Origin of the sequence: Sphingopyxis sp. LC81 (assembly GCF_000756375.1) — a bacterium.
Taxonomy (GTDB): domain Bacteria; phylum Pseudomonadota; class Alphaproteobacteria; order Sphingomonadales; family Sphingomonadaceae; genus Sphingopyxis.
Genome location: NZ_JNFD01000021.1, coordinates 1 through 227,955, shown reverse-complemented (window position 1 = coordinate 227,955; position 227,955 = coordinate 1). Strand labels below are relative to the sequence as shown.

Annotated in this window: 213 protein-coding genes, 5 tRNA genes and 2 pseudogenes (1 of these 220 only partly in view); 110 read left to right on the top strand and 110 right to left on the bottom strand. The window is 63.7% G+C overall.

Annotated features, from left to right (window positions below; all coding sequences use genetic code 11):
• From FG91_RS11495 to FG91_RS11475, 5 genes are all read right to left on the bottom strand, one after another.
• On the bottom strand, positions 1-1,576 hold the 5' portion of the coding sequence (locus FG91_RS11495) for a GumC family protein (protein WP_037515063.1). 626 nt of this gene lie to the left of the window's left edge; 1,576 of the gene's 2,202 nt are visible here — the first part of the coding sequence; it begins with the start codon at positions 1,574-1,576; its stop codon lies beyond the left edge, outside the window.
• A 32-nt stretch (positions 1,577-1,608) separates the two neighbouring features.
• A complete protein-coding gene (locus tag FG91_RS11490; RefSeq protein ID WP_037515061.1) occupies positions 1,609-2,364 on the bottom strand; it encodes a polysaccharide biosynthesis/export family protein in 756 nt (251 codons plus the stop codon).
• Positions 2,365-2,372: 8 nt separating this feature from the next.
• Positions 2,373-3,743 (bottom strand): O-antigen ligase family protein, encoded by a 1,371-nt coding sequence (locus tag FG91_RS11485; RefSeq protein WP_037515059.1) that lies wholly within the window; start codon positions 3,741-3,743, stop codon positions 2,373-2,375.
• A gap of 53 nt (positions 3,744-3,796) precedes the next feature.
• On the bottom strand, positions 3,797-5,824 hold the full coding sequence (locus FG91_RS11480; protein ID WP_235212016.1) for a polysaccharide biosynthesis protein: 2,028 nt from the start codon (positions 5,822-5,824) through the stop codon (positions 3,797-3,799).
• Between the two features lie 296 nt (positions 5,825-6,120).
• Positions 6,121-6,909, bottom strand: coding sequence for a metallophosphoesterase family protein (locus FG91_RS11475; RefSeq protein WP_037515057.1), 789 nt, complete (start codon positions 6,907-6,909; stop codon positions 6,121-6,123).
• Between the two features lie 256 nt (positions 6,910-7,165).
• Here FG91_RS11475 and wecB point away from each other — a divergent pair, with 256 nt between their 5' ends.
• The 5 genes from wecB to hslU are packed head-to-tail and all read left to right on the top strand — an operon-like array spanning position 7,166 to position 12,340.
• Positions 7,166-8,281 (top strand): non-hydrolyzing UDP-N-acetylglucosamine 2-epimerase, encoded by a 1,116-nt coding sequence (gene wecB / locus FG91_RS11470; RefSeq protein WP_037515055.1) that lies wholly within the window; start codon positions 7,166-7,168, stop codon positions 8,279-8,281.
• Complete coding sequence (gene wecC / locus FG91_RS11465) at positions 8,271-9,566, top strand: UDP-N-acetyl-D-mannosamine dehydrogenase (RefSeq protein WP_037515444.1); 1,296 nt, start codon at positions 8,271-8,273, stop codon at positions 9,564-9,566. The genes wecB and wecC overlap by 11 nt, the downstream gene beginning before the upstream one ends.
• Before the next feature lie 45 nt (positions 9,567-9,611).
• Complete coding sequence (locus FG91_RS11460; protein ID WP_052187523.1) at positions 9,612-10,418, top strand: class I mannose-6-phosphate isomerase; 807 nt, start codon at positions 9,612-9,614, stop codon at positions 10,416-10,418.
• A gap of 49 nt (positions 10,419-10,467) precedes the next feature.
• Positions 10,468-11,034: an ATP-dependent protease subunit HslV gene (gene hslV, locus FG91_RS11455; protein WP_037515052.1), complete on the top strand. Its 567-nt coding sequence runs from the start codon at positions 10,468-10,470 to the stop codon at positions 11,032-11,034.
• A gap of 4 nt (positions 11,035-11,038) precedes the next feature.
• The gene (gene hslU / locus FG91_RS11450; RefSeq protein WP_037515050.1) at positions 11,039-12,340 is read left to right on the top strand and encodes an ATP-dependent protease ATPase subunit HslU; all 1,302 of its coding nucleotides are present in this window, start codon (positions 11,039-11,041) and stop codon (positions 12,338-12,340) included.
• A 311-nt stretch (positions 12,341-12,651) separates the two neighbouring features.
• Here the strand turns inward: hslU and FG91_RS22035 are convergent, their stop codons facing one another.
• The 8 genes from FG91_RS22035 to FG91_RS21770 form a co-directional block, all read right to left on the bottom strand.
• Positions 12,652-12,804 (bottom strand): hypothetical protein, encoded by a 153-nt coding sequence (locus FG91_RS22035; RefSeq protein WP_161785657.1) that lies wholly within the window; start codon positions 12,802-12,804, stop codon positions 12,652-12,654.
• Between the two features lie 278 nt (positions 12,805-13,082).
• Entirely contained in the window at positions 13,083-13,613 is a 531-nt protein-coding gene (locus FG91_RS11445; RefSeq protein ID WP_052187522.1) for an MbcA/ParS/Xre antitoxin family protein, read from the bottom strand.
• 4 nt (positions 13,614-13,617) lie between these two features.
• Positions 13,618-13,923, bottom strand: a complete 306-nt coding sequence (locus FG91_RS11440; RefSeq protein WP_152568094.1) for a hypothetical protein — start codon at positions 13,921-13,923, stop codon at positions 13,618-13,620.
• 47 nt (positions 13,924-13,970) lie between these two features.
• On the bottom strand, positions 13,971-14,387 hold the full coding sequence (locus FG91_RS11435; RefSeq protein WP_152568093.1) for a hypothetical protein: 417 nt from the start codon (positions 14,385-14,387) through the stop codon (positions 13,971-13,973).
• A gap of 184 nt (positions 14,388-14,571) precedes the next feature.
• Complete coding sequence (locus FG91_RS21020) at positions 14,572-15,189, bottom strand: hypothetical protein (protein WP_052187521.1); 618 nt, start codon at positions 15,187-15,189, stop codon at positions 14,572-14,574.
• Positions 15,180-15,779, bottom strand: a complete 600-nt coding sequence (locus FG91_RS11425; RefSeq protein WP_037515047.1) for a hypothetical protein — start codon at positions 15,777-15,779, stop codon at positions 15,180-15,182. Before FG91_RS11425 ends, FG91_RS21020 begins: the two co-directional genes overlap by 10 nt.
• A 416-nt stretch (positions 15,780-16,195) precedes the next feature.
• Positions 16,196-17,125: a nucleotidyltransferase and HEPN domain-containing protein gene (locus FG91_RS11420; protein ID WP_037515439.1), complete on the bottom strand. Its 930-nt coding sequence runs from the start codon at positions 17,123-17,125 to the stop codon at positions 16,196-16,198.
• A gap of 52 nt (positions 17,126-17,177) precedes the next feature.
• Entirely contained in the window at positions 17,178-17,426 is a 249-nt protein-coding gene (locus FG91_RS21770; RefSeq protein WP_152568092.1) for a hypothetical protein, read from the bottom strand.
• Positions 17,427-18,716: 1,290 nt separating this feature from the next.
• Here FG91_RS21770 and FG91_RS21450 point away from each other — a divergent pair.
• The 6 genes and pseudogenes from FG91_RS21450 to FG91_RS22540 form a co-directional block, all read left to right on the top strand.
• The gene (locus tag FG91_RS21450; RefSeq protein ID WP_161785656.1) at positions 18,717-19,331 is read left to right on the top strand and encodes a GntR family transcriptional regulator; all 615 of its coding nucleotides are present in this window, start codon (positions 18,717-18,719) and stop codon (positions 19,329-19,331) included.
• Between the two features lie 39 nt (positions 19,332-19,370).
• Entirely contained in the window at positions 19,371-19,751 is a 381-nt protein-coding gene (locus tag FG91_RS21765; RefSeq protein ID WP_152568091.1) for a hypothetical protein, read from the top strand.
• Between the two features lie 91 nt (positions 19,752-19,842).
• Positions 19,843-20,244, top strand: coding sequence for a sigma-70 family RNA polymerase sigma factor (locus tag FG91_RS21445; protein WP_235212015.1), 402 nt, complete (start codon positions 19,843-19,845; stop codon positions 20,242-20,244).
• A complete protein-coding gene (locus FG91_RS11400) occupies positions 20,237-21,253 on the top strand; it encodes a FecR family protein (RefSeq protein WP_037515042.1) in 1,017 nt (338 codons plus the stop codon). Before FG91_RS21445 ends, FG91_RS11400 begins: the two co-directional genes overlap by 8 nt.
• A gap of 92 nt (positions 21,254-21,345) precedes the next feature.
• Positions 21,346-23,886: a TonB-dependent receptor gene (locus tag FG91_RS11395; protein WP_081940545.1), complete on the top strand. Its 2,541-nt coding sequence runs from the start codon at positions 21,346-21,348 to the stop codon at positions 23,884-23,886.
• 10 nt (positions 23,887-23,896) lie between these two features.
• A pseudogene (locus tag FG91_RS22540) lies at positions 23,897-25,957 on the top strand (alpha/beta hydrolase family protein); the annotation flags it as partial.
• 121 nt (positions 25,958-26,078) lie between these two features.
• Here FG91_RS22540 and FG91_RS21440 read toward each other — a convergent pair.
• The 4 genes from FG91_RS21440 to FG91_RS11375 all read right to left on the bottom strand — a co-directional run bounded on the left by FG91_RS21440 (position 26,079) and on the right by FG91_RS11375 (position 29,694).
• Complete coding sequence (locus tag FG91_RS21440; protein ID WP_037515040.1) at positions 26,079-27,806, bottom strand: asparagine synthase-related protein; 1,728 nt, start codon at positions 27,804-27,806, stop codon at positions 26,079-26,081.
• A complete protein-coding gene (locus tag FG91_RS11380) occupies positions 27,806-28,456 on the bottom strand; it encodes a lasso peptide biosynthesis B2 protein (protein ID WP_037515039.1) in 651 nt (216 codons plus the stop codon). The genes FG91_RS21440 and FG91_RS11380 overlap by 1 nt, the downstream gene beginning before the upstream one ends.
• A 57-nt stretch (positions 28,457-28,513) precedes the next feature.
• A complete protein-coding gene (locus tag FG91_RS22030; RefSeq protein ID WP_161785655.1) occupies positions 28,514-28,654 on the bottom strand; it encodes a hypothetical protein in 141 nt (46 codons plus the stop codon).
• Between the two features lie 311 nt (positions 28,655-28,965).
• Positions 28,966-29,694 (bottom strand): hypothetical protein, encoded by a 729-nt coding sequence (locus tag FG91_RS11375; RefSeq protein ID WP_037515038.1) that lies wholly within the window; start codon positions 29,692-29,694, stop codon positions 28,966-28,968.
• 760 nt (positions 29,695-30,454) lie between these two features.
• On the opposite strand from FG91_RS11375, the gene FG91_RS11370 reads away from it, so the two are divergent.
• The 8 genes from FG91_RS11370 to FG91_RS11335 all read left to right on the top strand — a co-directional run bounded on the left by FG91_RS11370 (position 30,455) and on the right by FG91_RS11335 (position 38,480).
• Positions 30,455-31,867 carry an ISL3 family transposase gene (locus FG91_RS11370; protein WP_161785654.1) on the top strand — a complete coding sequence of 471 codons (1,413 nt, stop codon included), beginning with the start codon at positions 30,455-30,457 and terminating at the stop codon, positions 31,865-31,867.
• A gap of 123 nt (positions 31,868-31,990) precedes the next feature.
• Positions 31,991-32,848: a helix-turn-helix domain-containing protein gene (locus FG91_RS11365; protein WP_037515036.1), complete on the top strand. Its 858-nt coding sequence runs from the start codon at positions 31,991-31,993 to the stop codon at positions 32,846-32,848.
• Between the two features lie 114 nt (positions 32,849-32,962).
• On the top strand, positions 32,963-33,910 hold the full coding sequence (locus tag FG91_RS11360; protein ID WP_052187518.1) for a tetratricopeptide repeat protein: 948 nt from the start codon (positions 32,963-32,965) through the stop codon (positions 33,908-33,910).
• Entirely contained in the window at positions 33,864-34,868 is a 1,005-nt protein-coding gene (tilS, locus tag FG91_RS11355; RefSeq protein WP_081940543.1) for a tRNA lysidine(34) synthetase TilS, read from the top strand. The genes FG91_RS11360 and tilS overlap by 47 nt, the downstream gene beginning before the upstream one ends.
• An 81-nt stretch (positions 34,869-34,949) precedes the next feature.
• The gene (gene ftsH / locus FG91_RS11350) at positions 34,950-36,896 is read left to right on the top strand and encodes an ATP-dependent zinc metalloprotease FtsH (protein WP_037515035.1); all 1,947 of its coding nucleotides are present in this window, start codon (positions 34,950-34,952) and stop codon (positions 36,894-36,896) included.
• Between the two features lie 61 nt (positions 36,897-36,957).
• Positions 36,958-37,344 carry a hypothetical protein gene (locus tag FG91_RS11345; RefSeq protein WP_037515034.1) on the top strand — a complete coding sequence of 129 codons (387 nt, stop codon included), beginning with the start codon at positions 36,958-36,960 and terminating at the stop codon, positions 37,342-37,344.
• Positions 37,345-37,380: 36 nt separating this feature from the next.
• Entirely contained in the window at positions 37,381-37,866 is a 486-nt protein-coding gene (locus FG91_RS11340) for a DUF11 domain-containing protein (protein ID WP_052187517.1), read from the top strand.
• A gap of 8 nt (positions 37,867-37,874) precedes the next feature.
• Entirely contained in the window at positions 37,875-38,480 is a 606-nt protein-coding gene (locus FG91_RS11335) for a DUF3800 domain-containing protein (protein ID WP_037515033.1), read from the top strand.
• A 55-nt stretch (positions 38,481-38,535) separates the two neighbouring features.
• On the opposite strand, the gene rpoZ is transcribed toward FG91_RS11335, so the two are convergent.
• Positions 38,536-38,880: a DNA-directed RNA polymerase subunit omega gene (gene rpoZ / locus FG91_RS11330; RefSeq protein WP_037515032.1), complete on the bottom strand. Its 345-nt coding sequence runs from the start codon at positions 38,878-38,880 to the stop codon at positions 38,536-38,538.
• A 139-nt stretch (positions 38,881-39,019) separates the two neighbouring features.
• Here rpoZ and FG91_RS11325 point away from each other — a divergent pair, with 139 nt between their 5' ends.
• Positions 39,020-40,210 (top strand): phospholipase D-like domain-containing protein, encoded by a 1,191-nt coding sequence (locus tag FG91_RS11325; RefSeq protein WP_037515031.1) that lies wholly within the window; start codon positions 39,020-39,022, stop codon positions 40,208-40,210.
• On the opposite strand, the gene FG91_RS11320 is transcribed toward FG91_RS11325, so the two are convergent.
• Positions 40,207-40,845, bottom strand: coding sequence for a class I SAM-dependent methyltransferase (locus FG91_RS11320; protein ID WP_037515030.1), 639 nt, complete (start codon positions 40,843-40,845; stop codon positions 40,207-40,209). The genes FG91_RS11325 and FG91_RS11320 overlap by 4 nt on opposite strands.
• Before the next feature lie 147 nt (positions 40,846-40,992).
• On the opposite strand from FG91_RS11320, the gene FG91_RS11315 reads away from it, so the two are divergent.
• Positions 40,993-42,309, top strand: coding sequence for an MFS transporter (locus FG91_RS11315; protein WP_037515029.1), 1,317 nt, complete (start codon positions 40,993-40,995; stop codon positions 42,307-42,309).
• Here FG91_RS11315 and FG91_RS11310 read toward each other — a convergent pair.
• Positions 42,306-44,627 (bottom strand): CDC48 family AAA ATPase, encoded by a 2,322-nt coding sequence (locus tag FG91_RS11310; RefSeq protein ID WP_037515028.1) that lies wholly within the window; start codon positions 44,625-44,627, stop codon positions 42,306-42,308. The two genes, FG91_RS11315 and FG91_RS11310, sit on opposite strands and share 4 nt — an antisense overlap.
• A 143-nt stretch (positions 44,628-44,770) precedes the next feature.
• Between FG91_RS11310 and FG91_RS11305 the strand changes: the two genes are divergently transcribed.
• Positions 44,771-45,649, top strand: coding sequence for a LysR substrate-binding domain-containing protein (locus FG91_RS11305; RefSeq protein WP_037515432.1), 879 nt, complete (start codon positions 44,771-44,773; stop codon positions 45,647-45,649).
• A gap of 7 nt (positions 45,650-45,656) precedes the next feature.
• Here FG91_RS11305 and FG91_RS11300 read toward each other — a convergent pair.
• A tRNA-Thr gene (locus FG91_RS11300) sits at positions 45,657-45,731 on the bottom strand.
• Positions 45,732-45,849: 118 nt separating this feature from the next.
• Between FG91_RS11300 and FG91_RS22505 the strand changes: the two genes are divergently transcribed.
• Entirely contained in the window at positions 45,850-45,978 is a 129-nt protein-coding gene (locus tag FG91_RS22505; RefSeq protein WP_268746379.1) for a hypothetical protein, read from the top strand.
• Here FG91_RS22505 and FG91_RS11295 read toward each other — a convergent pair.
• A complete protein-coding gene (locus FG91_RS11295) occupies positions 45,968-46,282 on the bottom strand; it encodes a DUF1905 domain-containing protein (RefSeq protein ID WP_037515027.1) in 315 nt (104 codons plus the stop codon). The genes FG91_RS22505 and FG91_RS11295 overlap by 11 nt on opposite strands.
• 4 nt (positions 46,283-46,286) lie before the next feature.
• Positions 46,287-47,309 carry a peptidylprolyl isomerase gene (locus FG91_RS11290; protein ID WP_037515025.1) on the bottom strand — a complete coding sequence of 341 codons (1,023 nt, stop codon included), beginning with the start codon at positions 47,307-47,309 and terminating at the stop codon, positions 46,287-46,289.
• A gap of 75 nt (positions 47,310-47,384) precedes the next feature.
• Between FG91_RS11290 and FG91_RS11285 the strand changes: the two genes are divergently transcribed.
• Positions 47,385-47,475, top strand: a tRNA-Ser gene (locus FG91_RS11285).
• A gap of 422 nt (positions 47,476-47,897) precedes the next feature.
• Here FG91_RS11285 and FG91_RS11280 read toward each other — a convergent pair.
• Together FG91_RS11280 and FG91_RS11275 are read right to left on the bottom strand one after the other, a co-directional pair.
• Complete coding sequence (locus tag FG91_RS11280) at positions 47,898-48,398, bottom strand: RES family NAD+ phosphorylase (RefSeq protein ID WP_037515023.1); 501 nt, start codon at positions 48,396-48,398, stop codon at positions 47,898-47,900.
• Between the two features lie 8 nt (positions 48,399-48,406).
• The gene (locus FG91_RS11275; protein WP_235212014.1) at positions 48,407-48,778 is read right to left on the bottom strand and encodes an MbcA/ParS/Xre antitoxin family protein; all 372 of its coding nucleotides are present in this window, start codon (positions 48,776-48,778) and stop codon (positions 48,407-48,409) included.
• A gap of 191 nt (positions 48,779-48,969) precedes the next feature.
• Here FG91_RS11275 and FG91_RS11265 point away from each other — a divergent pair, with 191 nt between their 5' ends.
• Positions 48,970-49,428 (top strand): cyclophilin-like fold protein, encoded by a 459-nt coding sequence (locus FG91_RS11265; protein ID WP_200878437.1) that lies wholly within the window; start codon positions 48,970-48,972, stop codon positions 49,426-49,428.
• 897 nt (positions 49,429-50,325) lie between these two features.
• Positions 50,326-50,649: pseudogene (locus FG91_RS22370) on the top strand (winged helix DNA-binding protein); the annotation flags it as partial.
• A 50-nt stretch (positions 50,650-50,699) separates the two neighbouring features.
• Here the strand turns inward: FG91_RS22370 and FG91_RS11255 are convergent.
• On the bottom strand, positions 50,700-50,924 hold the full coding sequence (locus FG91_RS11255; RefSeq protein ID WP_037515016.1) for a hypothetical protein: 225 nt from the start codon (positions 50,922-50,924) through the stop codon (positions 50,700-50,702).
• A 435-nt stretch (positions 50,925-51,359) separates the two neighbouring features.
• Here FG91_RS11255 and FG91_RS11250 point away from each other — a divergent pair, with 435 nt between their 5' ends.
• The 6 genes from FG91_RS11250 to FG91_RS11225 all read left to right on the top strand — a co-directional run bounded on the left by FG91_RS11250 (position 51,360) and on the right by FG91_RS11225 (position 55,282).
• Positions 51,360-52,022 carry a response regulator transcription factor gene (locus FG91_RS11250; RefSeq protein ID WP_081940540.1) on the top strand — a complete coding sequence of 221 codons (663 nt, stop codon included), beginning with the start codon at positions 51,360-51,362 and terminating at the stop codon, positions 52,020-52,022.
• A gap of 61 nt (positions 52,023-52,083) precedes the next feature.
• The gene (locus tag FG91_RS11245; RefSeq protein WP_152568087.1) at positions 52,084-52,455 is read left to right on the top strand and encodes a hypothetical protein; all 372 of its coding nucleotides are present in this window, start codon (positions 52,084-52,086) and stop codon (positions 52,453-52,455) included.
• A 35-nt stretch (positions 52,456-52,490) separates the two neighbouring features.
• The gene (locus tag FG91_RS22025) at positions 52,491-52,988 is read left to right on the top strand and encodes a hypothetical protein (protein WP_052187515.1); all 498 of its coding nucleotides are present in this window, start codon (positions 52,491-52,493) and stop codon (positions 52,986-52,988) included.
• A complete protein-coding gene (locus FG91_RS22020; RefSeq protein ID WP_052187514.1) occupies positions 52,928-53,512 on the top strand; it encodes a JAB domain-containing protein in 585 nt (194 codons plus the stop codon). The genes FG91_RS22025 and FG91_RS22020 overlap by 61 nt, the downstream gene beginning before the upstream one ends.
• Positions 53,509-53,925 carry a hypothetical protein gene (locus FG91_RS21005; protein ID WP_152568086.1) on the top strand — a complete coding sequence of 139 codons (417 nt, stop codon included), beginning with the start codon at positions 53,509-53,511 and terminating at the stop codon, positions 53,923-53,925. The genes FG91_RS22020 and FG91_RS21005 overlap by 4 nt, the downstream gene beginning before the upstream one ends.
• A gap of 115 nt (positions 53,926-54,040) precedes the next feature.
• Positions 54,041-55,282 carry an MBL fold metallo-hydrolase gene (locus FG91_RS11225; RefSeq protein ID WP_161785653.1) on the top strand — a complete coding sequence of 414 codons (1,242 nt, stop codon included), beginning with the start codon at positions 54,041-54,043 and terminating at the stop codon, positions 55,280-55,282.
• A gap of 20 nt (positions 55,283-55,302) precedes the next feature.
• Here the strand turns inward: FG91_RS11225 and FG91_RS11220 are convergent, their stop codons facing one another.
• The gene (locus FG91_RS11220; RefSeq protein WP_327195822.1) at positions 55,303-55,524 is read right to left on the bottom strand and encodes a DUF6961 family protein; all 222 of its coding nucleotides are present in this window, start codon (positions 55,522-55,524) and stop codon (positions 55,303-55,305) included.
• A complete protein-coding gene (locus tag FG91_RS22500; RefSeq protein WP_268746377.1) occupies positions 55,521-55,652 on the bottom strand; it encodes a hypothetical protein in 132 nt (43 codons plus the stop codon). Before FG91_RS22500 ends, FG91_RS11220 begins: the two co-directional genes overlap by 4 nt.
• A gap of 235 nt (positions 55,653-55,887) precedes the next feature.
• On the opposite strand from FG91_RS22500, the gene FG91_RS11215 reads away from it, so the two are divergent.
• Both FG91_RS11215 and FG91_RS11210 read left to right on the top strand, forming a co-directional pair.
• Positions 55,888-56,139, top strand: coding sequence for a hypothetical protein (locus FG91_RS11215; protein ID WP_152568085.1), 252 nt, complete (start codon positions 55,888-55,890; stop codon positions 56,137-56,139).
• Positions 56,140-56,205: 66 nt separating this feature from the next.
• Positions 56,206-57,366, top strand: coding sequence for an aminotransferase class I/II-fold pyridoxal phosphate-dependent enzyme (locus tag FG91_RS11210; protein ID WP_037515003.1), 1,161 nt, complete (start codon positions 56,206-56,208; stop codon positions 57,364-57,366).
• Between the two features lie 169 nt (positions 57,367-57,535).
• On the opposite strand, the gene FG91_RS11205 is transcribed toward FG91_RS11210, so the two are convergent.
• A complete protein-coding gene (locus tag FG91_RS11205; protein WP_052187512.1) occupies positions 57,536-59,431 on the bottom strand; it encodes a TonB-dependent siderophore receptor in 1,896 nt (631 codons plus the stop codon).
• A 91-nt stretch (positions 59,432-59,522) separates the two neighbouring features.
• On the opposite strand from FG91_RS11205, the gene FG91_RS21755 reads away from it, so the two are divergent.
• Positions 59,523-60,428, top strand: coding sequence for a LysR substrate-binding domain-containing protein (locus FG91_RS21755; protein WP_037515001.1), 906 nt, complete (start codon positions 59,523-59,525; stop codon positions 60,426-60,428).
• Between the two features lie 71 nt (positions 60,429-60,499).
• Here FG91_RS21755 and FG91_RS11195 read toward each other — a convergent pair whose 3' ends face one another.
• Together FG91_RS11195 and FG91_RS11190 are read right to left on the bottom strand one after the other, a co-directional pair.
• Entirely contained in the window at positions 60,500-61,246 is a 747-nt protein-coding gene (locus tag FG91_RS11195) for a DUF899 family protein (RefSeq protein WP_037514999.1), read from the bottom strand.
• A gap of 25 nt (positions 61,247-61,271) precedes the next feature.
• A complete protein-coding gene (locus FG91_RS11190; RefSeq protein WP_037514997.1) occupies positions 61,272-61,637 on the bottom strand; it encodes a VOC family protein in 366 nt (121 codons plus the stop codon).
• A gap of 580 nt (positions 61,638-62,217) precedes the next feature.
• Here FG91_RS11190 and FG91_RS11185 point away from each other — a divergent pair.
• The 8 genes from FG91_RS11185 (at position 62,218) to cobA (FG91_RS11150) (ending at position 72,890) form a co-directional block, all read left to right on the top strand.
• Positions 62,218-62,799: an ANTAR domain-containing response regulator gene (locus FG91_RS11185; RefSeq protein WP_037514994.1), complete on the top strand. Its 582-nt coding sequence runs from the start codon at positions 62,218-62,220 to the stop codon at positions 62,797-62,799.
• A complete protein-coding gene (locus tag FG91_RS11180) occupies positions 62,796-64,007 on the top strand; it encodes a CmpA/NrtA family ABC transporter substrate-binding protein (RefSeq protein ID WP_037514991.1) in 1,212 nt (403 codons plus the stop codon). Before FG91_RS11185 ends, FG91_RS11180 begins: the two co-directional genes overlap by 4 nt.
• Before the next feature lie 260 nt (positions 64,008-64,267).
• The gene (locus FG91_RS11175) at positions 64,268-65,503 is read left to right on the top strand and encodes a nitrate/nitrite transporter (RefSeq protein ID WP_052187511.1); all 1,236 of its coding nucleotides are present in this window, start codon (positions 64,268-64,270) and stop codon (positions 65,501-65,503) included.
• A gap of 3 nt (positions 65,504-65,506) precedes the next feature.
• Entirely contained in the window at positions 65,507-66,709 is a 1,203-nt protein-coding gene (locus FG91_RS11170) for an alginate export family protein (RefSeq protein ID WP_037514987.1), read from the top strand.
• Entirely contained in the window at positions 66,709-69,186 is a 2,478-nt protein-coding gene (nirB, locus tag FG91_RS11165) for a nitrite reductase large subunit NirB (RefSeq protein WP_037514985.1), read from the top strand. Before FG91_RS11170 ends, nirB begins: the two co-directional genes overlap by 1 nt.
• Entirely contained in the window at positions 69,183-69,524 is a 342-nt protein-coding gene (gene nirD, locus FG91_RS11160; protein WP_037514982.1) for a nitrite reductase small subunit NirD, read from the top strand. Before nirB ends, nirD begins: the two co-directional genes overlap by 4 nt.
• On the top strand, positions 69,524-72,121 hold the full coding sequence (locus FG91_RS11155; protein WP_037514980.1) for a nitrate reductase: 2,598 nt from the start codon (positions 69,524-69,526) through the stop codon (positions 72,119-72,121). The genes nirD and FG91_RS11155 overlap by 1 nt, the downstream gene beginning before the upstream one ends.
• A complete protein-coding gene (gene cobA / locus FG91_RS11150; protein WP_037514978.1) occupies positions 72,111-72,890 on the top strand; it encodes a uroporphyrinogen-III C-methyltransferase in 780 nt (259 codons plus the stop codon). Before FG91_RS11155 ends, cobA (FG91_RS11150) begins: the two co-directional genes overlap by 11 nt.
• Before the next feature lie 66 nt (positions 72,891-72,956).
• Here cobA (FG91_RS11150) and FG91_RS11145 read toward each other — a convergent pair whose 3' ends face one another.
• From FG91_RS11145 to FG91_RS11110, 8 genes are all read right to left on the bottom strand, one after another.
• Positions 72,957-74,408 (bottom strand): CYTH and CHAD domain-containing protein, encoded by a 1,452-nt coding sequence (locus FG91_RS11145; protein WP_037515419.1) that lies wholly within the window; start codon positions 74,406-74,408, stop codon positions 72,957-72,959.
• A gap of 231 nt (positions 74,409-74,639) precedes the next feature.
• Positions 74,640-74,716 (bottom strand) — tRNA-Arg (locus FG91_RS11140).
• A 44-nt stretch (positions 74,717-74,760) separates the two neighbouring features.
• The gene (locus FG91_RS11135) at positions 74,761-75,288 is read right to left on the bottom strand and encodes a DUF1254 domain-containing protein (protein ID WP_037514977.1); all 528 of its coding nucleotides are present in this window, start codon (positions 75,286-75,288) and stop codon (positions 74,761-74,763) included.
• A 1-nt stretch (position 75,289) separates the two neighbouring features.
• Positions 75,290-75,865: a DUF1214 domain-containing protein gene (locus FG91_RS11130; protein WP_052187510.1), complete on the bottom strand. Its 576-nt coding sequence runs from the start codon at positions 75,863-75,865 to the stop codon at positions 75,290-75,292.
• Between the two features lie 14 nt (positions 75,866-75,879).
• Entirely contained in the window at positions 75,880-78,543 is a 2,664-nt protein-coding gene (gene ppdK, locus FG91_RS11125) for a pyruvate, phosphate dikinase (protein WP_037514976.1), read from the bottom strand.
• A gap of 86 nt (positions 78,544-78,629) precedes the next feature.
• Positions 78,630-79,091 carry a hypothetical protein gene (locus FG91_RS11120; protein ID WP_037514975.1) on the bottom strand — a complete coding sequence of 154 codons (462 nt, stop codon included), beginning with the start codon at positions 79,089-79,091 and terminating at the stop codon, positions 78,630-78,632.
• A gap of 27 nt (positions 79,092-79,118) precedes the next feature.
• Entirely contained in the window at positions 79,119-81,179 is a 2,061-nt protein-coding gene (gene glyS, locus FG91_RS11115; RefSeq protein ID WP_037514973.1) for a glycine--tRNA ligase subunit beta, read from the bottom strand.
• Positions 81,176-82,057, bottom strand: a complete 882-nt coding sequence (locus FG91_RS11110) for a glycine--tRNA ligase subunit alpha (protein ID WP_052187550.1) — start codon at positions 82,055-82,057, stop codon at positions 81,176-81,178. The genes glyS and FG91_RS11110 overlap by 4 nt, the downstream gene beginning before the upstream one ends.
• 277 nt (positions 82,058-82,334) lie before the next feature.
• On the opposite strand from FG91_RS11110, the gene FG91_RS11105 reads away from it, so the two are divergent.
• From FG91_RS11105 to FG91_RS11065, 9 genes are all read left to right on the top strand, one after another.
• Positions 82,335-82,664: a UrcA family protein gene (locus FG91_RS11105; protein ID WP_037514972.1), complete on the top strand. Its 330-nt coding sequence runs from the start codon at positions 82,335-82,337 to the stop codon at positions 82,662-82,664.
• Positions 82,665-82,900: 236 nt separating this feature from the next.
• On the top strand, positions 82,901-83,113 hold the full coding sequence (locus FG91_RS11100; RefSeq protein ID WP_037514970.1) for a helix-turn-helix transcriptional regulator: 213 nt from the start codon (positions 82,901-82,903) through the stop codon (positions 83,111-83,113).
• Positions 83,106-83,540 carry a hypothetical protein gene (locus FG91_RS11095; RefSeq protein WP_152568083.1) on the top strand — a complete coding sequence of 145 codons (435 nt, stop codon included), beginning with the start codon at positions 83,106-83,108 and terminating at the stop codon, positions 83,538-83,540. The genes FG91_RS11100 and FG91_RS11095 overlap by 8 nt, the downstream gene beginning before the upstream one ends.
• Positions 83,541-83,605: 65 nt before the next feature.
• Positions 83,606-84,529: a TraB/GumN family protein gene (locus tag FG91_RS11090; protein ID WP_037514969.1), complete on the top strand. Its 924-nt coding sequence runs from the start codon at positions 83,606-83,608 to the stop codon at positions 84,527-84,529.
• Positions 84,530-84,642: 113 nt separating this feature from the next.
• Positions 84,643-85,425, top strand: coding sequence for a TraB/GumN family protein (locus tag FG91_RS11085; RefSeq protein WP_235212013.1), 783 nt, complete (start codon positions 84,643-84,645; stop codon positions 85,423-85,425).
• Positions 85,426-85,535: 110 nt separating this feature from the next.
• Positions 85,536-86,174, top strand: a complete 639-nt coding sequence (locus FG91_RS11080) for a 50S ribosomal protein L25/general stress protein Ctc (protein WP_037514966.1) — start codon at positions 85,536-85,538, stop codon at positions 86,172-86,174.
• Between the two features lie 69 nt (positions 86,175-86,243).
• Entirely contained in the window at positions 86,244-86,813 is a 570-nt protein-coding gene (pth, locus tag FG91_RS11075; RefSeq protein WP_037514965.1) for an aminoacyl-tRNA hydrolase, read from the top strand.
• Between the two features lie 17 nt (positions 86,814-86,830).
• The gene (locus FG91_RS11070; protein WP_052187548.1) at positions 86,831-87,220 is read left to right on the top strand and encodes a GNAT family acetyltransferase; all 390 of its coding nucleotides are present in this window, start codon (positions 86,831-86,833) and stop codon (positions 87,218-87,220) included.
• Between the two features lie 163 nt (positions 87,221-87,383).
• Positions 87,384-89,252 (top strand): PhoX family protein, encoded by a 1,869-nt coding sequence (locus tag FG91_RS11065; RefSeq protein ID WP_037514963.1) that lies wholly within the window; start codon positions 87,384-87,386, stop codon positions 89,250-89,252.
• A gap of 48 nt (positions 89,253-89,300) precedes the next feature.
• Here the strand turns inward: FG91_RS11065 and FG91_RS11060 are convergent, their stop codons facing one another.
• Positions 89,301-89,951, bottom strand: coding sequence for a CAP domain-containing protein (locus FG91_RS11060; protein WP_037514961.1), 651 nt, complete (start codon positions 89,949-89,951; stop codon positions 89,301-89,303).
• Between the two features lie 130 nt (positions 89,952-90,081).
• Between FG91_RS11060 and ychF the strand changes: the two genes are divergently transcribed.
• Positions 90,082-91,179 (top strand): redox-regulated ATPase YchF, encoded by a 1,098-nt coding sequence (gene ychF / locus FG91_RS11055; RefSeq protein ID WP_037514959.1) that lies wholly within the window; start codon positions 90,082-90,084, stop codon positions 91,177-91,179.
• 32 nt (positions 91,180-91,211) lie between these two features.
• Here the strand turns inward: ychF and FG91_RS11050 are convergent, their stop codons facing one another.
• Complete coding sequence (locus FG91_RS11050; RefSeq protein ID WP_037514956.1) at positions 91,212-91,613, bottom strand: MerR family transcriptional regulator; 402 nt, start codon at positions 91,611-91,613, stop codon at positions 91,212-91,214.
• Positions 91,614-91,654: 41 nt separating this feature from the next.
• On the opposite strand from FG91_RS11050, the gene FG91_RS11045 reads away from it, so the two are divergent.
• The 3 genes from FG91_RS11045 to FG91_RS11035 all read left to right on the top strand — a co-directional run bounded on the left by FG91_RS11045 (position 91,655) and on the right by FG91_RS11035 (position 95,278).
• The gene (locus tag FG91_RS11045) at positions 91,655-92,392 is read left to right on the top strand and encodes a glutaredoxin family protein (protein WP_037514954.1); all 738 of its coding nucleotides are present in this window, start codon (positions 91,655-91,657) and stop codon (positions 92,390-92,392) included.
• 78 nt (positions 92,393-92,470) lie between these two features.
• Positions 92,471-94,039, top strand: coding sequence for an alkaline phosphatase D family protein (locus FG91_RS11040; RefSeq protein ID WP_037514952.1), 1,569 nt, complete (start codon positions 92,471-92,473; stop codon positions 94,037-94,039).
• A gap of 42 nt (positions 94,040-94,081) precedes the next feature.
• Positions 94,082-95,278 (top strand): nucleotide pyrophosphatase/phosphodiesterase family protein, encoded by a 1,197-nt coding sequence (locus tag FG91_RS11035; protein ID WP_037514951.1) that lies wholly within the window; start codon positions 94,082-94,084, stop codon positions 95,276-95,278.
• On the opposite strand, the gene FG91_RS11030 is transcribed toward FG91_RS11035, so the two are convergent.
• From FG91_RS11030 to mutL, 3 genes are read right to left on the bottom strand one after another with little or no spacing between them, the layout of a single operon-like run.
• Positions 95,279-95,824 (bottom strand): hypothetical protein, encoded by a 546-nt coding sequence (locus tag FG91_RS11030; RefSeq protein ID WP_052187508.1) that lies wholly within the window; start codon positions 95,822-95,824, stop codon positions 95,279-95,281.
• A gap of 31 nt (positions 95,825-95,855) precedes the next feature.
• On the bottom strand, positions 95,856-96,896 hold the full coding sequence (locus FG91_RS11025; RefSeq protein ID WP_037514950.1) for an MBL fold metallo-hydrolase: 1,041 nt from the start codon (positions 96,894-96,896) through the stop codon (positions 95,856-95,858).
• 12 nt (positions 96,897-96,908) lie between these two features.
• Positions 96,909-98,732: a DNA mismatch repair endonuclease MutL gene (mutL, locus tag FG91_RS11020; RefSeq protein WP_037514949.1), complete on the bottom strand. Its 1,824-nt coding sequence runs from the start codon at positions 98,730-98,732 to the stop codon at positions 96,909-96,911.
• Positions 98,733-98,924: 192 nt separating this feature from the next.
• Here mutL and FG91_RS11015 point away from each other — a divergent pair, with 192 nt between their 5' ends.
• The 6 genes from FG91_RS11015 to FG91_RS10990 all read left to right on the top strand — a co-directional run bounded on the left by FG91_RS11015 (position 98,925) and on the right by FG91_RS10990 (position 104,638).
• Entirely contained in the window at positions 98,925-99,971 is a 1,047-nt protein-coding gene (locus FG91_RS11015; protein ID WP_037514947.1) for a rod shape-determining protein, read from the top strand.
• 17 nt (positions 99,972-99,988) lie between these two features.
• On the top strand, positions 99,989-100,894 hold the full coding sequence (mreC, locus tag FG91_RS11010) for a rod shape-determining protein MreC (RefSeq protein ID WP_037514945.1): 906 nt from the start codon (positions 99,989-99,991) through the stop codon (positions 100,892-100,894).
• Positions 100,891-101,412: a hypothetical protein gene (locus FG91_RS11005; RefSeq protein WP_037514943.1), complete on the top strand. Its 522-nt coding sequence runs from the start codon at positions 100,891-100,893 to the stop codon at positions 101,410-101,412. Before mreC ends, FG91_RS11005 begins: the two co-directional genes overlap by 4 nt.
• Before the next feature lie 18 nt (positions 101,413-101,430).
• Positions 101,431-103,338: a penicillin-binding protein 2 gene (gene mrdA / locus FG91_RS11000; RefSeq protein ID WP_037514942.1), complete on the top strand. Its 1,908-nt coding sequence runs from the start codon at positions 101,431-101,433 to the stop codon at positions 103,336-103,338.
• Positions 103,335-104,441, top strand: coding sequence for a rod shape-determining protein RodA (rodA, locus tag FG91_RS10995; RefSeq protein WP_037514941.1), 1,107 nt, complete (start codon positions 103,335-103,337; stop codon positions 104,439-104,441). Before mrdA ends, rodA begins: the two co-directional genes overlap by 4 nt.
• Before the next feature lie 121 nt (positions 104,442-104,562).
• A tRNA-Lys gene (locus FG91_RS10990) sits at positions 104,563-104,638 on the top strand.
• A 423-nt stretch (positions 104,639-105,061) separates the two neighbouring features.
• Here FG91_RS10990 and FG91_RS10985 read toward each other — a convergent pair.
• The 3 genes from FG91_RS10985 to FG91_RS10975 all read right to left on the bottom strand — a co-directional run bounded on the left by FG91_RS10985 (position 105,062) and on the right by FG91_RS10975 (position 107,510).
• Entirely contained in the window at positions 105,062-105,673 is a 612-nt protein-coding gene (locus FG91_RS10985; RefSeq protein WP_037515412.1) for a glutathione S-transferase, read from the bottom strand.
• Positions 105,674-105,862: 189 nt separating this feature from the next.
• Positions 105,863-106,504, bottom strand: coding sequence for a hydrolase (locus FG91_RS10980; protein WP_037514940.1), 642 nt, complete (start codon positions 106,502-106,504; stop codon positions 105,863-105,865).
• A 139-nt stretch (positions 106,505-106,643) separates the two neighbouring features.
• A complete protein-coding gene (locus FG91_RS10975) occupies positions 106,644-107,510 on the bottom strand; it encodes a pirin family protein (RefSeq protein WP_037514937.1) in 867 nt (288 codons plus the stop codon).
• A gap of 111 nt (positions 107,511-107,621) precedes the next feature.
• On the opposite strand from FG91_RS10975, the gene FG91_RS10970 reads away from it, so the two are divergent.
• A complete protein-coding gene (locus FG91_RS10970; RefSeq protein ID WP_037514932.1) occupies positions 107,622-108,545 on the top strand; it encodes a LysR substrate-binding domain-containing protein in 924 nt (307 codons plus the stop codon).
• Between the two features lie 64 nt (positions 108,546-108,609).
• On the opposite strand, the gene FG91_RS10965 is transcribed toward FG91_RS10970, so the two are convergent.
• The 9 genes from FG91_RS10965 to FG91_RS10925 all read right to left on the bottom strand — a co-directional run bounded on the left by FG91_RS10965 (position 108,610) and on the right by FG91_RS10925 (position 124,485).
• Positions 108,610-109,692 (bottom strand): amidohydrolase family protein, encoded by a 1,083-nt coding sequence (locus FG91_RS10965; RefSeq protein WP_081940534.1) that lies wholly within the window; start codon positions 109,690-109,692, stop codon positions 108,610-108,612.
• A gap of 92 nt (positions 109,693-109,784) precedes the next feature.
• Complete coding sequence (locus FG91_RS10960; RefSeq protein ID WP_037514927.1) at positions 109,785-112,277, bottom strand: TonB-dependent receptor domain-containing protein; 2,493 nt, start codon at positions 112,275-112,277, stop codon at positions 109,785-109,787.
• Positions 112,278-112,375: 98 nt separating this feature from the next.
• A complete protein-coding gene (locus tag FG91_RS10955; protein WP_037514925.1) occupies positions 112,376-113,413 on the bottom strand; it encodes a FecR family protein in 1,038 nt (345 codons plus the stop codon).
• Positions 113,410-113,943, bottom strand: a complete 534-nt coding sequence (locus tag FG91_RS10950; protein WP_161785652.1) for an RNA polymerase sigma factor — start codon at positions 113,941-113,943, stop codon at positions 113,410-113,412. Before FG91_RS10950 ends, FG91_RS10955 begins: the two co-directional genes overlap by 4 nt.
• A gap of 192 nt (positions 113,944-114,135) precedes the next feature.
• Positions 114,136-114,474 (bottom strand): hypothetical protein, encoded by a 339-nt coding sequence (locus FG91_RS10945; RefSeq protein ID WP_152568082.1) that lies wholly within the window; start codon positions 114,472-114,474, stop codon positions 114,136-114,138.
• A 212-nt stretch (positions 114,475-114,686) separates the two neighbouring features.
• Positions 114,687-115,904 carry a sensor histidine kinase gene (locus FG91_RS21000; protein WP_152568081.1) on the bottom strand — a complete coding sequence of 406 codons (1,218 nt, stop codon included), beginning with the start codon at positions 115,902-115,904 and terminating at the stop codon, positions 114,687-114,689.
• A 306-nt stretch (positions 115,905-116,210) separates the two neighbouring features.
• Complete coding sequence (locus FG91_RS10935) at positions 116,211-116,720, bottom strand: hypothetical protein (protein ID WP_037514920.1); 510 nt, start codon at positions 116,718-116,720, stop codon at positions 116,211-116,213.
• Between the two features lie 68 nt (positions 116,721-116,788).
• Positions 116,789-117,313: a hypothetical protein gene (locus tag FG91_RS10930; protein ID WP_152568080.1), complete on the bottom strand. Its 525-nt coding sequence runs from the start codon at positions 117,311-117,313 to the stop codon at positions 116,789-116,791.
• A 17-nt stretch (positions 117,314-117,330) separates the two neighbouring features.
• Positions 117,331-124,485 (bottom strand): autotransporter domain-containing protein, encoded by a 7,155-nt coding sequence (locus tag FG91_RS10925; protein WP_161785651.1) that lies wholly within the window; start codon positions 124,483-124,485, stop codon positions 117,331-117,333.
• 360 nt (positions 124,486-124,845) lie between these two features.
• On the opposite strand from FG91_RS10925, the gene FG91_RS10920 reads away from it, so the two are divergent.
• Both FG91_RS10920 and FG91_RS10915 read left to right on the top strand, forming a co-directional pair.
• Complete coding sequence (locus FG91_RS10920) at positions 124,846-125,265, top strand: hypothetical protein (RefSeq protein ID WP_037514915.1); 420 nt, start codon at positions 124,846-124,848, stop codon at positions 125,263-125,265.
• A gap of 180 nt (positions 125,266-125,445) precedes the next feature.
• Positions 125,446-126,195, top strand: a complete 750-nt coding sequence (locus FG91_RS10915) for a LytR/AlgR family response regulator transcription factor (RefSeq protein ID WP_161785650.1) — start codon at positions 125,446-125,448, stop codon at positions 126,193-126,195.
• A 45-nt stretch (positions 126,196-126,240) separates the two neighbouring features.
• On the opposite strand, the gene FG91_RS10910 is transcribed toward FG91_RS10915, so the two are convergent.
• The 4 genes from FG91_RS10910 to FG91_RS10895 all read right to left on the bottom strand — a co-directional run bounded on the left by FG91_RS10910 (position 126,241) and on the right by FG91_RS10895 (position 129,731).
• A complete protein-coding gene (locus tag FG91_RS10910) occupies positions 126,241-126,879 on the bottom strand; it encodes a DUF1579 family protein (protein ID WP_037514913.1) in 639 nt (212 codons plus the stop codon).
• Positions 126,880-127,036: 157 nt separating this feature from the next.
• Positions 127,037-127,762, bottom strand: coding sequence for a hypothetical protein (locus tag FG91_RS10905; RefSeq protein ID WP_200878435.1), 726 nt, complete (start codon positions 127,760-127,762; stop codon positions 127,037-127,039).
• A 33-nt stretch (positions 127,763-127,795) separates the two neighbouring features.
• A complete protein-coding gene (locus FG91_RS10900) occupies positions 127,796-128,827 on the bottom strand; it encodes an NADP-dependent oxidoreductase (protein ID WP_037514911.1) in 1,032 nt (343 codons plus the stop codon).
• A 139-nt stretch (positions 128,828-128,966) separates the two neighbouring features.
• Positions 128,967-129,731: an SDR family oxidoreductase gene (locus FG91_RS10895; protein ID WP_200878434.1), complete on the bottom strand. Its 765-nt coding sequence runs from the start codon at positions 129,729-129,731 to the stop codon at positions 128,967-128,969.
• Positions 129,732-129,882: 151 nt separating this feature from the next.
• Here FG91_RS10895 and FG91_RS10890 point away from each other — a divergent pair, with 151 nt between their 5' ends.
• The 13 genes from FG91_RS10890 to FG91_RS10830 are packed head-to-tail and all read left to right on the top strand — an operon-like array spanning position 129,883 to position 141,963.
• Positions 129,883-130,758 carry a CoA transferase subunit A gene (locus tag FG91_RS10890; RefSeq protein WP_037514910.1) on the top strand — a complete coding sequence of 292 codons (876 nt, stop codon included), beginning with the start codon at positions 129,883-129,885 and terminating at the stop codon, positions 130,756-130,758.
• Between the two features lie 10 nt (positions 130,759-130,768).
• Positions 130,769-131,569, top strand: coding sequence for a CoA-transferase subunit beta (locus tag FG91_RS10885; RefSeq protein ID WP_037514909.1), 801 nt, complete (start codon positions 130,769-130,771; stop codon positions 131,567-131,569).
• A 2-nt stretch (positions 131,570-131,571) separates the two neighbouring features.
• A complete protein-coding gene (locus FG91_RS10880) occupies positions 131,572-132,468 on the top strand; it encodes an enoyl-CoA hydratase (RefSeq protein ID WP_037514907.1) in 897 nt (298 codons plus the stop codon).
• 4 nt (positions 132,469-132,472) lie between these two features.
• On the top strand, positions 132,473-133,540 hold the full coding sequence (locus FG91_RS10875; RefSeq protein ID WP_037514904.1) for an NAD(P)H-dependent flavin oxidoreductase: 1,068 nt from the start codon (positions 132,473-132,475) through the stop codon (positions 133,538-133,540).
• Positions 133,541-133,544: 4 nt separating this feature from the next.
• A complete protein-coding gene (locus tag FG91_RS10870; protein ID WP_037515408.1) occupies positions 133,545-134,294 on the top strand; it encodes an enoyl-CoA hydratase family protein in 750 nt (249 codons plus the stop codon).
• Positions 134,294-135,457, top strand: a complete 1,164-nt coding sequence (locus tag FG91_RS10865; RefSeq protein ID WP_037514902.1) for an acyl-CoA dehydrogenase family protein — start codon at positions 134,294-134,296, stop codon at positions 135,455-135,457. Before FG91_RS10870 ends, FG91_RS10865 begins: the two co-directional genes overlap by 1 nt.
• Positions 135,457-136,389: an acyl-CoA dehydrogenase family protein gene (locus tag FG91_RS10860; protein WP_037514901.1), complete on the top strand. Its 933-nt coding sequence runs from the start codon at positions 135,457-135,459 to the stop codon at positions 136,387-136,389. The genes FG91_RS10865 and FG91_RS10860 overlap by 1 nt, the downstream gene beginning before the upstream one ends.
• A gap of 9 nt (positions 136,390-136,398) precedes the next feature.
• A complete protein-coding gene (locus FG91_RS10855) occupies positions 136,399-137,550 on the top strand; it encodes an acetyl-CoA C-acetyltransferase (RefSeq protein ID WP_037514900.1) in 1,152 nt (383 codons plus the stop codon).
• Positions 137,550-138,452: an SDR family oxidoreductase gene (locus FG91_RS10850; protein WP_037514899.1), complete on the top strand. Its 903-nt coding sequence runs from the start codon at positions 137,550-137,552 to the stop codon at positions 138,450-138,452. Before FG91_RS10855 ends, FG91_RS10850 begins: the two co-directional genes overlap by 1 nt.
• A gap of 1 nt (position 138,453) precedes the next feature.
• Positions 138,454-139,530 carry an acyl-CoA dehydrogenase family protein gene (locus tag FG91_RS10845; RefSeq protein WP_037514898.1) on the top strand — a complete coding sequence of 359 codons (1,077 nt, stop codon included), beginning with the start codon at positions 138,454-138,456 and terminating at the stop codon, positions 139,528-139,530.
• Positions 139,527-140,708: an acyl-CoA dehydrogenase family protein gene (locus tag FG91_RS10840; protein WP_037514896.1), complete on the top strand. Its 1,182-nt coding sequence runs from the start codon at positions 139,527-139,529 to the stop codon at positions 140,706-140,708. The genes FG91_RS10845 and FG91_RS10840 overlap by 4 nt, the downstream gene beginning before the upstream one ends.
• Before the next feature lie 11 nt (positions 140,709-140,719).
• Positions 140,720-141,502, top strand: a complete 783-nt coding sequence (locus tag FG91_RS10835) for an SDR family oxidoreductase (protein WP_037514894.1) — start codon at positions 140,720-140,722, stop codon at positions 141,500-141,502.
• Positions 141,499-141,963 (top strand): MaoC family dehydratase, encoded by a 465-nt coding sequence (locus FG91_RS10830; protein WP_037514893.1) that lies wholly within the window; start codon positions 141,499-141,501, stop codon positions 141,961-141,963. The genes FG91_RS10835 and FG91_RS10830 overlap by 4 nt, the downstream gene beginning before the upstream one ends.
• Positions 141,964-141,999: 36 nt before the next feature.
• Here the strand turns inward: FG91_RS10830 and FG91_RS20995 are convergent, their stop codons facing one another.
• On the bottom strand, positions 142,000-142,800 hold the full coding sequence (locus FG91_RS20995; protein WP_161785649.1) for a LytTR family DNA-binding domain-containing protein: 801 nt from the start codon (positions 142,798-142,800) through the stop codon (positions 142,000-142,002).
• A gap of 94 nt (positions 142,801-142,894) precedes the next feature.
• Here FG91_RS20995 and FG91_RS10820 point away from each other — a divergent pair, with 94 nt between their 5' ends.
• Positions 142,895-143,353: a hypothetical protein gene (locus tag FG91_RS10820; RefSeq protein WP_161785648.1), complete on the top strand. Its 459-nt coding sequence runs from the start codon at positions 142,895-142,897 to the stop codon at positions 143,351-143,353.
• A gap of 83 nt (positions 143,354-143,436) precedes the next feature.
• Here FG91_RS10820 and FG91_RS10815 read toward each other — a convergent pair whose 3' ends face one another.
• Positions 143,437-144,996 carry a FadD3 family acyl-CoA ligase gene (locus tag FG91_RS10815; protein WP_235212012.1) on the bottom strand — a complete coding sequence of 520 codons (1,560 nt, stop codon included), beginning with the start codon at positions 144,994-144,996 and terminating at the stop codon, positions 143,437-143,439.
• A gap of 226 nt (positions 144,997-145,222) precedes the next feature.
• Here FG91_RS10815 and FG91_RS10810 point away from each other — a divergent pair, with 226 nt between their 5' ends.
• A complete protein-coding gene (locus tag FG91_RS10810) occupies positions 145,223-146,365 on the top strand; it encodes a helix-turn-helix transcriptional regulator (RefSeq protein ID WP_037514890.1) in 1,143 nt (380 codons plus the stop codon).
• 18 nt (positions 146,366-146,383) lie between these two features.
• Here the strand turns inward: FG91_RS10810 and FG91_RS10805 are convergent, their stop codons facing one another.
• The 5 genes from FG91_RS10805 to FG91_RS10785 form a co-directional block, all read right to left on the bottom strand.
• Entirely contained in the window at positions 146,384-147,721 is a 1,338-nt protein-coding gene (locus FG91_RS10805) for an MFS transporter (RefSeq protein WP_037514889.1), read from the bottom strand.
• On the bottom strand, positions 147,715-148,584 hold the full coding sequence (locus FG91_RS10800; protein ID WP_037514887.1) for an SDR family NAD(P)-dependent oxidoreductase: 870 nt from the start codon (positions 148,582-148,584) through the stop codon (positions 147,715-147,717). Before FG91_RS10800 ends, FG91_RS10805 begins: the two co-directional genes overlap by 7 nt.
• Positions 148,584-149,384, bottom strand: a complete 801-nt coding sequence (locus FG91_RS10795) for an acetoacetate decarboxylase family protein (protein WP_037514883.1) — start codon at positions 149,382-149,384, stop codon at positions 148,584-148,586. Before FG91_RS10795 ends, FG91_RS10800 begins: the two co-directional genes overlap by 1 nt.
• 70 nt (positions 149,385-149,454) lie before the next feature.
• Complete coding sequence (locus FG91_RS10790) at positions 149,455-150,465, bottom strand: Rieske 2Fe-2S domain-containing protein (protein WP_161785647.1); 1,011 nt, start codon at positions 150,463-150,465, stop codon at positions 149,455-149,457.
• Between the two features lie 153 nt (positions 150,466-150,618).
• Complete coding sequence (locus FG91_RS10785; RefSeq protein WP_037514880.1) at positions 150,619-151,494, bottom strand: LysR family transcriptional regulator; 876 nt, start codon at positions 151,492-151,494, stop codon at positions 150,619-150,621.
• Positions 151,495-151,619: 125 nt separating this feature from the next.
• Between FG91_RS10785 and FG91_RS10780 the strand changes: the two genes are divergently transcribed.
• Positions 151,620-153,173, top strand: a complete 1,554-nt coding sequence (locus FG91_RS10780; RefSeq protein WP_037514879.1) for an MFS transporter — start codon at positions 151,620-151,622, stop codon at positions 153,171-153,173.
• Here the strand turns inward: FG91_RS10780 and FG91_RS10775 are convergent.
• The 4 genes from FG91_RS10775 to FG91_RS10760 all read right to left on the bottom strand — a co-directional run bounded on the left by FG91_RS10775 (position 153,170) and on the right by FG91_RS10760 (position 159,097).
• The gene (locus tag FG91_RS10775; protein ID WP_037514878.1) at positions 153,170-154,075 is read right to left on the bottom strand and encodes a LysR family transcriptional regulator; all 906 of its coding nucleotides are present in this window, start codon (positions 154,073-154,075) and stop codon (positions 153,170-153,172) included. The two genes, FG91_RS10780 and FG91_RS10775, sit on opposite strands and share 4 nt — an antisense overlap.
• Positions 154,076-154,225: 150 nt before the next feature.
• The gene (locus FG91_RS10770; protein WP_037514877.1) at positions 154,226-155,419 is read right to left on the bottom strand and encodes an amidohydrolase family protein; all 1,194 of its coding nucleotides are present in this window, start codon (positions 155,417-155,419) and stop codon (positions 154,226-154,228) included.
• A gap of 107 nt (positions 155,420-155,526) precedes the next feature.
• Positions 155,527-156,777 (bottom strand): MFS transporter, encoded by a 1,251-nt coding sequence (locus tag FG91_RS10765; protein ID WP_152568078.1) that lies wholly within the window; start codon positions 156,775-156,777, stop codon positions 155,527-155,529.
• A gap of 16 nt (positions 156,778-156,793) precedes the next feature.
• Positions 156,794-159,097 carry a TonB-dependent receptor gene (locus tag FG91_RS10760; protein WP_235212011.1) on the bottom strand — a complete coding sequence of 768 codons (2,304 nt, stop codon included), beginning with the start codon at positions 159,095-159,097 and terminating at the stop codon, positions 156,794-156,796.
• A gap of 236 nt (positions 159,098-159,333) precedes the next feature.
• Here FG91_RS10760 and FG91_RS10755 point away from each other — a divergent pair, with 236 nt between their 5' ends.
• The gene (locus FG91_RS10755) at positions 159,334-159,600 is read left to right on the top strand and encodes a hypothetical protein (RefSeq protein WP_037514876.1); all 267 of its coding nucleotides are present in this window, start codon (positions 159,334-159,336) and stop codon (positions 159,598-159,600) included.
• Between the two features lie 9 nt (positions 159,601-159,609).
• Here the strand turns inward: FG91_RS10755 and FG91_RS10750 are convergent, their stop codons facing one another.
• Genes FG91_RS10750 through FG91_RS10735 form a run of 4 tightly spaced genes read right to left on the bottom strand, consistent with a single transcriptional unit; the run spans position 159,610 to position 162,955 of the window.
• Entirely contained in the window at positions 159,610-160,113 is a 504-nt protein-coding gene (locus FG91_RS10750) for a Rap1a/Tai family immunity protein (RefSeq protein WP_152568077.1), read from the bottom strand.
• Between the two features lie 18 nt (positions 160,114-160,131).
• Positions 160,132-160,788 (bottom strand): hypothetical protein, encoded by a 657-nt coding sequence (locus tag FG91_RS10745; RefSeq protein ID WP_037514873.1) that lies wholly within the window; start codon positions 160,786-160,788, stop codon positions 160,132-160,134.
• Between the two features lie 24 nt (positions 160,789-160,812).
• A complete protein-coding gene (locus FG91_RS10740) occupies positions 160,813-161,970 on the bottom strand; it encodes a hypothetical protein (protein WP_037514871.1) in 1,158 nt (385 codons plus the stop codon).
• 19 nt (positions 161,971-161,989) lie between these two features.
• On the bottom strand, positions 161,990-162,955 hold the full coding sequence (locus tag FG91_RS10735; protein ID WP_037514870.1) for a retropepsin-like aspartic protease: 966 nt from the start codon (positions 162,953-162,955) through the stop codon (positions 161,990-161,992).
• Between the two features lie 205 nt (positions 162,956-163,160).
• Between FG91_RS10735 and FG91_RS20990 the strand changes: the two genes are divergently transcribed.
• From FG91_RS20990 to FG91_RS10705, 6 genes are all read left to right on the top strand, one after another.
• Positions 163,161-164,255 (top strand): sensor histidine kinase, encoded by a 1,095-nt coding sequence (locus tag FG91_RS20990; RefSeq protein WP_052187503.1) that lies wholly within the window; start codon positions 163,161-163,163, stop codon positions 164,253-164,255.
• The gene (locus FG91_RS10725) at positions 164,252-164,998 is read left to right on the top strand and encodes a LytR/AlgR family response regulator transcription factor (protein ID WP_037514868.1); all 747 of its coding nucleotides are present in this window, start codon (positions 164,252-164,254) and stop codon (positions 164,996-164,998) included. Before FG91_RS20990 ends, FG91_RS10725 begins: the two co-directional genes overlap by 4 nt.
• A gap of 218 nt (positions 164,999-165,216) precedes the next feature.
• Positions 165,217-165,426, top strand: a complete 210-nt coding sequence (locus FG91_RS21750; protein ID WP_037514865.1) for a hypothetical protein — start codon at positions 165,217-165,219, stop codon at positions 165,424-165,426.
• Positions 165,427-165,562: 136 nt separating this feature from the next.
• Complete coding sequence (locus tag FG91_RS10715; RefSeq protein WP_037514862.1) at positions 165,563-166,162, top strand: hypothetical protein; 600 nt, start codon at positions 165,563-165,565, stop codon at positions 166,160-166,162.
• Positions 166,163-166,380: 218 nt separating this feature from the next.
• Positions 166,381-169,368, top strand: coding sequence for a DUF2339 domain-containing protein (locus FG91_RS10710; protein ID WP_052187502.1), 2,988 nt, complete (start codon positions 166,381-166,383; stop codon positions 169,366-169,368).
• A gap of 30 nt (positions 169,369-169,398) precedes the next feature.
• Positions 169,399-170,568, top strand: a complete 1,170-nt coding sequence (locus FG91_RS10705) for a benzoate/H(+) symporter BenE family transporter (protein ID WP_037514861.1) — start codon at positions 169,399-169,401, stop codon at positions 170,566-170,568.
• 99 nt (positions 170,569-170,667) lie between these two features.
• Here FG91_RS10705 and FG91_RS10700 read toward each other — a convergent pair whose 3' ends face one another.
• The 7 genes from FG91_RS10700 to FG91_RS10670 all read right to left on the bottom strand — a co-directional run bounded on the left by FG91_RS10700 (position 170,668) and on the right by FG91_RS10670 (position 179,283).
• On the bottom strand, positions 170,668-172,818 hold the full coding sequence (locus tag FG91_RS10700) for a prolyl oligopeptidase family serine peptidase (RefSeq protein ID WP_037514859.1): 2,151 nt from the start codon (positions 172,816-172,818) through the stop codon (positions 170,668-170,670).
• A 17-nt stretch (positions 172,819-172,835) separates the two neighbouring features.
• Complete coding sequence (locus FG91_RS10695; protein ID WP_037514857.1) at positions 172,836-173,327, bottom strand: FKBP-type peptidyl-prolyl cis-trans isomerase; 492 nt, start codon at positions 173,325-173,327, stop codon at positions 172,836-172,838.
• Between the two features lie 60 nt (positions 173,328-173,387).
• Positions 173,388-175,910 carry a TonB-dependent receptor domain-containing protein gene (locus FG91_RS10690; protein WP_161785646.1) on the bottom strand — a complete coding sequence of 841 codons (2,523 nt, stop codon included), beginning with the start codon at positions 175,908-175,910 and terminating at the stop codon, positions 173,388-173,390.
• A gap of 80 nt (positions 175,911-175,990) precedes the next feature.
• The gene (locus FG91_RS10685; protein ID WP_152568076.1) at positions 175,991-176,968 is read right to left on the bottom strand and encodes a FecR family protein; all 978 of its coding nucleotides are present in this window, start codon (positions 176,966-176,968) and stop codon (positions 175,991-175,993) included.
• A complete protein-coding gene (locus FG91_RS10680) occupies positions 176,965-177,450 on the bottom strand; it encodes an RNA polymerase sigma factor (RefSeq protein ID WP_037514855.1) in 486 nt (161 codons plus the stop codon). Before FG91_RS10680 ends, FG91_RS10685 begins: the two co-directional genes overlap by 4 nt.
• Positions 177,451-177,699: 249 nt before the next feature.
• Positions 177,700-177,784: transfer RNA gene (locus FG91_RS10675), tRNA-Leu, on the bottom strand.
• A gap of 47 nt (positions 177,785-177,831) precedes the next feature.
• A complete protein-coding gene (locus FG91_RS10670; protein WP_037514854.1) occupies positions 177,832-179,283 on the bottom strand; it encodes a coniferyl aldehyde dehydrogenase in 1,452 nt (483 codons plus the stop codon).
• Positions 179,284-179,440: 157 nt separating this feature from the next.
• Here FG91_RS10670 and FG91_RS10665 point away from each other — a divergent pair, with 157 nt between their 5' ends.
• Together FG91_RS10665 and FG91_RS10660 are read left to right on the top strand one after the other, a co-directional pair.
• Positions 179,441-180,628 (top strand): acetyl-CoA C-acyltransferase, encoded by a 1,188-nt coding sequence (locus FG91_RS10665; RefSeq protein ID WP_037514851.1) that lies wholly within the window; start codon positions 179,441-179,443, stop codon positions 180,626-180,628.
• A 193-nt stretch (positions 180,629-180,821) separates the two neighbouring features.
• A complete protein-coding gene (locus FG91_RS10660) occupies positions 180,822-181,289 on the top strand; it encodes a DUF1090 family protein (protein ID WP_037514850.1) in 468 nt (155 codons plus the stop codon).
• A gap of 56 nt (positions 181,290-181,345) precedes the next feature.
• Here FG91_RS10660 and FG91_RS10655 read toward each other — a convergent pair whose 3' ends face one another.
• Positions 181,346-181,807, bottom strand: a complete 462-nt coding sequence (locus FG91_RS10655; RefSeq protein WP_037514848.1) for an SH3 domain-containing protein — start codon at positions 181,805-181,807, stop codon at positions 181,346-181,348.
• 125 nt (positions 181,808-181,932) lie between these two features.
• Between FG91_RS10655 and FG91_RS10650 the strand changes: the two genes are divergently transcribed.
• On the top strand, positions 181,933-182,931 hold the full coding sequence (locus FG91_RS10650) for a 2-hydroxyacid dehydrogenase (protein WP_037514845.1): 999 nt from the start codon (positions 181,933-181,935) through the stop codon (positions 182,929-182,931).
• A gap of 82 nt (positions 182,932-183,013) precedes the next feature.
• Here the strand turns inward: FG91_RS10650 and FG91_RS10645 are convergent, their stop codons facing one another.
• The 3 genes from FG91_RS10645 to FG91_RS10635 all read right to left on the bottom strand — a co-directional run bounded on the left by FG91_RS10645 (position 183,014) and on the right by FG91_RS10635 (position 186,549).
• Positions 183,014-184,417 carry an NAD(P)H-dependent flavin oxidoreductase gene (locus tag FG91_RS10645; RefSeq protein ID WP_037514844.1) on the bottom strand — a complete coding sequence of 468 codons (1,404 nt, stop codon included), beginning with the start codon at positions 184,415-184,417 and terminating at the stop codon, positions 183,014-183,016.
• Between the two features lie 99 nt (positions 184,418-184,516).
• Positions 184,517-185,659 (bottom strand): glycosyltransferase, encoded by a 1,143-nt coding sequence (locus FG91_RS10640; protein WP_037514842.1) that lies wholly within the window; start codon positions 185,657-185,659, stop codon positions 184,517-184,519.
• On the bottom strand, positions 185,656-186,549 hold the full coding sequence (locus tag FG91_RS10635) for an alpha/beta fold hydrolase (protein ID WP_037514841.1): 894 nt from the start codon (positions 186,547-186,549) through the stop codon (positions 185,656-185,658). Before FG91_RS10635 ends, FG91_RS10640 begins: the two co-directional genes overlap by 4 nt.
• A gap of 155 nt (positions 186,550-186,704) precedes the next feature.
• Here FG91_RS10635 and astD point away from each other — a divergent pair, with 155 nt between their 5' ends.
• From astD to FG91_RS10600, 7 genes are all read left to right on the top strand, one after another.
• The gene (gene astD / locus FG91_RS10630) at positions 186,705-188,150 is read left to right on the top strand and encodes a succinylglutamate-semialdehyde dehydrogenase (protein WP_037514840.1); all 1,446 of its coding nucleotides are present in this window, start codon (positions 186,705-186,707) and stop codon (positions 188,148-188,150) included.
• Positions 188,151-188,227: 77 nt separating this feature from the next.
• Positions 188,228-189,016 (top strand): uroporphyrinogen-III C-methyltransferase, encoded by a 789-nt coding sequence (gene cobA, locus FG91_RS10625; RefSeq protein ID WP_037514838.1) that lies wholly within the window; start codon positions 188,228-188,230, stop codon positions 189,014-189,016.
• On the top strand, positions 189,013-189,309 hold the full coding sequence (locus FG91_RS10620; protein ID WP_037514837.1) for a DUF2849 domain-containing protein: 297 nt from the start codon (positions 189,013-189,015) through the stop codon (positions 189,307-189,309). The genes cobA (FG91_RS10625) and FG91_RS10620 overlap by 4 nt, the downstream gene beginning before the upstream one ends.
• A gap of 1 nt (position 189,310) precedes the next feature.
• A complete protein-coding gene (locus FG91_RS10615; RefSeq protein WP_037514836.1) occupies positions 189,311-190,942 on the top strand; it encodes a nitrite/sulfite reductase in 1,632 nt (543 codons plus the stop codon).
• Entirely contained in the window at positions 190,935-191,348 is a 414-nt protein-coding gene (locus tag FG91_RS10610; RefSeq protein ID WP_037514835.1) for a DUF934 domain-containing protein, read from the top strand. Before FG91_RS10615 ends, FG91_RS10610 begins: the two co-directional genes overlap by 8 nt.
• On the top strand, positions 191,341-192,144 hold the full coding sequence (locus FG91_RS10605; RefSeq protein WP_037514834.1) for a phosphoadenylyl-sulfate reductase: 804 nt from the start codon (positions 191,341-191,343) through the stop codon (positions 192,142-192,144). Before FG91_RS10610 ends, FG91_RS10605 begins: the two co-directional genes overlap by 8 nt.
• A gap of 58 nt (positions 192,145-192,202) precedes the next feature.
• Positions 192,203-192,493 carry a GIY-YIG nuclease family protein gene (locus tag FG91_RS10600; RefSeq protein WP_037514833.1) on the top strand — a complete coding sequence of 97 codons (291 nt, stop codon included), beginning with the start codon at positions 192,203-192,205 and terminating at the stop codon, positions 192,491-192,493.
• Positions 192,494-192,609: 116 nt separating this feature from the next.
• Here FG91_RS10600 and FG91_RS10595 read toward each other — a convergent pair whose 3' ends face one another.
• Positions 192,610-194,121 carry a replicative DNA helicase gene (locus FG91_RS10595; RefSeq protein ID WP_037515395.1) on the bottom strand — a complete coding sequence of 504 codons (1,512 nt, stop codon included), beginning with the start codon at positions 194,119-194,121 and terminating at the stop codon, positions 192,610-192,612.
• A gap of 127 nt (positions 194,122-194,248) precedes the next feature.
• Between FG91_RS10595 and FG91_RS10590 the strand changes: the two genes are divergently transcribed.
• From FG91_RS10590 to FG91_RS10560, 7 genes are all read left to right on the top strand, one after another.
• Complete coding sequence (locus FG91_RS10590; protein WP_037514831.1) at positions 194,249-194,746, top strand: UPF0262 family protein; 498 nt, start codon at positions 194,249-194,251, stop codon at positions 194,744-194,746.
• A 2-nt stretch (positions 194,747-194,748) separates the two neighbouring features.
• Entirely contained in the window at positions 194,749-195,504 is a 756-nt protein-coding gene (locus FG91_RS10585) for a GH25 family lysozyme (RefSeq protein ID WP_052187500.1), read from the top strand.
• Positions 195,501-195,950: a cytidine deaminase gene (locus FG91_RS10580; RefSeq protein ID WP_037514829.1), complete on the top strand. Its 450-nt coding sequence runs from the start codon at positions 195,501-195,503 to the stop codon at positions 195,948-195,950. Before FG91_RS10585 ends, FG91_RS10580 begins: the two co-directional genes overlap by 4 nt.
• Before the next feature lie 39 nt (positions 195,951-195,989).
• Entirely contained in the window at positions 195,990-196,544 is a 555-nt protein-coding gene (gene dcd / locus FG91_RS10575) for a dCTP deaminase (protein ID WP_037514827.1), read from the top strand.
• Positions 196,545-196,827: 283 nt separating this feature from the next.
• Positions 196,828-197,340 (top strand): DoxX family protein, encoded by a 513-nt coding sequence (locus FG91_RS10570; RefSeq protein WP_058800991.1) that lies wholly within the window; start codon positions 196,828-196,830, stop codon positions 197,338-197,340.
• A 71-nt stretch (positions 197,341-197,411) separates the two neighbouring features.
• Positions 197,412-198,584: a saccharopine dehydrogenase family protein gene (locus FG91_RS10565; protein WP_037514826.1), complete on the top strand. Its 1,173-nt coding sequence runs from the start codon at positions 197,412-197,414 to the stop codon at positions 198,582-198,584.
• A gap of 7 nt (positions 198,585-198,591) precedes the next feature.
• Positions 198,592-199,392 carry an acyl-CoA thioesterase gene (locus tag FG91_RS10560; protein ID WP_052187498.1) on the top strand — a complete coding sequence of 267 codons (801 nt, stop codon included), beginning with the start codon at positions 198,592-198,594 and terminating at the stop codon, positions 199,390-199,392.
• Here the strand turns inward: FG91_RS10560 and FG91_RS10555 are convergent.
• The 5 genes from FG91_RS10555 to FG91_RS10535 all read right to left on the bottom strand — a co-directional run bounded on the left by FG91_RS10555 (position 199,383) and on the right by FG91_RS10535 (position 203,685).
• Entirely contained in the window at positions 199,383-200,738 is a 1,356-nt protein-coding gene (locus tag FG91_RS10555) for an ATP-binding protein (protein ID WP_037514825.1), read from the bottom strand. The two genes, FG91_RS10560 and FG91_RS10555, sit on opposite strands and share 10 nt — an antisense overlap.
• Positions 200,735-201,469: a response regulator gene (locus FG91_RS10550; RefSeq protein WP_037514824.1), complete on the bottom strand. Its 735-nt coding sequence runs from the start codon at positions 201,467-201,469 to the stop codon at positions 200,735-200,737. The genes FG91_RS10555 and FG91_RS10550 overlap by 4 nt, the downstream gene beginning before the upstream one ends.
• Positions 201,470-201,608: 139 nt before the next feature.
• Positions 201,609-202,202: an EF-hand domain-containing protein gene (locus FG91_RS10545; RefSeq protein WP_037514822.1), complete on the bottom strand. Its 594-nt coding sequence runs from the start codon at positions 202,200-202,202 to the stop codon at positions 201,609-201,611.
• Between the two features lie 134 nt (positions 202,203-202,336).
• Positions 202,337-203,281 carry an alpha/beta hydrolase gene (locus FG91_RS10540; protein ID WP_037514821.1) on the bottom strand — a complete coding sequence of 315 codons (945 nt, stop codon included), beginning with the start codon at positions 203,279-203,281 and terminating at the stop codon, positions 202,337-202,339.
• A 176-nt stretch (positions 203,282-203,457) separates the two neighbouring features.
• Positions 203,458-203,685, bottom strand: coding sequence for a hypothetical protein (locus FG91_RS10535; protein ID WP_037515389.1), 228 nt, complete (start codon positions 203,683-203,685; stop codon positions 203,458-203,460).
• Between the two features lie 213 nt (positions 203,686-203,898).
• On the opposite strand from FG91_RS10535, the gene FG91_RS10530 reads away from it, so the two are divergent.
• Positions 203,899-205,716 (top strand): DUF885 domain-containing protein, encoded by a 1,818-nt coding sequence (locus FG91_RS10530; RefSeq protein WP_037514819.1) that lies wholly within the window; start codon positions 203,899-203,901, stop codon positions 205,714-205,716.
• 144 nt (positions 205,717-205,860) lie between these two features.
• Here FG91_RS10530 and FG91_RS21420 read toward each other — a convergent pair whose 3' ends face one another.
• Complete coding sequence (locus tag FG91_RS21420; protein WP_037514818.1) at positions 205,861-206,034, bottom strand: DUF1328 domain-containing protein; 174 nt, start codon at positions 206,032-206,034, stop codon at positions 205,861-205,863.
• Between the two features lie 239 nt (positions 206,035-206,273).
• Here FG91_RS21420 and FG91_RS10520 point away from each other — a divergent pair, with 239 nt between their 5' ends.
• Positions 206,274-206,777 carry an FKBP-type peptidyl-prolyl cis-trans isomerase gene (locus tag FG91_RS10520; protein ID WP_037514817.1) on the top strand — a complete coding sequence of 168 codons (504 nt, stop codon included), beginning with the start codon at positions 206,274-206,276 and terminating at the stop codon, positions 206,775-206,777.
• On the opposite strand, the gene FG91_RS10515 is transcribed toward FG91_RS10520, so the two are convergent.
• The 7 genes from FG91_RS10515 to traA form a co-directional block, all read right to left on the bottom strand.
• A complete protein-coding gene (locus FG91_RS10515; RefSeq protein WP_235212010.1) occupies positions 206,690-207,439 on the bottom strand; it encodes a hypothetical protein in 750 nt (249 codons plus the stop codon). The genes FG91_RS10520 and FG91_RS10515 overlap by 88 nt on opposite strands.
• Before the next feature lie 86 nt (positions 207,440-207,525).
• Complete coding sequence (locus FG91_RS10510) at positions 207,526-207,825, bottom strand: hypothetical protein (protein WP_037514816.1); 300 nt, start codon at positions 207,823-207,825, stop codon at positions 207,526-207,528.
• A gap of 664 nt (positions 207,826-208,489) precedes the next feature.
• Complete coding sequence (locus tag FG91_RS10505) at positions 208,490-209,746, bottom strand: hypothetical protein (RefSeq protein WP_037514815.1); 1,257 nt, start codon at positions 209,744-209,746, stop codon at positions 208,490-208,492.
• Positions 209,730-210,092: a hypothetical protein gene (locus tag FG91_RS10500; RefSeq protein ID WP_152568075.1), complete on the bottom strand. Its 363-nt coding sequence runs from the start codon at positions 210,090-210,092 to the stop codon at positions 209,730-209,732. Before FG91_RS10500 ends, FG91_RS10505 begins: the two co-directional genes overlap by 17 nt.
• 200 nt (positions 210,093-210,292) lie before the next feature.
• On the bottom strand, positions 210,293-210,916 hold the full coding sequence (locus FG91_RS10495) for a hypothetical protein (RefSeq protein WP_037514812.1): 624 nt from the start codon (positions 210,914-210,916) through the stop codon (positions 210,293-210,295).
• Positions 210,917-211,142: 226 nt separating this feature from the next.
• Positions 211,143-211,604, bottom strand: coding sequence for a DUF6118 family protein (locus tag FG91_RS10490; RefSeq protein WP_037514809.1), 462 nt, complete (start codon positions 211,602-211,604; stop codon positions 211,143-211,145).
• A gap of 9 nt (positions 211,605-211,613) precedes the next feature.
• The gene (traA, locus tag FG91_RS10485) at positions 211,614-214,586 is read right to left on the bottom strand and encodes a Ti-type conjugative transfer relaxase TraA (RefSeq protein WP_037514806.1); all 2,973 of its coding nucleotides are present in this window, start codon (positions 214,584-214,586) and stop codon (positions 211,614-211,616) included.
• On the opposite strand from traA, the gene FG91_RS10480 reads away from it, so the two are divergent.
• Positions 214,585-215,082 carry a conjugal transfer protein TraD gene (locus FG91_RS10480; RefSeq protein WP_443027740.1) on the top strand — a complete coding sequence of 166 codons (498 nt, stop codon included), beginning with the start codon at positions 214,585-214,587 and terminating at the stop codon, positions 215,080-215,082. The genes traA and FG91_RS10480 overlap by 2 nt on opposite strands.
• 16 nt (positions 215,083-215,098) lie before the next feature.
• A complete protein-coding gene (locus FG91_RS10475; RefSeq protein WP_037515385.1) occupies positions 215,099-215,305 on the top strand; it encodes a conjugal transfer protein TraD in 207 nt (68 codons plus the stop codon).
• Between the two features lie 242 nt (positions 215,306-215,547).
• Here FG91_RS10475 and FG91_RS10470 read toward each other — a convergent pair whose 3' ends face one another.
• Genes FG91_RS10470 through FG91_RS10455 form a run of 4 tightly spaced genes read right to left on the bottom strand, consistent with a single transcriptional unit; the run spans position 215,548 to position 218,141 of the window.
• Entirely contained in the window at positions 215,548-215,994 is a 447-nt protein-coding gene (locus tag FG91_RS10470) for a MucR family transcriptional regulator (RefSeq protein WP_037514804.1), read from the bottom strand.
• A gap of 27 nt (positions 215,995-216,021) precedes the next feature.
• The gene (locus tag FG91_RS10465; protein WP_037514803.1) at positions 216,022-216,942 is read right to left on the bottom strand and encodes a HEPN domain-containing protein; all 921 of its coding nucleotides are present in this window, start codon (positions 216,940-216,942) and stop codon (positions 216,022-216,024) included.
• A 60-nt stretch (positions 216,943-217,002) separates the two neighbouring features.
• Positions 217,003-217,251, bottom strand: coding sequence for a sigma factor-like helix-turn-helix DNA-binding protein (locus FG91_RS10460; RefSeq protein ID WP_037514802.1), 249 nt, complete (start codon positions 217,249-217,251; stop codon positions 217,003-217,005).
• Complete coding sequence (locus FG91_RS10455) at positions 217,248-218,141, bottom strand: ArdC family protein (protein WP_037514801.1); 894 nt, start codon at positions 218,139-218,141, stop codon at positions 217,248-217,250. The genes FG91_RS10460 and FG91_RS10455 overlap by 4 nt, the downstream gene beginning before the upstream one ends.
• A 529-nt stretch (positions 218,142-218,670) precedes the next feature.
• Between FG91_RS10455 and FG91_RS10450 the strand changes: the two genes are divergently transcribed.
• Positions 218,671-218,892, top strand: coding sequence for a helix-turn-helix transcriptional regulator (locus FG91_RS10450; protein ID WP_037514799.1), 222 nt, complete (start codon positions 218,671-218,673; stop codon positions 218,890-218,892).
• Positions 218,893-218,948: 56 nt separating this feature from the next.
• Here FG91_RS10450 and FG91_RS10445 read toward each other — a convergent pair whose 3' ends face one another.
• From FG91_RS10445 to FG91_RS10420, 6 genes are all read right to left on the bottom strand, one after another.
• Positions 218,949-219,272, bottom strand: coding sequence for a DUF736 domain-containing protein (locus tag FG91_RS10445; protein WP_037514798.1), 324 nt, complete (start codon positions 219,270-219,272; stop codon positions 218,949-218,951).
• A 629-nt stretch (positions 219,273-219,901) separates the two neighbouring features.
• The gene (locus tag FG91_RS10440) at positions 219,902-223,003 is read right to left on the bottom strand and encodes a type I restriction endonuclease subunit R (protein ID WP_037514797.1); all 3,102 of its coding nucleotides are present in this window, start codon (positions 223,001-223,003) and stop codon (positions 219,902-219,904) included.
• A complete protein-coding gene (locus tag FG91_RS10435; protein ID WP_037514796.1) occupies positions 222,996-224,198 on the bottom strand; it encodes an anticodon nuclease in 1,203 nt (400 codons plus the stop codon). The genes FG91_RS10440 and FG91_RS10435 overlap by 8 nt, the downstream gene beginning before the upstream one ends.
• Positions 224,195-225,481 (bottom strand): restriction endonuclease subunit S, encoded by a 1,287-nt coding sequence (locus FG91_RS10430; protein WP_037514795.1) that lies wholly within the window; start codon positions 225,479-225,481, stop codon positions 224,195-224,197. Before FG91_RS10430 ends, FG91_RS10435 begins: the two co-directional genes overlap by 4 nt.
• On the bottom strand, positions 225,478-227,025 hold the full coding sequence (locus tag FG91_RS10425; protein ID WP_037514793.1) for a type I restriction-modification system subunit M: 1,548 nt from the start codon (positions 227,023-227,025) through the stop codon (positions 225,478-225,480). Before FG91_RS10425 ends, FG91_RS10430 begins: the two co-directional genes overlap by 4 nt.
• A gap of 239 nt (positions 227,026-227,264) precedes the next feature.
• Positions 227,265-227,955: restriction endonuclease (locus FG91_RS10420; protein WP_081940526.1), on the bottom strand; the 691-nt coding region annotated here is incomplete at its 5' end.

The following is a 227,955-nucleotide window of genomic DNA, read 5'->3' as shown; positions in this document are numbered from 1 at the left end:
TCAGGTTCGTGCGAACCGTCATATAGGCTTCGGATAGGATCGACTTCGGATCGTCCATATTCTCGAGCGCATCGTCATTGACCACCGGAATCGCACCCAACAGGGGTACGTCGAGCTTGGTCGCGACCTGATGCGGCTCGCGCAGGCTTTCGTCGAGATTTTCCAGAACGAAGATGGTGATCGCGGCAAGCCCCGCGCCCGCCAACAGCGCGAGAACAAGGTTTATCAACAGCTTGGGTGACGACGGTGCCTCGGGCAACGGTGCCGGATCGACGACCGAAATATTGTTGGTCCCAACGCCAGCGACGCCGATTTCCTTATAACGCTGCAGCAGCGAGTCATAAAGTTGGCGGTTGGTATCAACTTCGCGCTGAAAGATATTATACTGGATGCTCGAGCGGCTTTCGGAATCGAGCTGCCCGAGAAGCTCGTTGACCTTACCACGCAAGACCTGTTCGCGCTGCGAAGCGGCCTCATAATCCGCCATATAAGCGTCGCGAACACGCTTGTCTTCGGCCCCGATTGCGCGATCCAGCGCAGCAATTTGCTCGCGTGCAGCCTTCGCATCGGCATATTCGGGTTCAAAGTGAACAAGCATCTCCTGATATTTCGCGTTCGTTTCGGCGCGCTGTGCGCGCAGATTGCTCAGAGATTGGTTCTGCAGCGCCAGCTGCGTGCTTCCGGCAGAGCGTGCTGCGCGCAGCCGCGCTTCAGCCTGCGTCCGCTCGGCCGTCGCTTCAACGAGGAAGCGGTTCAGCTGATCGAGATTGCTGGATGCGAGCGTTTGTGTCGTTTGCGTTCTGCCGTCAGGGCTTTTGGATTCCGATAGTCGGACGATTCCCTGCCGCGCCGCATAATTCACAAGATCGCGTTCCGACGTCTCCAGGCGCTCACGCAAGCCTTGGAGCCGAGATTCCAGATAGACCCGGGCGTCGGCCGTGGATGCAAGGCGGCGATCCATGCTTTGTTGGGCGAATTCACTTACCCAGGTCTTGGCAATCTGCTGGGAGATGCCGGATGAAGCGCTGGTGTAGCTGACGTCGACCAGCGCCGACCCGCGAACCGGCGAAATTGAGATATGACCGAGAAGCAAATCCACTGCCTGCCGCTGGCGATCGCGCATATTATCAACCGAAACCGCGCCGGCGTTTCCGCCACCCGACAGAAAGCCTTCACCCACCGGCGTCGCGCCGTGGGCCTCGAAGAAACTCTTGTTCGACGCAAGCCGCAGTCGGCGCTCGACGCGCTCCGCAAGCGAGCGCGCGTTGAGCAATGAATATTGCGTCAGGTAGAATTCCTGATTTGGCGTTGCGTCTTCGCGCTGAAGACCCTCGACATTCGTGACATTGGCTTGTTCACGAGCAATCTCGATCCTCGACGTTGCCGTGAATTGCGGCGTCATAAGCAAGGTCAGGATTGTACCAATCACCACCGCAACCGACACGATAGCCAGAGCGACCCAAATGTGGCGCTTCAGCGCATTCCAATAATCGAGAAGGATCGGCGCAGCCCAAGGCGCCGCACTGGCACCAGCCTCGTCGCCAATCATCTGAGCGGAAGGTTCCATCTTGGACATCAAATTTACACTCATTTCAGCCGGAGTACGGATCAGCGGTTGTCAAGGACCGCGATCAGCGGTGAGACGAAGAGCGGCGCAATAGACACGAACTGCTGAAGCAAGCGACGCGACGGCGAATCACCCACGACAATGATGTCGTTGGGATAGAGTATGGGGTCCGTATAGGCGCCGCGCCGAATAGCTGCCAGATCGTACAATGCGATCATCTGGCTGCCCTTCACATTCCGATGGATCACGACCTCACGAAGCTTCGCGAAATCAGTGGCCCCCTTCGCCGCAGCGACGCCACGCATCAGGGTCATTCCACCAACAATCGGATAATTGCCCGGCTGCTCGACCTCGCCATCGATCGTGACGAAACGGCTGACCGATTCCTCGAGGTTCACAGCAACGCGGGGATTCCGCATATGGCCGGCACGCAGTTGCTGCGCGAGCCGAGCATTTGCTTCAGCGATGCTCAGGTTGTTAAGGTTGACAACGCCTGCCACCGGCAGGCTGATCGCGCCATCGCCATCGGCGGTAACGCGACGATCGCTCAGCTGTTCGATGTTGAGGACATCGACGATCAGCTTGTCATAGGGCCCAATGCGATAGCTGTAATGCTGGGCATCACCAACCTGCCCTTCCGGCCCCGGAAGTTCACTGGCATCGACACGCGTGACAGTGGAGCCGCCAAGGCCGCCTGATGTCATGCTCTTCGTGCAGGCTGTTGTGGTCAGCAACAACATTGCTGCCAAGCTCGCAACCGACGCTTTGGCGAAACTTCTGAAATCGACTTGCGACATAAATCTCTTCATCGTTGGGCTACCCGACAGGCATTTGAACACCAGCCGGCAGCGATCACCGCCAGCAGCATGAGCGACGGAACGCGCAGCGGATAGTCAGCCGCGCTGTAGAGCGCAAGCATGGCGAGTATCGAAATTCCGGCGCGACCAAGCACTTGCGACTGAAATTCAGGGCTGTTCGATTTTACGTTACGTGATTTCACCAGCACTCGCAGCACCATGAAGCCGAGTATGGCCGCCCACAGAATCATCGCCACGCCGGGAACGCCGGCAGTCAGGAGAATCTCGACGAAATCATTATGGGCATGATTGAAATATGTCGCGGAGATGGAATCATTCCTCTCGAATAGCTGAAATGCCTCGACAAATGTTCCAAGACCACTTCCAAACGGGAAAAACTGGTTCACCGCTTCCATGACCGTGGACAGGTTGCTGACCCGCAGTTCACTCGACGGATCGCCTTCCATCAGCCGACGGACTGCCGGTGTACGAACGGCAACGATTGCCGCAAAAACCATCAGCAGCAATGCAAGGCCAAAGCCGATAATTCGGGTTCGCGTCTCGGTTGCCCGCGCTGCGGACCGTACCTGCGCGACGGGTGCCCGATAAACCCACCATGCCGCAACAACGCCGAGCACCGCCAGCGCGACGCCGCCGCGTGATCCCGTCATGAGGATTAACACTAGCAGCAGCAGTCCGCCGATGATTGCCATGGAACGGTGGAACAACAATTGCTCGGGCTTGCCTTTGAAAAAGGAAAGATTGGCAGCGAGCAAAGGATACATCGATGCCAGAAACGCGGCTTGATGGTTTCGGTTGGCAAAAAAGCCCACGCTATAACCGTTATTAGTGATCCGATAGAAATAGAGCGGCCCCTGCGCGGGCCCAATGGCCTGCAGCGTGCCGATAATACCGCTTATAAAACCGATACCCAGCAGGATCAGCACGATGCGGCGCTGCCACTTCATATCGGTCGACAGGACCAGAAAAAGCATGGCAAGCGGTGCGCCGAGCGAGAACAACGCGTTCCACGTTCGCGCCTGCGCCACCGACAACGGCTGCCACGGCAGAGTCATTCCTGCATCCCGGTAGATTGCCGCGATGAACTCACGCCCCGGCAAAGAAGACCAGATTGCGGGAGGAAGCGGCACAAGATGGAGTGCTGGTAATAGTACGACGACGAGACCAAACAGCACGAGAGCCTGGCCATTCTGCCATGCTTCTCGCCAATAGATACAGATCGCCAACGCCAGAAAAATCATCGACAGCGGTCGCCAGATCACCAGCGACAACAGATCATCGCGCCCCCCGCCAGCCAGCAGGAAGCCAGTCAGTAGCAGCGCCGCCATTCCGAGATAGGCAAGACGATCGAGGGACATCGGGGAGGCCGTCGCGTGCGAGTGCGACAAGCGATTTCTTCTCATTATCTTTATCATCGCGTAATCGTCTTCTTCAGGGATTCGGCTTGATCCGGTAGAGCGGCGTCCCCAGTCGGCGAGGGTGTATAGTCGGGAACGACATTGCGCACTACCGCCATAGCACCTTCGATATCCCCATTATCCAACGCCTCTGTCATCTGGTCCAACCATGAAGACAGTTCCACCCAGTTGAGCTTCTTCTCTGTCGCTCGCATGATTCGGCTGTGATCGGTCGGCTCCGGCTTGTCTCCGATAAGCAGTTCCTCATACATTTTCTCGCCGGGGCGCAAACCAATTTCTTCGATGGCGATATCGCCGTCGGGATTTTCCTGATCGCGTACCGTGCAACCCGAAAGTTGAATCATCGATTGTGCCAGGTCAATGATGCGGACTGGCTTGCCCATATCTAGAATGAACACCTCCCCGCCATTTGCCATGGCCCCCGCCTGCATCACCAACTCGGCGGCTTCGGGGATCGTCATGAAATAACGGGTGACTTCCCGATGGGTCAAAGTGACTGGCCCACCAGCATTGATCTGGGCCTGAAAGCGCGGAACCACCGATCCGCTCGAGCTCAGCACGTTACCGAAACGAACGATCGAGAAGATTGTACCGCCCTTCGTTTCTGCTGCCCGCGCCTGCAGGATCATCTCGCAGACGCGCTTTGACGCGCCCATGATATTCGTCGGACGAACAGCTTTGTCGGTACTGACGAGGATGAAGCGAGAAGAGTTCACGCGTTCGGCCTCGATGCTGCAGTGATAGGTTCCCAGAATATTGTTCCGAAGCCCCGAAATCGGGTTGGCTTCTACCAACGGCACATGCTTGTAAGCAGCGGCATGAAAAACCGTATCGGGACGATGCCGCTCCATGGTCCGCCGCATAGCCAAGCCATCGGATACGTCGACAAGGTGAGGCACAATCAAAACCTTGCCGTCGGCGATGCCGCTTTCCTCAAGTTCTGTTAGAATGTTGTAAAGCGCGAACTCCGACTGCTCAACCAGCACGAGGCAATGCGGATGGCGCATCATGATCTGGCGACAAAGCTCGGATCCGATCGACCCGCCAGCCCCGGACACCAGTACCGATTTTCCAGTTATGGCGCCGCCGAGCAATTGCTCATCGGGCGGAACGGGATCGCGGCCAAGCAAATCCTCGACACGCACTTCTTTCAGGTCCTTGATCGAAACCTGTCCGTCTATGATATTGCCGACGCTGGGCAGCGAACGGACGGGGATCGCATATTTCTTTAACCTTTCGACGATCTCACGGCGACGCGCGCGGGTTGCGCTTGGCAGAGCCAACAATATCTCGTCGATTTCCAGTTCGGAGATGTAGCGACCGATGTCGACGGCGGCGTCGATGCGCACCCCGTCGATGCGGTCGCCAACGAGACTGTGGTCATCCTCAAGATAGCAAACCAGAGTCAAATGCCCCTCGTGCCGAAGTGCTCGGCCCAGTTGCTGTCCCGCCCGTCCCGCTCCGTAAATGGCGACACGATGGGGTCGTCCGCGATGAACAAGATGCAAGACATCTACGAGCGCATAGCGCACGATAACCCGGCTTGTGGCGAGGAGCAGGAGTAACAGCATGGGCTGAAGGACGCCGACCGTGCGGGGTACGCCTTCAACCCCAACAAAACTGAAGATCGTGATCGTCGGCAGCGAAAGCATCAGGCATGCCGTCGCGATGTCGACGATTGTCCGTCCGCCCGCCGATCGGATGATCGCGCGGTAGATTCCCCAAAACCAAGCGATGAGGAACCAGCAAGGAAGGACAATCGCGATGACGATCGCCACGGGGCGGCTAATAAGGTCCCATTCACCTACGCGAATCGAAAAAGCGAGCCACACAGACACTATGCATGTGACCGCATCCATCGAAAACGCAATCAGCCGACGCGCCGGTCGCGGAAGATCGGCAGCTCGACGGAGCACGGCGATTGCGAAGTCGATAAAAAGAGGCGTTTCTTGGGGTCGAGATACCATCACGTCAAACTGCTGAAACCGATCGATCATGGACAATAGTTCGCGGTCAGCCAATAGCCAGCATTTCCGCGCAAGTCCCCGCTTTCCAATCCATTGGCGACGGGAGCGTTGTGGTCGCGCTCTTAGAGCTGTGTCGAGATCGGGGCAACGACAAAACTTCGCACCTGGCTGAACGTTGCTCCGCGCTGTTTAATTTACACTCTAAACCGGGGTTTCGCCTGTAAACCTCGTCCGTGCTGTGCTGAACTGTCGCGATCGGCAGAGGCAATCAAACTCGAAGCCCACGGTCACGGGCGCCGCGAGGCGTGCTGCCTTCGTGACCTGATATAAGGCGTGTCACAGCATAGTTCTTAGGGGCAGCAGACAGCCTCGGCAAAACCTTCGGTTTTGAGATAGCGTCGCTCGCTGCCCTCGAGTACGATCGCCGTTAGAACACCTGATTTATAGGCCCCGGTATCGATGCCGATCCGGTTGACGCATTCATCCACCTCATCCTGAATCGTATGGCCGTGAACGATCATCATTCCATGATCCCGCTCGTCGCCCAAAAACTCATCCCGAATCCACCGTAGGTCCGCCAACTCCTGACGTTCCAGCGGTACGCCTGGACGGATACCGGCATGGACAAAGACATAATCACCGATTGCAATGACATCCTCACCACTGCCGAGAAATTCAACATGCGCCTGGGGAACCATCGACGGCAACTGCTCCGCCACCTCTTCAAAGCTCGCCGCGGTGAGGCTGGCTTCGCTATTCCAATAGCTCCGGACCGTCGCCTCGCCGCCGATGCGCATGAAATAACGGAGACGGCGGACGTCACCCGTTAGCGCCGCGAGGAAACATTCCTCATGGTTACCGATTAGCAGGCGCATGTCGTCGAACTCGCCCTGAAGGCGCATCGCGCGGTCGACGACATCGGCCGACTGGGGGCCGCGATCAACCAAGTCGCCGAGCAAAATCAGGCTGACCTTGGCGGGACCACGGGCTGCATTGTCGGCCCGGATCAAGTCGATCAAATTCGCGAAAAGGTCGTCACGCCCGTGGATGTCGCCGACCGCGTAGACGCGCTGCCCTTCCGGGACGACAAAGCGGCGCCGAATGGACGGAACCGGCTTGCTCTTACGCTTCCAGAACATGAAAGAAGGTCCAATTTCCAAAAATATCGACCGAGCGTCCAAATAGGCCAGCGCGCAATCGCGTCCCCCTAACCTCTCTCGACATAAGTGGCAATATGCGGGTTCATCACACGAACGTGGCGAGACGCTACTTGCTGGGCCTTTCGTCGAGGATTGCCACGATTTAATGGCGTTGCAAGCTTTGTCGCCTAATGTTCGCCGACGACAGGACCCCATTGAACGACCGGGAACGAACTTTCGGTCAGGAGAGACATATATGAAAGTGATGACCGTGTTCGGAACGCGTCCGGAGGCGATCAAGATGTTCCCGGTTGTTCATGCCCTGCGCGAACAGGCGGGACTTGACGCATATGTTTGCGTGACCGCCCAGCATCGCGAGATGCTCGATCAGGTTCTTCATATCGCGCGCATCTCGCCCGACCTCGACCTTGACGTCATGCAGACCAATCAAACGCTCGATGGCCTGCTGGCGCGGCTCGTCGTTCGGCTTGGCGAAACGTTCGACACCGAAAAGCCCGACCGCGTCCTCGTTCACGGCGACACGTTGACGACGATGGCTGCGACGCTTGCCGCTTATTTCCGCAAGATCCCGGTCGGCCATGTCGAGGCCGGGCTGCGGAGTGGCAACATCTATCACCCTTGGCCCGAAGAGGTGAATCGCAAGGTCGCCGGCGCGGTCGCCGACCTGCATTTCGCGCCAACCGAAACCGCGGCCGCGGCGCTTCGCGGCGAAAATGTGCCGGCCGACCGGATCCATATCACCGGCAACACCGTCATCGACGCGCTGCTCGCGACGAGGGCGCGGATCGACGAGGAACCGGCGCTTGCCGCCGGGCTCGACCCACTTCTCGCGCGCTTTGCCGGCAAAAGGATCATCGCCGTCACCTCGCATCGGCGCGAGAATTTCGGTGACGGGATGAAGGCCATCGCGGAGGCGATCGCGGCTATCGCAGCGCGCAGCAATGTCGCTGTGGTCTTTCCGGTCCATCCCAACCCGCGTGTTCGCAGCGCGATGGAGCCGATCCTCGGCGGCCTAGACAATGTCGCGCTGATTGATCCGCTCGATTATCCGCATTTCGTCCGCCTGCTCGCGACCTCCGAACTCGTGCTGACCGACAGCGGCGGTGTGCAGGAGGAAGCGCCGTCGCTCGGGAAACCCGTGCTCGTGATGCGCGAGACGACCGAGCGGCCCGAAGGGATCGAAGCCGGCACCGCGCGGCTTGTCGGAACCGACAAAGCGCGTATTGTTTCCGAAATTTTCAAGCTTTTGGACGACAAGGACGCCTATTCGGCCATGGCCCGTGCCCATAATCCCTTCGGTGACGGCACGGCGGCAAAACAGATTGCGGAGATTGTTGCGCGTGCCCATTGATAGCGAACAGAAGGTCACCGTCCTCGGGCTTGGTTATATCGGCCTGCCCACCGCCGCGCTGATCGCACGCTCGGGTTGCAAAGTCACCGGCGTCGACGTCAGCCAGCATGTCGTCGACACGGTCAACAGCGGCAAGGTGCATATCGAGGAAGTCGATCTCGACGGCCTCGTCCAGGGTGTCGTGTCGCGCGGAACGCTTGTCGCCTCGACCGACGTCGCCCCCGCCGACACCTTTGTCATCGCGGTGCCGACCCCGCATGACGAAGAGCACCGCCCTGACATTACGCATGTCCTCTCGGCCGCACGCGCGATCGCGCCGAAACTCGAGACGGGCAATCTGGTCATCCTCGAATCGACCTCGCCCGTGGGCACGACCGAAAAGGTCGCCGCGCTGCTCGCCGAGCTTCGCCCCGACCTCAAGGTTCCGGGCGCCTGCACCGGTGCGGCGGACATCTTCGTCGCCTACTGCCCCGAGCGTGTGCTTCCGGGGCGCATCCTCGTCGAGCTCGTCGATAACGACCGCTGCATCGGCGGCATCACGCCGCGCTGCGCGCGCCGCGCGATGACCTTTTACCGCCAGTTCGTCCGCGGCGCGTGTGTCACCACCTCGGCGCGCGCCGCCGAAATGGTGAAGCTGGTCGAAAACAGCTATCGCGACGTCAATATCGCCTTCGCCAACGAGCTGTCGATGATGGCCGAGCATATGGGCGTCGATGTGTGGGAGGTGATCCGCCTCGCCAACCGCCACCCACGCGTCAACATTCTCCAGCCGGGGCCCGGTGTCGGCGGCCATTGTATCGCGGTCGATCCCTGGTTCCTCGTCCATGGCGCACCCGATCACAGCCGCCTGATCCGTACGGCACGCGAGGTCAATCTCGCCAAGACCGCGCACGTCATCGGCGCCACCGAAATGCTCGTATCGCAACATCCCAAGGCGCGCGTCGCCTGCCTGGGCCTCGCGTTCAAGCCCAATATCGACGACTTCCGCGAAAGCCCGGCGGTCGAGGTCGCCGCCGCGCTTGCACGCCGGTTCGGCAAGCAGATCGAGATCGTCGAGCCCTATGCGCGCGGCCTGCCAATGGAGTTCACGGGCACCGGCGCCGAGCTGATCGATCTCGACAGCGCGCTCGCCGGGTGTGACGTGCTGATCGTCCTCGTCGACCACGACCTGTTCAAATCGATCCCGATCGAGGAACGCGGCGACAAGATCGTCTATGACACGCGCGGCCTGTGGCTCGACCAGCCGAACGGCGGCAACGGCAATCGCTTGCATCGGGCCGCCTGACGCAGCGCGCTTGACGCTCCGCCGGCGGCTACGCATTTTGGCGCTATGCTGACGCGCCTCGAAACCATCGTCGTCGAAAAGCCCTGGGGACGCACCGATATTCCGGCGGCGTTCGGCGATTTCGGCGGGCGCCGGATCGGCGAGATCTGGTTTTCGAATCCCGCCGGCGACGATGCGCCGGTCATGGTCAAATTCCTCTTTACCTCGGAACGGCTGTCGATCCAGGTCCATCCGGACGACGAAGCGGCGCAAGCCGTGGGTTTTCCCTGCGGCAAGGAAGAATGCTGGCTGATCCTCGACGCCGAACCGGGTGCCCAGCTGGGCGTCGGCCTGACGGCTGAAACGACGCGTGAAACGCTACACGATGCGGCGCTCGACGGATCGATCGTCGACATGATCGACTGGCGGCCGTCGAAACCGCTCGATTTCGTTTATAATCGTGCGGGCACGATCCATGCGATCGGCGGCGGGCTGACCATCGTCGAGGTGCAGCAGAATGTCGACTGCACCTATCGCCTTTATGATTATGGCCGCCCGCGCGAGCTGCATCTCGATGAGGGGCTGAAAGTCGCGCATCCCGGCCCGGTCCACGATCCGCGTGACACAATTGTCGATCCCGGCACGAACCGCATGCTCGTCAGCGGGCCATATTTCCGTCTCGCACAGCTCGCCGCACCGGTTGATGCGGCCGTGCTCGAACAGGCGACCGGCGAACTGACGTTCGTTCCACTCTCGGCCGGATGCCGCGTCGCGGGCGAAAGCGTCGCGCTCGGCGAAGCGGTGCTCCTCTCCGATCCGTCGACGATCGAGATCGACGACGGCGCCCGCGCGCTACTGACATGGTCCGCCTGACGCCGCCCTCCCCTTGCGGCCCCGCTCGCTATCTCCCATATCGCGGCGTATGACCAATCCCCATGCGCAAAGTGCCGCACCCTGGCACGGAACAACCATCCTTTCCGCCCGCAGCGCCGACAAGGTCGTCATCATCGGCGACGGTCAGGTCTCGATGGGCCAGACAGTGATGAAGCCTAACGCCCGCAAGGTCCGCCGCCTCCACGACGGCAGCGTCATCGGCGGCTTCGCCGGCGCGACCGCCGACGCCTTCACCCTCTTCGAACGGCTCGAAGCCAAGCTCGAACGCCACAACGGCCAGCTGCTCCGCGCCGCGGTCGAGCTCGCCAAGGACTGGCGCACTGACAAATATCTGCGCAACCTCGAGGCAATGATGATCGTCGCCGACAAGGAAGTGACACTTGTCATCACCGGCAACGGCGACGTGCTCGAACCCAAGGGCGGCATCGCGGCGATCGGATCGGGCGGCAATTTCGCGCTCTCGGCGGCGCGCGCGCTCGTCGACTATGAAAAGGATCCGGCGGTGCTGGTGAAGAAGGCGATGGAGGTCGCCGCCGATATCTGCGTCTACACCAACGACCAGTTCACCCAAGAAACCATCGAAATCCAGGCATAATCACATGAACAAGGATCTGACCCCGAAGGCGATTGTCGCCGCCCTCGATACGCATATCATCGGCCAGGACGCCGCGAAGCGCGCGGTCGCCGTCGCGCTGCGCAACCGCTGGCGCCGCCAGCAATTGTCGGCTGACCTGCGCGACGAGGTGAGCCCCAAGAATATCCTGATGATCGGCCCCACGGGCTGCGGCAAGACCGAGATTTCGCGCCGCCTCGCGAAGCTCGCCGACGCGCCGTTCATCAAGGTCGAGGCGACCAAATTCACCGAGGTCGGTTATGTCGGCCGCGACGTCGAACAGATCGCACGCGACCTGGTCGAGGAAGCGGTGCGGCTCGAGAAGGATCGCCGCCGCGAGGCGGTGCGCGCCGCCGCCGAAGAGGCCGCGATGGAACGGCTGCTCGACGCACTCACCGGCAAGGGCGCCAGCGAGACGACGCGCCAGAGCTTTCGCCAGCGCATCCGCGAAGGCCATCTCGACGATAGCGAGGTCGAGATCGAGGTTGCCGACGCCCCGGGCATGCCGTTCGAACTGCCCGGACAGCCGGGACAGATGAGCATGATCAACCTGTCGGACATGCTCGGCAAGGCCATGGGCGGCGCGCCCAAGAAGCGCCGCAAGCTGAAGGTGATCGAAGCCGCGACCCGCCTCATCGAAGAAGAGCAGGACAAGCGCCTCGATCAGGACGATGTCGCGCGGATCGCGCTCGCCGACGCCGAGGCGAATGGCATCGTCTTCCTCGACGAGATCGACAAGATCGCGGTCAGCGATGTGCGCGGCGGTTCGGTGAGCCGTGAGGGCGTCCAGCGCGACCTGCTGCCGCTGATCGAGGGAACGACCGTCGCGACCAAATATGGCCCGATGAAGACCGACCATATCCTCTTCATCGCCTCAGGCGCCTTTCATGTCGCCAAGCCGAGCGACCTGCTCCCCGAACTGCAGGGCCGCCTGCCGATCCGCGTCGAGCTCGGCGCGCTGACCGAGGAGGATTTCGTACGCATCCTCAGCGAGACCAAGGCCGGGCTGCCCGAACAATATGTGGCGCTGCTCGGCACCGAAGGCGTGACGCTGAACTTCACTCCCGAGGCAATCGCGCGCGTCGCGAAGCTCGCGGCCGAGGTCAACGAGAAGGTCGAGAATATCGGCGCGCGCCGCTTGCAGACGATCATGGAGCGGCTGGTCGAAGAAATCAGCTTCACCGCCGAAGACGTCGGCGGCACGACGCTCGAGATCGACGCCGCCTACGTTGAACGCCAGCTTTCGGAGATCGTGGGCGACACCGACCTCAGCAAATATGTGCTTTGATCGGGTGTCGCTAGGACGCTTGTGGCTGAGCGGCCCCGGCAGACGAGACCATCGCGCTCGTGCGGCAATATCCGGCTGACCAGCTGGTTGTCGATCGAACGGATGATCCGTGGTTCAAACGAAGATCGACTCCGCCAGAGGGGCCCCCACTCGTTTGAGCTTGCACCGCAGCGCTGGGTCGCTAGCGCAGCGGGGTCGAGCGGTAATTACAGCGATTCAATGAGCATCCGGTGAAAATCAGATCGCGTCCGAGGTCCTTCCCGGTGCGCCTAAACGTATCACTGGCATACGCTTATAACGGCCCTACTCGATCAGCGTTTCGGATCGGCAAGTTCACGTTGCTCCCCATCCTTCGTCGGCGGTGTTGCCGGTGGACGAACGATAAAGGGAACGCCCAGCTTCTCGGCGATCTTGCGAAGAGATTTATATGCTGTCTTTCGGCGGTTCGGCGGGATTTTTGCCATTTGAATCTTCACGTTTATTAGATGAGGAGGATTCTCGCTCCACTAGCCAATTGTTGATTTGAACATGATATCGGGCTGGACATGGAGCCCGTGCGTGACGCCATTTATTACGAACAGCTGGCCCGCGTCGCCCGTCTGAAAGCGAGCGCGACCGAAGATTCGTTTTCGGCTGTCCGGCTTCGCGAGGCTGCAATCAGGCATGAACGGATGGTGCGAAAACTTCGTCGCGATTCAGCATGATGCGGTCAGGGGACGAGGGGAGTATAGCGGATGCCCCCTCAATCCTCCGTGCCATCGAATATGATCTCGCTATCGTCATAGGGCGGCCTATCGCGCTCATCCCAAACCGGGGGCATGAAGAGTCCGCCACAGGCAGCATCCAAGAAGCGGCGTACGGTGAGAAGAGCGTCCTGCGTGCCGCTGGCAATGACTTCGATCGGAGACGCGCCACCGAAAACGCGGGCTTTATGAGGCCCCCTGAGCCATTCAACACCTTTATCGTCGTCGGCGAAGAGAATTCTAAGCCCTTTGTAAATGCCGAGGATCGCTGAAATCCGCATCAGGACATCGCCGCTCAGCGTGATGTCGCGGTGCTCGCGAGCTTTCTTGACCCAAGCCCGATAGGTCGATCGAGCCGGGTAGCCGAGGATCAGCCGGCGCTGTTCGTCGGTCAGTCCCCAAAGAGCGGCAATTGCAAGGAAGGTCCGCAGTCCAGGACCGCTCAGCCGGCGCCGGTTTGCCGGCACGAACCGTGCGACAGCAGCCTTCGCCGCGGAGCCAGAGCGCGGGGAGCCGGGGCGCTTTTTCATAGCCTCACACCTCCGGTATGGGTGACTCGGTTCCGGCATCAGACCCGCCGGAACTTTCCTTGGGTGGCGGTACGGCAATCAGCAGCGCGTCACGAATGAGCGCCAGTGCGCCCGCGCGGCGGTCATGATCGCGTAGCAGGACTTCTTTATCGATCGCCGGTACGCCTTCAGGTTCGTAACCCTCCTGCTGAACGCGAACCTCGTAGCTCGATATGCGGCCGCCTGCGATATTCCCGGCCGTGATCTCGCCGATCTTGTACTTCCGCTCCTCACGGCCCCAAGGCCAGATCTCGATATTTACCACCAGCATAGCTTCTTCCTTTTCATATTCGTCGGTGCGACCCCACCTTTCGCGGGTCAGAGCCACTCTGAGCTCAGGGCGTCGAAGTCGGCCGCCCGCTCCAGGCCGTGCTTGGTCAGTTTGAATGCGGGTTTGCTTGCGTCCTGATCGGGCACGAAATGGAGCGCGCGTTGGATCAGGCAGGGCCGATACTCCCAGAACCAGACGGGAACGAGGCCGTCGATCCCGATGTCGACCAGCACTCGCTTCTCGCCGGCGCTCGGGCGTGCGACGCGGACCAGCAGGGCGTCGCAGCGCGACAAGCACATGATGTCTTCAGCGACATGGTGATCGCCAGCGGTCGAGGGTTTGGTGGGGACGATGAGCAGATCGGCGTCGGCAGCGATCAGATAATGCGCGCATTGCACGGGCAGGATCGGCGGCTTCTCGTCGAGATCGAGTTCGGCGACCTGGATGATGGCGAGCGCCGCCATCAGCGTTTCCATTTCTTCGGCCCGCTCGGTCGCGGTGGGGTATTTTGACATGTACAATCCATTCGTTGGCAGCGCTGGCTGGGCAGCGGCTGCTTTCCTTCATTCGCTCCAGCCACAGCTGGACCTTCTTCTTTCGAGGCACTTTGCGACGTCAGTCGCCGCGCGCTGGCAAGGGGGCGCCTCGTCAGAAGCCGTCGGCGCCGCGTCCCTGCCGCGCCTGCCATTCGGCCCACTCTGCGGCGAAGATCGCCTTGCCGGGATCTGCCGCCAGCGGCCGGACAAAGTCGGTGAAGCCGTAGCTTTTGAGCTCTCTGGCAAGCGCCATCAGATGGATGTGCGGTGGGTTGGTCGAGCCGATCTGGACCGGGAGGTGGAAGGCGGCGATGACGGCGAGACTGCGCTCACGGCAAAGGCGCTCGCGCGCAAATGCACGTACGTCTTCCCAGATGGCATGGAGCCGGTCGGCATCGGGAAAGCGGATCGTCATCATGACGAGCAGATCCTTCAACCCTTCACAGGCTTGCTCCTCATACTTCTCGCACAGGCGTTTGGGATCGAGGCAATCGTCGTGCGCCATCGGTGGAAGCAGGACGTCCCAGCGGTAGCAGGTAGGTTCCCATGGCGCGGCGACATCGGCCTTGCGCCCCGGCGAGAGACGCCGGAGCACGGAAGCAGGAGCGGTCTGGATCGCTCCCTTTCCAATCCGGCGTCGGACGACGCCGAAAACGAGATTGGGATCGCTGCCGCCCTCTACGGGCACAAAATCGAGGCCGTCTGGCGCAGGTCGCTTTTTCATCTCCATGACCAGCCTCCATGCAAATGGGCATTGAGATGCGCGCTGGCGCGCTCGACGCCGGCCGTCCGATCCCAGTCGTCGGCGTAAGGCGCGTGCTCGGTCAGGAAGAGCCCGTGAGGCAGCAATCGGACCGAGGGGCCGGCGCCAGAGGGCACCAGCCAGCTGTCGCCTGCGAGGCCACGGAACAGCCGATAGTCTTGAAACCATCGGAGATCGCCGTCGTCGGGTGGGACGAGATCGATCGTCACATCGGTCGCGGCCTGACCCTGCGAATGCCGCAGCAGCACGACAGGATGCCGGGTTGCGATGGCCTCGGCTTCCATCTCGCTGCGGAACAGCGGCGCAGCGCAGGCCGTTGCCCGCACGATGACGGCGGGCGTCTCGATGAACAGGTTGTCGGCCAGAAGGCCCGCCATGTTTAGCACATCCTGGCTCGCGCGGCTGTGCATCAACGATGCCAGATAGCGCATCAACTTCATGTCGGCGCGCGTCGCGGTCGGTAGCGGGACGCTGCCTTTGATCACAAGGTCGAGCATGGTCAGGCGCGGCTCGATTACGAGATCGATTGCGCCGTTCGGTGGATAGAAGTTCGTCATTGGGCTTACTCGTTTTGAACGAGCCCTTGTGCCGGGGCTCGCGGCAGCCCTGGCGTCAGATGTTTTTCATCCTTCTCGCAGGGCCAGCCTGCGCCTTCTTTTCTGTTTGAGCTTCGGTGCGTGAACGCGCCGCATTATTGTCCTAGGTCGTGGCAATATCTAGGTCGCCGATCAGTCGCGGCGACACGCCACTTTTGCACGTGTCAGGCTTGGAATAGACGCGGCATGATATCCGTAACCCTATTCCTCGCGTCGATCATCCCATCGGGCCAGTCAGATGACTGCACGCCGGCCGCCATTCGGGACGGCGACGGTCTAAATTTCGCGCGCGGTCGTAGGCGGGGAATGCCCGCGTAGGGGCGAACCTTCGACTGAAAGGCCACTGGCCAACTCGCAGCAAGAGAGCACTCAACCTGCTACTTTGACGTAGGCACCCTTGCTTCCAGCTCCGAAATTCGGTCGAGGCAAACCGCGTGCACGGCCTGCCCCAATGCATCGACATTTTCGTTAAGTCGAAACAATTCTTCTTGGCTGATACGGTAGTGCTTCGAATAGCGGGCCTTCACGTAGGCCTCTTTCAGCTTTTCAAACAGCGCACGATCTTCACGCCGCTCTCGAGGCCAAGCGTCAACCAGCCGCATATCAATCCGTTCAGCCTGCGTGCGAAGGAAAGCGAGGTTGTGGACGTGCGGGGTGTAGAAGGTGCATACCAAAAGCACGCAATGGTAAAGACGTTCGGCTGCTTGATGAGTAAGAAACGCGGCGTCTTTTTGCCTCCCTTGCTGGCGACTAAAGGTTGCAGTTTCCAGTATGCCTGATGCGGCAGGCATCCATTCCCCGAAATACTCCTTCGCCATTGCCAGCGCCTGTTCGGGCGTCTTGGGCTTTGGAGTATGCAGTTCCTTGTCATCGTAGCTGTAGAGCGCGATGCCATCCTTCGCGACGTCCATGAAAAAATATCGCCCGTGCGCGAGACCGTCGTTCACCTCTTGCAGCGTATGCACGATAAAATTCACCGGCGTGTGCAGGCTCTTGTCGATCGCAAGTTCGCGGATGAGCCGGTCATCTAGTTTCAGCCAATAATCGACGCGTTCCGTCAGGCGTTTATCGTTGACTATGATGAGCAAATCGAAGTCGGACAGATATCCTTTGGCGGTATGCGGCTCATCGACCCAACCGCCCCTAGCGTAGCTGCCATAGAGGATGATCTTTTCGATCCGCCCTTTCTTCTTCCACTGCTTTTGGGCGAGCGCCAGTGCATCCTCGAATTCCTCGAAAATGATCTGGACAACGCGCTCTAATTCACGCTGCTTATTCGCAGGAAGATGGTCCAGGTCGGTACGCATGATGTGCTTCACCCTGTCCGGCTGGCCACTGATTGGCAAGCGCCAAACGCGCTTAGTGCCGCCAAAACCGCCACCAGCGCGGCGGCTCAGGCTCAAGGATATCGGCGACTATCTCAAGCCCGCGACCCAGCGCCGCTTCCACTTCAGGAATGCTGATTGAATGTAGATTCGCAAGTTCTATGAAGGTCGCCTCTTCAACGAAATGTCCCAGAAATATCTTACGGTCGCGCGGTGCCATCTGCCGCAGCCCCCGCGCCAACTTGCGAATTAGCCGGCGGTTTTTCAGTGCGAGGCAGATCATTTTTTACGTTCCGGCAGTCGCCCGTAGAGGCCCATTACGGGTCAATGTCGCTGCCCGCATTCATGAAGCGGACGACATCGAAGGCATCGGCGGACGGCGTCCGCTGGCTCCTTCCCTCTTTCACATTTGCAAATCTGCTGCAGCGATCTCTGATATCCTCCCCTTCCCTTTCACTGGTCTCCCACTGGTCGCGCATTCGTCAGATGCGCCCCAGCAGAGTTGGTTTGGCGCAATGGTCAAGAGTTTGGGTAACACGCCAAAACACCACTCCAGCCGTATCGGCGAAGAAGCAGCAATATCGACCGGACCTCCAACCCGTCTGCCCGGAATTTCATCTCATGTGCGAAGCCGCAGCAAATGGCGCAGGAATCGTGGATGAACTTGTCGGCGTTGAACATCACTTCGCCCGCCCGGTCAGTGCCATCGGGGCGACAGCTCTCGCCGCGAATAGCCGTGCCAGTGCCGTCGAACGCGAGCCGGCGCTCGTACAATATGGCGCCTCAGTGAGTGTAGCGCGACAGATTGGCGTGCGTAGCCGCGACCGACGCGCTTGAGGAAAACGGCGACTTCGGCCGATTCCTGAAACGCAAGCCTGGCTGGCGGGTCGAGATCGGATCGGTTTGGTTGCGCCTCGCGAAGAGCTAGTCATGAGCTGAGCTGCTATTGCGACGCTCACCCCCGCACCACCATTGGGGCAGCTGCAGCAGCAACTTCAAAAGCTGCTTTGCGGGCATCGCTCTCTTCCACACCGCGCTTCGATGCCCCGCAGAGCCGAGAAGCGCAGAAAAACTTCCACAAAGATCTTGGCTTTCCGTCCGTCACGATAAAATGAAGCCCCTCAAAAGATCTTGAACTATCTTCTAAATTAATATCATTTTCTTCAAATATCCTGAAGCCGTGAACAAGCTAGTTAAAAGTATCAAACTATCCTTAAACATCCACAAGCTACCATTTTCAATATTCTCATCGCGTAATGTTGACTTTTTCTCCGACTCGACATACACAAAATGTGCGGCACCTTGCCGATTCGGCCTAGATTAGACATAAGTCGACGGAGAGATGGAGTTTTTAAGAGCGTGATGGAGGATCTGTTCTAAATGACCGATCGCAAGACACAGGAACCGATAAAGGGCGAGTTGGAGCTTCACCGTTCGTCAATCTCGCTCTTCGCCAGAGATCTGATTCATCAGGGTAGCAGGTCGGCCGAATGCCGCGTGACCATCGATGCCGTGCGCCAAGGTTGCGGACAAATGCTCCGTGAATTGGCGCAAGTCAGATTGCACTAGCCCCATGCCCACCGCACGCGTTCGCGAAGCCGTTTACCGCGCAATCAAGCGGCTTCTTTTGGATGGAGAAAGGCCGTGTGGCTCGCGTCTGGAAGCGAGGCAAATTGCCCAGAGGCTATCAGTCACCGTCATACCAGTTCGGGAAGTTTTTCATCAACTGGCAGCGGAAGAGATGATCTCGTACGTCCCCGACCAAGGCTTCTTCGTTCCAACAATAGATGAATTAAGACTGAGACATATATTTGAACATTATCGAAACCTTCTTCTCATCCCAATCATTTGCTCTTCAACAGATTCGCCTGCGATTTTAGAGGATGGGTCTTATCCGGACCAAGCCGCAGGTTTATTCCTGCAACTGGCAAGCCGATCTGGCAATCGTGAGCTGGTCGCGGAAATCTCAAAGAGAAACGATCGCCTCCATCCAATTCGCCGTTTCGATCCCCATATTTTTAATGACACTGCATTGGACCTAGAAGACATTGTAGCCGCAGCGAACGATGACCCAAGCGGCACCAAATTGCGAAGCGCTATCGAACGATATTTCCACCGACGCATTGCTGCGGTACAGCAATATATTCGGCTGATGACATTGCCTACGGACCGACCAAGCTCGCCGTGATCTCGGCAAGACTGCCGAATTTCATGTCGGGAGAAATTGATGTATCTATACACCTTCCCCCGCAGCGTTTTGCTTGCCAATCTTCACAGTCATCGGCATGACGCCGTGGCGCAGCGTGCAAAATGGCAGCCGCCGCGTGGAAGTGCCGTCACGCATTATAAACGCCTGTCCCTGCCGGACGGGTGGCCCGACCATGAAATTGCCACAGCGCAATTTAACGGCGGGAAAGCGATGAACGACGTGCGTGCGGGTGACAGCCTGCGTGCTCGTACTGCCATTCTAGATAAATCCTTTGGCATTTTCTTCATTCAAACGCCGCCGTCTTACGCGCGCACTCCTGCCTGCCACGCCGGACCCTACCGAAGAGGTGGAAAAGCCGGTCAACTTGTCAACGGCCGCCCGAGCTCCGAACGAGGTTAACTGCACATTGGACAGAGCCTATCGCGATGGCGGCGCCGTCTTGCTACGGTACCTTGGCCGACACGTTGGTCCAGAAGCAGCGCCTGATTTGATGCAGGAAGTGTTCTTGCGTGCCGTCGGCAGCGAACAGCGGCATCGCCTCGCAAACCCGGCTGCCTTCCTCCAGCGCATTGCCCGAAACCTGCTGATAAATCGCGCAGTCAGTAGCCGGCGTAATAGGATCGTCCTTCTTCCCCTCGAGGATGGACATGATCTTGCCAGTCCGCCGGAGCAAGAACTTGAAATGGAAGCTGCCGATCTCCTCCGGCTCTATGAGCGCGCCGTTACAGATCTCAGCGAGAAGACGAGACGCGTTTTTGTGATGCACCGCGTCGAGGAACTTAGCTATCGCGAGATTCATCAGCGTCTAGGTATCAGCATCGCAACGGTTGAATATCATATGATGAAAGCGCTGGCACATATCGCACAAGTGGTGGACCCGCTCGATGAATGACAATGACATCGCGAAATCTGGGAGCAATGACCTCCGCAAAGATGATGCTCTTGCATGGAGCATAAGGATGCGCGGCGAGGTGACCGAACAGCTTCAGGAGCAATTCGAGCAATGGCTGGCGGCATCACCCCGCCACAAGCAGGCCTATGATCGCTATTCTCGCGTGATCACCCAAGCCGAGATACTCAAATCTTCCGGGCTAACCGGCGAGGCAAACACCACAAAACTCGTCACGCGCCCACAGAGACGCTGGATCATGGTTGGCGCGGCCGCTGCGGCAATTTTCGTGTTTACGATCACAATCAGCGCCGGGGGAACACCAATCCCGGGTTCGGACGTCGATTTATCTGCCCACGCTGCGGAACCACTGGCGACCAAACGCGGCGAAATTCGCAGTTTCCAACTCGAGGATGGATCAACGGCAACGCTCGATTCCGACACAAGGATTGAGGTATCGATATCCCCAGGAACAAGGTATGTGCGCGTGGCACAAGGCCGGGCTCGGGTGAGGGTTGTCAATAACGCCCGTCCTTTCCGCCTCGCGGCTGGTCAAGGCGTCGTGACGACGAACGACGGCGTCGTCGACGTGATGATAAACGACGACCGGCAGGTCCTGGTGGAATTGATCAGCGGGAAAGCCGATCTTGCCTCGGCGTCGCGCACGGCCTCCGCAGCCGCAGCGCCGCAATCGCTCCGAATCCGCACGGCGCTCCAATACAGGGCTGACGATCAGCACGCCCGTTCCACTGCTCGGCCCCGCGCCAATTCGTCGGCGGAGTGGCCGTCCGGTTGGGCAGAGCATCGTTCAATCCCGCTGGATCAGCTCGTTTTAGAAGCCAACAGGTACGCATCTGTTCCAATTATTGTGGCAGATCCAAAGCTTGCCAAGCGAAATGCAGCAGGGCGTTTCAAGATCAGTGACACGGAGATGTTCCTGAAACGGATCGCGGATCTGTTTGATCTGAAGATTCATCGTCGTCCGGACGGCATATACCTCCGCAGCCAATAAAATATCACGGGCCGCCTAAGGTCGGCCTCTCCATACTTGTCGAAGCATTCCCGATAGCCCTGCGCGCGGCGCAGGCAATTCGGGGAGGCTTTATGAAGATTTGGAAATCACGCACGGTACCGGCGCTACTGGCCGGCGCAATCATGGTGTTGTCACCGCTGGAGTTGGCCGCTCAGGAAACCGAGCGCTACATGTTCGACATTCCGGCACAGGACTTGGGCGATGCGTTGAGAACGGTCGCGGCAACGGCCGACTGGGAACTCTATGCCGCAGCGGAAGAGGTAAACGGCGTTTCCGTATCTCCGCTGCGCGGAATCTTTACGGCCAAAGAGGCAATTGAAAGGCTGCTGCAAGGGACATCGCTGGTAGCCCGGTTCGACAATGGGTCGGTGGTGATTAGGGTGCGACCGAGGTCCGGTGCGCCCGCGGACCAGGCCTCCGAGGAAGCCATTGTGGTAACGGGAACGCGCATTGAGGGCGCTCCTCCGGCCGCCCCCGTCATCACGATCACGAACCAAGACATCAAGAACGCCGGCTTGGCTGATCTTGGCGAAGTGGCCCGCAGTCTTCCCCAGAATTTCGGAGGTGGCCAGAACCCGGGAATCGGCTCGGCCCAAGGCACGCAAAACGAAAATGCGAACGTCAACGGCGCGTCGACCTTCAACCTTCGCGGCATCGGTCCCAACGCTACCCTCACCCTGCTGAACGGCAACCGCTTCGCCTATAGCGGGACGAACAGCGTGATCGACGTGAGCGCGATCCCTGTCGCCGCAGTCGAGCGCATCGAGATCGTCACCGACGGCGCATCAGCGATTTATGGTGCCGACGCCGTCGCGGGCGTGGTCAATATCCTCCTGCGCAAGGACTATGAAGGGCTCACGACGACTGCGCGGATTGGCGGCTCGACCGATGGCGGTAATTTCCAACAGCAGTTTAGCGTGCTTGGCGGAACCAAATGGTCGACCGGCGGCATCCTTGCAGTTTATGACTATTTCGACAACAGCGCGATCCGCGCCAGCGATCGCAGTTTTTCGTCAAGCAGCAACCCCGCCTCTACTTTCTATCCCGATCTGAAGCGCCATAGCGTGCTCCTGAGCGCCCACCAGCAGTTCGCCCCGGGCGTGCGCCTCAAGGCAGACATCATCTACAAGCGCGGCGACATGACGTCGGTGCGCGGCCTGTTCGTCGATCGGCCGATCGAAACCCGCGGGACCCGGGTTGTAAATGAGTTCGAGACATTCGGCATCGCCCCGACACTCGAGATCGAGTTCGGTGGTGACTGGAAAACGCGCCTGACGGGGTTCTACGGCACAGACAAGACCTACGGCGTTACCGACAATTTCACCAATGGCGTTGCCGCCAAGCTGATCCGGATCTTCGACAATCGCAATATCGCGATCGAGGCAGGCGCGGAGGGCCCGCTGTTCGCCCTGCCCGCGGGCGATGTCCGGCTAGCAGCGGGCGGAGGTTGGCGTCAGAATCGCATTCACGGCGAATTTTCCGGGCGCAACATCACGCCGGCGCGAGAGAATAAATTCGCTTACGGCGAATTGTTCGTTCCACTGGCAAGTCCGGATCAGAACCTCGGCTTCGCCTATCGCGCCTCCTTCACCGCAGCTTTGCGCTGGGAGGATTATTCGGACTCGGGCAGCATTGTGACGCCGAAGTTGGGGCTGGTCTATTCACCCGTGCCCGAGTTCAGTCTCGGTGTCTCCTGGGGCCGGTCCTTCAAGATGCCGACGCTCATCCAGCAGTATACCGGATACTCGGCAAGCCTCGTGCCGGTCACTGGTTATGGCACGCAGTTTCCGGCAGGCTCGACCTTCGTTTACATCGGCGGCCCCAATCCGGAGGTCGGTCCTGAACGCTCGGAGAATATGACGCTAAGCGCCACGTTCCGCCCGTCCTCACGCCTCGAAATCGTAACGAGCCTTTTCAATATCGACTATCGAGATCGGGTCGCACCGCCGCTGAGATCGGTGCTAGGAGTCCTTACCGACCCGCTCTACTCGCAGCTCGTGACCTTCAACCCGACCGCGGCCGAACTCAACGCCGCGATCGCGGGCGCCGCTGGCCCGCTGGCGAACGGCACGACCGGCCCCTACGATCCGGCAAATGTCGTTGCTCTTCTGGACGGGCGCGACCGCAATATCGCCGAGCAGAGATATCGCGGTGCCGATCTCGCAATCCGCTATCGCGTTCACCTGAGCGTGGGCCGATCACTGACCCTCAGCGCCGGAGCGACTTGGCTAGACAGCCAACAGCGTCTGCTTCCCGATCTGCCGATCACTGACCTCGCGGGGAATATCTTCAACCCGCCGCATTTTCGCGCGCGAGGCGGCGCGACTTATGACGGCGACCAGTTTACGGTCGCGGCCTTCTCGAGTTTCACGGGCGGTGTGACGGACCGACGCCGCGCAGTACCGATTCAGATTTCTCCGGTTGCGACCATCGATCTCACCGGCCGCATCAAGATCGCGGGCGTTGCCGACGTCACGGTTAGTGCCCTCAACATATTGAATGCGAAGCCGGAGCAAATACTCGTGGCGGCGCCGAACGACACGCCCTTCGATTCGACGAATTATTCGGCCATCGGGCGTTTTCTTGCCTTGACGATCAGCCGTGATTGGTGAGGTCAAGGCCATGCTGAACCGCCACAAGACCGGTCTGTTCGCCGCGGCGTTCCTTGCCGCCGTGGCCCTCTCCCCTGCCTCCCCGGCGGGGGAGAGAAAGGGCCGACCCTGGACGTTTGAGGATATCCTGCTGGTACCAGAGGTAAACGAACTCGCGCTTTCAGCGGACGGCCGCTTTGCGATTTACGCTGCAGAAGCCGCCGACGCGGAAGCGAAGCGTACACGGGCGCAGATCCGGATCGTCGATATAGATGCGAGGACGCAGCGAAATATTGCGAGCGCCGACATCGCGAGATCGTTCGAGAATATTCCGGGGACTGGAGACTGGAGCGCACTTCTCGATATCGGCGAAGGGCTTCAGCTTTACCGGATCTCGGCCGCTGGCAAGATAAGTCCGGAGATCAAGAACCCCGAGTTGGTCTCAGTCGGCAAGGCGGATCTCTCCGTAGCTATGGGTGGCGGAGCTCCGCCGCTCGAGATTGGAATCTTGGCTTACGACTGGTCCCCTGACGGACAATCGCTCTGGTATTCGCAGCTAAAGGCAAAGTCTGGTCCACCTCCTGTCCGCTTCGACGAGGGAGTGACCCGTCTGCGCAGCCGCAGGCGATCGTCAATTGAGGCAGAAGTCGATTTTTTCCTGCGCGCGCCGGACGGAAGCATCGACAGGATCATCACCCGTCCGACCAGCGATCGAATGGCGATGCACGCAGGTGGCAAGGTTATTTGGCGCGGTGACGAAATTCTTTTCAGAACCGAGGCGCCCGATGGCTCGCCCGGCAGCGTTTTCGAGACGCGCGCATGGAACCGCAGGCAGAAGATCATCCGCATCGTATCGAACGAGCGTGACGCGCGCACTCTGGCGATGCTTAGGGGACCGCGGGGTGGCACACTTTCCGCCACGGGCATCGGACCAGCTCTCGACCTTGTGGAAAATGGCTCTGGCAAGCGGCGCCACCGCTATGGCCAATTCCCTTTCGCTATCAGCGACAGCAATTACGCGTCCAGTCGCGATGGGCGGAAGGCAATCGTCGGCACGCGCAACCTGGAGACATCACGTTATGGCCTCGTGCTGGTGGAAAGAACCGGCGTGCGCGAAATCACTGGCACCGGCAGCCTCACCAAGTGCAGTTTCGATGATCCGCTCAGTGTTGCGATCTGCGTCGAGGAAAGCGTGTCGACGCCGCCAAGACTTGTTCGTGTCGACCTTGCCCGCGGCGCCGTCGAGCCCATTGTGACGGTGTCGCCTCGCCATGAGGAGATCATGCCGCTCCAGGCGCGCGCCAGAACTTGGATCAATCGCAACGGCTACAAGGCTTCGGGGTATATCCTCTACCCGCGAGACTTTCGTCCCGGCACACGTTATCCTGCGATCGTAATCACGCACGGCTTTGACGCCGACGAGCGCTTCGCCAAGGCAGAAAACCAGTGGAACTATCCTGCTCAACTCTTTGCGGAGCGCGGCTATGTAGTGCTGTTGATCAACGATCCGTTGCCCTATCAATCCTCGGATCTGCGCGCGGCCTACAGCGCTTGGTCCCGAGGTAATGGCCCCCCAGATCCGGAGACCGTGCGACAGCTCATCTGGATTGAGGGCGTCCATAGCCTCGTGGACGCCGTGAACGACGTTGCGGCCGAGGGCCTCGTCGACCCTGCCCGCGTCGGCATCGCGGGCTACAGCCGCGGTGCGCAAATGGTCAATGTCGCGGTCACACAGACCAAAATCTTCAATGCCGCGTCGAGCGGCGATGGCGGCTTCCTAGAGCCTTCCGGCTACGCCGGATGGCCGGCGAGCTACGACCCCGTCTATGGCGGGTCCCCGATGAGCGAGCATTGGGAACAATATCGCCGCTTCGCTCCCTCCCTCAACGCCACGAAAGTCTGCACACCGGTCTTGCAGCAGGTCGCGGCCGCCTCCCCGTCGCAGGCCGAACTGTTCGATGCTCTCCGGGCAGCAAAAGTACCGACCCAGCTAACCTACTATCCTGGCGCCAGCCCGGCATCCGACGAGACGCACATTTTTCATATTCCGTCGAACCGGATGCTCGCCATGCGCGAAAATATAGCATGGTTCGACTATTGGCTGCTGGGCAAGCGCGATGCAGACGCCCCATTCCCGGAGCGCTTCGCAATGTGGGACCGCATGGCCGAGGATAGGAAGCCGAGGTGCGGCACCGCCGAGTCTGCATCTTCGCTCAACCGCCATTCCATCGCCGCGCCCAACTCTCCGCAGCGGCGAAGGCAAGAATGCGTTGCTCCCGCGCATTGCCCCGCCAGGAAACATCTTCAGGCTCGTCCAGGATGGATATATCGATGATGCCTGCGGCGGCCAGGACTCCGCCGCTAAGCATTTCGTGAAGGCGATCGCGGTGCGTGCGATAGATGGAGAGATTGAACTCAGTCGGACCTCCTTTTTGTCGTCGCTCAATGATCGTTTTTGGAAGCCGGTTCGAGAAGGCGGCGCGGGCGACGGCGCGGTCGCGTCCGTCGGCTATCCAGTGCCAAGTCGGAATCGAGAGGCACAGTTCGACGATCGGCTGGGAGAGCAGAGGCGCGATATGCGGCGGTGCACTTCGACGCGGATAAAGCTCGAGGCTTTTTTGCGCGCGCATCAGGAACGCGACATGAACCGTCTTCCCGGGTAGCGCGTCTTCGGGCGGCAAGAGCCAGGGATGAGAGAAGCCCTGCGCCTCGGTCCGCGCCAAAACCTCCCCTTCAAGGCCAAGCTCGTTGTAGAGGGGCAAATGTACCCCGCCCGAGCGCCTGTGCCGCGTCCAAGCATGCCTGAAAACCGAAAGGAAGTCTGCGCCGGTGAGATCAGATATGTTCCGAATTGTTTTGCCGAGAGCAATACTTGGTCCTTCGGACAGGAAACGATCGAGCAGCGGAACGGCGCTGCGAATGCTGCAAAATATTCCGTCGCCGCCGTTGCCGGAAAAATGAGCATCGATAGGTATTTCAGACTGCAATCGCCGATGGACGGCGCCGACTGCCTGTTTGAATATCGGAGATATTGGCCACGGGTGGTGGGGCGTGACAGCACGCTCAACGTCGATATCAGCAAGGTCGAGCGGCGCATCGCGTAGGCGGATTCCGAGCGAACTAGCGACGGCGTGCGCATAAGGGCGCTCATCACCAACAATGCCTGGACTGACAAGCGTTAGGGCCGTCAGTCTTTCCGATCGCGGAGTCGCCGCTACGGCAACGATCGACGAATCCAGCCCCCCAGACGCCCCCAGTAAGATCGAAGGAAAACAGCTCGACCAAGAGCCGATACAATCCGCAATCGTCTGGCGAAGGTGGCTCGCTTCTTCCTCGACGGACATTTTTCTGGGAGCCACATGGTCCCACGGTGACCACCATGGCTCGATCATCGCGCCCAGCCGGTCGACAATGAGACACTCTCCTGCAATCAGTTCCTCGACGCCGAAAAGACAGGTCTTCCGGCCGCGAGCATCTCCTGAGGCCAAGATGCGACCGATTTCTTCAAAGTCGATTCTGCCCGGCCCGGGTACCGCTAGGTCGGTGATATCGCCAGCCAGCGCCGTCTCCACCCCCGCGCGCCGGATATAGCAAGGCAATAGACCGGACGGGTCCCGCAGCACGTAAAGCGCGCCGCCCTGCGTGACATGGACGAAAATATAACCGCCCCAATAGCCGGTAAGCAGGGCTCGTCCACTGGAAGCAGCGAGCGCGCTCCCGTCTGCCCCTGCCCCTGCCCCTTCGTGCACGCGCACGCTCGGCGGTCCCTTTCGGAACAAGTATCCCAAGACCACGGTCCTGGCGTCGATCGCGATCATCGGCTCATTCGACCAAAGCATCACATTTGCGACCGTGAAGTCAGGAGGGCGCCCAAAGATGCTCTGACCCTCCGAAGGCTTCCCGGATTCGGCGTTGAAGTCGATGTAGAAACCGCCAGTCATCAGACAGCAAATATTGGCTGGTAGCGACGGATGATATCGAGCGTATCGGAAAGAACTACGTCGTCGGCCTGCACCCAGCAATGCGCCGAAAACGGCATCGTTACCCCGAACACGAGTCTCGCGTCGCAGCCTCCCTGCGCTAACAGACGTTTCATCGCGATTCCACGCACGAGGCATTGGTCCGCCGCCGGGACAAGCCGCCGACTGAGGAGAAAGGCCGCGGCGACATTCTGACTGACGCGATCATAGCAACGAGTGTTTCGGGGACGCCCTCGCTCCAGTTGCGCCACGATATCGAGAATGCCGACCCGACGAAGCTCGGCGCGCACACGGCGCTGCATCCAGATTACTCGCAAGATGTGCGCCGCAGACGCCGTGCCGGGCGGGAAATCAACCACGCTGGCGGTAGGAAGCGTGAAGGTGGGTGGCGCCGACAAATCTTCGGCTGGGACCGGCCCGATCAGACCGGCGGTAAGAAGCTGTGAGAGCGCATGGTCGCTTGGCGCTCCGCTCAAATAGCTTTCGAAGGCAAGGTGAAAATGGGGTGGAAGGAGAAAATAGCGATCGGCCGGCAAATCGAAGAATATGTGATCGCCACCGATCCTACAATCGTGAAGGCCTGGGCGCAGGGAAGGTGACATGATCGACATTTGGCGCGATAACGACTGCGGTCGGCGTGCCCCCGTCCGGCGGCACGCCGATCGCTTTCAATCGTCGGTGCTGATCGCGCCGACGAGGCCGTAATGATCGCCATCTTCGAAATCGGGCTCGCCGAGTTGCTTGATGCCGCGCGTCTCGACGCTGATGGCACCGAGATCAATCATTTCGTCATTATCCAAGTTTTTCACGGTATTCTCCTTTCAGTATGCGACCAATTCGAGTCGCAACCGAAAGATATTCTTCGGAAAATCGGAACTCAAATATATATCTCAGATATACCCAGATATATTTCGATAGAATGCGGTTCACATCGATCTCAGAAATTTTACCCGATACTAAAATTAAATTGAGCCACCACCCTACTCCGCTGCAATGGTACTCAACTTCGCTGACGAATTCTTTGTGCGGCCCTTACGGGGACATACTGGACTCGAGAGAGCTTCTCCGCTTAGACGACACGTCACGACTGACGCGGAGCAGATGATAGCATCTGATTGGGTTACTGACGCTCTAGAGTGGAGGTTTTCGGTTCGCCACCCTCAACCCACCAGTCGTCAAAAGTTCGATCGTCGCATTCGACGTAAGTGCTACCGAAATCTTCGAATTCGTAAGCCGTATGCGCCGTCGTCAGCGTGGACATAGATTGTCCTTCAGCCTCATTGCGCTGCATCATGTACGCGATGACCTGGCCACCGATATGTTGGCGTTTGTCGAAATCCGACCTGTCCTGCGCGAACCGCAGGCGTCGACATGCTCTCACGAGATCGCCTGGGAAGTCTTCGATCAGAAATTCGCGATGCGAAGCTGGCTCGATATCTAACGCTGGCTCGGGGTAGATTCCGTGCCCGAGTGGCTCGCTTTCGAAATCGTTCGATGAGCGGTATACGAAACCTCCAAAATGATCGATGTCGGGGTCATAGCATAGGTGATAAATATAGGCGGGCCCGTCGCCGCGCTCCTCGTCCGACATTTCGGCCCAAATTTTCCGAAGCCTCTTAGGCGTATCAATATCGAGCAGCTGCATATGAATTGCCAGAATCTCGCTAAGGACCGTGAGCGACCAGCGTTGAAACAGGACCATCGAGCCAGTCCCGGTTATTAGTCCGTGCAAATGCGGCAGAGCCAGAACTTTGGCTGTGAACATCAATGGACGACCATCACGGCTGACGAGCGTGTCGGTCGCGAGGAAAATGCCTTCATCGGTGATTGCAAAGTTAAGAGCTGTCATTGTACCTCCGTTACTGCTTACGCCTGAACGTCGGAGGTAAATTTTTGATTTCTTTCCTGTCTATTAAATGACATGCTGCGGTGCAGCACAGGTAAATATATGCGCCGCCCGACACCAATTCTGATGAAAACGCCGATCTTGCCTAGTCCATTTCTCAACACGGCCTAGCCTGTTTTGAGGCTGATTGACTTGATGCCGATTTGATAAACGCCGAAATGGAATAACTCACGACGAGGACTGACCACTAGACCATAGCGTCGATAATTCGACCCGATAATGTCAAAGATACCGCCACTATAGAGCGCTTCTTCTTCCCCTCAAGACAGAGCGGATCGGGAAGAATCGCACTTTACGAGGCGGCCGGCGAAGTTCGACATATTCAATATTTTGAGTATCTCTAAGCGCCGACTCGGCGTCACTTGCTGCTTTTTTTGATCAGTCCGATCGACCTTGAACGCGTGGCCGGGGTGGTTTAATAGATTTAGATCGGTGATTATCAAGCCGAGATAGTGCAAGTTCACCAAATCACCGTCAACAAAATGCATCGATCGGCTTCTCACGCGCTTAAGCGCGTTCAAACCTTAGCTAAGAGAGCCCGTCATCGAAAGCGACCGGCAGCGATTTGACTGTGAACACAGCCCGGTCATTCACGATGTGTAGTCCAACAACGGATAGACAGACAGCCGATACAACCAAATCTGCAACAATTCTCCATGCGTGGAAATATTTTGTTAGCAACTTCAAACACATTACGGCAATCATGACGAACATCCTCCTTATCCCCAACTGGTCAGTATCCGACGTCTTTGTTGACGAAAATGATGCTTACCAAGTCACCGCCACCTTCGATTTCGACTCCCATGCTTGCAAGAAATGTAAAACTATTGCCAGATTGATTAAGCGGGGAACAACAACCAGGACTTATGTCGATGCCCCGGTTCATGGCCGACACACCTATATCCATGTCCGCCGCAATAGATATACTTGTCCCCAGTGCGGCGTTTGCGTCATGCAGTCCTTGCCCGGAATGCACCGCACCCGCCGGATGACCAAACGCCTGGTGGAATACATCGAAAAGCAGTCGCTGCTGAAGCCGATCGCTCATGTGGCCGAAGACACCGGCGTAGCGGAGGGAACCGTCCGAGAAATCAGTAAAGCGCTTTTCGCATTTCTGCTGGAAAAACATGAGCGCAATTTACGGGCCCCTCGCCACATTGGAATCGACGAGCTGACGCTTGGAAAGAAGCAATTGCGGGCGATTTTCGTTAACCTAGAGGATAGCTGGCCGTTCGAGATGCTTCCGAACCGAAGCCTTCAGTCCGTGCAGAACTTTTTTATGACGCTGCCCAACCGGCGAGATGTTGAGACGGTCACGATGGACATGTGGGACCAGTACAGGACCGCAGTACAGAGAACGATGCCGCAGGCAGCCGTTATTGCCGACCGATGGCACATGGTGGATAGGGTGAACGACGCCATGAATGAAGCGCGGCGCCGCTATCAGCGGAAAATTCACCTCGACCGGCGGCCGGCCCTCAAAGCCGTGAATGGGATTTTTCTCAAACGAAGGGCCGCGTTGAGCGCCAGTGAGGAGTTAGAGCTCGGAGGATGGTTGGCCAATTCATCCGAACTATATTCCGCATACGCGGCCAAAGAGGCATTGCTGAGCATTTGGGATTTACATGATCGCGCCACCGCAGAAGCAGCACTTGATGAGTGGCGCGCGACCATACCCGACGATGATATGAACGTTTTCGCACCCGTCATCACCACAATCGACAACTGGCGCACTGAGATATTAAACTTCTTCGATCACGGGCGACTTACAAACGGTCCGACCGAGGCTAGAAACGGAGCAATAAAACGGATCTACAATTATAGCGGAAGCTATGATTTTCAATCGATCCGGGCACGCGCCCTTTTTGGAAAGCGGCCGGACAGGCTGAAGAAGGAAGCGGAGGCGAAGGACAAAGCTTACCGCGAGAAAAAGCCTGCCTGCGCCTTGTGCAGACAACCTCTCGACGAGGCGGCCCTGATGGAGGGTTGGAAGGCATTTCTCGCCCCGCACATGACGCCACCGCCTTATTTTCATCAAAATAGACTGTGCCACCCATGCATGGACGGTGCACGTAAGAGATCCCATGCCTCTCTTGGCCCAGTGCGGGATAGCTGATCGGGAGGCGTCACATCCTTTCAGCCGCCTGTTTGCCGAACTTCATTTGACTCGCGCGCGCCGTCGGTGCGATGAACAGGTGACACGGTCGATCTGGGTCAAACGACCGGCACGGAGACAGTAATGGCAGATGAGGACGTCGCCCCGGAACAGGGCGAGCTGGCGATCACGCGTACCGGCGATCGGCTTCGGCTGGCGCGGGAAGCTGCAGGGCTGTCGCTTGCCGATGTCGCGACCCGCACGCGCATCACCCAGCGCCATCTCGCCGCGATAGAAAAGTCGGATTATTCGGAACTTCCGGGCCGGACCTATGTCACCGGCTTCGCGCGCGCCTACGCCCGCGCCGTCGAGCTTCCCGAGGCCGAGATCGGCGCCGCAATCCGTCAGGAACTCGAAGAAGACGCCTATGGTTCGCGTCCGCTGTACGAAGCCTATGAGCCGACCGATCCGGCACGCCTGCCCACCGCGCGGCTGACCTGGACCCTCGTCATCGTCACGCTGCTGCTCGCGTCGGCGTACGGCGTATGGCGTTTCCTGTCGGTCGAGCCCGACGAAGCGCTGATCGCCGCGCAGAATCGTGCCGCCGATGCGTCAGAAGCACCGCAGAGCGATGCTGGGGCCACCCCGGCGACCAAGGCCGCGACCGGGCAGTCCGCCGTCGCGGCGAACGCACCGGTCGTGCTGACGGGCGTTTCGGAAGTCTGGATCGGTTTCGACGACGCAAAGGGCAAGACCGAGAATTGGCGCACGCTCGACGCGGGCGAAACCTATCAGGTCCCGCCCGAATATATCGAACAGTTCACGCTGCGCACGAGCATCCCGCAGGCGCTCAAGGTCACCGTTGGTGGCCGCGACATCGGCCCGATCGGCCCCGCCGACACGCTGGTCAAGAATGTCTCACTGAAGCCCGCGGATCTGGTAGCGCGCGCCGAAGGCAATGGCGCACCAGCACCGGCGGCGGGACCGCGCCCCAAGGGCTGAACCGCCGATCAATCGGGCCGGCTCGAGCGGCAGTGCACCGAAATGGGTTTGCGCTGCCGTGCTTTGCCGCGTTATGAGCAACGAAATGGTTAATTAGTGGGGACCTAACGGCAGATGATGATGCGTCAGATCACTTTCCTGGGAGCGGCAACGATCGCGCTCGTCGCGGCGATGCCCGTGGCGGCGCAGGACAATGGTGTCGTCAAGCGGGTCGAACGGCTCGAAAAGGAAATGCGCGCCGTCCAGCGGTCGGTTTTTCCCGGCGGCAGCCCGACCTTCTTCGAGGGTGAGATCGCTCCCGACAACACACCCGGCGAGCGCGCCCGCACCAACGCCCCGGTGATCGACCTGACCGCGCGCGTCGATGCGCTCGAATCGCAGCTGCAGGCATTGACCGGCCAGACCGAACAAAATGCCTTCCAGCTCCGCGAACTCGAAAAGCAGTTCACCGCGTACAAGGCCGAAATGGACAAGCGTTTCGCCGATCCGGCAGCGGTCGCCGCACCGACCGCGACGCCCGCCGGCCTCGCCCCGACGGTGAAGCCGCCGGCAGCGACGACCACGGTCGCGGCAACCCCGGTGAAGAAACCCGCCGACAAGCCGGCGGCCAAGCCCGCGACTACCGACGCCGCGCGGCTCGCGCTCGTCAAGAAGGTCGAGGTTCCCGCGAGCGGCAACGAAACCAAGGACGCGTACGACTATGGCTATCGCCTGTGGGAAGCGAAGCTCTATCCCGAAGCGCAGGCGCAGCTGAAGACCGTCGTCACCAAATGGCCGAAGAGCAGCCAGGCGAGCTTTGCGCAGAATTTGCTCGGCCGCTCCTATCTCGACGAAGGCAAGCCGAGCCTCGCCGCGGTCGCCTTCTACAATAATTACAAGGACCGCCCGAGCGGCGCGCGCGCGCCGCACAGCCTGATGTATATGGGCGTCGCGCTCGACAAGCTCGGCCGCAAGGCCGACGCGTGCAAGGCGTTCCGCGAACTCGACGAAGTCTATGGCGACAAGGCGCCGCAGGATGTCCGGACCGATGCTGCCGCCGCAAAAACAAAAGCAGGTTGCTGACCGCGACGCCGCGGACCGGCTCGCCGGCGATCTCGCCGCGCTCGTCGGATCCGACTGGCACCGCCTCCATTATGGTGTCGCCGTTTCGGGCGGGCCCGACAGCATGGCGCTGCTTTGGCTGATGGCGTCCTTGCTGCCCGGACAGGTCTGGGCAGCGACGGTCGACCATGGCCTGCGAAAGGGCTCGGACGACGAGGCGCGCATGGTCGCGGGCTTTTGCGAGCGCGAGCATATCCCGCATTCGACGCTGCGCCCGCCAACGCCGATCAAGGGATCGCAGCAAGCCGCGGCGCGGACCGAACGCTACCGCCTGCTCGAACAATGGCGCGAAGCCAAGGAACTCAAGCATATCGTGACGGCGCACCATGCCGACGATCAGCTCGAGACGATCGTCATGCGGCTCAACCGCAGCAGCGGCGTCGGCGGGCTCGCCGCGATCCGCGCGCGCAACGGGGCCATCCTGCGCCCGCTGCTGCACTGGCGGCGCAGCGAACTCGTCCATCTGGCGCTTGAAAACGACCTGCCCTTTGTCGACGATCCGTCGAACAGCGACGATCGCTTCGACCGGGCTCGGCTGCGCCATGCGCTCCAGTCGCAGACCGCACTAGACCCTGCTGCCGCGGCGAAATCGGCGGTGTGGCTCGCCGAAGCCGACGAGGCGCTCGACTGGGCGGTCGAGCGGCTGATCGCATCCTGGCCCGATGCATCGGACATCGCGGTGATCCGCGACGATGGCTATCCGCCCGAGATGTTCCGCCGCATCGTCGCGCAGCGGCTGCGCGCCAACGCGCCGCAACTCGTCCTGCGCGGTGCCTCGCTCGACGGCGTGATCGCGGCGATGCACGAAGGGCGGCGAGCGATGGTCGGCGCGCTGCTGATCGATGCGGTGCGCGGCCTCGAAGGGACGATCTGGCGCATTTCCGCGGCGCCGCGCCGGAAAGCAGCGAAAAAGGGCTGATTGCCTCATTGTCATTTAACCCGATTATCCTATCTTATGCGGATAGGAGCGCAGTACCGCGCCGTTGAGGAACGAATCCGAATGCAGGACGACAAGGAACCGCAGGGCAATCCCTGGATGAAGAGTGTGATGATCTGGAGCGGCATCCTGCTTGCCATGCTCCTCGTCGCCTCGATGTTCGGCGGCGCTTCGCAGCCTGTCGGCAATCCGCTTGCCTATTCCGAGTTCCGGCAAAAGGTCGAGGAAGGCGCCGTCAAGGACGTCGTGCTGTCCGAAGACAAGGTGACGGGCACGCTGTCGAACGGCGACCGTTTCAGCGCCAACGTCGTGCGCGATCCCGAACTGCTCAAGATGCTCAACGACAATGGCGTCAAATATGACGGCAAGGCGACCGAAGCGCCGAATTTCTGGATGTATATGCTCGTCCAGTCGCTGCCCTTCCTGCTGATCCTCGGCATCGCCTTCTTCGTCTTCCGTCAGGTCCAGAAAAACAACGGCTCGGGCGCGATGGGCTTTGGCAAGTCGCGCGCGAAGATGCTCACCGAAAAGCAGGGCCGCGTGACCTTTGACGACGTTGCCGGCATCGACGAAGCACGCGAGGAGCTTGAGGAAATCGTCGAGTTCCTGCGTGATCCGACCAAATTCTCGAAGCTCGGTGGCCAGATTCCGAAGGGCGCGCTGCTCGTCGGTTCGCCCGGTACCGGTAAGACGCTGCTCGCCCGCGCAATCGCTGGTGAGGCAGGCGTCCCGTTCTTCACCATTTCTGGGTCGGACTTCGTCGAAATGTTCGTCGGTGTCGGCGCATCGCGCGTCCGCGACATGTTCGAACAGGCGAAGCGCAATGCACCGTGCATCGTGTTCATCGACGAAATCGACGCGGTCGGCCGCCATCGCGGCGCCGGCCTCGGCAACGGCAACGACGAGCGCGAACAGACGCTGAACCAGCTGCTCGTCGAAATGGACGGTTTCGAGGCGAACGAAGGCATCATCATCGTCGCGGCAACCAACCGCCCCGACGTGCTCGACCCTGCCCTTCTCCGTCCCGGCCGCTTCGACCGCCAGGTCGTCGTGCCGCGCCCCGACATCGAGGGCCGCCAGAAGATCCTCGAGGTTCACACGCGCAAAAAGCCGCTCGCCCCCGACGTCGACCTGCGCCGCGTCGCGCGCGGAACGCCGGGCTTCTCGGGCGCCGATCTGGCCAATCTTTGCAACGAAGCCGCGCTGCTTGCCGCACGCAAAGGCAAGCGCCTGATCGCGAACGACGAGTTCGAAGAGGCGAAGGACAAGGTCATGATGGGCGCCGAGCGGCGTTCGATGGTGATGACCGAGGACGAGAAGAAATCGACCGCCTATCACGAGGCCGGCCACGCGCTCGTCTCGCTGCACGTCGACGGCTGCGACCCGCTTCACAAGGTCACGATCATCCCGCGCGGCCGTGCGCTGGGCGTGACGTGGAACCTGCCCGAACGCGACCGTTATTCGACCAATATGAAGCAGATGAAGGCGCGCCTCGCGCTTTGCTTCGGCGGCCGCATCGCCGAACAGCTGATTTACGGCAAGGATGAGCTGAACACCGGCGCGTCGAACGACATCCAGCAGGCGACCGACATGGCGCGTTCGATGGTCATGGAATATGGTATGTCCGAAAAGCTCGGCTGGCTGCGCTATCGCGACAATCAGGACGAGGTATTCCTCGGCCATAGCGTGTCGCGCGCGCAGAATATGTCCGAAGACACCGCCCGCCTGATCGACGCCGAAGTCCGCCGCCTCGTCGAGGAAGGCGAAAAGACCGCGCGCAAGGTGCTCACCGACCATCTCGACGAACTTCACCTGCTCGCCGGGGCGCTGCTCGAATATGAGACGCTGTCGGGCGAGGAATCGAAACGCGCGATCAAGGGCGAGGACATTGGCCGCGAAGACGAAGCGGGCAAGCGCGGCACCCCGGTGTCGGGCCATGCCGGCGGCATCCCGCAGATCAAGCGCAAGCCGCGGCGCCCCTTCGGCGACGCCAACCCGCAGGGCGCCTAGGCTTTCGGCCTAGCCCCTTCGATTCAGGGACTATTCATTGGGTGGGGGCAAGTTGCGGCATATGACCAAAGGGACATATGCCCGCATTTTGCCCGCCCTGCTCGCCGCTCCCTTCCTCTGCGCGATGGCGCCGGGCGACATGAGCGTCGCGGCATTCCTCGCGCGCGCGACGTCGCTCGAACGGCTCGGCCCGCTCGCGCTCGCGACCCCGCAAGGCAACCAGCTCAAAGGTGAAGTGGTCGCCGCGGGCAAACGCTATAAGGCGCGGATCGATGCCGAACGTCGCGCCGGTCGCAAGACGACGAGTTGTCCCCCTGAATCGGGCAGCCTGACCCCCGATCAATGGCTGTCCCACCTCCGCACCTATCCCGTCACGGCACGCAAGTCGGTCAGCGTCTATTCGGCATTCGATGCGCTGATGAAGAAACGCTATCCCTGCCCCACCTGATGCGTCAAAGGTGCGCTAGGACCAAAGGAGACGGCGATGATCGGCAAAGCGTGGAATGCCCTGGCCTTGGCGGCCCTTTTTGCGGCGGGCATTCAGCCGGTGGCGGCGCAGGGAACCGGCTCGTTGACAAGCAAGATCGAACTCGAAAAATCGACCCCGTCGTCGGACGGCCAACCGCCGAAAAAGACCTATGTTGCACCCGATGTGGTCGTCCCGGGCGACCGCGTCCGCGTAGCGCTCACCTTCACCAACAACGGCGCAACCCCCGCGGCAGGGCTCAATTTGGTCAATCCGATCCCCGAGGGCCTGATGTTCGACGACACCGCCGATACGGCGGGTTTCGGCGTTTCGACCGACGGCGGCAAGACGTTCGGCGCGCTCGCGGCGCTGACGGTGCCCGTCGGCGGCGCGGCGCCCCGTCCCGCGACGGCCGCCGATGTGACGCATGTCCGCTGGCTGTGGCCCGATGCGATCGCCCCGGGGCAAAGCCGCTCGGTCGCTTTTTTCGGCCGGGTTCGGTGAACCGCTAGATGACCATTTATTGCGATGAATCGGGTGGTCTCAACGCCGGCGCGATGACCTTTTCGGCGGTGATGCTGACCCCCAAGGCCGCGGCGGACATCCACGCGCGCTTTCGTAGCGTGACCGGGCTGCGCGGCGAGCTCAAGGGCAGCCGCATCAGCGTCGTCGAACGCGCCTATCTGCTCGAACTCTTCGACCGCGCCGGCGGCCGCGCCTGGGTAGCCGTCGCCGAACGCGACAAGCTCGCGCAGAACCCCGGGGGCACGCTGCCCAGCGACCTCGCGCTCTATGGCGCCTTGCTCAACAGCGCGGTTGGTCACTGGCTGCCCGAAACCGGCGGCGTCTGCACCGACGTCGTGATCGACGACGGGCGCTATGATCCCAAGATTCTTTCGCATGTACGCGAAGAGATACAGGCGGGGCTCGGCCAATGGGGCCGCGCTTCGCTGGCCGACAGCAAACGCAGCGACGGGGTCCAGATCGCCGACGTGATCGCGAACAGCCTGTTCAATATCACAGTGGGTTCGCCGCGCGCCTATCGCATCCAGCGGATCATCGAACCGATGCTGGCGTCAAAGGCCATCCGCATTGCCGAGTTGACCGAGGTCGACTGATACAAGAAGGGCCGCAGTTTCCTGCGGCCCCCTTGGTGATCGGATTATACAGCGCTTATTCGAAATCGCTGCCACCGCCCGCGGGGCTGCGCGGCGGCGCAGCGGCGGTCAGGCGAAGCGCTTCGGCCGAGCGGCTGATCGAGCTGATTTCATCGGGCGTATCGTCATCGTCGACGACGACCTTCTGCATCGAACCGACCAGCGTTTCCTTGAGGTCCTTCGGACGCACGGTCTGTTCGGCGATCTCGCGCAGCGCGACGACCGGGTTCTTGTCGCGGTCGCGGTCGACGGTCAGCTCCGAACCACCCGAAATCTCGCGCGCGCGATGCGCGGAGAGCAGGACCAGGTCGAAACGGTTGGGAACTTTGTCGACGCAATCCTCGACGGTAACGCGGGCCATATTGTTTCCTTAGGTATAGGAGAGGCCAGCCCTTTGGAGGGGCATGGCGGCAAGCGCTGCGCGCTAGCAGCACCGCCGGGCGATGTCAATCAAAGCGCTGCCCTTGCGGGCTTTGCGGACACCGGCCTATGAGCGGTTGATGACCGAAGCCTGCGCACCCGTCGACTTGTCCGAACGACTGACGGCGGACGTGGCTGGTCACCGGCTCGAGCTGATCTTCGACGGCGGCGAGCGGCTGACCCGGCTGCTCGACCTGATCAACGGCGCAGCGCACAGCATCGACATCATCATGTATATTTTCGAGGGCGACGCCGCAGGCGTGCGTGTCGTCGACGCCTTGCTGGTCGCCGCCAAACGCGGCGTTCGCGTGCGCGCGGTCATCGACAGCTTCGGGTCGGGCGACACGCCCGACGGCCTGTTCGCGCCGCTTCGCGAAGCCGGCGGTAGCGTTACCTTTTTCTCGCGCCGCTGGCGCTCGACCTATTTGATCCGCAACCACCAGAAACTGATCCTGATCGACGATCATGTCGCGGTAACCGGCGGCTTCAACATCGCCGACGATTATCTGAGCCCCCCGCGCAGCGATTGCTGGTTCGACATCGGGATGATCGTCAAGGGGCCGAGTGTCGCGCGCGCGGCGCTATGGTTCGACGAAATCCATGATTACACCGTCAACAACGACGGCAAACTGCTGATGTTGCGGCGACTGATCCGCGAATGGCCGATCGACAATGGCGCGATATCCTGGCTGGTCGGCGGCCCCACCCAGCGGCTGTCGCCCTGGGCCCGTGCGGTGCGCGCAGACCTAGAAAACGCGCGCCAACTCGACATGGCGATGGCCTATTTTTCGCCCGGTCAGGGCCTGCTGCGACGTCTTGGACGCGTGGCAAGGCGTGGGCGGGCGCGCTTCGTGATGGCAGGCAAATCGGACAACGCCGCAACGATCGGTGCGTCGCGCCTGCTCTATGGCTATTTGCTGCGCAAATCCGCCGATGTGTGTGAATATCAGCCGTGCAAACTGCATATGAAGCTGATCGTCATCGATGATGTCGTCTATATCGGATCAGCCAATTTCGACGTGCGCAGCCTGTTCGTGAACGTCGAGGTGATGGTGCGGATCGCCGACGCGGGCTTTGCCCGACAGATGCGCGGTTTCGTTGCGGAGATGCGGTCCGATTGCGAAGTCATCACATCGAATTCGCACAAGGCGCGCGCCGGTTGGCTGACGCGCATCCGCTGGACGCTCGCCTGGTTCGTGGTCGGCATCGTCGATTATACGGTGTCGCGAAAATTGAACTTCGGGCTCGGCGATCCCGACCCGGAAGTTTAGTCTTTCCAGCCCCAGAACAGGAAGCAGGGCGGGACATTGACCCATTCGAACGCATTGTCGATGCGATTAAAGTGGACGGCGAGAAAATCGCGCGCACGGGCACGGAACTGATAGACGAGAAAGGCGCCGCCGGGGCGAAGCACGCGGTGCGTCGCGGCGGCGATCGCCGGGCCGACACCCGCGGGCAGCGTCGAAAAGGGCAAGCCCGAAAGGACATAGTCGGCGTGCTCAAAGCCGTGTGCGCGCACGATCTCTTCGACATCAGAGGCCGATCCGTGAACCGCGACGAAGCGGCTGTCGCGGATGTCCTTACGCAGATAGTCGATGAAATCCTCATTCGTGTCGATCGCGATCAGCGTCGCATCGCCCGCCATATGTTCGAGTATAGGGCGGCAGAAGGTGCCGACGCCCGGGCCATATTCGACGAACAGCTTGGTGTTCTTCCAGTCGACGGGCTTCAGCATGTGGCGGATCAGCGTCGGCGACGACGGCACGATCGATCCCACCATGACCGGATGCTTGATGAAGCCGCGGACGAACATGCCCCACGGTCCGAAAAAGCGTTTTACGCCCTCGCGAACCCGGCGGGTCAGCGGGGCTTTTGTTTCTTGGGCCTGCGCCCGCGGATTGGTCATGTTGGCTTTCGCGTTGTTGCGGTTGCCAAAGGCGTGGCAAAATCGGCGCCGGGGCGCAAGGAAAGAGTCTGTCTTGACTCTGGACAGCGGGGCGCCCGCGTGTAGGGAGAGGCGGCGTTACCGACCAAAGCCAAGGAGGGGGCGAACATGGCGACGACATCGCATTCCATCCCCTCGGACCGTATGGTGGTCCTCTTTGCGGTGATGCTGGTCGCCGCCGCGGGCAACACCGCTATGCAATCGATCCTGCCCGCGATCGGCGCCAAACTGCACATTCCCGACGTCTGGGTCAGCCTCGCGTTCAGCTGGTCGGCGCTATTGTGGGTGCTCACCGCGCCGCATTGGGCGCGCCAGTCGGACAAGCGCGGACGCAAGGCGCTGATGGCGCTCGGCGTCATCGGCTTCCTGTCGTCGATGGCGCTGTGCGGCCTTGTGCTGTGGTCGGGCCTCGCGGGCTGGGTCGCGGCGGGCACGACCTTCATCCTCTTCGCGCTGTTTCGCAGCCTCTATGGGGGGCTCGGCTCGGCGGCGCCCCCCGCAGTGCAGGCCTATGTCGCTGCGCGCACCGATCCTGACCAGCGCACACAGGCGCTGTCGCTCGTGTCCTCGTCGTTCGGGCTCGGCACCGTGATCGGTCCCGCTATCGCGCCCTTCTTCATCCTGCCGATCGTCGGCCTCGCCGGCCCCTTGCTCGTCTTCGCGGCTATCGGCCTTGCGGTGCTCATCGCGCTGCGCTGGCGCCTGCCCGACGACGTGCCGCGCTTCGCGGCGCGCGGTGCGATCGTTTCCTACCCCACGACGGGTGGTTCGCCGCAAACCGCCGCCGAGGAGGCCGAGGACCAGGTTCTTGATCAGGGCGCCGACGCCCCTCCCCTGCGCTGGACCGACACGCGCGTGCGGCCGTGGCTGCTCGCCGGCTTGTTCGGCGGGCAGGCGCAAGCGATGATGCTCGGCGTGATCGGCTTCCTGATCCTCGACCGCCTCCATCTCCGCCTTCGCCCCGACGAGGGCGCCGCGATGACGGGTATCGTGCTGATGGCGGGCGCCTTCGCGACACTGCTCTCGCAATGGGGGCTGATCCCGCTCCTCAAGATGTCGCCGCGCACCGCGGTGCTTGCCGGCGCCAGCCTCGGCGCGATCGGGACGGTGATGACCGGCCTGTCCGCCGACTTCCACGGCATCGTCATCGGCTTCGCGCTCGCCTCGCTCGGCTTCGGACTGTTCCGTCCGGGTTTCACCGCAGGCGCGTCGCTATCGGTGCCGCGCCGCGATCAGGGCAGCATCGCGGGGATGACCGCATCGATCAACGGGTCGGCCTATATCGTATCGCCCGCGGTCGGTGTGCTGCTCTATAATTGGCACCCGATGGTCGCTTACGGCCTGATGGCGGGATTTTGCGGCTGGCTGGTCCTGTGGGGCTGGTCGGCGCTGAAACCGAACCAGCCCAAGGAAAAGCAGCTTTAGTCGGCCGTATTGTCGTGCTTGCGCTCGCGAACGGGCTTGAGCATGCCGGGCGCGAAGAAGCCGATCGGATCGACGCTCATCGCGGCCTGCTTGATCTCGCCCTGGATCTTTTCATAATCCTTTTCCATCGCCTCGGTCACCGACGCGCGGGTGTCCTTCAGCGCCGCCTCGAAATCCTCCATCGTCACCGTGTCGCTGTCGAGCGACCGCTTGAGCGCGGCAAGCCCGGCACGCCGCGTCAGATCCTCAAGGTCCGCGCCGGTGAAACGATCCGACCTTTCGGCGAGCGCGGCCAGATCGACATCCTTCGCGAGCGGCATGTTGCCGGTCTGGATTTCGAGAATGCGGCGGCGCCCCTCCTTGTCGGGCACCGCCACGTAAATCAGCTCGTCGAGCCGCCCCGGACGCAGCAACGCGGGGTCGATCAGGTTCGGGCGGTTGGTCGCACCGATGACGACCACCGATTGCATTTCCTCGATCCCGTCCATCTCGGCGAGAATCGTGTTGACCACACGCTCGGTCACCTGCGGCTCGCCCGACGCGCCGCTGCCGCGCGCCGGCACCAGGCTGTCGAGTTCGTCGATGAAGATGATCGTCGGCGCAACCGCCCGCGCGCGGGCGAACAACCGTGCGATCTGCTGCTCGCTCTCGCCGTACCATTTGGACAGCAGGTCCGACGATTTGATCGAGATGAAGTTCGCATCGGATTCGCGCGCCGCCGCCTTCGCCAGCAGGGTCTTGCCGGTTCCGGGCGGGCCATAGAGCAGGAAGCCCTTGGCGGCGCGGATCCCGAGCCGGCGGAACGCCTCGGGATTCTTGAGCGGCAGTTCGATCCCTTCGATCAGCTTTTCGCGCGCGGCGTCGAGCCCGCCGATGTCGCTCCAACGCGTTTTCGGCGCCTGCACCATCACTTCGCGCATCGCCGACGGCTGGACGCGTTTCAGCGCATTGTTGAAATCCTCGCGCGTGACGCGCAGTTCTTCGAGCACCTCGGCGGGGATTGTGCCTTCGGCCAGGTCGAGCTTCGGCATGATCCGCCGCACCGCTTCGATCGCGGCCTCGCGGGTCAGCGCGGCCATGTCGGCGCCGACGAAGCCGAAGGTCGTGCGCGCGAGTTCCGCGAGGTCAACATTCTCGGCGAGCGGCATGCCGCGCGTGTGGATGCCCAATATCTCGCGTCGTCCGCTCTCGTCGGGGACACCGATCACGATCTCGCGGTCAAAGCGGCCCGGACGCCGGAGCGCCTCGTCGATCGCGTCGGGACGATTAGTCGCCGCGATGACGACGAGGTTCGTCCGCGGCTCAAGCCCGTCCATCAGCGTCAAGAGCTGCGCAACGAGGCGTTTTTCGGCCTCGCCCTGCACCTGCCCGCGTTTCGGCGCGATCGAATCGATCTCGTCGATGAACAGGATCGACGGCGCGGCCTTTGCCGCTTGCTCGAAGATATCGCGCAGGCGCTTTTCGGACTCGCCATAGGCGCTGCCCATGATCTCGGGCCCGTTGATCAGGAAGAATTGCGCTTCGCTTTCGTTGGCAACCGCGCGCGCAAGCCGCGTCTTGCCGGTTCCCGGCGGGCCATGCAGCAGCACGCCGCGCGGCGGATCGACGCCGAGGCGACGGAACAGTTCGGGATAGCGCAGCGGCAGCTCGACCATCTCGCGCAGCTGGTCGATCGTATCGCCCAGACCGCCAAGATCGTCGTAAGTGACGTCGGTGCGGCGCGCGTCCTGCGGCTCCTGATATTCGGGAAGCAGCTCGATTTCGGTATTCTCGTCGATAAAGACGATTCCCTTGGGGGCCGCCGATACGACGAGCAAGCGCACCTCGGCGAGCGCATAGGCCGGCGCATTCAGCATCTGGCGAAGCTGCGGCGGCATATCGCCCGACTCCAGCCGCTGCTGTCCGGCGGTCGCGACGGTATCGCCCGCGACGAGCGGACGGCCGAAAAAGCTGCGCTTCAGGGCATTGGCCGATCCCTGCAGGCGAAGATTCTCCTGCGCCGGGGCGAATACGACGCGCGTCGCGGGGCGCGTCTCAACGCGGCTCAGCACGACCATATCGCCCGCACCCGCGCCGGCATTGGCGCGCTGCAAGCCGTCGAGGCGAATGACTTCCAGCCCTTCATCCTCGGGATAGGGAAGCACGACGCGCGAGGCGGTCTCGCGTTTGCCGCTGATCTGGACGATATCGCCTTCGGTAACGCCAAGTTCGGCCATCGCGGAGCGCGGAATACGGGCGATTCCTCCCCCGCTTTCTTCGGCGCGTGCATTCGCCACCTGCAGTTTGACCTGTTTTTCTTTTACCGCTGCGTCGGCCAAGGCGTGTCTCCCGCAAAATAGTCAGAATGCCGAAGATAGGATGGTCGTTCCCTATTTGCGACCCCCGGCACCACAGCCATTTATGACGCACTGCACAAAATTCTGGCATGTCCGACAAGGTCATGTCATCATCGGCACCCGATATGCCACGCCTTCCCCCCATCAGCAGCATGGAGGCCTTTCTCGAGGTCGCCCGTCACGGCACGGTCAAGGCGGCCGCGATCGAACTCGGCCTGTCGATGCCCGCGCTGTCGCGCCGAATCCAGACACTCGAGCATACCGTCGGCCGCCCGCTGTTCAACCGCCACCACCATGGGCTCAGCCTGACCGAAACGGGCCGCGCGCTGCACGAACAATTGTCGCCGATTCTCGACGAATTGCGTAACGTGATCGAACAGGTCGGCAGCCCCGACGCCTCGCTGCGCCTGCACCTCAACGTCCTGCCGCTCTTCGCGCAGCAGCGCCTGTTCCCCCGGCTTCCCGAGCTTCGGCGCCAGCACCCCGAACTGCATATCGACATCGACACCATGTCGCATGCCGAAGCCCGGCTGGGCGACGGCATCGATGCCGCGATCGCGCTCGCACGCTCGATCGACCCAGTGCTCTATGCCGCGCGGCTCGACCAGGACAAGGTGTTCCCGATTGCCTCGCGGACGCTAACCGACGGCGATCGCGCGATCACCGTCCCCGAACAGATGCAGCGGATGACCGTCCTGCTCCACCGCGAAATGCCGGAAACCTTCGCCGAGTGGAAAAAGGCGATCGGCATGCCCTATCTCGAACCGGCCGGGATCGATTATTTCGATTCGGGGCCGCTGATGCTCGAAGCTGCTGCGCAGGGGATCGGCGTCGCGTTCATGCACGGCCATCATTTCGACGATGCGCACGACCCGCGGCTGGTCCGCCTGTTCGATTTCGACGTCGACAGCCCGTACAGCTATTGGTTCGTGTGCCGCCCCCGCGCGCTGCGCCAGCCCGCAGTGAAGCTCTTCCACGACTGGTTGCTTGCAGCGAAAATCTGAAGAAAAATGGTGCTGCTGGACAGGATTGAACTGTCGACCTCGTCATTACCAATGACGCGCTCTACCACTGAGCTACAGCAGCAACCGGGATGCCGGCAAACGGATGTTCGCTGGGCAGGCGCGGCCTATGACGGGGCGCCTTGCGCCTGTCAAGGTGCGAGGCTTGACGATATGGCGATTTCGCGGGCATGGCGCATGGCGTGAGCAAGACGCCTTCCCCCGCCGACATCGAACGCGAACGCCGCCTCGCCGAGGCGCTGCGCGCCAATCTGCGCAAGCGCAAGGCGCAGGCGCGCGATAGCAAGGCCGAAACGCCGCCTAAAGACTGACGGTCACCGTCACGTTGTCGCCCTCGGCGATCCCCTCGGCCTTTCGCACCATCGCCTTGACCGGCAGCAACCAGCCGCCACTTTCCTTGTGCGGAAAGACCGACGTCTTCCAACGCGTGCCGCCGATATTCGCCTCGACGCGCGCCGACCCGAATCCCTTTCGCCCGTCGAGCCACTGGCCGGTCATCGCCGCCATGCGAACCCCATCGGCAGCCTCACCGGCGATTGTGACGAAGAACCATGAGGCGAGCGCAGTCGCCGATTGCCAGCGCCACAGCGGCGTCGTGACGGTGAACTCCTCCAAGGAATTACTTCGCGGCGACCGGGCGTACTGGCACCGGGATATTGCAAATATCGGCGCCGCCCGCGGGCGTGATGAAGAAGGGATCGCGCCGGTTTGCGCGCGCATCGACATATCGGCCGAAGCTGTCGCTTTCGGTCGACAGATATTCGAATTTCGGCTGCTCGGCCGCCGGCAATTCGCTCGCGATGCGGATCGACGCGATGGGTGTGCGTTCGGCGTCGGTCTTATAGAAACCAAGCGCCTCCGTCCCGCGTGGCAGGCTCGAAAGATGCTCGATCCCGCTGATGACGCGGCCGACAACGGCGATGTTGCGATCGAGATGGCGTGGGGCGTGTCCGATCACGGCATAGAGTTCGGCGCCGCTGCCGGTATCAGGTGACATATTTCGTCCGACGCCGACCGTCGCGTAACAGTGGAGCGGCCACCTCCTGTCGGGGACTCCGCGATCGTCGAGACCGATCGGCCAGCCCGATTCGAACGCCACCGTCGGGGCATAAGCATCGGCGTCCGGGTCGAAACCATCTCCGAATATGGCGATGTTCTCTTTCATCCTCGCCGCCCGTCGTGCCGCTTCATCCTTTGACATGATTATGACCTTCTTTCCCTCCACGATGGTTTCGGCGCTCGCCGGGTCGGCGACGACATAGTCACCCTCGGGAACCACCGCCAAACCCGCGCGTAACGCCTTCTTTTCAGTCGCATCGCCCCATTGCGCGACATAATTGTCCTGCACGCGGTTGACGCTCGTTCCGTCCCACCAGTGCGCGGCGGCCAGCTTGCGGATATTGCCGATCCACCCCTGACTAAATGGCGCTGGCATCAGCTGGATGACAACGCGGCGCGGTTTACCCTTCGCGTCGGGCGCGAGGTCCATCACCAGCAGGTCCGACGGCGCGATGGCGACCCAGTCGCTCGTCGGCGCCGCAGCCGCAATCTCTCCCGGCGAGGGGATTGGTGGGGGCTCCGTGCCATATGCCGGAAGGATGAGCGACGCGGCCAGGGCGGCCGACAGGAGCAGATGTTTCATGGGCTGATGTCTGCCATGCCCAATCGGCTTGCGAAAGCCCTGCCAAGCGATTAGGGCGCCCGTTCCAGAGCATGCGGAGCGGTGGCCGAGTGGTCGAAGGCGCTCGCCTGGAAAGTGAGTATACGTCAAAAGCGTATCGAGGGTTCGAATCCCTCCCGCTCCGCCAGACACCTGTCCGCAGGGGTCCGTAAAAGTCCGGCTATATCGACTTTTTCTCCCTGAATTCCGATGCTTATCTCGCTCGATTTTCCGTAGCGGTTCGCAACCGTTCGGAGCCATCCAGTACTAATTCGGGTACTGGTCCATGGTATCGGCGGTCCAAAAACATGGCATCTTCGGAGAAGAGAAATGCTGAGCGATATCAAGATCAAAGCAGCAAACCGCGTTCAAAACCCTATAATTCAAAACCCTATAAGATGTCGGATGGCTGCAGTTTATTGCTCCGCGTGACCCCCAGCGGCGGCAAATTATGGCGCTGGAATTGCCTCTATGACGGCAAGCAGAGGGGAGGCCTGCGGCTACATTGCGCTCCTGGCGGTCAAGCAGGAGCATGAAGGCCGACAGCCTCGTCACGCATGTCATCTTTTGCTAAATTCGACTTAGTCGATCGTCATCGTCGATGAGAATAATCTGGGCCGGAAGGTCCGGCCCCCACTTCCAGAGTACAAGATTCAGGTCATCGGCTCTCGCTCCGCGTACGAAGCTGGGCACGAGCAGACCTTGGTAGCCTTCGGCGATGAGAGTTTCTGCGAAAGCCTGGGTAGGTGCTCTGCCCAACTTCTTTTCTTGGTCGCGCCAGCTTGGATCTGCGAGACCTGCAGGCGTCATTGCGTATGCGCTGAGCGCTGCTTCATGTCGGCTGTCGAACACGTTTTCGACGTCAGCCAAATAGGAAACGAGCGTGGTTGGTTGGAGGTCGCCGATCTGGTTCGCTTCGCGTACGGCAGTCATCGGCGAAGTTGCAGTGTAAAGGGCTGGAAAGCCCTTCGGATTGAAGCGGCCTCCATAGAGCTCTGCGCCTCGACCCGATAGAGGATCGCGCGCATACACCGGGTTCAAAGCCCGAAAAAGCTTGTCTTGGTAGTGCATGGAAGAGATCAGGCGTAAACGCCGGCATCGACAGCGTCGATGTACTCAAGCACTTCGTCGGCCCGCCCTTCTCGTAGGAGTTGCATGGCTGTCTGGCCTGAGAAGCCCGGCAGGGGCTCAGATCGATACCAGGCGTAAGCCATGAGTTCCGAACCAAAGCGACTGCGGACCTTGTTGAGTATCTCGACGAGTTCACGCAGACGGCGTTGGGTTTTGTCTGAGCGCACTCGATCTTTGCGTTGGACAGCGTCGCGGCCAAGGCCAGCTGAACGGGCGACCTCTTCGCTTGTCGTGCGCAAAGCTCTGGCGATCTTGCCGGGAGCGAAGAGCCCGTCATCTGCGTATTGTGCCAAGCCCATCTGGTTTTCCTCGTATTTCACATTTCTCACGTTCTGACGCTATATAGCGTCAAAATATGCGCAATGCAAGATAGGCGCTGACGAGCTTGAGTTAGAAGAGCGCGTCTCTTGGTTTTAGCGCGGCTAAGACGTCGGCATCGAAAACGCCGACGAGGCTGGGTATAACCGGTTGGCGCGCCATGGCAGGAAACAGAGAATCGGCGTTTGCCGCGATGGCCGCCATCGCTTTCGCAGGGGCGTGTTCGGAACGGACAGCCTCCTCCATCGCTGCGGTGCAAGGCCGAGCGGCGGCGGCAACGGCAAGTGCGGAGCAAGGCATGAAGGTGACGATCATCATCAACGACCGCCAATTGATCGCCACGCTCGACGACAGTGCGGCGAGCCGGGGCTTCGCCGCCCTGTTGCCGCTCGACCTGACATTGAGCGACTATCACCGCACCGAGAAGATTGCCGACCTTCCCGCACGCCTGTCGACGACTGGCGCCCCCGATGGCATCGATCCGGCAGTTGGCGACATCGCCTATTACGTCCCTTGGGGGAATCTGGCGATATTCTACCGCGACTTTGGTTATTCGAAGGGGCTGGTTCGGCTAGGACGGGTCGAAGGCGACCTCGGCGTCCTCGATACTTCAGGCACCGTGTCGGCCCGGATTGAACGATTTAAAGAGTAAATGGCCGTCTACAGTCCGTCAGCTCTTGTCCAAGGGATGAAGAAAGCGGACTGAAGCCCACTCTCACGCATCTCGCTCGCCTGAGTGACGCGCCACTCCTCGCAACGCTGTTGCCATCCTACCCTGCCTTTCGTCGACCGAGCGAGGCTTCACTGCGAGGGCTGCCTTCACGCCCACCACTGCGCGACAGCCATCCTTCCCACCACTGGCCATTTCGCCCCCGCACGCCGGCCTTTGTCGCGTCGACACGCGACTCGACAATCGATACCAAGGACTCCGAAGTGCTTCCGTTGCAATGCTTGTCCCAGCCACCGCAGCCCCGAAATGGAGCGATGCATCCAGCCTGACGCAGCTTTGGCTCCCCTATCGATGGGTTCAAGCCAACCACAGGCGACCAATGGTTTCAAATTGGCAGGAATCTTTGTCGAACGACTAATCCGGTCCGCAAGCTCTTTCGGTAATAGCCTGTTTTCAATCTGCAATTTCAGGAAACCAGGTCGCTACTCGGCGAACGCCTATCTGATGACGATCTCCTCCGCTTCGGATGTAAATCCCGCAGAAACCATGTTAGGTTTCGGACATAGTTGGTCGTGTCGCTTTTGGGGGAAAGGGAGGCGAATGACGGACATGGCAATGGCTGGCGCTGGCAGCGATCAAGAGCTCCGCGGGCGGATCGATCAGATTGAACGCGATCTTGCGCGCATTTTGATAGGTATGGACCAGTTGGGCGACATGGGCGCCGGGACGTCGGCGCCTGCCCCGCAAGCCCGAGTGGCTGATATCGGCGGAGGCACCAGCGCTGTTTCGACGCCTGGCTATTCCGCGGCAGGGATGCTGCGTCCGGGCTTCGGGGCCAAGCGCGCCGACACCGGCCCGCAAAGCTTTACCCGTAGCCGGGCGCGCTTCGTGCGCGGCCTCATTCGACAGCGCCGCCAGCGCGAGCACCATTTTCCGGCGGACATGTTCGCCGACCCCGCGTGGGACATGATGCTCGACCTCTATGCCGCCCATTATGAAGGCGGGCACGACGTATCGGTGTCGAGCCTCTGTATCGCTTCGGCCGTTCCGGCGACGACAGCCCTCCGCTGGATCAAAATGATGACCGATGCCGGATTCTTCGTCCGGGACGCCGATCCGCATGACGGCCGGCGCATTTTCATCCGGCTCTCCGAGAGTGCGCGCAGCGAGCTCGACAGTTATTTCGACGATTTGGAAAGCTGACCCGCCATTCTTAGCCGATCGGCGATCCTGGCGAAACCGGACGAAGCGGCTCAGTTGAGGAAGAGGTTGCGGCGGCGCCGCTCGATTTCCTCTTCGCTGGGTGCCTCGCCGAGCTGTTTATTGATCCTGTCAATGACGAGACTGAGGTCACCCGCCACCCAGGCGAGATCTCCGACCGCCGAAAAGCCGCCGAGCTGTTCGAGCTGCAGAAGCTGCTCGGTCAGCGCATCACGGATCGCGCGGAGCGCCTTGGTCTTCTCGATATCGTCGGCCATTCCACCCCACGCATAATCGACCTCTAGTCCAGGACAGCCCACAGATGGTGGAGAGGCGCGCGGCAGATAGCAAACTAACTGGCGCAGTGGAACCTTTTCGCGACCGATATGGCCGCATAGCTTCCCCTTCCTATACTCGCATCGCTTCTCGGCGCGTTATGACCGGGGATTCTGTGTCACGGAAGAACATATTGCCGTCCGCGCCCGATCGTCGCGCGGCCGTATTGGAGCCTTGCACCAAGATTCCGTGACGGCAATCCTTACCAGATTGGCACCATTTCGGCATGAACTTTACGGCAATTCGGCCTTAACCGCGTCGGACGTGCGAAAGACAATCGACAGCCTGAGGCACATAAGCCGCGCCCCGATGGAAGAACATCCTGCAATGTCCGCCTTTTTCGTTCGGGACACGGCAGGCGCGCAGGAAATCGAAGAATGCCCGCCATCGATTCCGCATTTTCTGTCCGCAATCGAAACAAGAAGGCCCGCCGAAAGACCGGGTTCGCCTTGTGCCGCACCTCCCAATCATGGTTAAGTATCACGGGACATATGCCGATGGATGATGATTCAAAATCGACCGGCGGCGCATTCAAACTGCTCACCGAGAAGCAGGCCGCAGTTCTCGAATTGCTCGCCCATGGGCTGACGAGCAAGGAGATCGGTCACAAGCTCGGCACGTCGGAATCGGCCGTCAACCGGCACATCGAAATCTTGCGCTCGCGTTTCGGCGACATCACGCGCCAGCAACTTGCGCGCCGCTATCGCGACCGACCCAGTGATTTTCCGCGAGCATCGCCGCCTGCGGAATGTGTAGAAACTACCAAGCAAATAATTGACCTCGCCGAATCCGCCTCCTCCGATGGAAGAAAGATCCGGGACGAACCCGAGGCAGACCTCGCTTTCCAGGACTCGCTCACCGTTAGGATCGACGCGCCCTGGACCAAGCCAGACGAGCCAAGGGTCGTCCCCAGGGTGCTCGACGGCGAAAACGCCACGCTCACCCGCGGGGCGGCGATTGCGATCATCTTGCTTGCAATCATCGCCAGCCTGGTTCTCGGCCTCGCCCTGGCCCAAGGCATCGCGGAAGTGGTGAACTAGTCGCCCTGACGGAATGAACACAGGCCCGCGCCGACGAGCGCCGCGTGCCGGGGGGACGACAATGAACATGATCGACAACGCACAAAATCTCGCCGAGACCGCCGCTCCCGTTCCGGCCTATATGGCCCGCCTCCGGGCCCAGATTCGCGACGCCGAAGCGAAGGCCGACGAGAGCCTGCTGGCGAAACTCACCGTCATGAGCTCGATCCTGCGCGCCCGCCAGGTCGAAGACATTCCCGCGCCCCATGTCGGCCAGGAAGCGGTCATCCGGCTGGGCCGTGCGGTCCAGTCGGACATCAGCGCGCAGAACGATCTCTTCCGTTCGCACAATGCGCTGGTCGATGCCAAGACGCTGATAACCGGCGCGCCGGGCCACGACGATACACTCGCCTATATGGAGGCGGGCGAAGAGGCCCGTCAGGTCGCTGCCTGATTGACGTCGTCGCCGCGCAGGAGCATTTCGGGCGGGTGAGCCCGCTCCTGACCATCAACCTCGTTTCTGTCCTGATCCTTGCCGCAGCTGCGCTGCGATGGGGAGATGCACCGGAGCGGGCCTGCGCGGCGACCTTATTCGTGATGACTTATGGCGACGCGGCATACCACGCCCTGCTCTTTCAGGGTCCGGTCTATGGCTCGGTCGACATCTGGCATCTGGTCATCGACCTCGGCGTAGCGGCGGCCTTCATCGGTATCGCGCTCCGGGCGAACAGGGTCTATCCTTTATGGTTGGCGGCATTTCAGCTCGTCTCGGTAATCTCGCATTTCGCACGCGAGCTCACCGAGTCACTCCCGAGACTGGCTTATGGGCTCATGACCTATGTGCCCTATTACGTCGTTCTCCTCGTAATGGCAGCCGGCCTCCGGTTTCATATACGGCGGAAGAACCGCTACGGGCCGTATCGGTCGTGGCGGAACTCCTCGAGCCCTTCGCGGGCCGACGCTCGGCGGTCGCTGCCGAGCGCCTGATCGGACATTTCGGGAGTCTGGGTGTCGCGCTGGCTGCATCCCCCGAGCAGCTTGCCGACGCGCTTGGCGCCGATCGCAAATTCGCCCGCCCGATCCTTGCCGCACGGCGGCTCGTCCATGCCGGGCTTTGCGAGCAGGTCCAGCGAGATCCCGTCTCGCCGCGCGACCCGGCCTACCGATCCTATCTCGGTCTCCTTCTCGGCAATGCATCGACCGAACGGCTGCACGTAACTTTCGTCACCCATGAATGGGGTTATCTCGCCGACGAGATTCTCGTCGAAGGTGGCGCGGGCCATGTCGAGAGCGATCTGCGCCGCCTGCTCGCCCGCGCCTTCGACGTCGGCGCACGCGGTATCATCCTCGCGCACAACCACCCGTCGGGGTCCGCCGAGCCAAGCGATCGAGACATCGCGCTAACGCGGCGGATCGCTCTTCTTACAGCATCGGTCGGCGTTCAGCTTCTCGACCATCTGATCGTCGGCGCCGGCAACATCGTCAGCATGCGCGAAAGAGAACTGCTATGACGCCATCGGAGCAGATGCCGCAGCCCGGCGGGGCCGCGCCCTATTGCGTCATAAGCGGCGGTGATGAGCATGATCGGCTCGCCGCGATCGCGCGCGGCGAAGCCCAGAGCCGCCGCCGCCGAAACAGTTTGATACGCTATGATTTCTTCGCCGAGCCCGCATGGGACATGCTGCTCGAACTCTACATCCATCGCCATGGCGGCCGGTCGATCAATTTGGAAAGCCTCGGCGCCGTGACGGTCGCGGGGCCCACAACCGCACTCCGCTGGATCGGCCTTCTCATCGACAAGAACCTCATTGCCTGGCGGCACCCCGGAACGGGCGAAAGCGACATCCAGATCGCCCTCAGCGACCGGGGCGTCGAAGAAATGGAAAAATATCTCCGCGATCGCCTTCTCCGCGCCGCCCCTTGAGCCGGCATGGCGGTCGGCGGCGAACGCGGCTAGCATGGCGGTGAGGGAATCGATGATGCAGTCGGCACGATTTTGCGCGGCACCGCTTCTGCTGTCTACGGCACTCGCGCCCGCAATGGCACAGGCCGACGACGTGACCCCAAGCGAGCGCGTGTCGAGCGCCGTGCTCGTGCGCAAGGGACCTTCGACGGACACCGCAATTCTCGCACGCCTCCGCCCCGGCGACAGCGCATCGATCGTCGGCGAGGTCCCCGGCTGGTACGAGATCGAACTCGTAGACGGCACGCGCGGCTATGTCAGCAAGGCCTGGACGGTGGCCGTCGGCGACGGCGGCGCGACACTCGCGGGAAAGCGCTACCGCGTCCATATCATCGACGTCGGAACCGGGCTCGCCGTCTTCGTCGACGGCGAGGGTTTCGCGCTGCTCTACGATGCCGGAAGCCAGGACGATCTTCATGACGGCGACGAGAACCGCGTCATTGCCTATATCAGGGCCGTCCGCCCCGATCTCACTCGAATAGACCATCTCATCCTCAGCCATCCGCATAAGGACCACCTCCAGCTCATGCCGGATGTTTTCCGCCGCTTCGAGATCGGCCATGTCTGGGAATCCGGCCGCGTCAACAAAACCGACGGCTATTGCCATTTTATCAAGGCGGCGATGGCCGAGCCGGGTGTCCGATATCATGACGCGATTGCATCGAACACAACGCGTACCGTTACCTTTAGCGGCAGCGGCTGCAACGGCTCCGTGACCGTGCGCCAGGGAATGATGATGGATGCGGTGCCTGTCGCGCTCGGAGCCGGCGCGAAGATGAATTTCCTTTACCGCGATGCCCGCAACTACGCCGACCCCAATGGCAACAGCGTCGTCGTCCGTCTGGACCTTGGCATCAAACGCGTTTTGCTGGCGGGCGATGCCGAAGGCGGTGAACGCGAGTTGCCCGCCGAGCCACCGCAAGCACGCAGCATCGAGGCGAAGCTCCTCGCCTGCTGCGCCGCCGACCTCAAGTCCGACTTGCTCGTTGTCGGCCATCACGGCAGCCTCACCTCGTCACGATCGGCCTTTCTCGACGCGGTGGGCGCCTCGATCTACGCGATTTCCTCGGGTCCCTACCCTTACAAGCGCGCCCGGCTTCCCGACACCGAGATCGTCTCCGAACTCGAGCGGCGCGGCCGCGTGCTGCGCACCGACCGCTCCGATCTCTTCCGGGCAAATGACGATACAGCCAGCTGCGAGCTCAATCCGCGCAAGATCGGTCCCGATGCCGACGAGACCCCGGGAGGCTGCGACAATATTCTCGTGACCATCAGCGGCCAGCGCATCGAAGCGGAGTATAGCAATCTCGCCGACTAGCCTGCGTTCCCGTTCAGCATTCAGGAAAGCTTGTCGCAAAGGCCATCCCGGCATGGCTGTCCCCCGCCGCGCAGGAGATCGAGCCGCGCGGCGATGGCCTTCCACATCACAACGCCCTCTTCATCGCCTGCGCGCGCGAGCGAGCCGAGGCGTTCAGCGACGAACAGCGGAGCCCTCGCGCCATGCTGCTTTTCAACGGCTAGCGCGCAGGCCCATATATGTTGCTCGGATGTCATGGTCATTTCCCATCGAACAGAGCGCTCACGGCGCTCCATATTCCGTAGGCCGTTACGCCCATCGTGAGCAGCATCGCGAACCAGAACTCGATCATGAGCGGCAGGTCGCGCCATTTCGGCTTTTGATCCTCCATCAGGTGATTATGCCAATCGACAGAGCCGATGAGAAGGCTGGGCGGCAATGCGTGAAGACCACTTCGTCGAGCAGCAGGTGGCCGATTGCAGACAGGCAGATTTTGGAGCGGCGGAACGCTATAGCTGCCGTTGCCGCCGTATTATCGCTTGGCAGGAGCCGCCAGAATACCCGTCGGTGAATTAAGGACCAGGATTCTCGATTAAGGGCAAATTTCTGCCTTTGGGATGTTGACTATGACGACGAGCCGACTTTCAAAAGTCGGCATGATCATTGCGTTACTCTTCAATTGGCGTGCCTACCCCGAGTCCGGAAACTATTGGCACGAAATCCGCGATGCGGTTTTCTCAACGGACATCATTCAACCGTCCGGCCGTCACATGAAGCTGTCAATTGGCGACGTCTTGGTCGGGCCCGATCGTGGCCAGGATGCTGAAGCCCTTTTCATGGCGGCTTTTGGCAACAGCAAAAGAAGCAGCGTTGGATAATTATGCCGGTGTCCCTATCAGCTCAGCGTGAAGCATTAGCCGATATTCAAGTGGAGCAAGTTTTTCATGCCGGTCGAGATCGATCCCTTTCACGCCATCGCCATAAGCCGTCTCGCGCATCAACTGCGAGCCGAGGGGCGGTCCGTGATTCATATGGAATTCGGCCAACCCTCGACCGGTGCTCCGGCAGCGGCGATCGAGGCCGCGCATCACATCCTCGACGAGGATGGTATGGGATATTGGGAAAGTCCGGGGCTCAAGGCGCGTATCGCGGCACATTATGGCGAAGCCTACGGGGTTTCCGTCAATCCGGAACAGGTCATCCTCACGTGCGGCGCTTCGCCCGCCTTCGTCCTCGCACTCTCCTGCCTGTTTTCGCCTGGCGCCAGGGTCGCCTTGGCACGGCCCGGTTATGTTGCCTACAGAAACACCCTCAAGGCGCTGCATCTCAAGCCGGTCGAACTCGCCTGCGGCGAATCCGAACGGTTCCAGATCACCGCCGACGCGGTCGAGCGCCTGGAGCCGGCGCCGGATGGACTGATCGTCGCGAGCCCGGCCAACCCCACCGGCACGATCATCCCGCCCGAGGAGCTTCGGGCGCTGGCGGCCGTCTGCGAGCGCCGCGGCATCGCTCTCGTTTCGGACGAAATCTATCACGGGCTGAGCTATACGCTGCCCGCCGAATCCATGCTGCAGCACGCGCCGGGCGCGCTGGTCGTCAACAGCTTCTCCAAATATTTCAGCATGGCGGGCTGGCGCCTTGGATGGCTCATCGTTCCCGAAAGCCTGATCGACGCCGCCCGCGCCCGAATGGGCAATCTTTTCCTGACGCCGCCCTCGCTCGCCCAGCATGCCGGCCTGATCGCGTTTGACTGCCGCGACGAGCTCGAAGGCCATATCCACGCCTATGCGCGCAATCGCGAACTCCTGCTCAAGGCCCTTCCTGAAATGGGCCTCCAGCGGATCGCGCCCCCCGACGGGGCTTTCTATATCTATGCGGATGTCGGCCATCTCACGAATGACAGCCTCTCCTTCTGCGAAGCCTTGTTGCGCGACACGGGTGTCGCCGTGGCTCCGGGGCTCGATTTCGATCCGGTCGATGGCAACAGTTTCATACGCCTCAGCTTCGCCGTCTCGACCGACCTCGTCGAAGAAGCGATCCGGCGCATCGAGCCATGGTTGACCGCCAGAGCGATCAGCGGTGCAGCCGCTCCTCTCGTCGAATGAGGCTCATACCAATCGAAGCCGGGAACGAGGGCGCCGCAGACGGCCGGTTTGAGACGGTCCAGATTCAGGGGTCTATGGTCACAAAGCTATCGATATCGTCGCAATTTTGAGGGGAGCTCCCTGCAAGACCAGGTCCAACGGCGCGGGGACACTCAGCCATGGAGATCGATCAATAATCTATCGATAGCCGAGCGGTTAGCTGGCGGGGCTGGACGTAGACAAAGGCGTTGTCGCCTGCCACTTCCCACCCATAAGCGTTGAACAGGTTTGTGGCCTGAAGGCGGAAAAGGGCGGTCGATCGGCCGATACCGAATCTGTGGCGAAGTCCGATATTGAGCGTCGTATAGGAGGCGACGGGAACGCGATTGAGCGCGTCCGCCATGTTCCGTCCCACGTGCTCCACGGTGGCATCGAGCGATGTGGCAGATGATGGCGGACGCCAATCCAGGCTGGCGACGAGTTTGCGCGACGGTACGTCGATCGGTTTGCGGCCGATCGCGCCGGACGCAACCTCGTCACCCGAGACGCCGGCCCTGACGAGCGATCCGCCCGCAACCACCGTCAGCCCGGGCATCGGCGAACCGCTGAGCGACGCCTCGATTCCGGCGTGCCGCACCGCACCCAGTTGCCGGAAGACATGGCTTCCATCGACGCCGTAATAGGGTCGCCTGATGTCGAACACGCCGGCGATCAGCGTCATTCCGCCGGCGCCCAGTTTCACGCCGGCATCGACCTGCCGCGTCCGGATCGCGGGCGGCGCCTCATCGCGGTTCGCAGCGGTTTCCGGCGCCACGTCGCTCTCCTCGAGCCCGCGCGTGAAAGAAGCATAGAGCGACACGCCCGGCGTCAGATCGATCATGGCGGTCGCGTTGATCAGCCACGGCTTGTCGCGCGATTCCGGTGCAGGCCCGTCCGGCGTGCTCACACGTTTGCGATAGTCTACCTTCTGCGCGCCAATGCTGAACTGCCCGACGAGATTTACGCGTAGCAGATAATCCAGCCCGACCGCCCATTGGCGGACGCGGTCATTGGATTGACCCGGGAAAGCGAAGTCCGGCCTGACGACATAATCGGCCTCTCCGAACGGTGCGGCGCCGAGTGAGCGCCGGATCGAACCGCCGTATCGACGATCCTGCGCCCGTCCGCGCCCGACCAGTTGAAGGCGATGTTCGAAGGAACCGGTCCTGAATGCACGCGCGATGCCCAACTCGCCGCTGGTCGAAGCACCGGATCGGCCCGGATAGGCGCTGACTAAGCGATCCGCCGGCGTTCCCAGGGACGCGGCGTGCAGGAAGACGCTGTGCCCCTCCCGCACCTCGTTGTCGGATCGAAACAGCCCGGCCCGAACCGCAAAACCCGCGATGCTGGTCCGGCCCAGCGCGCCGAACGTCAGACGCCCGGTCTCCACATCCGCCCAAGGCTGTCCCAGAAACCGCCGGCGCACGAGACGGGCCGGTGTCTCCAGCCCGTTGCCGAGGATGATGGGATAGATATCCTCATCAGCGATCCGAGTGCGGCTGGCAAAGAGTTTGGCATCGGTCGCCGGCGCGGGCCGCCAATGCAGAATGGCGGCGATATTGGTGATGTCGGCATTGTTGCCCGACGGGTATTCGCTCCGGCTGAAGCTCGCCCCTGCTCCGATGCTCAAGGTGCCACTGACCGGTAATGCGGCGTCGATCTCGACCAGTGCGCCGCCCCAGCTGTTGGCTTGGAACACGCCGCTTAACGCTGGTTCGTCGCCCGGTGTACGCAAACGGTAATCGACAACGCCCGATGGTGCCGGGAATGCATAACCGATCGCGGAAGGACCGACCCTGATCCGGTTGCCTTCGACAAGCCGGGTCGAGAACTCACCCTGACGGTCGAAATACAGACCCTCGAGCCGAACATTGCCCGCGTCGATTGGCGAGAAACCGCGCACGGAATTCGGATTATAGACGCCGAGCACCTCGCCGTCGTCGTTGGAACCGAACGCGTCTTCGGCATCCGCAATCGCGTTGTCGTCGGATCTCTGCGCGAGGGCTGGCGAGCTGACCGGAAGGCCAACGAGCGATGCCGCTGCCATGCCGATTAGTGTTGTGAAACGTGACATGTGCCAATGTTCACATTGCGAAGGCTACTTGACATCACGCATAGGTCGCGACGATCCTGTGTATATGACACACAGCTCGTACGACCTTCCGCCGCTCGACGGCCTTACGGCGCTGCTTGCCGCGGCAGAGGAGGGGTCGTTCAGCGGGGCCGCTGCGAAGCTGGGCCTCACCCACGGTTCCGTCAGCCGCCGGATCGCATCGCTCGAACACTGGCTGGGGGCGTCGCTCTTCGAACGGCATGGCCGGGGCGTCCGGCTTACGCCGGCGGGGCTGCGCTTCACCCATGATACCCGGCAGAGCCTTGGCAGGCTATCGCATAGCGCCGAGCAATGGCGGCCCCGACGCGGCCGTCAAACCGTCCGAATGTCGGTTGTTCCGTCCTTCGCGCGACTCTGGCTCCTACCTCACCTCGCCGCCATCGAACGAAACGACACTCATATCGACCTGTCCCTCGATCATCGCACAATGGACCTCGATGCGCGGGAGGCGGAGATTGTGATCCGTTACGGGCGCGGCACATGGGTCGGGGTCGATGCAAAGCGGATTATGAGAGAATCCCTCACGCCAGTCGCTTCGCCCGACCTCCAATGCCGGACCCACGCGACCGCAGCGATCGCCGACCTCCTGCAATGGCCCCTGCTTCACGACTCAGATACGTCGCAATGGCGAACTTTCCTGAGCAGAGCGGGCATATCTTATCGGCCGCGATGGCAGGATCGCCGCTTCGAAGATTATGATACGGTCCTTGCCGCGGCGGAGGCGGGCCTCGGAATCGCGCTCCTTCGCCAGCCGCTCGCAAGCGACCGGCTGGCCCATGGAAGGCTAATTTCCATCACGTCCGAACATATGGAAAATCCCGCTGGGCATTTCGCATGTGTGCGTGCGGGAGAAGCCCGTCAGGCCGTCCTGACCCTGCGAGATCGAATAGTGACTATCGCGCACGAGGATACCCAAGGCAAAGCCGGTTAGCGGCGGTGCTCATTCCCGTTGCAACGACGGCGCCACGGGATCGGTCGCCCGCACCCCAAGATTCCGTCCGCTCAGTTACCAAGATCGTCCGAAAAGCCCGCCTTCAGGCGTTGCCACTGCGCGATCGGACGTCCATCGCTCCGGAACGGGTGCACCTCTTCATTCTCCCCCCAGCCCTGCGGCCAGCCGGGGGGTGAGATTTCCTGCTCCTCCTGCCGCCCGTAGACGGTGAGGTCGAGCAGCCGGTAGCTGTTGTCCATCGCCTCCACGCCGCGGCGCGTCGTCCAGTAGGTTTCGAAGACATCGGAACCCTGCCGCAGATAGCAGATGAGATACATGCTTCCGACCTCACGGCCGGCAAGCAATACTTCGCGCGAGCCGAGGACCGAGTACCATGGCATATCCCAGCCCATGAAATCGCGGTACCGCACACTGTCGTCATATGGCCCCTGACAGAATGTCGCATAGGTCACGTCGCGCGAATGCAGATAGCTCAATTCACGCACCTGCGATGTGAACCAGCTGCATCCCTGGCACTGCCTGGCCGCGGGCCGGCCCGTGAACCACATATAATAATAGGCGATCAGCATTCGCCGTCCCTCGAACGCGTCCAGCAAGGTCGTAGGTCCGTTCGCACCGATGATCGGGATGCGTGCGTCAACTGCGACCATCGGAAGACGGCGCCGCGCGGCGGCTATCTCGTCCCCTTCGCGCATATGGGCTTTTTCCCGGATCCGTACGGCGTCGATATCCGCCTCGAAGGTCGCCCGATCTGTCACCTTCGGTACGACTGCCTCGCTTTCGGATAGATGTGCCATTTTGTCTGCCTCCTGAGTTCGCGACTCACACCTTAGGCCGGGGGAACGGCGCCGACGGTGGCGAGGCCAGCGTGATGAGATTACCATCTGGATCGCGGACCTGCGCCAGTGTCGAATAATCGCCCGAAATATCGCTGCCGATCAGGATCCCGCCCTTTTCGAGCCGGGTGCGCTCCACCCCGAGATCAGCAACATACAGGAAGATTGAGCCTCGGCTCGCAATCTCTTCGCTACTGGCAAGCATGAGCCCGCCCTGGCCGGAGAGTTCCCAATGCAATAAGGTGGCCATGGGCCTGTAATCCGGTCCGCGGCCGAAAAGCTTCGAATACCAGTGCTCGGCAGCCGCGAGGTCGGCCGTGAGCAACGAGGGGTACATCTTCTCGAGTTTCATTGCGCTCTCCGGAGTCTCTTGCCAGCGATCAAGGTCAAAGCTTTGAAGTTAAATTAGGAGCGAGGCACCTTGGTTCCGTGCATCGAGCAAGGAGGAGATGTGCGTATAACGCACGGTGTAATGGATTGACGTCGTGAGGCACGGGCGCGGCCCGAATGGCCGATTGCGGTCGGTCTACTTTCGGGTCGGAAACGGGTAAGAGCGAACGTGGGATCGACAACTTATTATAAAGTCATACCGGCATCGGCAACGAGGTTGGCGCCGGTTATCTGCCCAGCTTCGTCACCGACAAGGAAATGGTACATTCCATGGTATTTTGCCGGCCGATGCGGCCGCGAAGGCGTTGAATATCCTTATTGCTTGAGTTCGAATCTCTCCCGCTCCGCCACCCGAACAGAATTCCAGTCAAATCGGCACGATCCTCGGTGGAACCTCCGCTTTTCGCGTGGTCAACAGAGCCAGGCAGCCGTTGATCCAATTGTGGTTGAAAATATCAAAATCCGGGCAAGATATGTTCGCTTGGATGCTCGAAACACGATCCCACTAGCGGTTTCGAACGCCACACCGTAAAGGCGCCGAGATGCGGATCGCGATCATCGACACCAGCACGACGCGCGCGGCGATCATCTCCGATGGTCTGCGCGAGGCGGGGCTCGACGATCTGGTGCTGATCGATCCGGCGGGCGCGCTGGTCGCGCAAATCGAAGCGGCGAAACCCGAAGTCATATTGGTCAATCTGGAAAATCCCAGCCGCGACCTGCTCGAGGATTTCTTCGCCATGTCGCGCGCGCTCGCCCGGCCGATCGCGATGTTCGTCGACCAGAGCGATACCGAGGCGACCGGCGCCGCGATCGACGCGGGGGTGTCGGCCTATGTCGTCGACGGCCTGTCGAAACAGCGGATCAAACCCGTCATCGATCTCGCCGTGCGGCGGTTCCAGGCCTTTTCGCGGCTCCAGCGCGAACTCGACGAAGCCAAAAATGCGCTGGCCGAGCGCACGGTGATCGATCGCGCAAAAGCGATCCTGATGAAACGCCGCACCATCGACGAGCCCGCCGCCTACGCGCTGCTGCGCGGTCAGGCGATGCGCACCAACCGCCGGATCGCCGAGATCGCCGAAGCGATCGTCACGAGCGACGCGCTCCTGGGAGACATGGAATGAGCGTCGAAACATTCCGCATCGGATTCCTGCCGCTGGTCGACGCCGCGCTGCCGCTCCTCGCGCACGAACTGGGTTTCGCCGCGCGCGAGGGTGTTGCGATCGAGCTGGTCCGCGACATGACCTGGGCGACGGTGCGCGACCGGCTGCTCTATGGCCACACCGACGCGGCGCACATGATCGCGCCGCTTGCGATCGCGACCGCACTCGGCCGCGACCGGCCCGCAGTGCCCATGGCAGTGCCCTTCGTGCTCGGGCTCAACGGCAATGCCGTGACCTTTTCGGTCGCGCTGGCGCGCGACGTCGGGTTGGGCGATGCGCTCGGCGATCCGGCAGTCATTGGCGCCGCGCTCCGGGACGTCGCGGCGGCACGCAAGGCGGCAGGCAAACCGCTGCGCTTTGGCGTGGTCCACCGTTACTCCAGCCACAATTACATGCTGCGCTACTGGCTCGCGGGGGTGGGCATCCGCCCCGACGCCGACGTCGAGATCGTCGTGACCAGCCCGCCCTTCGCCGCCGATGCGCTCGCAGCGGGCGAAGTCGACGGCATATGCGTTGGCGAGCCGTGGAACTCGATCGCGGTCGAGCGCGGCGTCGGCCATATCGCTCTCGCCACCGCGCAGATCTGGCGCCGCGGCGTCGAAAAGGTTCTCGCAATGCGCGAGGCCGTCATCGATGAGCGGCGCGATGCGGTCGAGGCGCTGCTCCGCGCGCTTCACGCCGCCGCCGCCCATTTCGTCGAACCCGGCACCGCCGAAGAAAGCGCGGACATATTGGCGCGGCCCGAATATCTGGGCGCCTCGCGCGACGCCGTGCTGCGCGCGATCACCGACCGCATCCGCCTCGTCCCCGGCAGCGAACCGATCCACTATCCCGACTTCATGTTCCAGTATCGCGAAGCCGCGAATTTCCCGTGGCGGAGCCAAGCCGCATGGCTTTATTCGCAGATGCTTCGATGGGACCGGGCCGACTATTCGGCCGCCGATGCCGCGACGGCCGCCGCGGTGTTCCGTCCGGACGTTTATCGCGCCGCACTGGCCGGGTCGGGCGCGCCCCTTCCCGGCGCCAGTTCGAAGCTCGAAGGCGGTATCGGCGAGCCCCTCGGCGCCGGGTCGACACAGGGCCGCCTTGTCCTCGGCAGCGACCGATTTTTCGACGGTCGCGCCTTCGATCCCGACGACATTCAAGGCTATCTAGCTGATTTTAGCTAGGTTTATTCCTGCATTCGAATTTATGCTGCACCTGCGAAATAGCGGGTTGCGCGCCATCTGCGAATCAGGCAGTTTAAACGCACTCGGCGACGCTGCCGGGGCAGGATAAAGCGGCTACGGCTCCAACGACGGGGCCGGTCCGCGCGGCAGGCGGGGAGCCTTTTCCCCGCACTCCAACAGGCAATGAAGCCGTCAGGATGCGCCCGCGTGGCCGCCGTCCTGGCGGCTTTTTTATTGCCCGTCGCACAAGGGGACGGACGATGACGGACATGACGAACGGCGCCGGCGCCGGGACAAAATCGAGTTTCTGGGCCAGCGGCCACTGGCCGACATTGGTCGCGGCCTTTCTCTATTTCGACCTCGCCTTCATGGTGTGGGTCATCCTCGGGCCGCTCGCCCCCGCGATTTCCGAAGACCTCGGGCTCACCCCGGCGCAAAAGGGGCTGATGGTCGCGGTGCCGACGCTGGCTGGCGCGCTGCTCCGTGTCGTCAACGGGCTGCTCGTCGACCGCATCGGCCCGAAGCGGTCGGGTGCGATCAGCCAGCTCATCGTCATCGCCGGGCTGTTCTCTGCATGGGCCATGGGGGTTTCTAGCTTCACCGGAACGCTCGCGCTGGGCATCGTCCTTGGCTTCGCGGGCGCGAGCTTCGCGATCGCATTGCCGCTCGCGAGCCGCTGGTATCCGCCCGAGCATCAGGGCAAGGCGATGGGGCTCGCCGGCATGGGCAATTCGGGCGTTGTGCTCGCCGCGCTCTTCGCCCCCGGCCTTGCCAAGCTGTTCGGCTGGAACGCCGTGCTCGGCCTCGCATGCATCCCGCTGACCATCGTCTTCTTCGTCTATCTCGCGATGGCGAAGGACGCGCCGAACGCGCCCGCACCCAAGAAGCTGATCGACTATTTCGAACCGCTCAAGACCGCCGACGCATGGTGGCTGATGGCCTTTTACGCGGTGACCTTCGGCGGTTTCGTCGGGCTCGCGGCGTCCTTACCGATCTACTTCACCGACCAGTTCCACCTGACGCCGGTGATGGCGGGCTATTGCACCGCGGGCTGCGTTTTCGCCGGATCGCTGGTGCGGCCGATGGGCGGCGCGCTCGCCGACCGGATCGGCGGGGTGAAAGCGCTGATGATGGTGTTCGTCGTCGCGGCGCTGGCGATCGCCGGGGTGCCGCAGGCGGGCCCCCTGCCCGCCGCGCTCGGCCTCTTCGTGATCGCGATGCTCGCGCTCGGCACTGGCAATGGCTCGGTATTCCAGCTTGTACCGCAGCGCTTTTCGGCCGAAATCGGCGTGATGACCGGCCTTGTCGGTATGGCGGGCGGCGTCGGCGGTTTCTACCTCGCCTCGTCGCTCGGTTTCGCCAGGCAGTGGACGGGCAGCTTCGCGCCGGGCTTTTACATCTTCGCCGGACTCGCGGTGCTCGCCCTCGTCGCACTGATGTTCGTCAAGGGCCAGTGGCGCCGAACCTGGGGCGCGGCCCAGGGGGTGAGGATCTGACCCATGAAAGCTGCGTTCGTCCTTCTTTTCGCAGTTGCGCCGGCCGGCGCGGCCCACGCCGAAGAGATCGTCCTGAAACCCCTAGGCGAAGCGCGGCTGCGCTATGAGAGCGTCGACCAGGACGGCCTCCCCGCCGATGCCGAGGCGCTGACGCTCCGCGTCCGCGCCGGGGTCGAGGCCAAGGCGGGCAACTGGTCGGCGCTGGTCGAGGGGCAAGGCAATCTCGCGATCATCGACGATTATTTCGATGGCCTCCACGGCGCGGCCACGCGCCCGCTGGTCGGCGATCCCGGCAATATCGCCCTCACCCGCGCGCAACTGCGATATACGTCGGCCGCCGTCGCACTCACGGCAGGGCGACAGCGGCTCGGCTTCGACGACGAGCGTTTCGTCGGCAGCGTCGGCTTTCGCCAGAACGGCCAGAGCTTCGACGCGGTGCGTGCAGAGATCACACCGGTAAAGGGCGTGAAGGCCGATCTCGCCTATGCATGGAGCGTGCGCACCATCTGGGGCATCGACGGCACCGGCGCGCGGCAGCAGGCGGTCTCCGGCGACAATGTCTTCGGCAACCTCAGCGTAGCGACGCCGGTCGGCAAGCTTTCGACCTTCGCCTATCTGGTCGATCAGGACGAGGCGGCGATGCAGGGCTATCGCCTGTCGAACCAGAGTTATGGCGGGCGGCTCGACGGGACGCAGCCGCTCGGCAAGGCGAAGCTCGCATATCAACTCAGCTACGCGCGCCAGTCGGACTGGCACCGCAATCCGAACAATTATGCGGCGGACTATTATCTGGCCGATGTCGCGATCGATTTCGGAGGTCCCCGGGTCGGCGTCGGGTATGAAATACTCGGCGCCGACAACGGAACCGCGCTCACCAGTTTCCAGACCCCGCTCGCGACGGGTTTCAAATTCCAGGGCTGGGCCGACAAATTCCTCACCACCCCGCCCGACGGGGTCCGCGACCTTTATGCGAGCGCCGGCTGGGGCTGGAAGGCGGTCGGGCCGCTCAAGGCCGTCACCTTGCAAGCCGTGTACCACGACTATCGCAGCGACCGGGCGAGCCGCCTCTACGGCAACGAGATCAACCTCCTCGCGAGCGCGAAACTCGGCAAGGTCACCGCCGCCGCCCGCTACGCGCATTACAACGCCGACACTTTCGCCACCGATACCGACAAATTCTGGCTGCAACTGGACTGGACGATTTAATGGAACACCGCCCCATCAAGACCGACGCCGACACGCGCGACCATCTGGTCGTTATCGGCAACGGCATGGCCGGATGCCGCGCGGTCGAGGAATTGCTCGCGCGCGATCCGGCGCGCTACCGCGTGACGATCTTCGGCGCCGAGCCGCGGGTCAATTACAACCGCATCATGCTTTCCCCCGTCCTCGCGGGTGAGAAGAGCTTCGACGACATCGTCATCAACGACGCCGACTGGTATGCGGCGAACGGCATCGCGCTGGTCGCCGGCGATCCGGTGGTCGCGATCGACCGCGCGGCCAGGACGGTGACGACGCGCGGCGGCGCGACCGAAAGCTATGACCGGCTGCTGATCGCAACCGGCTCCGATCCCTTCATCATCCCGGTGCCGGGCAAGGATCTGCCTGGGGTGATCGCGTTTCGCGACATGGACGATGTCGACACGATGCTCGCGGCGGCCGATGCCGGCGGCGATGCGGTCGTCATCGGCGGCGGGCTGCTCGGGCTCGAGGCGGCGCACGGGCTTTCGCTCCGCGGGATGAAGGTCACCGTCATCCACCTGATGCCGACCTTGATGGAGCGCCAGCTCGACGAAGCGGCGGGCTGGCTGCTCAAACAGGCGCTCGAAGGCCGAGGGCAGACGATCCTGACCGGCGCCGACACCGCCGAGATCGTCGGCGACGGCAAGGTCGAAGGGGTGAAGCTCAAGGACGGGACACTGATCCCCGCCAGCCTCGTCGTGATGGCGGTCGGCATCCGCCCGTCGGTAGCGCTCGCGCGCGACGCGGGGCTCGCGGTCGGGCGAGGCATCCAGGTCGACGACCATATGGTCACCAGCGACCCGCATGTCCTCGCGGTCGGCGAATGCGTCGAGCATGACGGACAGGTCTACGGCCTTGTCGCGCCGCTGTGGGACATGTGCCGCAGCCTCGCCGACGGGCTCGTCGAGCAGCCCACCGGCTACCGCGGCTCGGTCACCTCGACCAAGCTCAAGGTCTCTGGCATCGACGTCTTTTCGGCGGGCGATTTCTCGGGCGGCGACGGGTGCGAGGACATCGTGCTGCGCGACGCCAGCCGCGGCGTGTACAAGCGCGTCATCGTCAAGGACGACCGGATCGTCGGCGCGGTGCTGTATGGCGATACCGCCGACGGCAGCTGGTATTTCGACCTGCTCAAGAAACAGGAGGATGTCTCCGATCTCCGCGACCTCCTCATCTTCGGCCAGTCCTTCGCCTCGGGAGGGGGCGCGGCGGACCCTAAGGCGGCCGTTGCAGCGCTCTCGGACGATGCCGAGATCTGCGGCTGCAACGGCGTCACCAAGGGTCAGGTCGTCTCGTGCATCGCCAAGGGGGCGCACAGCCTCGATGCGGTGCGCGGCACCTGCAAGGCGTCGGCGAGTTGCGGGTCGTGCACCGGTCTCGTCGAAAATCTGCTCGCGCTAACGCTCGGCGACGATGTCCAGGCGGGCCCCAAGACGATGTGCAAATGCACGAGCTTCGGCCATGACGACGTCCGCCGCGAGATCGTCGCGCAAGCGATGCGATCGATCCCCGAGGTGATGCAGAAGCTCCACTGGACGACCCCCGACGGTTGCTCCTCGTGCCGCCCCGCGCTCAACTATTATCTGCTCTGCGCGCTTCCCGGCGAATATGTCGACGACCAGCAGAGCCGCTTCGTCAACGAACGCATGCACGCCAATATCCAGAAGGACGGCACTTACTCGGTCGTGCCGCGCATGTGGGGCGGGCTCACCAACCCCACCGAGCTGCGCGCGATCGCCGATGTGGTCGAGAAGTTCAATGCGCCGATGGTCAAGGTCACCGGCGGCCAGCGGCTCGACATCTTCGGGATCAAGAAAGAAGATCTTCCCGCGGTCTGGGCCGACCTCAATGCCGCCGGGATGGTGTCGGGCCATGCTTATGGCAAGTCGCTGCGCACCGTGAAGACCTGCGTCGGGTCCGAGTGGTGCCGCTTCGGCACGCAGGATTCGACCGGGCTCGGCGTCAAGATCGAGCGGATGAGTTGGGGCAGCTGGATGCCCCACAAGTTCAAGATCGCGGTGTCCGGCTGCCCGCGCAACTGCGCCGAGGCGACGATCAAGGATTTCGGCATCGTCTGCGTCGACAGCGGTTACGAGCTGCACGTCGGCGGCAATGGCGGCATTCACGTGCGCGCCACTGACCTCCTCTGCAAGGTCGCGACCGAGCAGGAGGCGATGGATCATTGCGCCGCCTTCATCCAGCTCTACCGCGAAGAAGCCCGCTATCTCGAGCGCACCGCGCCGTGGATCGAGCGCGTCGGGGTCGACTATGTGAAGGCGCGGATCGTCGACGACGCCGCGGGCCGCGAGGCGCTGCGCGCGCGCTTCCTCGTTTCGCAAAGCTTTTCGCAGGACGACCCCTGGGCGCAGCGCGCCGAAGGCGCCGAGGCCGAACATCATGCGCCGATGGCGCGCTTCATTCCGCAGGAGGAACTGGCATGACGACCCCCGAATGGCTCGACATCGGCTGGGTCGACCAGATTCCGGTACGCGGCAGCCGCACGGTGCAAGTCGAAGGCGGCGACGACATTGCGGTCTTCCGCACCGCCGAGGGCAAGATATTCGCGCTACTCGACCGCTGCCCGCACAAGCACGGTCGGTTGAGCCAGGGCATCGTCCACGGCGGCGCCGTCGCGTGCCCGCTGCACAATTGGCGGATCAGCCTGTCGACGGGCGAGGCGCTGGGCGAGGACAAGGGCTGCACGCCGACCGTTCCGGTCAAGATCGACGCAGGACGGGTGCTCATCTGCCGCGCGAGCACATTGAAGGCCGCGGCCTGATGGGCGAAGCGGTCCGCACCACCTGCGCCTATTGCGGCGTCGGCTGCGGAATCCGCGCGACGGTGACCGGCGAGCGGACGGTAACAATCGAAGGAGATCCCGACCACCCCGCCAACCGTGGGCGCCTTTGCTCGAAGGGCACCCACCTCGGCGAAACCGTCGGGCTCGAAGGTCGTCTGCTCACCCCCATGATCGGCAAGAAGCGCGCGAGCTGGGAGAAGGCGCTCGACCTCGTCGCGAAGCGCTTCAAAGAGACCATCGCGCGCCACGGGCCGAACAGCGTCGCCTTTTACGTCTCGGGCCAATTGCTGACCGAAGATTATTATGTCGCGAACAAGCTGATGAAGGGCTTCATCGGCACCGCGAACATCGACACCAATTCGCGGCTCTGTATGTCGAGCGCGGTCGCCGGCCACACGCGCGCCTTCGGTGAGGATATCGTCCCCGCGACCTATAACGATCTCGACGCCGCCGACCTGATCATCCTCGTCGGATCGAACACCGCCTGGTGCCATCCGATCGTCTATCAACGCATCCGCGCACGCTGCGAAGCGGGCGCAAAGCTTGTCGTCATCGACCCGCGCCGCACCGAAACCGCCGAGGAGGCGGATATCCATCTCGCGATCCGGCCCGGCAGCGACGTCGCGCTGATGAACGGCCTGCTGCAATATTGCCGCGAGGCGGGCGTGGTCGACGACGACTATCTCGCCGCGCATGTCGCGGTGCCCGGCACTTTCTGGGACGAGCTTGGAGAGGGGAATGACCTGTGGTCGGTGGCGCGCGCTTGCGACGTGCCCGTCGCCGACCTCAGGCGTTTCTATGAGCTGTTCGCCGCAACCCCGCGCAGCGTCACGATGTTCAGCCAGGGGATCAACCAGTCGACTTCGGGCACCGACCAGGTGAACGCGATAACCAACCTCCATCTCGCCACGGGACGCATCGGCAAGCCCGGCGCCGCACCCTTCTCGATCACCGGCCAGCCCAATGCGATGGGCGGGCGCGAGGTCGGCGGGCTTGCCTCGACGCTCGCCGCGCATATGGATTTCGCGCCCGAAAACCGCGATCGCGTCCAGCGCTTCTGGGCCGCGCCGGCGATGGCGGAGAAGCCGGGCCTGAAAGCCGTCGACCTGTTCCGCGCGGTCGGCGAAGGCCGCATCAAGGCATTGTGGGTGATGGCGACCAACCCCGCGGTGTCGATGCCCGACGCGAACCGCGTGCGCGAGGCCCTCGCCGCCTGCCCCTTCGTCGTCGTCAGCGACGTGATCGAAAACACCGATACCGGCGCCTTCGCGCATGTCCGCCTGCCCGCCGCCGCATGGGGCGAAAAGGACGGCACCGTCACCAACAGCGACCGCACGATCAGCCGCCAGCGCGCGCTGTTTCCGCTGCCCGGCGAGGCGATGCCCGACTGGTGGATCGTCAAGGAAGTCGCGCGGCGCATGGGCTGGAAAACCGCCTTCAGCTATGACCGCCCGGCCGACATCTGGCGCGAGCATTGCCGCCTGTCGACCTATGACAATGACGGTGCGCGGCTCTTCGCGCTCCCCGGCGCCGCGCAGGGCGGCAATGCCGCCTATGACGACATGATGCCCTTTCGCTGGGGCGGCGATCATGCTTTCGCCGGCGGCCGTTTTTCGACCGAAGACGGACGCGCGCGGCTCATGCCGGTAGCGCAAAAGCCCCTGCCCGAACCGCTCGAGAAATGGCCGCTCACGCTTAACTCGGGCCGCTATCGCGATCAGTGGCATACGATGACGCGCACCGGCCTCGCGCCAAAGCTTGCGCGTCATCGCGAAGAGCCGCTGGTCGAGGTGCATCCCGAGGACGCCGCGCGGCTCGGGCTTGCCGACGGCGGGCTCGCGCGGGTCGAAACGCCGCAGGGCGAAAGCGTCTATCGCACCGTCGTTTCGGAAGGCCAGCGCCCCGGCGAACTGTTCGTCCCGATCCACTGGACCGACCGCACGTCGAGCGGCGGGCGCACCGGTCTGCTCCCGCGCCCGCTCGTCGACCCCGTGTCGGGGCAGCCGGGCTTCAAGCGGACCCCCGCCGCGATTGCGCCGGTCGCGACGAAATGGCGCGGCTTCCTGTTGCTCGCGAACGAACTCGACACCCGCCCCGCCTGCCTGTGGGCGACCCGCGTCGCAGTGCCGGCGGGGGTGCTCTGGGAACTCGCCGGCAACGGCGACCTCAAGCGCATCGAAGCGCTGCTCCCGCGCGGCGAACGGATCGAAGCGCAGGACAGCGCGCGCGGGACACGCCGCGTCGCTGTCGTCACAGGAGGGCGTCTCGCCGGTGCGCTGTTCGTGACCGAAAGCGGCGAGCTTCCCCCGCGCGACTGGCTGATCGCGCAGCTTTCCGCCCCTGAGGTCGCACCGACTTTGCTCGCCGGCCGCGCGCCGGGCGTCCAGGCCGACCGCGGCCCGGTGATTTGCGTCTGCTTCGATATCGGATTGAAAACGATCGCCGCGGCGATCCGCGACCAACAGCTTGCCGACGTCGCCGCGATCGGCGGCGCTATCGGCGCGGGAACCAACTGCGGATCGTGCCGCCCGGCGCTCGCACGCATATTGGCAGAGGAGACGAGCGATGCAGCCTGACGATTTCGCGCCCGGCACGGTCTGGCTCGTCGGTGCCGGCCCCGGAGATCCCGACCTTTTGACGCGCAAGGCGATCCGGCTCATCGAACACGCCGACATCATATTCCACGACGCCCTCGTTGGTCCTGCCGTTCTCGACCTCATCCCGGCGGGCGCCGAACGCGTCAGCGTCGGCAAGCGTTCGGGCCGCCATTCGAAGGAGCAGCAGGAGATCGACGCTCTGCTGGTGGCGGCCGCCGCGGCGGGCAAGCGCGTCGTGCGCCTGAAGGGCGGCGACCCTTCGCTATTCGGCCGTTCGACCGAGGAAATCGCCGCCTTGCACGCGGCCGGCTATCCGGTTTTCGTCTGCCCCGGCATTACCGCGGCGAGCGCCGTGGCAGCGTCGGCGAAAATATCGCTCTCGCTCCGCGGCGTCGCACGCGACGTCCGTTTTGTCACCGCGCACAGCCGCCGCGGCGCGGCGCTCGATCTCGACTGGGACTCGCTCGCCCACTGTGGATCAACCCTTGCCTTCTACATGGGGCGCGACGCGGCGCCCGAGATCGCCCGCGGCCTCATCAGCGCGGGCATGCCGGTCGATATGCCGGTCATGATCGCTTGCAACGTCAGCCGCGCCGACGAACAGCGGCTCACAACGCGCCTCGACCTGCTCGGCCTTGCAACGCGCGCGCTGGCGAACGACGCCCCGACGCTCATCCTCGTCGGGGCCGCGGTTACGCTCGCCATGCCGGCAAAAGCTCGTGCGACCGCTGCCGACAACGCGCTTTAGCATCGATGGATGCGGCATCGCGCTCGCAGCCAGGGGCGTTCGATCGCCCCGTCCGATACCGCGTGCTTACCAGAACCGCTTGGTATCGACGAAATCCTCATGCGCATCGGCAGCCGTTTCGATGAGCCGCCCCTTCTTGCCATGCGCCATCAATTCGGACGCGCCGGGGCTTTCCGCGATGCCAAGCCTTGCCAGCAGCTCGGGTGCGGCCGCAAGATCATTGAGCGCGCCAAGCTGGTCCTGCAGCGCTTCGAGTGCCTTGGCGAAGCGCTTGTGCCGGCGTTTTTCGCCCTTGCGCTCGAACAGGCCGGTAAAGAACTCCGCTGCGTAACGTAGCTTCTTCGCGCTCTTGCGCACCTCGTGCCGCGCATCGTCATCGAGACTGGCCAGATTGCGCCCCTTGCGCTTCACCTTTCGCCGATAGCGGTCGAGCGCCCGGGCGGCGAAATCCCGCGCCGGTCGATTGCCTTCGCGTTCGCCGTCCGCCGTCCCCGACCAATCCGACGCCGCAATCCACGCCGTCACCTCGAGCATGAGCCGGCGCGCCCGCGCGGAGGAGAGAATTTCGCACACATCGTCATAAGTGGCCTCGCGCATCGTCGCGATCCGGTCGTGCAGCGGTCCGCCCTCGGCACGTTTCACGAGCACGTCGAGATCGCGCACCTTGCCCAGTTCCGACGCCAGCCAGCGCAATTCCGTGCGCAAATCGATACCCGCATCCCCGATCATCGGCTTGAAGATCGAGAAGGCCGATCGAAGGCGGCGCAGCGCGACGCGCGCCTGATGCAGGGCTTCGACGTTCCGATTCGCGAGCAAAAGCGCCTCGTTGAGCCGGAACTGCCGGATGCAGGATTGCATGATCAGCCCAAGCGCCTGTGCCGCGGTCGTGTCACCGACGAGTATCACCGCCTCGGCCGTGACCCGCGCCGGGGCAGCCCCGGTGAGCCGATAGCCGCGCTCCGATTTGCTGAGGACGCCAAGGCGTATCGGCACGACCGCGTCGATCCGCCGCGCGAAAGCAAACAGCGCGGCAGGATCGCCGGACTTCAGCTCGAGCTCGATCTCACACACCGGCGACCGGCGCTCGCCGACCACGACGTTGCCGCGGTCAAGCACCAGCTCGATCGTTGCGCCGCCTTCGTCGATGGTCCAGCTCTGGCGGTCGATCTCCACCTCGAAAGCCGGCGCGATGGCATCGACCTTGTCGCCCAACAGCGCGGGAAGCGGCGTCGTATAGTCGAGGATCGGCGTGTTATTCTCCGCCGCGCGCTCCCACTCGGATCGGATGAAAAGGCCGGCAGCGCTGGCGCCGTCCGCCTTGATCGTCTGGACACGCTTCTTGCCCGAACGGCGGATGCGAAGCGAAAAGCCCGCGTTGGCGACATCATGGTCGGGCGTATCGAAATAGGTCGATATCTGCCGCATCTTCTTGGGCACGCTCGCCAACAAACCCGACGCCTCGAATTTTCCGGCGTCTTCGCTCGCAATTTCGAGTTTCAGCTCGACCTCGTCCGCCATCTGCATAGTCTCCGGAAAGATCGGTTCGCTCGTCACTTTCGCGTGCGCATCGGACGCCGCATATCGGACCTATCCTGGAAATTTGACGATCCGGCGATAAGCGGGCTCTTTATCGCAATATGCGGCCAGCTGAAAGCTCGGGCACGGCCGCTCGCCTGAGGCCCGTTTCGTCGTGCGTGAATATGGGGAAACCCGCTCTTCCGACAGTGCCGGACCATGGCAGGAGGGGAATGGCGCACCCGGAACGATTCGAACGTCCGACCCTCAGATTCGTAGTCTGATGCTCTATCCAGCTGAGCTACGGGTGCGTGGAGAGGCGCCTTTAAGACCCGTCGCGCGGGGGCGCAACCCCCTATTTCAGCTTTGTGACCGTTCCGCACGACGATTGGCGGCGGATCGCGTCGAGCCCGCCGATTTCCGCGGGCTCTTTCAGCAAAAGACGGATCAATGCGATCCCATGATCATGGTTCGTGCGGACGACCTCGGTACCCTTTGGCACCGCCTGCCCGGCGCGTGCGACGATGATTCGAAACGGCTTGCCGCCCGCCTCGACATCGTTGCGCACGAAAATCACGTCGGTCGCGGCGTCGAAGACGCTGAGCGAGCTGTAGCGGCCCGGCACCGGGCTGACGTCGATCGCAATCGGCCCGTCCGAAAGATCATAGGGGCAGCTCGAATAAGCGAGGTCGGGACTCGGCCGGACGACCGGCTGGCGCTCCGGCGTCGCGAGGTTGCCATAGGACATGGTGTTGACGCCGCCCTGCCCCAGCCGTTCGATCGCGACATTCATCAGGCCATAGGGAATCGACCAGATCGCCGCATAGGCGGTGGCGGCCGCGACAATCAGGCCGAAGGCGAGCGGGCCGAGCCAGTTGCGCATCTCAGCAGCCCTCCTTCACGATTTGCGGGAGCACGGCTTTCGCGGGATTGGCGCGGAACGCCTTGCCCGGGTTGTACATACGCAGGGTCAGGTGAAAGGGCTGGCCCTTGGTTCCGGGCAACCAAGCCCCTTCCGCGGGCCTTGTCGGGGCGATTGTGACGCGCCATTCGCCCTTGGCATCGAGCGCGACATTGGCGCCGTTCACCGACCAGCTGTTCGCAGGGTTCGCGACCAGATAGCCCGCCTCGTCATAGATGGTGACGCTCCACCAGCGCGCGTCGAGCGGCGTCCCGGACAGGCTGTAACGGCAATTGCCATCGAGCGGCCCGCCCGCGGCGTCGGTCTTCGCTGACCAATAGACGGTTTCCTTTGCGGGAAGCGCAAGCAGGCCCGCGCGCGCCACCGCCGCGCGGGTCACCGGATCGGTCGCCTTCGTTCCAAAGCCGAGCGAGGTCGTCCACGGGCCATTGACGATCGCGCCGCCACTGAGCCCGCCGCCGGTTATCGCCCACGCCGCGCCGAGCCCCACCGCTAAGCCGCCCACCAAAGTGATTGCGTAGCGATGCCAGCCCTTCATGCGCGTTCCCCCGTTTATTTGCCCTTTTTCAGCGCAGCCTGAGCGGCCGCGAGCCGGGCGATGGGGACACGGTAAGGCGAGGCGCTGACATAGTCGAGGCCCGTCTTTTCGCAGAAATGAATGCTCGGCGCGTCGCCGCCATGCTCGCCGCAAATACCGAGCTTGACGTTGGAACGCGTCTTACGTCCGCGGTCGGCGGCGATCTCGATCAGCTGGCCGACGCCCTCGACATCAAGGCTGACGAACGGGTCGGTCAGGAAGATGCCCTTGTCGACATATTGCGTCAGGAAGCGGCCCGCGTCGTCGCGGCTGATGCCGATCGTCGTCTGCGTGAGGTCGTTGGTGCCGAAGCTGAAGAATTCGGCGCTCTCGGCGATCTCGCCCGCCATTAGCGCGGCGCGCGGCAGTTCGATCATCGTGCCGACCAGATAGGCGATCTCGCGGCCCTTTTCGGCGAACACCGCCTTCGCCTGTGCATCGACGACGGCCTTCATCAGGTCAAACTCGCGGCGCGTTGCGACGAGCGGGATCATCACCTCGGGAATCGGCGCCGCGCCGGTTTCGGCGGCGACGTCGCACGCCGCCTCGAAAATCGCACGCGCCTGCATTTCGTAGATTTCGGGATAGGTGACGCCGAGGCGGCAGCCACGATGGCCGAGCATCGGGTTGAACTCGTGCAGTTCGTTCGCGCGCGCCTTCAGCGCTTCGATGCCCACGCCCGCGGCGGCGGCGACATCGGCGAAATCCTCCTCGCGCGTCGGCAGGAATTCATGCAGCGGCGGATCGAGCAAGCGAATGGTGACCGGCAGCCCCGCCATCACGCCGAAGATCGCGGCAAAATCGCCGCGCTGTTCGGGGAGCAGCTTGGCGAGCGCGGCGCGGCGACCGGCTTCGCTGTCGGCGAGGATCATTTCGCGCACCGCGGTGATGCGCGCGGCGTCGAAGAACATATGTTCGGTGCGACAGAGCCCGATGCCCTCGGCGCCGAAATCGCGCGCGACCTGGGCGTCCTGCGGGGTTTCGGCGTTCGCGCGCACCTTCATGCGGCGCACCTTGTCGGCCCAGACCATCAGCGTGCCGAAATCGCCGACCAGTTCGGGGAGCAGGGTCTTGACCTCGCCCGCCATCACTTCGCCCGTCGAACCGTCGAGGGTCAGGATATCGCCTTCGCGCAGTTCGCGCCCGCCGACGCGCAGCACACGCGCCGCGCCGTCGATCGACAGCCCGCCCGCGCCCGAGACGCACGGACGCCCCATGCCGCGTGCGACGACCGCCGCGTGTGACGTCATGCCGCCGCGCGCGGTCAGGATGCCCTTCGCCGCGTGCATGCCGTGGATGTCCTCAGGAGAGGTTTCAACGCGAACGAGGATCACGGCCTCGCCCATTTCGGCTGCCTTTTCAGCGCCATCGGCGGTGAACATGATCTTGCCCGACGCCGCGCCGGGGCTTGCGGGAAGCCCCTTCGTCAGCACGTCGCGCGGCGCGTCGGGATCGAGCGTCGGGTGCAGCAGCTGGTCGAGCGCGCCCGGATCGACGCGGCCGACGGCTTCCTCTTCGGTGATCAGCCCTTCGGCCGCCATGTCGACCGCGATCTTGAGCGCCGCTTTGGCGGTGCGCTTGCCCGAACGCGTCTGGAGCATCCACAAAGTCCCGCGTTCGACGGTGAACTCGATGTCTTGCATGTCGCGATAATGCGTTTCGAGCGTGTCGAAGACCCGGCCGAGCTCGATGAAAGTCTCGGGCATCGCCTCTTCCATCGACGCCGGCTTGGCGCCCGCCTTTTCGCGCGCGACCTTCGTCAGATACTGCGGCGTGCGGATGCCCGCGACGACATCTTCGCCTTGGGCATTGATCAGCCATTCGCCGTACCAGGCGCGCTCGCCCGTCGCGGGGTCGCGCGTGAATGCCACGCCCGTAGCCGAGGTGTCGCCCATATTGCCGAACACCATCGCCTGGATATTGACCGCGGTGCCCCATTCGGCGGGGATCGAGTTCAGGCGGCGATAGACTTTCGCGCGGTCGCTTTCCCAGCTTGCGAACACGGCGCCGACCGCGCCCCAAAGCTGGTCGTTCGGTTCTTGCGGGAACGGCGCACCGGTCTCGCGCTCGACGATCGCCTGATATTCCTTGACCAGCGCCTGCCAGTCTTCAGCCGACATCTCGGTGTCGAGATAGAAACCCTTGTCTTCCTTGGCGATTTCAAGCGCTTCCTCGAACTCGGCATGATCGAGGCCCATGACGACGTCGGCGTACATCTGGACGAAGCGGCGATAGCTGTCCCACGCGAAGCGCGGGTCGCCCGACGCGTCGGACAGGCCGACGACGGTCTTGTCGTTGAGCCCGAGGTTGAGGACCGTGTCCATCATCCCCGGCATCGACACGCGCGCGCCCGAGCGGACTGAGACGAGCAGCGGATCGGCCGCGTCACCGAATGTCTTGCCAGTGATGCCTTCGATATGCGCGATGCCCGCGGCGACCTCTTCGATCAGGCCCGCGGGGAATTGTTCGCCATTCGCATAGTAAGCGGTGCAGACGTCGGTGGTGACCGTAAAGCCCGGGGGCACCGGCAGGCCGATCGAGGCCATTTCGGCAAGGTTCGACCCCTTGCCGCCCAGCAATTCCTTCGAGCGCTCGGCCGTCGTGGCCGCGCCGCCGAACAAATGCACCATATTCGTCATCATATGCTCCTGCTGCCCCTGGGAGGAGGTGGGCGGGGAATAGGGTCGAACCGCAACCGGGTCGACTCAGTTTTGCTTTAGCGGTGTCAGGCTGGCCTGCCTCCATGACGGGCCTGCCAATGGTCGAAAATTGCCTGCCCCGCGCCGCCGCCGAAGGTCAAAATCGGCACGTCGCGCCGAAAGGCGAGCGACCAGGCTTTGATCCACAGCGTCTTGCGCGGCTCGATCGCCGCGATCTGGTCCCAGCCGATGTGCAGCGGCGGGTGAAAGAGGCGAAAGAAGAGCGGCGGGCGAAGATAGATGCCGCGCTGGTCGAGCCAGATGTTCATCGCATTCTTGTAGCTGACGCCGCCCGGAAAGCGGCCGATGACCATCGTCGCCCACGAAAAGCGCCGCGCATCGGCGGGGATCGGGCGATCCCACGCAAAGGCGGGCAGATATTTCGACCACCCCACGAACGACAGGACGCGCGTAACGAGCAGCCACATCGCGACAAAGAACAGCGGAAAGCCGACCGCAAAAATCCAGACGAGATGCGTTTCGTTCATGGCACCCCTTCCCGCGCGCAGCCGCGCCTATCCCTCGATCTTCGAGAAATCGGCGACGCCGTGCACCGCGCCGGTGAAACGCGACAGCAGGCCAAGGCGATAAGCGCGGACCGCCTCGTCGGGGTCGTTGACCATCACGCCGTCGAAGAAAGCATCGATCGGGGCGCGGAGGCTGGCGAGCGCCGCCATCGCGCCGGTGAAACGTTCCTCGGCGACCGCGGCGGCGGCTGCGGGCTCGGCGGTGTCGAGCGCGGCGAGCAGTGCGGCGTCGGCATCGGTCGGCGGCGTCGCGGCAGCGGTACCGCTCACCTCGCCCGCCTGCTTCAGGATATTCGCCGCGCGCTTGTAGCCCGCGAGCAGGTTAGTGCCGTCCTCGGTCGCCATGAACGCCTGCAACGCCTTCACGCGCGCGAGCAGACGAACAAGATCGTCTTCCCCGCCGAGTGCGAACACGGCGTCGATCAGGTCGTGACGAACGCCGGCTTCGCGTTGCTGGACTTTGAGGCGGTCAGCGAAGAAATCGAGCAACTCGACCGAAACAGCTGCCCCGTCGAGGTTTTCCAGATTCTGCCGGATAGCGTCATTTGCTACTGCAATCTCGTGGCTCTTCTGAACCAATCGCTTCAGATTGAGGCGCGTGCCGTTGACGAGTACGGTCTGGATCGTCTGCAGCGCGGCACGGCGCAGCGCGAACGGATCCCGTGAGCCGGTCGGCTTGATGTTGCGCGCGAAGAAGAGTGTCAGCGTGTCGATACGGTCGGCAAGCGCGACGCAGGCGGGAATGCAACCCTCGACGGCGGCGACATATTGCTGCTGCAGGGCCGAAACCGTTCCCGGCTTTTCGCCGCCCTGTTCAGCATAATAGCTGCCCATGACACCCTGGAGCTCCGGGAACTCTCCGACCATTCCGGTCGCCAAATCGGCTTTGGCAAGCAAGCCGGCACGGCGCGCTGTATCCGGGTCACGCTCGGGGAAATATTGCTCTGCAATCCATCCCGCGAGTGTGGAGATGCGATCAGCCTTTTCGCGCAGCGACCCCATACCCTCGTAGAGAAGCATAGATTCAAGCTTCGGAAGATAGGATTCAAGCGGGTGGGCGAGATCCTGCTCCCAAAAGAAGCGTGCATCTGAAAGGCGCGCCGCAAGCACCTTCTCGTTGCCCGCCACGACTTCCTTGCCGCCGTCGACCGCGTCGATGTTCGCGGTGCAGACGAAACCGTTGGCGAGCTTCCCGTCCTTGCCGTTCACGACGAAATATTTCTGGTTCACGCGCGCCGTCAGCTGGATGACCTCGGGCGGTACTTCGAGGAAGGCGGTGTCGAAGCGGCCGAGCAGCGGCACCGGCCATTCGGTGAGGCCGGCATTCTCGATCACCAGCCCCTCGTCCTCGACGAGCGTCAGCCCGGCGTCGGCGGCGGCCTTCGCGGCGCCGTCGCGAATGATCGCCTGCCGCTCCTCATGGTCGATGATGACGTGGCAGGCGCGCAGCTTCTCGGCATAGTCGGACGCCGAGCCGATCGTGATCTCGCCCGGACAGTGGAAGCGGTGGCCGCGCGTCGCGAAACCGGCGGAAATCCCGCTAACTTCACACGCAACAAGGTCTTCGCCGAAGATCGCGACGATGCCCGAGAGCGGACGGACCCAGCGCAGGCTTTCGCTGCTCGCGCTTTCCTTGCCCCAGCGCATCGACTTGGGCCAGGAGAAGGCGCGGATGATCGCGGGGATCGCCTCGGCGAGCACGTCGGCGGTCGCGCGGCCCGGCTTGTCGATGACGGCGAAATAGACGCCGTCGCGGTCTTCGAGCTGGTCCTGCGTCAGGCCGGTCTTGCGCAGGAAGCCTTCGAGCGCCTGTGGCGGCGCGCTGCTGCGCGGGCCCTTGAGTTCTTCGCTGACCGCGGCGGTCGCTTCGGGCAAGCCCTTGGCGATCAGCGCGAGGCGGCGCGGGGTCGACCAGATGGTGAGGTCGCCCGTTTCAAGGCCCGCGGCGCTCAGCTGCGCCCGGAACAGCTTTTCCAGTTCGGCGCGCGCGCCGGCCTGCATCCGCGCCGGGATTTCCTCGCTGCGCAGTTCGAGAAGAAAGTCGGTCACAGCATCCACCCCGGATATTTAGCGGTCCAGCGTTCGGACTGGCTGTCGATCCACGCTTTGCAGCTGCCCTTTGCGAGGTCGCGGACCCGCGCCATATAATTGGCGCGTTCCTGCACGCTGATCACGCCGCGCGCCTGGAGCAGGTTGAACAGGTGGCTCGCCTCGATCGCCTGGTCATAGGCCGCGAGCGGGACGCCGGCCTCGATCGCGCGATTGCATTCGGCCTCAGCCGCCTTGAAGCCCGCGAACAAGGTGTCGGTGTCGGCAACCTCGAAATTCCATTTCGAGAACTGCTTTTCATTCTCGAGGAACACATCGCCATAGCTCACCGCCGCGACATCGCCGACCGCGTCGGAAAAGCGCAGGTCGTACACATTGTCGACATTCTGGATATACATGGCGAGGCGTTCGAGCCCGTAAGTGAGCTCGCCGGCGACGGGCTTGCAGTCGAAGCCGCCCATTTGCTGGAAATAGGTGAACTGGGTGACTTCCATCCCGTCGCACCAGACTTCCCAGCCCAGACCCCATGCGCCGAGCGTCGGCGATTCCCAGTCATCCTCGACGAAGCGGATGTCGTGGAGCAGCGGATCGATACCGATCGCGGCGAGGCTGCCCAGATATTGTTCCTGCAGGTCGGCGGGCGACGGCTTCAGGATCACCTGATACTGGTAATAATGCTGCAGCCGGTTCGGGTTCTCGCCATAGCGGCCGTCGGTTGGGCGGCGGCTCGGCTGGACATAGGCGACGTTCCACGGCTCGGGGCCGAGGCTGCGCAGCGTCGTCGAGGGGTGGAAGGTCCCTGCCCCGACGCGCATGTCATACGGCTGCAGAATCGCGCAACCGCGCGCCGCCCAATAGGCGTGCAGCGTCAGGATCATGTCCTGAAAGCTGAGTGGTGTCTTGTCCGCCCCGTCGGCCACGGCCGCAATTCCTTCGCAGGTGCAAAAAATCGCCGCCGCATTGGCCCAGCGGCGGCGCATGGTCAAGGCTCCCCGCCGCGCGCTCGTCGACGAAAAGACGCGTCTTAGTCAGGTCTCCAGAACTTTTTGTAAGGTGTTATTGACATAGTCAGCGAATCGCGACATATAGTCATGCATACCTGACATAAAGACAGGTTGAGTTGACCAGAACCAGTCGATCCAAGGAGATATAGACATGATGACCCGCACCCTGATCCTCGCCCTCTCGCTCACCGCCGCCGCGGCGCCCGCCCTGGCCGCCGAGACCGGAAACCGCGCTGTCGAAGTCCGCATCGACGATCTGAACCTGACCCGCACCGCCGATCGCGAGCGCCTCGACACCCGGCTGAAGAGCGCCGCGCGCAGCCTCTGCTACACCGGCCTTCGCGGCGCTGCGGAAAATGCGCGCCAGTCGGCATGCCTTTCGGATGTCCTTGCCCGCGCCGAGCCCCAGACCAAGCAGGCGATCGCCCGCGCACAGAACGGCACCCAGCTCGCGCTGCTGATGATCGGCGCCGCGCGATAAGCGACGGGAATGACGGTTTCGCTCGCGCCGTGCCTCCCCGGTGACGGCCGGCGACTTGGACTGGAGCGCCCTCCAAAGGGCGGCGCTCCAGTCTCTTGCTTGACCAAGGACGATCCGACCCTGTCGCCCCCGATCCCCGCCATCCCGAAGGACCGGACAAAATTTCCCTTCCCCGACATTTTGATGCGCTATGGGAAGGCCGTGATCCTTCGGATGGAAATGCTGGCGAGGCGCCGATGAACAACAAGTTGAAAGTGCTGCGCGCGATGCGGAACTGGAGCCAGGCGGAACTCGCCGACCGGCTCGATGTCTCGCGGCAGGCGGTGAATGCGATCGAAACGGGGAAGTACGACCCGTCGCTGCCGCTCGCCTTCAAGCTCGCACGGCTGTTCGAAATGCCGATCGAAGAGATTTTCGACGACGGCCACGAAGGAAACGACGATGACTGAGACCCGAAACATGAAACGCCCGATGTCGCCGCGCCGTAAGCGCTATACGACCGGCATCATCCTCGCATTGCTGGTCGGCGCGGTGATCGGCGCCGTCATGCAGCTTGGCGAACCGAGCAACGGGACGGCGGGTCTCGTATTGCTCGGCGATACCCCGTTGACGCCGGGATTTGCGACTGGGGCCGCGATCCTTTGGACGGTCGGCCTCGCAGTGTGCCTCGTCATCTACCACCGTTCGGTCGATGACCATGAAGAACATGCCTATCTGTGGGCTGGCCTTGCCGCCTGGTACACATTCACCCTGTCGGCCCCGACCTGGTGGGTATTGCACCGCGCCAGCCTCGCGCCGGCCCCGGACGTCATGTTGTTGTTTGTCGGGGCTCTCGCGGTCAATGTCGTCGTCTGGTTGTGGCTTAAATACCGCTGAATATTTTTCCCTCCCCTTCCCTGTTCGATCCGGCCATAAGCGCCCGTAACGAAAGTGATTTCCCAATGAAAACCTGGTTCAAGAAGCTTTCCACCGCTTGCGCGATCGTCGCTTTCTCCTCGTCCGCGATGCTCCCTGCCGCGCATGCCGCCGAGCAGGCGGCGGCGCCCGCAACGACCGATGCCGATCCCGCGCTATGGGTCGTCAAGGACAAGGACACGACGATCTATCTCTTCGGCACCGTCCATGTGCTGAAGCCCGGCCTCGGCTGGTTCGACGAGGCGGTGAAGACGGCGTTCGACAAATCGGACGAGTTGATGCTCGAAATGGTCATGCCCGAAGACCAGGCCGAAATGTTGAAGGTGATGATGCCGCTGGCAATCGACCAGAGCGGCAAGACGCTCTCGTCGCGCCTCGATGCGCCGCAGCTCGAGGCGTATCAAGCAGCGCTCGCGAGCCTTGGCATAGCGCCCGCGCAGTTCGATATGTTCGAACCCTGGTTTCCCGCGATGACCCTGTCGGTGCTGCCGCTCACCAAACTCGGCTATGACCCCGAACAGGGCGTCGAAAAGCTGTTGACGGCCTCGGCCAAAAAGACCGGCAAACCCGTCGCGGGTCTTGAAACGCCGACAGAACAGCTGGGCTTTTTCGATACGCTGCCCGAAACCCAGCAGATCGCCTTCCTGAATTCGGTGGTCAAGGATCTCGACAAGCTTGGGCCGCAACTCGACAAGATGGTCGGGCAGTGGGCAAAGGGTGATCCCGACGCGCTGGCCGTGACGATGAACGAAAGTCTGGCCGCGACCCCCGAACTCGCCGCGACGCTGTTGTGGGATCGCAACGCCCGCTGGGCCGATCAGCTGAAGGCACGGATGGATCAGCCGGGCACCGTGTTCGTCGCGGTCGGAGCGGGGCATCTCGCGGGCGCGAAGAGCCTCCAGGATTATCTGAAGGCCCGCGGCCTCGTCGCCAAGCGGGTCAAATATTGAGGGGAGCAATCCGCCCTTCGCATCATCGGGGTCGCCGCCTTGCGGCGGCCCTTTTGCCGTGCCTGCTCATGGGCTGTGGCACCACCGAGCCCGCGTCACAAGCCCGGCCTGCAATGTGGCTGGTCGCCGATGACGACACGCGGATCTACTTGCTCGGTACGATGCATGCCCTGCCGCGTGGAACCGATTGGGACGATGGCGAGGTTGCGAACGCGATCCGATCCGCCGACGGACTGATACTGGAATTGCCTCCCGCCGAGCTCGCTGTCGCGGGGGATGTGTTCCAAAGGCTCGCGCCGCGAGACACCCCGCTCGCAATGGAGGCACGGCTCTCGGGCAAGGCGCTGATCGGCTATCGCGCGCTCGAAGCGAGCGGCCGCAGCTTCAGTGGCGACGGGTTCGACGATTGGGCGGTGGTCGTGATGATGGGACGGCGCGTTGCGGAAAATGCCGCGCTATCGTCGTCCGACGGCGTCGAAACTATCCTGTCGGATAGGTTCAAAGCGGCGGACAAACCGATCGGCGGCCTCGAAACCGCGGAGGAACAGCTGATGTTCTTCGAAACGCTCGATGCCGCGACCCAGCGCGCGCTATTGACCCGCGCCGCCGAAGAATCGGGCGAGGCGGTGAAGGATGTCGCCGCGCTCACCGCCGCGTGGGGCCGCGGCGATGTGACGGCGCTTGAAAAGGTGGTCAACGAGGATGTCGATGCCGTTCCCGCGGCGCGCAAGGCGATCATCACCGACCGCAACCGGCGCTGGAGCACGTGGGTGCAGAAGCGGCTGGAACAGCCCGGCACGGTGCTGATGGCGGTTGGCGCGGGGCATCTGGTCGGCTCCGACGGTGTGCCCGCGATGCTCGAGGCGGACGGCTTGAAGGTGACGCGGGTGCAATAAGCGCCGTCGCGCTTGCATTTCCGCCGCTTCCCCGCTAAGCGCCCCGGCTTCCGTCATGGTCATCCCTGGAGGCGTGGCGGAACTGTGTAACTGTTTCTCGGAGAAATGATATGAGCGATCAGCTGACGCTGACGGCCGAGACGCGCGAACGCGGAGGCAAGGGAGCCTCGCGTGACCTGCGTCGTAATGGCCGCGTCCCCGCCGTTGTCTATGGCGGCAAAGAAGAACCCCTGATGATCCACGTCGAAGAAAAGTTGCTGATGAAGCAGCTGATGACGGGTCACTTCATGAACTCGGTCGTGATGGTCGAAGTGGGTGGCAAGACCATCCGCACCCTGCCGAAGGACGTCGCTTTCCATCCGGTCAAGGATCGCCCGATCCACGTCGATTTCCTGCGGATTGCCAAGGGCGCCACGGTCCAGGTCGCGGTGCCGGTCGTGTTCGCGAACGAAGAAGCCTCGCCGGGCCTGAAGCGCGGCGGCGTGCTGAACATCGTTCGTCACGAACTGGAACTCGTCTGCGACGCGGACAAGATCCCCGACGAGATTTCGATCGATGTCGCCGGCTTTGACGTGGGCGATTCGATCCACATCAGCAATGTAACGCTGCCCAAGGGCGTCGAAAGCGCGATCACCGATCGCGACTTCACCATCGCCACCATCGTTGCCCCGTCGGCGCTCAAGTCGAGCGACGGCGACACGACGAAGGACGAAGGCGAAGCCGCTGCCGAAGGCGGCGAAGAAGCCTAATCCCGTTCGGCCGGCCCCCTTCCCCAGCGGAGGGGGCCGCCGACGACAGACCCTGAGAAAGGCAGTCTCATGCAGCTCTGGGTCGGCCTCGGAAATCCCGGGCCCCAATATGCGATGCACCGTCACAATGTCGGCTTCATGGCGGCCGATGTCATCGCCGATTTTTACGGCTTTCCGGCGCCCGCAAAGAAATTCCAGGGCTGGGTTCAGGAAGGCCGCATCGGATCGCAGCGCATTCTGCTGCTCAAACCCGGCACCTTTATGAACGAAAGCGGCCGCAGCGTGCGCGCCGCGCTCGATTTCTATAAATTGACCCCGCAGGACGTCACCGCTTTCTACGACGAACTCGACCTCGCGCCGATGAAGGTGAAAGTGAAACAGGGCGGCGGCGCGGCGGGCCATAACGGCATCCGCTCGATGATCCAGCATATCGGCGAGGATTTTCGCCGCGTGCGCATCGGCATCGGCCATCCGGGACACAAGGACCGCGTCACCGGCCATGTCCTCGGCAATTACCACAAAAGCGAGATGGAACCGCTGATCGACCTGCTCGGCGCGATCGCCGCCGAAGCGAAATGGCTCGCCGATGGCGACGACGTGCGGTTCCAGAGCGATCTCGCGCTGCGCCTGCAGGGGTGACCATCACGCGCGACGCAATGGCCGCCGATCGCGATGCCGTCGTCGCGATCTGGGACGCGTGTGGCCTGACGCGCCCCTGGAACGATCCCGACGCCGATTTCCTGCGCGCGCTCGGCCATGAAGCGTCGACGGTCATTGTGGCCGAACGAGGCGCGCGGATCGTCGCCACCGCCATGACCGGCTTCGACGGACACCGCGGATGGATTTATTATCTGGGCGTCGCACCGGACCATCAGGGACAGGGCCTTGCGCGGCGATTGCTCGACGCCGCGTGCGAATGGCTCCGGCTTCGCGGCTGCCCCAAGGTCGAGTTGATGCTTCGCGATGGCAACCCTGTCGCGGGCCTTTACGAGCATCTCGGCTGGGAACAGCAGGACGTCCGTGTTTTCGCCCGGTGGCTGACCTGATCCAGCTGGCCTGATCCGACGGCTCCTCATGTCACTGAAGTGTCATAGGAATCATACGCTCCCGACATGGTGAAGCCATCTAGCTGACACCTCCCTCTGCAATCGGTGCGCCACCTCATCCGGACGATCCAGTCCGGGGCTCAACCGAAAACAGGGGGACTGCATGTCACATCTTACCGACGACGCCCGCGCGCCTTATCGCGGCGAAACCGATATTCTTCCGGGGCCTGACAGCCTGGAAGCGATCGTTGCCAAAAATCCCTCGCGCCGGACCTTGCTCCGCAACGGCCTGTTCGGCCTGTCGATCCTGCCGGCGCTCGCCGCATGCGACGACACCAGCGGCGATCCGTCCGTGACGCTGCCGACGCCCACCCCGACGCCGACCCCCACGCCGACGCCTCCGCCGGTCAGCTATGCCGTCAGTTTCGCCGCGGTCGCCGCGAACCAGGACGACAAGGTCACCGTGCCCGCGGGCTACACCGTCGACGTGCTGCTGAAGGCCGGTGATTCGGTCGAAGCCGGCACCGCCTATTCGGGCAGCTTCCCCACCCCCGCGGTCGCCGAGAAATGGGCGGGCGGCAATCACGACGGCATGGAATATTTCGCCTTTCCGGGCGTCGATGCCAACAACCGCGGTATCCTCGCGGTGAACTTCGAATATCCCGACTTCAACATCCTGATGGCGGGCAACTACAACGCCGCAACCGCAACCGCCGACCAGAAGGCGCTCGCGCTTTCGGCGGTCGAGATCGGCGTTGTCGAAATCGCCAAGGGCAGCGACGGCAAATGGGCCGTGCAGGCCGGATCGACCTATAACCGCCGCTACACCGGCAACAGCAGCTATCGCGCCGGCGGCCCCGCCGCGGGCCTGTTGTCGGGCACGATCAAGGGCATGCTCAACAATTGCGCCAGCGGCCGCACGCCGTGGGACACCTATCTCACCTGCGAAGAGACGACCGACAATTATCTCGACCCGACGCAGCCCGCGCGCGATTATGGTTGGGTTGTCGAGATCGACCCGCTGCGCGAGCTGGCGCAGCCGACGAAGCGCACCGCGATGGGCCGCTTCAGCCACGAGAATGTTGCTTATATGGCAAACGCCGATCGCCGCGTTGCCTTTTACATGGGCGATGATTCGACGCCGGGCTGCATCTATAAATTCGTTCCCGACCGCGCGTACAGCACGACAAACCGGGCGGCGAACACCGACCTGCTCGACTATGGCACGCTCTATGTCGCGCGTTTCAACGGCAATGGCACGGGCGAATGGCGCGCGCTCGTCGTCGGCCAGAACGGCCTCACCGCGGGTGCGTCCGACCCGGGCAACACCACCCAGAGCACGACCCCGCCGGCGCCGACCATCGTCAATTTCAACAATCAGGCCGATGTGCTGATTAATACGCCCTCGGCGGCGCGTGTGGCAGGCGGCACCGTGATGGATCGCCCCGAATGGCTGACCGTCGCGCCCGACAACAAGGCGATCTATTGCACGCTGACCAACAACAGCGGCCGCCGCGTCGTCGACCCCGCCAACCCGCGCGTCACCAACCTCCACGGGCACATCATCAAGTTCCGCGAAGAAGGCGATTCGCCGCTGGCCACCAAGTTCAGCTGGGAAATCTTCCTGACCGCGGGCGATCCGTCGCTCTCGGCGGGCGGCAGCAACCTGGTCGGCAACATCAACGGCGACACCTTCTCCAGCCCCGACGGGCTGCGCATCGACCCGCAGGGCCGCATGTGGGTGCAGACCGACCATAGCGTCCCCGGCAATTCGGGGGTCGCTGGACGGACGATCGACCAGGCGTTCGGTCATAATGCGATGTTCTATGTCGATCAGGTGACGAAGCAGTCGAAGCGCTTCCTCGTCGGCCCGCTTGGCTGCGAGATCACGGGGCTGGCCTATACGCCCGACCTCAAGACCTTCTTCGTCAACATCCAGCACCCGACGGGCAATTGGCCGGTCGCGGGGCAGCAGCCGCGCTCGTCAACCGTCGTCGTCCGCCGCACCGACAGCCAGCCGGTCGGCGCCTGATCGCGCGCCGTCCGCTCCCTCCCTTCGCCGGGCGGGAGCGGATGGCCGTCAGGGTGTACGCTTGGGCGGGGGCGGCGGCGAGCCGTCGCGCGTCTGCGACATCAAGGTCACGCACATCGTCCGGTGCACCGGATGCCGGCCGCACGCGATGCCGGCATAGCGGTGCGTCGCGCGCAGCAGGCTGTGGCGATGCCCGCGGTCGGGCACGCCGTCGTCGATCAGCAACTGGTCGACGACGCCTTCGGGCGTGTGATGCCCATAGGTGATGACTTCGTTGACATAAGGCCCGCCGCCGCGCGCCTTCATCCGTTCGCCGGGGCCGCTGCCCCGCGTATAATGACCGACCGCCCCCGAGCGCGACTGGACCGCGACATGATCCGCCGCCGCACGCGCCAGCGGCTCGCTCCATTCGAGTTCGGGCAGCGGCCTTTCGCGGCGAAGGTCGCGGATCGCCTCATCGACCGCGGCGACGCCCTCGCGCGTCATGATGTCGATCTCGCTGTCGTCGTTGCTGACCAGCAGCTTGCCTTCGAAGCGCGGGCGATAGTCGCGCAGATAGTCGGCATAGGCCGCGGGATCGCTGCGGAAGCGGTTGAGTTCGGTGAAGACGCCTTCCTCGAAACGGCTCGGTGCCGCGATTGCGGCGGTCGCGCCCAAAGTCAGAAGGATGGCGGCGGCGAGGAGGCGGGGTTTCGTCATGGCTGGTGCGATAAAGGCGCAAGTCTGAACCGGACGCAACGGCAAAGACTGGCGCCCGAGGCAATCTGGCGCTAGGGGCGCTGCAACACAGGCCCCTCATTCACGGCAGGCCGAACCTCACGGAGTTTTTATGGGTTTCAAATGCGGGATCGTCGGCCTGCCCAACGTCGGCAAGTCCACCCTGTTCAACGCGCTGACCGAAACCGCGGCGGCGCAGGCAGCGAACTATCCTTTCTGCACGATCGAGCCGAATATCGGCAACGTCGCGGTGCCCGATGCACGGCTCGAAAAGCTGGCGGCGATCGCGAGCAGCAAGAAGATCATCGCGACGCAGCTCGCCTTCGTCGACATCGCCGGCCTCGTGCGCGGCGCGTCGAAGGGCGAAGGGCTGGGCAATCAGTTCCTCGGCAACATCCGCGAGGTCGACGCGATCGTCCATGTCCTGCGCTGTTTCGAGGATGACGACATCCAGCATGTCGAGAACAAGGTCGATCCCGTCGCCGACGCCGAGACGGTCGAAACCGAACTGCTGCTCTCCGACCTCGAAAGCCTCGAAAAGCGCGTTCCCGCTTTCGCCAAGAAAGCCGCGCAGGGCGACAAGGAAGCGAAGATCGCCGCATCGGTGCTCGGCCAGGCGCTCGAGCTGCTGCGCGAAGGCAAGCCCGCAAGGCTGACCGAACCCAAGGACGACGAGGAAGCCCGCGTCCTGCGCACCGCGCAGCTCCTGACCTCGAAGCCCGTCCTTTACGTCTGCAACGTCGACGAAGGCAGCGCCGCCAACGGCAACGCCTTTTCCGAAAAGGTCTTCGCCAAGGCCGCCGCCGAGGGCGCGCAGGCCGTCGTCGTCTCCGCCGCGATCGAAAGCGAGCTGGTGACGATGGACATGGCCGACCGGCTCGAGTTCCTCGAAGAAATGGGCCTGCACGAAACCGGCCTCGCGCGCGTCATCCGCGCCGGCTACGAATTGCTCCACCTCATCACCTTCTTCACCGTCGGCCCGCAGGAAGCGCGCGCGTGGACCGTCCACACGGGCGCGACCGCGCCCGAAGCCGCGGGCGAAATCCACAGCGATTTCCAGAAGGGCTTCATCCGCGCCGAAACGATCGCCTATGACGATTATGTCGCGCTGGGCGGCGAAGCGAAGGCGCGCGAAGCGGGCAAGCTGCGCGCCGAAGGCAAGGCCTATGTCGTGCACGACGGCGACGTGATGCACTTCCTGCACAGCTGATCCGATCTCCCCTCCCGCAAGCGGGAGGGGGACTATGGTTCGAACGCCGCCAAAATCGGGCACGGCCCCTTGTCGCTCGCCGCGCATTGCTCGGCAAGGCGGGCCAGCGCGGCGCGGGCTTCGGCCATCTGCGCGATCTTTTCATCGAGCACCGCGATCCGCTGGTGTGCCAAGCTGCGCACCCGTGCGCGGTCGTCGCTCGCTTCCAGCGCCAGCAATTCGCCGATTTCATCGAGCGTGAAGCCAGCCGCCTGCGCCGAGCGGATGAATTTCAGCCGCCTGACGTCATCGCCGTCATAGCGGCGCACGCCCGCCCCCCAGCCGTCGCCGCCGCTGCGTGCTGGAACGGACAGCAAATTCCGGCGTTGATAGTAGCGAACGGTTTCGACACCGACGCCGCCCGCGGCGGCCAATTTGCCAATCGTCAAATTCATCGCTTGACCCCGTACCATGGTACGGATGTTATTGGAGCCCCATGACAAAACAAGCAACCCTCCATCGCATGGTCATGCCGGGACACACCTGCCCCTATGGCCTCAAATCGAAACATCTGCTCGAAAGCCGCGGTTTCACCGTCGACGACCGCTGGCTGACGACGCGCGAGGAAACCGACGCGTTCAAGGCCGAGCATGGCGTGAAGACGACGCCGCAGACCTTCATCGACGGGGTTCGGATTGGCGGCCATGACGACCTGCGCCGCCATTTCGGGCTGAAGGTCGCCGATCCCGACGCGACGAGCTACACGCCCGTGATCGCACTCTTTGCCATGACAGCGCTGATGGCGCTCGCGGCAAGCTTCGCGGTCGAAGGCAGCGCCTTCACGCTGCGTGCCGCCGAATGGTTCATCTCGTTCAGCATGATCGTCCTCGCGCTGCTCAAGCTGCAGGATGTCGACAAGTTCGCGACCATGTTCCTCAATTACGACCTGCTCGCGAAGCGCTGGGTGCCTTATGCGAGCATCTATCCCTTTGCCGAAGGGCTCGCCGGCGTTCTGATGACCGCACACGCGCTCCCCTGGCTTTCGATCCCGGTTGCGCTGTTCATCGGCGGCATCGGCGCAACGTCGGTGTTCAAGGCGGTCTATATCGACAAGCGCGATATCAAATGCGCCTGCGTCGGCGGCAGCAGCAAGGTTCCGCTGGGCTTCGTCTCGCTCACCGAAAATCTGATGATGATCGCAATGGCGCTGTGGATGGCGCGGATGTGGTTCTGATCGCCTCCCGCATCGGTCATTGATGAAACATATGGCTGGGCTATCAGGGGCGGTGATTCGTCCCCGGGGAGCCCAGCCATGTTCAACCGCCGTCATTTCCTTGCCGGGGCCACCCTCGCCGGCCTTGCCGCCCCGGCGATCCTGCGCGCCGAGGGCGGCATCTTCCGCGAGTTTCCGTTCAGCCTGGGCGTCGCGGCGGGCGATCCGGCGAGCGACGGTTTCGTCATCTGGACGCGCCTCGCCCCCGAACCGATGGAACGCCATGGCGGGATGCCGCTGGCGAATTTTCCGGTCGACTGGGAGGTCGCGAGCGACGGCGGCTTTCGCGACGTCGTTGCCAAGGGCACCGAACTCGCGCGCCCCGAACTCGCGCACAGCGTCCATGTCGAGGTCGCGGGCCTCCAGCCCGACCGGCCTTACTATTACCGCTTCACCGCGGGCGGCGAGCGCAGCCTGCGCGGCCGCGCGCGCACCCTGCCCGCGCCGGGCGCGAAGGCCGATGCGCTGAAGTTCGGGGTCGCCGGGTGCCAGCATTTCGAGGCGGGCTTTTTCGGCGCCTATCGCCACCTTGCCCGCGAGGACCTCGCCTTCGTCTATCATTATGGCGACTTCATCTATGAATATAGTGAGGAATATCTGTTCAACACCGGGCTGCCGACGCGGCCGGTGCGCAAGCACGCACACCGGGCGCTTGTCGACGTCAATGATTTCCGGAGCGCCTATGCGCAGCAGCTTGGCGACATCGACCTCCAGGCGGCGCGATCGGTCCACGCCTTCCTGTCGAGTTTCGACGATCACGAGATCCGCAACGACTGGGTGTCGGACGTCGACAACTGGAAGCTGGGCCTCGACGTCAACGATCCCGAAGCCGCGTCGCCCGAGGTCTTCATGCTGAAGAAACAGGCGGCGATGCAGGCGTGGTACGAGCATATGCCGGTGCGCAAGGCGCTGCTCCCGCGCGGCGGGATGGTCGCGATGAACCGCGAGTTTCGCTGGGGCGACCTGATGGCGATGCAATTGCTCGACACGCGCCAGTATCGCGATGACCAGCCGTGCGACGACGGGTTCAAGCCCACCTGCCCCGATGTGTTCGCTAAGGACAAGCAGGTGCTCGGCAAGGCGCAGGAGGAATGGCTCGGCCGCAATCTGGCGAAAGGCGGCGCGACGTGGAACGCCTTTGCGCAGCAGATCACGATGATGTCGCTCGACCGGCGGCGGAAGGCCGATGAGCCGAAGAAGATCGTCAATCTCGACAGCTGGGCGGGCTATGAAGCGCCGCGCGAGCGCATCCTGTCGCGCATGGCGGGGCTGAAGAACAATGTCGTGCTCACCGGCGACGAGCATCAGAATTTCTGCGGCGATCTGGTGCTCAAGGACAAGCTGGTCGGCGCCGAGTTCGTTGCGACCTCGATCTCGTCAGGCGGCGATGGCAGCGACAAGCGCAATGGCACCGACGTCTTCCTGAGCCAAAATCCCGAGCTCAAATTCGCCAACGACCAGCGCGGTTACATCGTGTGCGACGTCAATCGCGAGGCGTGGCAGACGCATTTCATGGTCGTCGACAAGGTCACGACGCCGGTAAACACGCTGTCGAAGCGCGCGACGGGCGTCGTGGAGCGCGATGTCGCCGGGGTCAAGATGGCGTGACGTGTCGCCGGACGGTCACATAAGGCCCATAGCGGACCCGGCATGAACCGTTTCATTTCGCTGATCCTCGCCCTTCTGCTTCCCCTCGCCGCGCACGCGCAGGAGAGCGGTGAGCGCCCGCCGGTGACGATCCTGATCTCGATCGACGGCTTTCGCGCCGATTATCTGGACCGCGGCATCACCCCGAACCTGTCGCGGCTCGCGGCCGAGGGCGCGCACGGCAAGCTGCGCCCCTCCTTCCCGACCAAGACCTTCCCCAATCATTATGCGATCGTAACCGGCAAGCGCCCCGACAACCACGGCATCGTCGGCAACAATATGATCGACCCGCGGCGGCCCGACGTCCGGTTCAGCCTCGGCGATCCGAAACAGTCGCTCGATCCCTTCTGGTGGGACGAAGCCGAGCCCGCGTGGGTGACGGCGGGCAAGGCCGGCGTGCGCAGCGCAACAATGTTCTGGCCGGGCAGCGAGGTCGCGATCCATGCGAGCCGCCCGCCCGACTGGATGCGTTATGACGCGCATGTCGGCTATGCGCAGCGCGTCAACACCCTGCTCGACTGGATGCGCCGTCCCGCCGATATCCGCCCCGCCTTCGTCACCCTCTACTTCGAGGCTGTCGACGATGCGGGACATAAATTCGGTCCCGACAGCGCGGAGGTCAACGCCGCCATCACCGAAGTCGATGCGCGCGTCGGCGAACTCGTCGCGGGCCTCGCCGCGATGGGTCAGCCCGCGCGGATGATCGTGGTGGCCGACCACGGCATGCGCGCGATCGACGAAAGCCGCGTGGTCCAGCTCGCCGACCTGATCGGCCTTCCCAGCATCATCGCGGTCGAGACCGGCCCCTATGCCGCGATCGAGCCCGCCGCCGGCACCGACGACCGCGTGTACAAGGCGTTGCTGAAACCGCACGACCATATGGCCTGCAACCGCCGCGAGGAACTGCCGAAGCGGCTGCATTACGGCCGGAACCCGCGTGTCGCGGCGATCATCTGCATCGCCGAGCCCGGCTGGTCGATCATCGCGGGCACGCCGACCTGGCCCGTCAAGGGCGGCGCGCACGGCTATGACAATCAGGACCCCGAGATGCTCGCGCTGTTCGTCGCGAGCGGCACGGGTCTGAAAGGCGACGTCGGGGTGATCGACAATATCGAGGTCTATCCGCTGCTGATGCGGCTCATTGGCGTTGCGCCTCTGCCAAGCGACGCGACGGGCGAACTCGCCAAGCGCCTGCCCTGATCAGTCGCGCAGCACCGCCATCGCGTGGATCGACGCCGTCGGCGCGTTGACGATCTGGAGCAGGTAGCGCCCCGGCGTCACGTCGAATTCGACCATCTTGCGAATGCCCGAACAGGCGGGTCCGTGGCCGTGGGTGACCGACTTCACTTGCGCGCCGCCCTGCACCAGGTCGATCCACGCCCCGGTGTCGAGCGCGACGACGAGCCGCCCCGGCTTCTTCACGTCGATCGGTATCATGCCGCCGAACTTATGCACGTCGGGCTTGCGCTCGGGCGCGCGCCCATAGCGCAGGCTTTCGAAGCGATGCAGCGGCAGTTCCGTCCGCGCCGCGCCGAGCGGCGACCAATCAGCCGCGAGATCGGCGCCATAGGCGTAGATCGTCTTGCTCGATGCTGCCCGCGCCCAATCGGCAAGTTCGGGCGGTAATATCGGGGCGGCGGGGCACGCTACGCGCGCGGACGCTTGCGGAGCCGCTTGGGCCGCGCTTCCGCTACCGAGCGCGCAAAGCAGGGCGGCGAAACCGATACGGATTTTGCTGTTGCTCATGACCGCTTCCTTGCAGCAAGTCAGGTGGCGGTCAATCGCTCGCGCGCTCGACCGGATAGCCGCCATCGCGCCACGCCTTCATCCCGCCGTCGAGCGCGGTCGCGCGCTCGAACCCCAGCTCGCGCAAGGTCGCCGCAGCGAGCGTCGATATCTTGCCAAATTCGCACACGGTCAGGATCTCGACCCCCGGATCGGGCAGCACATCGTTGACGCGCAGTTCGAGCTGCCCGCGCGGCAGGTGCGTCGCGCCGGGGACATGACCCGCCCCGAACGCATCCTTTTCGCGCACGTCGAGGATGACGAAATCATTGGCGCGCGCCGCGATGCGACGGCTCAATTCGTCGAGCCCCATGAAGGGCACCTTCGCGCCCGCCTCGGCAAGCAACTGGCGCACCGTCTTGCCGCCCGACATGTTGGTGCGCAGCGCTTCGGTCAGGTGCGTCGGCGCCGACAGGTTAAGATTGTTCATCAGTGCAACGAAATCGGCGCGCCCGGTCTTGGCAAGGCGCGGGTTGGTCCGCCGCTCGTCACCGATCGTGCTGCTTTCGCGCCCCTTATAGTCGTGCGCGGGAAAGACGAGCGTTTCGTCGGGCAGCGTCAGCAGCTTGCCGAACAGGCTGTCGAACAGCTGGTCGGGGTCGCCGCTGGGCAGGTCGCTGCGCCCCGTCCCGCCGATCAGCAGCGTGTCGCCGGTAAAAACCCGGTCCGCAACATGGATCGCCATCGAATCGCGCGTGTGCCCGGGCGTATGCCATATCTTCATCCGCATCGCGCCGAGCGGCAACGAATGGCCGTCCTCGACATGCAGGTCGACATAGGGCGACGGCGAGAAGCGATGCATGACGATCGGCGCACCGAATGCGTGCTTCAACGCCTGCGCGCCCGAGAAATGGTCGGCATGGGTGTGGGTGTCGATGATGTAGCGGACGCGCAGCCCCTGCCTGTTCACCTCGCCGATATAGCGATCGACGAGGTCGAGCGCGGGATCGATGATCGCCGCGGCGCATGTTTCGGTGCAACCGACAATATAGGATTTGCAGCCCTCTCCATCGCGAAAACTCGCAAAATACATGGCGCCCTCCTGCTACTTTCTCCCGAACAATTTCTCGACATCGTCCATCGCGAGCTTCACCCAAGTCGGCCGGCCATGGTTGCACTGGCCGCTGTGCGGCGTGACCTCCATCGTGCGGAGCAGCGCGTTCATTTCGGCGACGCTGAGCGTTCGCCCTGCCCGCACCGAACCATGGCACGCCATCGTCGCGGCGACCAGTTCGAGCCGCTCGCTGAGGCCCAGTGCTGCGTCATAGCCCGCCAGATCGTCGGCGATGTCGGTGACGAGCTTCTGGCAATTGATCGCACCCAGCATCGCCGGGGTTGCGCGCACCATCACCGCGGCGGGGCCGAAGCGTTCAAGCTCGACGCCGAGCGCCGCGAGCTGCGGCGCCGCGGCTTCGAGCCGGTCGCAGGCGGGCTCGTCGAGTTCGACCACCTCGGGCAGCAACAGCCCCTGCGACGGCACCGCCTGCCCGCCCATGCCGCGGCGGAGTTGTTCGAGCACGAGGCGTTCGTGCGCGGCGTGCTGGTCGACGATGACGAGGCCATCCTCGGCCTCGGCGACGATATAGGTTTTCGCGATCTGACCACGCGCGATGCCGAGCGGGTGTGCCTCGGCCTCGGGCACCGGCGCGGTCGCCGGTTCGGCGCGGCCCATCGGAAGTGCATCGCGTGGCGGCGCGAAGTCGACGATGCGGTCGTGCAGCAAGGCGGTTGTCGCGGCATCCCCTTCTGCGCCGAACAGGTGCGTTGCTGGCGCATGCGGATAGGGCAGATGCGCGGCGAACAAGGTCGGCGCGGGCGGCTGCGGCGCCACCGGTTCCTGCTGCCACGCCGCCAGCGCCGCCTCGGCAGGGCGCTGGACGCTGCGGAAACCATGTTCGTCGAGGGCGCGGCGAAGACCGCCAACAATCATCCCGCGAACGAGCTGCGGATCACGGAAACGCACCTCGGTCTTCGCCGGATGGACGTTCACGTCGACCTCGCTCGTCGGGACGTCGAGGAACAGCGCAACGACCGGATGGCGATCGCGCGCGAGCAGATCGGCATAGGCGCCGCGCAGCGCGCCGACGAGCAGCCGGTCCTTCACCGGCCGGCCGTTGACGAACAGATATTGATGGTCGGCGATGCCGCGATTGTAGGTCGGCAGGCTGATAACGCCGCCCAGATGCACCTCGCCGCGGTCGATATCGACGCCGATGCTGTTCGCGGCAAGGTCGCGCTGGGTGAGCGCCGCGACGCGCGAAAGCTGGTCCTGCCCGCCTTGCACGTCGAGCACGCGGCGTCCGTCATGCTCGACGGTGAAACCGATGTCGGGGCGCGCCATCGCGAGCCGCTTCACAACGTCGAGGCACGCGGCATATTCGCTGCGCCCACTGCGCAGGAACTTGCGGCGCGCGGGAACGCGCGCGAACAAATCCTCGACCATCACCCGCGTGCCCTTGCCCAGCGCCGCCGGCCCTTCGGCCGCTACCGCGCCATTGTCGACGACGCGTTTCCAGCCGTCGCCACCCGCGACACGGCTTTCGAGCGTCAGCCGCGCGACGCTCGCGATCGAGGGCAAGGCCTCACCGCGAAAACCCAGTGTCGTGACATCCTCGATCGCATCGTCGGGCAGCTTCGAGGTCGCATGGCGTTCGAGCGCCAGCGCCATGTCGGCGGCTGTCATCCCGCACCCGTCATCCTCGACCTCCAGCCGCGAAATCCCGCCCTCGGCGATTCGCACCGAAATGCGAGTCGAACCGGCATCGATCGCATTTTCAACCAGTTCCTTGAGCGCGGCGGCAGGTCTTTCCACCACTTCACCGGCTGCGATCCGATTTACTAGCTTTTCCGGCAGGCGACGTATTGACATGGCCGCTCTCCTAGCGCAGTCGAACGCAAATCGCGACCCATCCGCACAGCCCTGATCATTTTGTCCAGCCACCCCAAAAGGAAGAGCCGGAATCTCCCCCTGATTGTAGCTGTCGCCGGCCGGGCGCGCGGATAAATCACGACAGGGGCGTGTCCATCAAGGGCGCGGCTTCGATGACAGGAAGCAGTATCGATGTCCTTCTTTTCTCGCTGGCTTAAATTCAACTCCCAAGACATGGCTATCGACCTCGGCACCGCGAACACGGTCGTGTACGTGCGCGGCAAGGGCATCGTGCTGAACGAGCCTTCGGTCGTCGCGGTCGAGACGCTGAACGGCATCAAGCGGGTGAAGGCGGTCGGCGACGACGCGAAGCTGATGATGGGCAAGACCCCCGACAGCATCGAGGCGATCCGTCCGCTGCGTGACGGCGTCATCGCCGACATCGACGTCGCCGAACAGATGATCAAGCACTTCATCACCAAGGTGCACGGCGGCAAGCCCAATGCGTTTCGCAGCCCCGAAATCGTGATCTGCGTCCCCTCGGGCTCGACCAGCGTCGAACGCCGCGCGATCCGCGACGCCGCATCGAATGCGGGTGCGAGCGAAGTGTGGCTGATCGAGGAACCGATGGCCGCGGCGATCGGCGCCGACATGCCCGTCACCGAACCGATCGGCTCGATGGTCGTCGACATCGGCGGCGGCACGACCGAAGTCGCGGTGCTCAGCTTGCGCGGCCTTGCCTATACCACGTCGGTCCGCGCCGGCGGCGACAAGATGGACGAAGCGATCGTTTCCTACGTCCGCCGACACCATAATCTGCTGATCGGCGAAGCGACCGCCGAGCGGATCAAGAAGGATTTCGGCATCGCGCGCATCCCCGCCGACGGCGTTGGCCTGACGATCCACATCAAGGGCCGCGACCTCGTCAACGGCGTGCCCAAGGAAATCTCGATCAACCAGGCGCAGATCGCCGAAGCGCTGTCCGAACCGATCGGCACGATCGTCGAGGGCGTCCGCATCGCGCTGGAAAATACCGCGCCCGAACTCGCCGCTGACATCGTCGATCAGGGTATCGTGCTCACCGGTGGCGGCGCGCTGATCGCCGAGCTCGACGAGCTGCTCAAGGATGCGACCGGCCTGCCGGTCACCGTCGCCGAAGACCCGCTGACCTGCGTCGCGATCGGCACCGGCCGCGCGATGGAAGACCCCGCCTTCCGCGGCGTGTTGCAGCAGGCCTGATCGAAGGCTTCTGACACATGGTCCGCCCGGCACATCGACGTCCGGGGCAATCCCGAAAGGCTCAGTACAGCCTGTTCGTTGCCTATGTCATCGCGGTGACAGGGGCGGTGGCGGGTCTGTTGCTGGCGATCCTGTCGGTCGTTGATCCCGTCGGCTTCGCCCAATTGCGTGTGGCGAGCCAGGAAATCGCCGCGCCCGTCGCGCGCGCGTCGCGCTCGGTGATCGGGTCGATTTCGGGCATCGACGATACGGTCGGCGCCTATGTCGCCGCGGGCACGCAGAACCGGCGGCTGCGCAAGGAGCTTGCCGACACGCGCCGCGAGCTCGTCGCGACCAGCTCGCTGCAGGAAGAAAACCGCCAGCTCAAGGCGCTTCTCAAGCTGCAGGAAACCGACAAGACCGCGCTCGCCAACGGCTATCTACTGACCTCGACCTCGACCAGCAGCAAGCGCATCGCGCTGCTCAGCATCGGGCGCAACCTTGGCGTCGCCGCGGGCCAGCCGGTGCGCGGCGCCGACGGGTTGATCGGCCGCGTGCTCGGCGCCGGCCCCTCGGTGTCGCAGGTGCTGCTGCTCACCGACGTCGACAATATCGTCCCCGTGCGCCGCGCGCGCGACGGGCTGCCCGCGCTCGCCAGCGGCCGCGGCAACGGCGATCTCGACGTGCGCACGCTCAATATCGCGAACAACCCGTTCAAGCCGGGCGACATCCTCGTCACCTCGGGCACCGGCGGGCTCTATCCGCCCAACATCCCCGTCGCGATCGTCGTGCGGCGCCAGGACGACGGCGCCCTCGCGCGCCCGCTCGCCGACCCGGGCAAGGTCGATGCGGTGTCGGTGCTGCGCCCCTACACCCCCGACAATATCGAAGCGCAGGGGCTGCCCGGCCCCGCAACGCCCACCGCCGCCGCCAAAGCGCCATGAAGCAGAAGGGTCCGCGCCTCGGCGAGCCGGCATCGCTGTGGCGGATGCGCATCGTTCCGATCGCGAGCGTGATGTTCGCATCGGCGCTGCCGCTGATGCTGCCGCTGATCGCCAACTCGCCGGTGCTGCCGCCGCTCGGGCTGCTGTTCTTCCTGTGCTGGCAATTGCTGCGCGCCGAGATGTGGCCGGTGTGGATCGGCCTGCCGCTCGGTCTGTGGGACGATCTGTTCAGCGGCGCGCCGATCGGCACCGCGATAGGACTATGGACCGCCGCTAGCATCGCGATCGCCTATTCGTCGCAGCGCATTTATTGGCGCGGCTTTTTTCACGACTGGGCGATTGCCGCGGCGTCGGTCGCGATCATCCAGTCGCTCGCCGCGCTGATCACCCACCCGCATGCCGCGACCGGCCGGGTGCTCGGCCTCGTGGTGCCGCAGATCATAGTCTCCGCGCTGCTCGTCCCGCTGTTCATGCGCCTGACCGGCAAGTTTGACAATTTCCGCCTGAAACGCCGATAGACTGGTTCCAACCCCCTAATGCCGACGAAGAAGAAGAGTCCGCCGATTACCGAAGCCTGGAGGGGCATTACCTTCACCCGCCGCGCGCTGGTCGTTGGCGGCGCGCAGGCGGCGGTCGGCGTCGCGCTCGCCGCGCGCATGGCCTATATTTCGGTCATCGACAACGACCGCTATGTCCTTGAATCGGAAAGCAATCGCGTCAATTTGACGCTCGTTCCGCCGCGGCGCGGCTGGATCGTCGACCGCAGCGGCAAGGCGCTGGCGAACAACCGCGTATCCTTGCGCATCGACATCATTCCCGATCGCCTGCACAACAAGGAACTGGTGCTGGGGCAGCTCCAGACCTTGCTGCGCCTCGACGGCGACACGATGGAACGCATCAATCGCGACCTGAAGGCGGCATCGGGGTTCCAGCCCGTCGCGATCAAGGAGGACATGACCGAGGCCGAGTATAGCTCGATCCTCGTCCGCCTGCCCGAACTGCCCGGCATCGCGCCGCAGCGCGGCTTTGCCCGCAACTATCCGACCGGCGCGGCGGTCGGCCATCTGATCGGCTATGTCGGCGCCCCGAACGCCGAGGAATATCAGAAGGCCAAGGATCCGCTGTACATCACCCCGGGGTACAAGATCGGCAAGGACGGGCTGGAGAAATATTTCCAGGACATGCTTAAGGGCCAGCCGGGCGCGCGGCGCGTCGAGGTGACCGCGCGCGGCAAGGTCGTCCGCGACCTGTCGACCCAGCCCGACGTGCAGGGCAAGACCGTTCATCTGACGATCGACGCCGATCTGCAGGAATTTGTCGCGCGGCGCATGGGACGCGAGTCGGGCGCGGCGGTCGTGATCGACTGCCAGAACGGCGACATCCTGTCCTTCGTGTCGATGCCGAGCTTCGATCCGAACAGCTTTTCGGACGGGATCAGCAGCAGCGAATATGCCTGGCTGCGCGGCGACGATCACCAGCCGCTGATCAACAAGGCGACGCGCGGGCTCTATCCGCCGGGATCGACGCTGAAGCCGATGGCCGCGATCGCTGCGGTCGAACATGGCGTGGACCCGAGCGAGCGCCACACCTGCGTCGGCGGCTATCGCCTCGGCAGCCGCTTCTTCCGCTGCCTCGGCACGCACGGCAGCCTCGACATGCCGTCGGCCATTATGAAGAGCTGCAACAGCTATTTTTACTGGCTCGCGCACCGGCTCGGCTATGACGCGATGGCCCCGACCGCGCGGCTGCTCGGACTCGGCGAGGAATATCAGCTCGCGGGCAGCAACCAGCGCTTTGGCACCATTCCCGACAGCGCGTGGAAGATGAAGAAATATGATCAGGAATGGTCGGCGTCGGACTCCCTCAACGCCGTCATCGGACAAGGCTATGTGCTCGCCAACCCGCTCCAGCTCGCGGTGATGGCGGCGCGGATCGCATCGGGGCGCCGGCTTTACCCGCGCCTGATCAACCGCGAGTTCAAGAATGAGCCCTTGCCCTTCTCGCCCGAAGCGCTCGCCGTCGCGCGTCACGGCATGGACCTTGTGGTCAACGGCGCCGGCACCGCGGTGCGCAGCCGCCTGCCGCTCGACGGCATCACGATGGCGGGCAAGACGGGCACCGCGCAGGTGCGCGGGCTCGGCACCGGCAACGGCAAAAGCGGCACGTGGAAATTCCGCGACCACGGCCTGTTCGTCGGCTTCGCGCCGGTCGTTAACCCCCGCTATGCAACCGCCGTCGTCATCGAGCACGGCATGGGCGGATCGCGCGCCGCGGCGCCGGTGGCCAAGGATTTCATGACTTTCCTCTTCGACCGCGAAAAGGCGATGGAGGCGCTCGAAACCTTCGAGGCCGGCTGGGGCGGCACGATCAAGGAACGCATGGACCGCGACTATGCGGCGTGGAAGGCGGGTGCGTCGAAGCCCGATCCGGAGCTCGCACAATGATCCCCGTGCCACCCGCCATCCAACGCATCCCGTGGAAACTGATCGCGATCCTCGCGGGCATCACCGGTTTCGGCCTGCTCGTCCTCTATTCGGCCGCGGGCGGCAACTGGTCACCATGGGCGCTCAACCAAGGCGTGCGCTTCCTCGTCTTCCTCAGTGTCGCGCTGGTGATCGGCCGCTTCCCGATCCGTATCTTCGAGGACTTCGCCTATATCGCCTATATCGGCATCCTGATCCTGCTGATCGCGGTCGAGCTGCTTGGCTTCGTCGGCGGGGGCAGCCAGCGTTGGCTCAACCTCGGTTTTATGAACCTCCAGCCGTCGGAATTGATGAAGGTCGCGATCGTCATCGCGCTGGCGCGCTTCTATGCGCAGCTTCCGCCCGGCAACACGCGGACCTTCACCGCGCTGTGGCCCGCGATGGTGATGATCGGCCTGCCGGCCGCGCTCGTCATGCTGCAACCCGACCTCGGCACCGCGCTCGCGATCTGCATCGGCGGGGTCGTGGTGATGTTCGTCGCCGGCCTGCCCTTCTGGTGGTTCGGCAGTACCGCGGTGGCGGGACTTGCGGCGTTGCCGGTCCTCTTCTCCTTCCTCCACGATTATCAGCAAAAACGCGTGCTGATCTTCCTTGATCCCGAAAGCGATCCGCTTGGCGCCGGCTATCATATCAGCCAGTCGAAGATCGCGATCGGATCGGGCGGCATCGGCGGCAAGGGTTTCCTCAACGGGTCGCAAAGCCACCTCGACTATCTGCCCGAAGGCCACACCGACTTCATCTTCGCGACGATGGCCGAGGAATGGGGGCTGATCGGCGGCCTCGCGCTGCTCTTCGGTTTCTTCCTGCTGCTGCGCTGGTCGACGCGCGTCGCATTGAAGGCGCGGACGCGTTTCGGACAGCTCACCGCCGCGGGCCTCACCATGACGATCTTTTTCTATATCGCGATCAACCTGATGATGGTGATGGGCCTCGCCCCCGTCGTCGGCATTCCGCTGCCGCTCTTTTCCTATGGCGGCTCGTCGATGCTGACGATCATGACCTGCGTCGGCATCATGCTCGCGATCGAAAACGACAGCAAAACAGGCACGCGCCGCTTTCATTGAGAAAAAACTTGGCAAAAAGGCATCGGGGGCATTGCCATCCCCCCAGAGCCATGATAGCGGGCCGCTCGCTTCGCAGCAAAGAGCACATCTCTTCGCAGCGTGGCATGCCTGAAATGGCAGTGGACGCATAGCTCAGTTGGTAGAGCAGCTGACTCTTAATCAGCGGGTCCTAGGTTCGAGCCCTAGTGCGTCCACCATTTCTTTCAAAGACTTACAGTGCGAACTTTACGCTCATTCGCAGTCCACCCAGCTCGCGAAAGCACCGCGTGATCACGCACCTTTTTCTGTCGGAATGCCGCGCTCTATTTTGGTCCGTGACGTTGAGACGCATCTGGGCCAGACGTTCGGCCTCAAAGCGAGCGTCGACGGCGCTTTCGGTCGCTTTTGTACGATCGGGATCTTTGGCGAAGAGGCAATGTGCGCACCAGGCTCAGCATTTGCAAAAAGAAGCGTTCCTATCCGTCGGAGGAGGAAGCGCTCGCTGCCGTTCGGCGCTCTGAATTGCCGCTCCGGACCTACCGCTGCGACCGCTGCCGACTGTTCCATTTGACCAGCCGTACAAAGGGCAAGCGTGTACTTCGAAGCGATGGCGACCCATTTCCATAGCTGGCTGATTATTTTCAGCCCTGCCCATCGGCCCATGGCGCGATTCTGATCATCGCCTGCTCGAACAAGTCCGACGTCACCAGAATTGCGAGCCAGCGCCGCACGCCTTGCGGCGCGCAGGCCGCGAACCACTCGGCATCGACCCCGGCAAACTGGCGAACAAATGGAAACAGCGCCATGTCGCTAAACCCGCGCGTCGCGCCGCCAAGATAATCTTGTTCCTTCAGCCGCTCGTCGAGCTCCGTCAGCATCGCCAATCCTGCCGCGCGATGCGTCAGCGGATCGACATCGTAACGCCCGGCATATTTGTAACGGTCGAGATGATGCTTGAACGCGCCGTCGAACTTCGCGACCAACGCCGCATCGGCGCGCGTCAGCCAGTCCTCTGGGTCATGCTGCGACAAGGCCCAGTGCATGATATCGATGCTTTCATCGATCACCGCCCCATCCGCCAGCACGAGCACCGGCACGGTTCCCTTGGGCGATGCGGCCAGCATGGCCGCAGGCTTGTCGCGCAGTTCCACTTCGCGATGTGCGTAGATCGTCCCGCTCACCAGCAACGCCATCCGCGCGCGCATCGCGTATGGACAGCGGCGAAAGCTATAGAGGATCGGGATGCCGGGCATCGCGGGCGCATAGCCGATCACAAACGCACCGCCAAATCGCCCGCGCCCCATTCCCCCGGACGGAGACGCGGCCTCAAGCCGAGCGCAGCAACTTTGCGTAGAATCCGCCGAAGGCCGGGTCCGGCGCGATCATTCTCCTTGAGCGGTTCCGCCGGGCGACGTGCGCCGCGCCGGCGGAGATATTTCGGGTCAGTCGGTCTTGTCGTAGGAAAACTGGATTCCGGCGGTGCCGCCCGTCTCGATGAACAGGTTCATGAAGGCGGGAACGGTCTCGCTGCGTTTCCAGTCGCGCTGCAGTTCGCAGAACAGTTGCGGGACCGAAATCATCTTGCCCCCCGCCTGTTCGATCCGTCGCAGCGCGGCGTCGTGTGCGGCAAGCGAGGTGCCGCCCACCGCATCGACCGGGACATAGACCTCATAGCCTTCGGCGAGCGCGTCGAGCGCGGGAAAGGTCAGGCAGGCCTCGGTCCAGAGCGCGGTCATAATCAGCTTCTTGCGCCCGGTGGCTTCGACCGCTTTGCGGAATTCGACATCTTCCCAGCTGTTGATCGTCGTGCGGTCATAGGTCGGATAGTCGCCGAGTATCTTGCGGACCTGCGGCACCGGCGGCTTGTTGAGGCCGGTTTCGACATTCACCGTCGAATGAACGATCGGCAGGTCGTACGCGACCGCCGCCCGGGCGCAGCCGGCGATGTTGTTAAGCAGCAACTGCCGGTCCATCGACGCGATCGAATTCACCTGCACCGGTTGATAGTCGATGATGATGAAGGCGGAATTCTGCGGTGTCAGCAGATGGTCCGCCTTCGGATCGCGGATCGCTTCGCTTGTCATGGGTCTTCTCCTGCATATGGGCGCGCCGAAGGGCCGGCAGACAACTGCCGTCGCGGCGGGGCACGCGGGTCCACCGTCAATTCATCGAGGGGAGAGTGGACCCGGCTCCCGCGAGGTCGGGGAAGGAGCCGGGTCCACGTCAGGCTGCGACTGGCGCCAGCCTGCCGTTGTTGAAATCGTCGATGGCCTGGCGGATTTCGGCCTCGCTGTTCATCACGAAGGGTCCGTAGCCGACGATCGGTTCGTCGATCGGCTCGCCGGTCAGGACGAGGATCGTCGCGTCGCCGTCGGCGTGGACCCGAATCGATCCCCCTTCCCGGCTCAGCAACACCATCTCGGCCTCGCCCGCTTCCTCGCTGCCGCCCACGGTGACATGGCCGGCCAGCACCACCAGCATCGCGGTGTGACCTTCGGGCAGGTCGAGCGTCACATCGGCGTCGCGGTTCAGCCGGACGTCCCAGACGTTGATCGGGGTAAAGGTCCGCGCCGGCCCCTTCGCACCCAGCAGCTCGCCCGCGATCACCCGGCCGAGACCCGCGCCACCGGGCAGCTCGACGGTCGGAATGTCCGCCGCCGTGATACCCTGATAGCCGCCCGGCGCCATCTTGTCCTTCGCGGGCAGGTTGACCCACAGCTGGACCATCCGGAACGGGCCGCCCGTCTTGCCGAACGCCGGCGAATGATATTCCTCATGCAGGATCCCGCCCGCCGCCGTCATCCACTGGACGTCGCCCGGGCCGATGATGCCGCCGTTGCCAGCCGAATCCTTGTGCTCGACCTCGCCGTCATAGACGATCGTCACCGTTTCGAACCCGCGGTGCGGATGCTGACCGACGCCGCGTCGATCGGTGGTCGGCGCGAAATTATAGGGGCCGGCATAGTCGAGCAGCAGGAAGGGGCTGACCCGGTCGCCGAGGCTGTTGTACGAAAAGAGCGAGCGGACGGGAAAGCCGTCGCCGACCCAATGCTGGTTGGGATTGCTGTAGGTGCCAAGGATCGTCTTCATCTTGCATCTCCTGCGCCTCCAGAGGGAGGCATCTGTTGAAATGGAGAATAATCCTTCGCCAAAGGCGCCGAAAGATTGCGAAAATGGACTCAGAGTCCTATCAATAGGACAATGCAGGACCTCAACGACCTCTATCTCTTTGTGCAGGCCGTCGATCATGGGGGGTTCGCCGCGGCCGCGCGCGCGCTGGGTTTGCAGAAATCGAAGGTGAGCCGCCGCATCGGCTTGCTCGAGGATCGACTGGGCGTGCGCCTGATCCAGCGTTCGACGCGGCGCTTTTCGGTGACGGAGATCGGCCAGGAATATTACCGCCGCTGCGTCGCCATGCTCGTCGAGGCCGAAGGCGCCCAAACCGTCATCGACCAGTCGCGCGCCGAACCATGCGGCGTCGTAAGGCTCAGCTGCCCGACCGGCCTGCTCGCCTTCCAGTTCGGCGAACTGTTAGGGCGTTTCATGGCGCTCTATCCCGCGGTCGAGCTCCATGTCGAAAGCACCAACCGCCGCGTCGACGTCATCGGTGAAGGGTTCGACCTCGCGATCCGCGTCCGGCCACCGCCGCTGACCGAGAGCGAACTTGTCATGCGCCGTTTCGACGAGCGCACGATCCGGATCATCGCCAGCCCGGATTTGCTCAAGCAACGGGCCATCACCCTGCCCGCCGACCTCGCCGGCCTGCCCAGCCTCGATTTCGGGCCGGCGGGCGGCGAGCATCGCTGGCGCCTGACCCATGCCGACGGCAGCGTCGCCGAGGTGCGCCATGCGCCGCGGCTGGTCACCGACGATATGGCGGTGCTGCGCGACGCCGCGCTTGCCGGAGCCGGGGCTGCGCGCCTGCCAACGCTTGTCGTTTGGGACGATTTGCAAGCTGGCCGACTGGCTACGGTGCTGCCCGGCTGGAGACCTTCGAACGAAATCGTCCATGCGGTATTTCCATCGCGGCGCGGGCTCCTCCCTTCGGTGCGGGCGCTTCTGGATTTCCTCGCTGATGAATGTGCTGCGCAGCGGCGGCGGGTGCCCGAATCGGGCCACGACTAGTATCGCCAACAGTTGACGGTCCGGCTTTAGCCCGGACCGCAACCGAGGCGACCGACGTCCCGCGTCAAGGCTGCTTTTTCTGTACCCATTCCGGCCGCAGATAGGGTGCACGGTTGTTACAAAGCTGGGCCCATTCGGCGGCCGTGACGGGAAGCTGCGCCTGCTCGGCGGTGAAATATTCGGCCGGGTGCTGCATCGCAGGCCAGTCGCTGGCGAGTACGAAGCGGTCGATGCCGACCCGGCGCATCAGCGCGACATAGGCGACACGCAGTTCGGCCATGGTGCGTTTCTCCTTGGCGTCCTTCAGCCCCGGCTGCGTCGCGAGATCGAACTGGGCGACGGCGGACAGGTCGAGGACGAGGTTGGCGGTGCCCGGCGCCTTGCGTGCGATGGCATCGCCATAGACCGCCAGCGCGTCGAGCGTCGGCTGGTCGATCCCCCCATAGCCGCCGCCGTGCGCGATCTGCACGGGCAGGTCGCCCGCCTGCGACAAGATCTTGTCGATGAAAGTCGCGAGATTGGCGGCGGTATAGGGCGCCGCACCGCGCAGATGCACGACGAGCGGCAGGCGCGCCTTGCTGGCGGCGGCGAAGAATTTGGCCAGTTGATCGACCTGTTCGGCGTTGCCCAGATCGAGGCCGCTGTTGCCGAGGTGCAGCTTGATGCCCGATGCGCCGGGCTGACGCGACCAATAGTCCAGCTCGTCGGACGCATTGGCGAGGAAGGGATTGATGCCGACAAAGGCGACAAGACGACCGTTCGAGGCGAGTGCGGCGTCGACATTATAGCGGTTCTCCGCGCGCATCCGACGCGCCATGTCTTCGGGCGCGAGCGGAAGGGCGGGAAAGCCGAACATATAGGCGGCCGACAGCAGCACACCCTGTTTGATCCCGGCGCGATCGAGTTCGCGCACCGCGTCGGCGCCGCTGCGTTCGGTAGAGAGATCCTCCGGCATCCCTTCAAAGGATGCGGGATTTTCCGCCTTCATCTCGCGAATGCGATCGGTGATCAGCGGACTCTGGATATGCATGTGGTGATCCGCCACGGGCGCGGGCTCGCTATGCCCGCCCTGTTGCGCATGCACCGGCGCGCCTGCGAAAAGAAGCGCCGCCGCGCCGATCAACGAAAACTTTGATAGAACAGCCATATGGTCAACCCTTGTGATGATGAGAATTTGCCGCGCCCATCGCTCTGTGGGGCCGGTAGGCGACAATGGGCGCGGCGGTGTGGAGCGGGACGTCAGATCCGATAGTCGACCGTGACCCCGAACGTGCGGGGACGAACGACATATTGTTGCAGCGGATTGGCGAAGCCGCTCGTCACCCCGCGAGAATCGCTGATATTGTCGAGAAACAGCGTGATCCCGATCCGGTCGTTGCGGACGCCGGTGCGTATATCGAACAGATTATAGCCGCCCTGCGGCGCGCCCGCGATCGCGGAACTGGCGACGAGCGCACCGGGTGCGCGCGAAATATAGCGATGCGAGAAAACGACCGACCAGTCCATCGCGCCGGCGTTCCGCTCATAGGCGACCGTGTTCGACACCTGCCATTTCGATGCGCCGGGCAGCGTGGTTTTCGCAGGCACGACCGGCCCCGGTGCGGACGGGTTGGGATCGAACGGCTCGGACAGCTTCGCGTTGAGATAGGTCAGGTTGCTCGTCAGGTTGAGGCCATCGGCGGGGCGCAGCGTCGCGCTGGCCTCGAGACCATAGCTCCGCGCCTTCCCCGCATTGTCGGCATAGTTGAGCCCGTTCGCCGTCGTCAGCCGGAGCTGGATATTGCTCCAATCGACATAGAAGCCGGTCACGTCCAGCAGAAGCTTCCTGTCGAACAGGTCCGCGCGCATGCCGAGTTCATAATTCCACAGCGAATCGCTATCGAATTGCCGCGGGACGTTCGATCCCGGTAGCGCAGGGATGATGTTGGGACCGCCGAAACGGAAACCCTTCGACGCCAGCGCATAGATCATCAATCCTGGGCGCGGTGTCCATGTGATCGATCCCTTCGGGTTGAAGCCGCTGGATTTCTGCGTTCCCGTCTTCTCTTCCACCAGATTGCCGGTGTCCAGGAACAAGAAAAGATCGGTGAGCAGAGAATGCAGCTTGAGTTCCTGCTCGAACAGGCGGCCGCCCAAAGTCACTTTCAGCTGGTCGTTCAAATGATAGGTCGCCTCGCCGAAGAGCGCGCTTTCGCGGGCGCGACCGGTAACCACCACATCGGCGAGCCTGTCGCGGGGCACAATTTCTGCTCCTTTTCCGGGACCAAGCAGCCCGTCAACCACCCCCTGCAGCCCCGTGGCATAGATCAGCTGACCAAGCCGTGTATCGGTATCGTCGTGCATCGCGCCGACCACATAGTCGAACGCACCGCCGGGGGCGGACGCCAGCCTGACCTCATAGGTCTGGCCGTCATTTTTCCCCGGGGCGATCGATGTGATCGGCGTCAGGTCGAACAGAAAGGGCGAAAGCGCGGCGCTATAATCCTCGCGCGAATTCATCTTTTTTCGGTGATAGGTCGCGGTCGCGGTCAGCGTGGCGAACCCCAGATCCTGATCGAACCGGAGATTGTGGATCAAGGTTCTGAAGTCGCTCCGTTCCGGAACCACCGTCGTCTTCCGGAGCTCCCCTGCGAGTGTCGGTTGCTGAAAGCCCGTATCGCCGGTCTTTTGCCGCTGATCGAGATACATATAGGCGATCGTCGTATCGGGTCCGGGTTTCCAGCTCGCCAGAAAGCGCCCGCCGGTGGTGACGGTCCGATTGGAATCGCGTTTGCCGATCCCGATATTGTCGATGAAGCCCGCATCCTCGCGGTAGACGAAGACGCCGCGAACGGCGAGGACATCCTCGATCACCGGTGCGTTGAGCATGACCTTGCCCGCGACCCCGATGCCGCCATGCTCGATGCTGTGCAAACCGACCTGCGCACGGCCAGCCCAGCGCGCCAGATCGGGACGGCTCGCCTGATAATTGACCGCGCCGCCGAGCGAGGCTGATCCGAACAATGTGCCCTGCGGCCCGCGCAGCACCGTGACATTATCGACGTCGAAGGTATCGATATCGGGGGTGCCGATCGAAATGGAGGGATCGGTCAGCGGCACATCGTTGATGAATATCCCCGTCGTCGCCTGTCCCTGATCGCGCCCGGTCGTGGTCGAAACCCCGCGGATCGCGATCGAGCCATCGCCCGGACGCCCCGCGTTGAAGACCACGCCCGGCGTCCGCGTCAGATAGTCGGCCAGGCCCTGCGCCCCCAATTTCTCAAGCTGCTCGCCCGTTTGCGCCGAAACCGAACCCGATATCTTGCGCACCGGCTCGGCGCGCTTGGTCGCAGTCACGATGATTTCGGAATCATCGGTAAATTCCGCGGCATGGACCGAAGCCGCCGCATCCGAAATTTGCCGGCGTTCGATAACATAGCCGCCCTGCGCGGTTCGGCGCGCGGCCAGTCCGGTGCCCTCGAGCAATCGGGCCAGCGCCTGTTCGGTCGTGAACGATCCGACCAGCGCGGGTGCCCGGCGCGACCCGACAATCGACGGGCTGAAGATGATCTCGGCACGCGTACGGCGCCCAACCTGCCGGATCGCCGACGCCAGATCCTGGCTGGCGATGTTGAGCTCCACGGGCGCCTGCGTCTGCGCCTGCACCGACTGCGGCGCGAGCCATGCGACCGACGCAATCGTCAGCAACCCTGCGAGCTTGACGCGACCGCGTGCCCGACCTTCTTGACGCATATTACCCCCCTCCTGATCCCATTTTTTCGGAGCATTTTCGCGCTCCCGATGCGTATTACGCAGCGGCGCGAGAAACCCGCATCGGGTCAGGAGTTTTTTTACGGGCGTGCCGTTGCGGGCAGCAGTTCGACGCCGTCGGCGCGCTTTCGCGCCTCCACCGGGAGCAGTTCGCCGACCATCGCGGCGAAACGCGCGGGATCACCGGTCCGGAAAACACCGCTGATATGCTGCCGCGCCAGTTGCTCATCGGCGATGGTGACCTGCTGGACGCTGTATCGGTTGATCTCCGCCACGGCTTCGCCCAGCGGCGCGTCGGCGAATTCGACAAAGCCGTCGCGCCAGCGCAGCTTGACGCCGACGTCGACCTTCTCGACGCGCTGCGCCATGCCAAGTTCGACCACCAGCTCCTCGCCCGGTCGCAGCACGGTCGCCGCCGGTTGCTCGCTATGGCCGGAGCGCGGCCGGTTCACCGCGACCTTGCCGTCGACCAACGTCACCTCCATGCGCCCGGGATCAAGGCGCACTTCGAACACCGTACCGAGTGCCGTGACCGTGCGATCGGCCGCCTCCACGACGAACGGGCGCGCGGCATCATGCGCGACCGCGAACAGAGCCTGCCCATGGACAAGCTGAACCGTGCGGCGCTGCCCGGTGAATTTGACCCGCAGCTCGGAATCGGTGTTGAGCGTGACCGCGCTGCCGTCGGACAGGCGGACCGTCCGCAATTCGCCCTTGCGGGTCGTGTGCACGATGTCGGCGGATGCGGCCACCGAAACGGGCGCATCCCCGACCGGAGCGTCGGGGCGCAACAAGAATACGCCCAGCGCCAGCGACGCCGCGCCCAGCCCGCCGGCACCAACCCGCCAGAACCAGTGCCGGCGCGCGGGAGGCACCGCCAGCGCTTCCTGCCGAAGCGCCGAAAGCAGCGGATCATCCGCACCGCTTTCGCAGAGGGTTTCGAGCTCCGACATGCGCGCGAACTGCCGCGCATGGGCGGGCGACTGGTCGACCCAGTCGTCGAACGCCGCCTGCTCGGCGTCCGTCAGGTCGCGACCGTCGCGCCGCACATGCCAATAGGCCGCCGCCTCTGCAGGCGACATGCCGAGGGTCGTGGGGGTCTTCACCGGGCGTGTCATGCTTCGTCCATCCGGCGCGTGATATACACCATCGCGCGCTGCATATGCTTTTCGGTGGCGCTTACCGAAATCCCCAGCCGGCTGGCAATGTCCAGATAGCGCATCCCTTCGATCCGCCGGAGCACGAACACCGCGCGGGTCCGCTCGGGCAGCTCGCGCAGAACGGCCGATACGCGCGCAAGCTGTTCGCGATTGGCGAGGACATGCTCGGGCGAAAACTCGATACCCGCGTGGGTTTCGGGGCAGAATGGCTGGTGGAGATGCTCATTGCGGGCACGGGCGCGCCGATGGCGATCGGTCAACACGCTGCTCGCGGTTGCGAAGACATAGCCGTCGACACGTTCGTCGCTCTCATCCGCGTCGCAGCGCATCAACCGCTCGAACACTTCCTGGACCAGATCGTCGACATCGGGGCGGCGGCCGATCCTGCGGGAAAAATAGCGCTCGAGCGCAAGGCGAAAACGGTTGTGCAGGCGCGACATGCGCGCCTGTTCCTGTAGCATCGCTACTTTTTCACCGGCACGTTGCACGCCAGCCTCCCTCGCGCGCGAGGATGGCAGCGCGAAACCAACAATCAAGCTTCTTGTCCGCATCGGCCGTGCGGGCTCTGGACTACTGCATCGCTGTTCCGTCGCTGCCGACCTTGCTTTCGCCGTCCGTCCCGCCGCCTGCGATCATCAGCGGAGGGCCGACGAGTAACAGCCCGACCGGGACGATCGGGTTCAGCATTTTGGCCTTTCCGGCTCTGGCGAGGCCGCGCGCGCACTGGCGGCCGCATCGGCGACGTCGATCGCGGTATTGGCGACCGAATTGGCCACAGCGCCCCCGGTTCCTGTACGGCCAGCGACGACATTGAGCAGTCCGGAGTTGCGTGCAGCGCGCAGCAAGCCGCCGAAGCCGCCCTTTTTCTTTTCCTTTTGCTCCACACTGCATGGCGCACCGGGCGCGTCGACGACGGCTGTTTCCACCAGCTTTTCATCTTGTTTGGGCTTGGCCACGGCGGTCGGCGTATTCACGCCCAGTAACAGAGCTGGCATGAATGCCCAGACCATCGGTTTCATCGATACTTCCTTTGCGGTTGGAGTTATGGCTCCCGGGGCGAAACAACTGGCAGACCTTCCGCTCCCCGAAGCCGCAATAATCCTGCCGCCGGTGCCGAAAAACACAGAGCAATCCGCGACCAATGATCGGATGGGTGCGACGAGCGAGCATGTCCGAGAACGCCGCCGTCCAGCGCCGCGATTGCGGTATGACCTGGCTGACGGAAGTGGGCTTAGGGGCCGACCGATTTCTGAAATTCGAGCGGGAGGCGGATGATCGATCGAAAGCCGCGTTCCGCTGGCCCCGCCTCGAGCATTGCCTTCGTCCCATAGCGCAGCAGAAGCCGCGATCGCGTGTTCAGCAGTCCGATACCGCCCCCGCCGAAATCACCCTTTGCCATCGATACGCCGGGTCCATTGTCCTCGACTGTGACGATCAGCTCGCCCGCTTCCTCGCGGGCCGATACAGATAGCGTGGTCGTGTCGGTGGAATTGGTCACCGCATGCTTGATGGCATTTTCGACCAGCGGTTGCAGAATGAAATTCGGCACAATAGCATCCTCGAGTTCAACCGGGAGCGTGAGCGATACATCCAGTCGATCGCCGAACCGGAAGCATTCGATAGCCAGATAGGTATCGACGATGTCGAATTCGTCGCTGAGCAGATTGTCGTGGCTATGCCCCGAATCCGCGACATCGCGTAGGAACGTCGCGAGCTTCTCTACCGTCTGATTGGCCTCGTCATGCTGCCCCTCGACAATCATTGTCGAAACCGCGCCCAGCGTATTGCACATGAAATGGGGGTTCAGCTGCAGTCGCAGAAGTGAAAGCTCCGCCGACGTCGCCTTGCGCTCGGCATCGGCGGCGCGCGCCAGCTGCGCATTGGCCTCGGCTTCCGCCACAAGTTGCAGGCGCTCGCGTTTGCGCGCCTCTTCATTGTGAAGCAGCGCCATCATCGCGGCGGCCCACAGGCAGAACGGCACAAACCAGAACAACCCTCCCATCAGGATATTGGGACCCGTGACCGCCGTCGCCACAGTGAGCTGCGCCGCGTCGGGGCCGAACACCGTCCGGATCAACTGAAATCCGACATCGAAGACAAAGACGAGGACGAATATCGTCGCGATGACCGCGGCCGCCTGCCGCTTCAGGGGCAAATTCATCAGGCGAGCGAGAATATGAAAGACACCAAGGCCGGTAATCGTCGCATAGACGATTGTCGTCGTATCGAGCGGTATGTTGATCCAGCTATATTGATAACCGCGCAGAACGGCGCTGACCGATGTCACCAGGACGAAACTGGCCCAATAGAGCATCGCGATGGGGACAATGCCGAGATTCATGGAGACCCTTGATCCGGCCCACCCTATCTTTGCCATGTCGCGAACTTTCCTTCCTGGGGCGCGGCATCGCGCGGACGCCATCTGCGCGATAGTGGACGACGGGCGCAAAGGGGAACAGCTGATTTCGGTTGCGGACCGTTCGGCCCGGCCAAAGCGGCATCGCCGCTTTCATCGCTTTGCCGGGGCACATTGCCGTTCGTCGATCCAAGCGCCGCAATCGTCGCAACGGGCCACCCAAAGCCGCGAAATATGGCAACAGCTCCCGCAAGTGCATGGATCCTCCATGGACCCGGGAAACCGTTTCCAGATCATCCTGACTCTGGGTTTCGGCGAGGCGGCCTCCACCCCCGGCGGCCGCCTCACACCCTTGCGGCGATGGACGCTGGAAAGGTGGAAGACTATCCACCGGGATGGCTATTGCGGCGGCGTCTGCGCCGCATTGTCGGCGATCGCGGTACATTTGTCGGCGTGAAGCATCCCGACATGCTGCATCCGCTCTGCCATGACGGTCTGCCGTTCGACGACCGGCCGGAGCGCGTTCATCATCGCCGCCGCGCGTTCGCCATTCCCCATGTCGGGCGAAGATGCCGCACCCATTCCCATGCCGATCAAACCGCCCGCGCCGGGAATAAGCGTGCTGGCGAGGCCAGAGATCGCCTGCTTCGCAAGGTTGGTTGCCGACTGCTTCGCCAGCATGCCCGTGGTCTGCTGCTTGGCGATCGTTTCGACCTTTCTCGTCATGCCAAGCAGCTCGCCCTCGAGCGCGTTCATCTCTGTCCGCAACTGGTCGCAAGTCAGCGCCTGATCGCCGGCCGTTGCGCCATCGAGCGCGGCGGCATCGGCGTCCTGCCACGCGATCGCGGGAGATCCTGCTGAGAGCGCAGCGGCGACAAGAATCGATTTTGTTGCTGTCCTGAACATCATTTCTTCTTCCCCATATGCGGTCGGCGGTTGGCACCCCGAGGGTTTCGCGGAATGTGGCGACGGCGCGCCTAGCGGCCGGCCGCGACGCAGCGCCGTTGGTAAAGGCCGTGCAGATGGTCCATGCGATCGAGCGCGAAATCGAACTGCGTCTGGATCGGTGCGTATGCCCTTTTGATGTCTTCGCTGGCGCTTTTCAGATGCGCGGTCGACCCGGCGCTTGCGACCATGTTGACGATCGGCGCCGGCACTTGCAGCCCCATCGAAAGAATGCCCACGGCGTGCATGGCGGCGGCGATGGCCTGCGTGGCAGCGCTGGGATTCACATCAATCTCGGCCATCGCTTTCTGCAGGAGGTTGATCTCGTCATTCCGGAAACGCACGTCCTCGAGGATATGGGGGCAGCCCATATCGGCATCGGCTGGAAACGCGACGCGGGCCTGCGGCACGGCGCTCTGTGCCGCGGCAGGTTGCGATGCGACCGCCATCGCAGCAAAAGCCGCGTGTCCGGCGATATTTCCAGGGGACAAAAGGCGAAGCATGGGGTGATCCTTTGCTTTTTCGGGTCGGTATGCAGGCGGGATGTCCAGTGTCATCCCGCCTGCCGTCCTGTTCAGAAACGGATCGAGGCGCCCACTGCGACCGATGAACGCTTCGTGTTGCTGAACTCGCCGGTGTAACCGACGCGGACGTGGACATTTTCGCTCAGGCGTGCGCCGACACCGAGGCCGAGGCGGCCAACGGTCTTGTCACGCTCGACACCGTTCACGACGATCGGTGCGCCGGGCGCGCCGTCGAAACGTCCCGTGACGAGAATGTCGGCGTTGTTGAGCATCTGGCGCGCGCCGACCTCTGCGTAAGGCGTCAACGTCGCGCCGGCCAATTCGACCGTGCCGGAGAAGGCCACGCCGACGTCGGCCAGCCATGCGCTGTCGCGATCGCCGGCCACCGCCAGATCGAACGCGCCCGCGCCTTGCTCGACGACTGCGCCGCGGCTGGTGCTGACATGCGAGAGGCCGATTTTCGGCGTCACATTGATGCCGCCGATCTTGGCCGAATAGTCGACACTGACGTCCGCTACCCAGCTTTTCAGGCCATATTCGCTCTGTGCCAGCGTGCGCGATGCCATCAGGTTGCGGCGCGTCTCGGCATCGAGATCGCTATACGAGACCATGGCATGGACCCCGAGGTCGCCGATCGCGGCATCGGCGAAGACGCCGCCGAGGAAACCCTTCGCCTTGGTGGTCGCGTCGAGCGCAACGAGCCGCTGATCGGTGTCGCTGCGGCCGATGAACGCACCGACCCGCAGCTGGCCGTCCGCCATGCCATAGCCGATCCCGCCGAGCATACCGTTCGTCCGCAGGTCGGCCCGGCTGGTGCCGGTGTCCGCCTGGCCGCGGATGTCGCTGCCGCCGGTCAGCCCCTGCGCGAACCCGTAGAGGCCATTGGCCTTGGGCGCCGTCAACCGCAACGTGCGGCCGACATCGATCAGTTGCAGACCATTCTCGAGCCCCGCCTGCATGGCCGAGCCATAAGCCTCGGGCGTCAGTTGCGCAAAAGCGCGCTGGTTGATCGTTCCGTCGGCGGCCGTCAGCACATTGAGTGCCGCCGTATAGGCCTGCACCCCATAGCTGGCACGCAGCACCTGGTTCGAATAGGCAACGCTCGCCTGAACATTGGTCGGAAAGGCGTTGCTGTTGTTGAACTCGCTGCGGATCTGGATGCGATTGCCGTTCTGGACAACGAACCCGAATACAGAGGCCGATTTGTTGATCGTCGTAAAGCGGCCGGTGATCGCGTCGGCGACCACGATGTCGAGCACCGAACCCGGCAAATTGCCGAGTGCCCCGGTGATGTCCATCGTGGCGCCATCGGCGATCGTCAGCGTGCCGTTGACGTCGAGCAGGTCGTTACCGGCATTCGGCGTCAATTCGATAAGCAGGTTCGAGCCGGCGCGCATCGTGACGTCGCCGTTCACCGTCATCGTCCCCGGCGAAGCACCCGGAGACAGCGTGCCGAACACGTCGATGTCGCCATTGACGATCCCCGCCGACCCAAAGGTTCCGCCAAGCGCGACGGTGACCAGATCGGCGTTGATCGTCGACCCTGCCTGTCCGATCAGGCGGCCACCAGCGACGTTGATGTTAGTCCATGCCGACGTGCCGGTCATGCCGACCACACCGCGGTTGATGCCAAGGTTTTCGAAGCCCTGGAACAGGTTGCCCGCGACCTGGAGCGGCGCCGCATAGGTGGCGTTGGTATCGAACACGACGGTGTCGAGATCCGCGCCGCCATTCACCGCGCCGCTGATTCCCGTGAGCGAATTGATCACGAGACGGTCGTTACCGGCGCCGAGATCGACGTTGCCGACAATGCTGCCGAACACCTCAAGCGTGTCGGCATTGTTTCCGCCGGTGACGTCGGCGGTCAAGGCGTTGCCCGCATCGACGCGCGTCGTTCCGCCGTCGAGGCCAACGCCGCCCGTGAAGGTCGCGTTGCGGTCGATACGCAACACGCCATTGCCCGAGGCTTCGAGGCGTTCGAAGCCCGTCGCCTGAACCAGGCTGAGCAGGCGCGCAAACTGCGGCCCTTGGACCAGCGCGAGCGTGTCGTTGCCCGCACCGCCATCGATCGTTCCGCTGACCTCTGCGCCATCACGGATCGTAAAGCGATTGTCGGCGCCGTCGAACAGGATGCCGTCAGCAACGCCGAGCTGCGAATTGGCGCCTAGTTCCAGATTGCCGCCATTCACGGCAAGACTGTCAAAGCTGTACGAGCCGCCCGTCAGCGCCAGCGTGCCGGTGCCGTTCGAGACCAGATTTTCGAAGTTGCGAATCTGCGCCGCGATCACCGTGCGCTGATCGACCCCGCCGGTCTCGATCTCGAGAAGGTCGTCGCCTGCTCCGCCATCGACAAAGCCCTGCAACGTGGCTCCCGCGGTCAAGGCGAGCTCGTTGTTGGTGGCGCCCTCGAACGTGATCGACTGACCGGCGCCAACCGCGCCCGTGACCGTCAACCGGACGCCGTCGGCGGCCGTCACGCGGACGGTTTCGAACTCGTTCATGCCGCCAATCTGCGAATCGCCACCGAGCGTCAGGTTCAGACCGTCGGCGTCGGCGCTGCCATCGGCATTTTCACCGCCCAGCAGGCTGCCCGACAAAATGCCGTCCAACGTCAGGTTGAGGGTGTCGTCGCCGCCGCCCAGATTGACGCCGCCGGTCAGGGTCGACCCAATCGTCACCTCCTGCGCGCTGGCGTCGCCGATGATCGTGCCGATCGAGCCACCGAGATCCTCGGTGATCGAGAGATTGGCGCCTTCGAGCAGCTCGAAATTCTCGTAACGCTGTCCGGCCGCCAGTGCGATTTCGAGCGTTCCGGCGCCATAGACGCCGATCGAGTTGAAGTTGGCGACATTGCCCGGGATCGATCCGTCCTGCCCGCCAAGGCGGAAGATGAACGTGTTGTCGCCGGCACCGCCATCGATCGTGCCCGTGACGACGCCGCCGTCGCGCGCGATATAGCGGTCGTCGCCGGCGCCAAGATCGACATTGCCCGCGATCCGCCCGCGATTGTCGACAATGTCGTTGCCGCCGCCGAGCGCGACATTGCCCTGCACAACGCCCTGGACATTCAGCCTATCGTCGCTCGCCGCCTGCGCCGGATCGGCGACGTCGCGGCCCACAACATCCGCGGTGAGCGTGCTGCCCGCATCGACGACCAGGTTGCCGCCTTCCAGCACAACCTCGTCGAAGGCCGCCAGATTCTGGTCGATGTGGAATTCGCCCGCTCCCAGTACCGCCATCTGTTCGAAGCCGGTCAGCGTCGACAGGCCGAAGGCGCCGAGGCGGCTGATCTGGCCGCCCGCCTGCTGGAAGGCCAGCACATCGCGGTCGCCGGCGCGGTCGCCGGCATCGACTCCCCCCGTGATCCGCGAGCCGGTGCTCAGCGTCAGCCGGTCATCGAACGCGGCGGTGAAGGTGATGTTCGCGGTCAGATGCGTGTTCGCACCCAGCTCGAGATTGCCGCCCTCGGTGACATTCACCCCGTTCGCGAAGCTGTAATCGCCCCCCGTGAGCGCGAGCGTGCCGTCGCCCTCGACATCGAGCGTCTCGAAGCCGTTGATCTGCGCCGAGACCAGCGTGCGGCTGTCGGGCGCATCGGTGGCGACCGTCATCCGGTCGCCGCCCGCACCGCCATTCACCGTGCCGCCGAATTCCGCCCCCGACGCGATCACGAGGTGATTGTCACCCGCGCCAAAATTGAGCGTCTGCCCCGCCGCAAAGTCGCCATCGATGATGAGCTGGGCCGTGCCGTCGACATTGATCGTCTCGAAACCCGAGGCGCCGTTGCCGAAGGTGGTGGTGCCGATGATGTTGAGGTTGAGTATGTCATTGTCGAGGCCGCCCGCATCCTCGCCGCCGTCGAGCACGCTGCTCAACACACCCTCGAAGCCGTTCATCGTCAGCATGTCGTTCCCGCCGCCCAGCGAGACGCCGCCGGTCAGGTCGCCGGTGATCGTGACATTCTGGCTGGTCGCGTCGCCGGTGATGCGGCCCACCGTCACACCATCGGCAATGGTGAGATCGAGATCGGCGCCGTTGATCAGCGAGATCGCCTCGTAGCTCTGGCCGAGCGCCAGGGTCAGCCGGTGATCGCCCGAAACCTGGATCGTCTCGAAATTGAGCGCATCGCTGACGATACCCGGAACCGAATTCATGTCCTGCGTCAGTTCAAAACCGATGATGTCGTTGTCGAGACCATTGGCGTCTTCGCCGCCATCGACGGCGCCGGTGATCGTGCTGCCGGTGCCGAGCACCAGCGTGTCGTTGCCGGCGCCCATGTCCAGCTCGCCGCTGATCGTGCCGCTATCGCCCATTTCGACGCGATCGTCGCCGCCGCTCAGCCGGACCGCTTCGTTGACCGTACCCTCGACAATCAGCCGCTCCGCTTCGTCCGAGCCGTCAAAGGTGCGGTCACCGGTCGTTCCGACGGCCGTACCCTGCCGCACACGAAGCGTGACGCCGCGAATGTTGAGCGACGCGGCGTCAAACACACCCAGGATGTTGACGATGCCGTTGCCGCCGACCTCGCGATTGATATTCTCGAACCCGCTATACTGGCCCGCGCTGATCGTCTGCTCCGCGACAGACAGATCGACCGCGATCGTGTCGTCGGTGCCCGTCCCGCCGGCGACGGCGCCGGTGATCGTGCCGCCGGCGAGGAATACGGTGTCGTCGCCCCGGCCCAGCCGCAAATCGCCCTCGAGCCGCGAGGTCCCGCGTGCTTCGAACCGGTCATCCTCCGAACCAAGATCGACATTCCCCTGAATCACGCCGGCATCCCGGTTGACGATCAGATCGACCGTGCCTTCGGTATGGATCGCACTGGCGACGGTGCCTTGAAGGAAAGCCCGATCGCCTGCGATCAGCCTGTCGAGAGCAATGGTATCGGTGCCGCTTCCCACAACGCGGCCGCTGTTGGTGAAGGTGAAGGGGGAGCTGATGCCATCCGCCACGACCGCGACCGAACGGGCCTGCGTTGCGGAAATGACGCCGTTCGCGCCATTGGTGATATTCGCCGTGCCGCCAGTATTCAGGCCCACCACCAGGCCCGCGCTGAGTTCAACCAGATTGGGGTCGTCGATACCCGCGCCAGTTGCCTCGATCGTTCCGTTGTTCGTGACCACGGTGTTCGGGCTATCGATCCCCCAGCCGGTGCCACCGTTGCCAGTGCCACGAAGCGTGCCCGTGTTGGTCGCGGTCAGCTCCCCGCCATCGAACTGCAATCCGAAATCGCTGCCTTCGATCGATCCGCTGTTGTTGAGAAGGCCATGACCGCGCGCGTAGATTTCGATATCGGCGCCTACCGAGCCGCCACGGATCTGTCCCGAGTTGGTGAATTCCAGGTCGCCGCCCATCGTCGTGGTGTCGCCGTCGACGACCATTTTGACCGCCCCGCCGGTCGAGTTGTTGGTGATCGTGCCGCTGTTGTTAAAGACAAACGGATCGAGTCTGTCGACCGCGAAAATATCGACGGTCCCGTCGCTAAATTCTCGAGCCGCGCTGGTGAAAGTGCCGCGATTGGTAAATGACGCAAGACCGTCTTCGCCGGACCGGAAAGCTTTACCGTTGCCGACGCTGACCACCGCTCCGGTGTCGTTGACGAAGTCGAGGCTATTGGCGAATTCGTGGACGACGATGCCGATGCTGTCGCCAAGCGTTATGTCCGCCTGATTCAGGATCGTGCCGTTGCCTAGCAAGGTAAGGCCATTGCCCAGCACTTCATTGCTGGTGAAGGTCGCGGTCACGTCGGCACCAAAGGCCTCGAGGCCATGTCGTTCGAAACCAACCGTCTGCGCGGTCCCGAGGACGTTCGACACGGCATAGGTGCCGTTGGCCGCCAGCGAACGCCCATAGGCGTCATGGTCGCCAATGCCGCCGTCGATCTGGCCGGTGACCGTACCTGTGCCTGCGGTCAGGAACGCATCGCCCTGCCATGCCCGGCGATTTTGCGTGGTGTCGCCGTCCAGGGTGACGTCGCCGTTGATTGTTCCCGCGTTAACGACGAGGTCGATACCCAGGCCGCCCTCATAGGCAGTCGTATAGCCCAGATTGTCGCCGTTGGTGTTGGTGATAATCCCTTGGACCGTGCCTCCTGCGTTGTTGCGCAGCGTCGACTCCGTACCCACACGGCCGAAGCGCGAACTGATTGCGGCATAGGTTTCGGCCTGAGCGGCGGTCTTGTCGCTTTGAATCAGGCCGTCGTTGATGATCGTGCCACCGTCGCCTTCCAACACCACTGCATTGCCGTGCATCGTGATGCTGCCAAAGCTGGTGGCGCTGGTGCGCGCATTGTGGAGCGCGCCTCCCCCGTTCAGGAAGACGCCGGTCGCGACTTCGTCTGGTGTCGATCCGGGACCGCCGACATCGCCCTGCTCGAGAATCCGCCCGTAATTGGTGACGGTGCCTTCACCGTCAAGATAAACGAGAGTGGCATCCTGGACGTTCAGCGAGTCGCTGTCCTTTGCGCGCAGTTGCGACTGCGCATCGATCGTAATGGCCTGATCTGTGCCGTAAATTGCGATGCCGCGGCGGACGTCGATCGTCGCCCCGACCAGATTGAGCGATGCGGCGTGCTGTACATCGACATGGGCCTCGGCATCGGCACCGTTGATTATGCCCGACACGTTCAGCGTCAGTCGCCCGTCCTCGCCGTCGAACCTTCGCGCCGTGCTGTCCTCTTCGACAGAGATCGCCTGAGTGAACCCGATAGGCGCCTGGTTGGCGGTCAGGTTGATCGTGCCGTTGCCGGCGAGGCGCAGCGTCTGATCGTAAGACTGGCTGGGCGGCGGCGTCAGCGTCAGGACCGATCCCGCGCCATAGGCTTCATAAACGATGCCGCCACTGAAATTGGCCACCGAGAAATCGTCTTCGAACAGCGCGCGCGTCTGCACGCCTCTGGCCGCGAGCCACAGCGTGTCGGTGCCGCCGGGGTGATTTGTGATCCCCGTCGAGATCGGATCGACGTTCAGTACGCCCGACGCATCGACGCGGCTGATGTCGACGATCAGCCGGTCGTCGCCCTGCGACAGTTCGATCGCCGTGCTTGCGTCGCGATCTTCGCGCGCGTGGACGATGACCTGGGCATGCGCGACTGCGGGGAGAGCGATCGACAGCGTCGCTGCGCCAGCAAGAAACGCCGTCCGCCGACGCGACAGGCCGCCCTTGTTCGTCGGATGGGCAGGACGGGGCGCGGGTACGAATTTCATGGTGAACATCCTCAAAAAATCTCTGTCGCGCCGGAGGCCGCCGCGTGAAGCCGAGGGAACGGGCCGCCACGAAGGCGCACCGGATCCCGGTCGCCGCGTCGCATCTCGACGCTCTGTGCGGGACCGATCTGCGACCAATGACGCGAATTGCGTCGACGAATGAAAAGGATAGCAACGCGCCGTGCTGGCGCCTGATCATGCAGCGGCGCCAACGCCGCCCGGCGACCGTTGCAAATCGTCATCGCGCGCCACCGCGCGTTCGTCGCGGCAACCCGGCCTGTTTGTCTCGCAGCCATGGCGGCGCGCGAAATCGCGGCATGAGGAGGGCCGTTCCTTCCGCGCACGAAACAAGGCCAGCTGGTGTCCGCTCCCGATTTTCCGCCGACAATTACCGACAGCGCGCAGGCGCTCAAACAGGCCGCGGTCGCTTCGCTACGCGCGCGTGGCTTGACGATCAGCGATACGAAGGGCCGGAATGACGCCGAACAGGACACGGCGCCCCACGCGACACTCGCTCTGCGCGAAGAATGCGGATGCGGCCTGCCCAACAATCATCACGAATTCACCCTGTCCATCCATGTGCGCGGATTCGACTTCAAGCCGAGGGAAGTCATGCGATTGACCGACGAGGCCGAACGCGCCGCGCTAACGCTCGGCACGCATCTTCGCGACTGGCAGGTTCTTCAGATTTCGGCGGAGCGGACGCGCATCCTGCGGCAGGCCGGCGGCGACTGGGCGGGTTGCCTCAGCGTCCGTGCGTTGCTGTCGCCAAAAGATTGAGGCGGGCGGCATGGCCGGACGATGCCATCGCAGCGGCGCGCGCCGCGGTCGGCCTTCGCACCCTTGGGGCCAACTGGTGCGGGCGCCGGCAAGTTCCAGATTGCGCTGGCCATGGCGCCGACTTACGCTTTGGTCGAAGCGGGGGTGCGCCGCGCCAGCCGAGCACGGGATAAACCGACGATGACACCGCTCCGCCTTTTTCTTGTCGACGACGAACAATCCGCGATCCGCCGCCTGACGCACGCGCTTGAGGGGGTCGCGGAAGTCGAAATCGTCGGCATGGCGCATGATGGCGAAGACGCTTTCGAGAAGTTGGGCGCCGCCCATGCCGACGTGGTCTTCCTCGACATCGAAATGCCGCGACTGAACGGCGTCGATCTGGCCCGGCGGCTGCGGCAATGCTCGACAGCGCAGATCATCTTTGTGACCGGGCTCAGCGAATGGGCGGTCGCAGCCTTTGAACTCGAAGCCGCCGACTATATCCTGAAGCCGGTCCAGCAAGACCGGATCGTCGAGGCGATTTCTCGCGCGCGTCGCCGCATGGACGCGGCCGCGCGCGAGAAGAGATCGGGGAGCCCCTTGCCCAGCCCCGACGACGAAAAACAGGCCTTTTGGATCCCGAAGGGCAACAGCAAGGTGCGCGTGTTCGTCGACGACATTGTCAGGGTCGAGGCGAGCAAGGACTATGCGCTGATCTATACGTCAAACAATACGTTCATCCTGCGCGCGACGATGAAGCAGCTTTCCGAACGTTTCGAAGGCACCGGTATGATCCGCGTTCATCGATCGGCCTTCCTCAATCTGAAACTGGTGCTCAAAGCCGAATATGCAGGCCGCCGCCTGGCCAAACTTCATACCGAGGACGGCGCCGTCGTCGAGGTTTCGACGCGTTATTCGCGCCACGTCGAAGACTTGATCGGCGCCCGCTGACCAGCCGGACGGGCGCGCGCAAAAACGTCCGGCCAGGTCTGGACCCTAGTCCGCGCGCTTGGTGAATTTCATAAAGATCAGCTTTGTGAATTTGCCCGTGCTGGCGTCCATGCGGTCCATCTGGAAGGTCCGCGTCGCACCCGCGAAATGCTGCGTAATCCGCAACCGCGTGGTCACACCGTCGGTTTGCAGCGTATCGGCTTCCCAGAGCATCGTTTTCGATGCGCGGTCATAATAGCCGACGTCGTGGCGGACGAGATAATGGTCGCCGTCCATCCAGATGCCCGAATAGCGATTGTCATACGCATCCCAGCCCCAAAGGCCGGTTCCCTCGTAGCTGCCGTCGATATAGCGAAAATCGTTGAGCATATACCGGCCCTTCGAAACGAGGCGGTTTGTTTGGATCCCGGTTTTCCGGATCGGCTGCTTTGCGACATCGCCAACATAAAGTTCGACATCGGCGTCCCACACCCCCACTTCCTCCAACAAGGGTTCGAGAATTTCGTCGGGCGTGTTGATCGGAAATATCGAGTTATATTTCTGCTGGCGGTCCTTCAGCGACCTCGACCTGACGTCGCTCGCGGCGTCGGATTGCGCAGTTGCTCCAAATGCTTGCCGATGATCCCCTCCCGAGGCGTCAAACCCGGCATTGACGAGCATGATGACCAGCAATTTACCGAACATTTTTGTACGACCCTTCCAATTCGTCCGCTGCAAAAAAAATAGCAGTTGGCTTGATCTGAAAGGATAGAGTTCGACCATCTTCGCGATTGCTGCGACGAACCGGAGCCATGAGCATCCCCGCCTGGATTCAACCCGTGGCTGTCGGCGGTCGTGAACGTCAGGGAGAGCCCTCCCCCAGCATGTAATCCGCCACGCTATAGGAATGGCTGGCCTGATAGGCATTCCTGCCGCGATTCATGTGGGTCAGATTGAATCGCCGAACCGCGCGCAGCGCGCGAGGGACCGCGAGGAAATCGCGGATGGAAGCGGAGCCTCGTATCTTGATGACAAAAATATCCGGACCGTTCGGGACCGAATAGCGCAAGTCCTCGGGTGCCCGCACGCTCCGCTCGAGAAACACCTGGTCGATCCTCTCCTGTGCGAGCGATCCATCGGTCGTGAAATCCGACAGGTGAAGAATGAGCCGTGCGCGGAGATCGTCGCCGTCGGCGTAGAGCGTGAACAGCTCCATCCAACTCGCGTTGACGCGGACCAATGGCTTGTCCGACGTCGATGGCAGGCAGGAAACCGACCAGTAAGCGCGCTCCGTCGCGCGAGGTAAGGGAATGCAAGTCCGGCCGTATAGCTCGAGAATCTCGAACAGCCCGGACGCCTGCGGTCGACGAAGCAGCTTCTGGAAGCGGTGCGCATATTTTAACCGCTGCTCGATCGAATCCTGCCGCTCCTCCGCGTCGGCCAAATCCGCCCTGCCTTCCAGCCACTCGTCCTGCTGTTCGAGATCCAGAAATTGGCGCAGCCCTTTGGCGCTCTGGCTAGATTTCTTGTTCATGTCCCAAGAATGCGAGACACGCGCCCAATCATCAATAGCGTCGGCGATTTCCACGCCGTTGCGGAGGCCCGCGCCGGTAGTCCCCGCCTAGTCCACCCCGTCGATCCGCAGCAATTGCTTGCCTCGATTTGAGCCGTTGAACAGCCGCAAGAATGTTTGTGGGATGACGTCGAAACCATGCTGGATGTCGGTACGATAGCGGATTCGGCAGCTGCGGGCCCATTGCCTGAGTTCCGCCATAGCGGAGGGCACGCGGTCCAGATGGTCGAGCAGGATAAAGCCGCGCATCTCGGCGCGCTGCGGAATCAGCCGCACCAGGTTGCGCGGCCCGGCAGCGGCGTGTGTGTCGTTATAGCCCGAAATGGCACCGCACAGCACGATCCGGCCAAAGCGCGCGATATGCGCGATTCCCGCTTCGAGCGTGGCGCCGCCCACATTGTCGAAGAACAGGTCGACTCCCTCGGGCGCGAGCTTTCCGAGCCGCGCCCGCACATCCTCAGCGCGATAATCGATCGCGGCGTCGGCGCCATAATCCTCGATCAACCAGCGGCATTTTTCGGCGCCTCCAGCGATCCCGATCACGCGGGCACCAGCGAGCCGCGCGATCTGGATGGCAACCGATCCGACCGCACCCGCCGCACCCGAAACGAGCACGCAGTCCCCCGCGCGGAGCCGGCCGACATCGTACATGCCGACATAGGCGGTGAGGCTCGCCGCGCCGAATATGCCCAATGCCTCCTCGGGTGCCGTATCTTCGGAAATGGGCACCGGGTCGGGGTCGCCCGCCCGCGCCGCAACGGCATAATCCTGCCATCCGAACAAGCCCCGCACCATCGAGCCCTCCGGATAGGCCGGATTGCCCGACGCGATCACGCGCGCGACCGCGCTGCCGCGCACGGGCTCGTCGATCATGATGGGGGGCAGATAGCTTGGGACATCGTCCATCCACCCGCGCTGCGCGGGATCGAAGCCGAGCATGAGGTTGCGGACGAGGATTTCGCCAGCGGCCAGATCGGCCCGCGGCAAAGGCGCGTCATGCCGCGCGAAATCATCGACGCTGACCTGCCCCCTGGGGCGCCGCGCGAGCAGCCATTGGCGATTGACGGTCTCTGCGGGCATGACGGCACTCCGATATGGCAGTGGAAGACGGCATCACTATCGCAACCGTCGGGCGCCCTCGCCAAGTCGCCATTGTCCTGCACCGCGCACAGAATGTTTTCGAAGGCCGCTGACCATGTGCGGCTTCTCCGCCGCGACGTCAGCCCAGCTGGGCCAGGCTCAGAAAGACCGGCCGTTCGCCGCCGCCATGCGCAGCGATTTTTGCACCGCTGATATAGGCCGCGTCCGGCGACGCCAGAAAACTGACGACCCCGGCGATGTCTGACCCGCGCGCCATCCGGCCGAGCGGCAGCATCGCGTCGATCCGCTTCATCCCCGCCTCGCCGCCATAATGATCGGCCGCGGCTTCGGTGGCGACCAGTCCGACGATGATCGCGTTGACGCGCACCTTCGGCCCCCATTCCATCGCGAGCGATTCGGTGAGGCTCAGCAGCCCCGCCTTGGCCGCGCCATAGATGGCGGTGCCCGGCGAGGGACGCGCCCCCGAAACGCTGGCGATATTGACGATGTTGCCGCCTTCCTCCTGCGCCTGCATGATGCGGTTGGCGGCCTGCGCGACATGCAGCGGCGCGAGCAGGTTGAGCGCGAGGACGCGTTCCGAAAAACGCGGCGAAGCGGAGGCCGCATCGGCTTCAGGGGAGCCCCCGGCATTGTTCACGGCGAGGTCGAGCCGGCCGTGGCGTTCGAAAATGCGGTCGATCATCGCATTGACCTCGTCCGCCGAACGCACGTCGCACGCCTCGAACTCCGCCGTCGCGTCGAGGTGGCGCGGCAGGTCGTCAGGGGCGTTGCGGCCGCAGATCACGACGCGCATGCCGTCTTCCAATAGCCGCTCGGCGATCGCGCGGCCGATACCGCGGCTGCCGCCGGTCACGAGCGCCACGCGCTGTTTCTCGTCCGCCATAACCATCTCCATTCCTCACCCGCCTCTCTCCTATCGGGCGGCGTGAAAGTCTCTCTCCATATGGTGGTATCGGCCCAACAGCCAGCGCGCCTATCCATCTTGCAACATCGCGGGCGCCCTCGTGCCCGGCGTCTGTGGGCTGGAGAGTGGATTGAACAAGCAATTGACCATCGAACAGTTCGTCGCCTCGCTGAAGAGCGGGATGACGATCGGGATTGCCGGCTGGGGTCCGCGCCGCAAGCCGATGGCGCTGGTGCGCGCGATCCTGCGTTCGGACCTGACCGACCTGACGATCGTCGCCTATGGCGGTCCCGAGATCGGCATGCTCTGCGCCGCGGGCAAGGTGAAGAAGCTGATCTTCGGCTTCGTCTCGATGGACGCGATCCCACTCGAGCCTTATTTCCGCAAGGCCCGCGAAGCCGGCGGGCTCGACATTCTCGAACTCGACGAAGGCATGCTGCAATGGGGCTTGAAGGCCGCGGCGTTCCGCTTGCCCTTCCTGCCGACCCATGTCGGGCTTGGCACAGACGTGATGACGCATGGCGGCTTCAAGACCGTCCAGTCGCCCTATGACGACGGCGAGGTGCTGCTGGCAATGCCCGCGCTCAAGCTCGACGCGGCGCTGCTCCACGTCCACCGCGCCGACAAGCTCGGCAATATCCAGGCGCTCGGCCCCGATACCTATTATGACGAATGGTTCGCGCGCGCCGCCGACAAGACCTTCGTCTCGGCCGAAGAGATCGTCGAGCGGATGGACCACAGCTATCCCGAGGATGCGCGCGCGAACATCGTTGAGCGCTGCTTCGTCCACGGCGTGATCGAGGCGCCGCTGGGCGCGCATCCGACCTCGATGCCCCCCGTCTATGGCTGGGACATGAAACACCTCAAATCCTACGCCGACAGCGCGCGCGAGGACGGCGGCTGGGACCGCTATCTTGCCGAGACGGTCGGCGCCGACGAGGCCGGTTATCTCGACCGCGTCGGCGGCAAGAACGCCGTCGCCGCCCTCCCCCTTCCCATTTTTTGAGGCGGACGACATGACCACCGCACCCGACTTCACCCTTTGCGAACAGCTCATCGTCGCCGCGTCCGAAGCGTGGCGCGCCAATGGCGAACTCGTCGCGACCGGCATCGGCCCCGCGCCGCGCCTCGCCGCCGGCCTCGCCAAGCTGACGCACACCCCCGAACTGATGATGACCGACGGCGAAGCCTGGCTGGTCGAAGACCCCGTGCCGCTCGGCCCGCGCGGCTACGACGATCGAAAGGCCGCGGGCTACCTGCCCTTTTCGCGCTTTTTCGACGCCGCGGTCTGGTCCGGCAAGCGCCACGCGATGGTGACGCCGAGCCAGATCGACCGCTTCGGGCAGACGAACATTTCCTACCTCGGCGGCACCTATGATCAGCCCAAGGTGCAGATGCTCGGCGCGCGCGGTTTTCCGGGCAACAGCATCTGCCACATCAATTCGATGTTCATCCCCGCCCATTCGAAGCGCATCTTCGTCGAGGGCGAGGTCGATATGGTGTCGAGCGTCGGCTACAATCCCGCGCGCCGTACCCCCGGCGTCAATTTCAGCCGCGTCGACCTGCGCCTGATCATCACGGACCTGTGCGTCATGGATTTCGGCGGCAAGGACAATGCGATCCGCGTCGTGATGCTCCACCCGGGCGCGACCTTCGACCAGGTGCAGGAAGCGACCGGCTTCGCGCTTGAAGCCGCGACCGAAATCAAGACCACCCCCGCCCCGACCGCCGAACAGCTCGCGATCATCGCGCGGCTCGACCCGCACAATCTGCGCGCGGGCGTGATCAAGGACAATCCCGCAGGCAAGAGGAACTGAGCATGACCGAGATCGTCCCGCGCCAGCCGCAACAGCCGGTGTATGAAACCGACACCCCCGTCCGCTATGAAGTCGACGGCCCCGTCGCGTGGATCATCATGGACCGGCCGCAGTTCAACAACGCGCAGAACAGCCAGATGACCTACGCGCTCGACGCCGCCTTCCAGCGCGCGACCGACGACGATGCGATCAAGGTCATCGTACTGGGCGGTGACGGCAAGCATTTCAGCGCCGGGCACGACATCGGGACGCCGGGGCGCGATCATCTGGTGCCCTTCGACCGTAAGCTGATGTTCGGCGATCACACGACCCGGCCCGGCGCCGAGCTGCTCTATACCCGCGAGCAGGAAGTTTACCTCGGGATGTGCCGCCGCTGGCGCGACATTCCCAAGCCGACGATTGCAATGGTGCAGGGCGCATGCATTGCCGGCGGGCTGATGCTGGCGTGGGTGTGCGACCTGATCGTCGCCAGCGACGACGCCTTTTTTCAGGACCCGGTCAACCGCATGGGCATCCCCGGGGTCGAATATTTCGCGCATGGCTTCGAGCTGCCGCCGCGCATCGCCAAGGGCTTCCTGCTGCTCGGCGAACGCATGCCCGCGGCGCGCGCCTATCAATTCGGCATGGTCAATGAAATGGTCCCGCGCGCCGAACTCAAGGACAAGGTGTCGGCGATGGCGCACGAACTCGCGACGCGGCCGCGGCTCGGCAATTGGCTGACCAAGCAGGCGCTCAACCATGTCGAGGATCTGCGCGGCAAGCGCACTGCGATGGATGCGGTGTTCCACATGCATCATTTCGCGCATGCTCAGAACGATCTGGTCAGCGGAAATTCGCTCGGCGGGCTCGACGGTGCGGCGATGGCCAAGGCGAACAAGAAGGCCGCGGGCGAAGGCTGATATTGTGACCGACGCGCTGACCACCCCGCTGACCCAGGCACTCGGATGCCGCCTGCCCGTGATCCAGACCGCGATGGGCTGGATCGCGACGCCTGAGCTGGTCGCGGCATCGAGCAACGCGGGAGCGTTCGGCTTTCTCGCGGGTGCGGTAATGACCCCCGCCGAACTCGCCGAGGCGATCGCGCGGCTGCGCGACCTCACCCCGCACCGCTTCGGGGTCAATTTTCACAGTTTCCAGCCCGGCGCGGCGGCGATCGTCGATCTGATCGTCGCGAACAGCGATCGCGTCGGCGCGGTCAGTTTCGGGCGCGGTCCCGATGCGAAAATGATCGGCCGGTTCAAGGACGCCGGCATCCTCTGCATCCCCACCGTCGGCGCAGTCAAACATGCCGAGAAGATGGTCCAGCTGGGGTGTGAGATGATCACCGTGCAGGGCGGCGAAGGCGGCGGGCATACCGGCGCGGTCGCGACAACCGTGCTGCTGCCCCAGGTGCTCGACGCGGTCGAGGTGCCGGTCGTCGCGGCGGGCGGCTTTGCCGACGGACGCGGGCTCGCGGCGGCGCTGGCCTATGGCGCGGCAGGCATCGCGATGGGAACGCGCTTCCTGATGACCAGCGACAGCCCGATCCCCGATCGTTCGAAATCGGCCTATGTGCGCGCGGGAACCGGCGACATCATCGTGTCGACCAAGATCGATGGCATCCCGCAGCGGATGATCCTGACCCCCGCGATGCGGCGCATCGAGGCGTCGGGCAAGCTCGCCATGTGGAAACGCGCGATCGAGGCGGGGCTCGCGATGAAGCGTCAGACCGGCGCCAGCTTTGGCGAACTGCTGCGCGCCGCGCGCGGCATGACCAGCCACGGCAATCTGTCGCTGCCGCAGGCGATGATGGCCGCCGCCGCGCCGATGCTGATCCAGAAAGCGGTGGTGGACGGCGACACCGAAAACGGCCTGCTCGCGACCGGGCTTGTCGGCGGGCGCCTCGGCGACCTCCCGAGCTGCGCCGATCTTCTCTCGTCGATCGAAAAGGATGCGCGTGCCCGCCTGGCCGCGCTGCGAGGACTGGACTGAACCCATGCCGATACATTGTACCATCAAGGACCGGATCGCCGAAATCGTCTTCGACGTCCCGCCGGTCAACGCCTTCGACAGCGAAACCTGGATGGCGATCCCCGCGATCGTCACCACGGCGGCGAGCAACCCCGAGGTCAATTGCGTGCTGATCCGCGCCGAGGGCAAGGGTTTTTGCGGCGGGGTCGATATCAAGGAGATGCAGGCGCATCCCGAACGCATCACCCTCCTCAATCGCGGCAATTACCTGACCTTCAAGGCGATCCGTAACGCCGAGGTTCCGGTGATCAGCGCCGTGCACAAGTTCGTGATCGGCGGCGGTATCGGCATTTGCGGCGCCAGCGACAGCATCATCGCCGCCGACGACGCCTATTTCTCGCTGCCCGAGGTCGATCGCGGCGCGATGGGCGGGGCTTCGCACCTTTCACGCATGTTGCCGCTGCACAAGGTGCGCGCGGCCTTTTTCACCGGCGGCACGATCCCCGCCGAGGAAGCGTGGCGGCTGGGCGCGATCGAGAAGGTCGTGCCGCGCGCCGACCTTGAAACCGAAGCGCGCGCCTTTTGCGCGGTGATCGCATCGAAATCGCGCAAGGCGCTCGTCATCGCCAAGGAGGCGCTGAACGGCCTCGAGGAACGCGACGTCGACCGCGGATACCGCTGGGAACAGGGTTTCACGCTGGAAATGTATATGCACGAAGACAGCCAGAAATCGCGCGATGCCTTTGTCGAAACGGGCAAGGCGGCCAAATTCTGATGGACCTCGCCTACACACCCGAACAACAAGATTTCCGTGCCGAGGTGCGCGCGTGGATGGACGCGCATGTGCCCAAGGAGCCGCTGGTCACGCTCGAATGCCGCGAAGGCTTTGACCAGCATGTCGTGTGGGAACGCACGCTCGCGAGCGGAAACTGGGGCATGGTCACCTGGCCCGAGGCTTATGGCGGGCGCGGGCTCGACCTGATCCAGTGGCTGATCTTCGAGGAAGAATATTTCCGCGCCGGAGGCCCCAATCGCGCCAACCAGAATGGCATTTTCCTGCTCGGTCCGACGATCATGGAATTCGGCACGCCCGAACAGAAAGCGCGCTTCCTGACCCCGATGGCGAAGGGCGAGACGATGTGGGCGCAGGCCTGGTCCGAACCGGGAGCCGGGTCCGACATGGCGGCGATCGGCAGCAAGGCGGTGCGCGACGGCGATCATTATGTGATCAGCGGCCAGAAAACCTGGTCGAGCCGCGCCGCCTTCGCCGACTGGGGCTTCGGCATTTTCCGCACCGAAGAAGGCAGCAAGCGCCACAAGGGCTTAAGCTTCATCCTGTTCGACCTGAACAGCCCCGGAATCACTCGCCGCCCGATCCGGCAATTGCATGGCGACACGGGCTTTGCCGAGCTCTTCTTCGACGAGGTGCGCGTGCCGGTCGAAAACCGCATCGCGGGCGAAGGCGAAGGCTGGAAGGTCGCGATGGCGACCGCGGGTTTCGAACGCGGGCTGATGCTGCGCTCGCCCGGCCGGTTTCAGGCGACCGCGAAGCGGCTGGTCGAGCTCTATCGTCAGCACGAAGCCGAAGCCGCGCCGTCGGCGCGCGAGGCGGTGATGACCGCGTGGATGCAGGCGCAGGCCTATGCCTATAACACCTATTCCGTCGCCGCGAAGATCATGGCGGGCGGGTCGATCGGGGCCGAGGCGAGCCTCAACAAGATTTTCTGGTCCGAACTCGACCGCGCGATGCACCGCACCGCGATGCAATTGCTGGGCGCCGCCGCCGAGCTCCGCCGTTTCGACGACGGCCGCATGAACCAGTGGCTGGAGGGTTATATCTTCTCGCTCTCGGGTCCGATTTACGCCGGGTCGAACGAAATCCAGCGCAATATCACCGCCGAACGATTGCTCGATTTGCCCAGAGTGGGAGCGGGCTGATGGAATTTCTGCTGAACGAAGACCAGCTCGCGCTGGCCGAAACCGTCCGCGACTATCTCGCGGGAACACATGGGCCCGACGTGCTGCGCCGGCTCGATGCGGGCGACAATCGCGATCCCGCGATCTGGCAGGGTCTCGTCGACATGGGGCTGACCGGTCTGCTGGTTCCCGAGGAATTTGGCGGCCTGGGCCTTGGGCTCGTCGATGCGGCTTTGATCGCGCGCGAATGTGGGCGCGCTTGCCTCGCCGAACCGCTGGTCGACACCGCCTTTGTCGCGGTGCCGTGGTTGTTGGCGCAGGGCGATGCCGCGCAAATGGCCGCGATCGTCGCGGGAACCGCGAAGCCTTCGGTCGCTCATGCGATCAACCCGTGGGTCAGCGATGGCGAGGGCGCAACGCTCGACAGCATCGACCCGCTGCGCAATCTGACCCAGCCTGTCGGCGCGCCTTCGTCGGACCCGCTGCTGCTCGATCTCGGCGCGCTGATGGTGGCCGCGCAGCTTGCCGGGCTGGCCGAGGCGATGCTCGACCAGTCGGCGGCCTATGCCAAAATCCGCACCCAGTTCGGCCAGCCGATCGGCGCATTTCAGGCGGTGAAGCATCAACTCGCCACCGCCGCCGTCGCCATCGAATTTGCCAAGCCGGTGCTCTGGCGCGCGGCGCAGGCACTCGCCGATGGCCTGTCCAGCGCGCCGGTCCACATCAGCCATGCCAAGATCGCAGCGACCGACGCCGCCATCCAGATGGCCGAGACCGCGATCCAGGTCCATGGCGCGATGGGCTATACTTATGAGGTCGACCTGCATTTCTGGATGAAGCGCAGCTGGGCGCTCGCCGGCGCATGGGGCAGTCGCGCTTTCCATCTCAAACGCATCGACGACGCCGTGATCGGCGGGGGGCTGGCGATCGGCCCCGATCAAACATTCGCATAGGGAAATCTGATGGCCGAAGCTTATATCATCGACGCAGTGCGCACGCCGATCGGGCGCAAGAAGGGCAGCCTTGCCGCCGTCCATCCAGCCGACCTCGGCGCGCATCCGATCAAGGCATTGATCGCACGCACCGGCATCGATGCCGGCGCGGTCGACGATGTCGTCTGGGGCTGCTGCGATACGATCGGGCCGCAGGCGGGCGACATCGGCCGCACCGTATGGCTCGTCGCGGGGATGCCCCAGCATGTTCCCGGCACAACGGTCGACCGCCAGTGCGGATCGTCGCAGCAGGCGCTGCATTTCGCGGCGCAGGGCGTGATGAGCGGGACGCAGGATCTGGTCGTCGCGGGTGGATCGCAGGCGATGAATGCCATCCCGATCAGTGCGGCGATGTATGCGGGTGAACCCCATGGTTTCACCAACCCGTTCAACACCTCGCCCGGCTGGATCGCGCGCTATGGCGACGGGCTGCTCAACCAGATCAATTCGGCCGAAATGATCGCCGACAAATGGGGCCTCAGCCGCGCCGAGATGGAGGAATTCGCCTTCGCATCGCACCAGCGCGCGCAGGCCGCGACCGATGCCGGCTGGTTCGCCAATGAAATCGCGCCACTCGAAGGGCTGGCGCAGGACGAGACGATCCGCCCCGGAACGACGCGCGAAGGGCTGGCCGAACTGCGGCTGATTCAGGAAGACGGCAAGATCACCGCGGGCATCTCCAGCCAGAATTGCGATGGCGCCGCGGCGATGCTGATCGCGTCGGAGGCGGCGGTGAAGGACCATGGCCTGACCCCCCGCGCGCGGATCCATCATCTGTCGGTGCGCGCCGACGATCCGGTGTGGATGCTCACCGCGCCGATCCCCGCGACGCAATATGCGCTGGCAAAGGCGGGGATGACCGTCGCCGACATCGACCTGTTCGAATGCAATGAAGCCTTCGCCAGCGTGCCGATGGCGTGGATGAAGGAACTCGGCATCCCGCATGAAAAGGTCAATGTCCACGGCGGCGCGATCGCGCTCGGCCACCCGCTCGGCGCGACCGGCGCGCGACTGATGACGACGATGCTCAATGCGCTTGAGCGTACCGGCGGCCGCTATGGTCTGCAGACCATGTGCGAAGGCGGCGGTCAGGCCAATGTCACGATAATCGAGAGGCTGTAATGACACTTTGCGAAGGACGGACCGTCATCATCACCGGCGCGGCGCGCGGGCTCGGGCGCTCCTATGCTCTCGCCTTCGCCGCCGAAGGCGCCAATGTCGTCGTCAATGACATCGGCACCAGCCTTGCGGGCGAAGGCCGTGACACGTCGGCGGCCGACGGTGTGGTCGCCGAGATCAAGGCGGCGGGCGGCAACGCCATCGCCAATTATGAGGACATCACCGACTGGGATGCCGCCAAGCGCATCGTCGACGCCGCGGTCGCGGCGTTCGGCGACCTGCATGTCGTCGTCAATAATGCCGGGATCGTGCGCGATCGCATGTTCGTCTCCGCGACCCCCGAAGAGTGGGACGCAACGATGCACGTCCATCTGCGCGGCCATTTCTGCGTCAGCCGCCACGCCGTCGATTACTGGCGTGCACAACAGAAGGCGGGCCGTCCCGTCGACGCGCGCATCATCAACACCACCAGCGGCGCCGGGCTCCAGGGCTCGATCGCGCAGGCGGCCTATTCGACCGCCAAGGGCGGCATCGCCGCGCTGACTTTGGTGCAGGCGGCCGAGCTTGGCCGCTATGGGATCACCGCCAACGCCCTCGCCCCCGCGGCGCGCACGCGGATGACCGAGGGCGCGTTTGCCGACAAGATGGCCGCGGTCGAAACCGGCTTCGACGTACAGGACCCCGACAATATCGCGCCCACGGTCGTATGGCTCGGCTCCGAACAATCGAAGCATGTGACGGGCTGCGTTTTCGAACTGGAAGGCGGACGCATCACGATCGAGGATGGCTGGAAACTCGGCCCGACGGTCGACCAGCAGGCAAAATGGGCACCCGCCGACGTCGGCGATGCGGTCGACAAGCTGCTCGCAGTCCGCAGCGAACCGCGCAAGGTCTGGGGCAGCTAAGATGCATTTCGCCTTCACCGACGAACAGGCGATGATTGCCGAGACGGCAAAGACGTTCTTTGCGGAGAATGCGACGAGCGAGCGCACCCGCGCAGCGATGGCCGACACGGGCGTCGACAAGCTGCTGTGGCAGGCGTTCACCGGCGAACTCGGCCTCGCCGGCGTCGCGATTCCCGAGGCACTGGGCGGCGTCGGGCTCGGGATGGTCGAGCTTGCGATCTTTGCCGAGGAAGCGGGGCGGCACACCGCGGCGCTGCCGCTGCTCGCCAGCCTTGGGCTTGCCGCCCCCGCGATTCTTGCGGGCGGCACCGACGAACAGAAGGCGCGGCTCCTTCCCCGTCTGGCATCGGGCGATCTCGTGGCAAGCTTCGCCGCAGTGAATATGGGTGGAACGCCGGGCGCGACGATCAGCGACGGAACGCTGACCGGCGCCGCGCTCCTCGTGCCGCACGGCGCCAGCGCCGACCTGTTCGTGGTCGCAACCGACAATGGCGTCGCGATCGTCGAGCGCGGCGCGCTCGGGCTCGGAATCACCCCGCTCACCAGCATGGACCAGACACGCCCCTATGCCCGGCTCGATTTCGGCGGGGTCGCCGTCGAAACGCTCGCCGATCCGCGCGCCGCCGTCCACGCCGCGCTCACCACCGGTTGGCTCGCCATCGCCGCCGATGCGCTGGGCGGCGCGCAGGCGTGTCTCGATCGGACGGTCGCCTACACCCAAGAACGCATCCAGTTCGGCCGTTCGATCGGCAGTTTCCAGGCGGTCAAGCACCGCCTCGCCGACATGATGGTCGCGATCGAGCAGGCGCGCTCGGCGGTCTATTGGGCCGCGTGCGCGATCGACGAAGCGTCGGACGAAGCGTCGTTCGCGGTCCACGCCGCCAAGGCATTCGCCTGCGACACTTACAGCCACTGTGCGGGCGAGATGATCCAGCTGCATGGCGGCATCGGCTTCACCTGGGAGCATGACGCGCATCTCTATTTCAAGCGCGCGCGCAGCAACGCGAGCCTGCTCGGCACCCCCGACTGGCACCGCGAGCAGGTGGCCGGACTCGCCGGATTGGACAAAGCCGCATGAAGCTTGGATTTTCGCCTGAGGAAGAAGTCTTCCGCGCCGAGGCCGCTTCCTGGCTCAAGGCCGAGTTGGAAGGCGCCTTCGCCGACGTCCGCGGACTCACCAGCCTGACCGAAATGCCCGAGCGCCGCCGCGACTGGGAGCGCCGGCTGGGCGAAGCGGGCTGGAGCTGCGTCGGCTGGCCCAAAGCCTATGGCGGGCGCGACGCGACGCTCGCGCAGCAGGTCATTTTCGCCGAGGAATATGCGCGCGCAGGCGCCCCGCCCCGGCTCAACCATATCGGCATCGAGCTGGCCGGTCCCACCATCCTCGCCTTCGGCAGCGAAGAACAAAAGACGCGCTTCCTACCGAAGATCGCGAAGGGCGAAGAAATCTGGTGCCAGGGCTATTCGGAGCCGGGTGCCGGCTCGGACCTCGCCAATGTCCGCACCAAGGCATGGCGCGAGGGCGACGAGTGGGTGATCGAGGGACAGAAAATCTGGACCAGCCTCGCCCAATTCTCGGACTGGATCTTCGTGATCGCGCGTACCGAGGCAGGGTCGAAAGGACCGAAGGGCCTCTCCTTCCTGCTCGTTCCGGTCGACCAGAGCGGCGTCACCGTCCGCCCGATCCATCAGATCACGGGCGAGGCCGAATTCAACGAAACCTTCTTCGACGACGCGCGCACCGCGGCCGAGAGCATCCTCGGCGAACCCGGCGATGGTTGGAAGGTCGCAATGGGGCTGCTCGGCTTCGAGCGCGGCGTCTCGACGCTTGCGCAGCAGATGGGCTTTCGCAACGAACTCGACGCGGTCATCGCCGCGGCGCGCGCCAATGGTGAGGCGAAGAACCCGCTGATCCGCCAGCGCATCGCCAAGGCCGAGATCGGCCTGAAGCTGATGCGCTATGGCGCGCTGCGCATGCTCACCGACGCCGAGGACGGCAAGCTCAACCCGTCGGCGCTCACCTACAAGATCCAGTGGGCGACGTGGCGCCGCGATCTCGGCGAGCTCGCGATGGACGTTCTGGGACAAGCGGGCGAAACCGTGGCGGGTCACGAATACGCCTTCCCCGCGCTGCCCAACCTGTTCCTCTACAGCCGCGCCGACACAATTTACGGCGGCACGAACGAGATTCAGCGCAACATCATCGCCGAGCGCGCGCTGGGGCTACCCCGCGAACCGCGCGGCGACCTCAAATAAAGGAACCAAGCGTGGCACGACCCGCCCCCGAATATCCGACCCCGACCGGCCTTCTGAAGGGCAAGACCGTGCTGATCACCGCCGCCGCGGGCAGCGGCATCGGCGGCGCAGTCGCACAGCGCGCGGCCGAGGAAGGCGCGACGCTTTTCCTCTCCGACATGCACGAACGCCGTCTCGGCGAGACCGCCGACCGGATCGCCGCGCTCGGCTTCGCACGCCCCGGCACGTTCGTCTGCGACGTCACCAGTGAGGATCAGGTACAGGCGCTGGTTTCGGGTGCGATCGGCGCGATGGGGCATGTCGATGTCCTCATCAACAATGCCGGGCTCGGCGGCGCGGCTTCGGTCGTCGAGATGACCGACGACCAGTGGCACAAGGTGCTCGACGTGACGCTCACGAGTGTCTTTCGCATGACGCGCGCGATCCTGCCGCACATGTACGAACGCCAGAAGGGCGCGATCGTCAACAACGCCTCGGTGCTCGGCTGGCGCGCGCAAAGGCTGCAGGCGCATTATGCCGCGGCGAAGGCCGGCGTCATGGCCTTCACGCGCTGTTCGGCGCTCGAAGCCGCCGAGCACGGCGTCCGCATCAACGCGGTCTCGCCCAGCCTCGCGATGCACGCCTCGCTTTCCAAGGTGACCCCGCCGGGGCTGCTCGAGACGCTGACCGAGAAGGAAGCCTTCGGCCGCTATGCCGAGCCTTGGGAAGTGGCGAACGTGATGCTCTTCCTCGCCAGCGAGCTTTCCTCCTACATGACGGGTGAAGTGCTCGCGGTCTCGAGCCAGCAGGCATGAGCGCGCGCATCTTCGAAACCCCGGCGGCGCTGCTCGCGGCGGTGGGCGAAAGCTTCGGCCCGACCGACTGGCTCGCGATCGAGCAGGACCGTATCGACCTGTTCGCCAAGGCCACCGACGATCATCAATGGATTCATGTCGATCCAGAGCGCGCCAAGGGCGGTCCGTTCGGCGGCACGATCGCGCATGGTTATCTCACCATGAGCCTCGTCAACCGCTTCCTCCCCGAACTGGTCGAGGTGCGCGGCGTTTCGATGGGGGTCAATGTCGGCACCGACAATCTGCGCTTTCTGAGCCCCGTCCGCGCCGGCAGCCGGATCCGTGGGTGTGGCGAGCTCGTCAAGGCCGAGGAAGCCAAGGGCGGCGTCCAGGCGGTGGTTCGGGTGACGGTGGAGATCGAAGGCGCCGAAAAGCCTGCCTGCGTTGTCGATACAATCAGCCGCTTCTACCCCGCAACCTGACGGTTCGGCCCAGCAAACCACATCGGTTCGATAGAGTTAATCGGTCAAAACTGCCCGCGCGGCCGACAAATATGTCCTGCTGATCGGAACGGCCGTGTCATCGATCAGCCGGACAATGGCGCGCCCGGGCGTTCTTTCCAACGCGCGAACGCCGTCTTTGGCCACCCACCAGCTACGGTGCACGCGAAGGCCCAGCCGGGGATCGATGATCGCCGCCGCGTCCGCCAGTCGCATCAGGATCAGCGCCGAGCCGTGGCGCGTGTGCACGCGCACATAATGGTCCTCAGCTTCCAGTGCGAGAATGTCCCGGCGCAAAGCCACCGGAAGCTTCGACACGAACTCGCGCGGATATTCGGGCGCCGCGGCTGGCTGTTCCACGGGTGCGACCACAGTCATCGGGTCGTCCGGAGACATGACGCGGGCAATCAGCAACTGGACGAGCGCCACGTACGGAAATAACGCGAGCAGTTGAACGGGGCTGAACATTCTGCCCGGTCGAACCACCCCCATGGCCCACGCCACAAAGAACGTCATGGGCACCGCGGATGCGGCTGCTACTGCGATGATCCGTGTTGCCGTTCTTCTCCCCGGCGAAGCGGACGGAAGAACTCGCTCCGCAGCAGCAGCGGCGCCAAAGCCGACGAGTGCGATGACCATCCAGAAAGGATAGCGCACCTCTGGACCGAGAGTGGTTTGCGATCCGAATGGACCCGTCACTCCAAGCACCACGCCAAAAGCCACCGCACTGAGCGGCCCCCGCCACTTCCCCATCATTCGCCATTCACGCATCGCCAACTGCATCGGCCCACCAGTCACGAAATTGCGGAAGCTACTCACGACTTTCTCCATTGTCGACCGGCATCGCCACCCGCCACCCGGCCGGCATGACCGTCCAGATGTTGGCACGGAGAAAGTTGAGATGGAGAAAGCAATGAAACGGATTATCATCGGCGCGGTATTGGCATTCGCAGCGGTTCCGGCAGCAGCAAGCGAGGCTGTAAACATGCGGTTTGAATGTGGCGCGGGAGCCGCTCCGGCCGGCGCCGAGGCTCCGAACCTCCACGGCAACTGGGATTTCCTGATGCATGTCGGGGCAACGCCCAATTTCGGGCTTCTGTCGATCGGCTTCGTCGAGGACGCTTATGGCGGATCGCTGTCGCTGTGGATGACCGCACCCGTTGTCCTGCGCAAAATCACCTTGACCGGCAACAGCTTCCACATGGCGGTCGCCTCCCGCGAGGGCGATGTGCTGTTCGACGGCACGCTCTCGGCCAAGGGCGACCGTGTGTGTGGGACCGTTACCTACCACGGCGGCCGCACCTTTCCGGCGGTGGCGCAGAAGCGGCCTTCAACCTATCAGTCGCAGCCTCAGGCTCAGCGGGGTCGGTAGTCGGCTGAACGGGCGGACGGGTAGCTGGCGAAAGAAGGGCCGCAATGGATCGCTAGCCGTCGTCCTGTCGCATCGGACGATGGCTACGCCCCGGGATCGCGCAGAAGGAACTTCTGCACCTTGCCCGCGGCGTTCACCGGCAGCGCGTCGAGGATCACCACCTGACGCGGCACCTTGTAGTTCGCCATATTCTCGCGGCACCAGGCGACGATCTCGTCGGCAGTGGCGCTCGCGCCGGGACGCAGGACGACATAGGCCTTGGGCACTTCGCCCAGCCGTTCGTCGGCCACGCCGATGACGGCCGACTGCATGACCGCCGGATTGGCCGCGAGCAGCCCTTCGATCTCGGCCGGATAGGCGTTGAAGCCGCCGACGATGAAGATGTCCTTGGCGCGGTCGGTGATCTTCACATTGCCGCGTGCGTCCTGCACCGCAATGTCGCCGGTGCGCAGCCAGCCTTCGCTATCGATCGCCGCCGCGGTCGCCGCCGGGTCGTTGAAATAGCCCTGCATCACATTGGGCCCACGCACGAGCAATTCGCCCGCCTCGCCCGGCGCGACACTCTCGCCCGCCTCGTCGACAAGCTTGACCTCGATCCCGGCGAGCGGGCGGCCCGCGGTGTTGGCGATCGTCGCCGCATCGTCGCCGGCGCCGCACATCGTCACGACGCCGCAGGTTTCGGTAAGGCCATAGGCGGTGAGCACGACATCGATGCCGAGCTTGCCGCGCATTTCCTCGATCAGGGTGACCGGCACCGACGCGGCGCCGGTGATCGACACGCGCAGCGAAGAAATATCATGGTCGCGATAAGGGCCCGCGAGCAGGCTCTGGAAGATCGTCGGCGGACCCGGGAGCAATGTCACCCGTTCGCGCTCGATCCGTTCGAGCACCCTGTCAGTCTGGAACACGGCGTGGGGCAGCACGGTCACCCCGCGCATCAGCGCCACCAGCCATCCGGCCTTGTAGCCAAAGCTGTGGAAGAAGGGGTTGATGATCAGGAAATTGTCGCCCGGACCATAGGTCAGCGTCTCGCCATAGGCGAGGTACAGCCGGACATTTTGCCCATGCGTCGTCACCGCCCCCTTCGGATTGCCCGTAGTGCCCGAGGTGAAGAGGATGTCGCAAACCTGATCCTCGTTCAGCGCATCCATCCGCGCGGCGACCGCGGCATCGGAAAGGGCGGCGCCGCGATCGAGGAAGGTCTGCCAGGCCATGCCACCCTTGTCGCCGTCCATCAGGACGATCCCGCGCAGGTCGGGCAGATCTTCGCCTGCGATCAATTCTGGATAGGCGGTGCCGAGAAAATCGGAGACGGTGAACAGCAGCTTGGCACCGCTGGTGCGCAATATATAACCCGCCTCACGGCCCTTCAGCCGGGTGTTGAGCGGCACGATCGCCGCGCCCGCTGCCTGCGCACCGACCGCGGCGACAATCCAGCCAATCGCGTTGGGCGCCCAGATCGCGATCCGATCCCCCGCCACGACACCCGCCGCGATAAAGCCCTTGGCGGCCGCCCGCACCAGCGGTTCGAGATCGCGATAACGAACCTCGGTCCCGTCCTCGCCGCGGATCGCGACGGCATCGCCATGCGCGCGCGCCGCGGCGAAGATTTTATGGGGTATCGTGAACTTGGCTTCGGCCACGGCAGATCGTCTCCTGCGCCGGGCATCCATGGACAGGCCGTCCATTTGCCCGATCGATTTGCTCCCCGCTGCGTTACGCGCGGGTGTGGCCGCGACAACCCCTATTCGGGGGGCGCGCGATTTGCGCACCGCCTCTTGCCGCTCGGGTCCGGACAGGTCATTGCGGGATCGAGACCGACTCCCCAGCTTATCGGGTGACGGGACGCGAACAGGAAGCGAAGCCGGAATGCGGATCGGAAAACCTCTGGCCGAAGTCGATGAACTGGTGACCCTGCTTTACCGCGGGCCGCTCGAAGCGACGCCGTGGCTGGGCTTCCTCGAAGCGCTGAGCCGGCGGATGCGCTGCGCCAGCGCGGCGATCACGTTGCGGCTCAGTCGGCAGGGCACGCCGCCGCTGATCATCTGGGGACCGCCGCCCGTGATCGACGAGCGCGAAGCCCGCCGGATTCACGCGGTCCATGCCGAGCTCGGCGATCTCGACCCGCTGCGCAACGCGCTGACCAAAGCCGGCGACATCTTCCGGCTGAGCGAAGTGATCTCGCCCGACGACCTTCGCAGCAACCGCTTCTATCGCGAGATATTGCAGCCCTATGGCATCGAATATCAACTCGGCATGTATATTTCCGAACCCGGCGGGTGGGAGGGCAATGTCGGCCTGACCAACGGTCCGGGCGAAGAGGATTTCACCGACGACGACAAGGCGGTGCTGCTCGCATTGCGCCCGCATCTCGAACAGTCGCTTGCGCTCTTCTCGCGCATCCGCCGCGACGAGACCGAGCTGCAGGTGATGATCGACACGCTCGACCGGTTGACGCTCTGCACCTTCATCCTCGATGGCGCGGGGCGCATCCTGCGCACCAACAGCGCCGGCCGCGCGCTGATCAAGTCGAGCACCGCGCTGCGCGCCGCCGACGACCGGCTCGTGCTCGCGAGCAAGACGGGCAACGCCCAGCTCCAGCAACTGGTCGGCAAGGCGGTCGCGGCGCGCCGCGATGGCGGCAGCTTCGCCGAAGGACTGCGTATCGAGGCGGATATCGACCGGCATTTCGGGGTACTCGTGCGCTCGATCGAGACGCCCTCGCGCTACAGCAACGAGGCGGGGCCGGCCGCGGTGGTCTATGTCTCGGGGCTCGACAACAACCAGCCGCTCGAAAGACTGGTCAGCCAGATCTTCGACCTCACGCCGTCCGAGGCGCATCTGGCGGCGCTGCTCGCGACCGGGCTCAGCCTCGCCGAAGCGGCGGCAAGGCTGGAACTCACCGAAAATACCGTGCGCAGCTATTGCAAGACGATCCTCAGCAAGACCGGGGTCAGCCGGCAGGCCGATCTCGTCCGCCTCATCCTGCGCAGCGTCGCCGTTCTCGGCTGACGACCCCGGTGGCGCGCGTCAGCCTTCGACCGCGCGGCGATAGTGCGGCAGGGCGACAAGGAGCAGGGCCACGATCAGCGGTAGCACGACCGCACCGGCAATCGCGATCGAATAGCCGAGCGCCGCCTGGTCGCCGAAGCCGAAATCGGTGATCGCGGCGATGACGCTGGCGCCCAGCCCCATCCCCACCAGATTGACGCACAAGAGCGAGATGGCGGTGACCTGCCCGCGCAGCTGATTGGGCGTCACATCCTGGATCGCGGTCAGCATCACGCCTTGCGACGCCTGACCGATCAGCGTGCCGATCGCCATCATCGTGAGCGACAGAAAGGCGGTCGGCATCAGCGGCGCGACGATGAGCGGAACGCCTTTCAGCACGGTGGCGATCAGCACGACGCGCATATTGGCGTCCGCCCGGCCGCCCTGCATCAACCGTCCCGCGAGCCAGCCACCCGACAGCGTGCCGATGGTGCCGCAGGTCAGCATGATCATGCCGTAGGACATCCCCACCTCGGCGGGGCTCATGCCATAGCTGCGGATCAGGAAGGTCGGGAACCACAGGGCGGTGCCGATCGCCAGAAGTGCGATCAGGGCGAGCGAACCGATCAGCGAACCGAACAGCGCCCAACGCTCGGAAATATAGTCGAACCCTTCGCGCAGGCTGCTTTGCACCGACAGGTTCGCCGCCAGCTCCTGCCGCGCCGGCTCGCGGATCGTCATCATCAGTGCGGCGACGATCAATCCGGGCGCCGCAACGCACAGAAACACCATCTGCCACGGTTCGAAACTGCCGAGCCACGGCAATGTTGCGCCGCCGGCCTTGGTGAAGCGCGCGAGCAGCCAACCGCCGATCAACAGCGCCAGGCCGCCTCCGATCGGGTAGCCGATCGCATAGAAGCTGATCGCCAGCGCCCGCCTTCGCCGCTCGAAATAATCGCTGATCAACGAATAGGCGGTCGGGCTAAGCGTCGCCTCACCCACCCCGACGCCGACGCGCGCGAGGAAGAGCCCGATGAAGCTGCTGGTAAAGCCGCAGGCGGCGGTCATCGCCGACCAGAACAGCACTCCCCAGACAATGAGCGTCGCGCGCCTTTTGGTACGATCGACAAAGCGGCCGATCGGCAGCGCGGCGATGCTGTAGAGCAAGGAAAAGGCAAAACCCTGAAGCAGGCTGATTTCAAAATCGCTGAGGTTCAGGTCGCGCTGGATCGGCTCGACCATCAGCGTCAGCACACGGGCGTCGATCGCGCTGAAGCAATAGCCGACGAACAGGATCGCGACGACGAGCCAGCGGTAGACGCCGCGAGAGGGCGCAGCGCCTGCCGACGGCTCGTCGGCTACCGCGGCGGTCACCATGCCGATGGCGGATCCCGCCGCGCCAAAATCTGTTCGGTTCGCGCGGCGATCAGCACATCATTCTCCTCGCTCTCGGGCAACAACCAGAAACGCCCCGCGCGAATGCCGTCGAGCGCGAAGGCGGATACCTCGGCGGGTTCGGTCAGCTTGAGCTTGAGCCCGGTCGTCCGTACCAGATCCTCCATCGTGCGATAGGCGACTTTGGTCTGGGCCTCATTCTCGACATAATCCGCCGGACGGACTTCGCCCGACGCCATGATCGCCGTGTTGACCGTGTGCGGCCCCGGGAAGAGCGTGGCCGCACGCAGCTTGCCGCCTTCGCGCAGCAATTGCTGGTGCAACACTTCGGAGATGCTGGTCACCGCCGCCTTGGTCGCGGCATAAATGGGGGTGTTGGGAAGCGAACGCAGCCCGCCGTTGGTCGAGCTGGTGTTGACGACCACGCCCTCCTGTCCCGCCTCGATCATGCGTGGCACGAAAGCCGCAATGCCGTGGATGACGCCGAGCACATTGACGTCGATGCCCCAGCGCCAGTCGCTGAGCGGAAGCGTCCACAGCTTGCGCTGCGCCTCGCCTAGCCCGACGCCGGCATTGTTGAACAGGATATGCACCGTCTCGAACTGGCCAAAAACCTGATCCGCCAGCGCCCGCACCGACGCTTCCTTGGTCACGTCGCAGGCGATCGCAAGCACCTGCCCCGAACCCAGCGCGTCAATCTCGACGCGCACCGCTTCAAGCCGCGCCGGATCGATATCGGCAATCACCACATGCGCCCCCGCGCGGGCGAGGTCGGCGCACAGACATTTGCCAACCCCGCTTGCGCCACCCGTTACGACCGCCACCCGGCCGGAAAAATCGTCCATCAGGCGGCCTTCCGTTCGCCGATTTCGGCGCCGACATTGCGGGGATCATCGTGCCGCCCGACCCAGTGCGGCGCGATCCATTCGCCCGGAACCTTGCGCAGCAGCGTGCCGCCGGTCGCGGTGCCGCCTTCGACATATTGCATGTCGGTGATGCGGCGAACGGGGATGTCGGCGAGCGGATCAAAGGCCGAATCGCGCAAGGTGATCGTCCCCGTCATCGCCCGGCGGGAATCGTAATTGCGTTCCCAGTTGAGGCGGGTGAGGAAGACGTCGCCGTCGAACTGGCCCGGCTGGTCGATCGACGGCATGCCCTTGTAGCAGAAAAGATGCTCTTCGAATTTCAGCGGCTGGTCGATCGCTTCGCCGATCGTGCCTTCGATTTCGAAATAGGCGATGCCGTGGCGCGAGCAGGTCGCGCGCAGATGGTCGCCATTGCGCTCGAAATGCGTCTCGGCGATCTTCTTGGGTTCGCCGAAGCGCTCGCGGCCCGAGGTGACGACGGTTTCGCCCTCCATCGCCATATGGAAGCAATAGGCGCCCGGCGCGCCTTCATGCGTGCAATTGACGCCGACGGTCAGCGCGCCAATCTCGACGGTGTCGGTCTCGGTGACATGCATCGCCACATGCACCATCTGCAGCCAGATTTCGGGCTTTGCGGTCGCGACGAGCGGCTGCGGCAGCAGCGCCGCGATGATTTCGGGATCGGTCTCATATGTCGCGCGAATCCCGTAGACGGTGTTGCGCAGCATGCCTGGCGCACGGGTTTCGACGGGACCCTGAACATAACGCAGTCTGGACATCGCAATTCTCCCTATGGCGCCCAAGGCGCAGCTAGTCGGCAGTGGTGGTTTTCCGCGGGGCGCGGAGCGTCTATTCGGCGGCTTCGACGAGGCGGCTTCCGTCGGGGCCATCGGCATAAAATTGCTCGAAATAGCGGCGGAAACGCAGGATCGGACCGTCGCCGTCGCACAGATAGGGCCGGGCGCGGTGGATCTTGTTGTGCCAGATCGGAATATCGCCCTCGACGCCCTTTTGCCCGCAGGTATTTTCGATCGCCGCTTCGATCGCCTTTTCCTCGGGCGAGCCCGGCGCGACCTTCGGGTGCGTGAAGCAGAAACGCAGTTCGACGTCGTCGGCTTCGACCGGGGTGGCGATGACCAGAAGCGACAGCTCGACGAGCCCGCTCAGCCGCGTGAACTTCTGCCCTGCCCCGTTCTGGAGCGTATCGACCGAATAGGGCAATTGCTTACGCTCGCCCGACGGCAGGTCGATGGTACGATGCCCGCGCGCGACACTGTGCCGCCGCACGCCGTCATAATCGGTTTCGCCCTCCGGCACCGCGTCCATCGCGTGGACATAGGCAAAATGCGCGACATCGACGCCATTTTCGGCAATTTCCTGGGGATTGCTGGCAAAGCGCCATTCGCGCTTGATCGGCGCGGCCCATTCGGGGTCGGTGAATTCGGGATAGTCGATGACGTCGAACGTCGGCGCGATGTCGTCGGGGTGATACCAGGCCCAGATGACGCCGCTCTTTTCGACCACCGGATAGGATTTCGCCAGCGGCTCGCGCTTCGCGCGCGGCGGGAAGGCCTTGGCATAGGGAATCTTGCTGCAGAAGCCGTCGGGGCGGAAGGCCCAGTGATGGAAGGGACAGCGCAGGCTGTCGCCCTCGACCTGCCCGCCGTGCCCCATGTGCGCGCCGAGATGCGGGCAATAGGCATCGAGCAGCCCCGCCTCACCATTCTCGTTTCGGAAGAGCACGAGGTCACGCCCGAAATAATGGACCGGACGGACATCGCCCACCTGCAGTTCGGCACCATAGCCGACCCCGAACCAGCCATAGGGGATAGGCATCGGAAAGCGTTCAACCTTTGGCACGTCAGTCTCCCGGATGGCCGTCCTTTCCGGGCGGCTCTTGTCGGGCGAGTGTATCGATTGCCACGCCAGAGGTAAGACCCAAATGGCGTACAGTTTGTGCGTGGTGACGAACAATGAGGCCGGGCGGGCGCCAGCACACCACTTCGCGGTCGCTCAAAGTCCTGTGCCCGCCGGCATCGTCGGCGCCTCCATGGCGACGAGCATCTCGCCAAAGGCGCGCGCCGCCGGGGATGCCGCGCCGCCGCTGCGGATCAGCATGAAATCGGCGCTGGGCAAGGCCGGCAGGCCATAGTGGCCGTCGAGCAGGCGTAGGCCGGGTTCCAGATCGCTGCGCATCAGCACCGCGACCGCCAGCCCCGATCGTACCGCCGCGCGGAGGCCCTGTTCGCTCGGCGAGGTGAAAGCGATGTGCCAGTCGATCGGTGTGGCATCCAGCGCGGCGACCCCCACCAGCCGGTTGACGCAATTCGGGGGATGGAAGGCAAGTGGCAGCGACGCGCCCTCGGGCAACAGGAAATTGTCGGCCGCGACCCACCCGAACTCCGCCCGCCGCAGCGGGATGCCGCCATTCTCGGCCCCGGCGGTGGAAAGCACGACGGCAAGGTCCAGTTCCTCGGCCGCGATCATCGTGCTGAGGTCGAGATAGGTGCTGACGTGAACATCGAGCCGCACCGCGGGAAAGGCGCGCGAGAACTGGCAGAGCAGCGCCGGCAACCGTTCGCCCATGAACGCCTCGGGGGCGCCAAAGCGCACGACCCCCGTCACCGGGGAGGTTCGGAAGCGTTGCGCGAGCGCGTCGAGACCGGCGAGGATATCGCGCGCGTGCAGCAGGAGCTCTTCGCCGTCGTCGGTCAGGGTCAACCGGCGCGTCGTGCGACGGATCAGAGACCGGCCGAGCTGTTCCTCGAGGCGCCGGATCTGGTGGCTCACCGCCGGCTGGGTGAGATTCAACCGCCGGGCGGCCCGCGTGAAGCCCCCCGCCTCGCTGACCGCCACGAACGCCCGCAATAGTACCGGATCGATGTCCATGACGGTCAATTAATTATGATTGATCATGAATTCCAGAAAATAAAATCATTTCCGTCATCACTTGCTTCTCCCCAGATAGCGCACCAGCCGGGCAGAGGGGCCCGGAAATTCGAAAGGTGCCGCCCATGTCTCTCCACCCTGCCCGCAAAAACGCGCTGGCCCTGCTCGCGATGTGCCTTGGCGCACTGATGTTCGGCCTCGAGATCACAAGTGTTCCGGTGATCCTGCCGCGCCTCGAAGAAGTCCTTCACGGTGACTTCCAGGAACTCCAGTGGGTCATGAACGCCTATACGCTCGCGTGCACGACCGTGCTGATGGCGACCGGAACGCTGGCAGATCGCTTTGGCCGCAAGCGCGTCTTCCTGATCAGCGTGACCGCCTTTGGCGCCACCTCCGCGCTTTGCGGCCTTGCCGACAGCATGGCGCTGCTCATCGCGGGTCGGCTGCTTCAGGGTCTTGCCGGCGGCGCCATGCTGATCTGCTCGATCGCGCTCCTCTCGCACCAGTTTCAGGACGCACGCGATCGAGGTCGCGCTTTCGCAACCTGGGGCGTTGTCTCGGGAATCGGCCTCGGTTTCGGTCCGATCGTCGGGGGCGCGATTATCGCACTGGCGGGCTGGGAATGGATATTTCTTGTCCATCTTCCGCTCGCCATCCTGACGCTGGCGATTGCGGCCGGCACGATAACCGAATCGCGCGATCCGGACGCCAGCCGCCTCGACGTGACGGGAATCCTGACGCTTTCGCTGACGGTATTCGGACTGGTCTATCTCATCACGCAGGGAGCTACGCTTGGCCTTCCCGCTTCGATGGCGATCGCTGCCGCCACGGCCCTCTGTTTCGCCGCATTCCTGTTTGCCGAGCGGCGCCAAACGCATCCGATGTTCGATTTCTCGGTCTTTCGAAACCGCCGCTTTTCGGGCGCCATCCTTGGCTGCATCGCGATGAACGTCAGCTATTGGCCCTTCATGATCTATCTGCCGATCTATCTTCAGCTCGGTCTCGGGTACGACACGCTCGGCACCGGCCTGTGCCTGCTCGCCTATACATTGCCGGCGCTGATCTTTCCCCCCTTGGGCGAGCGCATGTCGCTTCGATACGGTCCGGGTGCCGTCATTCCGTTCGGCCTGGCCACGATCGGACTTGGCTTCGTCGCAATGAAGCTCGGGAGCATTACGGCACAACCGGGCTGGCTGACCATGTTGCCCGGCATGCTTCTTGCGGGCATCGGGATCGGTATCACCAATACGCCGGTGACCAATACCACGACAGCGTCGGTCGCCCCGAGCCGGGCCGGCATGGCTTCGGGCATCGACATGAGCGCGCGGCTGATCACGCTGGCGGTGAACATTGCACTCATGGGCATATTACTCGTCGAAGGGATCGCCGCCGCGCTGCAACGCGCCGCGCCGAAGGGTGTCGAGCTCGCCGAGCTGCGCGTTGCGGCGGAAGCGATCGCCGCCGGCAATGCCGAAGCGCTGTCGACCAGTCAGGCAATCATCGGCAACCTGCCGGAAGCGATTGTGCAGCATGGCCTCATCGCCGGCTTCGGCCCCGTCATGATCTATGGAGGTGCCGGGGCCTGGATATTGGCGATATTGAGCCTCGTCCTCTTCCGACCCGGGCGGGGACGCCCTCACCTCCGCCCCGATGATGGAGGTAGCGGCTATGCCCTCTAATATCGCGCGGCGAGCGATGCGGCCATCGAGGGACGGATTTTCACGCGCGATGTCCGGCGGACCAGATAGTCGATGAAGGCACGCGTCGCCACCGACATGATGCCCGGCGAATAGACGACCCAGCATTCCCGGTCATAGAAGGACCATTCCTCCTCAAGCGCGAGCATCCGCCCCTCGGTCAGATCCTGGCGCACGACGCTGACCGGCAGGCTGGCGATGCCAAGCCCCTTTCGCGCGGCGCTGCGCAGGGCAATGCCGCTGTTGCTGGCCCACCGGGGCTGGACCCGGACACAGACGTCGTCGTTGAAATTGATCGACGCGCTGCGGTCGGTCAGACAGTCATGCTCCTGCATAGCTTCGGGATTTTTGGGCCAGCCATGGGCCGCAACATATTCGGGTGCCGCACACAGGCAGTAGGAGAGATAACCAAAGGTGCGCGCGCGCAAGTTCGAATTCGGTAGCGCACCATAACGGATGACGATGTCGAAGCTTTCCTGAACAATCTCGTTTTCGTTCAGATAGGCGATTGGCTCGATCATGATCCCGGGATGTTCGGCGCTGAATTCGGCCAGCAGCGCCGACATGTAATCCGAACCGAAAATATCGCTGAGCCCGATGCGCAGCCGGCCCACCGGCTGGGTGCTATAGAGTCCGACCTGCTTTTCGACCTCGCTCAGCCGTTGTTGCAGCTGCGCGCATTCGCGGTGGAAGCTTTCGCCCGCGCCGGTCAGCGACAGGCGGCGCGTCGTCCGGACGAGCAGTTGCACGCCCAGCCGCTCTTCCAGTTCGTGAACCGTCTTGCTGATATAGGATTTGGAAAGGCCGAGCTGATCGCCGGCAGCCGTGAAGCTGCCCTGATCGACAACCGCCAGAAATTCCTCGATCCCGCGCCAGCTTGACATCAACCCACCTTCGAGCCTGCCCTGGCCAGTTGAACGCTTCATGATCGCTCTGGGAAACCCGCCGGGCAGGAGCGGTGCGTAGTGCGGGCCGGTGGCCCGTGCAAGCACCGCGACGCCGGCGAGTTTCCCGGAACGCCCCCTGCGGCCGGTCTACTCGGCCGCCTGCTTGACGAAGAGTTCGCGGCGCGGCCCGATTTCGCCTGCGATTTTCCACAGCGCGTCGGCGTCGACGTCATAGACGTCGAGCGCGTTGATGCCGAGCATCGCCTGGATATCATCGTCGGGCAGTCCGCCAAGGCTCGCCGACATTTTTTCGAAGGTGTGCGGCCAGGTGCCCTCGGGATGCGGATAGTCGGTGCCCCACAGGATGCGATCGACGCCGATGTCATAATAGGCCTGCGTCGTTTCCTCATCGGGCAGCGCCGAACAGCCGACCCAGATGTTGCGCGCGAAATACTCGCTCGGCTTCATGCTCATATTGGCATAATAATCGCCGAGTTTCCCGCTCGTATGCTTGGCAGACGCGCGGACATCCATCAGCTGCATCACCCACGGGAACCAGAATTCGCCGCCAGCCTCGGTGAAGCAGACTTTGAGCTTCGGATATTCCTCGAACACCCCGCCAAAGGTCATCGCCCACAAGGGCCGCGTCATCCAGAAAGCGAACTCGCACAGGAAGGTGCCGATCCAGCCGGGCTGCGTCGTGTCATAGGCGGGCGCGGCGCCCGAGTGGAAATGAAGCGGCATGTTCATTTCCTGGAGCATCGCCCAGATGCGGTGATATTTGGTGTGGTTATAGAGGTCGTAGCCGTCGGTCAGCGCGGGGAAAAACACACCCTTCAGGCCGTGGCGCTTCGCCCATTCGATCTCTTTCGCGGTCTCATCGATGTCGTAGAGCGCCGGAATGACGGCCAGCCCGATGCGGCGGTGCGGATCGTCCTGGCAGAATTCGGCCAGCCAGCGATTGTGCGCGCGCGCGCCGGCCCACTGCAGTTCGGCCCGCGAAGCCGAAGGCCGAAGCCCGATGTCGGCGCCAAAGGGCGGCGCGTTGCGTTCGGTGATCCCGTCGGGGAACAGGACTTCGGCGGCGACGCCGTCGCCGTCGAGCACGCGGTTGCGGATCGTACCGTCCCACGCGCCCTCGAGCCCGTCGCCGACGCGCGAGCGCCACTTGTTGTTGAAATCGTCGATCAGGAAGCGCTTTTCATGCTCTTCGCGCGCCTTGATCTCGAGCTGGACCGTCTCGTCGAACTGCTGATGATATTTCGATTCCAGATAGCCCCGATATTTTTCGGGGGGCAGACCGACATGACCGTCCGACGAAATGACAAGATAACGATCCACACTCTCTCTCCAGTTTCTGTTTCTGTGCACCGGCTGATTGGCCGTGCACGCCATGGTCAGACATTATGCTCTTCATCCGCCGGATAAAGCGGGTCGGGGCGAACGATCTATCGCTCGTTGTGGACAATATGCCGGGCCAGCACGGGCAGCAGATGGCTCAGCAGCAGGGCGCCGCCGATCCCCGCGGCGATCGCGAACGGCGCCGGGCGCCACCATTGATAGGCGGCGGAGGCGAGGACGGGCGGCAAGGTGATCGATGCCCCGGCGATGAAGGTGATGGCAGAGGCGATTGCGACCTGATCTTCGGTCGACCCGGCAAGCGACGCCGCCGCGCTGAACCCCGGGCGCGCGAGACCATAGCCGAAGCTCGCGAGAATGAAGCCCAGGGCGGCGGCGTTTACCCCGCCATGGGATATGGCCAGAAGATTGCCGGCAAAGGCAAATCCGGTGCCGATCCGCATCATCGACAGCGGCGACGGCGAGAACAGCCGGACGAAACCCCATTGGCCAAGCAGCGCCGCCACCGCGGCGGCGGTCATCGCGATGCCGATCATCCGCTGCGCCGCCATCGGGTCGTCGGCCATGCGGTCGATGATCACGAAGCCGATCGTATAAAGATTGATCGCCTGCGCCGAGCAGAGCAGCAGCCCAAAGCTCAGATAATGGCCGATCCCCTGCCGGCGCCATACCTGCGTAAGCGATATTTGCGGCGCGCCGCCGACGACCGGCGCCACACCGCGCGACGTGCGAGGAAGGAATATATAGGCTCCCCCCAGCGCGATGACGCCAAATATCGCAAAACCCAGCATCGGCCCGAGCGGTCCCAGCGGCTCGACGATCATCGCGGGCGCGATCGCAGGCCCGACGATGGTGCCGAGGCTGAGCGCCCCGGCCAGCGTGGTGATCGCCCGCGTCCGGGCCGCGCCCGCCGTCTGCGCCGCGATCAGCGCCTGCGTCGCTGTCGCCGCCGCCGAGCCGAGGAGGCCATAGGTCGACCGCAAGATCGAAAAGAGCAGGAAGGCGGCGAAAGGCGTGAGCAGTCCCAGCAGGCCCAGTTCGACCGACAGTGCGCAGCCACCCATAGACACGACGAAGCCCACGAGCCCCGCGCGAATATAGGGATTCGGCCCCTTGCGTTCGATCCGCGACACCCAGAAGGGCGCGCTGATCGCCCAGGTCAGCGCCGAGAGCGAAAAAATGCCCGCAACCAGAAAATCGGGGATGTGCAATAACCGGCCGATCGTCGGCATGACCGACACCAGCCCGATATTGCCGATCGCGGTGAGGAAGGTCACTGCCCCCAAAAAGGGCAGGACCCACCGCGACCCGGTGCGCGGCGGGTCCAATACCATAGACATATCGGCTTCGCCGCGATCAGAAGCGGATACGAACTTCGCCGCCGAAACTGCGCGGATCGCCAAATTGGCCGAGCGTGAGGACACCGAGGTTGATCGCGCTGACCAGATATTCCTTGTCGGTCAGATTCTTCCCCCACGCCGCAACCTCGAGCGTCGTGCCGCCGCCAAGTTCGATCTGGGTGAGCGCGATGCGCCCGTCGAGCAAGCCATAGGACGGCATCTTCGCCAGCGTATCCGGCGTGATCGACGAGAACTGGCTGCTGCGCCAGCTGTAGTTGAGGCTTGCCTCCAGTCGTCCAACGCCGGCATCGTGGCGATAAAGCCCGCCGATCTGGTAGTTCCACTTGGGCACGCGCGAGAGCACATAGGTTTTGGTGACGTCGGTGCCGTCGGGCAGGATGAAATCGGTGTAGCGCGCATCGACATAGCCACCGCCGAAGTTGAAGCTCAGCCTTTCGACGGGGCGCAGCGTTCCCTCGACCTCGACGCCGGTGAATTTCGCCTTGCCCGCGTTGATGATGTTGGTGGTCACCAGCGCGGGGACGAGCACCCCGGCCTGAAAATCCTTATAGATCGAGTGATAGACTGCGGCGTTGAGATTGAGCAGGTTGCCGAAGCCGCCATATTTCATGCCCAATTCGTACGACGTCAGCTTTTCCGGATTATAGGAGGTCATAAAGGCCGCGTTGGTCGCAGCGGTATCGTTGATGCCCCCGCTCTTGAAGCCCGTCGCCACGCGCCCATAGACCGAAAAGTCAGGCTGGAATTTATAGAGGATGTTGAATTCGGGATTGAACCGCTTCCACACCCCCGAATTTTCGAGCGGGCTGAGGTCGGTATAGCCGATCCCGCCCGCACCCGGCCGTGCGCCCGCGGCGGGCCCACCGCTGCGGGTGACCGGATTACCGTTCGCATCGCGCAGGAACACCCCTGAACCGGGCGCCGCCGGATTGACGCGATAGGCCGAATTGGACAGCAGCAGCTCATAGGCGTGCTTCGATTCCCGCGTGTAGCGAAGCCCGACCGACGCCGTCAGCTTCTCGTCGAGCGCGCGCGGCGTCCACGCAAGCTGGCCATAGCCGGCATAGGATTTCGAACGGCCGCCGCGTTCGCTGATGTCGAAGGCGTTGCCGCCGAACTGGAAGTTCCAGCGCGGGTTGAACACATCATATTCGTCGTCGAGATAGAAGGCGCCGAGCGTATATTTGAAATCGCCGACGGTTCCGATCGCCTGAAATTCCTGCGTGAACTGCTTGTAATTATTGTCGAGGATGATGCGCAGCAGATCGAGGGGGCTGCCGTCGAAATCGCTCGCCGACCGGGTAATCGCGGTCCGGCGCGCGGTGATCGATTTGAGCGTGAGGTCACCGATCCCCGGCTCCCATTCAAGGGTGAGCGCGTGCCCGTTGGTACGATAGTCGCTGCGCAGCGCGCTTTGCGCCCCGATCTCGCGCGTCCGTCCGCTCACCACATAGGGCCGGAGCAGCGCGTTGACGAACGCGGTCGCGCCCGATCCGGTGACCGCAGTGGTGGCAAGCTGGTTCGGCGTACCTTTGCTGTCCGAAATATCGTAGCTGTAGAGCGCGCTGAAGCTGCCCGACGGACGCCACAACAGGTCGGCGCGCGCCGCCCACAACTCTTCTTCGCCGAAATTGTCCTTGCGCACGCTGTTACGATAATAGCCGCCGTCGAGCTTGGTGATCAGGCCCACCTTGGCGCTGAAACCCGCGACTTCGGGCAGGTCGACCGAAATGCGCTGGTTGAACTGGCCCCAGCTTCCGGCGCCCGCCAGATATTGGCCGCCGAATTCGCCGCTCGGCTTGCGCGTGATCAGATTGACCGCACCGCCGATCGTATTCTTGCCGTACAAGGTGCCCTGCGGCCCACGCAGCACCTCGACCCGTTCCAGATCGACGGTGTCGAAGGCCGCGCCGGTCGATTTCCCGATCGGCACCCCGTCGATATAGAGGCCCACGGGCTGGTCGCGAGCGAGGCTGGTGTCGGCCGAAGGCGACAGGCCGCGGATCGTGATCAGCGGACCGAAGCTGTTGCCGATCGTCTCGTTGATCTGGATGTTCGGCACGATCGTTGCGATGTCCGACACGTTGCGGACCTGCGCGCGGTCGATCGCGGCGCTGCTGACCGCGGAGACCGATATCGGCACGTCGACCAGCCGTTCTTCACGGCGCTGCGCGGTAACGACGATCTCGCCTTCGCCAAGTCCCGCACCCTTGTCATCCGACTCCTGCGCGAATGCCAACGACGAGTTCAACGCAGTCGTGACCATGACCGCCGCAAACGCGGCTTTCCGAAATGCCATAATTCCTCCCTTCCCACGACGGCCGGTTTCGGCCGCCAATCTCCGGGCTTCTTCATAAGTGGCCCGATAACGCCTTTGAGGATAACCGACGAACCACGGCCGTAAAGCTCACGCTGGTGGCCACACTGTTCACTCCCATGGCGAATGGCGTTGGACCACCTCCCCTCGTATCGCCGGACTGAAGCGTTAGACCCTTGCCGATAGCCGGCGTCGGCGCCGCGCGGGAGATCGGGCGCATGATTCCTACCGAAAAGATCTACAGTTCCGACAACACGGCCTATGATCAGAAGTCGGCCAGCGCGCGCCTCGAAGCCCTGTTCCTGAACAACGTCGGCTTGGTCGTTACCCGCGAACAGATCATAGCTGCCGCTCGAAATCCGGTTACCGGTAGGGAGCCCGAGAACTGGCACCAGCGGCTCTCCGAACTTCGTACCGTTCCAAAGGGTTTGATTTGTTCTGCCCCGCACATCCCGTTAGGAACGGGGTGTCAGAAGAAGATGTAACGCACCATCCTATCGCGGTTTGGGCACCGAGATATACACACCGCCGGTGTTCGGATCGACCGAGAGATAGGGCGAACTCGTGCATGGGAAGGAGGCGTTCATCGCCATCAGGAACAGATGGTGCGTGGACAATTGCCGGGTCTGCGGATTGTCGCGAAGGAATTTGTGAAACACGTCGCGATACTGCTCATATGACGCGCCGGCCTGCGGGCAGTACACGGCCTCTTCGGGCGTTTTCCCCGTGTTCATCACGGGCGCATCGGCGATGCCCATGAAATATCCGATGCAAGCGCTATAGTCCTTCGGACCCGCGACGCATTGGCTGTAATAGGAATTGCCGCCTGCAAGGCTTTCGCGCTTCTGAAAAGCCGCGCTTTCAGCCGGCAACAGCGCCGCGCACAGGGCCAGAGCAACCAACCGCATCATTCGCCCTCCCCAGGGATTTTCCTCTACCGGCTCCTTACACCCGATTTGCCGCTCATGCCTAACGATATGACAGGTCGAACGCCCCATATCGCATCCACGGGCAGCTCAATATATCTCGTGCCAGTTTTCGACTTCCGACGAGCTGTTTGCGAGGCCGAAGCAGATCAGGCCCGGCCGGTTGGCGGAGGCACCGCCGCGCTCCAGCCGATATTCGAGCCGGCGGCACAGAAAGCCCTCGACACGTTCTTCCGACGTCACCGCCAGCGTGCCCGCCGATCCCTTCCCCTGCCAGCGATGCATGTGGCCCACCGGCCAGCTGCCCGCGCGCTTGGCGCGTTCATTATATTTTCCGCTGAACTCGTCGAAAGGGAAAGTCGGCCGGCCGTCGAGTTCGACACCGCCTTCGCAGTCGTTGCAGCTGACTTCGCCGAACTTGTTGTACTCCGCCTTTTTCGCCTCGATATCGGGCGGGGTTTTCAGGCTGTCGATGTAACGGGTCTTGATTGCCGGCGGTGGGTTGACCGGAGCGGGCGTCGCCGCCGGCGCGTCCTGACGCGGAGCGGGCGCTTCCTCGCCCACCCCCGCCTCCTCGCGGGGGCGGGCCAAACCGTTGATGGCGTCCTCGGCGATCTTCTCCGCGGCCTGTTCGACCTTTTCCACCGCGCGATCGGCCAGGCGTTTCAGGAGACCCTGCGCCTGCGCGACATTGACGATGGCCAGAAGGGCGGTAACGGCGACAGCCGCACGCAAGACAGCTTGCATGATGAACTCCCGATTTTTTAGGGGTCAGCCGGGCAAACCGAGCGCGCCGCCGATGACCCCGCGCAGCAGGCCGCGCTTCTTTTTCGGCTTGGCGTCGCCAGCGGGCGCGTCGCTGTCGGCGTCGCCCCCGCCCATCAGCGACGCCAGATCGACACCGAGCATGCCCATATGCGTCGCCTTGGTGCGCAGCTTGACGCCCCAGCCCGCGGGCGCTTCGCGCGGCGATCCGTAATTGGCCTCGGGACCGTAAGCGGTCATCATCAGCATCGCCGATTCCGATGCCTTGCCGACCGCCGACGGGACGACGCATTCGGTCGCTTCGGGGGCGAGCAGAATGCGCTGCTGGACGAGGCGCGCGATGTCGGACTGCTCGAGATAGTCGGGCAACGCCATGCCGGGCATGCGCACCGCGCTCGACGTCCACATCACGATCGTGCCATCCTCGCGCGCGCCGGTCACCGTCATGATATAGCCGCGGGCATTGGCGAGCGCGGGCCAGCTGACCTTGACCGCTCCCGACGCCAGCTCAGAGTTCCGCGGCGCGAGCGGTGCGAGGAAATCATTCCCGCCCGCTACGGCAAAGCGCATCTCGGGCGAATAATTGCCCTGCACGACATGATCGCCGACCAGCGAGGCGGCGCGCGGCACGCGCATGCCGTCCTTGCCCCCCGGCCATTCGCCATAGGTCGCGTGGCGCCCCGCGGACGGCGGCACCATCGCCTTCACATTGGGGATCGCGCCAAAGGGCGACGCCGCGCCCGGTTTCATCGTCGCAAGGTCGATGACCACCGGCTGGCCCGCGGGCACATTTTCGCCGCAGCCCCAGTAAAGCTCGATCCGCCCCTTTGGCGCGTCCGCGGGGCCGGGCCGGTAATCGGGCTTGCCGTCTTCGCGGGGCGCCGCACCGGCCGGCGTGACGAGCGGCAGGCGATCGCCCGCGCGCAGAGCCTGCGGCGGCAGATGTTCGGCGTTCGGCGCGGGATTGCGGCGTGCCGAGCCGAGCTGGAGTGAGAGATTTTTCGCCACGCCCGCCGGCTGGCCGGTCGCCATGCCCGACACGGTTTCGGCCGACAGCCAATAGACGGCTTCGATCTTCGGTTTGGGCGCCTGCTGGGCGAAGGCGGCGGTTGCGGCGATGGCGAGCGCGCCAAGCGCGGCGCTGCCGGTCAGTATCTTGTTCATGCTGCTGTTCCCTCGACGATCAGGGTTGTTTCGGGGCCGGCACGGCCGGCGGCGAGATGTGCAGGCGCAGCCCCGGATGATCGATGACGAAGCGCCGGTCGGCGAACATGTCGATCCCCAGGATCACTGCGGGCTGGTCGAGGGTGAACCCGAGCACCTTGAACACCGACAGGTCGGCGATCCGCACCTTGCGCCCCTCGACCTTCGCCTCGCCGATCGTCAGCGTATCGATCGGCGTTTCGACGCTTGCGGTCGCATGGTTCGTCGCGCCTTTGATATCCGATGCCTTGGCAAGCCCCGGGCTATCGGGAGAAAGCCCGATCGCCTTCGCCGCGGCCCAGTTGATGATCGTCCCGCGCGCGCCGGTGTCGAGGATCGCGGGCACTTCGACGCCATTGAGGCGGATCGTCAGCCGCGGCGCGCGCATATCGTCGAGGACGAAAGGAACCGACACCGAAAGCCCGTCGAGCATTCCGGCCTCGACCCTGGGCGTCATGCGCCAGCGGCGACCGGGCATGTCCAGCTCGACCGCGAAGTCGGCGATGATGTCGGCGCCCAATATGCCGTCGGTGCCAAGCCGGTCGGTCGGCCCGGGCGGAAGCAGCATCAACTCGGGCGAGCGGAAGACATGCCCGGCGACCTCAACCTGCTTGACCACCGCAGTTTCAACGTCGCTCCGCCCCGCCGCGCCATCGAGCGGGTCGTCCGACATTTTTGCGACGAGCCCGGGCATTTCGGCGCGCAGCTTCGGCATGATCGTCGTGCTGCTCGCGGCGGTGTCGATGACAAAGCGTTTGGGCACCGAGCCATCGATGCTGACCTGCACCACGGGATGCCCCGAGGGAAGTATTTCGAGCGGCTGCCCGGTCGCCGCGGGCGCTGCAACAGATGCCGCCCGTTCGGCGGCGGTCACGCGCGCCTCGACGAGAATAAGCGTGCCAAGCAGCCCGAAGGCGGCAAGGCCTGCGCGATAACGATATGCCATGGCGTGTCTCCTTGGCGGCACGGTGCCGCGAATGGAGGTCGGCTATCGGGCCTCGGGTGGCTGTTCCATCAGCCTGCGACCAAGGCGGATCGGGTGTCGCCGGGCATGATCCGGCGCGACGAAGACGGACGCCGGTGCGACGAGCAAGGACGTCAATCGCGCGCACTTCCCTTATGCTGGGCGCGAACTACACATTGGAATTGCTATGCCACTGAAGCCCGAACATCGTCAGACCATTTCGCTGGTCATCGCGACCTGGACCCTGTCCGGCGTGCTCTACCTCGTTCCTTATCACATCTTCAGCGGCGCCAGCACCTATGTCGTCGTTTCGGTGATCAACATCTGCGTGATGGGGACGCTGCTGTCCTGGGGTGTCTATTGGACGGTTCGGAAAACGCGCCACCGCAACATGGCTGCTCGCCTTGCCGCGATGGGCGCTGCGGTGTGCCTCGCCTCGGGCATGCTGGCCTTGATCGACGCTGCGACGGGGGAATGGATCGGCCGGCTCGTCGTATCGTCGCAAATGGCCGCGCCCTTCGGCCTTCGCGCGACCAATAATTTCATCGCGCTCATCTGGCAGTTCGCATTGCTTGGCGCGGCGTTTTCGGTGATCGAGGCGAACAAGCTGACGCGCGAACGCGAACTGGAGCTGGCCGTCGCGCGCGAAGCGGCAAGCCGCGCCGAAGCCGCCGCGAGCGCCGCCAGCCTCGCGGCGCTCCGCTATCAGCTCAATCCGCATTTCCTGTTCAACACGCTCAACGCGATCTCGTCGCTGATCGTCACGAAGGAATATCGCACCGCCGATGCGATGCTCGCCAAGCTGTCCGAATTCCTGCGCGCGACATTGTCGTCCGAACCCGACGCCTTGCTGCCGCTCGAGGATGAGCTCGCGACGCTGCAACATTATCTCGAGATCGAGAGCGTCCGCTTCGGTGAGCGGCTCGCGGTCGAATTCGTCTGTCCGCCCGCGCTCAACAGCGCGCTCGTGCCAAGCTTCCTCCTCCAGCCGCTGATCGAAAATGCGATCAAATATGCGCTCGCGCCGTCCGCGGTCCCCGTGACGATCAGGGTCGAAGCGTCGAGCGACGACGATATGCTGCTCGTCTCGGTCGAGGATGATGGCGCCGGGCAGGAAAAGGACGCACGGCCGGGCACGGGCGTGGGCATCGCCAATGTCCGCCAGCGGCTCGAGACGCTCTATGGCACCAGGGGCAGCCTCGAAACGCTGAAACGCGAACGCGGTTTCCTCGCAATCGCGCGCCTGCCGCTCGAACGGCGCAGCGACGAGCTCGCGGCATGAGCGCGCTTCACGTCCTGCTCGTCGACGACGAGCCGCTGGCGCTCCGGCGCCTCGAAACGCTGTTCGGCGACATCGACGATGTCGAGGTCGTGGGGACGGCTTCGACCGGTGACGAGGCCGAAGCGCGGATCGCGACGCTCAGGCCCGACCTCGTGATGCTCGACATCTCGATGCCGCAAAAGAGCGGCATCCGCGTCGCCGCCGACCTGGTCGCCGATCCGCGCCCCGAAATCATCTTCGTCACCGCCTTCGAACAATATGCGCCCGACGCGTTCGAGGTCGATGCCGCCGACTATCTTCTAAAGCCGGTGCGTTTCGACCGGCTGCGGCAGGCGGTCGAGCGCGCGCGGCGGCGGCGGGCGATGCGCGATGCGGTCGACCGGATTGCGAGCGCCCCGCTGGTCGAAACGCGCGAAGAGGCGATCTGGGTCCAGGTCGCCAGCGGCAACCTCCGCCTGCCCATCGCCCAGATCGAATGGGTCGAGGCCGCGCGCGACTATGTGCTGCTCCACACCTCGACGCGCAGCTACATCCACCGCATTTCGATGACCGCGCTGGAGCAGCTGTTCGATCCGCAGCAACTGATGCGCGTGCATCGGTCGACCTTCATCCGGCCCGCACTGGTGAAAGCCGTGCAGCGGCTCGGCAAAGGGCTCATCGCGCTCGAAATGGAGGATGGCGCGATCGTGCAGGTCGGGCCGAGCTATGTCCGCGCCGTGCTCGACCGGCTCGGCCTGTCCTGACGTTTTCATCGCGCCGGCGTCCACTTTGGTCGACGCGGCAGCGGCCAGGTCGCACGGCGATCCGGTTTCGAAGCAAGCGCGGAGCGCCGGCATCCACACGCCCATAGCGTGACGGTTGCGGCATCGAGCCGCGAGCAGAGACGACCGGCCTGTCCCGCGCCTCGTCCAGCGCGGGGCCGGTCCCTCTGCTCCACCTTCACCGACTATGGAGTCATAACATGAGCAAACTCCCCTTCCTCGCCGCCGCGATCGCGCTCGGCCTGCCGATGCCCGCGCTGGCCAAGGCCGAAGCCAAGCCCGAAGCGCACGCCAAGGCCGAGGCCAAGCCCGAGGCGCGTGCGAAAGCCGAAGCGAAGCCCGAGGCGCGCGCCAAGGCCGAAGCGAAACCCGAAGCCCGCGCGAAAGCCGAAGCGAAGCCCGAAGGCTGATCGCGTCGGTAAAGGAGTGCCGGCGGGATCGCCCCCTTCCCCGGCACTCCGCCACGCTCACCAAAAACCGGCCGATACCAGCCGTTCCCCGGCGCCCCTGCCTTCCGGGCGCTCACCCAGAAAATGAGGAAATGTCATGCGAACCCTGATCCCGGTGGCCGGCTGTGCCGCGCTTCTCCTGGCATTGCCCACGCCGACCCTCGGCCAAGGCTTCCTCAAGCGGATTGCCGACCGCATCGTCGAGGCGCCAAAACAGGTCGCCGATGAAACGACGCCCGCGGATACGCCGTCAGGGGGGAAAGCCACGGCGCCTACGCCTGCCAAAAAGGCATCGTCGCCCAAGATTGCATATCCAAGCGAACTGCCCGATCCCGAAGGCTTCGCCGCCGTGAAGAAGGCCTATGACGACTTCGGAAAGGTGCGCTGCACCAGCTGCGAAGGCGGCTATTCCTATGATGGCTGGCCGGTCTTTCCGCGCGACGAAACACCGCGTCCCTATAATGGATCGAAGCATATATTGGGCGAGTTCGCGATCGGCCATGTCCATCGCTGGAAGGGCGCCGAATCGCAGGGGTCGCTGACCATCGTCAGCGAAGAGCCCGTCGGCGGCTTTCGCTGCCGCCAGCTCCTTTACCGGCTCACCAAGGGAGGTGCCTCGGCGGAACGGCCGGGCCTGCTATGCTGGGGCTACGCCAATCAATTCGCCGGGTCCCAGGGCTGGAACGTGGTTTACTGATTGACGCTGTCGGGCGCGGCCGTTCCGGTCGCGATCGGCCTCGGGCGAATTCCGGCATGAGGTCATCCTGTCGACCTGGTCGAACGCGGGTTGACCGATCGATTGCCGTATCGGGCCGGTGACATCGCCTGCCTTGAGATGCGCAAAGTCATTTACGCTGCCAAACAGATCGAAATTGCTTCCGCTGCCTGCTAGGAACGCAGGCTGAAGGGATCAACGTGTTCGACTTCCTTGCGTTTCTGGCCATCATCATCCTGTTCATCCTGTTGATGGACACCCGCGGCCGGTTGAAACGGGCCGAGGCGACGCTGCTGGAAGCGGCCAAGCGGATCGGCGCGCTGCAGCGCGGGGCTGCACCGCCCGTGACCGGGGACGCGGATGCCGGGATCGCGGCAGTCGTCGGCGAAGCCGCCGTTCCAGTGCAGCGCCAGCCCGTCGTCGCTGCCGATGCAGCGCCGGTCCCCGCGCGATCAGCCGATCCCATCGAGGCGCCTGACACCATAAGCGCGCCGCCTTTGCCCGCCGTCGCCGCGGCGCCTGCGCCGAAACCGCCAAAGGCACCCGTTCCGGCCGGACCGCCCGCCAGTCTCGCATCGCGGTTCGAAAATCTGTTCGGGAAGACGCTGCCGATCTGGGCCGGCGGGCTCACGCTCGCGATCGCCGGCGTGTTGATCGTCCGCTATGCAATCGATGCCGGCTTCTTTGCACGCATCTTCACGCCCGGTGTGCAGATCGTCGCCGGGCTGTTGTTCGGCCTCGGGCTAATCGGCGGCGCCGAATATGCATGGCGCAACGAGGAAAAACTGCGCGACGTCCGCGTGCCCCAAGCCCTTTCGGGCGCGGGTATCGCGACGCTCTATGCCGCGATCATGGTCGCGGCAAACGTCTATCAGCTGATCGGGCCGCTGCTCGCATTCCTCGCGCTCGCGCTCGTCACCGCCGCGGCGCTCGGTCTGTCGCTCCGCTTCGGTCCGCCGAGTGCGTTGCTCGGCCTCGCGGGCGGGCTGGCGGCGCCCGCGATGGTCGGGGCGGTCGAACCCAATGTGCCTTTGCTCGCGGTCTATCTCGCGCTGACGATCGCCGGGCTCGCCGGTGTTGCGCGCGCGCGGCGCTGGCCGTGGCTCGCGCTCGCGGCGCTGATCGGCGGGATCGGCTGGGGGCTGTGGATGGTCCTCGCGAGCGCGGCGCTCGATGTCGTCGGGGCGCTCTCGATCGGCGGTTTCGTCCTGCTCCTCGCGATCGCGCTGCCGATGATGGCGTTCGACGGACCGCGCTCGACGCTGCTGCGCGCCGCGTCCGCGATCGTCGGCGCGCTCCAACTCGCGCTGCTCGTCGGTTATGGCGGCTTCGCGCCGCTCCACTGGGGGCTGTTCGCGCTGATCGCCGCCGCGGGGCAATGGCTCGCCTGGCGCGAGCGCGGCTTCGCGATCGTTCCGGCGATCAGCCTGCTGCTCTCGTTGGCGCTGCTGGCCGCCTGGCCCGATCCGACGCCCTTCTGGTTCGGCCTGATCGGACTGCCGCTCCTGATCATCCACGCCCTGCCGCTCCTTATGCGGATGTGGGCGATCCCCGGAAAGCTGCGCCCGACGCTCGAACTTTGCGTGATCGCGCTCGCCGCCGCGCCGCTGACGAAATGGCATTTCTGGGGCATCGCCGACGGGTCGCTCGCGCTAGTGGCGCTGGGCGGCGCGCTGCTCGCCGCGACCGGTATCGCACGCGGCTGGAAGGTCGAGGGGCGGACAAGCGACGGCCGCGTCGCATGGCTCGCGGCGACGGCGGGCGCGCTGCTAGCGCTCGCCATTCTCCTCGTCATTCCCGCTTGGCTGGCGCCGCTTGGTATCGCGACGGTTGCAGCCGCGCTGTTCTTCTTTGGCAAGGCCGCGCTCGATCCGCGCATCGAACGCGTGGCAGCGGGCTTCGTCGGCGCCGCATTAGTCGCGCTGGTCGCTACGCCGCGTGCCTTGGTCGAGCTGCCGCGGCTGGTCGAGGGTGCAAATGGCGCAGACACCATTGCGCTTATCCGCTGGGGCGGCCTGGCCTTCGCCGCGCTCCTGTTCGCGGTCCGCGGCGAAGGCGCCATCGTGCGCCGGCTCGGCCAGATTGCTACGGCATTGTTCGCCTACGGCGCCTTCGCGCAGCTCCTCCCGGCGAACGCGCTGATGCTCGTTCCGGCGCTGGGCGGAGCGGCGGTGCTTCTTGCCGCACGGCGCGTCCCCTTCAGCCGCGTCGACGGCGCGGCGGCCAGTCTCGCCGCGCTCAGCCTTGCGTGGGCGGCGCTCCCGATGGTCATCTGGTCGACAAAAGCATCGCTTTCGCTCGTCGGTATGCCGATGCAATTCGATGACACGCTGCTCACGATCGAGCCGTTGCTGTTGCGGCTGCTGCTTCCCGCATTGCTGTTCGCGATACCCGTCTGGCTGGTCCGCGACGCGCTCCCCCGTTGGCTGTGGATCGCGGCGCTCAGCCTCGCCGCCATAGTCGGCGGCGTCGCCGTCCATTCGCTCTATCGCATCGGCTTCGCCGCGGCGACGGGCGGGGACTTCGTCACGACGGGCATCCTTCAGCGGCTGATCTGGGAAGCGCTGCTGATCGGCGCGGGCTGGTTCGCGATGGCGCGTGGTCTGATCGGCATCGCGCGTCCGCTGATCATCGCAGGCACCGTGCACGCGCTCTTCTATGGCCTGATCCTGCACAATCCCCTGTGGTCGGCGCAGGCGGTCGGCGGCTGGCCGCTCGTCAACCTGCTCATCCCGCTCTTCCTGCTGCCGTGGCTGGGGCTGACGCGGATGCCCACGCTGTTCGCCAAGGCACCGGCACAGCTCGACCGCGCGATCCAGATCGCGACGATGCTGCTCGCCCTGGGCTTTGCGTGGGCGACGCTTCGACAGCTGTTCCACGGCGCGCTGCTCGCCCAGCCCGGCGTCACCGAGGCCGAAAATATCCTGCGCTCGATCCTCCTCCTCGCGCTCGCGCTCGGCTTCCTCCTGTGGGGCATCCGGGCCAAGCGCCACGACTGGCGCATCGCATCGCTGGTGCTGATGATCGGCGCGGCGGGCAAGGTCTTCCTCTTCGACGCCTCGGGGCTCGAAGGACTCGCGCGGATCGGCTCGTTCGTCGCGCTCGGGTTCAGCCTGATCGGGATCGGCTGGCTCTATAGCCGCCAGCTCGCCCCCGACCGCGACAATGCCGCGGCGGCATCGGCCTGAACCACCCCGACTAACCAGAGAACCGAAACGATGCTGCGTAGCCTGCCCCCTGTCCCGGCCTGGTCCTCGGCGCTGATCGCCGCGCTCGTCGGCTTTGGCGGAACGATCGCGCTCGTCGTCCAGGCGATGCGCAACCTCGGTGCCTCGGGCGACCAGACGGGGTCGGCGGTCACCGCGTTATGCCTCGGCATCGCGGTCGCGGGCGCGGCGCTGTCGTTGCGGCTGCGCATGCCCGTCGTGCTCGCCTGGTCGACCCCCGGCGCGGCGTTGCTCGCCGCCGCAGCGCCCGGCCTGTCGTGGCCCGTCGCGATCGGCATCTTCCTGTCGGCGGCGCTGATGATGATCCTGCTCGGCATCGTCCCGCTGCTCGGGCGGCTCGCCGAGCGCATCCCCGCGTCGATCGCCTCGGCGATGCTCGCGGGGGTGCTCCTGCCCTTCTGCCTCAGGCTGTTCGGGCTCGGGGCCACCGACCCGTTGCTTGTCGCCTTGCTCGTCGCGGTCTTCGTTATCGCGCGCCAGCGGCTGCCGCTCTACGCGCTGCTCCTCGCGCTCGCGGCGGGCATGGCGCTGACGCTGCTGCGCGGCGATATCGGGCCGCTGCCGCCCGGCGCGACCCTCGGCACACTTTTGCCCGTGGTTCCCGCCTTCGACGCGCGCGCGATCCTCAGCGTCGGCGTGCCGCTGTTCCTCGTGACCCTGGTATCGCAGAACCTGCCCGGCCTCGTCGTGCTGCGCAGCGCGGGTTATACGCCGCCGCCGCGCCCGCTGATCGTCGGCAGTGCCCTCGCCTGGCTCGCGGCGGCGCCCTTCGGCGCGCATGGCCTGAACCTCGCGGCGATCACCGCGGCGATCTGCACCGCCGAGGAGGCGCACCCCGACCGTGCGAAGCGGTGGACCGTCGGGATGCTCTACGCGGGCTTCTACCTGCTGCTCGCCATCTTCTCACCGCTGCTCGTGCGCCTCTTTCTCGCGCTGCCGTCCACCGTCATCGCAGCGCTGACCGGCGTGGCGCTAATCCCCGCGCTGCTCGGCGCGATGGAGGCGATGATGGCGGCAAAATCCGACCGCGACCCCGCGATCCTGACCTTCCTCGCCACCGGATCGGGGCTGACGCTGTTCGGGCTCGGATCGGCCTTCTGGGGGCTGGTCGTCGGCTTTCTGGCGCTCGCGGCGAGCCGATGGCTGTCGGCGCGAAGCTGAAATTCAGGTGGCGGCGCGCCGCTGTTCGACCTCGTCCGTCACGACCGGCGCGAAGCGTGCCGCGGGCGGCGGCCCCTTCGCCGAAAAGCGGCCATAGGCCTACTTCTCTCGCTCTGATGGAATGTCGTCGCCCATCAGATAGTCGATCAGGAACGTCATCCGCATCGCCATGATGTCGGGCCGCGCGAGCGGATCGCTGACCCCGTGCCCGCCCTCTTCATCTTCCAGCAACCATGTCTGTCCGGGGGTTTCCATGAGCCGCGCGGCGAGCTTGCGCGCGTGCCCGGGCCCGACGCGATTGTCGGTGGTCGATACGGTGACCAGGAAGGGCGGATAGGTGACGCCGGGCTTCACATTATGGACGGGCGAATAGGCGCGGAGCTTTTCGGCCACGTCGGGCTTGGACGGGTCGCCATATTCGTCCATCCACGCCGCGCCCATCGCGATCTTCGGATAGCGCAGCATGTCGGCGAGCGGTACGTCGCTGATCGCGGCGGCATAAAGATCGGGGCGCTGCGTCGCGACGACCGCCGAGAGCAGGCCGCCATTCGAACTCCCGAACACACCGATATGTTTGGGCTGGGTGAAACCCGATTTCACCAGATCCTCGGTCACCGCGATGAAATCGTCATAGGACACTTGCCGCTTCTCGCGGATTGCGGCCTGGTGCCATGCCTGGCCCCGCTCGCCGCCGCCGCGGATCGCGGGAAGCGCGAGCGCCCCGCCGCGATCGAACCAGAGCTTGAGCGCCTGCCCGCCGAACGCGCGTCCCAGATAGGACGGCGTCAGCGTGATCCCGAACGCGCCATAGCCAGTGATAAGCGTCGGCACTGCTCCCGCCCGCACGGGGGCGTTGGGGCGCACAAGATAATAGTCGACGGGGGTTCCATCCTTCGACCGCGCCGACTTCACCTCGACGGTGTAGCGGCTCTCGTCAAAGGCATGCTGGCCCTGTTCAAGGATGCGCGATGCGCCTTTTGCCGGACGGAACTCAAGCGAAGTGGGAACAAGAAAGCCGGTGCGGCGGATGATGATATCCTCGTCGGCGGCATTGGCGCTCGCGACACCCAGGTCGATCCCCGCCTCGCCGGCGACGACGGACGTGACGCTCCACCCCTTCGCGCCGAACGACGCCGCCTTGATTATGGTCTTGAGCGATTTCTGGACGGGCAGGAACACGCGCGACTTGCTCGACGCATAGCCGCTGAAGAAGGAGATCACCTCACCTTCGGCGGGCGCATAGACGAGCTGGATGCGATCGGCATCCTTCACGTCGGCCGCGAAATCATACGCCATCACGCTTTCGCCCGGATAGCTCCGCCCGTTGATCGTGGCAGGCTCGGTAAGCTGGAACAGCGCATGACGATCGGTCCCGCCCAGCGGCCCGAAGGGCTTGAGCTTTGCGGGAAGCGGCAGCTTGGTCACCCTCCCCGCCGCGTCGACCGAATGGATCTCGAAGGTCGAATAGTCGATCACGCGTGTCATGATCGCGCGCGCCGCGCTCCCCTGCCGCGTGAATTGCAGCGTCGCATCGGTCGCGGGCGCGGTGAAGATCACCGGCGCGCTCGCCACATCCGCCCCGCGCTTCCACAATCGCGCCGCCGCCCCCCAGCCCGCCGCGGTCTTGGGGCTGGCGCCGATCGTGTGCGCGATCACCACATTGTCCCGGTCGAGCCACGCGAATTGCGCGCGCGCCGCGGGCGTGGAAAAGCCGCCTGCAACGAAATCACCCGTCTGCATGTCGAATTCGCGCAGCGCGAGCTCGTCCGACCCCCCGTCCGAAAAGCCGAGCAGGCAGCGGTCATAAGCGGGCGGCAGACAGGACGAGCCGTAACCCCAATTGAGCGCATAGGGCTTGCCCGCCGCCTTGCCATAGGCCGCGACGTCGAGCACCGTGCGCCACGCGCCGGGGCTGCCGTCCTTGCCGCGATCGGCAATCTGGAGCAGCCCCTTGGGATGGGCGGCGTCGCGGAACAGCCGAACCGCGCGCGGCCCCATCAACGCCATGTCGGCGATCGGGGCATTCGCCTTGAGCACCGTCTGCAACTCGGTGAGGATGCCCTGATAACCGGGCAGCGCCATCAACGCCGCCTTGGCCTCTGCCGTCTTCTCGCGCGCCCAGCCCAATGCTTTGGGGTCATCATGCTTTTCGAGCCATTCCAGCTCGTCGGCGTGCGCGGGCGAAGCGGTGGCGATCAGCGCCGCGGCGATTGCGGCAATCGAGGCGCGATACGGGCGAAGACGGTTCATGGGTTCTCGCTTGTCGGTCAGTTTGCGGGGGACGGCGCGGGTTTCGGTGTCGGCTTGTGGCTGATCAGCTGGATGCGAAAGATCAGCACGCTGCCCCCGGGGATCGGACCGACACCCGCGGCGCCATAAGCCATTTCGGCGGGGACGCTGATGATCCACTCGTCGCCCGGCCGCATCAGGCGCAGCGCGGTGCCCCATCCGGGGATCAGCGGGCGCAGCGGAAAGGTCACCGGCTCGCCCTTGGCAAAAGAGGAATCGAATATCGTGCCGTCGACCAGCTTGCCTTCGTAATGGACGGTCACATCGTCCGAAAGCTTGGGCGGGACGCCATCGGCGGGACCCGATTTCAATATTTCATATTGCAGTCCGGGCAGCGCGACGACGCCCTTCTTTTTGGCGTTCTTCTGAAGATAGACGGCGTTGGCATCGGGCGTCTTCGCGGATGCGGCGGTGGGAAGCGCGATCGCGGCGAGCGCGATCAGGGCGGGAGCAAGCATTAGTTTCGGCATGAACTATCCTTCTGGGTGAAGGGACGGGGGCACGCGCCCCCGCCCCGCTCGGAAACGGAATCAGAAGTCGTAGGTCAGCCGGACGCCCGCGGTGCGCGGACGTACATAATATTCGCGCAGACCCGCGCGTCCGGTTTCCTGGACGGTCACCCCGCGCTTGTTCCCGATATTCTCGACGAACGCTTCGACCCGGACGCCGTGGTAGCGAACGCTTCCGCGCAGATCGAATATGCTATAGCCGCCCTGCGTCAGCGTGCCCGCAAGGTTGCTCGGCGCCTCGGAAACATAGCGATGCGACAGGATCGCCAGCGGCTCGAGATCGCTCGCGCCGCGCCACGTCACGCTGTTCGAAACGCGCCAGCGCGACGCGCCGGGCAACCGCGCACCCGCCGGGACGTTCACGCCCCCTGCCCGCACATTGTCGCGCAGCTCGGCGTCGAGATAACCCAATGTCGAGTTGAGCGTGATCGCGCGGCTCGGCCGCCACGTCAGCGCGACGTCGGCACCGATGTTGCGCGCCCGCCCGACATTGTCGGCATAGGCGAGGTTGTCGCCGCGCACGATGAGCAGCTGGATGTCCTTCCAGTCGATATAATAGACGGTCGCGTCGAGCAGGAAATTCTTGTCGGGCGACGATGCGCGCAGGCCGAGCTCGTAATTGGCCAGCTTGTCCGAACCGAAATCGGCGGGCGACGGGAAAAGCGGATTGGTCGGGATCGCATTGGGGCCGCCAAAACGGAAACCCTTTGAGACGAGGCCATAGACGAGCAGATCGTCATTCGGCTCGAACGTCAGCGACACCTTGGGGTTGAAGCCGTCCGCCTGCTGCGTCACCGGCGCGGGTGCACTGACAAGCTGCCCACCCGTCGAGAGCAGGTTGAGCAGGCCCGTCTGGCGCGATTGGTTTTTGACCTTGGTGTCGAAATAGCGCCCGCCCGCGGCCAGCTTCAACGCGGGGGCAAAGCGCCAGGTCGCTTCGCCGAACAGCGCCTTTTCGGTGCCGTTGACGCGCAGATTATAGTCGGTGAAGCGACCGCCCGGTGCCGCCAAAGCCCCGACGCCCGCCCCGAAACGACCGGCGTAGAGCGTTTCGACCAGCGCCGCGGCGCCGTCAAACTCCGAATAGCTCGGCAGGGCGATCTTGATATTATTGAGGCTCGCGCCGACCAGCCATTCGAAATCGCCGCCACTTTCGGACGTCAGCCGCGCCTCGATCAGGTCGCCATTGGCACGCCGTTCGGCAATGAGCGGGATCTGGGTCGGAATATTGCCGAACAGTCCGCGGAAGTTGAGCGTGAAGTCGGTGACGTTCCGGGTCTTCTTGACCATATGGGCGCCGTTCACGGTCAGCGTCGCAAAACCCAGGTCGAAATCGCCGCGCAGGCTGTGCACTTCGGCGGTCGAGCGGAAGGGTTCGAGCATCACCGTGTTGCGCTTCAGATCGCCCAGCCCGGGAAGCGCGACAAAAGCGTCGTCATATTTGCCCTTGAAGTAGAGGCTGAGCGCCGAAATATCGACGCCTTCGACGGGCTGCCACTCGACCGAAACACGACCGCCATAGCTGTCCATCGCGTTCGAATCCTTCTTCGAAACGCCGATATTGTCGAGATAGCCCGCGCTGCGCCGAAAGGTGCCGACCGCGCGGACCGCCAGCTTGTCGGTCACGATCGGCAGGTTGATCATCGCCTTGCCCGACCAGCTCAGATCATCCGAGCTGTCGGTGATCGACGCGCCGGCTTCGACGCGCCCCTCGACCCGGTCGAGCCGCGCGCGTGCCGCGACATAGTTGATCGCGCCGCCCAGCGTCGCCGATCCGAACAAGGTCCCCTGCGGCCCGCGCAGCACCTCGACCCGATCGACGTCGAACGTGTCGACATCGGGGATGCCCGCGCTGTTGAAGGGCTCGGTCAGCGGCACTTCGTTGATATAGATGCCCGTCGTGCCCTGCCCGACGTCGATCGACGTCGTCGACGAAACGCCGCGGATCGAGATCGAGGAATAGCCGGGAATGGCCGCGTTGAACTGAACGCCGGGCAGCTTGGTCAGGTAATCGGCATAGCTTTGCGCGCCCTGTTCATCGAGCTGCTTGCCCGTCACCGCGGTCACCGAACCCGCGACCTTGCGCACATCCTCCTCGCGCTTGTTCGCGGTGACGATGATGACGTCGCCGTCGCTCGGTTCGGCCTCGGCGCTCGCGGCGGGGACCGCCGACGCGGGTACAAAACGGCTGCTGCCCGTCATCGCCGGCGTCCGCTTCGCGGCGCCGCGACGACGCACGATCAAGCCGCCATTGCCATCCGAAACGACTTCGAGCGCGGTGCCCGCGACCAATTTGCGCACCGCGCCCTCCGCGGTCATCACGCCGTCGACCGAACGGCCGCGCAGGCCCGCGACCGCATCGGGGGTGAACAGGATATTGGTGCGCGACTGCGCCGCGACCTGCTTCAACGACTGTTCGAGCGGCTGGCTGGGAACCCGGATATTGGCGCGCGCCTGCGCGGTTGCGGGCGCCGCCGTGAGCGCGACGATCGCCGCCCCCGTTGCCAGCGCCACCTGAAGACTGCGTGCTACCGTCCGTGCCATCGATTCCCCCCAATATGGGAACGGCGTCATGCCGATCCTCTTGAAAGGGGGACGAACGAGCCGCCGATTTACCTCACCCATCAAATTGAATTGGGCGCAACCGATTGTGCGGGCAGCGAAAAAATTTCCAGATCGCCGTCATTGGCGCGCACGCCGACGGGCAGGAGCTGGCTCACCGAGCGTGCAAAGGCCGCATTATCGCCAACCCGGTACACGCCGCTGACCCGCAGGCTCGCCGCGCGCGGATCGGCGATGACCAGCTTGGCGCGCGAATAGCGGTTCATCTCGGCGGCCATCGCGCCAAGGCTCTGATTGTCGGCAACCATCTGGCCGTTCTGCCACGCGAGTTGCTGCGCCATGTCGGGCATGTCGATCTGCCCCGGCTGGCTAGGACCGATCACCAGCCTCTCGCCCGCGCGCAACTGCCCACCCGCCCGGGTCATGCTGCCGCTGCCGTTCTGGACCGCCGCCGAACCGTCGATCAGGACCACCGACACCCGCTCCGCATCGCGGCGCACGTCGAACACGGCGCGCGGCGCGATCACGCGCTGGCCGCCCGCATCGACGATGAAGGGGCGCACCGGATCGTGCGCGACGCGGAAATTGGCGCGGCCGCGGTGGAGCGTCACCTCGCGCCGCTTGCTGTTGAAATTCAGCTTCAGCTTCGTATCGGTGTCGAGGAAAACGAGCGACCCGTCCTCGAGCGCGACATGCTTCTGTTCGCCCAGATCGGTCTGGTAAACCCCCGCCTGCGCCTGCTGCCAGCCCCCCAGCCCTATTCCCGCAAACGCCAGCGCTCCCCCTCCGGCAAGCACGGCGCGGCGGCTGAGCCGGCGATCCTGCGCATCGCCGGTCCGAAAGCGCGCGGGCGACACCCCGCCCACCGCATCCCAGATCGCGGTGGCGTGCCGGAATGCCTCCGCATTGGCGGAGCTTGCCTCGATCCAGCGCCGAAACGCCAGATCGTCGGCGGGGTCGCGCGTGTCGGCATGGAGCCGCGCCAGCCATACCGCCGCCTCGGTATCGGCATCCGACGGAGAAAAAGCGTCGGCGCTCATCGGTCGCGCGTCCACTCGGCCAGGAACAGCACGGCCTTGGCGATATGCTTCTCGACCGCGCTCTGGCTGATCTCCAGCCGTTCGGCGATCTCGCGATATTTAAAGCCGTCCAGGCGGTGCATCAAAAAAACCTCTCGCGTGCGTGGAGTCAGTTGCTGAAGCCCCTGCTCCACATGACGGAGACGAACGCGCGCCTCGATTACCTCATCCTGCAACGGCGCCGAATCGGGTATACTGTCGAAAATCTCTTCGAAAGGCCGGTCGGACTGAAAGTTTTTGCGCCGGTGCGCGTCGATCGCGATATTGCCCGCGACGTGGACGAGGAACGCTTCGACATTCTCGACCTTCTGCGCAGGCGGCTGGCTCAGCAGGCGCTCATACGCCGATTGAAGCGCATCCTCCGCCTCCTCGCGGCCCCGCCGCCGCGAAATCTTGCGGAGAACGCGCGTCCAGAAATTCTTGCCTTGCCATTCGTCGCGCATCGGGTCTCCGTGCCCGCCTAGTAGAATCTCGATCGGTTCGAGGCAATGAGGACAATCGCAGACCGACTCTTTCCGTCGCGCAACCTTATCCTATTGGACGGTTGCGGCATCAACCAGCGTGCGAATGCCCGGGCCGATCTTGACGATCAGGTCGGCGGCATCCCAAGACAGAGTTCGGCTTACTCAATGGCTTACGAGCGTTCGGGGTGACCGCCACCCCGGCGGGTGGTGCCCAGTTTTGACCGGGAATGGTGCCCCTGGCCGGACTCGAACCAGCACTCCTTGCGGAACCGCATTTTGAGTGCGGCGCGTCTACCAATTTCACCACAGGGGCCCCGTGGACGGTGGCCCCGATAGGGCCGGAGGCCCTATCTTGCCAAGCTATTTCTTGAGCTCTTTCGCCAGCGTCTTCGCGGTCGCCTTGCCATAGGGCGGCTTGAAGCCCGCGAGCCCCGCGACGTCGAGCTTCGGCTGGCGATAGACGGCGCGCGCATGGCTGAAGGTGCGGAAACCATCGACCCCGTGATAATTGCCCATCCCCGACGGGCCAACGCCGCCGAAGGGCAGATCCTCCATCGCATTGTGGAACAGGACGTCGTTGACCGTCACGCCGCCCGAGATCGTCCGCGTCAGCACGCGGTCCTCCTCACTCTTGTCCTGCCCGAAATAATAGAGGCCGAGCGGGCGGTCGTTCGCGTTCACATAATCGATCGCGTCGTCGATATGCTTGTACGTCTTCACCGGCAGGATCGGACCGAAGATTTCCTCCTGCATCACCTTCATGTCGTCAGTCGGGTTGCGCACGATATGGAGCGGCATCTTGTGCCCGTTCGAGCTCGCGAAATCCTCGCCGCCCGGATTGACCTCGATCACCTCGGCGCCCTTCTCGCGCGCATCGGCCAGATAGCTCTGCAGCCGGTCGTAATTGCGCGTGTTCACCACCGACGTGTAATCGTCGTTGGCGAGCAGCGTCGGATACAGCGCGGTCGCGCCCTTGGTGACGCTGTCGATCACATCGCCTTCCTGATCCTCGGCGACGAGCAGATAATCGGGCGCGAGGCAGATCTGCCCCGCGTTCATCATCTTGCCGAGCGCGACGCGCTGCCCGACGAGGTCCTTGTTCGCGCTGCGCCCGATAAAGGTCGGCGACTTGCCGCCGAGTTCGAGCGTGACGGGCACCAGATTATCCGCCGCGGCGCGCATGATGTGGCGCCCGACGCTGGTCGCGCCGGTGAAGATCATATGGTCGAAGGCGAGTTTCGAGAAGGCCACGCCAACCTCGGAATCGCCCGTGAACACCGCCATTTCGCTCGGGTCGAAATAATCGGGGACCAACCGCGCCATCAGCGCCGAGACATTTTCGGTGAACTCCGACGGCTTGATCATCGCACGGTTGCCCGCCGCGAGCACCCCGGCCATCGGCACGAAGACCATGCCGACCGGAAAATTCCACGGGGCGACGATGCCGACGACGCCCTTCGGCTGATAGACAACCTCGGCCTTCGCGCCGAGCATGCCGAGCGGAAAGGTGGGCTTGCGCTTCTCGCCCTTCGACCAGCTCGCCATATGCTTTTTCGCATGCTTCAAGGCGCTGACCGAGGGCATGATGTCGGTCATCAGCGTCTGTTCGCGGCTGCGATGCCCGAAATCCTCGCTCACCGCCTTGGCGAAATCCTCTTTATTGTCGACGAGCAGCGTGATCGCGCGGTCGATGCGGTCGGCGCGGACGCTCAGGCTTTCGGGCATCGCGGCGGTAAAGCTCGCCTTCTGCGCCGCGAGCACCTCGTGCATCCGCGCCGTTTCGCCCGCAACATCCTTGATCGCAGTAGCCATGACCCGTCTCCCCATCTCTTGCCGGCGGTGTTTGATCATGCCGCGCGGCGGGTTGCAAGATGAAACCGGCCAACCATCTCTTCCCTGCCTCTTTCGCAAGTGCAGCAAAACCGCTAAGCGACCCGCCGACGTATCTTTCCCCACGGAGTCTTTCGCCATGACCGCCACCGATCCCGTCGTTTTCCTCTCCTACGCCCGCACCCCGATGGGCAGCATGCAGGGTAGCCTTTCGGACGCGAGCGCGACCGATCTCGGCGCGACCGCGGTGAAGGCGGCGGTCGAGCGCGCGGGCGTCAAGGGCGACGATATCGAGCGCATCTATATGGGCTGCGTACTTCCCGCCGGGCTCGGCCAGGCGCCGGCCCGTCAGGCCGCGATCAAGGCGGGCCTGCCCAAATCGGTGCAGGCTACGACCGTCAACAAGGTGTGCGGTTCGGGCATGCAGACCGTGATCATGGGCGCCGAAGCGCTCGCCGCGGGCAGCATCGACATGGTCGTCGCAGGCGGCATGGAATCGATGACCAACGCACCCTACCTGCTCAAGAAGCACCGTTCGGGCGCGCGCATCGGCCATGACACCGCCTATGACCATATGTTCCTCGACGGTCTGGAAGACGCCTATGAAGCCGGCCGCGCGATGGGCACCTTTGCTCAGGACACCGCCGATGCGTACCAGCTCTCGCGTCAGGCGCAGGACGATTATTCGATCGAATCGCTGAGCCGCGCCAAGGCCGCGATCGCCGACGGCGCCTTCGCCAGTGAGATCGCCCCCGTCACGATTTCGGGCCGCAAGGGCGACGTGATCGTCGACACCGACGAAGCCCCCGGCAAGGGCATGCCCGACAAGATCCCGACGCTGAAGCCCGCCTTTGCCAAGGATGGCACGATCACCGCGGCGACCAGCTCGTCGATTTCGGACGGCGCCGCCGCGGTTGTTCTCACCCGCCAGTCGGTCGCCGACGCCAAGGGCGCGAAGCCCGTCGCCCGCCTCGTCGCGCACGCCGCGCACGCGCAGGAGCCGAAGGATTTCACGGTCGCCCCCGTCGGCGCGATCAACAAGCTGCTCGCCAAGACGGGCTGGTCGATCGGCGACGTCGACCTGTTCGAGGTCAACGAAGCCTTTGCCTGTGTCGCGATGTTCGCGATGCACGACCTCGGCATCCCGCACGACAAGATCAACGTCCACGGCGGCGCGACCGCGCTCGGCCACCCGATCGGTGCCAGCGGCACGCGCATCATCACGACGCTGATCGCGGCGCTCCAGCGCCACGGCAAGACGCGCGGCATCGCCAGCCTCTGCATCGGCGGCGGCGAAGCGACCGCGGTCGCGGTCGAACTGGTCTAAAACCGACCATCGCGAAAAGTTGCACGGCGCCGTCGCAAGACGGCGCCGTTTGGTCGTATTGGCGCGACAATTTGCGACACTAATGTCCTGAAAATAAACGGTGCATTCCGGCTCCGTTCAAACGCGCTCGCCTATTCCATGTTTGTCATCGGGCAGATCCCCTCCCCCTGACCGACTGAAAAGGAATGGCACAATGAAGAGCAAATTTCTCACCGCCGGCCTGATCGCCGCGATGATGGTCCCCGCGATGGCGCAGGCGCAGACGCGCGAGATCCGCGAAGATCGCCGCGACGTCCGCGAAGAGCAGCGCGAATTGCGCCACGCCCAGCGTTACGGCGACCGCGACGATATCCGCGAGGAACGCCGCGAATATCGCGACGCGCGCCAGGAACTGCGCGAAGACCGTCGCGACTGGCGCCAGGATCGCCGCTATTCGAACTATCGCGCCCCCTTCCGCTACCAGCAGTTCCGCATCGGTTCGACCCTGCGCCCGAACTATTACGCGCCGGCCTATCGCCCGAGCTGGGACAACCGCTGGGGCGTGCCGCGCGCGGGTCGCAACCTGACCTATGTGCGTCACTATAACGACCTGCTGCTCGTCAACGAGCGCAACGGCCGGGTGGTGAAGGTCTATCGCAACCACTTCAATTGGCGGCGCTAAGCTTTAAAGCATGAAGGGGCCGGGCGGGAAACCGTCCGGCCCTTTTTCCGTGGCGATCAGTCGCCCCAGATATGGTCGGTCTGGATCCAGCCCTTGCGGCCCTTGACGTCGAACAGGCACCAGCCGTCCTTGCAGTCGGTGATGCGGCCGACTACGCCAGGTTCGGCGCGATAGGCGACCCCGGCCGAAACGCTGGCGTCTTCACGCAGCGGGCGGATTTCTCCGGTGACGATCGCGGTGCGCGTGCGGCTGAGCAAACGCGCCGCCATCCAGCCCTGCGTCCCGTCGGGATCCTCGATCTTGCGCCAGGTTTCAAAGCGCGCGACGACTTTGACCGGCAGGTCTTTGCGCCGATACTCCCAGATCACCGGGACGTCGGGCGACGGCCCTTTGCGCATGCGCGCCTCGTCGACGCTGATCGACGCCCAATAGGGCAGCGGGACAGGATCGGATTGCGCCGACGCCGGTCCCACCATGGCAAGGCTGAGCAATATCATCGCAAATTTACGGCTGGTCATAACCGACCCTTGTCAAAATCGGCGGGCATTATCAACCGGTCGCGCGTCGCAAACGGTCCACCGTCCACAGATATCCGCGCGACTTCCGCTTGACCCCTTCGCATCGGCGCGCTCTATCGGCGGCCATGCCCGATTCATCCCGTCCGAAACGCCCGCGCGTTATCGTCACCCGCCAGTTGATGCCGCACGTCGAAGGCCGCATGGCCGAATTGTTCGACGTGTCGCTGTCGGCGCGCGACGAGGCTTTTACGCGGGACGAATTGAAGGCCGCGGTTGCCGACTGCGACGTCTTCGTGCCGACCGTGACGGACGAGATCGACGCCGATATCATCAACGCCGCGGGCGACCGGCTGAAACTGATCGCCAATTTCGGCGCCGGGGTCGACCATATCGATCTTGCCGCCGCGCGCGCGAAGGGCATCATGGTGTCGAACACGCCGGGCGTCTTTACCGAGGACACCGCCGATATGACGATGGCGCTGATCCTCAGCGTCCCGCGCCGTCTTGCCGAGGGTGAGAAACTGATGCGCTCGGGCCAATGGGCGGGCTGGGCGCCGAGCGCGATGCTCGGCCACCGGGTTGGTGGCAAATTGCTCGGCATCATCGGTATGGGGCGCATCGGCCTCGCGGTCGCGCGCCGCGCGCGCGCGTTCGGCCTGTCGATCCATTATCACAACCGCCGCCGCCTGCCCGAAGCGATCGAGGAAGAACTCGGCGCAAGCTATCACGCCAGCGTCGATACACTGCTCAGGATCAGCGACGTCGTGACGATCCACTGCCCGCACACCGCCGAAACGCACGAGATGGTCAACGCCGCGCGGATCGGCGCGATGAAGCCCACGGCTTACCTGATCAACACCGCGCGCGGCGACATCGTCGACGAAAAGGCGCTGGTCGCGGCGCTCCAGACCGGCCGCATCGCGGGTGCCGGGCTCGACGTTTATACGCACGAGCCCGCGGTGGACCCCGCTCTGCTCGCGCTCCAGAATGTCGTGCTGCTTCCGCACCTCGGCTCGGCGACGATCGAGGGCCGCGAAGCCTCGGGCGAAAAGGTCATCGCCAACATCCGCGCCTGGTGCGACGGCCACCGCCCGCCCGACCAGGTGCTGGAAGGGTGGGCGTAACAACCCGTCATCCCGGCGAAAGCCGGGATCGCTGGCGGCCTGAAGACACGATAGCGGCCCCGCATTCGCGGAGGCGACGCTTTTAATCCCCCGTCAAAATCCGGTCGACGAGCTGCTTCACCGTCGGGGTGAAGTTGTTCGAATAAAAGGGATCGGTCTTGAAATTGAATGCGGCATGGCCCGCAAACATCAGATTTTCTTCGGGATCGCCGCCGTGCGCGATGTCCTGGAGCGTCTTCTGGATGCAGAAGCTGCGCGGGTCGGCGAGGTAGCCGGTGGTGTAATCGTCATGATCCTTCCACGACGAAAAGCCGCAGTGCGACAGGCAGCCCATGCAGTCGGTCTGATCCTTGCGGATCATCGCTTTCGATTCTTCGGTGACGAAGACGACGGTGTTGTCGGGGGTCTTCAGCGCCTCGGTATAGCCTTCGGCGACCCAGTCGCGTGCCCTCGCCCGATCGTGCGGGGTGACCCAGAAATTCTTGCCCTTCACCCCGACGTCGAGCTGGACGATATGATCGCCGGCTTCCTGCTTCGAATAGGGAATCTGGCGTTCGGAGCGCGCTTCGAGGTCGCGCAGGAAGGGCGTGCGCACCGCGCTCGAATAAAAGCCCGTCGGCGAGAAGCGGTGGAGCAGCACGTCGCCGTCGTCGAGCGTGCGGAGGCGGTCCTTCCACTGCTGCGGGATCGGGCTTTCCTCGGTCAGCAGCGGCCGGGTGCCGAACTGGAAGACGATCTGGCCGAGTTCGGGATTGTCGATCCAGTCATCCCAGTCGCGCAGATACCAGACGCCGCCCGCCATCACGATCGGCACGCTGTCCGCGATCCCCTCGGCGCGCATCACATCGCGCAGCGCCTTGACGCGCGGATAGGGATCCTGGGGCACCAGCGGATCTTCGGCGTTCGACAGGCCGTTGTGACCACCCGCGAGCCACGGGTCTTCATAAACCACCGCGCCCAAAAGGTGCGGAACCTTGTGATAAGCGCGCTTCCATAGCGCGCGAAAGGCGCGCGCCGAGCTGATGATCGGCAGGTACATGACATTGTGCCGCTCGGCGATTTCGCTGAGCTTGTATGGCATGCCCGCGCCGCAGGTGACGCCGGCGATCTTGCCCTTGGTCCGTGCGAGCACGCCCTCGAGGATCTGCTGCGCGCCGCCCATTTCCCAGAGCACATTGATGTTGATCGCGCCGTTGCCGCCCGACAACTCATACGCGCGTTCCACCTGCGCCACAGCGCCTTCGATGCCGTACTGGATCAGCTCTTCGTGACGCTCGCGCCGGGTCAGCGCGTTGTAAACCTGCGGAATGATCTTGCCTTCGGCGTCATAGCTGTCGGCGTTGACCGCCGACACGGTGCCGATCCCGCCGGCAGCGGCCCATGCGCCGCTCGACATATGGTTGGTCGCCGAAACACCTTTTCCACCCTCGACCAGCGGCCAGACTTCACGTCCGCCGTAAAGGATGGGCTTCAAACCTTTGAACATTCTAAATCTCTTTCTCTCCACCGGTCGCGTCCCGCGTACCGGCCCCCTTGGCCGTTTCCGTAAGCGGAACCCGGCCGTGAAAGTCAATGGGCGCGCCGCCTAATCCCCGGAGAAAAGGCGGCGCCCTGCAAGCGCCCGACCATAGAGATTTTCATAGGCGGCGACCATGGTTGTTTCGTCGAAGCGTTCGGCAGCGATGCGCCGGTTCGCCGCGCCAGCCTGCGCCCGGAGCGGCGCGGCGCCCGCGAGTTCGGCCATCGCCGCGCGGAACCCAGCCTCATCCGCGGCAATGAAATGGCGGTTTTCGTCAGACACCATCGCCGCAACATCGCCGACATCGGGGCTGACCACCGGCAGCCCCGCCGCCATCGCCTCGATCACCGCGATCGGAGCCTGTTCGCTTTGCGACGACAGCGCCAGCATATCGAAATGGCCGATCCAACGCGCGGGTTCGGCCATGAAGCCCGGCATCACCAGCCGCTCGCCGATCCCGCAAGCCGCCGCTTCGGCGACAATCGCCGCGCGTTCGGGCCCCTCGCCGACGATGACCAGCCGGACATTTGCGGGCAGCGTCGCGACAGCGCGGACGAGCCGCGGCAGATCCTTGACCTTGCGCAGCCCGGCGACGGTGCCGATCACCACCTCGCCGTCGCGCCGTTCCACCCCCGGAATCGCGACCGACGGCTTGGCGGCATAGGCCGCGACGTCGATCCCGTTGCGGATCAGCCGCGTGCGCCGCCGTGCGCCCCACTCGTCCGCGGCGATCCGCTCGAGCAGTGCCGAGGGCACGACCAATGCCTCGGCGGTCGGCAGTGCCAACCTGCGAAAGCCGTTCCGCTTCCAGTTGCGCCGAACGCTCTCATCCTCGTTGAAGCCGTCTTCATGATGGATCAGCGGCGGAAGCCCGCGAAAAGGCGCAAAAATGCGGTGCGCCATCACGCCGTCCATCGCCCCCCAATTATAGCTGAGCACGAGGTCGAACTGCTGCATGTAGCGCGCCAAGTCGCGGTAGCGGGCGGGTCCGGGCTTGCCGAACAGCGGCGGCGCATCGGTCGGAAATGCGACATCGATGTCCGGATCGATCGCATCGCGCGCGCCCATCGCCTCTGGCACCGCCGACAGGATGGTATGACGCGCGCGCCGTCCCATCAAATTCATCAACCGGACGGCGCGCGCCTCCTTCCCGCCGAGCGAGAAGCTCGAATGGAGATGGAGCAGACGAACGGGACGGTTGCCGGTCACGCGGCGGGCAATTCCGCCGCCCAGGCATCGATCGCGGCCCGCGCCGCGGGCTCGTCCATCGTCGGCGCATGCCCGACCCCGGGCACCTCGACCAGCCGCGCGCGCGGAAGCTCGGCGACCATCTTCTCGCCCGCCGAGCGTGCGAGGATGTCCGACAATTCGCCGCGCAGGATCAGCAGCGGAACATCGCCCAGCGCGCGGTACACCGGCCACAGGTCCATCGCGGCATCGCCGCCGCCGGGCGCGCGCAGCGGCGCCGCGATCTGCTTGTCATAGTCGGTGACGATGCGGCCCTCGGCGGTCAGCCGGTGCGTCCGCTTGGTCAGCCGCAGCCAGTCGTGGATTTCATACCCGGGATAGACCGCGCCATTGAGTTCGGCGAACGCGCGCGCCGCGTGCATCCACGTCGGCTGGCTGCCGCCCGCACCGATATAGTCGCGAATTCGCTCCAGCCCCGCGGTCTGGAGTTCGGGGCCGACATCGTTCAGCACCGCGCCGACGATCCGCCCCGGCAGCGCCGCCGCGAGCAGCATCGCGACCAGCCCGCCGAGCGAGGTGCCGATCGCCGCGAAACGCTCGATCGCCAGCTCATCCAGCATCGCCACGACGTCCTGCACATAGGTCAGCGGGACATAAGTCATCGGATCCTTGGCAAAGGCGCTTTCGCCGCGCCCGCGGAATTCGATCACGATGACCTTGCGATATTGCGCGACATGCGGCGCGAGATCCTCGAAATCGCGGACATTGCGTGCAAGGCCCGGCATGCACAGGATCGGCGGCGCGCTTTCGCTGCCCTCGGGCCCGGCATAGACGCGCGCGTGCAGCCGGACGCCGTCGGATGACCACCAATAATGGTCCGACCAGTCGCGGTGGCTGTCCTGCTGGGCCAATATGGCACGTCCCCTTAGTTCGGCGTTGGCTCGTCCCGTCAGCCGGGACTCATGCGAGCGTCTATCGCCAACGACGCCGCGCGGTGCAAGCAATCCGTCGCATACGCCGCCACAGGTTGCCGCCACCCCCTTTCGCCGATAAGAGCCGAGCGACCATGAGCGAGACCCTGCTTTCCTTCGAACCCGCAACCGGCGAAGAGCTTTGGCGCGGTCCGGTCAGCAACATCGACGACGAGGTCGCGATCGCGCGCCGCGCCTGGCCCGAATGGGCCGCAAAACCCGTGTCCTTCCGCACCGAAACGCTGCGCCGCTTCGTCGACCGCGTGAAGGCCGAGGGCGAGGCGTTCGCCGACCTGATCGCGCGCGAAACCGGCAAGCCTTTGTGGGAAGCGCGCACCGAGGTCGAATCAGTCTGTAACAAGGTCGATATTTCGGTCAAAGCCTATGCCGAGCGCACCCCCAATCGCCGTATCGAGGGCGCGATGGGGCTGCGCAACGCGGTGCGGCACAAACCACACGGCGCGCTCGCGGTACTCGGCCCCTATAATTTTCCCGCCCACCTGCCGAACGGCCATATCGTCCCCGCGCTGATCGCCGGCAATTCGGTACTGTTCAAACCATCCGAAAAGACACCCGCGGTCGGCGCGAAGCTCGCCCAGCTGTTCCACAGCGCGGGCGTGCCGCAAGAGGTGCTCCGCCTGATCGTCGGCGGCCCCGAAACGGGCAAGGCGCTCGCGGGGCATGCGGGTATCGACGGGCTGCTCTTCACCGGCTCGGCGCGCACCGGCCTCGCGCTCAATCGCCAGTTCGCGGGCCAGCCGGGCAAGATGCTCGCGCTCGAAATGGGCGGCAACAATCCGATCGTCGTGTGGGACACCGCCGACATCCGCACCGCCGCGATCATCGTCGTCCAGTCGGCCTTCCTCAGCGCCGGGCAGCGGTGCAGCAACGCGCGCCGTCTGATCGTCCGCGACAGCCTTGCCGACAAGCTGATCGAGGAGGTTTGCGGCCTCGCGAACCGGTTGATCGTCGATCATCCGCACGCCGATCCCGCCCCCTATATGGGCCCCGTGATCGACAACGAAGCCGCCGACGGCCTGACCGAAAGCTTCCTGATCCTGATGTCGAACGGCGGCAAGGTGATCCGCCACATGACGCGCCCCGTCGCGGGCCGCCCCTTCCTGACCCCCGGCATCATCGACGTCACCGCCATGCCCGAGCGCCCCGATATCGAGCTGTTCGGGCCGCTGCTCCAGGTCGTCCGCGTCGACAGTTTCGAGGCCGCGATCGCCGAAGCGAACAACACCGCCTTCGGTCTGTCGGCGTCGCTGATCGGCGGCACGCCGCAGCTTTACGACCAATTCTGGGCCAATGCGCGCGCCGGGGTGATCAACTGGAACCGGCCGACCAATGGCGCATCGTCCGCCGCGCCCTTTGGCGGGATCGGCCTGTCGGGCAATCACCGGCCGAGCGCCTTCTACGCCGCCGACTATTGCGCCTATCCGGTGGCATCGGCCGAAAGCGATACGATGCGCGCCTCGATCGGCGTCGGTTTGCGCGATCCTGAGGGCTCGCAGCTGGTGCTCAAGAACTACAATTAGACCACCCCAATTTTACCTTCACCGGTGTCAAAAAAGCCTGCTTTGCCATGTAGGCGACGCGCGACCATCTACGGTGCATGGAAAAGACTCTCCCTCCTGCAGGCAAGCTCTGGCTCGTCGGCGCCGGTCCCGGCGACCCCGACCTGCTGACGCTGCGCGCCGCGCGGCTGCTGGAGTCGGCCGATCTCGTCGTCCATGACGGGCTCGTCGGCGAAGGCGTGCTCGCGCTGATTCCCTCGCATGTGGAGCGGATCAGCGTCGCCAAGCAGCGCAGCCGCCACACGATGAAGCAGGAGCTGATCAACGAACTGCTCGTCCGCGAGACCCTCGCCGGCAAGCAGGTCGTGCGCCTCAAGGGCGGCGACCCCTTCATTTTCGGCCGCGGCGGCGAAGAACTCGACGCCGCGCGCCAAGCCGGCGTCGCGGTCGAAACCGTCCCCGGCATCACCGCCGCCGCGGGCTGCGCCGCGCAGGCGGGCCTCCCCCTCACCCACCGCGAGGACGCCAGCGCAGTCAGCTTCGTCGCGGGCCAGTGCAAGGATCTGACCGAGCAGGACTGGTCGGGCCTCGCGGGGCACGGCCGCACGCTCGTCATTTACATGGGCCTCGCTACTGCTTCGGCCATTGCCGACAAGCTGATCGCCGACGGCGTTTCGCCGGGCCTGCCCGTCGCGGTCATCGAACGCGGCACCACCGCCGAAGCCCGGGTTCTTCGCTCGCTGCTCACCGATCTCGGCGACCTCGTCGCACGCGAGAAAGTCAAAAGCCCCGCGCTGATTATCGTCGGCAAGGTCGCGGCGCGCGCCGATGCGCTCGACTGCCTCGGAGCGCCGGGCGTCGCCGCTCAAATAAGGGATTTCACATGAAGCTGCTCACGGGCAATGACCTGAAAACAGGATTTGTCACCTGGTGGACCGGCGCCGACTGGTCGCTGCATATCGAGGACGCCGCCGACGTCGGCGAGGCTGGCGAGGCGATCCTTGCCGCCGAGGAAGGCGCGCGCCGCGTCAACGCCCCCTATATCATCGCGGGTGAACAGACCCCCGACGGCCCGCGCCCCGCGCACATCAAGGACCGCATCCGTGCGCTCGGCCCCACCGTGCGCCCCGACCTGACACTGAAACCCGCCGATCCCGCGGCCGGCGACTGGGTGATCTGACATGTATAAATATGACGAATATGACCATGCGATGGTCGAAGCGCGTGTCGCCGAATTCAGCGACCAGGTGCGCCGCCGCCTCGCGGGCGAAATCACCGAGGACCAGTTCAAGCCGCTCCGGCTGATGAACGGCCTCTATCTCCAGCTTCACGCCTATATGCTGCGCGTCGCGGTGCCGTACGGGACGCTCGACAGCCGCCAGATGCGCATGCTCGCGCACATCGCGCGCAAGTATGACCGCGATTACGGCCATTTCACCACGCGCCAGAATATCCAGTATAACTGGATCAAGCTGGAGGATGCGCCCGCGATCCTCGAAGATCTGGCGTCGGTCGAGATGCACGCGATCCAGACGAGCGGCAATTGCATCCGCAACATCAGCTCGGACCAGTGGGCCGGCGCCGCCGCCGACGAGATCACCGATCCGCGTCCGTGGGCCGAACTGCTCCGCCAATGGTCGAGCTTCCACCCCGAATTCAGCTATTTGCCGCGCAAGTTCAAGATCGCGGTGATCGCGGCCGACGAGGATCGCGCCGCGATGCGCCTCCACGACATCGGCATCCAGATCGTCGAAAAGGACGGGCAGCACGGCGCCGCTTTCTACGTCGGCGGCGGCATGGGCCGCACCCCGATGATCGCGCCGCTGATCAAGGATTTTGTGCCACTCGACGACATGCTGAGTTACGCCGAGGCGTGCCTGCGCGTCTACAACCGCTACGGCCGCCGCGACAATATCTACAAGGCGCGCATCAAGATCCTGATCCACGAACTCGGCGCCGACGAATATCGCCGCCAGGTCGAGGAAGAGTTCAAGCATGTGAAGTCGCTCGGCATCGATCCGCCGAAGGCCGAATTCGACCGCATCGCCGCGCAGTTCGCGCCGCCGCCGCTCGACGCCTCGGCCCCCGACGCGATCGACCGCAGCGACCCCGACTTCGCCGTCTGGGTCGACCAGAATGTCGCCGCGCACAAGGTTTCGGGCCATGCGATCGTCAACATCAGCCTGAAGCCGATCGGCGGCATCCCTGGCGATGCGTCGTCGGCTCAGATCGACCTGATGGCCGACCTCGCCGAAAAATACAGCCATGATGAGCTCCGCGTCACCCATGCGCAGAACATCGTGCTGCCGCACGTCCGCAAGGCCGATCTTTACGCGGTGTGGCAGGCGCTCGACGCCGCGGGGCTCGCGACGCCGAACCTCGACCTGATCAGCGACATCATCGCCTGCCCCGGGCTCGATTATTGCAGCCTCGCCAACGCGCGCTCGATCCCGGTCGCGCAGAAGATCGCGACGCGTTTTTCGGATCTTGGCCGCCAGAAGGAACTGGGCGAGCTCAAGCTTAAGATTTCGGGCTGCATCAACGCGTGCGGGCATCACCACGCCGGCCACATCGGCATCCTCGGCGTCGACCGCAAGGGCACCGAAAATTACCAGCTGTCGCTCGGCGGCTCGGGTGCGGAGGACGTCAGCCTCGGCACGATCACCGGCCCCGGTTTCGACGAGGACGGCGTCGTCGATGCGATCGAACGCGTCACCGACAAATATCTCGCCGAACGGACAGAGGGCGAGCGTTTCGTCGACACCTTCCGCCGCGTCGGCATGGCCCCCTTCAAGGAGGCGATCTATGGTTGAGCATATTCACAGCGACGGCGAAGAGCCCGCGGTCACCCTCGATGCCTTCCTGTCGCAGTCGAACGCGACAGCCGTGCGGCTCGAACCCGATGAGGACGCGCGCGCGCTGATCCCGCATCTCGACCGGCTCGCGCTGATCGAGGTCGCCTTCCCGAAGTTCCGCGACGGCCGCGGCTATTCGTCGGCGCGTATCTTGCGTGAGGCCGGGTACGCGGGTGAACTGCGCGCGCAAGGCGACGTGCTCGTCGACCAGATCGCCTATTTGAAGCGCTGCGGCTTCGACACGTTCGCGCCCGAAAAGGCGCTCAACCCGGCCGATGTGGAGGCGGCGCTGGCGCGCTGGCCCGAACATTATCAGGGTGCCGCCGACGGCGCGGTGCCGATCTGGAAGCTGAGGCATGGCTGACGTGAAAACCTCTCCGCGCAAAGGCAGCGAAGACCGTACCCGCGACCGGATCGACGTCGCGCCGCGCTTCACGCAGGCCGACGTCATTCGCCTCAACAACCTCTTCCGCGGCCAGGACGCCGCCGAAGTGGTCGCGAGCGTGATCGGCGCGGGGCTGCTGGGCGAGACCGGAATCGTCTCGAGCTTCGGCGCCGAAAGCGCGGTGCTGCTCCACCTCGTGACGCGCGTCGCGCCCGACATGCCCGTGCTGTTCCTCGACACCGGCAAGCATTTCCCCGAAACGCTCGCCTATCGCGACGAGCTGGCCGCGAAGCTAGGGCTCAATATCGTCAACCTGACGCCCGACGCCGAGGATCTCGCCGCGAAGGACGCGACCGAGCTGCGCTGGTCGTACGACCCCGACGGCTGCTGCGAAATCCGCAAGGTCAAGCCGCTCGAAAAGGCGCTGACCGATTTCGACACTTCGATCACCGGCCGCAAGGGTTTCCAGTCGTCGACGCGGCAGGGTCTGGCGCGCTTCGAGCTCGACGGCAGCACCGGCCGCCTGAAATTCAACCCGCTCGCCAACTGGACGCGCGAACAGCTCGACGCCTATTTCGAAGCGCACGACCTGCCGCGCCACCCGCTCGAGGCCGAGGGCTATCCCTCGATCGGCTGCTCACCGTGCACGTCAAAGGTCAAGCCGGGCGAAGACCCGCGCTCGGGCCGCTGGCGCGGCTGGGACAAGACCGAATGCGGCATCCACACCGAAGTCACTCCGCTGGACGACGATCCCGCGAACGACCCGGCGTTCTAAATATTCGTCATCCCAGCGAAAGCTGGGATCGCTGGCGTCCTGATGCTAGCCTATCGGCATGAGCAAGCTCGGCTGGATATACATCATGACCAACAAGCCGGGCGGCGTTCTATACATCGGCGTAACCGCCGACCTGCCAGCTCGCATCTACCAGCATAAAACGGGACAGGGCTCGGCCTTCTGCCGCAAATATGGACTGACGCGATTGGTGCTCGTCGAGGAGTTTTCGACCATTGGCGAAGCGATCGCGCGCGAAAAAGCGATGAAAGCCTGGAAGCGGCAATGGAAAATCGAGCTGATCGAAGCAAGCAATCCAGATTGGGATGATCTGGCCGCGGCCTTGATCTAGCCAAACCCGTCGTCCCAGCGAAAGCTGGGACCGCTATCGTTGCCAAAGACCGCAAGCGATCCCAGCGTTCGCTGGGATGACGAAAATTTGCCGAGATGGCGAGCTAGGCCGTCGCCTCACTCATAATCCTCGAACGCCATGCTGTCGTCGGCAAGGTCGCTGAACTTCGTCGTCTTCGCCTCGAAGTGCATGCGGATCTTGCCCGTCGAGCCGTGGCGGGATTTCGCGACGATCACTTCGGCAAGGCCGAAGACGCGTTCCATCTCGGCCGCCCATTCCTCATGCTGCGCGTGGATCTTCACATCGTCGCCTTCAACCGGACGCTTGGGTTCCTTCGCCGCGACATAATAATCCTCGCGGAACACGAAGAGCACCATGTCGGCGTCCTGCTCGATCGAGCCCGATTCACGAAGGTCGGACAGCTGCGGCCGCTTGTCCTCGCGGCTTTCGACCTGACGGCTGAGCTGCGACAGCGCCATCACCGGCACATGAAGTTCCTTTGCCAGCGTCTTCAAACCACGCGAAATTTCCGAAATTTCCTGCACACGATTGTCGCCGCTTTTCGACGAGCCCTGCAGCAGCTGGAGATAGTCGACGATGATGAAGCCGATGCCGTGGCGCCGCTGGAGGCGCCGCGCACGCGTGCGCAGCCCCGCGATCGTCAGGCCCGGCGTATCGTCGATGAACAGCGGCAAGGTCTGGAGCTGCTGCGCCGCGCGGCTCAGCTGCTGGAACTGCTCCTTGCTAATCTTGCCCATACGCAGCGCCTCGCCCGACACCCCCGACTGTTCGGCGAGCACGCGGGTCGCGAGCTGGTCGGCCGACATTTCGAGGCTGAAAAAGGCAACCTTCGCGCCCATATTCTTTTCGGGCGGGATGCCGTCGTCCTCGTCGCGGCGAAAGCGTTCGGCGGCGTTATACGCGATATTGGTCGCGAGCGAGGTCTTGCCCATGCCCGGACGCCCCGCGAGGATCATCAAGTCCGAATTGTGCATGCCGCCGATCTTGGCGTTCATGCTGGCGATGCCGGTGGTGATCCCCGACAGATGGCCGCCCGAATTGAGCGCGCGCTCGGCCGCCTGCAGCGCCACGAGGCTCGCCTGGCTGAAATTCTTGACCGACCCCATCTCGGCCTCGCCGCCCGCGACGCGATAAAGCGCGGTTTCGGCTTCCTCGATCTGCGCTTGCGGATCGACACGTTCGCTGGTGTCGAGCGCATTGTCGACGAGCGTGCGCCCGACGCCCGCGAGTTCGCGGAGCAGCGCAAGGTCGAAAATCTGCCGCGCAAAATCGCGCGCACCGATCAGGCCCGCCCCGCTGCCGGTGAGCTGCGCGAGATAACCGACGCCGCCGACCGCCTTCATCGCCTCGTCGGCCTCGAAATAGGGCTTCAGCGTCACCGGGGTCGCGATGCTGTTGCGCTCGATCAGCGCCATCGTCTGCTGGAAAATGCGGCCGTGGAGCGGCTCGAAGAAATGCTCGGGATTGAGCGCAACGGGCAGATCCTCGACGACTCGGTTGTCGATCAGGATCGCGCCGAGAAACGCGGCCTCGGCCTCGATATTACGCGGCATTTGGCGCGCGTCACCACTGGCGACGGCGGTCGGGATAAGGGCTAGTTCGGGCATCGCAATCTTCATGGGCCGGTGCCCGAGGCGGCGCAACCGGCGATGTCACCCAGCCTATCATAACTGTGGAATGCTGTGAATAAGTCGGCTTGCCCTTCGCCTCCGGCCAAGTAGAAGCACGGACAGCATGAGCGACGCGGACCCCTCGAAACAACGGATCATTTCGGTCGAACTCGACGAGGGGTCGATCGTCTGGCGCAATCCCGACGTCGAGCAGGAACGCCGCGTCGCGATCTTCGACTTGATCGAGGACAATAAATTCGTGCCGCAGCGCGGCCATCCCGACGGCTATGCCGGTCCCTACCGCTTGATGCTGCGTGTCGAGGATGGCCGCCTGATCTTTGAAATCTCGCGCGAAGATGGTTCGCCGCTCGAGGCGATCATCCTCGGCCTCGGCCGTTTCCGCCGCCCGATCCGCGACTATTTCGCGATCTGCGACTCTTATTATCAGGCGATCAAGACCTCAACCGCGCAGCAGATCGAGACCGTCGACATGGCGCGGCGCGGCCTGCACAACGAGGCGGCCGAAATGCTGATGGACCGGCTCGACGGCAAGATCGCGGTCGATTTCGACACGGCAAGGCGGCTGTTCACGCTGATCTGCGTGCTGCACATCAAGGGCTAGGGATGGCGACGGGGGCAATCAGGGGCGGAAAGGCGAACGGAACGCTGGCCGCGTGGCGGACCGCGACCGCGCGCCTGCTGCGCCGGATCGGCGCCGCGATGGTGCTCCTGCTCCTCGCCGCGGGCCTCGCCTTGTGGTGGGCCGCGCGCTGGACCCCCGACCGCGCGCTTTACCCGACGCAGGGCGTGACGATCGACGGGGGCAACGGCGATGTCCGTTGGGGGTCGATCAAGGCCGCGGGCGCCGATTTCGCCTATATCATGGGAACCGACGGTTCGGCGGCGGTCGACCCGAAATTCGCGCGCAACATGACGGGTGCGCGCGAAGCCGGGGTGCAGGTGGGCGCGATCCACCGCTACAGCCTCTGCCAACTCGCGACCGATCAGGCCGCCAATTTCATCCGCCACGTCCCGCGCCGCGCCGACGCCCTCCCCGCGGTCGTCTGGCTCGATTACGACGACCGCTGCCCCGACCGCCCGACGCGCGCGCTGCTCTTGTCCGAACTCGCCACCTTTCTCGCGCAGATCGAGGCGCATATGGGCAAGCAGAGCGTGATCGCCCCCGGCCCGGCGTTCGAGAGCGATTACAAGGTGACGCAGGGCATCGCCCGCACCATCTGGCTGCGCCGCGATTTCTTCGAACCCGATTATGGCGCGCACCCATGGGCGATGTGGCAGGCGAACGACTATGTCCGCCTGTCGGGCGCCGAGGGCACCGTCGGCTGGAACGCGCTGCGCCCGCAAGGAGAGATGCGATGACCGAGACCCGCGACGCCCTGATCGACGCCGCGCGCGACGCCGCGAGCCGCGCCTACGCGCCCTATTCGGGCTTCCACGTCGGCGCCGCGCTGCTGCTCAAGAACGGCGATGTCGTCACCGGCGCGAACGTCGAGAATGCGAGCTATGGCCTGACCCTCTGCGCCGAGACCGCCGCGGTGGCAAAAATCGCCAACGAAGGCTGGATCAGCGAACTCGCCGAGGTCGCAATCGTCGGCGGCCGCCCCGATGGCGACGCGCTCACCGGCAGCGACCCGGTCAATCCGTGCGGCCGCTGCCGCCAGATCCTCAACGAAGCCGCCGAGCGGTCGAAGATCGACATCCTCGTCCATTGCGCCTCGGGCGACGGCAGCGCGGTGCAGACGTACAAGCTCAGCGAGTTGCTCCCGGCGGCCTTTGGTCCCAAGGATTTGGGCCTCATCGACTGACCGCTTGCGCAACCCCCGAAGGACCGACAAGAGACACGCATGGCCATTCTTTCCGACCGCTGGATTCGCGAAGCCGCCCAAACGCAGGGCATGATCGAACCGTTTGTCGAGGCGCAGCGCCGCGACGGCTGCATCAGCTACGGCCTCTCCTCCTACGGCTATGACGCGCGCGTCGCGCCCGAGTTCAAGATTTTCACCAACATTGATTCGACCACGGTCGACCCCAAGGAATTCGACCCCAAGAATTTCGTCGACCGCGAAACCGACGTCTGCATCATCCCGCCGAACAGCTTTGCGCTCGCCCGCACGGTCGAATATTTCCGCATCCCGCGCGACATCCTCGTCATCTGCCTCGGCAAGTCGACCTATGCGCGCTGCGGCATCATCGTGAACGTCACCCCGCTCGAGCCCGGCTGGGAAGGCCATGTGACGCTCGAATTTTCGAACACCACCCCCCTGCCCGCCAAGATTTACGCCAACGAAGGCGCGTGCCAGTTCCTGTTCCTGCAGGGCAACGAGCCGTGCGAGACGAGCTACGCCGACCGCGCGGGCAAATATATGGGGCAAAAGGGCGTCACGCTGCCCAAGCTTTGAATTTCAACACGCGTCATCGCGAGTGTAGCGAAGCAATCTAGGGCGGCCGCGTCGGCATTGACGAATGCGGCGTCGCCATTCCGGCGAGCGCCGGCTGGCAAGTCGTCAAGCTCGCCGATATCGACCTGCCCGCCGGGCCGGGCGCCGCCACCCTCCGCACCATCGATTGCAGCGACTGTGAGGTCGCCGAACTGGCCTTCACCCCGCGCTAGGCCGGAACCCATCGCCTCCCCACGCGTCCTGTCTGCACAAGCGGACGGGGCGCGCTAGGGAAGGAATGCCCATGTCCATGATCGCCGTCTTCATCGGCCGCCTGTTCATTGCCCTGATTTTCATCGTGTCGGGGATCAACAAGCTGATCCATGTGTCCGACACCACCGCGATGATCGCGACCTCGGGCCTGCCCGGCGGGCTCGCCATCCCGGTCGGCCTCTTCGAACTCATCGCGGGCATCTGCATCGCGCTCGGCATCGCCGTGCGCCTCGTGTCGATCCTGCTCGCGGGCTTCGTCCTCGCCACCATCCTGTTCTTCCACCGCGAGTTCACCGACCCGGTGCAGGCGATGGCGGCGATGAAGAACCTCGCGATCGCGGGCGGGCTGCTCTGCCTCTTCGGCTATGGCCACACGCGCTGGAGCTACGACGCGCTGCGCCAGCGCCGCCGCGACGAGCTGGCCACGCATCGGGCCGAGCAGCATGCGAGCGAAGCCGAACTGCGCGCCGCACGCGCCGAGGGCCGCGCCGAGGCGATCGGGACGCCCGTAGCGGTGGAAAAACGCCCCTTCTGGCGCCGCTAGACCTTCGCGCTTGGCAAGCTTCATCGCCTGCGCTAGCCTCCACTTAACGTTTACGTAAAGGGAGAATGGCCATGGCGGGGACCCGCGAGTTCGACATCATCGTCTATGGCGCGACCGGCTTCACCGGGCGCCTCGTCGCCGAATATCTCGGCGCCCATTATGCGGGCCGCAAGGACGCGCCGAAATGGGCGATGGCGGGGCGCAGCGTCGACAAGCTCGCCGAGGTCCGCGATCTGATCGGCGCGCCGAAGGACACGCCGCTCGTCGTCGCCGATGCGAGCGATCCCGCCAGTCTCGATGCGATGGCGGCGCGCGCCGAGGTCATCCTGACCACCGTCGGCCCGTACCAGCTTTACGGGGGCGAACTCGTCGCCGCGTGCGTCAAGGCGGGCACCGCCTACGCCGACCTTTGCGGCGAACCCGGCTGGATGCGCGAGATGATCGACGCGCATCAGGACGCGGCCAAGGCATCGGGCGCGCGCATCACCTTCAGCTGCGGTTTCGACAGCATTCCGTTCGACCTCGGCGTCCATTTCCTGCAGGCTGAAGCCGTCAAACGCCACGGCAAGCCCGCGCCGCGCGTCAAGGGCCGTGTGCGCAAGATGGCGGGCGGTGCGTCGGGCGGCACGATCGCCAGCCTCACCGAAACGCTCAAAGCCATCGCGAAAAAGCCCTCGCTCGCGCTGCTGCTGCGGTCGAGTTTCGCACTAACGCCGGGTTTCGAAGGCCCGTCGCAGCCAACCGGGCTGATCCCCGAATATGACAGCGCGACGGGCACCTGGACCGCGCCCTTCGTGATGGCGCCGATCAACACCAAGAATGTCCACCGCACCAATTTCCTGCTCGGCCATCCGTGGGGCGAAGATCTTGTGTACGACGAGATGGTGATGACGACGATCGGCGACGCCGGGAAAGCGATGGCCGAAGCGATGGCGAAGGCGAATCCGTTCGGCGAGTCGACGCTCCAGCCCGGCGAAGGCCCGAGCAAGGAAGAGCGCGAGAACGGCTTTTACGACATCCTCTTCATCGGCGAATATCCCGACGGCACCACGGTCCGCGCAAGCGTCCAGGGCGACCGCGACCCCGGCTATGGCTCGACATCGAAGATGCTCGCCGAAACGGGAATCGCGCTGCTCGCGAACAAGGGCAAAGGCGGCGTCTGGACCCCGGGCGCGCTGCTCGGCGATGCGCTGATCGAGCGGCTGACCGCCAATGCCGGACTGACGTTCCAGATCGAGGAATAAGACAACAATGACAACCTCTCCCAGCGCGCTCGACGCGCTGCTTTCGACGCTGCGCACCGAAGACGGCGTGGCCAAGGCGCATATCGATGAAGGATGGATGCAGGGGCGCACCGCCTATGGCGGGATCAGCTCGGCGGTCGCGCTCGCGGGCACGATGGCGCTCCATCCCACCGACACGCCGCTGCGCTATGCTCAAATCAGCTTCGTCGGCCCGGTCGGCGGCGACTGCACGGTCGAAACGCGCGTGCTGCGCCAGTCGAAATCGTCGCTGTTCATCGACGCCGGCGTGTCGAGCGATCAGGGCTTCGGCACCGCCGCGGTCTTCGCTTTCTCGGGCGACCGCAAGAGCCACCTCGACCATGATCGTCTGTCGGTGCCCGCCGCGCCCGATCCCGAGACGCTGGCGCCGGTGCCCGATCATCACGCGCGGCCGCCCTTCACGCGCCATTTCGACATGCGCCCAACGACCGGTCCACGCTTCGGTTGGAAAAGCGAGGTCGGCGAATATCTGACTTGGGTCCGCTTCGTCGAGGAACCGGCGTGCCATCCGGCGGTCGCGTTGCTCGCGATGGGCGACGCCCTGCCCCCCGCGGCAATGGCGCTGTTCAGCGAGTTCGGGCCGATCAGCTCGATGAACTGGACGGTCAACATGCTCACCGGCACCCCGACGACCGACGACGGCTGGTGGCTGTTGTCGGCGAAAACGGGCTATGCGCGCCACGGGTTGTCGGTGCAGGACATGATGCTGTGGAACCGCGCCGGTGAGCCGATCCTCAGCGGCAGCCAGGCGATCGCGATCTACGCCTGAACCGGCAGCGTAATCACCGCATCGAGCCCACCGCCGGCGCGGTTCGATAGCGCCAGCGCCCCGCCCTCGCCCTCGGCGATATCGCGTGCGATCGACAGCCCCAGCCCGGCGCCGCCAGTCGCGCGGTTGCGCGATTGTTCGCCGCGCGCGAAGGGTTCGATCAGCGTCTTGATCTGCTCGTCGGTCAGACCGGGGCCGTCATCCGACACGATAATCCGCGCCAATGCTCCGTCGGTCACAACCGACAGTCGCGCCCGAACGCCATAAGCCACCGCATTGTCGGCTAGGTTGCGCAGCGCGCGTTTGAGCAGCATCGGCCGCGCCAGCACGGCGGCGTCGGCAATATCGCCGAGTTCGACATCCTTGCCGCGCTCCTGATAGTCAGCCGCGAGTTCGCCGATCAATTCGCGCAGCGGGATACGCTCCTGCGCCTCGGTTCCCGCGCCCGACCGCGCCAGCGCCAAAATGTCGCTCAGCATCGCCGTCATTTCCTCGATGCTCGCGATCATCTTGTCGCGCAGCGTCTCGTCCTCGACCTGCTCGACGCGCACCCGCAGGCTGGCAAGCGGGGTGCGCAGATCGTGGCCGACAGCGCCGAGCATCCGGTCCTTGTCCGACAGCATCGCCGAAATACGGCCGCGATAGGCGTTGAAGGCGGCGATCAGGTCGCGCACGTCCGACGGCCCTTCTTCCTCGAGCGGCTCGGCATCGCGCAGCGCCGGATTGGCGCGCGCCGCGCGCGTCAGGTCGCGCAGCGGCCGCGCCGCGCGCCAGGCGATCAGCATGATCGGCACGAGCAACAACAGATAGAGCGACAGCGTCTGCCACACGAGGAAGCCCTGCAAGCGGTTGCCCCCCGCCGCGATCCGCGTGCGCACCGCAAAATAGCGCCCGTCGACCTTCGCAACGACGATGACGGCACGGTCGGGAAAGGCGGGCCGGCGCAGCCGCTGCCGTTCGCGCGGCGGGAGCGCCCACGCGTCGACCATGGCGGCAGGAATATTGGTCTCGCCGAGCAGGCCTTCGACATAGGCGGCAAGGTCGGGCACCCGGACGGCGCCGACGGGCATCGGGGGGAGATGATCGGAGATCACCAGTTTCTGCGCCCGCTCGCGCGCCTCGTGCCGCTCGCGTTCGTTGCGCGGCGGCCGGAAGTCGCCACGCCGGTCGCGCTCGATCGCATCGATGATCCGCGCGACGGCCATGCCGCCGCCGTGCGCCAGCGTCTGTTGCCGCATCCCGCGCGACAGCAGCACGAAATTGATCGCCTGCGCGACGAACAGCATCACCGCGACCGCAAAGACGAGCTGGCCGACAAGGCTTTTGGGCCACAGGCGCAGTTTCACGCCGCCGGGCCCATCCGCTTGACCTCGCACGCCAGCGTATAACCGCCGCCCCACACCGTCTTGACGATCTGCGGGTGCGCGGCGTCGACCTCGATCTTCTTGCGCAGCCGGCTGACCAGATTGTCGATCGCGCGGTCGAAAATATCGGCCTCGCGCCCGCGGACCATGTCGAGCAGGCGGTCGCGGCTCATCACCTGCCGCGGATGGCGCACGAGCGCGTGGAGCAAATGATATTCGCCCGACGACAGCGCGACCTCATTGCCCTCGCCATCGACCAGCACGCGCTCGACTTCGCGCAGCACCCAGTCGCCAAAGGCATAATAGGTGCCGCCCGGATCGAGCGCGCGCCCGCCCTGTTGCGTCCGGCGCAATACGGTGCGGATGCGCGCGACGAGTTCGCGCGGGTTGAAGGGTTTGACGACATAGTCGTCGGCGCCGATTTCCAGCCCGATGATCCGCTCGGTATCCTCGGCGCGCGCGGTCAGCAGGATGACGGGGATGCTGCTCGTCTCGCGCAAATGGCGGGTCAGCGACAGGCCGTCCTCGCCGGGCATCATGATGTCGCTGACGACCAGATCGACGCCCTGCGCACGCAGCACCGATCGCGCCTCAGCAGCGCTCGCGACATCGGTCACCGCGAATCCCTGCGCGGTCAAATATTCGCCCAGCGGCTCGCGGATCGACGGCTCGTCGTCGATCAGCAGGATGCGCGGCGTTTCGCTGTCGGTCATCGGATTTCCGTTAAGAAGATGCTGGTTCGCCCACCGGCCACGGGGGCCGGTGGGCGATAGCTGACAGGGACCGGCAACAAAGGCAATGCCGGGGAGGGGAGGAAGGCTCTACGCTTGCCGCCGGGCCCCTGCCAAATGCTTACTGGTTCGCTGGAGCGGCCGGAGCGGCACCACGCTTGGCGCGCCATGCGCCGCGCTGGGCCTGACGTTCTTCGGCGGTGACCTGACCGTCCTTGTTCGCGTCGGCGGCGTCGAAGCGCGCCATCGCCGCGGTCTGGAACTCGGCCTGGCTGATCGCCTTGTCGCCGTCGGTGTCGGCCTTGCCCATCATCATGCCGTGATGGCCACCGCGCTTGCCATGACCGCCGCGCATGCCGTGGTGACGCTTGCCTTCGCCGGCCTCACCGGCTTCGGCACGCTTTTCACCGCGTTCGGCGCGCTTGGCGGCACGATCGGCGCCATGCTTGTCCCATTCGGCCTTGCTGATGCTGCCATTGCCGTCGGCGTCGAGGCTGGCGAACCGCTTGGCCTGCCGCTCGGCACGCTGTGCGGCGCGGTCGGTGGCGTCGAGCTTGCCATCCTTGTTCGCATCCATTTTGGCGAACATCTGCGTGGCCCGGGCCTGCGCGTCGGCGCGCGTCTGCACGGCATTGCCGTCGGCGCCGGGCGCGGCGAGAACGGGCACGGCCACCAATGCGGCGGCGAGCGTAAAGAGCGAGATTTTCTTGTTCACGTAACGAACTCCTTCATGGGGCCTTTCCGGGAATGAGCCGGAACCCGATGAAGCCGTTCTAGGCGCGGTTTGTCCCAGCGACGTGCCGGATCGACGGAAAATTGTCGCAAATTGTCGCAAAACCGGCGCGCCGTTCATTCGGCGGCAAGCGGCACCGGGAGCAGATAAGTCATCCCCTTGGTGAAGCCGCGCGGCGCCACCGACACATGATCTTCGTCATTCAGCACGTCCGCCCGGATTTGCAGCCCCGGATAGGCGCGTCGTTTCAGCGTTTCGACCAGCGCATCGCTGTCCCCAACCATATCCACGCGCTTGTTGAAGCGCGGATCGGCGGCGCGCGCCGCTTCATATTCGCCGGTATAGACATAGACTTTCGCCGGCATGTCGCGGTGTGCTGCCGCATAGGCCTTTTCCAGCGCGAACATATGCCGCTTGCCGTACCAAAGCGACGGGCTTCCCAGGATATAGCCGCTGAACATTTCGGGTTCGGTGAACAATATCTGTGTCCCCAGAAGGGCACCGTAGGAATGGCCGAGAAACAGCTTTTGCCGGGGATCGGTTCGATAGCGGCGCGCAACAAAAGGCAGGGCCTGATCGCGCAAAAAGGTCTGGTACGCGGCGCCCCCGCCGTGGACCGCGCCGGCCGGCGCGTCGCTCGGCCCTTCGGCGGTCGGGGTATAGTCACGCCGCCGGCTCTGCACCGGATCGTCGCCCTTGGCATAGGACAATCCGACCAGAATGAACTCCTGCACCTTCGGGCCCTCGACGTTCAATCGCCGCGCAATCTGCCGGACGACCGGAAAGGCATAATCGGCGTCGGTGACGTAGAGCACCGGATAGGCACGCTGTGGATCTTTTGCATAAGAGGAAGGAAGGCTGACGAAGACCTGATAAACGCGGCCCGAAACCGGGTCAGGCACGTCCCAGACCTCGCTGCCCAGCAGGGCATAGGGCTTCCCCTGCCCTTCCTGAACGACCTGCGCCGCGGCTGTCTTGCCGTCGGCATGTCCTGTAGCCGCACCGCTACATCCCCCAAGCAGCGCCACGCCCAACGCCGCCGCCCTATATCCCCTTGCCATCGCTGCCGAATCTCCACCGCCCGTCCCTAACGGGTCCGCCAATCAGCAATCAGCGACCGGCTGGCAATGGCACCGCGCGGCCGAACAGGTCGGCCGTTCATGCCGCGCGGCAGAGCGATAGAACGTTGCAAAAGGGCAGCCCGAGCCGGTCCGGCTGCCCTCGCGCGAATATGACCCTATGGGCTTACGGGGGAATCCTCGTCCTTGTCGGCGACCAGGATGATCGCGCCGATGCCGACGAGCAGGCCGACAAGCCCGATGATCCAGCTCGAATTGCCTTCGAGTTCGCTTTCACCTCCGGCCGCCGAAGCTGCGCGGGCCGCGCCCGCCGCCGACGCCGCAACAGGCGCCGCGATCACCGATAACGCCGCAAAAGAGATTGCCGCCTTTTTGAGTATGCTCATGTCATTCTCCATCCACCCGGGGGTATCCCGACCGAAACCGACCAACGCACCTTCCGGGCGATGGATGCGTTTTAATGGCTGTTCATCGCGAAAGGCCGACGAGTCAGCCGATCGGCCGACGATGCAGCGGCCAAAAGTTTCGCAATTGCGTCAGCATGTTGCGCCGATAACGGCGCGCTCCTACGCTCGGCGAAACGAACAGGGGAGAATCGCATGACCGACATTGTGCCCGATCGACGGACCGTCCTCGCCGGGATTGGCGGCCTCGCCGTCGCCAGCGTCGCGGGCCCCGCCACCGCAAAAGAAAGCGGCGACGCCCGTCTCGACGCGCTGCTCTCCGCGCAATTCGAGCAAGGCCTGCGCGACGACCCGACCCGCGCCACGTCGCTCGGTATCGACACCGGCGTCCGCGCCGCCCTCCGCGCGCAATTCCCCGACTGGTCGCCCGCCGCGCGCGCCGCGCGAGCGCGCCAGATCGACAGCGACCTTGCCGCGGTGCGCGCGATCAAGGGCGAGACGCTCGGCGATGCCGCGCGCATCGCGCATGACAGCGCCGAATTCGACCTCGTCACGCGCCAGCGGCTTGCCCGTTTCACCTATCATACGGGCGGCTTCGGCCACCGCCCCGGCCCTTATGGCGTCACCCAGCTCGGCGGATTCTACACTGGGGTCAGCACCTTCCTCGACAGCCAGCATCCCGTGACGACCAAGGCCGACGCCGACGCCTATATGACGCGGCTTCAAACGATCCCGGCGCTGCTCGACGCGGACACCGAAATCGTAAAGGCGAATGCCGCAATGGGCGTCGTCGCACCGCGCTTCATCCTCGACCAGGCGCTGCAACAACTCGCACGCCTCCGCGATGGCGACGTCGGCGGCAAAACGCTTGTCGCCTCGATCGCCAAACGCAGCGCCGCGCTGGGTCTTTCGGGCTATGGCGAGAGCGCCGCGAAGGTGTTCGAGGGTCCGATCCGCGCCGCGCTCTCCCGCCAGATCGACACGCTGACCGCGTTGCTCCCGCGTGCCGGCACCGATGCCGGCGTCGCGCGCCTTCCCGATGGCGCGGCCTATTACGCCGCGACGCTCGCGCAGCATACGACGACCAGCCTCAGCGCCGCCGAAATCCATCGCATCGGCCGCGAGCAGGTCGCCGACCTGACATCGCGGATGGATGTGCTGCTGAAAGCGCAGGGCTATAAGGACGGCAGCATCCGCGACCGGCTGAACGCGCTCGGCAAGGCCGAGGGCCAGTTGTTCGCCAATGACGACACCGGCCGCGCCGAGATGCTCGCCTATCTCAACGGCCTGCTCGTCAAGATTCGCGGGCGCCTACCCCAGGTGTTCAGCCGCCTTCCCAAGGCCCCCTATGAAATCCGCCGCGTCCCACCCGAAATCGAGATCGGTGCACCGGGCGGGTCGGCGCAGGCGGGAACCCCCGATGGCTCGCGCCCCGGCATCTTTTTCATCAACCTGCGCGATACCGCCGAATGGCCGCGCTACACCCTGCCGACCCTCGCCTATCACGAGGGCGCGCCGGGGCATCTGTTCGAGGGTGCGTTGAAATATGAAGACGCCGAACTGCCGCTCTATCGGCAGGCGGCGTCGGTCACCGCCTATGGCGAAGGCTGGGGCCTCTACGCCGAACAGGTCGCCGACGAACTCGGCATGTATGAAGACGATCCGCTCGGCAAGATCGGCTATCTCGCCTCTTACGCGTTTCGCGCTTCGCGCCTCGTCGTCGACACGGGCATCCATGCGATGGGGTGGAGCCGCGAACAGGCGATCGATTATATGGTCGAGAATTCGTCGAACTCGCCCAGCGCATCGCGCACCGAGATCGACCGCTATATCGTCTATCCGGGACAGGCCTGCGCCTACAAGGTAGGCCAGATCGCGATCAGCCGCGTGCGCGACGAGGTATCGCGGCGGCCGGGCTATGACATCAAGCGTTTCCACGACGTGGTGCTGGGCGCCGGGCGCATCCCGCTCGCGGTGCTCGAACGCCGCGTTCGCGCGGCATTTCCGGCCTAGAAACAGGTAAGCCCCGTCGCATTTCTGCGGCGGGGCTCCCTAGGTTCCGTCCGAAGACAGGAACCAGATTCTACCTTCTCTTTCGATCTAGTAGATGAGTGAAACGCCGCAGGTCCGATTTGGTTCCCGCGGCGTTCAATTTTTTTACGTGATCTTTCGCGCCGCGGCCGATCCGAGGATCAGGAACAGGACAACGAGCGCAAGGCCGACGAAGAACAGGATCTTGGCGATCCCCGCCGCGGTGCCTGCAACGCCGCCAAAGCCGAGCACGGCCGCGACCAGCGCGATCACTGCAAAGATCAAAGCCCATTTGAACATCCGACGTCTCCTTCGATTGCAGAGCAGGACACACGGCACCGGTTTCGAAAGCCCGCGAAACGGGTTTTTCGAATGACGAAACAGCCGGTGGCCGCGCCTCAAGTCTCTGATTGATGTGTACGAAGGTGAAACGACGAATGCCGACGAAGGTTCCTGCCGCTCCCGCACCTTCCGACCAATAGGCTCTTGCCTATTCGGCCCGCGATGCGTTTATGCGTGCAACGATCGAGGGAGTTTTCATGTATCTACCGTCTTTGAACCGGCTGCTCGCGGCGGCCGCATTGGGCTGCTGCATTCCGGCGGCCGCCTCCGCCCAGCCGGCCGAAACCCCGTCCACCCAGGGCACGGCCTATCTCAACAAGCAGATGGCGGCACTCGCCGAGCGTCACGGCGCCGACGGCTGGCGCATGACACCCAGCGGACTGCGCTGGCGCAGGATCGCGGGCGATGGCAGCGGCGCGCACCCCGGCCCGGCCGATAATGTCACCGTTCATTATGTCGGCACCTTCGCCGACGGCCGCGAATTCGACAGCTCGGTCCGGCGCGGCGAACCGACGAGCTTTCCATTGAATCGTGTCATCGACGGCTGGCAGGAAGGCGTGCAGTTGATGGGCGTCGGCGACAAGGTCGAATTCGCGATCCCCTGGCAGCTCGCCTACGGCCCCGTCGGCAAGGGCCCGATCCCCGGCGGCGCGACCTTGCTGTTCACGGTCGAGTTGCTCGGCGTCGAACCGGCCGGATAATCTGTCGGGGCACCGGGGCGCGGCTGGGCGTGCAGGCGCGGAAAGACCGCCTCGAGCGGCTTGGTGTCGGGCAACACATAGACATATCCGCCTTTCTTCTGGAAGAGTGGGCGAACGCTCTTGTTATGAAACGATAGCGGGACGTTGATGCATCCGAAGGTGATGCGGTTGTCGTCGATGCCGGGCGACAGCATCCGCTGCCGGCGGCGCTCCTTCTGGCTGCCCTTCGGGATCGGGTGGAGCGCCACCGAGGTGGCATAATCGACCCAGAGCACCCTCTGCCGCCCCGCCGCCATCCCGAATTTCGCGAGGAAGCGCCCGGCAGGCGTGGTTCGCTCGGCGGGGCCGATCTCGGCGAGATCCTTCGATCCGATCCCGGGGGTGGCCTCGTCGCCGAGCGCAACGCCAATCAGGACCGGCGCCCGGCCGAGGAATTTCCCTTCGGCATCGAACAGGAACAGCGAGGCCGCGGGCTTGTCGATGATGATGTAGGGCAAGCCGCCATTGTCGCCCGAGGCGGCAATCCAGTCGGCGACCCGCGTCGCTGCCTCCGAACGCGTTGCGGCATCCGCAGCTTCGGCCTCGCTGGCCGGCGCCGCCGATCCTGCGGACACCGGAACGGTCAGCGCAAATCCCGCGAGCGCCACGAAGGTTTTGATCATAGGTCGATGCACTCGAATAGTGGGCGCCGTCGCCCGCGGGCGACGGCGCCGAAAATCACGATCTCAACAATTTCCGCCGTGTCGCGTCAATTGCGCGGCCGCTTCTGCTGCGCCTGCATGCGCTGTTCGATGCCATCGACGCGGCCGCTCAGCTGATCGAGGCGCTGGCCATTATTCTGCGCCTGCCCCGATGCGGCCTGCGCTTCGGTCAATGCCTGCTTCGCGGTGGCGTCGGTCGCCTGCAATTGCGCTTCGAGCGCATCGACGCGCTGGCTCACCACGGCGACCTGCTCGCGCACGAAGCCTTTGGTCGCACAGCCGCCCAAACCCAGGGATCCGGCCAAAATCACCACCACGGGTGCTAGTTTTTTCAGAGACGGGGACATAGGAATTCTCCTGATCGTTAATGCCCCCCACCCGGCCGGTCCAAGCCGAGCGACGCCGCGCAAACAACGCGATTCTGTCCGGCTGTGCATCGGTTCAGGCAGATGGATAACGTCGGCATGTTGCCGCGGGTTCCGGGGCCTGACCGGCGCAAAAAGGCGGCCGGAAAAATCCCCAAATCGTGTGTATCGGCAGCTATGCTATCGGTGGAGCGGGTAGCGGGAAACCCGCCTCTAAGATTATGAATTGAAACGGAAAAAAATTATCCGATTCCGATCAAATTTAAGCCCCGAAGGTGGCCCCAGAGCCATTTTATGGCTCCGGTTCGACCCTTAAAGAGGGATTCTGAGCCGTCTTAAACACCAACGATTCGTCCTGAGCAACATCTTTTCTGGGTGCAATATTTTCGGCAATTCTGGCCGATAGGTGAATGTCAGGTTCGGAGTTGAGATATGGTGATAGTCGCCGTCCGTGCCCGTCGCCTGCCGACCAACTCACACCTTTCCAATGGGGCTGTGGGGAGGTCCGCTTTCGCCAAAACCAGCCAGTGCAACGGTGATACGGCCCGGCAGTCCCCGACACACCAAGATACCTCAGCGAGGTTCCGGGCCGCGAATCGAGGCAATTTAGGCGGGATGCCCGCAATCGATGCGTGAGGTCTACTGCTCAGGTGCAGGCTTGGGCGATGCGCTTTTCATTCTCAAGCTGGTGATAGACGACCTGCGGAGCCACGCTGAAGGTGCTGGCGATCGTATATTGGTCCTTGTCGTCCGCCCGCATCGACTGAATCTCGTCGATTGGCGCGAGGAATTCGGCGGCGAAAGCGCGACCGGCTGCCTGACGATAGGCATTTTGTAGGCTGTTGATCGGCGCAGCTTCCTCAGACGTAAAACAGGCGGCGTCGCCGACCGCTCGAGCCAGTGCAAAGAGGTGCATAGACGGTGCGAAATCGCGCTCGCCGTGATTCCGGATGTGGACATTAATTCCGTGTGGGCCTTCGCGCCGCAGGGCATTGATCCCGTCGACCTTGGGCGCGAGCGTAAAGTTCTTCGACCCAAGCTTCTCGGCCAACTCGTTGAAGCTAGCAAATGCTTGGGACGGTCTGAGGTTGAGCGCGCGGCGCATCGCGCGAGCGCGTCGATATCCCATTGCCCAAGCCTGCCCGTTCGCGTGCGGCTGCGCGTTCCTGGCGAGTTGGTCGACAATCGGGCGTAGGTCGGAGAGCCGGTATTGATGCCCCTTGATCCGCATCATCCTGTCCACCCAGCCGATGAGGCGGGTCTGATCGACATTCGCGGCGTCGCAAACAAACTCTATAAGCGGCTCATCGTCAAAGACCGATTCTGCGCTTTCGATAAATCCGGCGAGCTTGTCGGCGATATTATAAGGATCGAGGCCGAGACTCCCGGCCGCCTCGCAGAAGTGCCGCTCCCGGGAGCGGCGCGAGGACTGGACCCGCTCCCACCGGATCGCCGCGCTGCTCGTTGGCAGGCCGCGATCCTTCAATCGCGCTAGCGTTTCGGTAATCAGCCCACCCAGCCAGGCTTCACCATCCGCGCGGCTGAGGACCTCCTGCGTCCCGCTCAGGAAGCGGAGATCTGGATCGACATAGGCGCATTCATGCGCACTCACCTCAAAGGCGGCTCCGTCGAAATAAAAGCGGACATCGGGCAATAGGTAGCCGGTGCGATAGCGGCGCAGCGAAAACTCTCGGTCGCGCGATCCGAAGATCGTCCACCAGTCATGCACCAAACCGTTGACCAACCCGAACAGCGCGACCGTGACGTGGTCATCAAGATCGCTGCCGCTGATATGGGTGGTGACATTCTGCCCGTTGAGCCAAAGACGCAGATCTCCAACCGTCGCCCGCTCCTCGGGCACGGCATTCTCTGCATCGTCCAGCCATTCAATCGAATGCTTCACGTTTCTCAGCCTCAGTAATGGGCCAGCCCTTATAGGTTCCTGCCGTCTGATTGACAGCGAATCCGAACCAGAACTGCCCTTCCTTGTCTCGATACCAGATATGTTTCGGAAAAGTCCCATCACCGTCACAAAAGCGGAGCTGTCCCGCACTCAGCGCTGCCTGCACCCAGCCGCTCGCTTCATCCCGCTCTTTAGCGGTTGTCCGGTGGCAAATATTGGTCTTCTGCTTCTTGGGCCGCTTTGCCACGCCATCGGGACCGATCCATGCCTGCGGCAATCCGCCCCAGAATCGCTTCACCTTGTGCTCGGGACTGCCGACGTAGCTTGCCTTCTCGATCTGCTCCATAGTGAGAGCGGCGCGTAGAGGCATTTGTTTCGGTCTTGGCATCGTCCCTAGGATAGCGAGTAAAGCGCCCTCCCGGCAACAAGACTTCGACCGAGAATATGCGATGCCTGGAAGCGGCTCGGACTGCTGACCAGGGTAAGCCACCAAGCATCACCTCCGGCGAAGGCGCCGCATTCCTTCGCCCGCGCTTGCCGTCACGTCTATCTGGCGAAGAAGCGATTGAACTCCTGGAACGTGTGGTCGAGAAGGCGAAGCCCCCCATGGGCAAGACCAACCACAAAATCGCTGGCAGCAAGCTGGTGCTTGTCGTGATTACGCACGAACGTAAGCGCGAAATCTGCTTCGGCTGCCTCCTCCTCATAGACAGCTGCAAAGCCCTCGGTGCCTTCCGCAACCTTCAGCCGTTCAAGCTGCTCGGTCGAGAAGAGAACTTCCAGCCTGACTTCGGCGTCACCCCATCCTTCGTCTCGGTAGGTCGCATGCTTGAACGTGTTGGCGACCGCCCTCGCCAGCGCAACATCCGGTAGCCAGGTCAAAACCTCCTTTTCGAAGAGCGCTTTGTCAATTTGCCTTCCTTGATTGCGCGCATCGGCGTGCGCGGCTTTCTCAAGCCATTCGACCAGTGATGAAGTTGAGATGCACGCGTCTTGCAGCAGATAGACCATGCCATCGACGTCTATCGGCTTTTCGGGATCGGAGCGTTTGAGCTCGAACTCATTCGCCTCCCAATTCAGCTTCGCAAGAATGTCGTAGGGGTTATCATGAATGACCAGCCTGCCAGGCTGGTTCGTCCACGGATGTTGCTCTCTCCCGCGCCTCGCCATTTTTGGTCATTCTCCATTGTCAACGATAGTCGATGAAGGGGTACTGTGTCGAAGGGATCTTTGAATGGGCGGTATCGGCGTAACTAGACATTCTTTTTTGCGGTGCCGATTGGCTGGAATGTCCCGGACCCAGTCATCATTTGAATGTCCACTTCCAAGCGCGGCAAAACCGAGGTCAAACGGCTTGGATCCGGCGTAAAGCTGCGGTGCGTCGGTCGCCGACTGGCTACGTCCAGGCTGCGATGGAGACGAGAGTCAGGAACGCCCCCAACAGCAATCCGCCTGTCCCTGCCCAGGTCACCCACCAATCCTGCTCGTGGGTCGATCGGCGCTGCTTTATCATACCCTCGACGCGCCCGAGCGACCGCGCCAGCTCCGCGCGTGCCTCGCCGACGGATTTGCGATCTTCGGCGCCATAGGCTCGCGATGCTTCATGGCTTTCGGCCGCAAGGGTCAGCGGCGTGAGGCGCATCGCCGGCTTGTCGCGGATGCTTTCGACATGCTGATCGATGTTGTCGAGGCGCGCCTCGATCTTGCGAAGCGTGGGCGAGTAGTCGGGCAGCTTGTCCTTTGCGGCCGTGAGGCCTTCGATCGCCGCGTGCAGGAGGGACACTTCCTTGCGCAGCTCGTCGAAAGCTTCGGCGGCATTGTTGGAGGGCGCGGGTGAGCGGGTGCGTTTTACTGTCATGGCAACCGCCTACATCGATATTCCGATCCCGCGCGAGCGGCCGAGCCACTGCTGGAGGTCGTGAGACAAATTTCCTGTCGCACGCGATGTCAGCCCCAGTTCGGCGCGGCGGTTCCGGAGCAGCGACTCGAGCTGCGGGTCGCGATGAAGGCTCTTCGCCATGTCGGATAGGCTGGCGCGCGCTGCATCCCGCGCCGCAAAGGTCGGCGCGTCCTTCGCCCGCGCGCTTTCTTTCTTCCATGAGGCGACGAACAGCTCGGCGCGTTTCTCGGTCTCGGCGGCGAGCTGCTTCGCCTGGACCGCCAGCCGCGCACGATCGCGCGCCGCGCGTTCGGCCACCACGCGCTCGGCCGCGCGCTCCGCTTCCTGTCTATCCATCGCCGCGATCGCGCCGGCGGTCCGCCCCTCCGCGGCGGCCTTCGTCAGCTGGTAACTCTTCCCGAACGCTTCGCGCAGATCGCTCGCGCCACCGGGACGCAGTGCATCGAGCTCGGCCCGCGCCTTGCGATAGGCGTCGATCTCGTGCGGCAGTTCCTTGCCGCCGGCGCGCCGGACGTCGACGATCTCCTTCGTCACGCGCGCAAAACGCTCGACCGCCTTCTCGAGGGATGACGGCGTCCGCAACGGATCGAGCGCACGGGCATTCACGCGAACATCCGCGAGCCTGACCGTCCGCTTGACCTCGGGCACCGCTTTCCGAGGCTCGGCGCGCGAGACCGACAGATCCAGCCCGTCGAACATGCCGCGCTTCGGCTCCGCTGCCTTCGCGGGTACAGGCGCACGATAATCGCTCGCCATATCCTTGCCGCGTTCGCGCGAGGCGGCGCGAACCAGCTTGCTCTGGCTCGCAAAATCATCGCGTCCGTAGTATAAATCCACCTGCTCGCGATGCCTGGACAGCGCGACATAGGTCGAGTGGCTGTCTACCCCCGGCGTCGCGAGCACCTGCACCCGGTCGACCGTCATGCCCTGCGCCTTGTGGATCGTCGCGGCATAGCCATGATCGACATGTGCATAGTCCTTCAGGTCGAACGCCACGCTGCGCCCGTCGTCGAGCATCACGGCCATGCGCATCCGGTCGACATTCTGCACGGTGCCGAGCGAGCCGTTCTTCACGCCGATGCTCCGCTCGTTCCGCAGGAACATCACACGGTCATTCTCGGCGAACATTCGCTCGCCGCGTTCGACGGTGATCGCCACCTCTCTGCCAAGTGCCCCGTCGGTTTTCAGACGCTCCCGCACCTCCTCATTAAGCTCCCGCACTTCGTCGTTGGTGTGGGTCAGGATGATCCGACTGACATCGGGGTAATGCTGGCGATCACGATCCCAGGCATCAACCAGCTCGGCGCGTGCCGCTTCGCGCGTTTCGGATGCATGCACAAAGCCAGCCTCCGCGTAACGCCCGATCGCCTCGCCGGTGCGCCCGCTGGCAAGCTCGCGAGTTGCTTCGCGCTGCCAGTCCTCCTGCTGCCGGCGGATATCCATGATCTCGACGGCGCCATGGCGTTCGGCGACAGACCGGAATGCAGCGCCCGCCTCGATCGCCTGTAGCTGTTGCGGATCGCCGACCAGCACCACCTTCGCCCCCTGTCGCTCGGCTTCCGACACGACGCGTTCAAGCTGGCGGGTCCCGACCATGCCGGCTTCGTCGATGACGAGGACATGTTTGTCGGTGAGGCGCTCGCGATCATTGGCCCACTGATGTTCGAGACTGGCGAGCGTGCGCGAGCCGATGCCCGAGCCCTGCTCAAGCCCTTCGGCGGCAATGCCCGACAGCGCGGCGCCCTGCACCTGATAGCCCGCGGCTTCCCAAGCTTCGCGTGCGACACCGAGCATCGCGCTCTTGCCCGTCCCGGCATAGCCGATCACATTGCTGATCCCGCGCGAATTGGTGATATGTTCGAGCGCGCCGCGCTGCTCGACGGAGAGGTCTAGGCCCCGCTCGGCAGCAAGCGCAAGCGCCCAGTCGCGCTGGCGGTCGGGCACTGCATGATTGCGCCGCATGTCGAGCGTCGCGGTCGCGCGTTTGAGGCGCTGTTCGGTGTCGATCATGCTGCGCGATGTGAAGCGGTGTTCGCCGCGGCCGTCCTTGCCGAGCGCGACCAGCTCGGGCGATGCTTTCACCGCGCCCATCACCGCATCGAACTGCTCCCTGCCATCGCTGTGCCGGTGCACGAACGTCGCAAGATCGCGGTTCGTGAACGTGGCCTGCCGGTGCGTGATCGCGTCGAGCGCGATCGATGGATTGGCGATGATCTTGTCGCCGTTCGACCGGGCGATCTCGAGATGCTCGCCATGCCGATCGGCGTCCAGCCCCTCGGCCGCCATGCGCGAGGCCGCCGGGCCAATCTTGTGCTGCGGTTCAAGGTCGATACCCTGCGCTTCGAGGGACCGATGATCGACGCGCGCATCGATGTCGAGCGCGGCAAGCCGTTCGTTGACATGCTCCGCCCAAGCCTCGCGCCAGTGGGTCAATAGTTGGGTGCGGTTCCAGTCGCGCACCTTGGCGCCGAACCCGGCGATTCCATCTTCGCCGACGCGGATCTCGCGCATCGTCAGCATGACATGTGCGTGCGGCTTCGCCAGCCCATCGGCGCCGATGTCCCAATGGACATTCAAATCGGCGATCATTCCGCGATCGACGAACTCGCGTGACACAAAGTCGCGGGCGAGCTCGATCCCTTGGCTCTCGGTCATCTCGCGCGGGATCGCGAACTCGATCTCGCGCGCGAGTTGCGCGTCCTTGCGAAGCTCGGCCGCCTCGACATCATTCCAGAGCTGCTCGCGGTCCTGCCAGCGTTCGTCCGCTCCTTCGGGGAGCAGGACTTCGCTATGAACCACGCCCGCCTTGTTCGAGAAGTCGTGGGCACGGCCGAGCCGTTCGTCGTGCAGCCGATCGGCCGACCGATAGGCCGCGGCGGCGACCGCGCTGCTGCCGGCGGCGCGGGAAATCACTTTTGCCGAGAAATGATAGATCGCCATGAGGGCTATCCATTTAGGGCAAAACGAGCACGTCGGCACGACGTATAAGCGCGCCCTCACACGATTTCATCGCGCTCGGGATCACAGCATCTCGTTAGATTTCAGCACCTTGCCGGGCTTTGAGATTCGGCATAGCTGGATCGTCCGACCCTCGAACATGGAAGGACAGACGATGCGTAAACCGCGTGATTTCGATGCCGAACTCCAGGCCCTCACCGACAAGGCAAAGACGCTTAAGACGAAGAAGCAGAGCCAGCTCGGCGAACTGGTCGCCGCGACCGGCGCCGATGCGCTATCGATCGAGCAGCTAGCAGGCGCGCTGCTCGACGCAGTCGGTGCCGAAACCTCGCGAAAGGAGGCGTGGCGCAAAAGCGGCGCGACCTTCTTTCGCGGCGGCCGCGCCCGCGCTCGCAAAGGCGCTGTCGGCAACGCGGGCGGCGGCACGGCGAACAGTGCAGGCGAGCAACCGCCTTCAGGCGAAGCGGGCGCGGCATGACACGCGGGAATGGCAGGTGAAGCGCCGCGAACGCACGCGCCAGCTGATCGAACTTGGCGGCCTCGTCGCCAAGGCCGATCTGATCGAGCTGACAGGTGACAATCGCGCGGTGATCCTCGGCATTCTTGTCGAGGCGGGCGCGAAGCTGCGCGGCGCCGAGCGCGAACAGCAATTAGCATTATGGCGCCGCCGGGGGCGGCGCGCCTTCGGTCCGGAAAATTGATTGTAGCGGCTGGCGGTCAGTCGAGCGTCGCTTCTTCTGTCGCCGTGGCATCGGCGCCAATCTGCGCGCGCGGCGGATCAACCGATTCGAAGTCGATCGCACCCCGTTCAACTTCAGGAACTTTGGCGGGCTCGGACCGAGCCGAACATCCCGAAGCGAACAGGAAAATGGTCGCCGCTGCCACTATCTTAAGTGTGATAAGCAGTCCCCCATCACCGATGTCAGCGAGATTTGCCTACAGACTATTTGCCCTTAGCGCCACTGCGCCCACGCGCTGCGGGCTTGCGGCCGCCCCCGCGCCCCTTGGTTCCGAGACCGATCTGCTTGGCGAGAACCCGACGCTTCTCGGCATAATTCGGCGCGACCATCGGATAGTCCTTCGGCAAAATCCACTTCGCGCGATAGTCTTCGGGGGTCATGCCATAGTGCGTCATCAGATGGCGGCGCATCATCTTGAGCTTTTTGCCGTCTTCGAGGCAGACGATATAGTCGGGCTTCACCGATGCACGAACCGACACCGCAGGCTGCTGCGGCTCGGGTTCGGGTTCGACGCCGGACGCCAGACCGGCAAGCGCTTCATGCACCGACCGGATCACGAGCGGGATGTCCGATATGGCGACACTGTTGTTGCTGACATGGGCGGCAACAATGTCGGCGGTCAGCGTGACCAGCGTTTCGGAATCTTCCATTTCGAGCACTTCCCTTCGAACGCTAAGTTATTTCGCTTGGCGCTCTAGCAGAGCAATGCGCTCCGAACAAATGGCATGAACCGCACGCCCCAGTTCTTCGACGCGCTCGCCAAGCCAGAGCAGCTCTTCTTCGGTGATCCGGAAGTGTTTTGAGTAGCGAGCCTTGACGTAAGCCTCTTTGAGCTTTTCGAAGCGTGACCGGTCGGCTTTAATTTCCCGCGGCCAGGCATCGACAAGGCGCATGTCGATGCGTTCGGCTTGCGTGCGAAGAAAGCCCAAATTGTGAACGTGCGGAGTGTAAAAGGTGCAGACCAGAAGAACGCAGTGATAAAGGCGTTCAGCGGCCTGATGTAGGTCGAACGCTGCGTCCTTGAGATGACCCTGCTCGCGATAGTAATTGGCGCCCCCGAAGCGCTTCATTGCGCTCGGAAACCATTCTTCAAAATATTCTCGCGCCATATTCAACGCCTGCTCCGGCGTCTTCGGCTTGGGCGTATGCAGTTCCTTGTCGTCGAACTCGTAGAGCGCGATGCCGTCCTTCGCGATGTCCATGAAGAAATAGCGCCCGTGCGCGAGGCCGTCGTTCACCTCCTGCATGGTGTGGACGATGAAGTTCACTGGGGTGTGGAGCGTCTTGTCGATCGCAAGCTCACGGTTGAGCCGGTCCTCGACCTTCAGCCAATAATCGACCTTGTCGGTGAGGCGCTTGTCGCTGACGATGATCAGCAGGTCGAAGTCGGAGCGATAGCCTTTGGCGGTGTGCGGCTCGTCGACCCAGCCGCCACGTGCGTAGCTGCCATAGAGGATCAGCTTCTCGATGCGGCCTTTCTTCTTCCAGTTCTGCGTCGCTAGCGCGATGCTGTCGGCGAACTCCTCGAAGATGATGTTCTTCACACGCTCGATTTCACGCTGCTTGTTGGCCGGAAGAAGATCAAGGTCAGTACGCATTGATTTCACCCTGTAATTGCGCGAGCCGGATGGCAAGCGCCATCCGGCTCGCGCGGCCACCTAAAGGCGGAATCGCCACCACCATGGATCCTTTTCGTCCATGGCGATCATGAGGACGCGAAGCGCGCCCGCAAAATGCCATTCGACCTCGGCGACCGTGATGCCAAAACGCTCCGCGATTGCGGGATAGCTGAGTTCCTCGACCCGGATCGCGAGGAAGATTTTGCGGTCCATCTCCTCCATCCGGTCAACGGCGCGCTCGGCGCGCCACAGGCGCAGCCGGTCGTCGCGCGACATGCGCGCGCTCACCGATCATCTCCCTTGAAGGCGAGGAGATAATCACTCGCCTTGCTCGCCGCACTCGCGGCGCGAAAGATCGCCTTGTCGTCATCGCGCAGCACCGACAGCCACGACGCTATATAGTCCGAATGCCGGACCGTCGGCGCGATGCCGAGCGATGCGCATGTAAACGCCGCCGCCATCTCGGCGACAAGCTCCTCCTTGGCGTAAGATTCCGAACCGAACCCGCCCTTCTGGTCGCGGCCCAGCCTGCTCCCATGGCCGGTCCAATGGCCAAGCTCATGGAGCGCGGTGCGATACCAGTTCACCGGTTCGTGAAATGCTGACTGCGGCGGCACCTGCACAAAGTCATGGCTAGGGCTGTAGAAGGCTTCGCCGCCGCCGATGTTGAAGCGGGCACCGCTCGCCGCAATCAGCGCATCGGCCTCGGCAATGGCAAGCACGGGATCGGGGCGGACCATCGGGGCGGTGAAGTCTTCGGGTAGTCCCTCGCACTGATCGACGTTGAACACGACAAAGCGTTTGAGGAACGCCACCTGCCGCGCCTCGCGGTCCTCGCCGCGCGCCGCCTCGGCTTCGGCCTTCGGCGTGAACCGGTCGGCGTAACAGATGACGGTGCCCTTCTCACCGCGCCGAACATTGCCACCCGCCGCCTCGGCCTGCCGGTAGGTCAGCCAGCGCTGCGAGGCATAGGCCTTGGCAATGCCCTCGGCCCACAGGATCAAGACATTGATGCCGCTATACTTGCGGGCGGTTCCCGCGTTCTGCGGCATCGTGCATCCGCACGCCGCGCTATCCCAAGGCTGCACCCAAGGCAGCCGCCCTTCTTCGAGCTCAACGATGATCCGGTTGGTGACCTCGCTGTAGAGGCTGGCCCGTTCGATCCTTTCTTTACGCATGACCCTTCTCCTTCCAGCCACCGCACCCCGGCCCGGAAGGGGGCGGGGTGGGCGGCAGGAAGGAGAAGGGAGACCCGCATCATCGGGCGGGCTGCATCCGAAGGACCGGAACGAAGAGCAGGACCCGCGGCACGCGGGTTGCGGCCCGGCCGGGCGGGGCTAAGGCGAGTGACGCCCACCCTGCCCCCGTCTTGCCGGGGATCATCAACGCCGCCGCGCAAGCGGCGACCGATTGGACGCCGAAGGCGTCCGAAACCTGCGAATCGGAAAGCGCCGCGCCGGTCGCGGCGCGACTTTCGGGAACGCGGCCGTGCGGTCCGGGACACTATGAGAATAATAATCGCAAGATGCGCCGGGGTGGTTCGAAGCTGCCCTGGGATGCCTGCGGATGCCTACGGATGCCCACGGAACTACGCTCTCGCACTACGCCCGAACGCGTGGTTTTCTGCGGCGTTGACGATAGGCGCGGTCGTCCCCTTCTATAGTCTTACGTCGACGTATGAACCACCAGCATATGGAGAACACACTCATGATATCACACACCCCCGACCGGTTCCTTCGCCTTCCCGAAGTACTCAAGCGCACCTCGCTCAGCCGGGCGACGCTCTATCGCAAAATTGCCGCGGGCACCTTCCCGCCTCAGATCAAGATCAGCGAGCGTCGCTGCGGCTGGCGCGAGTCCCACGTGACCGCATGGTACAACAGCCCGATCAGCTTCACCGTGGCCGACCTCCCGAACGATGCCCCGTAGGTCCTGGGCACGGCGAAGCCCCGCGCCGCATCTGCGGCGCGGGGTGGAAGCCCGCCTCAGTCGACCGGGTTCCAGATGAGCGCGTAGCCATCTTCGCCATCCTGGCCGGCGGCACGGCCGAGGTTCGCATAGAGGCGGCGCGGCCCGAACTCGGGAGCCGCGAGGCTCAGCGACACATAGGGCTCACGCGATACCTGTCCGACGCGGATCCAGCCGGCCCCGATCTCGACGCCTTCGGAATACACCCGATAGTCGGGCTGGACGTCGCCCGCTTTCGAGCGGTTGGTCCGGATTTCGATCGCCGCGCGGATCGAAAGGGTTTTCAGCTGGCCCACGAAGCCCTGTTCGATGGTGCCGTTTACAAAGCCGATAGCTGCCATTGGTCGTCTCCTTGAGAAGCCGCGGGACCATCCCTGCGGCATAGGCGGACCAAGGGCCGGCGCATGAGGTGACCCGCGAACCCGTGAGGGCCGCAGCGAATGCGGAGGAGTGCAGCGGCGCGATTATTTGAAGCGAAGCGGCCGCGAGGAGACTGCGCAGCAGTTGGGGAAATAATCGCGCCGCCGCACTTTCGCGGGGCGCCGCGCCGGTCCAGGTCACATCGCCCGTCGCCGGGGATGGTTCTGCAGAACAGGTGGAGCGAACCCGCGCTATCCGCGTGAACGATCGAACGCCGAAACTTGCGTGAGAAATGCGACCTAACCGCGAACTGTGGCTACGATCAGAGCCGCCGCGCCCGAGTTGGCAGTCCGTCCTCCTATCGGCTCATTCCGCGCGGCAAGGAAACCATATCCAAGGCATACGATTTGGCGCTTTCGTACAATCCGAGGGTCAGAAGCGATATTATCGGGCTCGGCAACTTCCGTCCGGGCTTGACGATTAGCGACCCCGGCAAGTCAGGATGGTGGGACGAAGGATGCATCATCCTCGTATGGGCGGCGCGACGGCAACTTCGCGTCGCCTCTTTCTTTGATCGACTCCTAGTTCGGACGCTTTTAGCAGCGTTGCGCTACAGCTGACCGCCAACGCCTTTGAATTTTGCGACAAAGTCCGACACACGCTGGAAGACGGAGCTCTTTTTTGTCAGATAGGCGGGGTTCAATGGGCTCATCTTTGGCAAAATGTCGTTCAGGGCGTTTCCGCTGTCGGTCGCGAATTCGCGTCTGATAGAGCTAACGACATACCGCTTTGCCGCCTCTCGATTCAGATTTTCTGTCGTGACAAGCTCATCGAACTCGCGGAGCTGTTCCTCTTGAGCAAATGCGAAGAATGCCTCGATGACTCCCTCCTTACCTTCAATTTCATCGAGATTGGTGCGGTTGATAAAATCGACAATCAGGCTCTCCTTTGCTCGGTTGCCCAGGCTTGATCGGATGAGTCGCCGAGCTTCGTCGATAAGACCGCTTTTGTCCTTTGTGCTTCGATTCTTCTCGAAAATAAGCTCCAGAATGTAGTCTAGGTTGATTTCCTGGGACTTCAGAAGATCAACCTCGAAGACCACATCGTCCCAGTCGAGCGAGGACTCTTCGGCTTCTGCTGCTGCTTTCTCGCGCCTGAGCCAGTCACGAATATCATTATAGGCGGACTTGTAGTCTTGAACCTTCCTCTCGGCCGGAAGCGTTATCGAAGCCAGCTCTTTGACATTCTCATCATCAAGATGATGCCGCTCTTTGAAATCTTCCACTGCGGCTGCGTCGCTCTGGTCCACATTCTGGAAGGCCTTTAGAGCAACGAACTCATCGAAGTTCTGAAGAATGTTTTCAGCCCTGAGGAATTCGCCGAAGAGTTTTGCGAACTCCTTCTTGTCTGCCTCTTTGACGATCGCAGCCGGGTCAGGGAAGCGCGTCTGCAACTCAGCTAAGATGGCTTTGAAGCCCCGACTAGCGGCACCGGATGCTATGTCCGAGAAGCCCTCCATGTACTCCCGAAAGCTCTTCTCCAATACCACGTTTTTGGTGTTACTGTCGCCAAACAGCGTGATCGCATCGATAGTAGCCTGCTCAAGATCACGAAAAGCGATGATGTTGCCGAAGGTTTTGGTCGCATCGAATATACGGTTGGTGCGCGAATAGGCTTGGATAAGGCCGTGGAAGCGCAAGTTTTTATCGACGAAAAGCGTGTTGAGCGATGGAGCGTCAAAACCGGTGAGAAACATCCCCACCACTATCAGCAGATCCACTTGCTTCGACTTCACCCGATTGGCGAGATCGCGATAGTAGTTCTGAAAGCCGTTGCCGTCCGTGCTGAAGCTGGTGCCAAACTGCGCGTTGTAGTCGCAGATGGCAGCGTTCAGGAACTCTTTGCCGCTGCTGGCCATCGCGGACACGTCAAAGCTCTCATCCTGAATCTCACCAATTGCGTTCTGCTCTTCGTTGGCAGCGAACGAAAAGATCGTTGCGATCTTGAGCGGCTTTTCACTGCCTTCCTGAAGCGCGTTGAGCGTTTCGTAATACAGCTTTGCAGCGTCCACGCTGCTGACCGCAAACATCGCATTGAACCCCCCGCTTCCGAGCTTGGTCCGGTGGGTTTTCTGCCGGAAGTTGTTTAAAATGTACTGGGAAACCTCCCGTATCCGCTCGGGGTGCAGCAACGCCCGTTTATTCTCAGCCGCGCTGAGCTTGGCCTCATCCTGCTCTTTCTCGATGTGCCGAAACTTCGGACGCACATCATTGTAGTCCACCTTGAACTTCAGGACCTTCTCATCCCGGATCGCATCGGTGATGACATAGGAGTGGAGTTCTTGGCCAAAGACGCTCGCAGTCGTCTCTGCGCCTGACGCATTTTCCGGAAAGATGGGCGTGCCGGTGAACCCAAACTGATAAAAGCGCTTGAACTTCTTTTTCAGGTTCCTTTGCGCTTCGCCAAACTGGCTGCGGTGGCATTCGTCGAAAATGAAAACAACTTCCTTGCCATAGATCGGGAGGTCGCTTTCGCTCTTCATCAGATTGTTGAGCTTCTGAATGGTCGTAACGACGATCTTGTTATCGTCCTTGGCCAGATTGCGCTTGAGCGCAGCCGTGTTCTCGGAGCCATTTACGCTGTCGGGCGAGAACCGCTGGTATTCCTTCATCGTCTGGAAATCGAGATCTTTGCGATCGACGACGAAGAAGACCTTGTCGATGAAATCGAGCTCCGTGGCCAGGCGCGCCGCTTTGAAGCTGGTCAGCGTCTTGCCCGAACCAGTCGTGTGCCAGATATACCCGCCGCCCTCCGGCTTTCTCCAGGACTTCGAATTGTGCGAGCTTTTGATCTTCCACAAGATGCGCTCGGTCGCGGCGATCTGGTAGGGACGCATGACCAGCAGCGTCTCGCTCACATCGAAGACGGAGTAGTGCAGCAGCACGTTAAGAAGCGTGTGCTTCTGCAGAAACGTAGCCGTGAAGTCCTTAAGGTCCTTGATGAGCCCGTTGTCGGCCTTGGCCCAGTTCATTGTGAAGTCGAAGCTGTGCTTGTTGCGCTTTGTCGTGTTGGCGAAATAGCGTGTGTCTGTGCCATTCGAGATCACGAAGAGCTGGAGAAACTTGTAGAGCGAATTGTCGCTGTTGAAGCTCTCTTTGCTATATCGGTGAATTTGATTGAAAGCCTCGCGAATGGCCACGCCGCGCTTCTTCACCTCGATCTGCACCATAGGCAAACCGTTGACGAGGATCGTCACATCGTATCGGTTGGCATGCGTCCCAATCTGCTCGAACTGCTTGATGATTTGCAGCTTGTTGCGCGCGATATTGCCCTTGTCGAACAGGTAGATGTTCTGAATGCGCCCATCGTCGAATACAAAATCATGGATGAAGTCATCGTGCACCTTGCGGGTCTTGTCCGTGATCCCGTCGCTGGGGCTGTCCAGATAGGACAGGACAAAACGCGCCCACTCGTCATCTGAGAAAGGGACGTTGTTGAGGTCTTCCAGCTGCACCCGCACGTTGGCCAGCATGGCCTCCGGCGAGGTGAGATTGGGCAGGAACTCATAGCCCTGGCTACGCAGGTCTTCGATTAGCTCGCGTTCAAGTTCGGCCTCGCTTTGGTAGTGATCCGCAGCAGTCCACTCGCTAGTGTATCTGTCGAGAACGATGAAGTTCTTCGATTCCGCTATTGGCTTGGTCTGCTCAACCATCTTGCGCTTCCTGCTGCCAATAGCCGTAGTTGTTAACCAGGTTTTCGAACAGCAGTTTGACCGTCTGCTTTTCCGGCCCCGTCGGTTCGCGAACCTGTTCTCCCGACAGGGTTGAATGGCTGGAGAATTGCATCACCCTGTTCAGGTATCCTTCCTTGGCTCCCGGAGCATCAGCGCCGGGCACGGTGCTCAGCAGATCACCCCAATTTTGATAACCCAGAAAAGCCGCTGTCTTTTCGTACATGTTCCGCAGAAACATAAAGTGGAATCGCTCGACCGTGCCCTGTTCGATAGCCTCTGCAAGCACCCTGCGCAGATACAGATGATAGGAAAAGCTCCTGTTCGAATCGCCGTGTTTGACATCGAGCCTGAAGGTGCCGTCTTCCAGCAGTTCTAGCAGCCGACAGCCCTCCTTCTTATTCCCCTGTTTCATATTCAGCTCGTTATGCAATACGTTGTAAAAAAGTGGACTGTGCGTTGTGATAACGAACTTCAGCCCTTCGGGCGCCCGGCTGATCAATGCAGCGAGGTCGACCGCCAGCTCAATCAGATGATTTTCATCCAGCGAGGTGACGGGATCATCGACGAAGATGTATTGCAGCTGGTCATAGTCCGCGGTACTTCTCAGCTCCGCCTCCGGCTCCTGCAGGACATCGATCACGGTTTCAAGCAGCGTGTAGAACACACTCCAGATGAAGTTGCTTTCTTCACCCTTGGAAATCTTAAAGTTTTCAGACGAATTATCGCCACCCGTCGCCATTGAAAATGTGACTTCGGACAGAGCGGGAACGGTCACCTCTCTTCCATCAGCGCCAGCGATTTTGTATTCCTCGTTGAAACGTGGGGTTAGCTTGTCATTGGTATAGCGTTGGAAGTTCCGCGCGATGTTCGGCTCCTGCCCCTGTTCGCGCAAAATCCAGTCGGTGAAGCTGTTCGCCTGGATCCTCAGCTTGGGTTCGGCATCTCCAAGTAGGTCGTTGTCCCAATAGAAAAGATCTTCCGTGAAGGCGTTGTAGTATAGGATTTTATGCCGTGATGGCTGCGGCGCTTCATCGCCCTCTATTTTGGGTGAAACCAGTCCCTTCAGAGCGCGGGAGAGGCGGGTTTTGCCGGTCCCGTTGAAGGCATAAATCAGTTGAACCTTCTTGTTGGTTTCGTGAAGCGCCTGCGCAATCTGTTCCAGACTCTGGCTCATGCCTCAGCGGCCTCGGCCGGTTTGCGGAAGGTCAGGAGAAGGTCGCGGTAATATTCATACTGCTTTCGACGCAGTTCGATTTCGCGCGACAGACCTTTGGTGAGCGACGTGGTCAGAGCGTCGAACTTGTCGAGGATCGCGACGATACGGGCTTGCTCCGCGAGGGATTTTTGCGGATCATCTGGGAACGGGATTGGCAATTTCACCTTCTTCATCCCATCGATCAAAAGCCTTTTGATCTTACCCCTTGAGACGAACTGACCTTTCTGATCATGGAACGCGTCAGTTTGCATAGTATATACAATATACTTGGGATTCATTGGGTGGCGAAACGCATAGCTATCATCGTGGATTGCGACTTTGTCGTCACCTAGCCAAGCAACGGCTTTGCCAACGTCTTCGAGCGTTTCGCTTACCCCGGCCATGACGACATCATTCTTCTCAGCAAAGCGCAGAGAGTTCGCCATGTCGGCTCTCACCTTGGAGAGCGTCTCGCTGGCGAACACACCATAGTGCGTGTAGATTTCTCCGTAGTGGATCGCCCTGATACCTTCATCCCGATAGTCTGCCTTGGTAAACCGCTTGCCCCTGACGAACTCACCGATGTGCTCCATAGGCAACCACTCGATCTCACCATCCTCAGAGGTCAGAAGCTGGTCGCGGTAGTGGTTGTATTGCTTCTTGCGCGCTTCAAGCTCGGTGGTCAGCTCGGTGGTCAGCTCGGTGGTCAGCTCGGTGAGCCTGTCCAAAATCCGAACAATCTCCCCCTGTATCGCCAGCGACTTCTCCGGATCGTCCGGACAGGGGATAGGGATTTCGAAAGCTTTTACTTTTCCGTCAGAAATTGCCGGATAGGCCGAACCGCTTTGGTTTTCTTCGACATAAGCCTTAAACTGGGAAGAACTTATCCAGTGAAGGAGCCAGCCGGGTAGAACCCTCGATTGATCTGGGCGGAGGACACAGTAACCCGTGCTGGCAACTTCGCCGGACCAATCAGGGGAAATCAGGCAAAACCTTTGCTGTGCTGGTCTCGTCGTCGCGAAAATCAGATCATCGGTTTTAACGAGCTTTTGAGCCCGGCTAGGGGCCGTTTCCGCCGTTATCTCTTTGGCCTCTGAAATTGTCCCTGTCTCACGGTGAACCGATGTCAAATCGATATACCGATAGGTTTGATCAGTGTCGGCCCACTTAATGTTGCTTGTCGGAAGCGTCACATCCTCCAGCGGCTTCCACTTAACCTCCGCTCCATCGAGCAGCTTCTCAAGAAAGCCCGAATCGCTCACGCTTCGATCTCCGAGACAATCGCATCAATCTCGGTGCGCAGCCTATCAATGTTCCCAACGGTGGTTTTCAGCTCGGCATTGAGCTGGGCGATATTGGTCTTAACGCGCGTGTCTTTCGGCTCCACGTAGGCGCTGACCGAGAGGTTGTAGTCTTTGCCAACGATGTCAACCTGATCGACCGTTGCGGCAACGTGAGGCTCGTTCTCCTTGCTGGCGAAAATCTCGATGATCCGGTCAGTGTGCCGGTCTTCCATGACGTTGGTGTTAGTGCCCTTGCGGAAAAACTCATTCTCTCGTGTCGCGTCGATAAACTGCACCTTGGTGTCGGTCTTGTTCTTGGCCAGAACCAGAATGTTGACTGCAATGGTCGTGCCGAAAAAAAGATTGGGCGCGAGCGCGATCACGGTCTCGACGACATTACTGTCGACCAGATATTTGCGGATTTTCTGCTCCGCCCCGCCGCGATAGAAGATGCCGGGAAAGCAAACGATGGCCGCGCGCCCCTTGGCTGACAGGTAGTGCAGCGCGTGCAGCACAAATGCAAAGTCAGCCTTGGACTTGGGGGCCAGCACGCCAGCCGCAGCGAAGCGTTCATCGTTGATCAGGGTCGGGTCATCCGATCCCTTCCACCTGACGGAGTAAGGCGGGTTCGAAACGATGGCGTCGAACGGCTTCTCATCAAGGAAATGAGGATTTTCCAGCGTGTTGCCGTGCTGGATTTTGAACTTGTCATAGTTCACATTGTGCAAGAACATGTTCATGCGGGCTAGGTTGTAGGTGGTGTAGTTGATCTCTTGACCGAAGAAGCCATCTTCAATGATATGATCATCGAAGTGCTTCTTGGCCTGCAACAGCAGGGAGCCGGAACCAGCGGCTGGATCGTAAATCTTGTTTACGCTCGCCTGTCCGTGCATCGCCAGCTGCGCAATCAGCTTCGAGACGTGCTGCGGCGTAAAAAATTCACCGCCCGATTTGCCTGCATTCGCTGCATAATTGGAGATAAGAAACTCATAGGCATCACCGAACAGGTCGCCGTGATTTTCTTCGAACTTCAATGGCAAGCCTGCAACGCCTTTCAGCACCTTGGCGAGCCGGTCGTTCTTTTCCTTGACCGTATTGCCCAGCCGGTTGCTGGTGGTGTCGAAATCCGAAAAAAGCCCCCTGATGTCTTCTTCGGAAGGATAGCCGCGCGCCGACCCTTCAATGGCCTTGAAGATCGCAGCCAGATCAGTGTTTAGACTCTCATTGGCGTTGGCGCTGGCAGCGACATTTGCGAACAGCTGACTGGGATAGATGAAGTACCCCTTCGTCTTCACTGCATCGACGATCGCTTCCTGGGGAATGGCGCCGTCTGCCATCCGCGCATAGTTGATGCTGCCATCACCTGCCTCAATGTAGCTGGTGAAGTTCTCGCTGATGAAGCGATAAAAGAGTGCACCCAGTACGAATTGCTTGAAATCCCACCCATCGACCGCGCCCCTGACCTCGTTAGCGATGGCCCAAATTTGTCGGTGTAATGCGTCACGCTGTTGCTGGCTGGTCATCTGGTGTCCCTATTCGGTGCTGGTTGTCTCTGGCGAAACCAGCGAGCAATGTCGAGTTGCAGCATTCTGCTGACGGGAAAGCGAAGTGCTTCGGTAGGCAACAGGGAATGCCGAGCCCCGCGCCATGCGCCAAACGCATCCGATTTTCTGTCTCCGGCAATGGGATGCCACGCGTGGCTTTCGAGGCTTTTCCGCAGGACGAACAGGCGTAGCATTCTACGCTTTTCCGGAGCCCTCCGCTAATTATCCTCGCTGAAAAAATCTTCATCCAACCGCTTCACTTCGACAATGCGACTACTCCTGACGCCCACGCCGAATTCCACCATCAATTCGCTCAGCCTCGCACCATCGATCAAAATTACCCGCTGTTGCAGGCCACGCACGAACTCGATGGCCGGAGCGCTAAAGGTGGAGGTCGTCACAAACACACCTTTCGTCGCTCCCAAGCCAACAAGGCTGCCCACGAAACCCTGAATTTCCGGCCGTCCGACAGGCACATGTTTCGCATAGCGCTTGGCTTGGATATAAATGCGATCCAGACCGAGGCGATCTTCATCAACGATGCCATCAATACCGCCGTCGCCGCTCTTGCCTAAGCGCATAGCTGCGTTCTCGTGCGAGCCTCCGTAGCCCATCGCCACCAGCAGATCGACGATCACGCGCTCAAAGAAAGTGGGCGTCTGCTCCAGAATTCGTGTCAGCAAATCTGCTCGGAGTGCTGATGTCAGGATAGCGTGGGCAGCATCGATTTGCTCTTCAGGCGTGATGGCAGATTCTGTTGCGGCAAGCGCGGCCGGTGTTTCGTAACCGTGTCCTGAAGGCCGCCTTGCGGGAAGCTGCTGCGGGGTGCTGATAGCCGCTCTTTGCGAGGAGCGGTGATGAGCGAGGATATCGGAGCGGCGGGAGCGAGTGTTCTCGTGAGTGGTCATA

Coding starts and splice junctions, on each gene's coding strand:
- FG91_RS11370 (WP_161785654.1), top strand. CDS start 30,455: ATGACGAACATCCTCCTTATCCCCAACTGGTCAGTATCCGACGTCTTT.
- FG91_RS10735 (WP_037514870.1), bottom strand. CDS start 162,955: ATGGCATATCGTTATCGCGCAGGCCTTGCCGCCTTCGGGCTGCTTGGC.
- FG91_RS10985 (WP_037515412.1), bottom strand. CDS start 105,673: ATGCCCGGCATCCCGATCCTCTATAGCTTTCGCCGCTGTCCATACGCG.
- nirB (WP_037514985.1), top strand. CDS start 66,709: ATGGAACACCGCCCCATCAAGACCGACGCCGACACGCGCGACCATCTG.
- FG91_RS10805 (WP_037514889.1), bottom strand. CDS start 147,721: ATGGTGACCGCCGCGGTAGCCGACGAGCCGTCGGCAGGCGCTGCGCCC.
- FG91_RS10610 (WP_037514835.1), top strand. CDS start 190,935: ATGGTTGAGCATATTCACAGCGACGGCGAAGAGCCCGCGGTCACCCTC.
- FG91_RS10980 (WP_037514940.1), bottom strand. CDS start 106,504: ATGACAAGCGAAGCGATCCGCGATCCGAAGGCGGACCATCTGCTGACA.
- FG91_RS11095 (WP_152568083.1), top strand. CDS start 83,106: ATGACTGAGACCCGAAACATGAAACGCCCGATGTCGCCGCGCCGTAAG.
- FG91_RS10450 (WP_037514799.1), top strand. CDS start 218,671: ATGATATCACACACCCCCGACCGGTTCCTTCGCCTTCCCGAAGTACTC.
- FG91_RS11030 (WP_052187508.1), bottom strand. CDS start 95,824: ATGAGCAACAGCAAAATCCGTATCGGTTTCGCCGCCCTGCTTTGCGCG.
- FG91_RS21450 (WP_161785656.1), top strand. CDS start 18,717: ATGCCCACCGCACGCGTTCGCGAAGCCGTTTACCGCGCAATCAAGCGG.
- FG91_RS10975 (WP_037514937.1), bottom strand. CDS start 107,510: ATGAAGACGATCCTTGGCACCTACAGCAATCCCAACCAGCATTGGGTC.
- FG91_RS10740 (WP_037514871.1), bottom strand. CDS start 161,970: ATGAACAAGATACTGACCGGCAGCGCCGCGCTTGGCGCGCTCGCCATC.
- FG91_RS10755 (WP_037514876.1), top strand. CDS start 159,334: ATGATTCCTACCGAAAAGATCTACAGTTCCGACAACACGGCCTATGAT.
- FG91_RS11435 (WP_152568093.1), bottom strand. CDS start 14,387: ATGGCGGCGCTCGCCATCATCCAGGTCGCCGAACTCGATCTCGACGAG.
- FG91_RS11360 (WP_052187518.1), top strand. CDS start 32,963: ATGATGATGCGTCAGATCACTTTCCTGGGAGCGGCAACGATCGCGCTC.
- FG91_RS10935 (WP_037514920.1), bottom strand. CDS start 116,720: ATGATGTTCAGGACAGCAACAAAATCGATTCTTGTCGCCGCTGCGCTC.
- FG91_RS10795 (WP_037514883.1), bottom strand. CDS start 149,384: ATGTCCAGACTGCGTTATGTTCAGGGTCCCGTCGAAACCCGTGCGCCA.
- FG91_RS10865 (WP_037514902.1), top strand. CDS start 134,294: ATGGACCTCGCCTACACACCCGAACAACAAGATTTCCGTGCCGAGGTG.
- tilS (WP_081940543.1), top strand. CDS start 33,864: ATGTCCGGACCGATGCTGCCGCCGCAAAAACAAAAGCAGGTTGCTGAC.
- FG91_RS11015 (WP_037514947.1), top strand. CDS start 98,925: ATGTCCTTCTTTTCTCGCTGGCTTAAATTCAACTCCCAAGACATGGCT.
- FG91_RS11340 (WP_052187517.1), top strand. CDS start 37,381: ATGATCGGCAAAGCGTGGAATGCCCTGGCCTTGGCGGCCCTTTTTGCG.
- FG91_RS10665 (WP_037514851.1), top strand. CDS start 179,441: ATGACCGCCACCGATCCCGTCGTTTTCCTCTCCTACGCCCGCACCCCG.
- FG91_RS11080 (WP_037514966.1), top strand. CDS start 85,536: ATGAGCGATCAGCTGACGCTGACGGCCGAGACGCGCGAACGCGGAGGC.
- FG91_RS10705 (WP_037514861.1), top strand. CDS start 169,399: ATGCTGCGTAGCCTGCCCCCTGTCCCGGCCTGGTCCTCGGCGCTGATC.
- FG91_RS10565 (WP_037514826.1), top strand. CDS start 197,412: ATGGCGGGGACCCGCGAGTTCGACATCATCGTCTATGGCGCGACCGGC.
- FG91_RS11195 (WP_037514999.1), bottom strand. CDS start 61,246: ATGGCACATCTATCCGAAAGCGAGGCAGTCGTACCGAAGGTGACAGAT.
- FG91_RS11135 (WP_037514977.1), bottom strand. CDS start 75,288: ATGCGCAACTGGCTCGGCCCGCTCGCCTTCGGCCTGATTGTCGCGGCC.
- FG91_RS10945 (WP_152568082.1), bottom strand. CDS start 114,474: ATGAAACCGATGGTCTGGGCATTCATGCCAGCTCTGTTACTGGGCGTG.
- FG91_RS11065 (WP_037514963.1), top strand. CDS start 87,384: ATGTCACATCTTACCGACGACGCCCGCGCGCCTTATCGCGGCGAAACC.
- FG91_RS10855 (WP_037514900.1), top strand. CDS start 136,399: ATGGCCGAAGCTTATATCATCGACGCAGTGCGCACGCCGATCGGGCGC.
- FG91_RS10605 (WP_037514834.1), top strand. CDS start 191,341: ATGGCTGACGTGAAAACCTCTCCGCGCAAAGGCAGCGAAGACCGTACC.
- FG91_RS11365 (WP_037515036.1), top strand. CDS start 31,991: ATGGCAGATGAGGACGTCGCCCCGGAACAGGGCGAGCTGGCGATCACG.
- FG91_RS10780 (WP_037514879.1), top strand. CDS start 151,620: ATGTCTCTCCACCCTGCCCGCAAAAACGCGCTGGCCCTGCTCGCGATG.
- FG91_RS11175 (WP_052187511.1), top strand. CDS start 64,268: ATGACGGACATGACGAACGGCGCCGGCGCCGGGACAAAATCGAGTTTC.
- FG91_RS11145 (WP_037515419.1), bottom strand. CDS start 74,408: ATGGCGGACGAGGTCGAGCTGAAACTCGAAATTGCGAGCGAAGACGCC.
- FG91_RS22035 (WP_161785657.1), bottom strand. CDS start 12,804: ATGGCAAAAATCCCGCCGAACCGCCGAAAGACAGCATATAAATCTCTT.
- mrdA (WP_037514942.1), top strand. CDS start 101,431: ATGCCGACGAAGAAGAAGAGTCCGCCGATTACCGAAGCCTGGAGGGGC.
- FG91_RS10840 (WP_037514896.1), top strand. CDS start 139,527: ATGAAGCTTGGATTTTCGCCTGAGGAAGAAGTCTTCCGCGCCGAGGCC.
- FG91_RS10785 (WP_037514880.1), bottom strand. CDS start 151,494: ATGGACATCGATCCGGTACTATTGCGGGCGTTCGTGGCGGTCAGCGAG.
- FG91_RS11105 (WP_037514972.1), top strand. CDS start 82,335: ATGATGACCCGCACCCTGATCCTCGCCCTCTCGCTCACCGCCGCCGCG.
- pth (WP_037514965.1), top strand. CDS start 86,244: ATGCAGCTCTGGGTCGGCCTCGGAAATCCCGGGCCCCAATATGCGATG.
- FG91_RS10540 (WP_037514821.1), bottom strand. CDS start 203,281: ATGGCAAGGGGATATAGGGCGGCGGCGTTGGGCGTGGCGCTGCTTGGG.
- FG91_RS11375 (WP_037515038.1), bottom strand. CDS start 29,694: ATGACAGCTCTTAACTTTGCAATCACCGATGAAGGCATTTTCCTCGCG.
- rodA (WP_037514941.1), top strand. CDS start 103,335: ATGATCCCCGTGCCACCCGCCATCCAACGCATCCCGTGGAAACTGATC.
- FG91_RS11335 (WP_037515033.1), top strand. CDS start 37,875: ATGACCATTTATTGCGATGAATCGGGTGGTCTCAACGCCGGCGCGATG.
- FG91_RS10690 (WP_161785646.1), bottom strand. CDS start 175,910: ATGGCACGGACGGTAGCACGCAGTCTTCAGGTGGCGCTGGCAACGGGG.
- FG91_RS10810 (WP_037514890.1), top strand. CDS start 145,223: ATGCGGATCGGAAAACCTCTGGCCGAAGTCGATGAACTGGTGACCCTG.
- wecB (WP_037515055.1), top strand. CDS start 7,166: ATGAAAGTGATGACCGTGTTCGGAACGCGTCCGGAGGCGATCAAGATG.
- FG91_RS10830 (WP_037514893.1), top strand. CDS start 141,499: ATGAGCGCGCGCATCTTCGAAACCCCGGCGGCGCTGCTCGCGGCGGTG.
- FG91_RS10850 (WP_037514899.1), top strand. CDS start 137,550: ATGACACTTTGCGAAGGACGGACCGTCATCATCACCGGCGCGGCGCGC.
- FG91_RS10685 (WP_152568076.1), bottom strand. CDS start 176,968: ATGAGCGCCGACGCTTTTTCTCCGTCGGATGCCGATACCGAGGCGGCG.
- FG91_RS11265 (WP_200878437.1), top strand. CDS start 48,970: ATGGCCGCCATCGCTTTCGCAGGGGCGTGTTCGGAACGGACAGCCTCC.
- FG91_RS11250 (WP_081940540.1), top strand. CDS start 51,360: ATGCCCGCCATCGATTCCGCATTTTCTGTCCGCAATCGAAACAAGAAG.
- FG91_RS10515 (WP_235212010.1), bottom strand. CDS start 207,439: ATGATCAAAACCTTCGTGGCGCTCGCGGGATTTGCGCTGACCGTTCCG.
- FG91_RS10645 (WP_037514844.1), bottom strand. CDS start 184,417: ATGTTCAAAGGTTTGAAGCCCATCCTTTACGGCGGACGTGAAGTCTGG.
- FG91_RS11490 (WP_037515061.1), bottom strand. CDS start 2,364: ATGTCGCAAGTCGATTTCAGAAGTTTCGCCAAAGCGTCGGTTGCGAGC.
- FG91_RS11045 (WP_037514954.1), top strand. CDS start 91,655: ATGACAAAACAAGCAACCCTCCATCGCATGGTCATGCCGGGACACACC.
- FG91_RS11475 (WP_037515057.1), bottom strand. CDS start 6,909: ATGTTCTGGAAGCGTAAGAGCAAGCCGGTTCCGTCCATTCGGCGCCGC.
- FG91_RS10530 (WP_037514819.1), top strand. CDS start 203,899: ATGACCGACATTGTGCCCGATCGACGGACCGTCCTCGCCGGGATTGGC.
- FG91_RS11400 (WP_037515042.1), top strand. CDS start 20,237: ATGAATGACAATGACATCGCGAAATCTGGGAGCAATGACCTCCGCAAA.
- FG91_RS11445 (WP_052187522.1), bottom strand. CDS start 13,613: ATGAAAAAGCGCCCCGGCTCCCCGCGCTCTGGCTCCGCGGCGAAGGCT.
- FG91_RS10745 (WP_037514873.1), bottom strand. CDS start 160,788: ATGCAAGCTGTCTTGCGTGCGGCTGTCGCCGTTACCGCCCTTCTGGCC.
- FG91_RS10925 (WP_161785651.1), bottom strand. CDS start 124,485: ATGAAATTCGTACCCGCGCCCCGTCCTGCCCATCCGACGAACAAGGGC.
- FG91_RS11180 (WP_037514991.1), top strand. CDS start 62,796: ATGAGCGTCGAAACATTCCGCATCGGATTCCTGCCGCTGGTCGACGCC.
- FG91_RS11485 (WP_037515059.1), bottom strand. CDS start 3,743: ATGTCCCTCGATCGTCTTGCCTATCTCGGAATGGCGGCGCTGCTACTG.
- FG91_RS10970 (WP_037514932.1), top strand. CDS start 107,622: ATGCAGGACCTCAACGACCTCTATCTCTTTGTGCAGGCCGTCGATCAT.
- astD (WP_037514840.1), top strand. CDS start 186,705: ATGAGCGAGACCCTGCTTTCCTTCGAACCCGCAACCGGCGAAGAGCTT.
- FG91_RS11170 (WP_037514987.1), top strand. CDS start 65,507: ATGAAAGCTGCGTTCGTCCTTCTTTTCGCAGTTGCGCCGGCCGGCGCG.
- FG91_RS10800 (WP_037514887.1), bottom strand. CDS start 148,584: ATGGACGATTTTTCCGGCCGGGTGGCGGTCGTAACGGGTGGCGCAAGC.
- FG91_RS21440 (WP_037515040.1), bottom strand. CDS start 27,806: ATGACTGGCGGTTTCTACATCGACTTCAACGCCGAATCCGGGAAGCCT.
- ftsH (WP_037515035.1), top strand. CDS start 34,950: ATGCAGGACGACAAGGAACCGCAGGGCAATCCCTGGATGAAGAGTGTG.
- FG91_RS11255 (WP_037515016.1), bottom strand. CDS start 50,924: ATGGCCGACGATATCGAGAAGACCAAGGCGCTCCGCGCGATCCGTGAT.
- FG91_RS11395 (WP_081940545.1), top strand. CDS start 21,346: ATGAAGATTTGGAAATCACGCACGGTACCGGCGCTACTGGCCGGCGCA.
- FG91_RS10550 (WP_037514824.1), bottom strand. CDS start 201,469: ATGACCGACAGCGAAACGCCGCGCATCCTGCTGATCGACGACGAGCCG.
- cobA (WP_037514978.1), top strand. CDS start 72,111: ATGCAGCCTGACGATTTCGCGCCCGGCACGGTCTGGCTCGTCGGTGCC.
- FG91_RS10620 (WP_037514837.1), top strand. CDS start 189,013: ATGAAGCTGCTCACGGGCAATGACCTGAAAACAGGATTTGTCACCTGG.
- FG91_RS10910 (WP_037514913.1), bottom strand. CDS start 126,879: ATGTTCGGTAAATTGCTGGTCATCATGCTCGTCAATGCCGGGTTTGAC.
- FG91_RS10965 (WP_081940534.1), bottom strand. CDS start 109,692: ATGGCTGTTCTATCAAAGTTTTCGTTGATCGGCGCGGCGGCGCTTCTT.
- FG91_RS10455 (WP_037514801.1), bottom strand. CDS start 218,141: ATGCGTAAAGAAAGGATCGAACGGGCCAGCCTCTACAGCGAGGTCACC.
- FG91_RS10955 (WP_037514925.1), bottom strand. CDS start 113,413: ATGACACGCCCGGTGAAGACCCCCACGACCCTCGGCATGTCGCCTGCA.
- FG91_RS21020 (WP_052187521.1), bottom strand. CDS start 15,189: ATGGAGATGAAAAAGCGACCTGCGCCAGACGGCCTCGATTTTGTGCCC.
- FG91_RS10695 (WP_037514857.1), bottom strand. CDS start 173,327: ATGCCGAAACTAATGCTTGCTCCCGCCCTGATCGCGCTCGCCGCGATC.
- FG91_RS10490 (WP_037514809.1), bottom strand. CDS start 211,604: ATGACAGTAAAACGCACCCGCTCACCCGCGCCCTCCAACAATGCCGCC.
- FG91_RS11220 (WP_327195822.1), bottom strand. CDS start 55,524: ATGACCATGACATCCGAGCAACATATATGGGCCTGCGCGCTAGCCGTT.
- FG91_RS11225 (WP_161785653.1), top strand. CDS start 54,041: ATGGCACAGGCCGACGACGTGACCCCAAGCGAGCGCGTGTCGAGCGCC.
- FG91_RS21770 (WP_152568092.1), bottom strand. CDS start 17,426: ATGATCTGCCTCGCACTGAAAAACCGCCGGCTAATTCGCAAGTTGGCG.
- FG91_RS11325 (WP_037515031.1), top strand. CDS start 39,020: ATGACCGAAGCCTGCGCACCCGTCGACTTGTCCGAACGACTGACGGCG.
- mutL (WP_037514949.1), bottom strand. CDS start 98,732: ATGTCAATACGTCGCCTGCCGGAAAAGCTAGTAAATCGGATCGCAGCC.
- FG91_RS21765 (WP_152568091.1), top strand. CDS start 19,371: ATGTATCTATACACCTTCCCCCGCAGCGTTTTGCTTGCCAATCTTCAC.
- FG91_RS10615 (WP_037514836.1), top strand. CDS start 189,311: ATGTATAAATATGACGAATATGACCATGCGATGGTCGAAGCGCGTGTC.
- FG91_RS11120 (WP_037514975.1), bottom strand. CDS start 79,091: ATGAACGAAACGCATCTCGTCTGGATTTTTGCGGTCGGCTTTCCGCTG.
- FG91_RS11085 (WP_235212013.1), top strand. CDS start 84,643: ATGTGGCTGGTCGCCGATGACGACACGCGGATCTACTTGCTCGGTACG.
- FG91_RS10560 (WP_052187498.1), top strand. CDS start 198,592: ATGACAACCTCTCCCAGCGCGCTCGACGCGCTGCTTTCGACGCTGCGC.
- FG91_RS10915 (WP_161785650.1), top strand. CDS start 125,446: ATGACACCGCTCCGCCTTTTTCTTGTCGACGACGAACAATCCGCGATC.
- FG91_RS10860 (WP_037514901.1), top strand. CDS start 135,457: ATGGAATTTCTGCTGAACGAAGACCAGCTCGCGCTGGCCGAAACCGTC.
- FG91_RS10700 (WP_037514859.1), bottom strand. CDS start 172,818: ATGAACCGTCTTCGCCCGTATCGCGCCTCGATTGCCGCAATCGCCGCG.
- FG91_RS10715 (WP_037514862.1), top strand. CDS start 165,563: ATGCGAACCCTGATCCCGGTGGCCGGCTGTGCCGCGCTTCTCCTGGCA.
- FG91_RS11425 (WP_037515047.1), bottom strand. CDS start 15,779: ATGACGAACTTCTATCCACCGAACGGCGCAATCGATCTCGTAATCGAG.
- FG91_RS11345 (WP_037515034.1), top strand. CDS start 36,958: ATGACCAAAGGGACATATGCCCGCATTTTGCCCGCCCTGCTCGCCGCT.
- FG91_RS10655 (WP_037514848.1), bottom strand. CDS start 181,807: ATGACCAGCCGTAAATTTGCGATGATATTGCTCAGCCTTGCCATGGTG.
- FG91_RS11320 (WP_037515030.1), bottom strand. CDS start 40,845: ATGACCAATCCGCGGGCGCAGGCCCAAGAAACAAAAGCCCCGCTGACC.
- FG91_RS22500 (WP_268746377.1), bottom strand. CDS start 55,652: ATGGAGGATCAAAAGCCGAAATGGCGCGACCTGCCGCTCATGATCGAG.
- FG91_RS11205 (WP_052187512.1), bottom strand. CDS start 59,431: ATGGCAGCGGCATCGCTCGTTGGCCTTCCGGTCAGCTCGCCAGCCCTC.
- FG91_RS11025 (WP_037514950.1), bottom strand. CDS start 96,896: ATGTATTTTGCGAGTTTTCGCGATGGAGAGGGCTGCAAATCCTATATT.
- FG91_RS10885 (WP_037514909.1), top strand. CDS start 130,769: ATGACCACCGCACCCGACTTCACCCTTTGCGAACAGCTCATCGTCGCC.
- FG91_RS11005 (WP_037514943.1), top strand. CDS start 100,891: ATGAAGCAGAAGGGTCCGCGCCTCGGCGAGCCGGCATCGCTGTGGCGG.
- FG91_RS11380 (WP_037515039.1), bottom strand. CDS start 28,456: ATGTCGATCATGTCACCTTCCCTGCGCCCAGGCCTTCACGATTGTAGG.
- FG91_RS11090 (WP_037514969.1), top strand. CDS start 83,606: ATGAAAACCTGGTTCAAGAAGCTTTCCACCGCTTGCGCGATCGTCGCT.
- FG91_RS10520 (WP_037514817.1), top strand. CDS start 206,274: ATGTATCTACCGTCTTTGAACCGGCTGCTCGCGGCGGCCGCATTGGGC.
- FG91_RS11315 (WP_037515029.1), top strand. CDS start 40,993: ATGGCGACGACATCGCATTCCATCCCCTCGGACCGTATGGTGGTCCTC.
- FG91_RS10445 (WP_037514798.1), bottom strand. CDS start 219,272: ATGGCAGCTATCGGCTTTGTAAACGGCACCATCGAACAGGGCTTCGTG.
- cobA (WP_037514838.1), top strand. CDS start 188,228: ATGGAAAAGACTCTCCCTCCTGCAGGCAAGCTCTGGCTCGTCGGCGCC.
- FG91_RS11440 (WP_152568094.1), bottom strand. CDS start 13,923: ATGCTGGTGGTAAATATCGAGATCTGGCCTTGGGGCCGTGAGGAGCGG.
- FG91_RS10585 (WP_052187500.1), top strand. CDS start 194,749: ATGGCGACGGGGGCAATCAGGGGCGGAAAGGCGAACGGAACGCTGGCC.
- FG91_RS10510 (WP_037514816.1), bottom strand. CDS start 207,825: ATGTCCCCGTCTCTGAAAAAACTAGCACCCGTGGTGGTGATTTTGGCC.
- FG91_RS10960 (WP_037514927.1), bottom strand. CDS start 112,277: ATGCGTCAAGAAGGTCGGGCACGCGGTCGCGTCAAGCTCGCAGGGTTG.
- FG91_RS21445 (WP_235212015.1), top strand. CDS start 19,843: ATGCAGGAAGTGTTCTTGCGTGCCGTCGGCAGCGAACAGCGGCATCGC.
- FG91_RS10670 (WP_037514854.1), bottom strand. CDS start 179,283: ATGGCTACTGCGATCAAGGATGTTGCGGGCGAAACGGCGCGGATGCAC.
- FG91_RS11155 (WP_037514980.1), top strand. CDS start 69,524: ATGGGCGAAGCGGTCCGCACCACCTGCGCCTATTGCGGCGTCGGCTGC.
- FG91_RS10895 (WP_200878434.1), bottom strand. CDS start 129,731: ATGGCGGACGAGAAACAGCGCGTGGCGCTCGTGACCGGCGGCAGCCGC.
- FG91_RS21420 (WP_037514818.1), bottom strand. CDS start 206,034: ATGTTCAAATGGGCTTTGATCTTTGCAGTGATCGCGCTGGTCGCGGCC.
- FG91_RS11460 (WP_052187523.1), top strand. CDS start 9,612: ATGCTGACGCGCCTCGAAACCATCGTCGTCGAAAAGCCCTGGGGACGC.
- FG91_RS10660 (WP_037514850.1), top strand. CDS start 180,822: ATGAAGAGCAAATTTCTCACCGCCGGCCTGATCGCCGCGATGATGGTC.
- FG91_RS10480 (WP_443027740.1), top strand. CDS start 214,585: ATGAGGGCTATCCATTTAGGGCAAAACGAGCACGTCGGCACGACGTAT.
- FG91_RS11110 (WP_052187550.1), bottom strand. CDS start 82,057: ATGATCCTGACGCTGCACGCCTATTGGGCGGCGCGCGGTTGCGCGATT.
- FG91_RS10820 (WP_161785648.1), top strand. CDS start 142,895: ATGAAACGGATTATCATCGGCGCGGTATTGGCATTCGCAGCGGTTCCG.
- FG91_RS10765 (WP_152568078.1), bottom strand. CDS start 156,777: ATGTCTATGGTATTGGACCCGCCGCGCACCGGGTCGCGGTGGGTCCTG.
- FG91_RS11100 (WP_037514970.1), top strand. CDS start 82,901: ATGAACAACAAGTTGAAAGTGCTGCGCGCGATGCGGAACTGGAGCCAG.
- FG91_RS10750 (WP_152568077.1), bottom strand. CDS start 160,113: ATGGGGCGTTCGACCTGTCATATCGTTAGGCATGAGCGGCAAATCGGG.
- FG91_RS21005 (WP_152568086.1), top strand. CDS start 53,509: ATGACGCCATCGGAGCAGATGCCGCAGCCCGGCGGGGCCGCGCCCTAT.
- FG91_RS20990 (WP_052187503.1), top strand. CDS start 163,161: ATGCCACTGAAGCCCGAACATCGTCAGACCATTTCGCTGGTCATCGCG.
- ppdK (WP_037514976.1), bottom strand. CDS start 78,543: ATGACGAATATGGTGCATTTGTTCGGCGGCGCGGCCACGACGGCCGAG.
- FG91_RS10535 (WP_037515389.1), bottom strand. CDS start 203,685: ATGAGCATACTCAAAAAGGCGGCAATCTCTTTTGCGGCGTTATCGGTG.
- FG91_RS11060 (WP_037514961.1), bottom strand. CDS start 89,951: ATGACGAAACCCCGCCTCCTCGCCGCCGCCATCCTTCTGACTTTGGGC.
- hslV (WP_037515052.1), top strand. CDS start 10,468: ATGACCAATCCCCATGCGCAAAGTGCCGCACCCTGGCACGGAACAACC.
- FG91_RS11070 (WP_052187548.1), top strand. CDS start 86,831: ATGGCCGCCGATCGCGATGCCGTCGTCGCGATCTGGGACGCGTGTGGC.
- FG91_RS10590 (WP_037514831.1), top strand. CDS start 194,249: ATGAGCGACGCGGACCCCTCGAAACAACGGATCATTTCGGTCGAACTC.
- FG91_RS11305 (WP_037515432.1), top strand. CDS start 44,771: ATGCCACGCCTTCCCCCCATCAGCAGCATGGAGGCCTTTCTCGAGGTC.
- FG91_RS10470 (WP_037514804.1), bottom strand. CDS start 215,994: ATGGAAGATTCCGAAACGCTGGTCACGCTGACCGCCGACATTGTTGCC.
- FG91_RS10465 (WP_037514803.1), bottom strand. CDS start 216,942: ATGCGTACTGACCTTGATCTTCTTCCGGCCAACAAGCAGCGTGAAATC.
- ychF (WP_037514959.1), top strand. CDS start 90,082: ATGGGTTTCAAATGCGGGATCGTCGGCCTGCCCAACGTCGGCAAGTCC.
- FG91_RS10580 (WP_037514829.1), top strand. CDS start 195,501: ATGACCGAGACCCGCGACGCCCTGATCGACGCCGCGCGCGACGCCGCG.
- FG91_RS10495 (WP_037514812.1), bottom strand. CDS start 210,916: ATGGCGAGGCGCGGGAGAGAGCAACATCCGTGGACGAACCAGCCTGGC.
- dcd (WP_037514827.1), top strand. CDS start 195,990: ATGGCCATTCTTTCCGACCGCTGGATTCGCGAAGCCGCCCAAACGCAG.
- FG91_RS11185 (WP_037514994.1), top strand. CDS start 62,218: ATGCGGATCGCGATCATCGACACCAGCACGACGCGCGCGGCGATCATC.
- hslU (WP_037515050.1), top strand. CDS start 11,039: ATGAACAAGGATCTGACCCCGAAGGCGATTGTCGCCGCCCTCGATACG.
- FG91_RS10425 (WP_037514793.1), bottom strand. CDS start 227,025: ATGACCAGCCAGCAACAGCGTGACGCATTACACCGACAAATTTGGGCC.
- FG91_RS10930 (WP_152568080.1), bottom strand. CDS start 117,313: ATGACACTGGACATCCCGCCTGCATACCGACCCGAAAAAGCAAAGGAT.
- FG91_RS10900 (WP_037514911.1), bottom strand. CDS start 128,827: ATGCCCGCAGAGACCGTCAATCGCCAATGGCTGCTCGCGCGGCGCCCC.
- FG91_RS11420 (WP_037515439.1), bottom strand. CDS start 17,125: ATGCGTACCGACCTGGACCATCTTCCTGCGAATAAGCAGCGTGAATTA.
- FG91_RS10870 (WP_037515408.1), top strand. CDS start 133,545: ATGCCGATACATTGTACCATCAAGGACCGGATCGCCGAAATCGTCTTC.
- FG91_RS10880 (WP_037514907.1), top strand. CDS start 131,572: ATGACCGAGATCGTCCCGCGCCAGCCGCAACAGCCGGTGTATGAAACC.
- FG91_RS10650 (WP_037514845.1), top strand. CDS start 181,933: ATGCCCGATTCATCCCGTCCGAAACGCCCGCGCGTTATCGTCACCCGC.
- traA (WP_037514806.1), bottom strand. CDS start 214,586: ATGGCGATCTATCATTTCTCGGCAAAAGTGATTTCCCGCGCCGCCGGC.
- FG91_RS10595 (WP_037515395.1), bottom strand. CDS start 194,121: ATGCCCGAACTAGCCCTTATCCCGACCGCCGTCGCCAGTGGTGACGCG.
- FG91_RS11290 (WP_037515025.1), bottom strand. CDS start 47,309: ATGAAACATCTGCTCCTGTCGGCCGCCCTGGCCGCGTCGCTCATCCTT.
- FG91_RS10440 (WP_037514797.1), bottom strand. CDS start 223,003: ATGGTTGAGCAGACCAAGCCAATAGCGGAATCGAAGAACTTCATCGTT.
- FG91_RS11210 (WP_037515003.1), top strand. CDS start 56,206: ATGCCGGTCGAGATCGATCCCTTTCACGCCATCGCCATAAGCCGTCTC.
- FG91_RS10435 (WP_037514796.1), bottom strand. CDS start 224,198: ATGAGCCAGAGTCTGGAACAGATTGCGCAGGCGCTTCACGAAACCAAC.
- FG91_RS11040 (WP_037514952.1), top strand. CDS start 92,471: ATGTTCAACCGCCGTCATTTCCTTGCCGGGGCCACCCTCGCCGGCCTT.
- FG91_RS10725 (WP_037514868.1), top strand. CDS start 164,252: ATGAGCGCGCTTCACGTCCTGCTCGTCGACGACGAGCCGCTGGCGCTC.
- FG91_RS10775 (WP_037514878.1), bottom strand. CDS start 154,075: ATGTCAAGCTGGCGCGGGATCGAGGAATTTCTGGCGGTTGTCGATCAG.
- FG91_RS21750 (WP_037514865.1), top strand. CDS start 165,217: ATGAGCAAACTCCCCTTCCTCGCCGCCGCGATCGCGCTCGGCCTGCCG.
- FG91_RS10500 (WP_152568075.1), bottom strand. CDS start 210,092: ATGGAGCAGATCGAGAAGGCAAGCTACGTCGGCAGTCCCGAGCACAAG.
- FG91_RS10845 (WP_037514898.1), top strand. CDS start 138,454: ATGCATTTCGCCTTCACCGACGAACAGGCGATGATTGCCGAGACGGCA.
- rpoZ (WP_037515032.1), bottom strand. CDS start 38,880: ATGGCCCGCGTTACCGTCGAGGATTGCGTCGACAAAGTTCCCAACCGT.
- FG91_RS10570 (WP_058800991.1), top strand. CDS start 196,828: ATGTCCATGATCGCCGTCTTCATCGGCCGCCTGTTCATTGCCCTGATT.
- FG91_RS11280 (WP_037515023.1), bottom strand. CDS start 48,398: ATGCACTACCAAGACAAGCTTTTTCGGGCTTTGAACCCGGTGTATGCG.
- FG91_RS10760 (WP_235212011.1), bottom strand. CDS start 159,097: ATGGCATTTCGGAAAGCCGCGTTTGCGGCGGTCATGGTCACGACTGCG.
- FG91_RS11130 (WP_052187510.1), bottom strand. CDS start 75,865: ATGAAGGGCTGGCATCGCTACGCAATCACTTTGGTGGGCGGCTTAGCG.
- FG91_RS11190 (WP_037514997.1), bottom strand. CDS start 61,637: ATGAAACTCGAGAAGATGTACCCCTCGTTGCTCACGGCCGACCTCGCG.
- FG91_RS10680 (WP_037514855.1), bottom strand. CDS start 177,450: ATGCGCGACGAATGGCAAGGCAAGAATTTCTGGACGCGCGTTCTCCGC.
- FG91_RS21755 (WP_037515001.1), top strand. CDS start 59,523: ATGACACACAGCTCGTACGACCTTCCGCCGCTCGACGGCCTTACGGCG.
- FG91_RS11215 (WP_152568085.1), top strand. CDS start 55,888: ATGACGACGAGCCGACTTTCAAAAGTCGGCATGATCATTGCGTTACTC.
- FG91_RS11050 (WP_037514956.1), bottom strand. CDS start 91,613: ATGAATTTGACGATTGGCAAATTGGCCGCCGCGGGCGGCGTCGGTGTC.
- nirD (WP_037514982.1), top strand. CDS start 69,183: ATGACGACCCCCGAATGGCTCGACATCGGCTGGGTCGACCAGATTCCG.
- mreC (WP_037514945.1), top strand. CDS start 99,989: ATGGTCCGCCCGGCACATCGACGTCCGGGGCAATCCCGAAAGGCTCAG.
- FG91_RS10600 (WP_037514833.1), top strand. CDS start 192,203: ATGAGCAAGCTCGGCTGGATATACATCATGACCAACAAGCCGGGCGGC.
- FG91_RS11245 (WP_152568087.1), top strand. CDS start 52,084: ATGAACATGATCGACAACGCACAAAATCTCGCCGAGACCGCCGCTCCC.
- FG91_RS11035 (WP_037514951.1), top strand. CDS start 94,082: ATGAACCGTTTCATTTCGCTGATCCTCGCCCTTCTGCTTCCCCTCGCC.